Origin of the sequence: Blattabacterium cuenoti (genome assembly GCF_014251695.1) — a bacterium.
Classification (GTDB): domain Bacteria; phylum Bacteroidota; class Bacteroidia; order Flavobacteriales; family Blattabacteriaceae; genus Blattabacterium; species Blattabacterium cuenoti_T.
The window spans coordinates 1-230,686 of record NZ_CP059195.1; the positions used below are offsets into that span (position 1 = coordinate 1).

At 25.2% G+C, this 230,686-nt stretch carries 205 protein-coding genes, 9 tRNA genes, 2 other RNA genes and 1 pseudogene (1 of these 217 cut by a window edge); 122 read left to right on the plus strand and 95 right to left on the minus strand.

Annotated features, from left to right (window positions below; translation table 11 throughout):
* The 3 genes from nusA to aspS are packed head-to-tail and all read left to right on the plus strand — an operon-like array spanning position 1 to position 5,636.
* Positions 1-1,254, plus strand: a complete 1,254-nt coding sequence (gene nusA, locus H0H62_RS00005; RefSeq protein WP_185860721.1) for a transcription termination factor NusA — start codon at positions 1-3, stop codon at positions 1,252-1,254.
* A gap of 33 nt (positions 1,255-1,287) precedes the next feature.
* Positions 1,288-3,912 carry a translation initiation factor IF-2 gene (gene infB, locus H0H62_RS00010; RefSeq protein WP_185860722.1) on the plus strand — a complete coding sequence of 875 codons (2,625 nt, stop codon included), beginning with the start codon at positions 1,288-1,290 and terminating at the stop codon, positions 3,910-3,912.
* 17 nt (positions 3,913-3,929) lie between these two features.
* Positions 3,930-5,636 carry an aspartate--tRNA ligase gene (aspS, locus tag H0H62_RS00015; RefSeq protein ID WP_185860723.1) on the plus strand — a complete coding sequence of 569 codons (1,707 nt, stop codon included), beginning with the start codon at positions 3,930-3,932 and terminating at the stop codon, positions 5,634-5,636.
* Here aspS and H0H62_RS00020 read toward each other — a convergent pair.
* Both H0H62_RS00020 and H0H62_RS00025 read right to left on the minus strand, forming a co-directional pair.
* Positions 5,628-6,119 carry an inorganic diphosphatase gene (locus H0H62_RS00020; RefSeq protein WP_185860724.1) on the minus strand — a complete coding sequence of 164 codons (492 nt, stop codon included), beginning with the start codon at positions 6,117-6,119 and terminating at the stop codon, positions 5,628-5,630. The genes aspS and H0H62_RS00020 overlap by 9 nt on opposite strands.
* A 10-nt stretch (positions 6,120-6,129) precedes the next feature.
* The gene (locus H0H62_RS00025) at positions 6,130-7,323 is read right to left on the minus strand and encodes a dihydrolipoamide acetyltransferase family protein (RefSeq protein WP_185860725.1); all 1,194 of its coding nucleotides are present in this window, start codon (positions 7,321-7,323) and stop codon (positions 6,130-6,132) included.
* A 101-nt stretch (positions 7,324-7,424) separates the two neighbouring features.
* Here H0H62_RS00025 and H0H62_RS00030 point away from each other — a divergent pair, with 101 nt between their 5' ends.
* Positions 7,425-8,954, plus strand: a complete 1,530-nt coding sequence (locus tag H0H62_RS00030) for an NAD(P)H-hydrate dehydratase (RefSeq protein ID WP_185860726.1) — start codon at positions 7,425-7,427, stop codon at positions 8,952-8,954.
* A 6-nt stretch (positions 8,955-8,960) separates the two neighbouring features.
* Here the strand turns inward: H0H62_RS00030 and lnt are convergent, their stop codons facing one another.
* The 7 genes from lnt to H0H62_RS00065 all read right to left on the minus strand — a co-directional run bounded on the left by lnt (position 8,961) and on the right by H0H62_RS00065 (position 16,637).
* Positions 8,961-10,565 (minus strand): apolipoprotein N-acyltransferase, encoded by a 1,605-nt coding sequence (gene lnt, locus H0H62_RS00035; protein ID WP_238784128.1) that lies wholly within the window; start codon positions 10,563-10,565, stop codon positions 8,961-8,963.
* An 83-nt stretch (positions 10,566-10,648) separates the two neighbouring features.
* Positions 10,649-11,058, minus strand: a transfer-messenger RNA (tmRNA) gene (gene ssrA / locus H0H62_RS00040).
* 45 nt (positions 11,059-11,103) lie between these two features.
* Positions 11,104-12,345: a rod shape-determining protein RodA gene (gene rodA, locus H0H62_RS00045; protein ID WP_185860727.1), complete on the minus strand. Its 1,242-nt coding sequence runs from the start codon at positions 12,343-12,345 to the stop codon at positions 11,104-11,106.
* The gene (gene mrdA / locus H0H62_RS00050; protein ID WP_185860728.1) at positions 12,329-14,233 is read right to left on the minus strand and encodes a penicillin-binding protein 2; all 1,905 of its coding nucleotides are present in this window, start codon (positions 14,231-14,233) and stop codon (positions 12,329-12,331) included. The genes rodA and mrdA overlap by 17 nt, the downstream gene beginning before the upstream one ends.
* Positions 14,230-14,538: a hypothetical protein gene (locus tag H0H62_RS03070; RefSeq protein WP_238784130.1), complete on the minus strand. Its 309-nt coding sequence runs from the start codon at positions 14,536-14,538 to the stop codon at positions 14,230-14,232. The genes mrdA and H0H62_RS03070 overlap by 4 nt, the downstream gene beginning before the upstream one ends.
* Positions 14,539-14,744: 206 nt before the next feature.
* A complete protein-coding gene (gene mreC / locus H0H62_RS00060) occupies positions 14,745-15,578 on the minus strand; it encodes a rod shape-determining protein MreC (protein ID WP_185860730.1) in 834 nt (277 codons plus the stop codon).
* Between the two features lie 18 nt (positions 15,579-15,596).
* Positions 15,597-16,637, minus strand: a complete 1,041-nt coding sequence (locus H0H62_RS00065; protein WP_185860731.1) for a rod shape-determining protein — start codon at positions 16,635-16,637, stop codon at positions 15,597-15,599.
* Between the two features lie 93 nt (positions 16,638-16,730).
* Between H0H62_RS00065 and folK the strand changes: the two genes are divergently transcribed.
* The 7 genes from folK (at position 16,731) to H0H62_RS00100 (ending at position 25,260) form a co-directional block, all read left to right on the plus strand.
* A complete protein-coding gene (gene folK / locus H0H62_RS00070; RefSeq protein WP_185860732.1) occupies positions 16,731-17,228 on the plus strand; it encodes a 2-amino-4-hydroxy-6-hydroxymethyldihydropteridine diphosphokinase in 498 nt (165 codons plus the stop codon).
* A gap of 144 nt (positions 17,229-17,372) precedes the next feature.
* Positions 17,373-19,466, plus strand: a complete 2,094-nt coding sequence (locus H0H62_RS00075; RefSeq protein WP_238784131.1) for a putative LPS assembly protein LptD — start codon at positions 17,373-17,375, stop codon at positions 19,464-19,466.
* Between the two features lie 6 nt (positions 19,467-19,472).
* Positions 19,473-19,856, plus strand: a complete 384-nt coding sequence (locus tag H0H62_RS00080) for a RidA family protein (RefSeq protein ID WP_185860733.1) — start codon at positions 19,473-19,475, stop codon at positions 19,854-19,856.
* Between the two features lie 19 nt (positions 19,857-19,875).
* The gene (locus H0H62_RS00085; protein ID WP_238784132.1) at positions 19,876-21,555 is read left to right on the plus strand and encodes an OstA-like protein; all 1,680 of its coding nucleotides are present in this window, start codon (positions 19,876-19,878) and stop codon (positions 21,553-21,555) included.
* 12 nt (positions 21,556-21,567) lie between these two features.
* Complete coding sequence (locus H0H62_RS00090) at positions 21,568-22,761, plus strand: aspartate aminotransferase family protein (protein ID WP_185860734.1); 1,194 nt, start codon at positions 21,568-21,570, stop codon at positions 22,759-22,761.
* A gap of 5 nt (positions 22,762-22,766) precedes the next feature.
* Entirely contained in the window at positions 22,767-23,528 is a 762-nt protein-coding gene (gene truA / locus H0H62_RS00095) for a tRNA pseudouridine(38-40) synthase TruA (protein ID WP_185860735.1), read from the plus strand.
* On the plus strand, positions 23,509-25,260 hold the full coding sequence (locus H0H62_RS00100) for an ABC transporter ATP-binding protein (RefSeq protein WP_185860736.1): 1,752 nt from the start codon (positions 23,509-23,511) through the stop codon (positions 25,258-25,260). The genes truA and H0H62_RS00100 overlap by 20 nt, the downstream gene beginning before the upstream one ends.
* Here H0H62_RS00100 and H0H62_RS00105 read toward each other — a convergent pair.
* Positions 25,257-26,522 (minus strand): peptidylprolyl isomerase, encoded by a 1,266-nt coding sequence (locus tag H0H62_RS00105; RefSeq protein WP_185860737.1) that lies wholly within the window; start codon positions 26,520-26,522, stop codon positions 25,257-25,259. The genes H0H62_RS00100 and H0H62_RS00105 overlap by 4 nt on opposite strands.
* A 66-nt stretch (positions 26,523-26,588) precedes the next feature.
* Here H0H62_RS00105 and lptB point away from each other — a divergent pair, with 66 nt between their 5' ends.
* Positions 26,589-27,335 carry an LPS export ABC transporter ATP-binding protein gene (lptB, locus tag H0H62_RS00110; protein WP_185860738.1) on the plus strand — a complete coding sequence of 249 codons (747 nt, stop codon included), beginning with the start codon at positions 26,589-26,591 and terminating at the stop codon, positions 27,333-27,335.
* Entirely contained in the window at positions 27,319-27,948 is a 630-nt protein-coding gene (locus tag H0H62_RS00115) for a thiamine diphosphokinase (protein ID WP_185860739.1), read from the plus strand. Before lptB ends, H0H62_RS00115 begins: the two co-directional genes overlap by 17 nt.
* Positions 27,949-27,986: 38 nt before the next feature.
* On the opposite strand, the gene mdh is transcribed toward H0H62_RS00115, so the two are convergent.
* Positions 27,987-28,898 carry a malate dehydrogenase gene (gene mdh, locus H0H62_RS00120; protein WP_185860740.1) on the minus strand — a complete coding sequence of 304 codons (912 nt, stop codon included), beginning with the start codon at positions 28,896-28,898 and terminating at the stop codon, positions 27,987-27,989.
* 97 nt (positions 28,899-28,995) lie between these two features.
* Between mdh and gcvP the strand changes: the two genes are divergently transcribed.
* Complete coding sequence (gene gcvP, locus H0H62_RS00125; protein ID WP_185860741.1) at positions 28,996-31,884, plus strand: aminomethyl-transferring glycine dehydrogenase; 2,889 nt, start codon at positions 28,996-28,998, stop codon at positions 31,882-31,884.
* A gap of 41 nt (positions 31,885-31,925) precedes the next feature.
* Here gcvP and tsaD read toward each other — a convergent pair whose 3' ends face one another.
* On the minus strand, positions 31,926-32,957 hold the full coding sequence (gene tsaD / locus H0H62_RS00130; protein WP_185860742.1) for a tRNA (adenosine(37)-N6)-threonylcarbamoyltransferase complex transferase subunit TsaD: 1,032 nt from the start codon (positions 32,955-32,957) through the stop codon (positions 31,926-31,928).
* 26 nt (positions 32,958-32,983) lie between these two features.
* On the opposite strand from tsaD, the gene H0H62_RS00135 reads away from it, so the two are divergent.
* The 6 genes from H0H62_RS00135 (at position 32,984) to H0H62_RS00160 (ending at position 40,119) form a co-directional block, all read left to right on the plus strand.
* Positions 32,984-36,760, plus strand: a complete 3,777-nt coding sequence (locus H0H62_RS00135) for a translocation/assembly module TamB domain-containing protein (protein ID WP_185860743.1) — start codon at positions 32,984-32,986, stop codon at positions 36,758-36,760.
* Between the two features lie 368 nt (positions 36,761-37,128).
* Complete coding sequence (locus tag H0H62_RS00140; protein ID WP_185860744.1) at positions 37,129-37,653, plus strand: Lrp/AsnC family transcriptional regulator; 525 nt, start codon at positions 37,129-37,131, stop codon at positions 37,651-37,653.
* 125 nt (positions 37,654-37,778) lie between these two features.
* Positions 37,779-39,806: an HD family phosphohydrolase gene (locus H0H62_RS00145; RefSeq protein ID WP_185860745.1), complete on the plus strand. Its 2,028-nt coding sequence runs from the start codon at positions 37,779-37,781 to the stop codon at positions 39,804-39,806.
* Between the two features lie 57 nt (positions 39,807-39,863).
* Positions 39,864-39,948: transfer RNA gene (locus tag H0H62_RS00150), tRNA-Ser, on the plus strand.
* Between the two features lie 10 nt (positions 39,949-39,958).
* Positions 39,959-40,033, plus strand: a tRNA-Pro gene (locus tag H0H62_RS00155).
* 12 nt (positions 40,034-40,045) lie between these two features.
* Positions 40,046-40,119: transfer RNA gene (locus H0H62_RS00160), tRNA-Arg, on the plus strand.
* Here H0H62_RS00160 and clpP read toward each other — a convergent pair.
* Positions 40,117-40,788 (minus strand): ATP-dependent Clp endopeptidase proteolytic subunit ClpP, encoded by a 672-nt coding sequence (gene clpP / locus H0H62_RS00165; RefSeq protein WP_185860985.1) that lies wholly within the window; start codon positions 40,786-40,788, stop codon positions 40,117-40,119. The two genes, H0H62_RS00160 and clpP, sit on opposite strands and share 3 nt — an antisense overlap.
* Positions 40,789-40,910: 122 nt before the next feature.
* Between clpP and H0H62_RS00170 the strand changes: the two genes are divergently transcribed.
* The 12 genes from H0H62_RS00170 (at position 40,911) to odhB (ending at position 57,738) form a co-directional block, all read left to right on the plus strand.
* Positions 40,911-42,365 (plus strand): lipopolysaccharide biosynthesis protein, encoded by a 1,455-nt coding sequence (locus tag H0H62_RS00170; protein ID WP_238784133.1) that lies wholly within the window; start codon positions 40,911-40,913, stop codon positions 42,363-42,365.
* A 9-nt stretch (positions 42,366-42,374) separates the two neighbouring features.
* Positions 42,375-42,755 (plus strand): dUTP diphosphatase, encoded by a 381-nt coding sequence (locus H0H62_RS00175; RefSeq protein WP_185860747.1) that lies wholly within the window; start codon positions 42,375-42,377, stop codon positions 42,753-42,755.
* A gap of 12 nt (positions 42,756-42,767) precedes the next feature.
* Entirely contained in the window at positions 42,768-43,790 is a 1,023-nt protein-coding gene (locus tag H0H62_RS00180; RefSeq protein WP_185860748.1) for a sugar phosphate nucleotidyltransferase, read from the plus strand.
* Positions 43,791-43,832: 42 nt separating this feature from the next.
* Positions 43,833-44,048, plus strand: coding sequence for a Sec-independent protein translocase subunit TatA/TatB (locus H0H62_RS00185; protein WP_394366700.1), 216 nt, complete (start codon positions 43,833-43,835; stop codon positions 44,046-44,048).
* 64 nt (positions 44,049-44,112) lie between these two features.
* Positions 44,113-45,201: a lytic transglycosylase domain-containing protein gene (locus tag H0H62_RS00190; RefSeq protein WP_185860750.1), complete on the plus strand. Its 1,089-nt coding sequence runs from the start codon at positions 44,113-44,115 to the stop codon at positions 45,199-45,201.
* Between the two features lie 103 nt (positions 45,202-45,304).
* Complete coding sequence (gene recA, locus H0H62_RS00195) at positions 45,305-46,291, plus strand: recombinase RecA (RefSeq protein WP_185860751.1); 987 nt, start codon at positions 45,305-45,307, stop codon at positions 46,289-46,291.
* The gene (locus tag H0H62_RS00200) at positions 46,288-47,058 is read left to right on the plus strand and encodes an MBL fold metallo-hydrolase (protein WP_185860752.1); all 771 of its coding nucleotides are present in this window, start codon (positions 46,288-46,290) and stop codon (positions 47,056-47,058) included. Before recA ends, H0H62_RS00200 begins: the two co-directional genes overlap by 4 nt.
* 38 nt (positions 47,059-47,096) lie before the next feature.
* Positions 47,097-50,246, plus strand: coding sequence for a cytochrome c biogenesis protein (gene ccsA, locus H0H62_RS00205; protein ID WP_185860753.1), 3,150 nt, complete (start codon positions 47,097-47,099; stop codon positions 50,244-50,246).
* Between the two features lie 9 nt (positions 50,247-50,255).
* Entirely contained in the window at positions 50,256-51,053 is a 798-nt protein-coding gene (locus H0H62_RS00210) for a lysophospholipid acyltransferase family protein (protein ID WP_185860754.1), read from the plus strand.
* A 13-nt stretch (positions 51,054-51,066) separates the two neighbouring features.
* On the plus strand, positions 51,067-53,736 hold the full coding sequence (gene alaS / locus H0H62_RS00215; RefSeq protein ID WP_185860755.1) for an alanine--tRNA ligase: 2,670 nt from the start codon (positions 51,067-51,069) through the stop codon (positions 53,734-53,736).
* A 41-nt stretch (positions 53,737-53,777) separates the two neighbouring features.
* Positions 53,778-56,504, plus strand: a complete 2,727-nt coding sequence (locus H0H62_RS00220; RefSeq protein ID WP_185860756.1) for a 2-oxoglutarate dehydrogenase E1 component — start codon at positions 53,778-53,780, stop codon at positions 56,502-56,504.
* A 10-nt stretch (positions 56,505-56,514) separates the two neighbouring features.
* The gene (odhB, locus tag H0H62_RS00225; protein WP_185860757.1) at positions 56,515-57,738 is read left to right on the plus strand and encodes a 2-oxoglutarate dehydrogenase complex dihydrolipoyllysine-residue succinyltransferase; all 1,224 of its coding nucleotides are present in this window, start codon (positions 56,515-56,517) and stop codon (positions 57,736-57,738) included.
* A 73-nt stretch (positions 57,739-57,811) separates the two neighbouring features.
* Here the strand turns inward: odhB and H0H62_RS00230 are convergent, their stop codons facing one another.
* Genes H0H62_RS00230 through H0H62_RS00240 form a run of 3 tightly spaced genes read right to left on the minus strand, consistent with a single transcriptional unit; the run spans position 57,812 to position 59,738 of the window.
* Positions 57,812-58,372: a hypothetical protein gene (locus H0H62_RS00230; RefSeq protein WP_185860758.1), complete on the minus strand. Its 561-nt coding sequence runs from the start codon at positions 58,370-58,372 to the stop codon at positions 57,812-57,814.
* Entirely contained in the window at positions 58,365-59,051 is a 687-nt protein-coding gene (locus tag H0H62_RS00235) for an alpha/beta hydrolase (RefSeq protein ID WP_185860759.1), read from the minus strand. Before H0H62_RS00235 ends, H0H62_RS00230 begins: the two co-directional genes overlap by 8 nt.
* Before the next feature lie 9 nt (positions 59,052-59,060).
* Positions 59,061-59,738 (minus strand): ABC transporter ATP-binding protein, encoded by a 678-nt coding sequence (locus H0H62_RS00240; RefSeq protein ID WP_185860760.1) that lies wholly within the window; start codon positions 59,736-59,738, stop codon positions 59,061-59,063.
* 106 nt (positions 59,739-59,844) lie between these two features.
* On the opposite strand from H0H62_RS00240, the gene sucC reads away from it, so the two are divergent.
* The 4 genes from sucC (at position 59,845) to H0H62_RS00260 (ending at position 65,317) form a co-directional block, all read left to right on the plus strand.
* Positions 59,845-61,047 (plus strand): ADP-forming succinate--CoA ligase subunit beta, encoded by a 1,203-nt coding sequence (gene sucC / locus H0H62_RS00245; protein WP_185860761.1) that lies wholly within the window; start codon positions 59,845-59,847, stop codon positions 61,045-61,047.
* A gap of 12 nt (positions 61,048-61,059) precedes the next feature.
* Entirely contained in the window at positions 61,060-62,541 is a 1,482-nt protein-coding gene (locus tag H0H62_RS00250) for an AAA family ATPase (RefSeq protein ID WP_185860762.1), read from the plus strand.
* An 80-nt stretch (positions 62,542-62,621) separates the two neighbouring features.
* On the plus strand, positions 62,622-64,733 hold the full coding sequence (locus H0H62_RS00255) for an ATP-dependent Clp protease ATP-binding subunit (RefSeq protein WP_185860763.1): 2,112 nt from the start codon (positions 62,622-62,624) through the stop codon (positions 64,731-64,733).
* Entirely contained in the window at positions 64,730-65,317 is a 588-nt protein-coding gene (locus H0H62_RS00260; protein WP_238784134.1) for an endonuclease III domain-containing protein, read from the plus strand. The genes H0H62_RS00255 and H0H62_RS00260 overlap by 4 nt, the downstream gene beginning before the upstream one ends.
* A 68-nt stretch (positions 65,318-65,385) precedes the next feature.
* On the opposite strand, the gene H0H62_RS00265 is transcribed toward H0H62_RS00260, so the two are convergent.
* The 5 genes from H0H62_RS00265 to H0H62_RS00285 are packed head-to-tail and all read right to left on the minus strand — an operon-like array spanning position 65,386 to position 69,766.
* On the minus strand, positions 65,386-65,742 hold the full coding sequence (locus H0H62_RS00265) for a DUF3127 domain-containing protein (RefSeq protein WP_185860764.1): 357 nt from the start codon (positions 65,740-65,742) through the stop codon (positions 65,386-65,388).
* Between the two features lie 12 nt (positions 65,743-65,754).
* Positions 65,755-66,690 carry an SPFH domain-containing protein gene (locus tag H0H62_RS00270; RefSeq protein WP_185860765.1) on the minus strand — a complete coding sequence of 312 codons (936 nt, stop codon included), beginning with the start codon at positions 66,688-66,690 and terminating at the stop codon, positions 65,755-65,757.
* A gap of 11 nt (positions 66,691-66,701) precedes the next feature.
* Positions 66,702-67,019 (minus strand): iron-sulfur cluster assembly protein, encoded by a 318-nt coding sequence (locus tag H0H62_RS00275; protein WP_185860766.1) that lies wholly within the window; start codon positions 67,017-67,019, stop codon positions 66,702-66,704.
* Positions 67,012-68,394, minus strand: a complete 1,383-nt coding sequence (locus H0H62_RS00280; RefSeq protein WP_394366697.1) for a M16 family metallopeptidase — start codon at positions 68,392-68,394, stop codon at positions 67,012-67,014. The genes H0H62_RS00275 and H0H62_RS00280 overlap by 8 nt, the downstream gene beginning before the upstream one ends.
* 52 nt (positions 68,395-68,446) lie before the next feature.
* The gene (locus H0H62_RS00285; RefSeq protein ID WP_394366701.1) at positions 68,447-69,766 is read right to left on the minus strand and encodes a M16 family metallopeptidase; all 1,320 of its coding nucleotides are present in this window, start codon (positions 69,764-69,766) and stop codon (positions 68,447-68,449) included.
* A gap of 169 nt (positions 69,767-69,935) precedes the next feature.
* Between H0H62_RS00285 and H0H62_RS00290 the strand changes: the two genes are divergently transcribed.
* Genes H0H62_RS00290 through H0H62_RS00315 form a run of 6 tightly spaced genes read left to right on the plus strand, consistent with a single transcriptional unit; the run spans position 69,936 to position 78,058 of the window.
* The gene (locus H0H62_RS00290) at positions 69,936-71,261 is read left to right on the plus strand and encodes a c-type cytochrome (protein WP_185860986.1); all 1,326 of its coding nucleotides are present in this window, start codon (positions 69,936-69,938) and stop codon (positions 71,259-71,261) included.
* Between the two features lie 24 nt (positions 71,262-71,285).
* Positions 71,286-74,258: a 4Fe-4S dicluster domain-containing protein gene (locus H0H62_RS00295; RefSeq protein WP_185860769.1), complete on the plus strand. Its 2,973-nt coding sequence runs from the start codon at positions 71,286-71,288 to the stop codon at positions 74,256-74,258.
* A gap of 15 nt (positions 74,259-74,273) precedes the next feature.
* Positions 74,274-75,659, plus strand: coding sequence for an NrfD/PsrC family molybdoenzyme membrane anchor subunit (gene nrfD, locus H0H62_RS00300; RefSeq protein WP_185860770.1), 1,386 nt, complete (start codon positions 74,274-74,276; stop codon positions 75,657-75,659).
* A complete protein-coding gene (locus H0H62_RS00305; RefSeq protein WP_185860771.1) occupies positions 75,656-76,174 on the plus strand; it encodes a DUF3341 domain-containing protein in 519 nt (172 codons plus the stop codon). The genes nrfD and H0H62_RS00305 overlap by 4 nt, the downstream gene beginning before the upstream one ends.
* A gap of 31 nt (positions 76,175-76,205) precedes the next feature.
* Complete coding sequence (locus H0H62_RS00310; RefSeq protein ID WP_185860772.1) at positions 76,206-76,829, plus strand: c-type cytochrome; 624 nt, start codon at positions 76,206-76,208, stop codon at positions 76,827-76,829.
* A 59-nt stretch (positions 76,830-76,888) separates the two neighbouring features.
* A complete protein-coding gene (locus H0H62_RS00315) occupies positions 76,889-78,058 on the plus strand; it encodes a hypothetical protein (protein ID WP_317168396.1) in 1,170 nt (389 codons plus the stop codon).
* A gap of 72 nt (positions 78,059-78,130) precedes the next feature.
* Here H0H62_RS00315 and H0H62_RS00320 read toward each other — a convergent pair whose 3' ends face one another.
* From H0H62_RS00320 to tsaB, 3 genes are all read right to left on the minus strand, one after another.
* Positions 78,131-78,829: a potassium channel family protein gene (locus H0H62_RS00320; protein ID WP_185860774.1), complete on the minus strand. Its 699-nt coding sequence runs from the start codon at positions 78,827-78,829 to the stop codon at positions 78,131-78,133.
* A gap of 25 nt (positions 78,830-78,854) precedes the next feature.
* Positions 78,855-80,603, minus strand: coding sequence for a TrkH family potassium uptake protein (locus H0H62_RS00325; protein ID WP_185860775.1), 1,749 nt, complete (start codon positions 80,601-80,603; stop codon positions 78,855-78,857).
* Positions 80,604-81,006: 403 nt separating this feature from the next.
* Positions 81,007-81,672, minus strand: coding sequence for a tRNA (adenosine(37)-N6)-threonylcarbamoyltransferase complex dimerization subunit type 1 TsaB (gene tsaB / locus H0H62_RS00330; protein WP_185860776.1), 666 nt, complete (start codon positions 81,670-81,672; stop codon positions 81,007-81,009).
* A 33-nt stretch (positions 81,673-81,705) separates the two neighbouring features.
* Between tsaB and nadE the strand changes: the two are divergent.
* The 3 genes and pseudogenes from nadE (at position 81,706) to cysS (ending at position 84,745) form a co-directional block, all read left to right on the plus strand.
* A pseudogene (gene nadE, locus H0H62_RS00335) lies at positions 81,706-82,490 on the plus strand (NAD(+) synthase).
* Between the two features lie 62 nt (positions 82,491-82,552).
* Complete coding sequence (gene folE / locus H0H62_RS00340) at positions 82,553-83,245, plus strand: GTP cyclohydrolase I FolE (RefSeq protein WP_185860777.1); 693 nt, start codon at positions 82,553-82,555, stop codon at positions 83,243-83,245.
* Between the two features lie 9 nt (positions 83,246-83,254).
* Entirely contained in the window at positions 83,255-84,745 is a 1,491-nt protein-coding gene (gene cysS, locus H0H62_RS00345; protein WP_394366702.1) for a cysteine--tRNA ligase, read from the plus strand.
* Here cysS and H0H62_RS00350 read toward each other — a convergent pair.
* Positions 84,737-85,891: a trans-sulfuration enzyme family protein gene (locus H0H62_RS00350; protein WP_185860779.1), complete on the minus strand. Its 1,155-nt coding sequence runs from the start codon at positions 85,889-85,891 to the stop codon at positions 84,737-84,739. The genes cysS and H0H62_RS00350 overlap by 9 nt on opposite strands.
* A gap of 128 nt (positions 85,892-86,019) precedes the next feature.
* On the opposite strand from H0H62_RS00350, the gene atpB reads away from it, so the two are divergent.
* The 15 genes from atpB (at position 86,020) to ilvA (ending at position 101,414) form a co-directional block, all read left to right on the plus strand.
* On the plus strand, positions 86,020-87,090 hold the full coding sequence (gene atpB, locus H0H62_RS00355) for a F0F1 ATP synthase subunit A (protein ID WP_238784136.1): 1,071 nt from the start codon (positions 86,020-86,022) through the stop codon (positions 87,088-87,090).
* A gap of 14 nt (positions 87,091-87,104) precedes the next feature.
* Positions 87,105-87,332 (plus strand): ATP synthase F0 subunit C, encoded by a 228-nt coding sequence (gene atpE / locus H0H62_RS00360; protein ID WP_185860780.1) that lies wholly within the window; start codon positions 87,105-87,107, stop codon positions 87,330-87,332.
* Between the two features lie 5 nt (positions 87,333-87,337).
* Entirely contained in the window at positions 87,338-87,826 is a 489-nt protein-coding gene (gene atpF / locus H0H62_RS00365) for a F0F1 ATP synthase subunit B (protein WP_185860781.1), read from the plus strand.
* 11 nt (positions 87,827-87,837) lie between these two features.
* Positions 87,838-88,386, plus strand: coding sequence for an ATP synthase F1 subunit delta (gene atpH / locus H0H62_RS00370; RefSeq protein ID WP_185860782.1), 549 nt, complete (start codon positions 87,838-87,840; stop codon positions 88,384-88,386).
* A 24-nt stretch (positions 88,387-88,410) separates the two neighbouring features.
* Positions 88,411-89,991, plus strand: coding sequence for a F0F1 ATP synthase subunit alpha (gene atpA / locus H0H62_RS00375; protein WP_185860783.1), 1,581 nt, complete (start codon positions 88,411-88,413; stop codon positions 89,989-89,991).
* Between the two features lie 8 nt (positions 89,992-89,999).
* On the plus strand, positions 90,000-90,884 hold the full coding sequence (atpG, locus tag H0H62_RS00380; protein WP_185860784.1) for an ATP synthase F1 subunit gamma: 885 nt from the start codon (positions 90,000-90,002) through the stop codon (positions 90,882-90,884).
* A 64-nt stretch (positions 90,885-90,948) separates the two neighbouring features.
* On the plus strand, positions 90,949-91,935 hold the full coding sequence (gene trpS / locus H0H62_RS00385; RefSeq protein WP_185860785.1) for a tryptophan--tRNA ligase: 987 nt from the start codon (positions 90,949-90,951) through the stop codon (positions 91,933-91,935).
* Between the two features lie 90 nt (positions 91,936-92,025).
* Positions 92,026-92,580, plus strand: a complete 555-nt coding sequence (locus tag H0H62_RS00390) for a nucleotide exchange factor GrpE (RefSeq protein WP_185860786.1) — start codon at positions 92,026-92,028, stop codon at positions 92,578-92,580.
* 18 nt (positions 92,581-92,598) lie between these two features.
* Positions 92,599-93,717 (plus strand): molecular chaperone DnaJ, encoded by a 1,119-nt coding sequence (dnaJ, locus tag H0H62_RS00395; RefSeq protein ID WP_185860787.1) that lies wholly within the window; start codon positions 92,599-92,601, stop codon positions 93,715-93,717.
* Between the two features lie 131 nt (positions 93,718-93,848).
* Complete coding sequence (mnmA, locus tag H0H62_RS00400) at positions 93,849-95,063, plus strand: tRNA 2-thiouridine(34) synthase MnmA (protein ID WP_185860788.1); 1,215 nt, start codon at positions 93,849-93,851, stop codon at positions 95,061-95,063.
* A gap of 277 nt (positions 95,064-95,340) precedes the next feature.
* Positions 95,341-97,026: a dihydroxy-acid dehydratase gene (gene ilvD / locus H0H62_RS00405; protein ID WP_185860789.1), complete on the plus strand. Its 1,686-nt coding sequence runs from the start codon at positions 95,341-95,343 to the stop codon at positions 97,024-97,026.
* 6 nt (positions 97,027-97,032) lie between these two features.
* Entirely contained in the window at positions 97,033-98,727 is a 1,695-nt protein-coding gene (ilvB, locus tag H0H62_RS00410) for a biosynthetic-type acetolactate synthase large subunit (RefSeq protein ID WP_185860790.1), read from the plus strand.
* 19 nt (positions 98,728-98,746) lie between these two features.
* A complete protein-coding gene (locus H0H62_RS00415; protein ID WP_185860791.1) occupies positions 98,747-99,046 on the plus strand; it encodes an acetolactate synthase in 300 nt (99 codons plus the stop codon).
* 25 nt (positions 99,047-99,071) lie between these two features.
* Positions 99,072-100,121, plus strand: a complete 1,050-nt coding sequence (ilvC, locus tag H0H62_RS00420) for a ketol-acid reductoisomerase (RefSeq protein ID WP_185860792.1) — start codon at positions 99,072-99,074, stop codon at positions 100,119-100,121.
* Positions 100,122-100,148: 27 nt separating this feature from the next.
* Positions 100,149-101,414 carry a threonine ammonia-lyase gene (gene ilvA, locus H0H62_RS00425; RefSeq protein WP_185860793.1) on the plus strand — a complete coding sequence of 422 codons (1,266 nt, stop codon included), beginning with the start codon at positions 100,149-100,151 and terminating at the stop codon, positions 101,412-101,414.
* 5 nt (positions 101,415-101,419) lie between these two features.
* Here ilvA and H0H62_RS00430 read toward each other — a convergent pair.
* Positions 101,420-101,504: transfer RNA gene (locus H0H62_RS00430), tRNA-Leu, on the minus strand.
* A 150-nt stretch (positions 101,505-101,654) separates the two neighbouring features.
* Here H0H62_RS00430 and dapB point away from each other — a divergent pair.
* Positions 101,655-102,368 carry a 4-hydroxy-tetrahydrodipicolinate reductase gene (gene dapB / locus H0H62_RS00435; protein WP_185860794.1) on the plus strand — a complete coding sequence of 238 codons (714 nt, stop codon included), beginning with the start codon at positions 101,655-101,657 and terminating at the stop codon, positions 102,366-102,368.
* Positions 102,369-102,379: 11 nt separating this feature from the next.
* Positions 102,380-103,840 carry a signal peptidase I gene (gene lepB, locus H0H62_RS00440; RefSeq protein WP_185860795.1) on the plus strand — a complete coding sequence of 487 codons (1,461 nt, stop codon included), beginning with the start codon at positions 102,380-102,382 and terminating at the stop codon, positions 103,838-103,840.
* 24 nt (positions 103,841-103,864) lie between these two features.
* On the opposite strand, the gene H0H62_RS00445 is transcribed toward lepB, so the two are convergent.
* The 6 genes from H0H62_RS00445 to H0H62_RS00470 all read right to left on the minus strand — a co-directional run bounded on the left by H0H62_RS00445 (position 103,865) and on the right by H0H62_RS00470 (position 109,951).
* Positions 103,865-104,554, minus strand: a complete 690-nt coding sequence (locus tag H0H62_RS00445) for a rhomboid family intramembrane serine protease (protein WP_185860796.1) — start codon at positions 104,552-104,554, stop codon at positions 103,865-103,867.
* 3 nt (positions 104,555-104,557) lie between these two features.
* Positions 104,558-106,291: a DNA mismatch repair endonuclease MutL gene (gene mutL / locus H0H62_RS00450; protein WP_185860797.1), complete on the minus strand. Its 1,734-nt coding sequence runs from the start codon at positions 106,289-106,291 to the stop codon at positions 104,558-104,560.
* Positions 106,288-106,770, minus strand: coding sequence for a 6,7-dimethyl-8-ribityllumazine synthase (ribH, locus tag H0H62_RS00455; RefSeq protein WP_185860798.1), 483 nt, complete (start codon positions 106,768-106,770; stop codon positions 106,288-106,290). The genes mutL and ribH overlap by 4 nt, the downstream gene beginning before the upstream one ends.
* 9 nt (positions 106,771-106,779) lie before the next feature.
* A complete protein-coding gene (locus H0H62_RS00460; RefSeq protein ID WP_185860799.1) occupies positions 106,780-107,397 on the minus strand; it encodes a tetratricopeptide repeat protein in 618 nt (205 codons plus the stop codon).
* Between the two features lie 81 nt (positions 107,398-107,478).
* Positions 107,479-108,816, minus strand: coding sequence for a gliding motility-associated protein GldE (gene gldE, locus H0H62_RS00465; RefSeq protein ID WP_185860800.1), 1,338 nt, complete (start codon positions 108,814-108,816; stop codon positions 107,479-107,481).
* A gap of 76 nt (positions 108,817-108,892) precedes the next feature.
* Complete coding sequence (locus H0H62_RS00470; RefSeq protein ID WP_185860801.1) at positions 108,893-109,951, minus strand: A/G-specific adenine glycosylase; 1,059 nt, start codon at positions 109,949-109,951, stop codon at positions 108,893-108,895.
* Positions 109,952-110,033: 82 nt separating this feature from the next.
* On the opposite strand from H0H62_RS00470, the gene H0H62_RS00475 reads away from it, so the two are divergent.
* The 3 genes from H0H62_RS00475 (at position 110,034) to H0H62_RS00485 (ending at position 112,179) form a co-directional block, all read left to right on the plus strand.
* Positions 110,034-110,327, plus strand: a complete 294-nt coding sequence (locus H0H62_RS00475; RefSeq protein WP_185860802.1) for an HU family DNA-binding protein — start codon at positions 110,034-110,036, stop codon at positions 110,325-110,327.
* A 193-nt stretch (positions 110,328-110,520) separates the two neighbouring features.
* Positions 110,521-112,071, plus strand: coding sequence for an Rne/Rng family ribonuclease (locus H0H62_RS00480; protein WP_185860803.1), 1,551 nt, complete (start codon positions 110,521-110,523; stop codon positions 112,069-112,071).
* 25 nt (positions 112,072-112,096) lie between these two features.
* A tRNA-Leu gene (locus H0H62_RS00485) sits at positions 112,097-112,179 on the plus strand.
* Here the strand turns inward: H0H62_RS00485 and H0H62_RS00490 are convergent.
* The 3 genes from H0H62_RS00490 to fabD are packed head-to-tail and all read right to left on the minus strand — an operon-like array spanning position 112,180 to position 115,288.
* The gene (locus H0H62_RS00490) at positions 112,180-113,433 is read right to left on the minus strand and encodes a citrate synthase (RefSeq protein WP_185860804.1); all 1,254 of its coding nucleotides are present in this window, start codon (positions 113,431-113,433) and stop codon (positions 112,180-112,182) included.
* 48 nt (positions 113,434-113,481) lie between these two features.
* Positions 113,482-114,411, minus strand: a complete 930-nt coding sequence (locus H0H62_RS00495) for a GYDIA family GHMP kinase (protein WP_185860805.1) — start codon at positions 114,409-114,411, stop codon at positions 113,482-113,484.
* 16 nt (positions 114,412-114,427) lie between these two features.
* Positions 114,428-115,288: an ACP S-malonyltransferase gene (gene fabD, locus H0H62_RS00500; protein WP_185860806.1), complete on the minus strand. Its 861-nt coding sequence runs from the start codon at positions 115,286-115,288 to the stop codon at positions 114,428-114,430.
* Positions 115,289-115,326: 38 nt separating this feature from the next.
* On the opposite strand from fabD, the gene H0H62_RS00505 reads away from it, so the two are divergent.
* Entirely contained in the window at positions 115,327-116,103 is a 777-nt protein-coding gene (locus tag H0H62_RS00505) for a TatD family hydrolase (RefSeq protein WP_185860807.1), read from the plus strand.
* 1 nt (position 116,104) lies between these two features.
* Here H0H62_RS00505 and fumC read toward each other — a convergent pair whose 3' ends face one another.
* Positions 116,105-117,490, minus strand: coding sequence for a class II fumarate hydratase (gene fumC / locus H0H62_RS00510; RefSeq protein WP_185860808.1), 1,386 nt, complete (start codon positions 117,488-117,490; stop codon positions 116,105-116,107).
* Positions 117,491-117,673: 183 nt separating this feature from the next.
* On the opposite strand from fumC, the gene H0H62_RS00515 reads away from it, so the two are divergent.
* Entirely contained in the window at positions 117,674-118,003 is a 330-nt protein-coding gene (locus H0H62_RS00515; RefSeq protein WP_185860809.1) for an FtsB family cell division protein, read from the plus strand.
* Here the strand turns inward: H0H62_RS00515 and mnmG are convergent.
* Together mnmG and ybeY are read right to left on the minus strand one after the other, a co-directional pair.
* Positions 117,980-119,854: a tRNA uridine-5-carboxymethylaminomethyl(34) synthesis enzyme MnmG gene (mnmG, locus tag H0H62_RS00520; protein ID WP_185860810.1), complete on the minus strand. Its 1,875-nt coding sequence runs from the start codon at positions 119,852-119,854 to the stop codon at positions 117,980-117,982. The two genes, H0H62_RS00515 and mnmG, sit on opposite strands and share 24 nt — an antisense overlap.
* 5 nt (positions 119,855-119,859) lie before the next feature.
* Positions 119,860-120,276: an rRNA maturation RNase YbeY gene (gene ybeY, locus H0H62_RS00525; RefSeq protein WP_185860811.1), complete on the minus strand. Its 417-nt coding sequence runs from the start codon at positions 120,274-120,276 to the stop codon at positions 119,860-119,862.
* A 49-nt stretch (positions 120,277-120,325) separates the two neighbouring features.
* On the opposite strand from ybeY, the gene H0H62_RS00530 reads away from it, so the two are divergent.
* Positions 120,326-121,024, plus strand: a complete 699-nt coding sequence (locus H0H62_RS00530; protein ID WP_238784137.1) for a CDP-alcohol phosphatidyltransferase family protein — start codon at positions 120,326-120,328, stop codon at positions 121,022-121,024.
* Between the two features lie 8 nt (positions 121,025-121,032).
* On the plus strand, positions 121,033-121,800 hold the full coding sequence (locus tag H0H62_RS00535) for a 3'-5' exonuclease (RefSeq protein ID WP_185860812.1): 768 nt from the start codon (positions 121,033-121,035) through the stop codon (positions 121,798-121,800).
* A gap of 12 nt (positions 121,801-121,812) precedes the next feature.
* Here H0H62_RS00535 and htpG read toward each other — a convergent pair whose 3' ends face one another.
* From htpG to rpmB, 5 genes are all read right to left on the minus strand, one after another.
* Positions 121,813-123,663: a molecular chaperone HtpG gene (htpG, locus tag H0H62_RS00540; RefSeq protein ID WP_185860813.1), complete on the minus strand. Its 1,851-nt coding sequence runs from the start codon at positions 123,661-123,663 to the stop codon at positions 121,813-121,815.
* Positions 123,664-123,744: 81 nt separating this feature from the next.
* Entirely contained in the window at positions 123,745-124,680 is a 936-nt protein-coding gene (gene ftsY / locus H0H62_RS00545; protein ID WP_185860814.1) for a signal recognition particle-docking protein FtsY, read from the minus strand.
* 9 nt (positions 124,681-124,689) lie between these two features.
* Entirely contained in the window at positions 124,690-124,848 is a 159-nt protein-coding gene (locus H0H62_RS00550; RefSeq protein WP_185860815.1) for a DUF4295 family protein, read from the minus strand.
* Positions 124,849-124,851: 3 nt separating this feature from the next.
* Entirely contained in the window at positions 124,852-125,034 is a 183-nt protein-coding gene (gene rpmG, locus H0H62_RS00555) for a 50S ribosomal protein L33 (RefSeq protein ID WP_185860816.1), read from the minus strand.
* A 9-nt stretch (positions 125,035-125,043) separates the two neighbouring features.
* Positions 125,044-125,274: a 50S ribosomal protein L28 gene (rpmB, locus tag H0H62_RS00560; protein WP_185860817.1), complete on the minus strand. Its 231-nt coding sequence runs from the start codon at positions 125,272-125,274 to the stop codon at positions 125,044-125,046.
* 65 nt (positions 125,275-125,339) lie between these two features.
* On the opposite strand from rpmB, the gene H0H62_RS00565 reads away from it, so the two are divergent.
* From H0H62_RS00565 to H0H62_RS00575, 3 genes are all read left to right on the plus strand, one after another.
* Positions 125,340-126,056: a YebC/PmpR family DNA-binding transcriptional regulator gene (locus H0H62_RS00565; RefSeq protein WP_185860818.1), complete on the plus strand. Its 717-nt coding sequence runs from the start codon at positions 125,340-125,342 to the stop codon at positions 126,054-126,056.
* Positions 126,050-126,366, plus strand: an RNA gene (gene rnpB, locus H0H62_RS00570) — RNase P RNA component class A. Before H0H62_RS00565 ends, rnpB begins: the two co-directional genes overlap by 7 nt.
* Positions 126,366-126,450 (plus strand) — tRNA-Ser (locus tag H0H62_RS00575). Before rnpB ends, H0H62_RS00575 begins: the two co-directional genes overlap by 1 nt.
* A gap of 7 nt (positions 126,451-126,457) precedes the next feature.
* Here H0H62_RS00575 and H0H62_RS00580 read toward each other — a convergent pair.
* The 3 genes from H0H62_RS00580 to rho form a co-directional block, all read right to left on the minus strand.
* Positions 126,458-127,555, minus strand: coding sequence for a DNA recombination protein RmuC (locus H0H62_RS00580; RefSeq protein ID WP_238784138.1), 1,098 nt, complete (start codon positions 127,553-127,555; stop codon positions 126,458-126,460).
* 86 nt (positions 127,556-127,641) lie between these two features.
* Positions 127,642-127,714: transfer RNA gene (locus tag H0H62_RS00585), tRNA-Met, on the minus strand.
* A 57-nt stretch (positions 127,715-127,771) separates the two neighbouring features.
* Positions 127,772-129,346, minus strand: a complete 1,575-nt coding sequence (rho, locus tag H0H62_RS00590; protein ID WP_185860820.1) for a transcription termination factor Rho — start codon at positions 129,344-129,346, stop codon at positions 127,772-127,774.
* A 160-nt stretch (positions 129,347-129,506) separates the two neighbouring features.
* Between rho and H0H62_RS00595 the strand changes: the two genes are divergently transcribed.
* Both H0H62_RS00595 and prfA read left to right on the plus strand, forming a co-directional pair.
* Positions 129,507-129,908 carry a DUF4293 family protein gene (locus tag H0H62_RS00595; RefSeq protein ID WP_185860821.1) on the plus strand — a complete coding sequence of 134 codons (402 nt, stop codon included), beginning with the start codon at positions 129,507-129,509 and terminating at the stop codon, positions 129,906-129,908.
* A 36-nt stretch (positions 129,909-129,944) separates the two neighbouring features.
* The gene (prfA, locus tag H0H62_RS00600; RefSeq protein ID WP_185860822.1) at positions 129,945-131,030 is read left to right on the plus strand and encodes a peptide chain release factor 1; all 1,086 of its coding nucleotides are present in this window, start codon (positions 129,945-129,947) and stop codon (positions 131,028-131,030) included.
* A gap of 20 nt (positions 131,031-131,050) precedes the next feature.
* Here the strand turns inward: prfA and accC are convergent, their stop codons facing one another.
* The 3 genes from accC to rpmF are packed head-to-tail and all read right to left on the minus strand — an operon-like array spanning position 131,051 to position 133,098.
* Positions 131,051-132,412, minus strand: coding sequence for an acetyl-CoA carboxylase biotin carboxylase subunit (gene accC, locus H0H62_RS00605; protein WP_185860823.1), 1,362 nt, complete (start codon positions 132,410-132,412; stop codon positions 131,051-131,053).
* Between the two features lie 6 nt (positions 132,413-132,418).
* Complete coding sequence (accB, locus tag H0H62_RS00610; RefSeq protein ID WP_185860824.1) at positions 132,419-132,889, minus strand: acetyl-CoA carboxylase biotin carboxyl carrier protein; 471 nt, start codon at positions 132,887-132,889, stop codon at positions 132,419-132,421.
* An 11-nt stretch (positions 132,890-132,900) separates the two neighbouring features.
* Entirely contained in the window at positions 132,901-133,098 is a 198-nt protein-coding gene (rpmF, locus tag H0H62_RS00615; protein ID WP_185860989.1) for a 50S ribosomal protein L32, read from the minus strand.
* Between the two features lie 109 nt (positions 133,099-133,207).
* On the opposite strand from rpmF, the gene proS reads away from it, so the two are divergent.
* Entirely contained in the window at positions 133,208-134,677 is a 1,470-nt protein-coding gene (gene proS, locus H0H62_RS00620) for a proline--tRNA ligase (RefSeq protein ID WP_185860825.1), read from the plus strand.
* Here proS and H0H62_RS00625 read toward each other — a convergent pair.
* Complete coding sequence (locus H0H62_RS00625) at positions 134,674-135,618, minus strand: dihydroorotate oxidase (protein WP_185860826.1); 945 nt, start codon at positions 135,616-135,618, stop codon at positions 134,674-134,676. The two genes, proS and H0H62_RS00625, sit on opposite strands and share 4 nt — an antisense overlap.
* Before the next feature lie 62 nt (positions 135,619-135,680).
* Between H0H62_RS00625 and pyrF the strand changes: the two genes are divergently transcribed.
* Both pyrF and H0H62_RS00635 read left to right on the plus strand, forming a co-directional pair.
* On the plus strand, positions 135,681-137,045 hold the full coding sequence (gene pyrF / locus H0H62_RS00630; RefSeq protein WP_185860827.1) for an orotidine-5'-phosphate decarboxylase: 1,365 nt from the start codon (positions 135,681-135,683) through the stop codon (positions 137,043-137,045).
* 134 nt (positions 137,046-137,179) lie between these two features.
* The gene (locus H0H62_RS00635) at positions 137,180-137,755 is read left to right on the plus strand and encodes a MarC family protein (RefSeq protein ID WP_185860828.1); all 576 of its coding nucleotides are present in this window, start codon (positions 137,180-137,182) and stop codon (positions 137,753-137,755) included.
* Here H0H62_RS00635 and H0H62_RS03095 read toward each other — a convergent pair.
* Both H0H62_RS03095 and fbp read right to left on the minus strand, forming a co-directional pair.
* On the minus strand, positions 137,733-137,909 hold the full coding sequence (locus H0H62_RS03095) for a hypothetical protein (RefSeq protein ID WP_394366698.1): 177 nt from the start codon (positions 137,907-137,909) through the stop codon (positions 137,733-137,735). The two genes, H0H62_RS00635 and H0H62_RS03095, sit on opposite strands and share 23 nt — an antisense overlap.
* 221 nt (positions 137,910-138,130) lie before the next feature.
* Entirely contained in the window at positions 138,131-139,132 is a 1,002-nt protein-coding gene (fbp, locus tag H0H62_RS00645) for a class 1 fructose-bisphosphatase (protein ID WP_185860829.1), read from the minus strand.
* A 163-nt stretch (positions 139,133-139,295) separates the two neighbouring features.
* Here fbp and H0H62_RS00650 point away from each other — a divergent pair, with 163 nt between their 5' ends.
* Positions 139,296-140,048, plus strand: a complete 753-nt coding sequence (locus H0H62_RS00650) for a lysophospholipid acyltransferase family protein (protein WP_185860830.1) — start codon at positions 139,296-139,298, stop codon at positions 140,046-140,048.
* Between the two features lie 24 nt (positions 140,049-140,072).
* Positions 140,073-140,546 carry a ribonuclease HI gene (locus H0H62_RS00655; RefSeq protein ID WP_185860831.1) on the plus strand — a complete coding sequence of 158 codons (474 nt, stop codon included), beginning with the start codon at positions 140,073-140,075 and terminating at the stop codon, positions 140,544-140,546.
* Here H0H62_RS00655 and H0H62_RS00660 read toward each other — a convergent pair.
* Entirely contained in the window at positions 140,511-141,350 is an 840-nt protein-coding gene (locus H0H62_RS00660; RefSeq protein ID WP_185860832.1) for an RNA methyltransferase, read from the minus strand. The genes H0H62_RS00655 and H0H62_RS00660 overlap by 36 nt on opposite strands.
* Before the next feature lie 13 nt (positions 141,351-141,363).
* Here H0H62_RS00660 and H0H62_RS00665 point away from each other — a divergent pair, with 13 nt between their 5' ends.
* Positions 141,364-141,774, plus strand: coding sequence for a deoxycytidylate deaminase (locus H0H62_RS00665; protein WP_185860833.1), 411 nt, complete (start codon positions 141,364-141,366; stop codon positions 141,772-141,774).
* Positions 141,775-141,808: 34 nt separating this feature from the next.
* Positions 141,809-141,891 (plus strand) — tRNA-Leu (locus H0H62_RS00670).
* A gap of 11 nt (positions 141,892-141,902) precedes the next feature.
* Here the strand turns inward: H0H62_RS00670 and ureC are convergent.
* Both ureC and H0H62_RS00680 read right to left on the minus strand, forming a co-directional pair.
* The gene (gene ureC / locus H0H62_RS00675) at positions 141,903-143,609 is read right to left on the minus strand and encodes an urease subunit alpha (RefSeq protein ID WP_185860834.1); all 1,707 of its coding nucleotides are present in this window, start codon (positions 143,607-143,609) and stop codon (positions 141,903-141,905) included.
* 3 nt (positions 143,610-143,612) lie between these two features.
* Positions 143,613-144,242, minus strand: a complete 630-nt coding sequence (locus tag H0H62_RS00680; RefSeq protein WP_185860835.1) for an urease subunit gamma — start codon at positions 144,240-144,242, stop codon at positions 143,613-143,615.
* A 278-nt stretch (positions 144,243-144,520) separates the two neighbouring features.
* Between H0H62_RS00680 and thrA the strand changes: the two genes are divergently transcribed.
* From thrA to thrC, 3 genes are read left to right on the plus strand one after another with little or no spacing between them, the layout of a single operon-like run.
* Complete coding sequence (gene thrA, locus H0H62_RS00685; RefSeq protein WP_185860836.1) at positions 144,521-146,968, plus strand: bifunctional aspartate kinase/homoserine dehydrogenase I; 2,448 nt, start codon at positions 144,521-144,523, stop codon at positions 146,966-146,968.
* Positions 146,969-146,973: 5 nt separating this feature from the next.
* Complete coding sequence (locus tag H0H62_RS00690; RefSeq protein WP_185860837.1) at positions 146,974-147,927, plus strand: homoserine kinase; 954 nt, start codon at positions 146,974-146,976, stop codon at positions 147,925-147,927.
* Between the two features lie 30 nt (positions 147,928-147,957).
* Complete coding sequence (gene thrC, locus H0H62_RS00695; protein ID WP_185860838.1) at positions 147,958-149,274, plus strand: threonine synthase; 1,317 nt, start codon at positions 147,958-147,960, stop codon at positions 149,272-149,274.
* An 8-nt stretch (positions 149,275-149,282) separates the two neighbouring features.
* On the opposite strand, the gene H0H62_RS00700 is transcribed toward thrC, so the two are convergent.
* The gene (locus tag H0H62_RS00700; protein WP_185860839.1) at positions 149,283-150,077 is read right to left on the minus strand and encodes a thymidylate synthase; all 795 of its coding nucleotides are present in this window, start codon (positions 150,075-150,077) and stop codon (positions 149,283-149,285) included.
* A 60-nt stretch (positions 150,078-150,137) separates the two neighbouring features.
* On the opposite strand from H0H62_RS00700, the gene H0H62_RS00705 reads away from it, so the two are divergent.
* Genes H0H62_RS00705 through H0H62_RS00715 form a run of 3 tightly spaced genes read left to right on the plus strand, consistent with a single transcriptional unit; the run spans position 150,138 to position 152,151 of the window.
* Positions 150,138-151,076 carry a ribose-phosphate diphosphokinase gene (locus H0H62_RS00705; protein ID WP_185860840.1) on the plus strand — a complete coding sequence of 313 codons (939 nt, stop codon included), beginning with the start codon at positions 150,138-150,140 and terminating at the stop codon, positions 151,074-151,076.
* Positions 151,073-151,693: a 50S ribosomal protein L25 gene (locus H0H62_RS00710; protein WP_185860841.1), complete on the plus strand. Its 621-nt coding sequence runs from the start codon at positions 151,073-151,075 to the stop codon at positions 151,691-151,693. The genes H0H62_RS00705 and H0H62_RS00710 overlap by 4 nt, the downstream gene beginning before the upstream one ends.
* Entirely contained in the window at positions 151,693-152,151 is a 459-nt protein-coding gene (locus H0H62_RS00715) for a nucleoside deaminase (RefSeq protein ID WP_185860842.1), read from the plus strand. Before H0H62_RS00710 ends, H0H62_RS00715 begins: the two co-directional genes overlap by 1 nt.
* On the opposite strand, the gene H0H62_RS00720 is transcribed toward H0H62_RS00715, so the two are convergent.
* Entirely contained in the window at positions 152,144-152,797 is a 654-nt protein-coding gene (locus tag H0H62_RS00720) for a DedA family protein (protein ID WP_185860843.1), read from the minus strand. The genes H0H62_RS00715 and H0H62_RS00720 overlap by 8 nt on opposite strands.
* A gap of 271 nt (positions 152,798-153,068) precedes the next feature.
* Here H0H62_RS00720 and aroB point away from each other — a divergent pair, with 271 nt between their 5' ends.
* On the plus strand, positions 153,069-154,136 hold the full coding sequence (aroB, locus tag H0H62_RS00725) for a 3-dehydroquinate synthase (RefSeq protein WP_185860844.1): 1,068 nt from the start codon (positions 153,069-153,071) through the stop codon (positions 154,134-154,136).
* A 36-nt stretch (positions 154,137-154,172) separates the two neighbouring features.
* Positions 154,173-156,644, plus strand: a complete 2,472-nt coding sequence (gene gyrA, locus H0H62_RS00730; protein ID WP_185860845.1) for a DNA gyrase subunit A — start codon at positions 154,173-154,175, stop codon at positions 156,642-156,644.
* Here the strand turns inward: gyrA and H0H62_RS00735 are convergent.
* Positions 156,628-158,745, minus strand: a complete 2,118-nt coding sequence (locus H0H62_RS00735) for a carboxy terminal-processing peptidase (RefSeq protein WP_185860846.1) — start codon at positions 158,743-158,745, stop codon at positions 156,628-156,630. The two genes, gyrA and H0H62_RS00735, sit on opposite strands and share 17 nt — an antisense overlap.
* A 65-nt stretch (positions 158,746-158,810) precedes the next feature.
* On the opposite strand from H0H62_RS00735, the gene surE reads away from it, so the two are divergent.
* The 13 genes from surE to guaA all read left to right on the plus strand — a co-directional run bounded on the left by surE (position 158,811) and on the right by guaA (position 175,823).
* On the plus strand, positions 158,811-159,638 hold the full coding sequence (surE, locus tag H0H62_RS00740) for a 5'/3'-nucleotidase SurE (RefSeq protein WP_185860847.1): 828 nt from the start codon (positions 158,811-158,813) through the stop codon (positions 159,636-159,638).
* Positions 159,639-159,651: 13 nt separating this feature from the next.
* The gene (gene ruvB / locus H0H62_RS00745; RefSeq protein ID WP_185860848.1) at positions 159,652-160,620 is read left to right on the plus strand and encodes a Holliday junction branch migration DNA helicase RuvB; all 969 of its coding nucleotides are present in this window, start codon (positions 159,652-159,654) and stop codon (positions 160,618-160,620) included.
* A gap of 67 nt (positions 160,621-160,687) precedes the next feature.
* A complete protein-coding gene (locus H0H62_RS00750; protein WP_185860849.1) occupies positions 160,688-161,983 on the plus strand; it encodes an adenylosuccinate synthase in 1,296 nt (431 codons plus the stop codon).
* 14 nt (positions 161,984-161,997) lie between these two features.
* Positions 161,998-163,434, plus strand: a complete 1,437-nt coding sequence (gene purB / locus H0H62_RS00755) for an adenylosuccinate lyase (protein WP_185860850.1) — start codon at positions 161,998-162,000, stop codon at positions 163,432-163,434.
* 14 nt (positions 163,435-163,448) lie between these two features.
* Complete coding sequence (locus tag H0H62_RS00760; protein ID WP_185860851.1) at positions 163,449-167,129, plus strand: phosphoribosylformylglycinamidine synthase; 3,681 nt, start codon at positions 163,449-163,451, stop codon at positions 167,127-167,129.
* Between the two features lie 25 nt (positions 167,130-167,154).
* Entirely contained in the window at positions 167,155-167,649 is a 495-nt protein-coding gene (purE, locus tag H0H62_RS00765; protein WP_185860852.1) for a 5-(carboxyamino)imidazole ribonucleotide mutase, read from the plus strand.
* Complete coding sequence (gene purC / locus H0H62_RS00770; RefSeq protein ID WP_185860853.1) at positions 167,646-168,368, plus strand: phosphoribosylaminoimidazolesuccinocarboxamide synthase; 723 nt, start codon at positions 167,646-167,648, stop codon at positions 168,366-168,368. Before purE ends, purC begins: the two co-directional genes overlap by 4 nt.
* Positions 168,369-168,409: 41 nt before the next feature.
* Entirely contained in the window at positions 168,410-169,843 is a 1,434-nt protein-coding gene (gene purF, locus H0H62_RS00775) for an amidophosphoribosyltransferase (RefSeq protein ID WP_185860991.1), read from the plus strand.
* A gap of 15 nt (positions 169,844-169,858) precedes the next feature.
* Positions 169,859-170,848: a phosphoribosylformylglycinamidine cyclo-ligase gene (gene purM, locus H0H62_RS00780; protein ID WP_238784139.1), complete on the plus strand. Its 990-nt coding sequence runs from the start codon at positions 169,859-169,861 to the stop codon at positions 170,846-170,848.
* 10 nt (positions 170,849-170,858) lie between these two features.
* Positions 170,859-171,446, plus strand: a complete 588-nt coding sequence (locus tag H0H62_RS00785; RefSeq protein WP_185860854.1) for a formyltransferase family protein — start codon at positions 170,859-170,861, stop codon at positions 171,444-171,446.
* 29 nt (positions 171,447-171,475) lie between these two features.
* A complete protein-coding gene (gene purH, locus H0H62_RS00790) occupies positions 171,476-173,002 on the plus strand; it encodes a bifunctional phosphoribosylaminoimidazolecarboxamide formyltransferase/IMP cyclohydrolase (protein WP_185860855.1) in 1,527 nt (508 codons plus the stop codon).
* A gap of 14 nt (positions 173,003-173,016) precedes the next feature.
* The gene (purD, locus tag H0H62_RS00795) at positions 173,017-174,252 is read left to right on the plus strand and encodes a phosphoribosylamine--glycine ligase (RefSeq protein WP_185860856.1); all 1,236 of its coding nucleotides are present in this window, start codon (positions 173,017-173,019) and stop codon (positions 174,250-174,252) included.
* A gap of 17 nt (positions 174,253-174,269) precedes the next feature.
* Positions 174,270-175,823 (plus strand): glutamine-hydrolyzing GMP synthase, encoded by a 1,554-nt coding sequence (gene guaA / locus H0H62_RS00800; RefSeq protein ID WP_185860857.1) that lies wholly within the window; start codon positions 174,270-174,272, stop codon positions 175,821-175,823.
* A gap of 3 nt (positions 175,824-175,826) precedes the next feature.
* Here the strand turns inward: guaA and accD are convergent, their stop codons facing one another.
* Together accD and fbaA are read right to left on the minus strand one after the other, a co-directional pair.
* Positions 175,827-176,666: an acetyl-CoA carboxylase, carboxyltransferase subunit beta gene (gene accD / locus H0H62_RS00805; RefSeq protein WP_185860858.1), complete on the minus strand. Its 840-nt coding sequence runs from the start codon at positions 176,664-176,666 to the stop codon at positions 175,827-175,829.
* A 7-nt stretch (positions 176,667-176,673) separates the two neighbouring features.
* A complete protein-coding gene (fbaA, locus tag H0H62_RS00810) occupies positions 176,674-177,741 on the minus strand; it encodes a class II fructose-bisphosphate aldolase (protein ID WP_185860859.1) in 1,068 nt (355 codons plus the stop codon).
* An 87-nt stretch (positions 177,742-177,828) separates the two neighbouring features.
* On the opposite strand from fbaA, the gene H0H62_RS00815 reads away from it, so the two are divergent.
* Positions 177,829-180,414, plus strand: coding sequence for a UvrD-helicase domain-containing protein (locus tag H0H62_RS00815; RefSeq protein ID WP_185860860.1), 2,586 nt, complete (start codon positions 177,829-177,831; stop codon positions 180,412-180,414).
* A 1-nt stretch (position 180,415) separates the two neighbouring features.
* Here the strand turns inward: H0H62_RS00815 and lipA are convergent, their stop codons facing one another.
* On the minus strand, positions 180,416-181,270 hold the full coding sequence (lipA, locus tag H0H62_RS00820) for a lipoyl synthase (protein ID WP_185860861.1): 855 nt from the start codon (positions 181,268-181,270) through the stop codon (positions 180,416-180,418).
* Between the two features lie 97 nt (positions 181,271-181,367).
* Between lipA and H0H62_RS00825 the strand changes: the two genes are divergently transcribed.
* From H0H62_RS00825 to H0H62_RS00835, 3 genes are read left to right on the plus strand one after another with little or no spacing between them, the layout of a single operon-like run.
* Positions 181,368-182,471: a Nif3-like dinuclear metal center hexameric protein gene (locus H0H62_RS00825; protein ID WP_185860862.1), complete on the plus strand. Its 1,104-nt coding sequence runs from the start codon at positions 181,368-181,370 to the stop codon at positions 182,469-182,471.
* A gap of 2 nt (positions 182,472-182,473) precedes the next feature.
* Positions 182,474-183,265 (plus strand): zinc ribbon domain-containing protein, encoded by a 792-nt coding sequence (locus H0H62_RS00830; RefSeq protein WP_185860863.1) that lies wholly within the window; start codon positions 182,474-182,476, stop codon positions 183,263-183,265.
* A 3-nt stretch (positions 183,266-183,268) separates the two neighbouring features.
* Complete coding sequence (locus tag H0H62_RS00835; protein ID WP_185860864.1) at positions 183,269-183,823, plus strand: thioredoxin family protein; 555 nt, start codon at positions 183,269-183,271, stop codon at positions 183,821-183,823.
* Here the strand turns inward: H0H62_RS00835 and H0H62_RS00840 are convergent.
* The 4 genes from H0H62_RS00840 to H0H62_RS00855 are packed head-to-tail and all read right to left on the minus strand — an operon-like array spanning position 183,807 to position 187,648.
* A complete protein-coding gene (locus H0H62_RS00840) occupies positions 183,807-184,814 on the minus strand; it encodes a DHH family phosphoesterase (protein WP_185860865.1) in 1,008 nt (335 codons plus the stop codon). The two genes, H0H62_RS00835 and H0H62_RS00840, sit on opposite strands and share 17 nt — an antisense overlap.
* Positions 184,815-184,819: 5 nt before the next feature.
* Positions 184,820-186,238 carry a CCA tRNA nucleotidyltransferase gene (locus H0H62_RS00845; RefSeq protein WP_185860866.1) on the minus strand — a complete coding sequence of 473 codons (1,419 nt, stop codon included), beginning with the start codon at positions 186,236-186,238 and terminating at the stop codon, positions 184,820-184,822.
* A 6-nt stretch (positions 186,239-186,244) separates the two neighbouring features.
* Positions 186,245-186,823, minus strand: a complete 579-nt coding sequence (locus H0H62_RS00850; RefSeq protein ID WP_185860867.1) for an L-threonylcarbamoyladenylate synthase — start codon at positions 186,821-186,823, stop codon at positions 186,245-186,247.
* Positions 186,824-186,829: 6 nt separating this feature from the next.
* Positions 186,830-187,648 (minus strand): 2,3,4,5-tetrahydropyridine-2,6-dicarboxylate N-succinyltransferase, encoded by an 819-nt coding sequence (locus tag H0H62_RS00855; RefSeq protein ID WP_185860993.1) that lies wholly within the window; start codon positions 187,646-187,648, stop codon positions 186,830-186,832.
* A gap of 67 nt (positions 187,649-187,715) precedes the next feature.
* Between H0H62_RS00855 and ruvX the strand changes: the two genes are divergently transcribed.
* The gene (gene ruvX, locus H0H62_RS00860; RefSeq protein ID WP_185860868.1) at positions 187,716-188,141 is read left to right on the plus strand and encodes a Holliday junction resolvase RuvX; all 426 of its coding nucleotides are present in this window, start codon (positions 187,716-187,718) and stop codon (positions 188,139-188,141) included.
* Positions 188,142-188,144: 3 nt separating this feature from the next.
* Positions 188,145-188,681 carry a peptide deformylase gene (gene def / locus H0H62_RS00865; RefSeq protein ID WP_185860869.1) on the plus strand — a complete coding sequence of 179 codons (537 nt, stop codon included), beginning with the start codon at positions 188,145-188,147 and terminating at the stop codon, positions 188,679-188,681.
* Here the strand turns inward: def and rplT are convergent.
* The 11 genes from rplT to H0H62_RS00920 form a co-directional block, all read right to left on the minus strand.
* Complete coding sequence (gene rplT / locus H0H62_RS00870) at positions 188,673-189,023, minus strand: 50S ribosomal protein L20 (protein WP_185860870.1); 351 nt, start codon at positions 189,021-189,023, stop codon at positions 188,673-188,675. The genes def and rplT overlap by 9 nt on opposite strands.
* A 6-nt stretch (positions 189,024-189,029) precedes the next feature.
* Positions 189,030-189,218: a 50S ribosomal protein L35 gene (rpmI, locus tag H0H62_RS00875; protein ID WP_185860871.1), complete on the minus strand. Its 189-nt coding sequence runs from the start codon at positions 189,216-189,218 to the stop codon at positions 189,030-189,032.
* A 13-nt stretch (positions 189,219-189,231) separates the two neighbouring features.
* Positions 189,232-189,768 (minus strand): translation initiation factor IF-3, encoded by a 537-nt coding sequence (gene infC / locus H0H62_RS00880; protein ID WP_185860872.1) that lies wholly within the window; start codon positions 189,766-189,768, stop codon positions 189,232-189,234.
* Between the two features lie 35 nt (positions 189,769-189,803).
* Positions 189,804-191,063, minus strand: coding sequence for a threonine--tRNA ligase (gene thrS, locus H0H62_RS00885; protein WP_185860873.1), 1,260 nt, complete (start codon positions 191,061-191,063; stop codon positions 189,804-189,806).
* A gap of 24 nt (positions 191,064-191,087) precedes the next feature.
* Positions 191,088-191,846, minus strand: a complete 759-nt coding sequence (locus H0H62_RS00890) for an MIP/aquaporin family protein (protein WP_185860874.1) — start codon at positions 191,844-191,846, stop codon at positions 191,088-191,090.
* A gap of 10 nt (positions 191,847-191,856) precedes the next feature.
* Positions 191,857-193,359: a glycerol kinase GlpK gene (gene glpK / locus H0H62_RS00895; RefSeq protein ID WP_185860875.1), complete on the minus strand. Its 1,503-nt coding sequence runs from the start codon at positions 193,357-193,359 to the stop codon at positions 191,857-191,859.
* An 18-nt stretch (positions 193,360-193,377) separates the two neighbouring features.
* Positions 193,378-194,979: a glycerol-3-phosphate dehydrogenase/oxidase gene (locus tag H0H62_RS00900; protein WP_185860876.1), complete on the minus strand. Its 1,602-nt coding sequence runs from the start codon at positions 194,977-194,979 to the stop codon at positions 193,378-193,380.
* A 105-nt stretch (positions 194,980-195,084) separates the two neighbouring features.
* Positions 195,085-196,434, minus strand: a complete 1,350-nt coding sequence (gene ffh / locus H0H62_RS00905) for a signal recognition particle protein (protein WP_185860877.1) — start codon at positions 196,432-196,434, stop codon at positions 195,085-195,087.
* A 15-nt stretch (positions 196,435-196,449) separates the two neighbouring features.
* Complete coding sequence (gene argS, locus H0H62_RS00910) at positions 196,450-198,207, minus strand: arginine--tRNA ligase (protein WP_185860994.1); 1,758 nt, start codon at positions 198,205-198,207, stop codon at positions 196,450-196,452.
* Positions 198,208-198,227: 20 nt separating this feature from the next.
* Complete coding sequence (locus H0H62_RS00915) at positions 198,228-199,289, minus strand: branched-chain amino acid aminotransferase (protein WP_185860878.1); 1,062 nt, start codon at positions 199,287-199,289, stop codon at positions 198,228-198,230.
* Positions 199,290-199,325: 36 nt separating this feature from the next.
* A complete protein-coding gene (locus tag H0H62_RS00920) occupies positions 199,326-201,797 on the minus strand; it encodes an alpha-ketoacid dehydrogenase subunit alpha/beta (protein WP_185860879.1) in 2,472 nt (823 codons plus the stop codon).
* A gap of 89 nt (positions 201,798-201,886) precedes the next feature.
* Between H0H62_RS00920 and ndk the strand changes: the two genes are divergently transcribed.
* The 3 genes from ndk to H0H62_RS00935 all read left to right on the plus strand — a co-directional run bounded on the left by ndk (position 201,887) and on the right by H0H62_RS00935 (position 203,758).
* On the plus strand, positions 201,887-202,318 hold the full coding sequence (gene ndk, locus H0H62_RS00925) for a nucleoside-diphosphate kinase (protein WP_185860880.1): 432 nt from the start codon (positions 201,887-201,889) through the stop codon (positions 202,316-202,318).
* A gap of 31 nt (positions 202,319-202,349) precedes the next feature.
* Positions 202,350-202,952 (plus strand): LemA family protein, encoded by a 603-nt coding sequence (locus H0H62_RS00930; protein WP_185860881.1) that lies wholly within the window; start codon positions 202,350-202,352, stop codon positions 202,950-202,952.
* A 68-nt stretch (positions 202,953-203,020) separates the two neighbouring features.
* The gene (locus H0H62_RS00935) at positions 203,021-203,758 is read left to right on the plus strand and encodes a TPM domain-containing protein (RefSeq protein WP_185860882.1); all 738 of its coding nucleotides are present in this window, start codon (positions 203,021-203,023) and stop codon (positions 203,756-203,758) included.
* 5 nt (positions 203,759-203,763) lie between these two features.
* On the opposite strand, the gene H0H62_RS00940 is transcribed toward H0H62_RS00935, so the two are convergent.
* Complete coding sequence (locus H0H62_RS00940; RefSeq protein WP_185860883.1) at positions 203,764-206,421, minus strand: valine--tRNA ligase; 2,658 nt, start codon at positions 206,419-206,421, stop codon at positions 203,764-203,766.
* Between the two features lie 33 nt (positions 206,422-206,454).
* Between H0H62_RS00940 and H0H62_RS00945 the strand changes: the two genes are divergently transcribed.
* Positions 206,455-206,937: a dihydrofolate reductase gene (locus tag H0H62_RS00945; protein ID WP_185860884.1), complete on the plus strand. Its 483-nt coding sequence runs from the start codon at positions 206,455-206,457 to the stop codon at positions 206,935-206,937.
* 1 nt (position 206,938) lies between these two features.
* Here the strand turns inward: H0H62_RS00945 and H0H62_RS00950 are convergent, their stop codons facing one another.
* Positions 206,939-207,583 (minus strand): bifunctional nuclease family protein, encoded by a 645-nt coding sequence (locus tag H0H62_RS00950; protein ID WP_185860885.1) that lies wholly within the window; start codon positions 207,581-207,583, stop codon positions 206,939-206,941.
* Positions 207,584-207,753: 170 nt separating this feature from the next.
* Here H0H62_RS00950 and H0H62_RS00955 point away from each other — a divergent pair, with 170 nt between their 5' ends.
* Both H0H62_RS00955 and H0H62_RS00960 read left to right on the plus strand, forming a co-directional pair.
* Positions 207,754-208,401 carry a hypothetical protein gene (locus H0H62_RS00955; protein WP_185860886.1) on the plus strand — a complete coding sequence of 216 codons (648 nt, stop codon included), beginning with the start codon at positions 207,754-207,756 and terminating at the stop codon, positions 208,399-208,401.
* Positions 208,402-208,504: 103 nt separating this feature from the next.
* Positions 208,505-209,488 (plus strand): pyruvate dehydrogenase complex E1 component subunit beta, encoded by a 984-nt coding sequence (locus tag H0H62_RS00960; protein ID WP_185860887.1) that lies wholly within the window; start codon positions 208,505-208,507, stop codon positions 209,486-209,488.
* 14 nt (positions 209,489-209,502) lie between these two features.
* On the opposite strand, the gene metF is transcribed toward H0H62_RS00960, so the two are convergent.
* Complete coding sequence (gene metF, locus H0H62_RS00965; RefSeq protein ID WP_185860888.1) at positions 209,503-210,465, minus strand: methylenetetrahydrofolate reductase [NAD(P)H]; 963 nt, start codon at positions 210,463-210,465, stop codon at positions 209,503-209,505.
* A 13-nt stretch (positions 210,466-210,478) separates the two neighbouring features.
* Positions 210,479-211,747 (minus strand): serine--tRNA ligase, encoded by a 1,269-nt coding sequence (gene serS, locus H0H62_RS00970; protein ID WP_185860889.1) that lies wholly within the window; start codon positions 211,745-211,747, stop codon positions 210,479-210,481.
* Between the two features lie 67 nt (positions 211,748-211,814).
* Between serS and rsmA the strand changes: the two genes are divergently transcribed.
* From rsmA to H0H62_RS00985, 3 genes are read left to right on the plus strand one after another with little or no spacing between them, the layout of a single operon-like run.
* A complete protein-coding gene (gene rsmA, locus H0H62_RS00975; protein ID WP_394366703.1) occupies positions 211,815-212,594 on the plus strand; it encodes a 16S rRNA (adenine(1518)-N(6)/adenine(1519)-N(6))-dimethyltransferase RsmA in 780 nt (259 codons plus the stop codon).
* Positions 212,594-213,454 (plus strand): bifunctional 5,10-methylenetetrahydrofolate dehydrogenase/5,10-methenyltetrahydrofolate cyclohydrolase, encoded by an 861-nt coding sequence (locus H0H62_RS00980; protein WP_185860996.1) that lies wholly within the window; start codon positions 212,594-212,596, stop codon positions 213,452-213,454. Before rsmA ends, H0H62_RS00980 begins: the two co-directional genes overlap by 1 nt.
* 4 nt (positions 213,455-213,458) lie before the next feature.
* Entirely contained in the window at positions 213,459-214,070 is a 612-nt protein-coding gene (locus H0H62_RS00985) for a 7-carboxy-7-deazaguanine synthase QueE (RefSeq protein ID WP_185860890.1), read from the plus strand.
* A 6-nt stretch (positions 214,071-214,076) separates the two neighbouring features.
* Here H0H62_RS00985 and hisIE read toward each other — a convergent pair whose 3' ends face one another.
* The 8 genes from hisIE to hisG are packed head-to-tail and all read right to left on the minus strand — an operon-like array spanning position 214,077 to position 221,240.
* Positions 214,077-214,661 carry a bifunctional phosphoribosyl-AMP cyclohydrolase/phosphoribosyl-ATP diphosphatase HisIE gene (gene hisIE / locus H0H62_RS00990; protein ID WP_185860891.1) on the minus strand — a complete coding sequence of 195 codons (585 nt, stop codon included), beginning with the start codon at positions 214,659-214,661 and terminating at the stop codon, positions 214,077-214,079.
* A 31-nt stretch (positions 214,662-214,692) separates the two neighbouring features.
* Positions 214,693-215,445, minus strand: a complete 753-nt coding sequence (gene hisF / locus H0H62_RS00995; RefSeq protein ID WP_185860892.1) for an imidazole glycerol phosphate synthase subunit HisF — start codon at positions 215,443-215,445, stop codon at positions 214,693-214,695.
* Positions 215,446-215,457: 12 nt separating this feature from the next.
* The gene (gene hisA / locus H0H62_RS01000; RefSeq protein ID WP_185860997.1) at positions 215,458-216,192 is read right to left on the minus strand and encodes a 1-(5-phosphoribosyl)-5-[(5-phosphoribosylamino)methylideneamino]imidazole-4-carboxamide isomerase; all 735 of its coding nucleotides are present in this window, start codon (positions 216,190-216,192) and stop codon (positions 215,458-215,460) included.
* Between the two features lie 10 nt (positions 216,193-216,202).
* Entirely contained in the window at positions 216,203-216,793 is a 591-nt protein-coding gene (gene hisH, locus H0H62_RS01005) for an imidazole glycerol phosphate synthase subunit HisH (RefSeq protein ID WP_185860893.1), read from the minus strand.
* Between the two features lie 15 nt (positions 216,794-216,808).
* A complete protein-coding gene (gene hisB / locus H0H62_RS01010) occupies positions 216,809-217,975 on the minus strand; it encodes a bifunctional histidinol-phosphatase/imidazoleglycerol-phosphate dehydratase HisB (RefSeq protein ID WP_185860998.1) in 1,167 nt (388 codons plus the stop codon).
* On the minus strand, positions 217,975-219,060 hold the full coding sequence (hisC, locus tag H0H62_RS01015; RefSeq protein ID WP_185860894.1) for a histidinol-phosphate transaminase: 1,086 nt from the start codon (positions 219,058-219,060) through the stop codon (positions 217,975-217,977). Before hisC ends, hisB begins: the two co-directional genes overlap by 1 nt.
* A gap of 11 nt (positions 219,061-219,071) precedes the next feature.
* Positions 219,072-220,367 (minus strand): histidinol dehydrogenase, encoded by a 1,296-nt coding sequence (gene hisD / locus H0H62_RS01020; protein ID WP_394366699.1) that lies wholly within the window; start codon positions 220,365-220,367, stop codon positions 219,072-219,074.
* A gap of 15 nt (positions 220,368-220,382) precedes the next feature.
* A complete protein-coding gene (hisG, locus tag H0H62_RS01025) occupies positions 220,383-221,240 on the minus strand; it encodes an ATP phosphoribosyltransferase (RefSeq protein WP_185860896.1) in 858 nt (285 codons plus the stop codon).
* Positions 221,241-221,416: 176 nt separating this feature from the next.
* On the opposite strand from hisG, the gene H0H62_RS01030 reads away from it, so the two are divergent.
* The gene (locus H0H62_RS01030; protein ID WP_185860897.1) at positions 221,417-222,178 is read left to right on the plus strand and encodes an exodeoxyribonuclease III; all 762 of its coding nucleotides are present in this window, start codon (positions 221,417-221,419) and stop codon (positions 222,176-222,178) included.
* A gap of 13 nt (positions 222,179-222,191) precedes the next feature.
* Here H0H62_RS01030 and H0H62_RS01035 read toward each other — a convergent pair.
* Positions 222,192-222,264 (minus strand) — tRNA-Lys (locus H0H62_RS01035).
* Between the two features lie 52 nt (positions 222,265-222,316).
* Here H0H62_RS01035 and H0H62_RS01040 point away from each other — a divergent pair.
* The 4 genes from H0H62_RS01040 (at position 222,317) to H0H62_RS01055 (ending at position 225,992) form a co-directional block, all read left to right on the plus strand.
* Complete coding sequence (locus H0H62_RS01040) at positions 222,317-222,829, plus strand: shikimate kinase (protein WP_185860898.1); 513 nt, start codon at positions 222,317-222,319, stop codon at positions 222,827-222,829.
* 7 nt (positions 222,830-222,836) lie between these two features.
* A complete protein-coding gene (gene tilS / locus H0H62_RS01045) occupies positions 222,837-224,189 on the plus strand; it encodes a tRNA lysidine(34) synthetase TilS (protein WP_185860899.1) in 1,353 nt (450 codons plus the stop codon).
* A gap of 76 nt (positions 224,190-224,265) precedes the next feature.
* Positions 224,266-225,330, plus strand: a complete 1,065-nt coding sequence (gene serC, locus H0H62_RS01050) for a 3-phosphoserine/phosphohydroxythreonine transaminase (RefSeq protein ID WP_185860900.1) — start codon at positions 224,266-224,268, stop codon at positions 225,328-225,330.
* On the plus strand, positions 225,330-225,992 hold the full coding sequence (locus H0H62_RS01055; RefSeq protein ID WP_185860901.1) for a YggS family pyridoxal phosphate-dependent enzyme: 663 nt from the start codon (positions 225,330-225,332) through the stop codon (positions 225,990-225,992). Before serC ends, H0H62_RS01055 begins: the two co-directional genes overlap by 1 nt.
* Here H0H62_RS01055 and trpA read toward each other — a convergent pair.
* The 6 genes in view from trpA to H0H62_RS01085 are tightly spaced (at most 2 nt apart) and all read right to left on the minus strand, a layout consistent with a single transcriptional unit that may run on beyond the window.
* On the minus strand, positions 225,985-226,752 hold the full coding sequence (gene trpA, locus H0H62_RS01060; RefSeq protein ID WP_185860902.1) for a tryptophan synthase subunit alpha: 768 nt from the start codon (positions 226,750-226,752) through the stop codon (positions 225,985-225,987). The two genes, H0H62_RS01055 and trpA, sit on opposite strands and share 8 nt — an antisense overlap.
* A complete protein-coding gene (gene trpB / locus H0H62_RS01065) occupies positions 226,745-227,938 on the minus strand; it encodes a tryptophan synthase subunit beta (protein WP_185860903.1) in 1,194 nt (397 codons plus the stop codon). Before trpB ends, trpA begins: the two co-directional genes overlap by 8 nt.
* Positions 227,935-228,561 carry a phosphoribosylanthranilate isomerase gene (gene trpF / locus H0H62_RS01070; RefSeq protein WP_185860904.1) on the minus strand — a complete coding sequence of 209 codons (627 nt, stop codon included), beginning with the start codon at positions 228,559-228,561 and terminating at the stop codon, positions 227,935-227,937. The genes trpB and trpF overlap by 4 nt, the downstream gene beginning before the upstream one ends.
* Before the next feature lies 1 nt (position 228,562).
* A complete protein-coding gene (gene trpC / locus H0H62_RS01075) occupies positions 228,563-229,366 on the minus strand; it encodes an indole-3-glycerol phosphate synthase TrpC (protein ID WP_185860905.1) in 804 nt (267 codons plus the stop codon).
* Positions 229,363-230,361, minus strand: coding sequence for an anthranilate phosphoribosyltransferase (trpD, locus tag H0H62_RS01080; protein WP_185860906.1), 999 nt, complete (start codon positions 230,359-230,361; stop codon positions 229,363-229,365). The genes trpC and trpD overlap by 4 nt, the downstream gene beginning before the upstream one ends.
* A gap of 2 nt (positions 230,362-230,363) precedes the next feature.
* Positions 230,364-230,686: the 3' portion of an anthranilate synthase component II gene (locus H0H62_RS01085; RefSeq protein WP_185860907.1), read on the minus strand. 256 nt of this gene lie beyond the right edge of the window; 323 of the gene's 579 nt are visible here — the last part of the coding sequence; its start codon lies beyond the right edge, outside the window; the stop codon is at positions 230,364-230,366.

Genomic DNA, 230,686 nt, shown 5'->3' on the forward strand with positions numbered 1-230,686 from the left:
ATGGATAATGAAGCTTTAATAGGTTCTTTTTCAGATTTTAAATATGAAAAAAATATAGATAGAGTGAGTTTAATGGCTATTTTAGAAGAATCTATACGGTGTGTTTTAAGAAAAAAATATGAATCATCAAAAAATTACGATATTATTGTTAATCCAGATCAAGGTGATTTAGAAATATGGAGAAATCGTATAGTAGTACAAAATGGGGAAGTTAAAAATATAAATATGGAAATAGAACTATCTATAGCTAGAAAAATAGAACCCGATTTTGAAATAGGAGAAGAGGTTACAGAAAAAGTGGAATTACAATCTTTAGGACGAAGAGCTATTTTATCTCTTAGACAAAATTTACTATCTAAAATAAACGAATATGATAATACAAATACTTATAAAAAATTCAAAAATAAAATAGGAGAAATTATTAATGTAGAAGTATATCATATTTTGCCAAAACAGGTAATAATGCGAGATGATGAACAAAATGAGATGGTTTTACCGAAACAAGAGCAAATTCCAAGTGATTTTTTTAGAAAAGGAGATCCAGTTAGAGCTTTAGTTAAACGGGTAGATTGGAAAGACAACAAACCTTTTGCTATTCTTAGTAGAAAAGACGAATCTTTTTTAGAAGAACTTTTTAAATCTGAAATACCAGAGGTTTCGGATGGGTTAATTATAGTAAAAAAAGTAGTACGTATTCCAGGAGAAAAAGCTAAAGTAGCTGTAGAATCTTATGATGATCGTATAGATCCAGTTGGAGCCTGTGTGGGAATGAAAGGTTCTAGAATTCATCCTATTGTTAGAGAATTAAAGAATGAAAATATAGATGTCATTAATTATACTTCGAACACACAATTATATATAACACGATCTTTAAGTCCTGCTAAAATTTCCATGATGGAAGTTAATGAAGAGCATAAATATGTAAATGTATATGTTAAAGTTGAAGAAATATCGAAAGCAATTGGAAAAGGAGGACAAAATATAAAATTAGCTAGTCAATTAACAGGATACAAAATCCATATTTTCAGAGATTTTCCTTATGAAGATGATGTAGAATTAACAGAATTTTCTGATGAAATAGAATCAGAAGTTTTGGAAAAACTTCATAAAATGGGTTTAAATACTGCAAAATCCGTTTTAAATTATAGAAAAAATGATTTAATAAGACGCACTAATCTTGAAGAAGAAACTATAAATAAAGTATTCACTATATTGAGAAAAGAATTTGAAGAAGAATTAAATATAAATACATAATATTTTTATTCTTAATACATTTTATATTTTTATATGACTGATAAAATCAGATTAAAAACAGTATTAACAAAATTTAATATTTCCTTACAGAGAGTAATTAATTTTTTACAAAAAAAAGGAATTGAAATAGAAAATAATCCTAATGCAAAAATAGAAGAACAAGTATATAAATTTCTTGTTCAAGAATTTCAAACTTATAAGGAAATACGAGATGCATCTGAAAAAGTTTTTTTGCAAAAAAAAATGGAAAAAGAAAAGATAAAAAAAGAATTATTAAAATCAAAATATATTCACAATTATCAAGTTATACGTGCTAAATCAGAAAAATTAATTGAATTTAAGAAAATAGGGGCAATAGATATTGATACATTAGATAAAAAATATGGTACTAAAGAAGAAAAAAAAAATAATTTACATCAACATAAAGATAGAAAAATAGTTATTAAAACTAATAATAAACCTGAACATATTGATACTATTTATCAAAAATTAGATGGAGTTATGTTAACAGGAGATAGAATAGATTTATCTCAATTTGAAAAAAAAAGAACGAAATCAGAAATTAAAAAAAAACGAAAAAGAATTAAAAAAGAAATTTTCATTGAAGAAATGAAAAATGTTCCTAATGTTCCTACAGTAAAAAAACAAAATAAAGAAAGAAAATCAGCCTTTAACTTTAATAAACATTCTCATTATAATGAGAAAAAAATAGATAAGTTCAAAAGTAAAAAAAATGTCACAAAAACAGTAATTACTGATGAACAAATAAAAAAACAAATTAAAGAAACTTTGGAAAAATTATCTTCCAAAGGAATAAAGTCAAAAGCCTCAAGAATTAGAAAAGAAAAACGTCAATCCAAAAAAGAAAAAAAATTTTTGCAAAATGAAATTGAAAATAAAAAAGAAGAAAAAATTCTTAAACTAGCTGAATTTACTACAGTAAATGAATTAGCATCTATGATGAAAGTAAATGCTACTGATGTGATTGTATCTTGCATGTCTTTAGGAATTATGGTTACGATGAATCAAAGATTAGATGCAGAAATATTAACTTTAGTTTCAGATGAATTTGGATTTAATGTAAAATTTGTTGGATTAGACTTAGAAGAGGCTATTCAAGATAATAAAGATTTAGAGGAAGATTTAAAACCTAGACCTCCTATTATTACTGTTATGGGACATGTAGATCATGGAAAAACATCTTTATTGGATCATATTAGAAATACAAATGTTATTGCAGGTGAAGCTGGTGGAATCACACAACATATAGCAGCTTATAGTGTGGAATGTTCCAATAATCAAAGTATTACTTTTTTAGATACTCCAGGTCATGAAGCTTTCACTGCGATGCGTGCTAGAGGAGCACAAATAACAGATATAGCAATCATAGTTATAGCTGCTGATGATCAGGTAATGCCACAAACTAAAGAAGCAATTAGTCATGCTCAAGCGGCTGGTGTTCCTATTCTTTTTGTTTTCAATAAAATGGATAAATCTAATGCGAATTCAGATAAAATTAGGGAACAATTAGGAAATTTAAATTTTTTGGTGAAAGAATGGGGTGGAAAATATCCTACTCAAGAAATATCAGCAAAATTAGGGACTGGAATAGATAAACTATTAGAAAAAGTTCTTTTAGTCGCTCAATCATTAAATTTAAAAGCGAACCCAAATAAACCTGCTATAGGAACAGTTATAGAAGCTTCTTTAGATAAAGGAAGAGGATACATTACTACCTTGCTCCTACAAGGAGGAACATTAAAAGTTGGAGATTATGTTTTGGCAGGAAGTCATCATGGAAAAGTAAAAAGTATTTTAGATGAAAGAGGAAAATCTGTTTTATCATCAGGTCCATCTAAACCTATTACTATATTAGGATTGAATGGAGCTCCTACTGCGGGAGATAAATTTAAGGTTTTTCAGGATGATAAAGAAGCTAAACTACTTGCTTCTAGAAGAGAACAATTACAAAGAGAACAAAATATACGAGCTCAAAAACATCTAACATTGGATGAAATAGGTAGACGTATAGCATTAGGTGATTTTAAAGAATTAAAAATTATTATTAAAGGAGATGTAGATGGATCAGTAGAAGCTATTGCTGATGCTCTTCAAAAATTATCTACGAATACTATTATGGTCAATATTGTTTATAAAGGAGTTGGTCAAATTACAGAATCTGATGTTTTATTAGCAAGTGCTTCCGATGCTGTTATTATAGGATTTAATGTTCGTCCTAACATTGGATCTAAAAATATAGCAAAAAAAGAAAATATAGAAATACGAACTTATTCGATTATATACGATGTGACCAATGATATTCAAGAAGCAATGGATGGTATGTTATCTCCCGATATTAGAGAAAAAATATTAGGAAATGCTGAAATTAGAGAAATATTTAAAATCCCAAAAATAGGAACTATAGCTGGATGCATGGTAATAGAAGGAAAATTATTACGTCAAGCAAAAGTAAGATTGATAAGAGAAGGAATTGTTATTCATAACGGAGAATTTACTTCTATTAAACGTTTTAAAGAAGATGTTAAAGAAGTTTCAAAAGGATATGAATGTGGATTAGGAATCAAAAATTATCATAATCTAAGAGCTGGAGATCTTATAGAAGTTTATGAAGAACAATCTGAATACAAAAAAAATTAATAAAATAATGTATGTACATGTACAGAACACATAATTGTGGAGAATTGAGGAAAAAAGATGTGGAAAAAAAGGTAGTACTATCTGGATGGGTTAAAAAAATAAGAAATTTAGGATCTTTATTTTTCATAGATATTAGAGATTATTTCGGAATTACGCAACTCATTCTTTCTAAAGAATTAGTCACAAAAAATTTTTTTTTAGGTAAAGAATTTATAATTAGAGTAAAAGGGAAGGTAGTAGAAAGATTGTCTAAAAACAACAATATTCCTACAGGTGAAATCGAAATTTTAGTATCTCATATAGACTTATTAAATTCATCTCTATCTCCTCCTTTTACTATAGAAAATGAAACAGATGGAAATGAAGAAATTAGAATGATTTATCGATATCTTGATATTAGAAGAGATTTTATTAAAAATAATTTAATAACTCGTCATAATTTAGTTTTAGAAATACGTAATTTTCTTTCTGAAAATGGATTTTTGGAAATTGAAACTCCTATTTTAATAAATTACACCCCAGAAGGTGCTAGAAGTTTTGTTGTTCCTTCTAGAATACACACTGATAAATTCTATGCATTAGCTCAATCTCCACAATTATTCAAACAATTGTTGATGATAGGAGGAATAGATAAATATTTTCAAATTGTAAAATGTTTTAGAGATGAAGACTCTCGTTCTGATAGACAAATAGAATTCACACAAATAGATTGTGAAATGTCTTTTGTGAAAGAACATGATATATTAGCATTTTTTGAACATTTTATAAAACATATATTCATAAAAATGAAAAATGTTCAATTAGATTCTTTTCCTTGTATTTCTTATTCTAATGCTGTAAAAATGTATGGGACGGATTCTCCTGATATTCGTTTTGATATGTCTTTTGTTGAATTGAATGATTTAGTAAAAAATAAAAATATTAATTTTTTAAAAACACAAGAATTAGTAATAGGAATTAAAATTATAAAATATCATAATTATCATGATAAAATGAATTGTTTTTTGAAAAAAATAGAAAATGGAAATTTTTTTTGGATAAAATATTTATATGATCGAACTTTACTTTCTTCCAATCAAAATTTTTTAAACGAAAAAATTATAAATATTTTTGTAAAATATTTTGAGGCTTTACCTGGGGATCTATTATTTTTTTCTTATGGAAAAAAAATAAAAACTAGAGAAGAACTTGGAAAAATACGATTAAAAATAGCAGACTTTCTTAAATTAAAAAATTCTAAAATTTTTAAACCTTTGTGGATTAAAGATTTACCTCTTTTAGAATGGGAAGAAGAATCTAAAAGATATAAAGCAGTGCATCATCCATTTACTAGTCCAAAAGAAGAAGATGTTCATTTATTGGAAAGATATCCAAAAAAAATTCGTTCTAAATCTTATGATTTAATTATAAATGGAATAGAAATTGGGAGTGGATCTATACGGATTCACAATAAAAATATACAAAATATAATTTTTAGACATTTAGGATTTTCTAGAAAGGAAATAGAATCTAGATTCGGTTTTTTTATCAAAGCTTTTGAATATGGGGTTCCACCTCATGGAGGAATAGCTTTTGGATTAGATAGATTAGTGAATCTTTTAGAAGGAAACAAAAATATAAAAAATTTCATTGCTTTTCCAAAAAATAATTACGGAAAAGATATAATGATAAATGCTCCATCTATTTTAGAAAAAGAAAAATTGAAAGAATTACATTTACGTTAAATAATTTTTATATCGTAAACAAGATTGTTTATATACAGATATAGCTTCTTTTCGATCCTTCCAATTTCCTATTTTTACTTTTTTATTTTCTAAATCTTTATATACCAAAAAAAAATGTTCTATCTCTTTTTTTGTATGTAAAGCTATCTCGTCAATACTATTTATAATATTATAATTAGGATCCGCAATAGGAACACAAATAATTTTTTCATCTTCTCCTTTTTCATCAATCATGAAAAATATTCCTATAGGTTTTACTTTTATTAAACAACCAGGGATTGTGGGTTCTGTTAAAAAAACTAACACATCTAATGGGTCCCCATCCATAGAAAGAGTCTTTGGAATAAAACCATAATCTGTTGGATAACTCATAGGAGAATATAATACTCGATCTAATCGAATTAGATTCTTTTTTTTATCAAATTCATATTTATTTCTGCTTCCTTTAGGAATTTCAATGAGTGCATCAAAACTGATTTTCATAATTTTTATATTATATTTTTGTACAACAATTAAATTTTTCTAAATATAAAGCTACTTTTTTAGCAAAACATCCACCTAAAATCCCATCTATTACACGGTGATCATAAGAATGAGATAAATAAATTTTATGTCTTATTCCTATTAAATCTCCTTTTGGTGTTTCTATTATAGACAATTTTTTTTGAATTAAACCTATCGCCATAATAGCTACTTGCGGTTGATGTATAATTGGTGTTCCAAACAGATTTCCAAAACTACCAATATTACTAATTGTATAAGTTCCTCCTTTAATTTCTTCAGGTTTTAATTGATTAGATTTAGCTCTTTTTATTAAATCATTAATAATTTTTATTAATCCTACTAAATTATAAGAATCTGCATTCTTAATCACAGGAACAATTAAATTACCATTTGGTAAAGCTGTAGCTAGTCCTATATGGATATTTCTTTTTTTTATTATGTTTGTTCCATTTACAGAAATATTTATCATAGGAAGATCTTTTATAGCTTTTACCACACATTCCACAAAAACGGACATTAAGGTTAATTTTTCTCCTGTCTTTTTTTGAAAAGAATCTTTCATTTTTTTTCTCCATTTCACTATATTAGTCACATCTGCTTCAACAAAAGAAGTAACATGTACGGAAATATTTTTGCTATTCACCATATGTTCTGCTGTAATCTTACGCATTCTATCCATCTCAATTATTTCTTCATTTTTACTATTAATATTTATATTTTTAATCTTAACACTATTGTCTTTAGGAATACAAATTGTATTATTTTTAATATGGATATATTTCAATATATCTTTTTTAGTAACACGTCCTTTTTCTCCAGTTCCTTCTATTGTCTCTAATTCATAAAAATTGATCCCTTCTTTTTGAGCAATAGTACGTACAAGAGGAGAATAAAAACGTTTTTTACTTCTTTCTATTGGAATATCCTCTAAAGAAAATTTTTCTTCTATTTCTAAAATAGCAATAAAACTTCCTACTTGAGCAACTTCATTAGGAGCGAATAGTTTCTTTTTTAATATACCATTTACAGGGGAAGAAATTTCAGAATCTACTTTATCTGTAGCTATCTCTACCAAAAGATCTTCTTTTTTTACAGACTCTCCCTCTTCTTTTAACCAACGAATGATAGTAGCCTCAGCTATACTTTCACCCATGGATGGAAGGGGTAAATTATATTCGGCCATCTAGATGAATCGTTTTATATTTGCAGATACCAATCAGATTTCACAATATGATCAAAATTGGAAAATTTATAAAATCAAAAATAATAAATTCATTTTAAAAAATGAAAATTCTTTCTTTAAATCAAATCAGAAATGCAGATCAATATTGTATTGATTCCGAATCAATTTCTTCCATCCAATTAATGGAAAGAGCGGCTAAAGGTTGTTTTAATTGGATTATTCATAATAAATATTTCCAAATAAAAAAAATTCCATTTATAGTATTAGTAGGAAGTGGAAATAATGGAGGAGATGGACTCTCTTTATCTTATATGTTACATTTATATGGAGCTACAGTTTCTGTATATGGAATCAATATTTCTAGTCATTGTTCAAATGAATTTTTAACTAACAAAAATAAAATATTAAATCATAAAATAAATTTTAAAACAATTGATGAAGGAGAAGAATTTCCTTTTTTTAATCAGGAAAGTTATCTTATTGATGCTATTTTCGGAATAGGATTCAATCGTACAATTAATCTATATTGGAAATCTTTTTTTCACTATATAAACGAAAAAAAATTTAAAGAAGTTATATCCATAGATATTCCATCCGGCCTTTTTATAGAAAAAAAACATGAAAATTTTGAAGGAATAATCAAAGCTACTTATACTTTAACTTTTCAAGTTCCAAAATTATCTTTTTTATTACCAAATTACGCAGATTATGTTGGGAAGTGGTATTTGATAAACATTGGGTGGAAAAATGATTTTCTTCGTAAAATACAAACTAAAAATTTTTATATAGATCATGTATCTATTCATACTATATATAAAAAAAAAATAAGAAAAAAATTTTCACATAAAGGAAATTATGGCCATGGTATAATTATAGGGGGGAGTTTTGGTATGATCGGATCTATTGTACTTTCCGCAATTGCTAGTTTTCGTGCGGGAATAGGAAAATTAAGTGTATATGTTCCTTATTGTGGATATAAAATTATCCAAAATCTTATTCCAGAAGCTATTGTAAATACAGACATTAAAAAATACTGGATCAGTAATATTGTCATTTCCAATGAAAATATAAATGCAATAGGAATAGGAATGGGAATGGGAACTCATCCTAAAACTGTGTATGCCCTAGAATCTTTTTTATTAAAAAATAAAAAAATACCGATGGTAATTGATGCAGACGCTATCAACATATTATCAGATAAATTACAATTATTGGATCTTCTTCCGGAAAACACCATTATCACTCCACATCCAAAAGAATTTAAAAGATTATGTCAATCATGGAAAAACGATTATGAAAAATTACATATTTTGAAAAAAATGTCTACAAAATATAAAATTTTTATTGTATTAAAAGGAGCACATTCTATTATTTCTACCCCTAGTGGAAATCTATATTTTAATAGTACAGGAAATACAGGGATGGCAACAGCTGGAAGTGGAGATATACTTACTGGAATGATCATGAGTTTTTTATCTCAAGGATATTCTCCAAAAGAAGCATGTGTTATAGGGGTTTATTTACACGGATTAGCAGGAGATATAGCTTCAAAAAAATTTAGCGAAGAAGCTGTGATTGCTAATGACATTATTAATCATATAGGGGAAGCTTATCTACAAATAAAAATTTGAGTTTATTCATTTAAATTTGTTATTATGATAATAATTAATAATATGACATGTTATGGCATATAATAAAATTATAACTGTTGTTAATAAACAAATTTTAGAAATAAAATCTCCATATTTAATATAAAAAGTTTTCTTTTTATTGAGATATATTTTACCAGATAAAACACCTTCTTTTCCATAAGGAATAGATGAAATGATTTCTCCTTTTTCATCAATAAAACAAGAAATTCCTGTATTTGCAGATCTAGCAACATATCTCCGATTTTCAATCGCTCTAATACGAGCATAATACATATGTTGTTTATGCCCTTGTGATAAACCCCACCATCCATCGTTAGTAATAATAACCATTAATTCCACATTATTTTTTCTAAAAAAATTAGAAACATATTCTCCAAAAACAGATTCATAACAAATAATAGGGGCTATTTTTATTCCTAAATAAGGATGTTTAAAAATAGAAGGGGAATTTTCCTTTCCAAGTTCCATTACAGTCCCTCCAAAATTAAGTAATATATTTCCTAATATAGGTAAAAAAATTTTTCTATAAGGAAAAGTCTCTACTGCTGGGACTAATTTAGATTTATGATGAAATTCAATATTTTCACTAGTCCCTATTTGAATTACTGAATTAAAAATATCTATCCATTGCATATTTTTCGTTTTTTTTGAAAAAATAGGAACGGAAGTTTTACTTTTATTTTTATGATATAAAGTGAGTAATTCTACTCCTGTTATAAATACTGTGTTCGGAGATTTTTTTTTCAAGTAATCTTTGAATGCAAAGATAATTTTATTTTTATTTATATTTTTTATTTGTATTTTTCCTGGAAACATAGTTTCAGGGGCTATGATAATCATGGATTCTTTATAAGATATTTTTTGATCTATTAATCTTTTTAATTTTGAAACTAATTCATTTTTTGAAATAGAATATTTCTGATTATATGGATCTATGTTAGGTTGCAAAATTAACACATTTACAGTACGGCCATATTGATTTCCTTTACATCTTATATATATAAGAAATGAAATCAAAATCATGAAAAAAATTATTCCTATATTTATAAATACTCTTTTATATAAGAATAAGATATTTTTATCATTTTTATACTGAATAATGGATTCTGTTAATCCAATATTAACTATCCATATCCATATAGATCCTCCTAAAATTCCCGTATATTCATACCATTGAATCCATTCCGTACGATTAGCAAACCCATTTCCTAAATTTAGCCATGGCCAAGATAATTCCCATTCTAAATGCATTTTTTCAAATGAAATCCACAAACAAACAAGAAATACATATCCTATTCTTTTATTTTTAACATGTTTCTTAATCCATGAAGAAAAAGAAAAAACAATTGACATAAAAATAGCATTAAATAATACAGGGAATAAATAAGCTTCTACAGCAAAAGTTCCATTAGTTCTTTTTGCATAAGATAACCACCATGTAGAAATAGCATTCCATGTTAAAAAAGTAATAAAAGAAAATAATAAAATATAAAATAAAGAATGATTCAAATAGTTCTCTATATATAACAAAGGAACAAAAGCGATAAATAAATATATTGGAGATCCATCAGTAGGCCATCCTAATCCCAAAAAAAGACCAGATAATACACTGAATATAAAAAATTGAATTTTTTTTATTTTGTGTAAAATTTTAACTAACTAAACTATAAAATAAGTGGAGCTGGCGGGATTCGAACCCGCGTCCAAACAAGTAGCATAAAAGATTTCTACATATTTATCCAAAAAAATTTTTTACATTTTTATCCAAGTTTTGGATCTCAAATAAAAACTTAAGATTCAAAATATAATTTTCAGAAAATTTAAGAATCATCTATTTTCTTATCCTTAATCCTTTTTAGTATCTCTATATCAGAAATTATAAGGAGGAATTTCCGAGAGATATTTTGCTACTGCATTTTTTGCAGACTAAGACTATAATGTGTTGTTGAACATTAAGCAGCAAAAGCGTATTCTTTTTCGCCATTTATACATTTTGTAACGCTTGATTCTCGTGTAATACCTTACGTGACACGATATGCTTTCTATTATTACTTATCTTGCTGTCAAATCCTAAATCAGCCCCTTATCTAAATAAATTTTTCCAATTATTTGTATACAACATTCTATTTTAAATTAAACTAATTTGATCTGATACATCTATTCTTATAAAGATAAATAATAAAACAGTAAAAGACCAAAGAGATGATCCTCCATAACTAAAAAAAGGTAAAACAATTCCTATAGTTGGAAAAAGGCCCATAACCATTCCTAAATTAATAATAATATGAATAAAAAAAATATTTCCAACTGAATATCCAAAAATTCTACCAAAAATATCCTTTTGTCTTTCAGATAAAAAATAAATACGACTAATAAATAATAAATAAAATATAATTAGAATTACACTTCCTATAAAACCCCATTCTTCTCCTACTGTACAAAAAATATAATCAGTATGTTGTTCAGGAACAAATTTTCCTTTTGTAATAGTTCCTTTTTTATATCCTTTTCCAAAAAATTTTCCAGAACCAATAGCTGTTTTAGAATATAATAAATTATATCCTACATTATCTCTATATTTTCTATCAAATTCATTTTGAAATAAAATATTGATTCTATCTTTATGATGTTGTTTAAAGAATTTTTGAAAAAAAAATGGAGAAAAAATAGAAAAAACTGAAAAACTAATAAATAAAAATATATAAAAAAATAAATCTATAAGTGATATGTTTCTTTTCAAAAAAAATAAAAAAATAAAACTAAAAAATAAAAATAAAACTATAATCCAAGGAGATAAACTTAACGAAAGTACAAACAAAAAAATGTAAAATAAAAAATAAAGTATAAAAGAAATAGATAATCCTTCTCTATATAAAGTCAGAAGAAAAGAAGAAAAAATTATAGATGAGCCAGGATCAGGTTGTAAAAATATTAGAAAAGTAGGGAGTACTAATATAATAAATATATATAATAATGTTTTATTATTTTTTTCGATATCCTCTTGACTCATAATATGAGCTATCATCAAAGATGTTGATATTTTAGACAACTCAGATGGTTGAAAACTAATAGGACCAAAAACATACCAAGATTTTGCTCCATTTATATTTTTTCCAAAAAAGAATACTCCAATTAAAAGAAATAACGTTAACAAAAAGAAAAATAGGGTTATATGTTTATAATGAATAGGTTTAAATAGAAAAATAATAAATATGAAAGTAAAACTTAATAATATCCATATTAATTGTTTTTCCGCTTTTTCGGGGGAAACAGAATATAAATTCATATATCCAAAAAAAATCATAATAATATAAATGATAACTACCCACCAATCTATGTTTCTAAACAATATTTTATTTCTTTTTATCAATAGAATGATTTGTGTAAGAATTATTTAACTTTTTCATTTTTGCTATTGAATGATATACTTGTTTCAATCCTGAAGTCATTATTTTTTTTTCAAGATTTTTTCTATTCACATTATTTTTAATATATTTTTCTGCAATAAGACTAGCAATAGGACCCGCCCAATGAGATCCAAACCCTCCATTTTCTATTACAACAGAAATAGCAATTTTAGGATCCTCTACTGGAGCAAATAATATAAAAATAGAATGATCAGGTAAAGAAACTATTTTATGATTCACTTTTATAAAATTCTGAGCAGTTCCTGTTTTTCCAGCCATTCTAATGTCAGGGGACTTAAAACTCTTTCCAGTTCCAATAATGAAAACCTTTTCCATTCCATTAATAATGAAATTAAAATATTTACTTTTAACTTTAGTATATTTAGCTACAGTATAATTAGAATTGGATATAGGTTTATGATTAATTTTTTTCACTATATGCGGAGTATAAAAAAAACCTCTATTTGCTATAGCACAAACCATGTTCGCTAATTGTATAGGAGTAACATTGATTTCCCCTTGACCAATACTATTAGAAATAATCGTAATAGCATTCCATTTAGTTATTCCATATTTTTTATTATAATAATCTCCAGTAGGAATGATACCTTTTTCTCCAGTAGCTAAATCGTTATATAAGTAATTCCCAAAACCAAAACTTTTGATAATGTCACACCATTCATTTACTCCTTTTGTCAAATTTTTAGGGTATTTTTCTATCACACGTTTATAAACTTGTGCAAAATAATTATTACAAGAAACAGCAACAGCTGTTTCTATCCCTATAGGAAATCCATGAATTCCAGAATGACAATGAATCCTTTTTCTTCCATATTTAAATCCTTTATAACATATAAAAGTAGTATTAGTATCTACTACTCCCATTTGTAGACCCGCTAACTCAGTTAGTAATTTAAATGGAGAAGCTGGAGGATAACGAGCTTGTGTTGTTCTATCAAACAAAGGATTATCTATTGTATCTTTTATTAATTTTTTAAATTCTTTAGTACGATTGATGCCTACAAATAAATTAGGATTATTTATAGGACTAGATACTAAGGATAAAATCTCTCCATTTTTAGGATTTATAGCCACTATTCCTCCTTTTTTTTGAAACATAAGTTGTTCTACATAATTTTGTAAATTCCAATCTATAGTTAAAGAAATATCATTTCCACTTACTGCTTTAGTATTGTTTTTTCTATTATTATAACTTCCTATAATACATCCTTTTCTATCTCTTAACCAATATTTTATTCCTTTTTTTCCTCTCAAAATTTTTTCATAAGATTTTTCCACCCCAGCCCAACCAATAAAATCTCCTATTTGATAATAATTAGACTCTTTTTTAAGATCCTTTTGATTCACTTCTCCTAGATATCCTAAAACATTAGCTGAACTCTCTACTTTATAATCTCTAAGAGAACGCTTTGTCCAATCAAATCCTTTATATTTATAAAGTTTTTCTTGTATAGCCGCAAATTTTTCCTTTGAAATAAAAGGTAAAAAAACAGACGGTAAATATTTAGAATAAGCTTTTGCTTTTTCTAAATTTTTATAAAAAGTATTTTTTTCAATACCTACAAGATTACAAAATTCTATAATATTAAAATGTTCATCTATAAGAATAGGAATAACTATTAATTCGTAAATAGATTTGTTAAAAACTAATAAATTATCATTTCTATCAAAAATTGATCCTCTTTCAGGAATGATAATTTCTTGTTTTATAGAAGTATTAAATGCATTTAGAATATACTTTTCCGTATATATTTGTATATAAAACAGCCGAATTATCAAAATTATACCTACAAAACTCAATAACATGTAAAATTTATATAGTTTTTTCAATGTTTAATTTTTCTGAAAAAAAAATATATAATACATAAAATAGTTGTAAAAATACTGCTAAATATTGTTCTAAATAAAACAATTTTGTTTAAAATAATCCCCTTTAACACTTCTAATATTAACAAAGAAAAATGATGGATAACAACCAAAGAAAATATGTATAACATTTTTCTAATAAAAGATAATTCATAAATAGAAAAATCATTTCTATTTATAAAATTTTTTCCATCAAAAAACTGTAAAAATTTCAATCTTAAAAAAGCAGATAAAGTAGAAGAAAAGGCATGAATTCCTCCAGAATTCATGCAATGATCAATAATCCACCCTATTAAAAATGATAAAAATAAAAATATGAATTTATTTTCATTGTATGGATATATTAATATAAAAAGAATATATATATAAGAATTACATGCTAAGAATAAAAATAAAGGATTGAATATTGATATTTGAATTAAACAAAGAAAAAAAATATAAAATACAGAAAAAATCAAATTTTTGATAACATTCATTATTTTTTTTCAACTTTATAAAGTTGAACATCATTCCATTCTTTTTTAAATAAATTTTTTACAACATAAGCATTTTCTATAGTCGAAAAATTAGCCATGAGTTTCACTTTTATAATATAATTAGCATGTTCTTCATCAAATTTATAAGAATGGACCCTCCCAATGAAAATACCTTCAGGAAAAGTTGCAGATTTTCCATCTGTTTCTACAATATCTCCTTTATGTATAGTGGAATGTCTGGGTATATCATATAAAACTACATATTCATGATCCGATCCATCCCAACTAAGAGTTCCAAAATATTTATTTTTTTTTAATCTGGCATTCACTTTAATTTTTTGGTTTAAAAGAGAAATTGCTATACTAAAATGTGGAGAAGTTTTTATAATAATCCCTGCAATTCCATTAGATAATATAATTCCCATATCTGGTTTTATCCCATCTATATTTCCTTTGTTAATAGTTATATAATTTTCCTGTTCATGAATACTGTTATTTATAATTTGCACTGGAGTAAAAATATATTGTTGTAGATAATTAATATCTTCTTTTTTAAGATCTTTAGATATTTTTCTTATTTTAGAATATATTTGAGCATTATGTAATTTTTTATTTTCATTTAAAAGTTTTTGATTTTCAATTTCTAATAAAAAATAATTACGTAATTTATAGATGGTTTCATAAATTTTTCCAATTATAAAATTAGAAGAACCAGCGTAAATATTTTGATGAAATTTTGAATTTGAAAAAGAAAGAAAAATAGCCGAAAATTCTAATAAAAAAAAGAAGATAAAAAAACGCCATTTCAAAAAAAAGTTAAAAAATTCACGCATAAAATTAATCTATAAACCCTATTTCATTAAAAATGTAAATTTATCAATATTTTTTAAAGCAACTCCTGTCCCTTTTACTACAGCTCTCAAAGGATCTTCCACTAAAGAAACAGAAAGCCCCGTTTTATTAGATATTCTTTGATCTAATCCTCTTAAAAGAGAACCCCCCCCCGCCATATATATTCCTGTTTTATAAATGTCTGCCGCTAGTTCTGGAGGAGTTCTAGAAAGGGTTTCCATAACGGCATCCTCAATTCGTAAAATTGATTTATCTAAAGCAGGAATTGTTTCTTTGTAAGAAAGATTCATTTCTTTAGGTTTTCCTGTAGGGAGGTCTCTTCCTTGTATATGAATATCTTCTGGAGGAGTTTCTATGGATTCCATAGCTGCCCCTATATCTATTTTTATTTTTTCTGCAGTTCTTTCTCCAATATACAAATTATATTTAGTACGAAGAAAGTAAGCTATATCATTAGTAAAAACATCTCCAGCTATTTTTATAGATTTTTGACATACTATTCCGCCTAAAGCTATCACTCCGCATTCTGTAGTTCCACCTCCTATATCAATAATCATATTTCCTTCTGCTTTTGTAACAGAAATACCTGAACCAATAGCAGCGGCCATAGGTTCCTCAATCAAATAAACTTCTTTAGCGTTAAGATGTTGAGCAGAATCCTTAACAGCTCTTTTTTCTACTTCCGTTATTCCGGATGGAATGCAAATAACCATTGTTAATGATGGAGTAAAAAATTTATTATTCACACCTGGAACTTTTTTAAGAAATTCTTTTATCATAAGTTCGGCTACCTGATAATCTGCAATTACTCCATCTTTCAATGGTTTATATATTTTAATATTTTCATGCGTTTTTCCTTGCATTTGTTTTGCATCTTCACCTACAGCTAATACTTTTTTTGTTCTTATATCTATGGCTATGATTGAAGGTAAATCAACTATGACTTTATTATTATGCATAATAAGTGTATTTGCTGTTCCTAAATCTATAGCTATTTCTTGAGTGAAAAGATTCTTCATAAAATCTATGACTAATCCCATTAATAGTTTTTTTATGAAAATATCTACCTAATTTAAATAAAAATAAATACAGTTTTTAAGTATATTGAATATATTAATAATTTCTATTTTGATTTGAAAGAACATAATGTATTCTTATTGCAAGGAAGTAACAAAGAAGATAAAAAAGAATATTTAGATAAATCTTTAATTTTAATATCTAAAAAAATAGGTAGAATTATTAAAATTTCATCATATTTTGAAAGCGAAGCATGGAATATGAAAAATTCTTCTACTTTTTATAATAGAGTTTTATATATAAAAACGAATGATTCTCCTATTGATCTTTTAAAAAAAATATTGAATATAGAATCCATCATAGGAAGAAGAAAAGACTCTTGTAAAGAGGAGTATAAGGACCGAGAAATAGATATAGATATTTTGTTTTATGATCATATCATTATATATAGTTTTATTTTGACAATTCCACATCCATTATTACATTTACGAAGATTTGTTTTAGAACCTATGTGTGAAATAGAACCAAATAAAAATCATCCAATATTTGATTTAACTATATTGGAAATATTAGGATTATGTATGGATAAATTACATGTTAAAAAAATTTTTTAATGAATTTTAAAATTTTCCTTAATAATAAAATTTCAGAAAATTAAACTTTCTGTTTATATCATATTATTCATTTTTTCCGTATCTATTTTTTACGGAAAGGATAAAAAAGAAAATGATGATGTTACATCAAATAATCATCATAAAATGGAAAATGACTTTTCTTTTTTGAAAAATATTTTAAAATATAAATCCAATACACAAGAACATGATATAAAAGAAGGAAAATCCTATTTAAAAGGACAAGCTACTATAGAATATGATAATACAAAAATTGAGGCAGATTACATAGAATTGGATTGGAAAACTGGAGATTTATATGCTCAGTCAAAAAAAAAAGATAAATCTATTTTTTTACAAAGGGGAAATCATCAATTTTTTTTCAGTAAAATTCACTTGAATTTAAATAATCAAATAGGAAAAGCAAAAAACTTTTCTATACAAGAAGAAAACCATATTCTAATAGCCAATGATATTGTTAAAAAAAAAGATAATATTGTAATGAAAAAAATTACATATATATCAGATCCTTTTTTTTTAAAAAATAAAGATAAATTTCCTGATTTTTATCTCAAAACAGATTATTTAAAATATTCTTTTTCAAAAAAATACATTTTTTCGGGTCCAATTTTTTTTTATTGGTATAGAGTTCCAATGCCTATTTTTTTACCTTTTTTTTACATTCCTATCAAATGGAACCAAGCATCTTATGGGTTAAGATATCCAAAATTTGGAATTAAAAACAAAAAAATATATATGGAAGATATAGGATTCTTTTTCCCTATTTCTGATTTATTAAATTTTAAAATCAATACTTCCATATATAATACTGAAAAATGGAAAATTCAAACAAAAATAGAATATAAATTAAAATATACTTATCATGGATTTATAAATTTTGATTATCAAAAAATATCAAATAAACAAAAAAATTATCTATTTCAATGGAAACATAATTCAGATATAAAATCAAATTCTGAAATCAATTTCAATGCAAATATTAATTATGATAATGTTTTACGGAATCATAAAAATTTTTCTTATATCAATATAAGAAAAGAATTTTCTAATTATTTATGGCTTATGGATATCTGTATGATTCAAAATAAAAATCAAATTAAGTTAACAATTCCAGAATTAATTTTACACACAAAAAATATACTATTTAATGATAAGAAAAAATTTTATTTAAATCAGGTAAATATTGAAAATAGATTACATTTTAAAAATTCTATAAATTTTGATAAAATAACGTATTTCCATTCTGGATTTAATCACAGTATGAGCATGACTGCTTATTTTTCTTTTTTTTATCCTTATTTAAGAGTTTCATCTAACATTTTGTATAAGGATTTTTATACATGGAATTTTCCTTATTTTTATACTTCCAATTTTCAAAAAATGGATATTTCAACAAATATAATATCTATTCCATTTTATAAAATTTGGAATTTTAAAAATACTGTTCTATTAAAACATAAAGTTAAACCAATTATATCTTTTCATATGATATATTTTCCTCCTACTTTTTATAAAGTAAAAAATAATTTTGAAAAAAGAATAAATTTTATTTTAAATAATGATTGGATAATAAAAAATACATGGAATAAAATTAATATCTATAAAAGAATAGAATTTCTAAAAGAAATAAACACCTCATTCATTATTGATCGTAATTTTATAAAATGGGAAAATTTTCATATTATGGGGAAAATTGGTTTAATAAAAAATTTTGAAGCAAAATATGAAGCAGGAATAGACTTTGAAAAAAAAGAAAAGAAAAATAAAAAAATGTATTTTGATTTTTCTTTTTCTTCTAATTATGATACTAATTTTTTTCCTATAAATGGAAAAAATAAATTTATAAAAAAAGGAAAAAATCGTTACGATTATTTTTTTTTCGATCAAAATAATTATGCAAAATATTCAATTCCGTTTAATTTAAAAATGGATTTTCATTCCAATTATGAAAATTTTTTTAATAAAAAAAAATTATTGAATACTTTATTAAGTTTTCATGGATCTATAAATATCACAAAATATTGGAAAATTAATTTTCATACAGATTATGATCTGTTAAAAAATAAAATAATATTTGCTAATATCATTTTTTATAGAGATTTAAGAAGTTTTGAAATGACTTTTAATTGGACTCTCGTCAAAAATTCTTCCTGGTCTTTTTTTATAGGATTAAAAGATCCTAATTTTAGGAATATCATACAGTATAATGAAAAAAACTAATTAATCATGATCCCAAAAAAAATTTCAATAGAAAAAATCCCATCTTATGGTCCATATAATACATGCGTTCTTGTTGGAGATTTTTTATTTATTTCTGGACAAATAGCTGGATATAAAAATCCAGAAAAATTTATTTCATATAATATAGAAATGGAAACAAAAAAAGTGATGGATAATATCAAAATTATTCTTTCTGAAAATGGAATGGGATTTCAAAATGTTATAAAGACTTCTATTTTTGTAACAGATATGAGTTTTTTTACCAAAATAAATAATGTATATTCTGAGTATTTTCATGATAGAAGTTATCCAGCTAGAGAAACTATACAAGTTTCTGCCCTACCTAATAATGCCAATATTGAAATATCTTCAATAGCATATAAAAATTAATTATTTTTTATTATTAATTGTGAAATATGAATTTTTCATTTTTATTGTTTTTTTTTTATTATCATTAAATAAAATATTTCCTAATGAAATCAAAAAAACTATACAAATAATTCATACAGATCTAATACAAAATGATGATTATAATCAAGCTGTTATTTTAACAGGGAACGTTCATTTAAAATACAGTAAGTATCATCTTTATTGTGATAAGATCATATATAACAAAAAAAATAATAAATTTCATGGTAATGGAAATATAAGATTAGAGTCAGAAAAAAATAAAATAATATCTCAAAATATAGTAGGAAATTTTTATAATTTTCAATTGTCAGGAAAAGTAGTTCTATATCAAGATAAAATAAAATTAACAGCGAATATCATTAATTTTAATTTTAAAACAACATTACTTCAAGCAATCAACAATGTTATTCTATTTTTTGATAAAATAAAATTAACGAGTGATATATTAGAATATAATTTTATACTAAAAAAAATTTTTTATAAAAAAAACAGCATTATTAATTATGGAAATTATACCATATGTAGTAAAGAAGGTATTTTTTATATCAATAGAAAAAAGATAGAATTAAAAGATGAAATAAAATTGATTAGTAAAGATTATACCGTATATACTAATTCTTTAGAATATATGCTTGAACAAGATCAAGTCAACTTTCATAGTCCTACTATTATAATACAAAATACAAATTTTAACAATTTTATTTATACTAAAAAAGCACTGTTTTTATTTAGAAAAAAAATATTTTTATTTAAAAACTATGTAAGTATTCATTATAATGGTATAATTATAAGGGGAGAATATTTATTTTTTGATCAAAAAAAGAAATGTGGGTTTATAAAAAATATTTTATTAGAGGATACAAAAAAAAAATGTTTTATAATAAGCGGATATGGGAATTTTGACTTTCATTCTGAGTTTTTAATTTTAAAAAAAAATCCAAAAATTATCAAAATATCAAAAAATAATTCAGTTCTTATTTCTTCTAACATTTTAAAAATAAGCATAAAAAAAAATAAGACATATTCAATCCAAGCTTTTTCTGTTAAATGTTTTTTTTTGAATGACCTCATTCAAGTAGAAGGAGAGTGTAATTTTTTTAATTATGAATCTTCAAATAATTATATGCAATTTGATGGAAGTCCTATATTTTGGTTCTACAAGCAACAAATCACTGGAAAAATCATATATATTCATTTTCAAAATGAAGAAAATGATTCTTTAAAATATATAAAAATTGTAAAAAATGTTTTTTATACAGAAATGATAAACTTTTCTGAGTTTAATCAAATAGAAGGAGATATTATGATAGGCTTTTTTCATAAAGAAAATTATTTAAAAGAAATGATGATGAAAGGAAATGTTAATAGCATCGTTTTTTTTTATTCTAATAAAGAAAAAAAAATAATGAATAGATTATCTTGTGAAATTCTATCAATTTATTTCGATAAATCAAAAAAAATAAAACGAATTTCTTGTTCAAAAAAAGCACATTCAGAATTAATTCCAATAGATAAAAATACTCCTAAAAAATTTTTTTATCTTTCTAGATTTTCTTGGAAAGAAAAAAACAAACCGGAAAAAAATAAAAAAATTTTTATACATAAAGAAATAGATAGGTACAAAAAAGAGAGCTTATTAGAAAAAGAAGAAATTAAAATTATGTTAAAAAATAAATAGAATAAAATTCTTATGAAAGAATTAGAAAAATATTTTTTTCAATATCAAACTCAAATAAATCCGTATCCTATAAATATTATAGTAAATCATGCTGACGGAAGTTATATTTATGGAACAAATGGAAAAAAATATCTAGATTTTATAGCAGGTATTTCTGTTAATGTATTAGGCCATGGAAATAAAGCAATAAAAGAAGCTATAAAAAAACAAGTAGATAAATACTTGCATACTATGGTATATGGAGAATTCATACAAAGCCCTTGCGTTAATCTTTGTAAAAAAATATCAGAATATGTTCCAAATCCACTAACCTCTACTTATTTAGTTAATTCTGGAACAGAAGCAGTAGAAGGAGCTTTGAAATTAGCTAAGTGTTATACAGGAAGAGAAGAAATTCTATCTTGTAAATGGTCTTATCATGGAAGTACACTTGGATCTATGAGTGTTATGGGATATGAAGATTATAAAAGACATTTTAGACCTTTATTACCTTTAGTTAAGTTTATTACATTTAATAACACAAAAGAATTAATCAATTCTATTACAGAAAAAACGGCTTGTGTAATTTTAGAAACTATTCAATGTTCTTCTGGAATTATATTACCTGATCATTCTTTTTTAAAAGAAATAAGAAAACAATGTCATAAAAAAAAAGCTTTAATGATTCTTGATGAAATACAAACTGGATTTGGAAGAACAGGAAAGCTTTTTGCATTTCAACATTATGAAATTGTTCCTGATATTTTAATAATGGGAAAAGGAATGGGAGGGGGAATGCCTATCAGTGCTTTTATATCATCTAAAAAAATTATGAAAGCTTTTATAGACATTGCTCCTTTCGGACATTTAACTACTTTTGGAGGAAATCCTGTTTCTGCTTCTGCTTCTTTAGCTACTTTAAATCAACTTATAAATTCCAATATAATGGAAGAAATTTCAATGAAAGAAAAATGGATAAGGGAATATTTAATACATGATGAAATAAAGAACATTTATGGAAAAGGTCTTCTTTTATCTTTTGAATTAAAAAATAAAGATCTAGTGAAAAAGGTTTTAAAAAATTGTATAGAAAAAGGATTAATATTATTTAGTTTTTTATTTCATAGCAGTTTTATACGTATATCTCCTCCATTAACTATCACAAAAAAGGAAATTCAAAAAGGATGTTCTATTATTATTGAAAGTTTAAATCAACTTAAAAAATAATGTAATTGAGATTTTTTATTGAATTATCTTATAATGGTAAACATTTTTTTGGATGGCAAATTCAAAAAAAAGTAAATACAGTAGAAGAGAGATTAGAGTATTGTTTATCAAAATTATTAAAAACCTCTATAAATGTAGTGGGAGCTGGTAGAACAGATAAAGGAGTTCATGCTAAACAAATGTTTGCTCATTTTGATTATAAAAAAGAAATCGGAAATAATTTTATAGATAGATTGAATGTTTTTTTACCTAAAAATATTAAAGTTCTAAATATTTTTCCAGTAAAAAAAAATATTCATGCAAGATTTTATGCTATAAAAAGAACATATAAATATTACTTAACACGCGAAAAAAATCCATTTAATCAAGATTTTTCTTGGTATTGTTTTTATCCATTAAATATTCAAAAAATGAATATAGCTTCAAAAAAGCTTATGGAATATAAGGATTTTAGTTCATTTTGTAAAAAAAAAAGAACAAATAAAAAAGAAAATAATATATGTCAAATTTATCACGCTTATTGGTCGGAACATAACAATATTTTATGTTTTACTATTGAAGGAAATCGATTTTTAAGATCTATGGTTAGAGCCATTATAGGTACACTTATTGATGTGGGTAGAAATAAAATTAGTATCAATGAATTTGTAAAAATTATAGAGTTAAAAAATACTAATTTCTGCAGATTAATAGTTCCTGCATGTGGTTTATTTCTAACTAAAATACTCTATCCAGAAGATATTTTTTATGAAAAAAAATTTGAATAAACAAAAATCCTCTTTAATACAACTGATTATAATTAGTTTTAATTATAAACTTATATTAACATCAATAATTATTATTTCTATATTTATTTCCTTCATTTCTGCTTATCGCCCTAAATTAATACAAAAAGCTATAGATATTCATATCCTTTATAAAGATTTTTTTGGATTAAAAAATATATTGATGTTAATAATTATTCTTCTTTTCTTAGAAAGTATATTTCATTTTATTTTATTATATCTATCTAATGTATTAGCACAAAATGTGATTAAAAAAATAAGATTTATTTTATTTGAAAAATTATTGCATTTTAAAAATTCTTTTTTTAATAAAACTCCAATAGGAAGATTGGTCTCTTATTCTATATCAGATATGGAAACTATAACTGTAATATTTAATGATGGAATTTTGCTTGTTTCTGGAGATATTTTAAGGATTATTATGATTATTATTATGATGTATACTGTACATAAACAATTATCTTTTATAGTTTTATTAACTATTCCTTTTATGTATATCATTACTCGTTTTTTTCAAAAAACATTAAAAAAAACATTTCATGAAGAACGGATTCAAACTTCACGTCTGAATAGTTTTTTACAAGAAAGTATTATAGGAATGTCTATTATTCAACTTTTTCATAAAGAAAAAGAGGAATATTTAAAATTTAAATCTATTAATCGTAAATTAATGAATGCTCATTTTAAAACTATTTTTTATTTTTCTATTTTTTTCCCCATAGTGGAAATAATTTCTGCAATCACAATAAGTATTATTATATTTTATGGAGGATTGCATGCGATTGAAATAGGAAATGTTAAACCAGGACAAATTATTGCTTTTATTTTTTTTATCTATCTTCTTTTTCGTCCTATGCGACAAATAGCTGATAGATTCAATATTATACAAAGAGGAATAGCTGGAATAGAACGTATATTTTCTATATTAAATTCTAAAGAAATTATTGTAAATAGAGGAAGTTTACGTTTTGAAAAATTAAAAGGCCATATTGAATTTAATGACGTTCATTTTTCTTATATAGATGATGAAATGGTGTTAAATGGAGTAACTTTTGAAATTAAACCAGGAGAAAAAGTTGCGATAATAGGATCTACAGGCTCTGGAAAATCTACGATTACTTATTTAATTTCTAGATTATATGAAATAAAAAAAGGAAATATTTGGATTGATGGACATTCTATTCAAGATATAGAGCTTAAAAATTTAAGATCTCATATAAGAGTGGTAACACAAGATCCTTTTTTATTTAATGATTCAATTATTAATAATGTGACTTTAGGTGATCCGTCTATTAATATTGATAAAATAGAAAATATGGCTAAAAAAATAGGAATACATAATTTTATTACATCTTTACCTAACGGGTATAAATTCATAGTAAAAGAGAGAGGCAGTGTACTGTCTATTGGGGAAAAACAATTGATTTCTTTTTTAAGAGTTCAAATGCATCCTTATTCTGTACTAATATTAGATGAAGCTACTGCATCATTAAATAAAGAATTAGAAAAAATGATTTATCATGCTACAGATTTTTTAACTAAACACAAAACTTCTATTATCATTACTCACCGTCTTTCTACATTAGAAGATGCTGATAAAATATTAGCCCTTGATCAGGGTTATATTGTAGAAAAAGGAACTCATAAAGAATTAATTCAATTGAATGGATATTATTCTGGATTATATAAAGAATCTTTTGACAAAAAAAATTAACATTTTATCTTTACGAAATAGGTTTTTTTTAATATTTCCTTTGTCCAATTTTTTATTTTTTCTTTTTTTTTGATATTTTTTACAAAGTTTTTTAATACCGTGTAATCTTTTTCAAAAGAAAGAGGTTTAGATGGAATTTCATCTAATAACTGAATCAGAATAAATGCTTCTTTTCCATTTATAATTTCTTTATGGGGGTTAGTAATTTTTCCTTTTTTTAAGAATAAAAATACTTTTTTCATATTCTCTGATAGTTTATTTTCCTCTATCCAAATTCTATTCTGTATCATTATATCAACTATTTGATTTTGATTTAATGAATCTGATATTTTGTCTAAGTTTATTTTACGATTCATGATACGTTTTCTAAAGAATTCTGCAAATGATTTTGTTTTAGATAATTCATATTTTGAGTATTTAGGTTTAATTAAAATATGTCTAAAATCAATTTCATCTTTTCTTTTTTCTTCCAATTTTATAAGATGAAATCCTAAATCAGTTTCAAACGGTTTAGATATTTCCCCTTTTTTTAAAGAGAGAGCTAAATGTACAAATTTTCGAGATAAATTGTTAATTTTCATTCCCTTTACGACTCCTCCCTTTAATGCTGAAGAATCATCTTCAGAAAATAAAATAGCTTTGGATGAAAAGTCCGTATCAGAATGTATTTCGTTCTTTATTTTATTTAAAAAATTAATTATTTTATTTTTATTAATCTGACTTAATTTAGGATAAAAGGCTACATAAGAAATACATATTTTTTTAGGAAAAAAAGGAATTTTATTGGGATTATTAGTTAAAAAATGTTTTACATCTTCCGGGGAAACTTCCACATCATCCGTTATTTTTTCATAAAATTTTTCTATATATTGTTGATTTTTAATTTGTTCATATACTTCTTTTAACAAAAACTTGTTTTCATCCTTTATTAAAAATTCTTCTTGATTTATATATTTTTTTTTCATTTCTGATAAAACAACTTGAGTCTTTAATTCTAATTCTTGATCAAGAATTTGTATGCTTTTATCTTTTTTTGCATAATAAAGCATTAATTTTTTAGTAATCAAATCATTTAGAATATGAGTATCACAAAACGATTTTTTATCATTTTTTATTTCAGAATCTAAAATAATATCATCTCCTATGATTACAGAAATTCCACTCATCTTCATCTTTTTTAAATCATAAGAATATAAGAAAGTACTATATAATAAAAATATAATGAAAAAATATTTTTTAAAAATTTGAATAAAATTTATCATCGTATACAAATATTCATATTTTTTTTATTTAAAAACAAAAAAAATTTTAAAAAATTTATTAATGTTATGGCTTTGAAAGTTAAGAATATATATAAAAAATATAAAAATAAATATGTAGTAAAAAATTTTTCAATTCAATTAAATAAAGGGGAAATAGTAGGATTAATAGGTCCTAATGGAGCTGGAAAAACTACTTCTTTTTATATGATTGTAGGTTTAATTAAACCAGATGAAGGAGAAATACTCCTTTGTAATCAAAATATTACATCAAATCCAATGTATCAACGATCTAAAAAAGGAATTGGATATTTAGCTCAAGAACCATCTATTTTTAGAAAATTATCTGTAGAAGATAATATATTATGCATATTAGAAATGCAAAAAATATCAAATCAAGAAAGAAAAAAAATAACAGAAAAACTTATTGAAGAATTAGGATTACAAAAAATACGTAAAAATAGAGGAGATCTTCTATCTGGAGGAGAACGAAGGCGTACAGAAATTGCTAGATGTTTAGCAACAAATCCTAAATTTATTTTTTTAGATGAACCTTTTTCTGGAATTGATCCAATTGCTATAGAAGAATTACAAAAAATAATTCTTTCTCTCAAAAAAAAAAATATAGGTATATTAATTACAGATCATAATATACAAGAAATTTTTACAATAACAGATCGTATTTATTTAATGTTTAATGGAAAAATCATAAAATACGGATCCACTGCAGAAATTATGCAAGATTCTGTCGTGAGAAAAATTTATTTAGGAAATAGAATCATAAATTTTAAAAAAAAGAATGAATCATCGATTTGACAGTCCGGAAGTAGGATTATTTCTGAATGGAGAAATTCCTCCTTTTTTAGAAAAAAAATTTTCTTTTTATGAAAAAATATTTGCAGTAGATGGAGCTTTTTATTATTTAAATACATTTGGAATTTCAGTAGATTATATTATTGGAGACTTTGATTCTATTTCAAAAAAAGACATACCTTTAGAAACTTATGTATTTAAAACAGATGATCAAAGATATACTGATTTTGAGAAAGCTTTAAATATTATTTATAATCAAGGATTTCTCAATATAAATGTTTGGGGGGGAAGTGGAATGGAACAAGATCACTTTTTGGGAAATTTATCTACAGCTTTAAAATATAAAAATATATTATCTATTATATTTCATGATAAGTGTCATTCTTATTTTTTTTCTGATAAAAAAACTTTTTTTTATCAAAAAAAAAATAAAAAAGTTTCTTTGTTTCCATTTCCTAAAGTAGAAGGATTATATACTTATGGACTAAAATATTCCATAAAAAAAGGTTCATTACAAATAGGAAAAAATATAGGCATAAGAAATGAAGCTTATAATAATAAAAGAATAGAAATAAATTACAAAAAAGGAGAATTGTTAATATTTATAGAAAAATGAAATATTATAAAAAAAACTATATTATAATACGTATAAACTTAATTTTTAAGTTTACTAATCATACTTTTCACATGATGGGCCGATTTATTTAAAAGATTGTTCTCTTTTTGATTCAATTTCAATTCTATAATTTTTTCTATTCCCGATTTTCCTACAATTACTGGAACTCCCAAATATATATCTCTTAATCCATATTCTCCTCTCAAAAAAGCGGAACATGGAAAAATTCGTTTAGAATCTTTTAAAATAGCTTCCACAATTTTTATTACAGATACACTAGGAGCCATCCAAGCAGATGTTCCTAATAAATTAACTATTTCTTCTCCTCCTTTTTTTGTTTTTTCAATAATCACATTATTTTCTTCTTCTGATAAAAATTCTTTAATAGGAATTCCTGATACAGATGTATATCTATATAAAGGGACCATTGTATCTCCATGTCCACCTAATAATAAAGATTGTATATCAATAGGTGAAATATTTAGTTTTTTTGATAAAAAAAAACGATATCTGGTAGAATCTAAAATTCCCGCCATACCAATAACACGAGAAGAATCTATATTTGCCGTCATATAACTAACATACGCCATAACATCCAATGGATTAGATACTATGATAAATTTAGCTTCTGGAGAGAAAGAAATAGATTTTTTAGTTACAACACGAATAATTTCTGCATTAGTAGAAACTAGATCATCTCTATTCATTCCAGGTTTTCTAGTAATTCCACAAGTAATAATGATGATTTCCGAATTTTTGGATTGGGAATAATCATTAGTTATACCAATAACTTTAGTATTTGTTAGCATTTGAGATATATCTAAACTTTTTCCTTCTGAAAGTTTTTTTCTAATGTCTAACAAAATAATTTTTCGTACTATATTTTTTTGAGCTAATAAGCTAGCACAAGAAGCTCCTACATTTCCCGCTCCAATAATAGTTACTTTCATTTTATTTTTTTTTGTCTTTTTATTTTATTTAACACAAATGATAATCTTATTTATATAAATTTGTAATCTTTTAAAGATAAACACAATTTCCATTTCTATGAAAGAGGATTACGTTAGAAAAAAAAAATTCTATTTTAGACATATAGGTCCGTCTTGTGATGAAATTAATAATATGTTGAAAGAATTACAATGTTCTTCTATTAAGGATTTTATTAATAAAACTATTCCCAAAGAAATACGTTTAAAAAGGAAATTAAATCTTCCCAACTCTATTTCTGAATATCAATATTTAAATCATATTTATAGAACAAGTAAAAAAAATAAAATTTATCGTTCTTATATAGGATTAGGATATAAAAATACTATAACTCCAAGTGTTATTCAAAGGAATATTTTGGAAAATCCTAGTTGGTATACTCCCTATACTCCTTATCAATCAGAAATATCTCAAGGACGTTTAGAAGCTTTGATTAATTTTCAAACTATGATTTCAGATTTAACCGGAATGAAAATTAGTAATGCTTCTATGTTAGATGAATCAACGGCGGCAGCTGATGCTATGTTCATGATTTTTCAAGAAAAAATAAAAAAAAAACAAATAGATAATAACTATTATTTTTTTATTTCTGATGAAATACTTCCACAGACTTTTTCTGTTTTAAAAACAAGATGTTTTGGATTAGGTATACATATCATAAATGACTCTCACAAAAATTTAATAAAAAAATATAATAATAAAAAAATATTCGGATTAATAATATCTTATCCTTCTAGTTTAGGTGAAATATATGATTATAGAGAAACTGTTGAATATGCTAAGCTACATAATATATCAGTAATCGTTTCTACAGACCTTTTATCTTTATCTTTATTAAAACCTCCTGGAGAATGGGGAGCGGATGTAGTTATAGGATCCAGTCAATCTTTCGGAGTCCCTATGGGATATGGGGGGCCTCATGCTGCTTTTTTTTCTACTAATGAACAATATAAACGTTTTCTTCCTGGAAGAATTATTGGAATATCTGTAGACAAAAAAAATAAAAAAGCATATCGTATGGCTTTACAAACAAGAGAACAACATATAAAAAGAGAAAAAGCAACTTCTAACATTTGTACATCACAAGTACTTCCTGCCATAATGGCTTCTATGTATGCTTTATATCATGGAAAAAAAGGATTAATAGAAATAGCAAAGTATATCCATAAATACGCAAAAAAATTAGAATTTTTATTGGTGAATAACATAGATCATCTTTTACAAGTCAATACTTTTTATTTTGACACTATTAGAATTAAAACAGATTGCGTAAATAAAATAAAAAAAATAGCAGAACGTAAAAAAACTAATTTTAGATATATTGATAAAAATTATTTAACTATTACTTTAGATGAAACATCTTGTCAAAAAGATATAAACCATATTCTATCAATTTTTTATGAAGCATATAATCAAGATAAAAAAATAAAATATCATACGAGTATTCAAAAAAAACATAAAATTCCTAGTTCTTTAATAAGAACTAGTAATTTTTTGGAACATAAAATTTTTCATAAATTTTATTCAGAAAATGAACTTATTCGTTATATTAAAAGGTTAGAAAGAAAAGATATTTCTTTAATTCATTCCATGATCCCACTTGGATCATGTACCATGAAATTGAATGCTTCTGCGGAATTATTTTCTTTAAGTCAACATGAATGGAAAAATCTGCATCCTTTTGTTCCGGAAAAACAAGCAAGGGGATATCATTTTATTATTCACAATTTAAAAAAATATTTGAAAGAAATTACTGGATTTTCTGGAATTTCTTTACAACCAAATTCAGGAGCACAAGGAGAATATGCTGGGCTCATGGTTATAAAACATTATCATCATTCATTACAAGAAGATCAAAGAAATCTTGCATTAATCCCTTCTTCTTCTCATGGAACGAATCCTGCTTCAGCAAATATGGCAGGAATGAAAGTTATGTTAGTAGAGACAACAAGTGATGGATCTATTCATAAAAATGATTTATTAAAGAAAGTAAAAGAAAATAAAGATGTATTATCTGTATTAATGATTACTTATCCTTCCACTTATGGTATATATGAGAAAAATATTAAGGAAATTATAGATATCATTCATGAAAATGGAGGACAAGTTTATATGGATGGAGCAAATATGAACGCTCAAGTAGGATTAATAAAACCTGCATATCTAGGTGTAGATGTTTGTCATCTTAATCTTCATAAAACTTTTGCTATTCCTCATGGAGGAGGAGGACCTGGAATGGGCCCTATTTGTGTTGCTCCACATTTAAAACCTTTTTTACCTACCCATCCCTTTCCCTTTCAAAAACAAGAAAATAACAAAAAAAATGAAACAATATTTACGATTTCTTCTTCTCCATATGGTTCTTCTTTAATTTTAACAATTTCTTATGCTTACATTCGTTTATTGGGACCGGATGGCCTTAAAAAATGCACCGAAATATCTGTATTAAATGCAAATTATATAAAAGAAAAATTGAAAAAATTTTACAACATATTATATGTAGGAAAAAATAATTCTGTAGCACATGAATTAATTATAGATTGTAGAATTTTTAAATCTATGAATGTAGAAGTGATAGATATAGCAAAAAGAATGATGGATTATGGATATCATGCTCCCACTGTCTCCTTTCCTGTAGAAGGATGTATGATGATAGAACCAACGGAAAGTGAATCTAAAGAAGAATTGGATCGTTTTATTGAAACTCTTATCAGTATTAGACAAGAAATTAAAGAAATTGAGAATGGAAAATTTTCCCAAAAAAATAATGTATTAAAAAATGCTCCACATAGCATAGATACATTAACACAAAATGAATGGATTTATCCTTATAGTAGAGAAAAAGCTGGTTATCCCTTATATTGGATTAAAGATAGAAAATTTTGGCCATCTGTCAATCGTGTTGATGATGGATATGGAGATAGAAACTTAATATGTACATGTACATAGTTATATGTAATTATTATATTCATATATAAATAAGTTTACTGTCAAAATATTTTGAACTTAGAATATGGAGTGACATGAATAGAATCATGTAAATTTCTTTCATATTTCAATAGTCCTGTAATAGCTATCATAGCACCATTATCAGTTGTGTATTTTTTTTTTAGAATAAAAATTTCACACCTTTTATTTTCTTTTGCAAAAGACATAAACATTCTTCTAATTTCATGATTAGAAGAGACCCCCCCTGCTAAAACTATTCTTGAAATCCCAGTTTTTAAAATAGCTTTTTGTATTTTTTCTAAAAGTATTTCTGCTATAATTTTTTGTATAGAAGCACAAATATCAGGTATATTTTGTTTTACAAACAATGCATTTATTTTTAATTGTTTTTTTATGAATTGTGAGACATCGCTTTTAAATCCACTAAAACTAAAATCTAACCCTCTCACCATGGGTTTTGAAAAAATAAATTTTTTGTCATTTCCATTTTTAGAAAAAAATTCTATTATAGGACCCCCAGGGTAAGAAAATCCTAACATTATAGCTATTTTATCTAAAGCTTCTCCTACAGAGTCATCTAAAGTAGATCCTAATATTTCCATTTTAAAAAAATCATTTACTTTTATAATTTGAGTATGACCTCCACTTATAACTAAACCTAAAAATGGAAATTTTGGATAAGAATTATTAATATTAGCATTTTGTATAAAATGAGAAAGTATGTGAGCTTGTATATGATTTACAGTTAGTAAAGGGATCCCTAATCCCATGGAAAATGATTTTGCAAAAGCAGCTCCTACTAATAAAGACCCAATTAATCCAGGACCTAAAGTAAAAGAGATAGCATCAATTTGATCTAGATTTATTTTTGATAAAAAAATAGCTTTTTGTACTGCCTTTATGATGTTTTGATCATGTAATCTTGAAGCTATTTCAGGAACAACTCCTCCATATTTTTTATGAATTTTTTGATGAATAATAATATTAGACAATACACTTCTATTTTTAATGATAGAGACCCCAGTATCATCACATGATGACTCTATCCCAATAATTATAGGTTTTTTTTTCATAAAAAAAAATAACAATATCTTTGAAAATGAATAATGTTTTTTTCCATAAATTTCAAAAAACCAAAATCCTTATTTTATTTTTTTTATTAGGATTATTTTTTTTTGCTATTTATCATAAACAAGAGATAAAAGAAAAAGTTTCCACATTTATTTTAAATATTTTTATTAAAAAAATAAAAAATCATTTTGATAAAAAAATTACCATAAAACATGCCTCTATTAATTTCTTAAAAAAAGAACTTATTTTTTATGATGTCCATATTTTAGATCATCATCATTTTTCTTTTATTCATTTATCTAAATGTAAAATATCCATTAATAATTTACTTTATTTTATTTTTATAAATTCAGAACATTTAAAAATAAAAAATTTTTTTATTCAAAATTCTTCTTTTTTTATAAAAAAATATTTTCTAGAAAAAGAAAATAATATTATTATTTTTATAAGATTTATAAGAAATATTTTAAAAAGAAAAAAATTAAATAAACTTAATATTATAACCTGTTCAAAATTAACAATTAATAAATCTTTTTTTACATATCAAAATACAAATTCTAATAAAAAATTTCAACATTTTTTTTCTAGTTGTATAGTTAATTTTAGAATGGATAATAAAAAAATAAAAGCTTCTATTTTGTCTTTTCAATCTAAAGAATTAATAAAACAAAATAAATTTCCTGTAATAGAAAATTTATTTTTTAATTTAACATATTATTATTATTCAAAACTTAAGGTTGATAATTTTTTAATAAAAACACCTATTAGTTATCTGAAAGGAAATTTTATCTTATTTCAAGATAAAGGGAGTACAATTTTTTTTCCAAAAAAAAACATACAATGTAAAATTTTTAAAGGATCAAAATTAGGTCCAGATTTAGGAATTTTTTTTTATAAAAAATGGAATTTACACTATAAAGTATTTATTAGAGCTTGTCTTCATGGAAAATTTAATCTTAAAGAAAAAACATTTTTTATTTACCATATTTCTATAAAAGATTCACAAAAAAACAAATTTTTTGCAAATCAAATTCATATTTTTTATGCAAAAAAAGAATGGAAAGAAATCAAATTTTTTAAAGCTTTTATACAATTTAATCCTTATTACATAAAAAAAATAATTCCATATAATTTTGATTCAAAATTACAATTTTCAAGACTTATTTTAAATCAATCTATTTTTTATAAAGGAGATATTACCTTATCCTTTGGTGTAAATAAAAGGAGTTTTCTTAAAATAAAAGGGATTGTTCAGAATTGTTTTTTTTCAGCTAAAATATATACTAACGTTGATTTTTTTAATAATAAATATTCAGGAAGAATTATCATAGACAAAAAATATATTTTGATCAATCTTATCAAAAAAAAGAATAATATTTTTTATTTACCAACAAAAGTTCCCCTATTTATAGATAACACGTTATCAAATTTATGTGTTATGAATTTTAAAGGAAATATTTATAAATTTTTTATAACTCTATTGTTTTCTCATTCAAAACATAAAATCCATTTTATAGGCAAAATATTTCCACATTTTCAAAAAATATATATTGACATATACAATAAAAATAAAATCAAAAAAAATATAAAAATAATATTTATAAATAATAAGAATCAATCTTTTCAAAAGATTAAGATAAATATACATGATATGATTATTGGTCATATTGATGTATGTATAAAATGGAAAAATTTGTTCAACATTTCTTATAAAAAGGAATATGTGAATTTTAATTTTTTAATAAAAAAATCTTTTTTTGATTTTATTAAACCAATAAAAAATAAAAATATATTTTCTGATATTCAAATTTCAGGAGAAAAAAAAGATAATGCGTTTAAAATAATTTGTTATACAAAATCTATACAATTAAATGATATTGTTATTGAAAAATTATTTGTTATAGTAGATTATTCTTTTATAAAAAAAATACAGATTTATGCAGAAAAAATTTTTTACAAAAACTTGTTTTTTAAACAGATAAATATATCTGTTTTAAATCAAAATAATTTTTGGAAAATAAATTCTAAGTTATTTTTCAAATTTAAAAAACAAGAATACAACGAACAGAGATTAAATTTAATTTGCAAGAAAAAAGAAAATTTTTTAATATTTTATCCTTTTTTTTCTAAATTAAATATAAATGGATATAATTGGTTTATTGATTATTATGATCATAATTCGGGAGCTATTAAAATTGATTTAACCAATAAAAAATATATTATTGATAATATTATTCTTTCTTATGAAAAAGAAAAAATTATTATTAATGCAAATGGTATTAAAAATAAACAAAAAATATTTCAATTTTACCTAAAAAACGTACAATTAAAAAAAATCATTTTTAATAAAAATATAGATGGAATAATAAACGGGACTTTTTTGTGTAAAAATGTTTATAATCAAATTGAACCTAATATTCATGTAATAATTCAAAATTTTTCAATTGGAAAAACAGTTTTAGGAAATTGTTACATTTATTCTTTTCATAAAAATAAAAAAAATTATGAAATTCATGGAATTATTAGAAAAAATTCTTATGATATTTTAAAAGTTTTTGGAAATATTAAAAATGAATTAAAAATTCCATCTAAACTGAATTTAAATATAATAATTCAAAATTTTAAAATAGATAGTTTTTCTTTTTTTTGGAAAAAAATGAATAGTGAAGTAAGAGGAACTATGACAGGAAAAATACAAGTTTTTGGTTTTTTAAATGATCTTCATTATTTTGGAAAATTAAATATTCAAAAATTCGGAATCAAAATACATTCTACTAATACAAATTATGAAATTCAAAGTCAAGCTTATATTAATATTATTTCTGAATCTTGTAGATTATCCAATTCTTATTTTGTAGAAACAAAATCTAATACAAAAGGATACATTAATGGTTTTTTTTCACATAAAAACCTTATTCAATGGAATTTAATAAAATTATCTATTAATACAAAAAATTTGCTTGTTTTAGATTCGGATGGAAAAAAAAATAATTTTTTATTTGGAAAAATATTTACTCATGGAGAAATTAAAATAACAAAAAAAGAAAATAAAATTCGTATTTCTATGAACAATGGAAAAATTTTAAATTCTTCTCATTTATACATTAATCCTAAAATATTAGAACATAAAAAACAAAATGCATATGAAAAAAAAGAAAAAGATAATTATTTATTAATAGATGTAAATACTATTATAAATAAAAATACAAAAATATCAATATTTTTAAATAAAAATCACTTTATTGAATTGATAGGAGAAGGTTTCCTTTTTTTTCAAAAAATATATAACCAAAATATACAAACAAGTGGTAGTTTTTTTGTAAAAAATGGATTATATCATTTTTATAAAAATGCAAGAATTCCAATAAAATTAGAAAAGAAATTTTTAATAAAACCAGGAGGATCTATTACTTGGAAAAATGATTTTTATCAATCAAATATTGATCTAATTGCTTACGAAACTAAATACGTATACAATGTTATTAAATATATAAATTTTATAAAAAAAAATACACCATATCATAAAAATATGATATTTACAGAATTAAGAATTCATATTTTGGGGAAAATAGAAAAACCTAATATTAATATAGATATTTTATTTCCTGAAAGTAATGAAAATATCCAAAAAATATTATCAGAACAATTAAATTCTTTTGAGGAAAAAACAATACAATTTGTATCTATCCTAATGTTAGGAAAATTTTTTATAAAAAATGATATTATAAAAAATTTTTTATATTTTTCTATATATAGAATTGTTTTGAACAAATTAAAAAATATACTATTATATAGTAATCAATAATAAATTAAATCAATTTGTAAATCATTATTATATTTTTTCAATGCTAAAAATCATTATTTCTATTATAATAGTTTTTTTCAATAAAAAAATAATACGGATACATTAACTAATAACATTTAAAAAATAATTTTATAATTATAAATAAAATATTGATATTAAAAATCAATAAACATGAAATCCATTTATATTTAATATTACATTAAAAATTATAATTGACTGAAAATATAATTTATAAATTTTTTCTATCTATACTATAATTAAAATTGTAAAAAATATGTTGAAAAACAATAATCTATTTCTTAAAAAGAAAGTTTTGTATCTTGGTATTTTTAATACCTTTATTTAAAAAAAAACAAAAATATAAAACAATGATTCTAAGATATAATACAGACGAAATTGACAACACTATTGTTAGAAAACTAAATATTAACGCTAGAACTCCCTATACTGAAATTAGTAAACAAATTAGTAAAGAAATTAAACCATTATCTGTTGGAACAGTTCATGTGAGAGTAAAAAAATTAGAAGATGCAGGAATTATAAAGGGGAGTACTTTAATTATAGGATATGAATCATTAGGGTTTCATTTAATAGCTTTTGTAGGTATTTTATCAGATTCTCACGAATCTAAATTTGTTAAAGAAGAATTAAAAAAAATACCGAATATCGTCCAACTATATATCACTTCAGGAAAATATAATCTGTTTTGTAGAATTATTGCTAGAGATCCTTTAGATGCAAGAGATGTTATTTCTAAAATAGGAGAAATAAAAGGAGTACTTAGAACAGAATCTACTATTTGTTTAGAAGAAAGCATAAATGATGAAAATAGATTGTTATCCAACATACTACAAAGACATAAAACATATTATAAAAAAAAAACATCATTATAATGATATAATAATTACTAATTATTATAATTTTTCTATCATTTCAATATCAAGCTTCTTTTTTTTCTTTAAAAAAGAAAAAAATTTATCCTTCCGAAAAAATTTCATAAGCTTCAATTTTTTAGGTAATGGATAATTTATTCAAGTTTTATAATAAAAATATTGCATATAAAATTTTAGTTTTAATTATTGCAATCTTATTATTGACATTTTTTTTCCCAAAAAAAGATATTTTAAAATATGAATTTTCAGAAGGAAAAACTTGGTCTTACGGAGATTTATTTTCGCCATTTAATTTTTTAATTCTAAAAGATAATCAAGATATTGATTTAGAAATAAAAAATTTAAAAGAAAGGCAAGAAATATTCTGTATTCAGAATGAAAAAATAGTAAAAAGCATAAAAAAAAAGCTAAAAAAATTTTTTTTTATCAAAAAAAATAAAAATTACTATAAAACTATTCATAGAATAATCAACACAATATACAAATATGGATATATAGAAGGAGATAATAATCTTATAAAAGAGAATAAAACTCACACAATTTTTTTCAAAAATGAGGAAAAATGGATTCCAATTTTATATGAAAAAATTTTTACTCATAACAAAGTAAATAATATTCTCGAAAAAAATTTTAGAAAAAAAAGTAATAATGTAAAAAGCTTAAAAAAATTTTTGGAAAAAATTATCGTTCCTAATTTATTTTATAGTCAATATCATACCGATTTTTTTTTGAATAAAAAAATACAATCTATTAAAAAAATAAAATATTCCTTTAGAAAAGGAGACAATATTATTAATAATCATGATACTATAAATAAAAATAAATTTAAAATTTTATTCCACTTCAAAAAAGAATATGAAAGTAAAGTATGGAATAAAAAAAAATATTATTGTCTTGTTGTAGGACATTTTTTAATAATAAGTCTAATATTTACTTTATTTATATTATATATTTTTTACTTTGAAAATAAAATATTTAATAATAATAGAGAAGTGAATTTTTTTATTATAAATATATTATTAATATCATTAATTACTATTACTATTTTAAAATATAATTCTAAAATATTATATATAATTCCCTTTTGTATACTTCCCATAAGTATACGTGCCTTTTTCAATTTAAACTTGAGTATTTTCATTCATTTAATAACCATTTTATTATTATCCTTAATTATACCAAATAATTTTGAATTTATTTTTATTCAAATCACTGCAGGTTTTTTAGTTATGTTGACAAAAAAAAATATTTATAGAATGAAAAATCTATTTATTGCTGCAGTAAAAATAACTATTACTTATATTATTACTTTTAGTTTGCTTACTTTAATCCGTGAAGGATCTTTAGAAAAAATTTCCTTATATACTTTTTATTTATTTTTTTTTAGTGGAATCTTAACTTTATTTGTTCATCCACTAATATTTATTTTTGAAAAATTACTGAATTTAACTTCAGATATTTCATTATTAGAACTATCAGATACCAATACCCCCATATTAAGATTATTGTCTCAAAAAGCCCCAGGAACTCTACAGCATGTTCTAACAGTAGCAAATATTGCAGAAGAAGCTGCTGTCGCAATTGGAGCTAATTCTCTATTAGTAAGAATAGGTGCAATTTATCATGATATAGGAAAAATTAAAAATTCTGTATTTTTTACAGAAAATCAACATAATATAATTGATCCTCATGAAGAATTAACTCCAGAAGAAAGTGCTAAAATTATTTTAGAACATGTATCAATAGGAGTAGAACTTGCAAAAAAATATCATTTGCCTGATCCTGTAACTAATTTTATACGCACTCATCATGGAAAGAGTCTTGTTTATTATTTTTATGAAAAACAAAAAAAAAAATATCCAAATATGGAAATAGATAAAAAACAATTTCAATATTCTGGTCCTAAACCATTTTCCAAAGAAACTGCCATTGTCATGATAGCTGATTCTGTAGAAGCGGCTTCAAAAAGTATAAAAAATCCATCTACTAAAGATTTAGAAAATTTGGTAGAAAATATAATAAAAAAACAAAAAATAGAAAATCAATTTTCTAATGCAGATATTACTTTAAGAGAAATAGAAAAAGTTAAACAAGTTATGAAAAAAAAATTAAGGAATATTTATCACACTAGAATAGAATATCCTAATCCTTAATTCTATATATAAATTATTTGGTTATTTAATAGATCTACTTTAGATTTGTATTTTTTTGGAGAGTTGCCGGAGTGGTTAACGGAGCAGTTTGCTAAACTGTCAATATGTAAATATTGCGTGGGTTCGAATCCCACATTCTCCGCAAAAAAAAACGGGGTATAGCGTAGTTTGGTTATCGCGCCTGGTTTGGGACCAGGAGATCGTAGGTTCAAATCCTGCTACCCCGATATTTATTTTGAGATCACGTAGCTCAAACGGATAGAGCAACTGCCTTCTAAGCAGTAGGTTACAGGTTCGAATCCTGTCGTGATCATTTTTTTGCTTCTAAAACTTCATCTATCATTCCGTATTCTTTGGCTTCTAAAGAGGTCATCCAGTAATCTCTATCTGAATCTTTTTCTATTTTTTCAATAGATAATCCTGAATGTTTTGATATAATCTCATAAAGTTCTTTTTTTAATTTTAAAATTTCACGAACTGTTATTTCAATATCTGAAGCTTGTCCTTCTGCCCCTCCTATAGGTTGATGAATCATGATTCTAGAATGTTTTAATGCTGATCTTTTTTTTTTTACTCCTGCACAAAGCAATACAGCGGCCATTGACGCGGCCATTCCAGTGCAAATAGTTGCTACATCTGGTTCTACAATTTGCATTGTATCATATATTCCTAATCCAGCATAAACATCTCCTCCTGGAGAATTTATATATATTTGTATATCCTTCACAGGATCTACGGATTGTAAAAATAATAATTGAGCTTGCACTATATTTGCTACTTGATCTTCTATTGGAGTTCCTAAAAAAATTACTCTATCCATCATTAAACGAGAAAAAACATCCATTTGAGCTACATTTAATTTTCTTTCTTCAACAATATAAGGAGTCATGAACTTAATATATTCACTTATTGTTAAGCTGCTAATTTTCTTATGTTTTATGGCATACAACATAAACTCTTTTGATTTTTTATGATAATCCATTTTTTTTATATTGAAAATTTTATCAAAGTTACTTTCTTCTACATAAAATTTTGAAAAAAAAGTTGATACATGCATAAAAAAAATGTAGAAATTAGAAACTTTTAATCTGAAAAGTATTGATTTTGTACAAAAAATTAGCAATACAAACAATTATATATTCTATAGGATTTATTTTTCCTAGAATTATTAATTATGCTTTTTTAAAATTTTTCACTGCTTTTTTTAAAAGAGAAGAATTTTCTCTTTATACAGATATGTACGCATTATCTTTTATGGTTATAGGATTTCTTTCTTTCGGATTAGAAAATACTTACTTTAGATTTTTATACAAAAAAAATTCGAATCAAGAAATTGTTTTTTCAACTGGAGTTATAATACAGCTATTAATAAGTTCTTTTTTTTTAATAATATTCATAAATTTAACAAGATACTTGTCTTCTATTGCTGGATATCATAATCATCCAGAATATTTTATTATGTTTTTTTTAATTATATTTTTTGATACAATTTGTGTTCTGCCTATGGCATGGCTTCGTGCAAATGATAAACCTTTCCAATATTCTATAATAAGTATTGTAAATATATTAATACAATCATTTCTAATTATATATTTATTTATTAATTCTAATAATACCCATGGGCAAAAAACTTGCTTATTTTTTATTTTTAAATGGGTAAGTTCTTTTACCGATAAAATCGGTTATATATTTTTTGCAAATATGATTTCTTCTTTAGGAAATTTATTTTTAATACTTCCTATTCTTTTAAAAAAAGTAACTATCAGAAAATTTGACAAAATTCTTGCTATAAATATGTTAAATTATGGAATTCCTATTATGATCGGAACTATTGCTTTTTCCATTAATGAAAATTTGGATAAAATTTTGATTAAAAGATGGGTTTCAGATGAAATTAATGGATCCTATTCTGCTTGCTATAAAATAGCTACTTTTATGAGTCTGTATATTAGAATATTTAGATTAGGAATTGAACCTTTTTTTTTTAAAAAATCTAAAGATGCCGATGCAATATATTATTATGAAGAAATCACTTATATGTTTATTCTATTTGGACTCATTTTTTATGTGTTAGTATGTGGAAATATTAACATTTTTATGAAATTTTTAATTGATGAAAAATATCATATAGCTAATCCTATCATTCCTATAATAATGATGGGAAATCTTTTTTTGGGAGTTTACACTAATTTATCCATTTTCTATAAAATTATAGATAAACCGATTATTGGATCTTATATATCTTTAATCGGTGTATTAATCACTTTTTTATTTAATTCTATTTTTATTTTCATTTCTGATAATAGTTTTATGATCCCTGCTTGGGGAACTTTAACATCTTATGGATCTATGTTAATAGTTTTATACATTTGGGGGAAAAAACAATTTTTTAAATTTTGTAATAAAAAAATAAGAAATATTATAATGCATTTTTTATTTGCAATTTTTATCGTTTTTATGATAAAAAAAAAACTGGAATTTAGTTTATTATTACAATTATTGTATTTAATAATTGTTTCTTTTTTAGAAAAAAAAAGATTTATGAATCTAATTAAATAAGAGTAAGTTTTGCATAAAAAAATATATCAATCCACTTTAATCGCTAACATAAAAAAATCTATTTTCATTAGTTTTTTAGGAAGAAAGTTGATTTCAACTGGTGTTTTAATTAAAAAATCGAAAGATACTAGATGTTCTTTTTTTTTGAGAAAAAAATTTATAGAGTCTATTTGTGTCATTCATCTAACAAAAAATAAAAAACATACATCATATGAAGAAATTAAAATAATTATAATAAATATTTTGTATAAAAATATAATGATTGTCCCCGGTGAAAAATTAGTGATATTAAATATATTTAAAAATATTAGAAAAATAAAATGGAAAAAATGTTCTGACTTAAGTTTAAGTGTAAGAGGAAGTAATAGTTTTGGAAGTACTGGAATATAAAAAATAAATGATATGAAAATTATAATACCTATGGCTGGAAAAGGATCACGTCTTCTTCCACATACTTTAAATACTCCTAAGCCACTGATATCTATTGCAGGAAAAACAATCTTGAGAAGACTGTTGGAAAGTTTATCCAAACTTATTCAAGTTTTTTCTATACAAGAAATTGTTTTTATTATAGGAAATTTTGGAAATAAAATCGAAAAACAATTAATCAGACTATCTCATGATATGAGTGTTCATCCTGTTATATATTATCAAATCATTCCACTTGGAACTGCAGATGCATTATTACAAGCTAAAAATTCTTTAACAGGAGAACCAATTATTGTCGCCTTTTCTGATTCTTTATTCTATCATAATTCTTTTGATAAAGAAATTTCTCATAAAATAGACAACATAATATGGACAAAAAAAGTTCAAAACCCTCATTTATTTGGCATTGTTAAATGTGATTCTTCAGGAATTATTACTCATTTTATAGAAAAACCAAATCATTATGTATCAAATCTTGCTATTGTAGGTATTTATTATTTTAAAAATAGTTTTCTTTTAAAAAAAGAATTACAATCTATATTAGATCATAATATTGAAAATAAACAAGAATATCAATTGACATCTGCTTTAGAAAATATGAGAAGAAAAGGAGAAAAATTCACAAGCAAACAAGTAAAGGAATGGATGGATTTTGGAAATCAAAAAAGAACTATTTATTCAAATTCAAAAATATTATCCATTGAATCCAAAAATTCAGAATTAATTCATAAAAAAGTTATCATAAAAAATAGTTTGATTATAAATCCTTGTTCAATAGAAGAAAATACTACTATTGAAAATAGTATTATAGGTCCTTATGTATCAATAGGAAAACATACAAAAGTAAAAAACAGTAATATAAAAAAATCTTTAATTCAAAATTATACAATAATTAAACATGCTAATTTAAATTGTTCAATAATAGGAAATCACTCCATTTATATAGGAGAAAAAGCGAAAAAAGTAAGTTTGAGTGATTATTCTGTGTTCAGATAAACCAAAAATTCATAATTTTTTTTATATTTGATAAAAAATTCCATGTATATGGATTTTATTTCTATTTTTTCTATATTGCTTGGTACTTTTGGGACCACAGAAATCGTGGTTATTGTCATTCTTGCACTTTTACTGTTTGGAGGTAAAAAAATTCCAGAATTGATGAAGGGTTTGGGGACTGGATTGAAAGAATTCAAAAAAGCTTCTGAATCAGAATCAGAAGAAGAAGAAAAAGATTCAGAATCGAAAAAAGAATAAAAATTTTTCTTTCACTTTATGTTTGTTTATTCGTCCTTTTTTTCTAAAATTTTAGAAACTAATAATGGGAACGACAACGGTAAGAAATTTTATGTTTTTTGTATTCATATTAAAAAGTTTGGTAATTCAATCTATATCAAAATCATTATTAGAACAAAAAAATGTAATCAATTTTCATAAAAATATTTATCATCCAAAATTGGATTTAAATAACATATATATAGAAAGGTTATGGAAAAAAATGTTAGTAGGGAAGAAAAAATTCTTATCTGCAAAAAAGATATCTCATAATCATAAAAAAAATATTGTTATTATCAATATCAATGCTGAAGAACTAAGACTAAGATTAAATTTTCTAAATAAAAAATCTCAAATTAAAATCCTAAAATATAATAATGTTGTACATATTTCTGTAGAAAGTTATCTTCGTATGAGTAAATATATAGGAAAAATCATTTCATTATCAGACTTTTATTTTCCTATGTTTGAAGAAAAACTAGAACATTACCGTCTTCCAAAAGAATTAAAATATTTAGCTATTATAGAGTCGAATTTAAATCCGGTTGTGACTTCTAAAGCAGGAGCACAAGGTCTTTGGCAATTTATGCCAAAAACTGGAAAAATATATAATCTCGATAGTAATAATACTTATGATGAAAGAAATGATCCAGTTAAATCCACAGAAGCAGCATGTCGATATTTAAAATTTTTATATAAAAAAATAGGAAATTGGGAGTTGGTTTTAGCCGCTTATAATGCAGGACCCGGAACAGTAGATAAAATATTAGAACGTCATAAAAATAAAAAAAATTTTTGGGAATTATGGGAATTTTTTCCAAAAGAAACTCAAAATTATATTCCAAAATTTATTGCCATAAATTATGTAATGAATTATTATAAGGACCATAATATTTCTGCATATTATTCTTCTTATCCTTACAGATATAAAGAAACTGTACTTATTCCTATAAAAGAAAAAATTTCGTTAAAATTTTTTTCTTATCATTTAAATATTTCCTATCAAGATTTAATTTTTCTAAATCCACAATATTTTGTAGATATTATCCCTTCTGGTCATAAATTGAGATTGCCTAAAAATAAAATTTTACTTTTTAGAAGTAAAGAAAGATTTCTTTTCAAAAAAAAGCCATAAAAATTAAATTGTTTTATAAACAATACAGATTATGGAAACATATTATGTATTATGAATTAAAGTAATTTCTTTAATTCTTTTAAAAAAATTTATTTTCAAAATTATGAACGAAAAAATTGAACAAAAAAGAAAATCCTTACAACTTATTTTGGAAAAAATGGATAAAATATATGGAAAGGGAACTGTGATGCAAATGGGAGATTCTCATATAGAAAATTTAGAAATTATTTCTTCTGGATCTTTAAGTTTAGATATTGCTTTAGGTATAAAAGGGTTTCCAAAAGGTCGTATTATTGAAATATTTGGACCAGAATCTTCCGGAAAAACAACTCTTGCTTTACATGCTATAACTCAATCTCAAGAATTAGGAGGATTTGCTAGTTTTATCGACGCAGAACATGCTTTTGATCGTGTTTATGCTAGAAAAATAGGAGTTAATATAAAAGAATTAATAATATCTCAACCAGATAATGGAGAACAAGCACTCGAAATCGTGGATAATTTAATTAGATCTGGTGTGATTGATATAATAGTAGTTGATTCAGTTGCTGCTTTAACACCTAAAAGTGAAATAGAAGGAGAAATGGGAGAGTCTAAAATTGGATTACAAGCAAGATTAATGTCTCAAGCTTTGAGGAAGCTCACTTCAAGTATAGGAAAATCTAAAAGCATACTTATATTTATTAATCAACTAAGAGAAAAGATAGGAGGATATGGAAATCCAGAAGTAACAACAGGAGGAAATGCTTTAAAATTTTATTCCTCAATACGATTAGATATACGAAAAGGAAATCAAATAAAAAACGGAGAAAAAATATTAGGGAATAGAACAAAAGTCAAAGTAGTAAAAAATAAATTATCTCCTCCTTTTAGAATTGCTGAATTTGACATTATGTACGGAGAAGGAATTTCAAAAATTGGAGAAATTTTGGATCTAGGAGTAGATTTAGGGATTATTCAAAAAAATGCATCTTGGTTTCATTATGGAGATATAAAATTAGGTCAAGGAAGAGATTCTGTAAAAGAATTCTTAAAAAAGAAAAAAAATATTATAAATGAAATACAAAAAAATATATATAAAAATATATGAAAATTACTTTTTTGGGGACTGGAACTTCTCAGGGAATTCCTGTCATTGGATCTAAACATCCAGTCTGTTTATCTAAAAATTCAAAAGATAAAAGACTTAGAAGCTCTATTTTAATTGAAAAGGATAAAAAAAATTTTTTGATAGATTGTGGGCCAGATTTTCGTTACCAAATGATAAGAAGTAATTATGAAACATTGAATGCTATTTTTATGACACATGAACATCAAGATCATATAGGGGGATTAGACGACATAAGACCAATTAATTTTAACATGAATAAACCTATTCCCATTTATGGGTTACGTAGAGTTATCGAAAATTTAAAGAAAAGATTTTCCTATATTTTTTCAGAAAATAAAAAATCAAATCTTTCAAATATTTCTGTACATGAATTAGATAATTATAAAAAATTTTTTTTCGTAGAAAATTCTAAAATTTTTCCTTTATCTATATGGCATGGAGATCTCCCAATTTTAGGATTTCGTATAGAAAATTTTGCGTATATAACGGATGCCAGCAGTATTCCTATTCAAACAATACAAGGATTAAAAGGAGTAAATATTTTGGTTTTAAATATACTAAGAAAAGTAACAAAAAATCCTTTTTCTTTCATGCTTTCTGATACTTTAAATGTTATTCATAAAATTCGTCCTAAAAAGACTTATCTTACACATATTAGTCATACATTTGGATTTCACGAAGAAATTGAAACACAATTACCTAAAAATGTCTATATAGCTTATGATAGATTAATTATATATGAATAAATAAAGAATTTTATGTAATCATAAATACAAATAAGTAAATGCAAAAAAAATTAAAAAAAATTCTTTTTTCTACAAAAATTACTTCTTTTTTATTCTTATTATTAGCTTTATCTATGTCTATTGCTACTTTTTTAGAAAAAAAATATTCTACAGATATAGCCAAAATATTTATTTATGAATCTACATGGTTTGAAATTGTCATGTTGTTTATTGTAATAAATCTAATAGGAAATATATGGAAATATAAGTTATGGAATTATAATAAGTTTCCTTTGTTTATTTTTCATTTTTCATTCATATTAATTTTTATTGGAGGAATTTGTTCTAGATATTTCAGTTTTGAAGGAACAATGTCTATAAGAGAAGGAGAAACCAATGGAAAAATTCTTTCTAGAAAAAATTACATAAAATTAAAAATAAGTAGAGGGTCTTATACTAGATTTTATCATGATCCTTATATTTTTTCTTCTTTTCATAATGGATATCAAGGAAAATTTGTTTTTCAAAAAAATCCTTTAAAAGTTAAAATTATAGATTATATACCATGTGCAAAAATTCTTTTCTCAAAAGAGAACCCTAAAGAAAAAATCATAAAAATAGTTTCAATAAATCAAAAAAAAAGAACCGAATTTTTTGTTAAAAATGGAGATATGACAAATATAAATGGAATTATATTTTCTTTTAATAAAAAAATTCCTATTGGTGTTATAATTTTTGAAAAAAAAAATAAACTTTATATAAAATCCTCTTTTTCAGGTGAAAATATAAACATGATAAATAGAAAAATTAGTTTTTTCTCAAAAGAAAAATATAATATATTAAAAATAAAATGTTTATATAAAATTAAGATAGATAAAGATCATGAAATAGTACAATGGGTCATTCCTGAAGGAGTAGTAAAAGGAAAATTAAAATATGTAAAATCATGTAATCATGAGGAAGATGATAAATTAAGTGCTATTACGGCAAAAATATTTTTTAAAAAAAAATCCAAATTAGTAACCTTTTTAGGAGGAAAAAATACAAAAAATATGAGTTCTCCTTTATTTTTTGAGGATTATAAAATTTTCATTGGATATGGATCTATTTTTTTAAATTTACCTTTTTTTATAAAATTGAAAAAATTCAAAGTTGAAAATTATCCAGGTTCTGAATTTCCCTCCACTTTTATGAGTCATGTAACATTAATAGATAAAAATGATAGAAAAAACTATTTAATTTATATGAATAATGTTTTAAATTATAAAGGATTTAGATTTTTTCAATCCGGATATGATCCAGATGGAAAAGGAACTCATTTATCTGTTAATAATGATTATTTAGGTACGTATTTTTCTTATATAGGTTATATTTTTATGACTATCGGGATGTTTCTTTCTTTATTCTGGAAAGGAACTAGATTTAGTTATCTTAAAAAAAAATTGAAATATATATCTTATAAGAATTATTCCATATTATTTATTGTATTTTTATTGTTAGGGCTACATAATCCTATTTTTTCTCAAACACACAAATTAAAAAAAGTTCCTTTAGAAAATATATTAGATGCTGTTCATATTCCTAAAAAACATAGTGAAAATTTTGGACGTTTATTAGTCCAAGATCATAAAGGAAGAATTAAACCTATTAATACAATCGCCATTGAATTACTTAGAAAAATATATAAAAAAGATTATATAGAAAACTTAGATGCTAATCAATGGTTTATATCTATACATCAAGATAACATTTTATGGACTAAAATTCCTTTTATTAAAATTGATAAGAAAGGGGGACATAAATTTTTAAATAAAGTAAAAGCAAATCGACAATATTATGTTTCTCTTATGGATTTATATTTTATAGATTCAAAATCTTCAAAACTGAAATTTATTTTACAAGAAGATTATAAACAAGCTTTTTATAAAAATCCTATTCACAGAAATGAATACGATAAAGCTGTCATAAATCTTAGTGAACGTGTAGGAATAATGCATGAAATTTTTCAAGGAAGATATATCCGTATTTTTCCTATTCCTCATGATATAAATCATACTTGGTCTAGTTGGATTTCAGATTCAAATAAATTGAACCTTTTAGGTTTCTCTATGTTTAACAATTATCTTAAATCTTTATTATTTTCTCAAAATGAAAAAAATTGGAGTATTGCGGATAATGAAATTCAAAAAATACGATTATATCAACTTAAGTATGCAAAATCTATTTTACCTTCTGAAAATAAAATATCTATAGAAATTCTTTATAATAAATTAAATATATTTTATATTTTATCTTTTTTGTATATTTTTTTTGGAATCATAATTATTATTAATTCTTTTTTAACAATTTTTTTCAAAAAAACATACATGTTTTTTTTTTCTAAAATATTTATTAACATTTTATTTTTTCTATTTATTTTAAATTTATTGGGTTTAATTTCTAGATGGTATATTTCTGGACATGCCCCATGGACTAATGGATATGAATCCGCTATTTTCATTAGTTGGGTATTAATAGGGATAGGTTTTTTATTTTATAAAAATCAATTTGTTTCAGGAATTACAGCTTTAGTTTCGTCTATTTTACTAATGATTGCACATGGAAATGCTATGGATCCAGAAATAACTAATTTAGTTCCCGTTTTAAAATCTCATTGGTTGATTATTCATGTTGCAACAATAACATCTAGTTATGGTTTTTTTTTCACAGGAGCATTTTTGGGTTTTTTAGTATTACTTTTTTTTATATTAAAGGTATGTTTTCAGAATCATAGTGGGATCATTCATCGTCATATTGAAAAATTGACCATTATTAATGAGATATGTTTGACTATAGGCCTTTTTTTATTAACTATCGGAACTTTTTTAGGTTCTGTTTGGGCTAATAATAGTTGGGGGCGTTATTGGAGTTGGGATCCTAAGGAAACTTGGGCTTTGATTAGCATAATGATTTATGCTTTTGTATTACATATTCGTTTAATTCCATATTTTAGAAGCATATTTATTTTTAACTTTTCCAGTATATTATCAATTAGTTCTATTTTAATGACTTATTTTGGAGTAAATTATTATTTGTCAGGATTGCATTCTTATGCAAAAGGGGATCCTATTTCTGTTCCTTATTGGATATATTATAGTTTATTAATTTTGTTAATTGTATCTATTTTATCTTATTATTCATTCAAATTTTATAAAATAAAAAATACATAAATATAACCAGTGAATTTTTATTCGTATTTTTTTAAAAAATATTTAAAAAAAAAACAAAGTACTTTGTTTAGAGATGCATTTGGAAATTTGCATTTTATAAAACGTTTTTTAATTTTTACTTTTGGTTGTATCTCTTATAATCGTTATAATGGATTCAATAAACTACATTTAGAAGGGACTGAATATATAAAAGATTTACCTGATAAAAAAGTTCTTTTTGTATCGAATCATCAAACTTATTTTGCAGATGTTTTTGCTATGTTTCATGTATTTTATAGCGTTAAAAATGGTTTCGTAAATAGTATTAAAAATCCTATTTATCTTTTAAATCCTAAAGTTAATTTATATTATGTAGCAGCCAAAGAAACTATGAATCAAGGGTTTTTAACAAAGCTATTTACTTATTCAGGAGGGATTACTGTAAAAAGAACTTGGAGAGAAAAAAAAAAACGAATTAATCATTCTGTCGATATCATATCTGATATGACTCGTATGGGAATTGCACTTAATGATGGTTGGTTAATTACTTTTCCACAAGGAACAACTCAAGCATTTGCTCCTGGACGAAGAGGAATAGTTCACGTAATAAGAAAATACTGTCCTATTGTTGTTCCCATTGTGATTGATGGATTTCAAAAGGCATATGATAAAAAAGGAATTCGGATCAGAAACAAAGGAGTTTTACAAAAAATGAAATTTAAAAAACCTATTCAATTAGATTTTAAAAAAGAGACAACAGATTCTATTATGGAAAAAATAATGGATTCCATAGAACAATCTCAAAAATATAAAAAGGAAAATTTATAAATGTTAAAGAATAATGAAATATAAATTGATAAAAGACACTTTTCTCAGTTTTTTTAAAAAAAAGAAACATAAAATTATTCCTTCTTACCCTATTTATTTAAGGAATGATCCCTCTCTTTTTTTTGTTAATGCCGGTATGAATCCTTTTAAAGACTATTTTTTAGGACATGTAAAACCTAAATATACGAGAGTTGCGAATATTCAAAAATGTCTTAGAATTACTGGAAAACATAATGATTTAGAAAATGTAGGACATGACAATTATCATCACACTATGTTCGAGATGTTAGGAAATTGGTCTTTTGGAGATTATTCAAGAAAAGAAACTATAGAATGGGCTTGGGAATTATTAATTAAAGTATATAATATTCCTAATCAAAATATTTATGTATCTATTTTTATTGGAGATAAAAAAGATAAATTATATATGGATAAAGAATCTTTTAAATATTGGAAAACTTTAATTAATGAAAATCATATTCTTTTTTTTGGTAAAAAAGAAAATTTCTGGGAAATGGGATTAACAGGGCCTTGTGGTCCTTGTTCTGAGATTCATATAGATTTACGAAATGAAAAAGAAAAAAAAATATTGCCTGGAAGATGTCTTATTAATAAAAAACACCCTCAAGTAATAGAGATTTGGAATCTTGTATTTATAGAATTTACACGTAAATCAGATGGAACATTGGAAAAACTTTCCACAAAACATGTAGATACAGGAATGGGTTTGGAAAGATTATGTATGGTTCTACAAGGAAAAATTTCTAGTTATGAAACTGATATTTTTTATCCCATCATTAAAGATATAAAAGATTATTTAGGAAAAATTTATAATAAAGGAGACATATATCAAAATATGTCCATACAGATTATAGCAGATCATTTAAGAGCTATTGTTTTTTCTATTTCAGATGGGAAATTACCATCTAATAATGGAGCTGGTTATGTGATTAGAAAGATACTCCGAAGAGCCGTAATTTATAGTACCCGTTTTTTAAAAGAACCTTTTATTTACAAATTTGTAGATTCTTTAGTTAGAGAAATGAAAAGTTTTTTTCCAGAATTGGATAAGAAAAAAAGATACATACAAGATATTATTCAAGAAGAAGAATTATCTTTTTTTAATGTTATTGAAAAAGGAAGTAAAAAGATTCAACATATAATTACCAATTATAAAGAAAAAAATGATAAAATTATTGATGGAAAAAAAATTTTTAAACTATACGATACTTATGGATTTCCTATGAAATTGTCTAAAATGTTAGTAGAAAAAAATAATTTATTCATTGATGAAAAATCATTTCAAAAAAAATTGTTAGAACAACAAGAAAGATCCAAAAAAGAAAATAATTCAATTATAAAAAAAGATTGGATAAAAGCACATAATAATTTTCATGATAATCAAAATTTCGAAAATTTTGTAGGATATGATTTTACAGAGTGTAATGTTTTTATATTAAAATACAGAGAAGTAGAAAATTTATTTAAAAAAATACATTATTATGAATTAGTTTTTTCTAAAACACCTTTTTATCCTGAAGGTGGGGGACAATTAGGAGATACGGGGATTATAAAAAATAAAATTGAAATAATTGACGTATTTGATACTAAAATAGAAAATTTTATTATTATACATTGTGTAAAAAAATTACCTTTAGATGTTTTTTCTTCTTTTAAGGCTATAGTAAATCAAAATAGAAGAAAAAAAATAGAGAAAAATCATACTTCTACCCATTTATTACATTTTGCTTTGAAACAAATACTAGGAAATCATGTTCAACAAAAAGGATCTTATGTAGGAGACGATTATCTAAGATTTGATTATTCTCATTATAAAAAAATAACTATTCATGAATTGAATCAAATAGAAAATTTAGTTCAAAAATTAATTTTTGATGATCTCTTATTAGAAGTAAAAATATTTAATTCTTTGCAAGAAATTGAAAAAAATTTTTCTTTTAATGAAATACTTGAAGATAAATATAAACAAAATGTTCGAGTTGTTACCTTTGGAGAATCTTCAGAATTATGTATTGGAACACATGTTAAACATACTGGATTAATTCAAGTTTTTGATATATTATCAGAATCTTCTATATCACATGGAATACGTAGAATTAAGGCTATAACTTCAGAAACAGCAATTCAACATTTGAAATCTATTCGTGATCAATATCAATCTATAAAAAAGATGATGAAATATCCAGAATCTCCTATAAAAAGTTTTTCCATTTTGAAAAATTCGAATGAAAAATTAAAACAAAAAATATCAAAAATTCATTTACAAAAAATAAAAATATTAAAAAAAGAATTTTCTTTAAAAGCTATAGATATAGATAGCATAAAATACATATGTGAAATTGATCCTTGTCAAGAACAAAAAATAAATATTATGAAAAAAATAGTCTTAGATTTAAGACATGAAATTTCTAATTTATTTATGATTGTAGGATTTGTGGAAAATGAAAAAGTAATTATTTTTATATCTATTTCTGATTATGTCATTAAAAATAAAAATGTTCATGCTTATAAAATAATATGTGAAATGGCTTCTCATATAAACGGAAAATGTTGGGGAAATTCTTATTTTTCTACTGCTATGGGAACTAAAAAAAATGGACTTAATTCTGTTTTAAAAGATGCACTAGGATATCAAAATCATTTACGTAAAAATAAACTTTGATAGATATTTAAAATGTTTAAATTTAAAATAAAAAATAGTGTATGAATGATAGATATTCATTTCTAAATGCCATTCATTTTAAAGATATAGAATTTCTATATAATAAGTATAAAGAAAACCCTAATTTGATAGAATCAACTTGGAGTGCTTTTTTTCATGGATTTGATTTCGAAAAAGAAAACTATAAAAACGTTGTTTTACAATTAGAAAAGAACATTATACGAAAAGAATTTTTCGTATATAACATGATTCATGCTTATAGAAAAAGAGGTCATTTTTTCACAAATACAAATCCTATACGAAAAAGAAGAAAGCATTTTCCTTCTTTAGACTTAAAAAATTTTGGATTATCTGAAAAAGATCTTGATACAAATTTTGAAGTTGGGAACTTAATAGGATTAGGTAAAATTTCATTAAGAAGTATAATTCATTATCTAAAAAAGATCTATTGTGGATCTATAGGAATAGAATACATGCATATTTCTAATCCTGAAAAGATTCAGTGGATTGAAAAATGGTTTCAAAAAGAAAAATTAAAATTCTCTCCAGAAAAGAAAAAATTTTTTTTAAAAAAATTAAATGAAGCAGTTTCATTTGAAAATTTTATTCATACAAAATTTGTAGGTCAAAAAAGATTTTCTATAGAAGGAAATGAATCCACGTTGCCTGCTTTGGAAGAAATGATAGAATATACATCCGATAGATATCTTACTGAAGATTTTACAATTGGAATGTCACATAGAGGTCGTTTAAATATACTCTCTAATTTTTTTCAAAAAAATTATTCTCAGGTATTTAGCGAATTTCAAGGAAAAGAATATAAAGAAAAAACTTTTTCTGGGGATGTTAAATATCATTTAGGTTTTTCAAAAATAAGAAAAACTCGAAAAGGAAGATTTATTAAAATAACTTTAGTTCCTAATCCATCTCATTTAGAATCTGTAGATGCTATTGTAGAAGGAATTACTCGTGCTAAAATAGATATTATTTATAATCAAAATAGCAATTCAAAAAAAATTCTTCCTATTTTAATTCATGGAGATGCGGCTATATCCTGTCAAGGAATTGTATATGAAGTTCTTCAATTATCTAAATTAAAAGGATATACAACTGGAGGAACTATTCATATAGTAATTAATAATCAAATAGGATTTACCACAAACTATACGGAAGGCCGTTCTAGTATATATTGTACGGATGTATCCAAAACACTGATGACTCCAGTATTACATATTAACGCGGATGATGTAGAATCTATTATTCGAGCTATTTATTTTTCTGTAGATTTTAGAATGCGTTATCATGAAGATATTTTTATAGATTTATTGGGGTATAGAAAATATGGACACAATGAAGGAGATGAACCTAGATTTACTCAACCTTCTTTATATAAAGCGATTTCAAATCATCCTAATTCCTATAATTTATATAGGGAAAAATTGGAAAAAGAAAAAATTATTAATAATAATGATGTAAAAAATATGGAAAAAGAATATGAAAATGTTCTTAATGTAAAATATAATGAGGCAAGTAATATTAAATGGAACGTATTGAATTCTTTTTTGGAAGAAGAATGGAAAGATTTTCCTATAGTATCTAATAATAAAGAAATTTTTAAAAAAGTAGATACACGATTTTCCATAGAGAAGATCATAAAAATATCCAATCAAATTTTTTCTCTTCCAAAAAATAAAAAATTCTTCAAAAAAACGGAGTTCATTTTCCGAAAAAGGTTAGAAATGATTCGAAAAAAATTACTAGATTGGAGTATGGCTGAATTATTAGCTTATGGAACACTTTTATGTGAAGGATATCATATTCGTTTATCAGGGGAGGATGTAGCTAGAGGGACCTTTTCTCAACGTCATGCTATTATTAAAACAGAAGAAGAAGAAGAAATTATTCTTCTTAATAAAATTTGTGCAGAACAAGGAAAAATACAAATTTTTAATTCTCCTCTTTCAGAATATGGAGTTTTGGGTTTTGATTATGGATACGCCATGTATTCTCCTAATGTTTTAACTTTATGGGAGGCTCAATTTGGAGACTTTGTTAATGGAGGACAAATTATAATAGATCAATATATATCTTCTGCAGAAGATAAATGGAAAATTAGAAATGGAATTGTATTATTATTACCTCATGGATATGAAGGCCAAGGTCCAGAACATTCTTCTGCCCGTATTGAACGTTATTTACAACTTTGTGCGAATAATAATTTATTCGTAGTTAATTGTACAACTCCAGTAAATTTTTATCATCTTATAAGGAGACAAATGAAATTAAAATATAGAAAACCTCTTATAGTCTTTACTCCTAAAAGTTTACTTCGAAATACAAAATGTTTATCTACAATAAAAGATTTTACTACAGATATATTTCATGAGATATTAGATGATCCTTATGTAAAGGATATAAATAAAATAACAAAATTAATTTTTTGTTCTGGTAAGATATATTATGATTTACTAAATAGAAAAGAATTCATTCAAGATGAGAAAACTGCATTAATTCGTATTGAACAAATTTATCCACTAAAAATAGAAAAAGTAAAAGAACTTCTAGATAAATATAGAAATAAAAAGGAAATTTTTTGGGTACAAGAAGAACCAGAAAACATGGGGGCATGGAGTTTTATTTTAAGAAAATTAGGAAATGTTATTTCATTCAATTTAATAGCTCCATGTGAAAGTTCTAGTCCATCTACAGGATCTTATTCTGATTTTTTGAGAATTCAAAATACAATATTAAAAAAAGCTTTTCTTTGAAATTTAAATTATGATAATACAGATAAAAGTCCCTTCTCCAGGAGAATCAATTACAGAAGTAGAAGTTAGCTCATGGCTTGTAAAGAATGGAGATTATGTTCATAAAGGTCAGATAATAGCAGAAATAGATTCAGATAAAGCTACTTTAGAAATTTTTGCAGAAGAAAATGGAAGTATCACTTTAATGGTGAAAAAAGGAGAAAGAGTACGAGTTGGAGATGTTTTATGTATTATTGATTCTGATAAATATGATAAAAAATATACAAAAGAATCCCAAAAAGAAATCCTTCATATTCACGAAAAAGATAATCTTGAAAAAGAATATCCTATTAATTTTAAAATTCCTTCTCCAGCTTCAAAAAAAATTTTAAAGGAAAAAAATATTTCTATAAAATCTGTTCAAGGAACTGGAAAACATGGGAGAATAACAAAAACAGATTGTATTTTTTATTTAGAAAAAAATAAAAGACCTTCTAGTATGGATACATCTGTAACAATGCATAGATCAAAAAAAATTACTCCTCTTTCTTCTCTAAGAAGAAAACTTTCCGAAAGATTAGTTTATGCAAAAAATAAAACGGCTTCTCTCACAACGTTTAATGAAGTAAATATGCTAGAAATTTTTTCTATTAGAAAAAAATATAAAGATCTTTTTAATAAAAAACATGGAGTTAATTTGGGTTTTATGTCTTTTTTTACTATGGCTTGTGTTAGGGCTTTACAATTTTATCCAGATGTAAATGCTATGATTAATGGAGAAGACAAAATTAATTTTGAATATTATGATATTAGTATCGCTATATCTGGTCCTAAAGGATTAATGGTCCCAGTAATAAGAAATGCTGAACATTTATCATTTCGTAAAATAGAACAAGAAATATACAAATTATCAACACGGGTTCATAATGGAACAATATCTATAGATGAAATGACAGGAGGCACTTTTACCATTACTAATGGAGGTATTTTTGGGTCTATGTTATCTACTCCGATTATAAATCCACCACAAAGTGCTATATTAGGAATGCATAAAATTATGGAAAGACCTGTAGTGGTTAATGGATCTATTGAAATACGTCCTATGATGTATTTAGCTTTATCTTATGATCATAGAATTATTGATGGAAGAGAATCTGTAGGATTTTTAGTATCTATAAAGGAATCTATAGAAAATCCCATAAAATTTTTTATGGGAGGAAATAAAGAAAATATTTCTAAAACATTGGAATTATAAAAATATTTTCTCATTAAAGGAGGGATAAGAATAAGAGTTTTTTTCAAAAATAATAATAGATTATTCGTTTTTACTAAAATTTTTTTCTAACATGAGGATTAGGTCTATTCACATTTCCTATATTTATTTTTTTGATTTGTATTTTTATGATTTTAATTTGATCATATAATAGACCAGAAATATCCATTTTTTTTGCTTCTAATAGTAAAAATTCAGCTCTTTTTTTATTCCCTTTTGATAAGGATGCTATTGCCAAATTTAGTTTTGCAATAGCAATATTTTGTTTTAATTTGAGTCCTAAATCTAAAGCTTTCTGCATATAATTTTCTGATTTAAAAATATTATTTTCTGAATACAAAATTCCATTTAAAAAATAATAATAAGATATTTGATTTTTAGTCAGTTGTAATTTAGGATTTTTAACATATCCTAAATATTTTTTTAATCCAATCATATCTTTTCTCCGTATTTTGAAAAAGGCTAATAATAAAAATTCATTCCTAAAAATAAAAAAAATAGGAATTAAGCTTAAAAAAAATAGAATATATCCATATAAATAATTTTTGAAAAAAAAGAAAAAAATAGATCCCAAAAAAATAAATAGAAATAATCCAATTTTTGAATATTTACTCATGATTCAAATTTTTATTATTAGAATAAATATGTTTTTTTTTAATCCAATTGATAAGATCTTGATAATTGATATTATTTAAAACATGCCCCGATTCATATTCTTTATAAAATAAAGAAAGTATTTTTTTTTGTTTTAAAAGTTTCAATCCTTTTTTTGCCCAATTTATAGGGATTATGTTATCATATTTACCATGAGATATAAAAAATTCTAAATCGTTATAATAATTTATTTTTTTTGGTAAAATACTATTTTCTATATATCCACTTAAAGCGATTACTTTTTTAATTTGATCAGAATTTTTAAATGCTATAGCATAGCTTAAAATAGCACCTTGGCTAAAACCACATATCCAAGCTTGATTTTTTTTCAATTGATATTCTTTTATAGCTTCATGTATAAAAGATGATATTCTTTTAATAGTTTTTTGAGCTTGTATTATATTAATAAATTTTTTTTTATTGTCAAAATCTATATCATACCAAGAATATTTTTCTATTCCAAGAGAGTAGAAACCTTGAATGCTTATTATAAAAAAATTTTTTGGAAGATCTTTTTTTAAAAAAAAAAGATCTTTTTCATTACTTCCATATCCGTGAATCATTAAAAAAAGAGTGTTTTCAGTTCCGTTTAAGGTTTTTTTTATAATATGTTTAATAGAAAGTTGATTTTTTAAAAGCATAAAATATTTTTATTTATCAATTTTGTATACTATTCCATTTTCTATTTTTAATTTTTCATCAGCCATATCTGCTAATTGTAAATTATGAGTGACAATTAAAAAAGTTTGTCTGAATTTATGATTAAGAAAAGAAAAAAAATTGTGTAATTTTTCTGCATTTTTTGCATCTAGATTACCAGAAGGTTCATCCGCAAAAATAATTTTTGGATCATTAATCAAAGCTCTGGCAACAGAGACCCTCTGTTTTTCCCCTCCAGATAATTCTTCTATTTTTGAATTTTCATATTTATATAGGTTCAATTTTTTTAATAAATTTATAGCTTTTTTTTTCACATGTTTTATATTTTTTTTTTTTATAAAACCTGGTAAACAAATATTTTCTAAAACGGTAAATTCAGGAAGAAGTTGAGGGGTTTGAAAAATAAAACCTATATTTTTATTTCTTAACTTGGAAAGTTCTTTATCAGTAAGAGATAATATTTCTTTTTTATTAATTTTTAGAATTGTTTTTATTTTTTTATTTATAGTCGGTTTTTCTAAAGTCCCTAATATATGTAGTAAAGTACTTTTTCCTGCTCCAGATTCCCCTAATATACACACCAGGCTTCCTTCTTTCACCATGATATTTATTCCTTTTAAAATTTCATCTTTTCCAAAAGATTTATAAATATTTTTAGCCTGAATCATTTTTTCGTAAATTTAAAATTCTTCTTTTGAATAAACTAAATTAGAAAACTAAAAAAAATATTTTAAAAATAAATGAATTTTAATTAACTTTTAAAAATTATTTTCAATGAATTTACATGAATATCAAGGTAGGGAAATATTGAATTCATTTTCCATTCAAGTTCCTGATGGAATACTAGCTTCTACTCCTGAAGAAGCTATAGAAGCGGCTAAAATTATTTTAAAAAAAACTAAAAAAAATTCTTTAGTTATAAAAGCTCAAATCCATGCTGGAGGACGAGGAAAAGCTGGTGGTATTCAAATAGCAAAAAATTTAGATGAAGTTTACGAAAAATCAAAAAATATTTTAGGTAAATTTTTAATTACCCCCCAAACTTCTAAAAAAGGAAAATTAGTTCGAAAAATTTTGATATCTGAAGATGTTTATTTTTCTGAATTTAGTCCTCCAGTAGAGTATTATTTATCCATATTATTAAATCGTGATATAGAAAAAAATATAATTCTATATTCTAAAGAAGGAGGAATAAACATAGAAGATCTATCAAAAAAAAATCCAAATAAAATATATACAGAAGTAATAGATCCTATATTGGGACTTCAATTATTTCAAACAAGAAAAATTGGGTTTAATTTAGGAATACATAATAATGAATTTTTTAAAAATTTTAGTATTTTTTTATTTTCCCTTTATAAAGCTTATATTACTTACGATGCCTTATTATTAGAGATTAATCCTTTGATCAGAACATTTGATAAAAAATTTATACCAGTTGATATAAAAATTATTTTAGATAATAATGCTTTATTTCGTCATAAAAAATACAATATGATATGTGATAAAGATGATGTTGATATAATTGAAAGTGAAGCTATTGAAGCTAAATTAAATTTTTTAAAATTGGAAGGAAATGTAGGATGTATGGTAAATGGAGCTGGATTAGCAATGGCTACTATGGATATGATTAAATTTTGTGGAGGTGTACCTGCTAATTTTCTAGATATAGGAGGGTCTGCTGATCAAAAACGTGTAGAAAAAGCTTTTTGTCTTATTTTAAAGGATAAATCTGTAAAAACAATATTAATCAATATATTTGGAGGAATTGTACGTTGTGATACAGTTGCAGAAGGGATTATCAATTCTTATTTTAAAATTCGTAAAAAAATTAATATTCCTGTAGTTGTTCGTTTACAAGGAACAAATGAAAAAATAGCAAAAAAATTGATTAAAAAAAGTTCGTTACCTATTTATTATACTGATTCTTTAAAAGAATCGGCTGATAAAATTCAAAAAATTTTGCATGATAGATAAGATTTATTTATTATGAATTCTGTACTATCTGAAAAATATAAACCATCCAAATGGAATGAAGTAATAGGACAAAAAGATATAATTATCATTTTAAAAAAAACAATACAAGAAAATCGTTTATCTAAAATTTTATTTTTTTTTGGACCAGAAGGAATAGGAAAAAATACATGTGCACGTATTTTATCAAACGAATTGAATTCTTTTTCAGAATCAGAATATTTTTCATGGAATAGAATTGAGATTAATGGACTTATGAATGATTCATTAGAACATTTTTATAAAATCATTAATCAGTCTCGTTTTATTCCTAAAACAGGAAAATATAATATATTTATTATTAATAACGTACATATGTTTTCTCAATATTTTTTATATCTTTTTATAAAATTTATAGAAGAGAAACATCCGCATATATTATTTATTTTTTGTGGGGAAGAAGAAAAAAAAATTCCGCGATTAATTCTATCACGATGTCAAGTTTATGAGTTCCAAAGTATTTCTACAAAAGAAATTTTTTTACATTTAAAAATGATCGCTGAAAAAGAAAATATAGAAGTAGAAAATGAAACATTATTGATTTTATCAAAACATGTAAAAGGATCTATTAGTAAAGCTATTTGTTTATTTGATAAATTGATTTTATATAGTGGAAAAAAAATATCAAAAGAATTTTTAATTCAAAAATTAGGAATCATTGATATTAAGTATTTTTTTAAAATAGTAGATTATCTTTTAGATAAAAAAATACATAAAACATTCATTTTATTAGATAAAATTTTACAAAAAAAAATTGATTCTTATGATTTAATTATAGGTTTAACCAAACATTTCAGAAATCTTTTGTTATCTAAAAATTATGAAACAATTTCTATTTTAAAATTTAAAAAAGAAATAATATTTTCTTACATTACACAATCAAAAAAAATGTCTTATTTATTTTTAACAAACGCTTTGAACATTTGTCTTAGATTGAAAAGAGAATATGAAAAATTAAATCAAAATCATAGATTAATAATTGAAATTTATCTAATACAGTTGGCATATTTATTTTATTCTCATAAAAATTATTCATTAATAAAAAATGAAAAAAAAAATGAAAAATTTTCTGATTATAAGGATCATGAAAAAATTCAATTTTTACAAAAAAATTGGGTAAAATTTATACAGAAATTTTCTGGTAAAATAAATCCTATTTATTTATTTTTTTTAAAAAATGAAATACAATTTCAAATAGAAAAAAATAAAATATTTTTTATGATTCCATCTAAATTAGGAAATCATAGTTTTTTGTTAATTCAAACTCATTTTTTAAAATATTTTAAAGAAAAATTCAATAATCCACATTTAGAATTTGAAATAGTGAGAAAAAATTCAAGTACAATAGAACAATATAATCTTTTATATCAGAAAAATAAATTAATAGAAACATTAATAGAACGATTGAATTTAAAAATCACTTCTTCCAAAATACAAAAAAAGGAAAAATTTTTATAAACAATTATTTATTACATAATATTTTTATTTTTAAGAGATATATTTTATATTTTTTATTATATTATTAATGATTTTAATTTATGATTCATCATTATTTATCAAACAAGAGAATAAAAATTATTTTCTCTTCTTCTTATTCCGATGAAGATATTGAAAATGATAGCTCTTCCTCTTCTTATGGATCTGGAGGGAGAGGAACTGGTTATTATGGAGGATCTTCAATAAGAAGTAAAACTCCTGTTTTAGATAATTTTGGAAGAGATTTGAATTCCATAGCTATGGAAGGAAAATTAGACCCAGTAGTAGGTAGAGATAAAGAAGTGGAACGCGTCTCTCAAATATTGAGTAGGAGAAAAAAAAATAATCCTCTTCTTATAGGAGAACCTGGAGTAGGAAAATCTGCTATTGCTGAAGGATTAGCATTACGTATTGTACAAAAAAAAGTATCAAGAGTCTTGTATAATAAAAGAGTAGTAGTCCTAGATTTAGCAAGTTTAGTTGCTGGAACTAAATATAGAGGACAATTTGAAGAAAGAATGAAAGCCATTATCAACGAATCAGAAAAAAATACAGGGCTCATTCTATTTATAGACGAGATACATACTATGATTGGAGCGGGAGGAACAACAGGGTCATTAGATGCCTCTAATATTTTTAAACCAGCTTTAGCAAGAGGAGATATTCAATGTATTGGCGCAACCACACTAAATGAATATAGACAATATATAGAAAAAGATGGAGCATTAGAAAGAAGATTTCAAAAAATTATTGTTCAACCTTCTTCTGAAGAAGAAACTATAGAAATTTTAAAAAAAATAAAAGGAAAATATGAAAGTCATCATAATGTTATTTATACGGAAGAAGCTATAAAAGCTTGTGTACATCTCACTGTTCGGTATATTGTAGATCGCTTTTTACCGGATAAAGCAATTGATGCCTTAGACGAATCAGGATCTCGTGTTCACATGAAAAATATAAAAGTTCCTAAAGAAATAGTTCTGTTAGAAAAAGAATTAGAAAAAATTCGAAAAGAAAAATCTAAAGTTGTTAAAAGTCAAAAATACGAAGAAGCGGCACGTTTACGTGATACGGAGAAAGGTATAGAAAAACAATTAATAAAAGCTCAAAAAGAATGGGAAGAATCTTCTAAGAAGAATAAAGAAATTGTATCGGAAGAAAATGTTGAAGAAGTGGTATCTATGATGAGTGGAGTTCCAGTAAATAAGATAGCTCAAGCTGAAATGAAAAAATTGAGTAAAATGATAGATATCCTAAAAGAAAAAATAGTAGGACAAAATGAAGCTGTAGAAAAAATAGTTAGAGCAGTTCAAAGAAATAGAACTGGATTAAAAGATCCTAATTCTCCTATAGGATCCTTCATTTTTTTAGGACAAACAGGAGTTGGAAAAACTTATTTAGCAAAAATTTTTGCTAAAGAATTATTCGATTCGGAAGAATCATTAATTCGTATAGATATGAGTGAATATATGGAAAAATTTTCTGTATCTAGATTAATAGGTGCTCCTCCAGGTTATGTCGGTTATGAAGAAGGAGGACAATTAACAGAAATTATACGTCGTAGACCTTATTCTGTAATATTATTAGATGAGATAGAAAAAGCACATCATGAAGTCTTTAATGTTTTGTTACAAATGTTAGATTATGGATGTGTTACAGATAGTATTGGAAGAAAAATAAATTTTAAAAACACCGTAATTATTTTTACTTCAAATACGGGAACACAACAATTAAAAGAATTTGGTCAGGGAATTGGTTTTCATACTCAAGCAAGAAAATTTAATAATTACATTAAAAATGTACTGGAACAAGCTTTAAAACGAACTTTTTCTCCTGAATTTTTAAATAGAATAGATGATATTATTTTTTTTAATTCTTTAACTAAAGAAAATATATCGAAAATAACTTGTATTGAATTAAAAAAAATAATTATTCATGTATCCGATTTAGGATATAAATTAATATTACTTCCTGAAATAATAGATTTTATTCAAAAAAAAGGATTTGATCAAGAATATGGAGCACGTCCTTTAAAAAGAATAATAGAAAAATTTATTAAAAATCCTATATCTGAATATATAATTACTGAAAAATTAAAAAAAGGAGATCAAATTTCACTAAAAATGAATGAAAATAATGATAATGTAGAAGTTTTTATTCATAAAAAAACATGAATTTTATTTCAAGGAAAATAAAAATTATTGAAAATATATTAGATTTTTTATATCCCAACCCAACCAGTACTTTATATTATATCAACGAGTATACTTTGCTTATATCCATTTTATTAACTGCTAGAAGTAAAGAAGAAAAAGTCAATAAAATAACAAAATTTCTATTTAAAATAATAAAAACGCCAAAGGATACAATTTGTACTTCTATAGAGGATATAAAAAATATTATAAAAAATATTGGACTTCATAATATTAAATCTAAGAATATTCATGATTTATCTCTTATATTAATAAATAAATATAATGGAATTATTCCTAAAAATATTTCAAAATTGAAATCATTACCTGGAGTAGGACATAAAACCGCTTCTGTTTTTTTATCTCATGTATCCGATGAATCTGTATTTCCTGTGGATACTCATATTCATAGAATGATGTTTCGTTGGAAATTGAGTAATGGAAAAAATGTTAAAGAAACAGAAAAAAAAGCAAAACATGTTTTTAAAAAAAAAATTGGAAAAAATTACATTTTCAAATTATTTCTTATGCTAAAGAATATTCTCCATCCCGAAGATGGGATTTAAAAATAGATCTTATATACCAAGAATTATTGAATCATAATTTACTATAATTCAATTTTTTTTTATTAAAATTAAAAAGGTAAATCATCAAAATCATCAGAGGATAAAGAAGAAGACGCCGTAGATGATATTTTATTTGAAGTCCCTGTAGAACGAGAATAATGTTCTATTTTCCATCCTTGAATAGAATTAAAATATCTAACAATTCCTTCAGGATTTGTCCATTCTCTTCCCCTAAGATTAATAAAAATTTTTATTTTATCTTTTAATTTTACATTTTCTAACAAATCTACTTTATCTTGAATAAATTCAATTAATATATTTTGGGGATAGGGCTCTTCAGTAGTAAGAACTATTTCTCTTTTTTGAAATCCACTATCAAATTTTTGAATATCAAATAATTTTTTGACTATTCCTATGATTTCCATTAAACTTAAAATTTATTTTTTTTTACTATTGTTCTTTTTTTTAAGAGATTCTCCAATTTGGTTAGAAATATTAAATGAAGTGATCATATTGTTTAACATTTCATTAGCTGATCCTGGGGAATTAGGTAATAAAATTAAATTAGTATTTCCAGCTTCTCCCATAGATTGAAGAGTATCATAGTGTTGTGTGACAACGATTAAAGCAGAAGCTTCTTGTGAATTAATTCCTACATTATTTAATACTTCTACTGATTCTAAAATTCCTCTAGCTATCTCTCTACGTTGATCTGCTGTTCCTTTTCCCTGTAATTTTTTGCTTTCCGCTTCTGCTTTTGCTTTAGCAACAATTTTAATTCTCTCAGCTTCTGCTTGATATTCAGCCGCTACTTTTTCTCTTTCAGCTGTGTTAATACGATTCATAGCCTGTTTTACTTGTTCATCTGGATCAAGATCAGTGACTAATGCTTTAATTATAGAATATCCATAATCTAACATAGAACCTTCTAATTCTCCTTTAACTGCAAGAGCTATATGATCTTTACGCTCAAAAACATCATCTAAACGCATTTTTGGAACTTCTGCTCTAACGACATCAAATATATAAGAAGTGATTTGAGCATGGGAATTATCCAATTTATAAAAAGCTTCATATACTTTATCTTTAATAACCTTGAACTGAACTGATACTTTTACTTTAACAAAAACATTATCTTTTGTCTTTGTATCTACTAATACATCTAATTGTTGAATTTTTAATGTAAGTTTCCCTACTATATTATCTATAATAGGAATCTTAAAATTTAATCCAGCATAACGAATACTATGAAATTTTCCCGTTCTCTCAAGAATAGCTGCTGTCTCTTGATTCACTATAAAAACAAAACTAGAAAAAAAAGATAAAATTAAAAGGACTAATATTCCATAAAATAATAAACTGAAAATACTCATATTAAAAAAATTTATAACAATCCCAGTTCTAAACGAGCTTCCTCGCTCATAAATTCCCTACTCCAAGGCGGATCAAATGTTAAAACCACATCTGTTTCTTTTATTTCTTGTATAGACTGAACTTTTTCTTTCACTTCTAAAGGTAAACTTTCTGCTACTGGACAATTAGGTGTAGTTAAAGTCATTACTATTTTTACTTTCCCTTTTCCGTCAACTTGAACATCGTAAATAAGACCCAATTCATAAATATCTACTGAAATTTCTGGATCATATATACTTTTTAATACAGAAATAATCCTATCTTCTAAAAGACAATTTTTTTTATTCATTTTTATTCTTTATTAAAGATCCAAATTGATCAAAATAATGAATAGGATAACCTAATTTTTTTATATTAGGAAATATATCACTAGCTTTTCCAATAATTATAATTCTTCCATATTTTGTAAAGAAAAACTTTCTAGATGATTGATAGATATCATCAATCGTAACTGATTCGATTTTATTTAAATAATTTTTATAAAATCCACTTGGAAGATTATTTTTTAATTCACATATAAAAAGATCACTAATTCTATTAGGATCTTCAAAATCAAGAACAAATTGACCTATTATTTCCTTTTTTTTGATATTTAATTCTTCCAAAGAAATTTTTTTTTCCGTCATTTCTACAGTTTCTTTTATGATATCCTCTATCGCTTTTTCTGTAACTTCATTTCTAACTTGAGTATAAACTGAAAAATAACCAATATTTCTATCAGATTTCAAAATAGAATAAGCCCCATATGTATAAGCTTTTTTTTCTCTAAGATTTAAAAATAAACGACTTTGAGGCCCTCCTCCTAAAATTCCATTTGCTAATATAGAAGAAAAATACTCAGGATTATTTTTTTTCAAACAAACCGGTCCACCAAAACAAATAGTAGATTGAGTTAAAGAAGGAACATCCACTATGTCTATTTCTATTTTTGATGGGATCATATATTCCTTTATAACAGGATCAGCCACATATAATTTTTTTTTCCATTTAGAAAAATAAATAGAACACAATTTCTCTGCCTCTTTTTTAGATATATCTCCTATGAAAGAAAGATAAGATATGTTTGGAATATAATATTTTTCGTACAATTTTTTCAAATCATGAAGAGTAATATTTTTAATTGTATCATGAGTTTCGTATTCTCCATAAGGATGATTATTTCCAAAATATAAAATATTTTTAACTCTTTGTAAAATAGCATTTGGATCCTTTTCTAAAAGGCTAAGATCTGTAATTCTTTGTTTTATTATTCTGTTTAATTCTTTGGAATTATCAAATTTACTATTCATTAAAATATCGCTCATTATAGATACGGATTTATCCAAATATTTTTTCATAGTAAAAATAGATATCTCAGAAAATGAAGTATATAAACTACATCCCATATAATCAATAATATCATCTAATTTCTCTTTCGTATAATTTTCTGTTCCAGAACGCAGCATATGACCGAATACTTTTTTTATTCCAGCTTTATCTTTCTCTAAAAAAGGTTTAGAATCCAATTCTAACCCAATCCTAACTAAAGGAAGTTTATGATTTTCTACGATTAGAACTTTCAACCCATTTTCCATCTGAAAAAATTTAGGTTTTTCAACATTTATAGTAATCTTTTTTTTTAGAGGTTGAGGTGGAATATTTCTATTAAATGTGTGGGCAAACATAATTATTGTATGAAAAAAAATTATTATAAAAAAGAGAATCTTTACAAAAAATTTATTTATTTGTATTATCTGGAACATTATATAAACGAACTCTATTGTTTTTATTTAAATATTTATTAGCAACTCTTTTTATATCTTCTATTGTTATTTTTTTATATTTTTCTATATCTGTATTAATTAAATCAGCATTATTATAATACAAATAATAATGAGATAAATTTGCAGTTATTCCACTCATAGAATAATTATCAGCAATAAATTTTTTTTCAAAATAGTTTATTTGTTTTTCCAATTCATATTGTGTTATTCCTTTTTCTTTTAAAAGATCTATTTCCTCATCTATTATTTTTGTTAACTGATCTAATTTAATTTCAGGATTAATTAATCCATATATAATAAAAATACTATAATCTTCCATTGTATCTAAAAAAGAACCAGCATAAGAAGCTACTTGCTTTGTGTTTACAATATTTTTAATTATACGCGAACTTTCTCCAGAAGATAATATATGATCAATAATCTTTAACACATAAGAATCTTTATTTGTTAATTTAGGAACTCGATATGATAAAAAAACTCCAGGGACTTTAGTATTTTTATCTACGTAAGTATAAAATATTTCTTTTTTTATCGTCTCTTCTTCTATTTTTTTCATTCTAAAATTCATTTTTCCTTTAGGGATAGATGCAAAATATTTTTTGATCAATATTCTAGTTTCATTTATATTAAAATCACCTGATACAACTAAAACTGCATTATTTGGAACATAGTAAGTTTTATAAAATTCTTTATAATCTTTTTCTGTAGCTGCATCTAAATCTTGATCAAATCCAATAATTGGATATTTATATGGATGCTTTTTGAATAATAAAGAAGGAATAATCTCTGAAATTGCTTTAACATATGGTTGATTTTCTATACGCATTTTTTTTTCTTCTTTTACCACTTCTCTTTGTATATTAATGCTTTCCTCATCAATTTTAGCATGAAGCATTCTTTCCGACTCTAACCACAAAGCTAATGGAAGACGATCAGATGGCAATATTTCATAATAACAAGTTTCATCATAATTTGTATAGGCATTATTTTTTCCTCCATTATAGGCAATATATTTAAAATATTCTCCTTTTTTAACATTTTTGGATCCTTCAAACATAAGATGTTCAAAAAAATGAGCAAAACCAGATCTCCCAGGAATTTCGTTTTTACTACCTACATGATACAAAACGGAAATGGAAACTAAAGGATTCGTTTTATCTTGATGTAAGATAACATGCAATCCATTTGATAGTTTTTCTTCGAAAAATATAATTTTATATGGATCTCTAGAAGAATTAAAATCTTTGGAAATCAAATTATTATTATTAAGCATCGTGCTTGCTAACATAAAGAAAAAAAAATAATTCCTATTCATGAAAAACAAAGTTAAAGATTCAAGAAAGAAATTTACGAATTTTTTTTTCCAAAAAATGGGATTTTTTTCTTTTATTCTATTTTTGTTATATAAAAAAATTATGAATTCATTGTATTGTATGAGTGGTATGAGAAAAATTTTATTTTTTATTTTCATTTTTTATTTAGGAGTTGGAATAGAAAAACTAAAATCAAATACTGATAATATCAACATAATAAAAGGAGACATTGAAAATGGAATTGAACTTTTTAAAAAAAATTGTACGGCATGTCACTCTATAGAGTTAGAAAAAAAAATGATAGGACCGGCTTTATATGGTGTGACTGAAAAAAGAAGCCGTAAATGGTTACATCAATGGATTAAAAATAATAAATCTTTGAGAGAAAGTGGAGATAAGGAAGCTCTAGCGATTTATAAAGAATATGGAAATGTAGAAATGAATTCATTTCCTCAATTTTCTGAAAAACAAATAGATGATATTTTATTTTTTATAAAAAATCCAAATTTAGAAAAAAAAAAAGAAACCTATAAAAATGAAATTCATGAAAATGAAGAAGAAAAAGAAAAAAATCAATTTTTAATAAAATTCATTGTTTTTTGTTTTGGAATTTTCTCTTTAATTCTGCTTTGGATTTTATATAAAATACAAATTCTAATTAGATTAATTAATAAAGGAAAAACAGAAGTTTCTATTTTTAATAAAAAAAATTTTATAATAAATATTTTATACAAAAAAATTTTAGGAAAGGATAAAAATAAATGGTATTTATTTTCTGGTTTTATAGGATTTTTTTTGTTATTTGGAATATATGAAACTTGGAATTTTTTAATGAAAATAGATGTTAATAAAGGATATAAACCTGAGCAACCTATTTATTTTTCTCATAAAATTCATTCCGAGATTAATAAAATTGACTGTCAATATTGTCATTCTTCTGCAAAGTATGGGAAAGTATCTGGAATTCCTTCAGTAAATGTTTGCATGAATTGTCATATCACTATTCATGAATATAATGGAGATTATTTGGAAAAAGGAAAAAGTAGAGATGAATATAATAAAGAAATACAAAAAATATATCATACTATAGGATGGGATCAAAAAACAAGAAAATATTCTAAAAAAACTCATCCTATTCAATGGATACGTATTCATAATATGCCAGATTTTGTCTATTTTGATCATTCTCAACATATCATAACAGGAGAAAAAACAATTAAAAAATTAAAAAAAGTTAATTTAGTTTGTAATGCTTGTCATGGTGAAGTCCAAAAAATGGATACGGTAGAGATGTCTAATGATTTTACTATGGAATGGTGTATATCTTGTCATAAAAACGTAGAAATAGATACAAATAATCGGTATTATAAAAAATATTTTCCAAAAAAAAATAATATAAATAAAATAACTGTTGATATGATTGGAGGAACAGAATGTGCTAAATGTCATTACTGAAATGGATTAATAAAATTATTAATTATGAAATCAAATAAAGAGGAAAAAATATTTGAACATTACAATTCTATTAAAGATATATTTAAAGGGAAAACATCCAGACGAGATTTTCTTAAGTGGTTAGGTTTTAGTACAGCTTCAGTAACTTTAGCTGCTTGCAAAGGTCCAGTAATAAAATCTATTCCTTATGTAGTAAAACCTGATAATATAACTCCAGGTATTCCTAATTATTATGCATCAACTATGATTGATTCTTTTGATATAGGAAGTGTTTTAGTTAAAACGAGAGAAGGTCGTCCTATTAAAATAGAACCTAATTCTTCTTCTGACTATTTTAACACTACTTCGGCAAGAATACAATCCTCTTTATTATCTCTTTATGATGAGGAAAGATTAAAAAATCCTTTTTTAAAAGGAAAAAAAAGTTCTTGGAAAGAAATCGATAATTATATTATTCAACATTTAAAATATTTGTCTAAAACAAAAAAAGATATAGTTTTTCTTTCTTATTCTTTTCCAAGTTTTTCTACAAAAAAATTAATTCAAGATTTTAAAAAAAAATATCCTAATACAAAATGGATTACTTATGATCCTATTTCATATTCCAAAGCTTTAGATGCTTCAAAAGAAATATTTGGAGTTCGTTCCTTCCCTATTTTTGATTTAAAAAAATCAGAATTAATAGTTTCATTTGATGCTGATTTTTTGGGAGACTGGAGTCCAGAAAATATGGCTAAGTCTTATGTTTTAAAAAGAACTCCTAAAAAAAACATGATGCAACATATTCAAATAGAAAGTAATATGACAATAACTGGAGCAAATGCAGATATTCGTTTATCAAAAAAACCTTCTAAAATAAAAAAAATATTGTTTGAAATTTTTCAAAAAATATTTTTAGGAAAAAAACCTGAGGATAAAAATGCAGAAAAAATAGCTTTATTAATAAATAAAATGGGATCTAAAAGCGTTATTATTGCAGATGGAGATCAAGAATCCTATGAATTATCTTTTTTAATTAATAAAAAAATTAATAGTAATGCATTACAAAAGGATAAATATATTTTATCAAAAGAAAGTAATGACAATAAATTCTATAAATTCTTGAAAAATTTGGAAAAAAAAAATATTGGAGGTTTATTTATTAACAATGTTAATCCTATTTATAGTCTTCCATATTCTATTTCTGGAAAAATTAAAAAATTTATAAAACAAATACCTTTAACAGTTTCGTTTTCTATGAAAAAAGATGAAACTAATGAAATGATGGATGTATTAGCTCCTATCCCTCATTGGTTAGAAAGCTGGGGAGATACTTATCCTGTTACTGGTGTTTATACATTAATTCAGCCTACTATTCAATGTATTTTTAATACAAGACAATTTCAGGATTCTTTAATTATTTGGAGTGGAATGAAAGAAAAGAATTATTATGAATATTTGAAAAAAACTTGGGAAAAAAATATTATTCCAAAATCCAATGTATTTTCTTTCAATGAAGCTTTATTTCATGGAGTAGTAAAAATTACAAATAAAAAATACATTTCCAATATTATTCCAATAAATAATAATAAAAAAATACAGAAATATGAGAAAAAAATAATTGAAAAAGAAATAGAAAAAAATCTTGAACTACGATTGTATACTAAAATTAGTATGGGAGATGGACATCAACATAATAACCCTTGGTTACAAGAGCTTCCAGATCCCATTACGCGTACTACGTGGGAAAATTATTTAACTGTATCCTATTTTGATGCTAATAAAATGGGATTAAAAAATTGGAATTCAGGAGATGGATCTTTAAATGGGAATTGTGTAGACATCATTAAAAATAATGAAATAATAATTCAAAATATTCCTATTTTAATTCAACCTGGACAAGCCATAGGATCTGTGGGACTATCTTTTGGTTATGGACAAAAAAAAGGAAAATTATCTCAGATAGTTAATGGAAAAAACGCTTACAGAAGCTATGACAATTTTCTTATAATACAAAAAAATATACAATTAAAAAAAATAGATAAAATATATAAATTTGCTTGTGTGCAATTGCAGAACACAACGGTAGGAAGGAATTTAATAAAAGAAACAGATTTAGATATTTTTTTACATAACTCAAAAGAAATTTGGAATGAAGAAGAAAAAATTTTCACTTATAAAGGAATGCTTTCTCCAGAAAAAATTTCTATTTGGAATCAAAATAATAAAAATAAAGAAAAAAAGAAAGGACATCATTTTAATTTATCCATAGATTTAAATGCTTGTATTGGATGTGGAGCTTGTATCATTGCATGTCATTCTGAAAATAATGTCCCTGTTGTTGGAAAAAAGGAAATAGAAAAATCCAGAGATATGCATTGGTTACGTATAGATCGATATTATTTAGAAAATAATGAATATAATAAAGAAAAAAATTTTTATAAAAATCCAAAAGTAGCTTTTCAACCAATTATGTGTCAACATTGCGATCATGCTCCTTGTGAAACAGTGTGTCCAGTTGGAGCAACTTCTCATGGAAACCAAGGACAAAATATGATGGCTTATAATCGTTGTGTGGGAACTCGTTATTGTGCAAATAATTGTCCTTATAAAGTACGACGATTTAATTGGTTTAATTATGCTAATAATCAAAAATTTGATTTTAATATGAATAATACTTTAGGAAAAATGGTATTAAATCCAGATGTAGTTGTCAGAAGTAGAGGAGTTATGGAAAAATGTTCTTTATGCATTCAAAGAACACAATATATTATAGGAATTGCAAAAAAAGAAAATAGAACAATTAAAGATGGAGAATTTGAAACGGCTTGCAGTATTTCTTGCCCTACCAAAGCTATTACTTTTGGAGATGTTAACGATCCTAATAGTAGGATTTCTCATAAAATAAAAAATCCTAGATCTTATAAACTTTTAGATTTTATAGGAATAAGACCTAATGTATCTTATCAATTAAAAATTAGAAATAAAAAGAAAAATGAAATCGAAAAAATGAAATAGAAAAAATTATGTTATATGTTAAATGATTATGAATCTCCTATAAGGAAACCCCTAATTTTAGGAAAAAAAACATATCAAAATATTACCGATGATATATTATCTCCTATAAAACAGAAAGCCGGAAATTTATGGTGGATCTCTTTATGTATTTCTATTTTAGCTTTTTTATGGGGATTAGGATGTATTATTTATACAATTGGAACAGGGATAGGTGTATGGGGATTAAATAGAACAATAAATTGGGCTTGGGATATCACAAATTTCGTTTGGTGGGTTGGAATTGGCCATGCTGGAACTTTGATTTCAGCTGTTTTATTGTTATTTCGACAAAAATGGCGTTTATCTATTAATCGTTCAGCAGAAGCAATGACAATTTTTGCAGTAATCCAAGCTGGATTATTTCCCATTATTCATATGGGGAGACCATGGAATGCTCATTGGGTATTGCCTATCCCCAATCAATTTGGAACTTTATGGCCAAATTTTAATTCTCCTTTATTGTGGGATGTTTTTGCTATTAGTACTTATTTTTCTGTTTCTACGGTTTTTTGGTTTATGGGATTAATTCCAGATTTTGCAATGATACGAGATCGTATTTCAGATCCTTTTCAAAAAAAAATATATAGTATCCTTAGTTTTGGATGGGGAGGGACATCAAAAGATTGGCAAAGGTTTGAAGAAGTCACCTTAATTTTAGCAGGTTTATGCACCCCATTGGTCTTCTCTGTTCATACCATAGTTTCTTTTGATTTTTCTACTTCTGTCATTAAAGGTTGGCATAGCACTATATTTCCTCCTTATTTTGTAGCAGGAGCTATATTTTCTGGTTTTGCTATGGTACAAACTTTATTAGGTGTAGCAAGAAAAGTTCTTTCTCTAGAAGATTATATTACCAGAAATCATATTGAATATATGAATATGGTCATTTTATTAACAGGAGGAATTGTTTTATTAGCTTACATTTCAGAATTTTTCCTTGCTTGGTATTCAGGAAATTTATTTGAAAAATTCATTTATTTTTCTGTAGAAGCATCTAAAGGTCCATTTTGGTGGGCTTTTTGGGCTTTAATTATTTGTAATATCATGATTCCTCAATTTTTATGGATTAAATCTGTACGAAGAAGTTTTTTTTGGTCTTATATTATAGCAATTATCATAAATATTGGAATGTGGTTTGAAAGATTTGATATTATTGTTTTAAATCTAAGTCATGATTATCTTCCTTCTTCTTGGACTGGTTTTATCCCTTCATTTGTAGATGTTGGAATCTTTATAGGAACTATTGGCCTATTTTTAATCCTTTATTTATTATACATACGTGTTTTCCCTGTTATTTCACAATCAGAATTAAAAACAATCTTAAAACCTGATCATAATAAAAAAAATAATGAAGTGAAATGAAGATATATATACATGCATTATATAACAATGATAAGGCACTTATAAATAGTATAAAAATTATACAAGACCATAATTATAATATTCATGAAGTTTATTCTCCTTTTCCTATTCATAATTTAACTGAAGTATTAAAATTAAAAAAAACGAATTTATCTTTTTTATCTTTTATATATGGATTATTGGGTCTTTGTATTTCTTGTGTATTAACTTGGTATACTATGATTTGGGTTTGGCCTCAAAATATTGGAGGAAAACCCTCTTTTTCTTGGGTTAAAAACCTTCCTTCTTTCATTCCAGTTATATTTGAATTGTTAATTTTTTTTTCTGCACATTTTATGTGTATTACTTATCTCATTCAATGTAAATTATTTCCAGGACGTATCCAAAAAAATCCGGATCCAAGAACTACTGACAATATGTTTTTATTGGAAATTTATACTGAAACAAATACTAAAAAATTAGTGAATTTATTAAAAAAAAATGGAGCAATAGAGATTATGATAAAAACATGGTAAATAAAATTTACATATAATTATAAATTATAATATGACGAATAAATATTTTTACGAAAAAATTATTCTTTTCAATATAATTTTATTAGTATTTTTAGAATCTTGCTGGTTTGATAAAAGTAAACCTAATGTAGTATATATGCCTGATATGTATTATTCAGAAGCATATGAACCTTATTCAGATCCTTATTTTAATTACAATGATAAAAAAATTAAGAAAATTAAAATTCCTTTCTTTTTAAAAGAAAAAACTTCTTCCCTATCTCCAGTAAAAGGAACTATTTCTAAAAATGATTCATTTTACAATTTTATAGATATTCAAAATAAAGGATTTAATTTAGCAAAAAAAATAATTAAAAATCCACTATATAGCAATAATCATTATGAAAAAAATGAAATTACAATAAAAAAAGGAGAAAAACTATATAAAATAAATTGTTCTATATGTCACGGTAAAAATGGAGATGGACAAGGAGAGTTGGTAAAAAATGAAAAAATTTTGGGAATTCCTAATTACAAAGATAGAAATCTTACTATTGGAAGTATTTATTACGTCATTACATATGGAAAAAATAATATGAATTCTTATGCTTCTCAATTAAATGAAATAGATAGATGGAGAGTATCAGAATATGTTATGTTTTTAAAAAATAAATAAACATGTATAAGTTTTATAAAACAAAAATTATCATTTGTATTATAATAATCGTAGGTTTTATGTTTATTTTTTTAGATAAAATATTTTTCGATCAGGAACAAAATTTCACAGTTTTAACAAAAATAAAAGATCACCAACCTTGGACCGTGTTATATATTTCTATTTTTTATTTCACCTCTATATCTATAGGAGCGTTATTTTTTTTGGGAATACAAAATGTTTCAAAATCAGGTTGGTCTGTAATTATTCATCCTATTATGGAAGAAATTTCTTCCTTTATACCATATGGTGGGGGCATGATTCTTATTATTTTGTTATTAAATACAATGGATATTGTACATATATTTCATTGGATGGATGCCGATTTATATAATCCTATTTCTTTAAAATATGATGAAATTATTGCAAATAAAAGAATTTTTTTAAATATTCCATTTTTCTTAATAAGAAGTATTATTTATGTATTAGGATGTAGTTTTTTTTATTTAAATATTAAAAATATATCTTGTTCGTTATATATATCACATTCTTTAAATGATTATAAAAAATTATATTTTAGATCTATTATTTTTGTTATATTTTTCTCTATTATTTCTATATTTATGACATGGGACTGGATTATGTCTTTAAATCCACATTGGTTCAGTACTTTATTTAGTTGGTATGTTTTGAGTAGTTTTATTATAACAGGGATAAGTACAATCACAATAGTTTCTATTTATCTTCACAAAAATGGATACTTTCCTTTATTTAGTGAAAGTCATTTACATGATTTAAGTAAATATTTATTTTCTGGTAGTTTATTATGGACTTATCTTTGGTTCTCACAATTTTTACTTTATTGGTATGGAAATATTCCAGAAGAAATTACGTATTTTATAAAAAGAGAAGAAATCTATAATTCCATTCATTTTTGGATGCTTATTCCTAATTTTTTAATTCCTTTTTTTGGATTAATTAGTAGTAAAAGTAAATCAAATTATAAAATAGTATTTTCACTATCGTTAATATTACTTATTGGCCATTACATAGATATATACAATTTAATTGCTCCAGATATTCATGAGGGAATCAAATTTTGTGTATTCGAAATCATAGGTTCTTTATTAATAATAGGAGGGTTTTTTATTTATATTTTATTTTCCAACTTTAATAAAAGAAAATTAAATTCCTCTGAAGGAAATCCTTTTTTTCAGGAAAGTAAAAATTATAAGTATCCTCATATATAAATATTTCAATCAAAAAAATTTTTTATATAAGGAATAAAAAATGCTTAATTATTTTTTTTTGTGATAAAAATATCAATCATAATTACTATTTTTATCTTTTAAAAAATTCATGATAGATTTATTAGAGCCAAAAAGAGTTAATATATCTCCTTTTTTTAAAATAGTATCTCCTGTAACTAATCCTATTACTTTTCTTGTATAAGTCCCTTTGGAAGATATAGGGTTAATTATGTCTCGTATTATGGTAATTAAAGAAACAGAATATTTCTGTGTTAATTTTAAACTTTTAACAGATTTTCCATTAAAAGAGGATGGCGAAAAAACTTCTGCTATAGAATGCTTATTATCTACTCTAAAATAATCTAAAGCATAATTAAAAGATATTTGCTTAGTTAATCGAAATGCTGCATCTTGTTCTGGATGAATAATATCATTGATCCCCATAGCTTCTAATATTGTATCATGAATTTTGGATAAAGATCTACTTACAATTCTCAAATTTTTATATTTTTTTAGTATGGCTGTTGTTACTATTGATGCTCCTTCATTTTCTCCAATAGCTACAATTCCTAAATTTGCTTGTTGAATAGGCAGTACTTTATAAGCTGCTTCATTATTCGCATCCATGCATACTACATTTGCTATATGATCTTTTAATAAATCTACTTTTTCCATTTTATGATCTATACCAAATACTTCATGTCCATTATCTGTTAAATTGAGAGCTAAAGATCTTCCAAAATTTCCTAATCCAATAATTATAATTTTCATATTTTATATTTACTTATTAATTCATTTAATTAATAAGAATATTTTCTTTAGGAAATCTGTAATAATGATGAGAACCAATTTTATTTTTTCTTAATAAACCAATCATCACATTAAAAACTCCTATTCTTCCTAATAACATTAAAAATATTAAAACCAATTTACTTCCATTTGATAAATTAGAAGTAATACCTAAAGATAATCCTGCTGTAGAAAAAGCAGAAACAACTTCAAAGGAAATAGATAAAATATTTTCTCTTGGATCCAGAAAAATAATGATTAAAATACTTATATATATTACTATTATAGATAACATGATAATTGAAAAAGATAATCGAACAGATTCTGTAGATATCTCTCTTCTTTGTATTTCTAATCTATTTTTTCCTCTTGACAAAGAAAGAATATTCATTAACGCTAATGCGAAAGTACTTGTTTTTATCCCTCCACCAGTAGAAGCTGGAGAAGCCCCTATCCACATTAAAAAAATAGTTACTAAAATAGTAACTGGGGTAAAAGTATCCATATTTAATACATGAAATCCTGCTGTTCTAGATGTAGCTGAAGAAAAAAATGAGGCAATACATTTCCCATGAAAAGAAGTATGTTCGGAAAGAGAAAAATAATATTCACTGATATAATAAAAAATAGTTCCAAAAAAAAGTAAAATCGAAGTTGTCAGTATAACAATTTTTGTATTTAAAGTTACTACATGCGCAGGACGTCTAAAATCTTCATCTTTAAAAATTTTTAAAAAATATTTTTTTATAGTTATCCATATATATGTAAAAAAATTAAATAAAATGTTAAATCCTATTCCTCCTAATATTAATAAAAAAGCAATAATTAATTGAAATAGATAATTAAATCTTACAGATTGTGAATATAATCCTTGACTCAAAGTAGAAAAACCACTATTACAAAAAGCGGATATAGAATGAAAAATAGAAAAAAATAAAATATTATCAGATTCTATTGTATTTTTTTCTTTTATAGAAAAATAAATTAATAAAGATCCTATAAATTCTACTGTTAAAGTAAACATGACTACTTTCACAGCTAAAGTCAAAACATTACTTGTTGTTTTTGTATTTAAAAAATTACTGACAAAAATAGCTTCCTTAAAAGAAAATCCATCTCTAAAAAAGTAACTAAAAAAAGAAGTGATAGTTAAAATACCTAACCCCCCCAATTCTATTAATATAAGTATGAAAATTTTACCCAAATATGTAAAATCTTTAGCAGTGTCTAATACTACTAATCCTGTTACACATACAGCACTAGTAGAAGTAAATAAAGCATCTATAAATGATATTTTTTTTATTGTAGATGCAGGGAGCATTAATAAAATAGATCCTAAAAAGGATAAAAAAACAAAACTTGTAATGAAGATGAAAGCAGGATTATGAATTTTAACGTAAACTAATCGCATGAAATAAGTCACACGAATTAGAACATGCAAAATTAAACTAATCAGTGTAGATATTTTTATATCTGCTGTCATGTTTTCATTATAATAAAATAAGATTTTAACAAAAGAAAAAATAAGAGAAAGTACTAATATTGAAAAGGATAAAACAATCATAGATCTATAACCTTTTTTAAGGTTTTTATCAAAAAGAATCAAAAAGTGGAATATACTTATCATTAACACAATTCCTAAAAGGATTTCGATATTAAAAAATCGAAAAGGAGTCCATCCTAAAGAGAGAATTATATAAATAAATATAATTGGAGTGAATATATCCAAAAAATTTTTTAATTTAATTTGGATCATAATTTTAGATAAAAATTTTTTTTATATTTTTTGATCCCTTTTTTTTTCAGAATATTGAAATCCAATTTTGTCATAATTAGTTCCAATTTTTATTTTTTTTATTTTGTTCATTCCATATAAACTCAACAATTTTCCAGTAAAATAAACAATTTTATTTTGAATCGTAGAAATAATAATAAATCCTTTTTTTTATGAAATTATACAGTCTATAATTTTATTATTTCAATTAATTAATAATCTTAAACGTTATAATCCAACTTTATAAAAAATATAACTTTTACAAAAACTATGATATTTTTTAATAAATAGGTACATAGTAAATCTACTTAAAATTTATTTTTTTAAAAAAATAGATAGATAGAATACTAGTTTTAGTATAAAAAAAATACTAATCATTGAAAGTTTATATATTTGTTGTGCATTTTAAGTAAAAAGGAACAAATTTTTCGACATCATTAAATTTTTTTTCACAAAATTTTTTATAAGATATGAAAGACATATCCATTGCAGATGGCTTTTTGTATATAAATTCATTATTTTCAGAAAAAATCAATTTATGATTGATTATAGAAGGAATATTTCCTATAAAATATACTTTTTTATTTTTTGATTTTAAGAAAGATTTTAAAAAATTATCATCTAATTTTTTTATTATAATAGGATTCAGTCTTTCTTTTGATTCATTAAATAATGAAGTATAGAAAAAATTAGATTTAACATGTATCATAGGAATCAAAAATCCTTTTTTTATATTTATTTTATAACTCATTACAGTCAATGTATCCACAGACAATAAAGGAATCTTTAAAGTATAGCATAATCCTCTAGCAGTAGATGCTCCAATTCTTAAAGAAGTATAGGATCCTGGGCCTTTGTTAACACAAATAGAATTTAAATCATTGATATGAATTCCGGAAATACTGATAGCATATTGTATGAATGCATGTAATTTTTCAGAATGAGAATATATTTCGGAATATTCTTCTACGGATGTTATACATCTTCCATTATTAGCGATACTGACTGAACAATTTTTAGTAGAAGTTTCTAAATTTAAAATTAAAGACATAATTATATTTTTTAAATTAATACATTAATTAAAATGATAAAAATAGAAGAAGTAATTGAATATATTGTATCCTGGTTAAAGGAATATATTCAAAAATCAAAATCTAATGGCTTTATTATTGGAATATCTGGAGGAATAGATTCTTCAGTTACATCTTGTTTAGTAGCTATGACAAAGGTTCCAACTGTTATATTAGAAATGCCTATTCTGGAAAAAAAAAAAATTTACTTTCTATAAAACATGCAAAATTTTTGACAGAAAAATTTTCAAATGTTCATTATCTTAAGAAAGATTTATCTACTTTATTCACTGCTTTTTGTTATATAACTAATGATAACATTGAAAAATCTAAATTTTCTTTAGCATTAGCTAATGTTAAATCTCGTATTCGTATGTTAACTTTATATTATTATGCTAATGCCAAAAATTATCTTGTTGTTGGAACTGGAAATAAAGTGGAAGATTTTGGAGTAGGTTTTTTTACAAAATATGGAGATGGAGGGGTCGATTTACATCCTATAGCTGATTTGACTAAAAGTGAAGTACGTTTTTTGGCTAAAAAATTGAATATTATTAAAGAAATACAAAAAGCAAAACCTACAGATGGACTTTGGGAAGATCAACGATCAGATGAAGATCAATTAGGAGCTACTTATGAAGAATTAGAATGGGCCATGAAAATTATGAAACATAAAAATTATACTTTTTCTGAAATAGAAAATAAAATTTTTAAAAAATATCAAATTTTGCATGAAAAAAATATACATAAGATGATTTCTATTCCCATATGTAAAATACCTGATAATATAAAAAAATAAAATTTTTGTTATTATTATAAAATAAATCATACAGAATCGTTTTCGTAACTTTGTTTATCATTATGATGGAAGGAAAATATAAAAAAAATTTAAAAAAAGAAACAGTGACTCAAAAGTCTAATTCTATTTTAAATCACTTAATCAATACAGGTTATACTTTACCAAATAATGTTAATTTTATGAGTGATGAAGATAAAATTGAAAAAATAAAACAACATTTTTTTCAGATTATGAAAATTTTAGGTTTAGATATGAATGATGATAGTTTACGTAAAACACCTAAACGGGTGGCAAAAATGTTTATACAAGAAATATTTAGTGGACTAAACCTTAAAAATAAACCCAACTTTTCTATTTTTGAAAATAAATATAAATATAACCAAATGTTAATAGAAAAAAATATAACAGTTTATTCTACTTGTGAACATCATTTTCTTCCTATTGTAGGAAAAGCTCATGTAGGTTATATTTCTAATGGAAAAGTTGTAGGTCTTTCTAAAATTAATAGAATTGTTAATTTTTATGCAAAAAGACCACAAGTTCAAGAACGTTTAACAATACAAATTGTTCAATCTTTACAAAAAATGTTAGAAACACAAGATGTCGCTTGTATTATAGAAGCAAAACATTTATGCGTAAATTCTCGTGGAATTAGAGATATAGAGAGCAGTACAGTCACTACTGAATTTACAGGATCATTTAAAAATAATTCGGAAATTCGAAAAGAATTTTTGCATCATGTTGGAATTTCTTAAATGAAAAAAATGGAGGAAAAAAATTATAAACAAAAAAACCTAAATTATCTAAAAATATATAATTCTTTAACAGGAAAAAAAGAATTTTTTAAGCCAATTCATAAGGAATATGTTGGGATTTATGTATGTGGCCCTACAGTTTATAGTCACTTACATTTTGGTAATTGTAGAACTTTTATATCATTTGATATTGTTTTTCGTTATTTAAAACATTTGGGATATAAAGTACGCTATGTTAGAAATATCACTGATGTTGGACATTTAGAAAATGAGGATTCTGATGCAGAAGATAAAATTTATAAAAAATCTCGTATAGAAGGACTTGAGCCTATGGAAATAGTTCAAAAATACACTCTGTCTTTTCACAATTTATTAAATGTTTTAAATGTATTACCTCCAAGTATAGAACCAACAGCTACAGGTCATATTATAGAACAAATAGATATGATTCAAAAATTAATTCAAAAGAAATTAGCATACGAAATCAATGGATCTGTATATTTTGATTTGAAAAAATATAGAAAATTACATCCTTATGGTGTGATTAGCAAAAATAAAGTTGATGAACTGTTTCATAAAAAATTAAAATTTTCAAATGAAAAACGTGAATTACAGGATTTTTCCCTTTGGAAAAAAGCTTATTCCAATCATATTATGAATTGGAGTTCTCCATGGGGAAAAGGATTTCCTGGTTGGCATATAGAATGTACTACTATGAGTACAAAATACTTAGGAGAAACTTTTGATATACATGGGGGAGGCATGGATCTAAAATTTCCTCATCATGAATGTGAATTAGCACAAGCTATAGGTGTTTATAACAAAAGTTATTTGGCACATTATTGGATGCATACTAATATGATGACTTTAAATGGAAAGAAAATGAGCAAATCTACAGGGAACTTTTTGGGATTAAAAGACATTATTCATGATAAAATTTATAAAAAAACTTTTTTTTATAGTATTTTTAGATTTTATATTCTACAATCTCATTATAGAAATATTATGGATTTTTCCAATAAGGGTTTGACAGATGCTGAAAAAGGATATCATAAAATCATGAGAGCTATAAAAATATTAAGAAATTTTGATCCTAAAACATCATCCAAAAATATATCAAAAAATTACAATATTTTTAATGTTGATCATTGGATAAATATTTGTTATCAAGCTATTAATGATGATTTTAATATTCCTTTATTAATTGTTTACTTATTTCAAGCTTCGATTCACATTATTAATAATTCCCTTCATAATATAGATATATTTCATATTAATTTATTAAAAAAATATATGATTTATTTTGTATTTGATATTTTAGGGATTCAAGAAATAAATCATCATGAAGAAAACTCTACAAAGTTAAAAATACTTATTGAAAAATTAGTCAAATTTCGTTTAGAGGTAAGAGCACAAAAGAATTGGATCATTTCAGATAAAATTCGTCAAGAATTGTATAACATAGGAGTTTTATTACATGATAAAAAATTATTACAGTGATTTTAAAGCCTGATTAATATCTTCTAAGAGATCATATCCATTTTCTATTCCTAGAGATAAACGAATAAGAGAATCTTGTATACCTGCATTCATTCTAATGTTTAAAGGAGTCGATTTGTGAGTCATAGTTGCCGGATGACAAATTAAACTTTTTGTTCCCCCTAAACTTTCTGCCAACTTAAATAACTTCGTAGAAGTTACAACTTTTTTCGCTGATTCTATTGTATTTTTTTTAAGACTAAAAGAAACAATTCCTCCAAAATATCGTTGTTGTTTTACTGCAATAGAATGATTTTTATGATGAGATAACCCCGGATAATAAATTTTATCTAGTTCATAATTTTTTTTATTTTTCAATAAAAAAGAAGCGATTTGAAATGCATTTTTAGATTGTTGTTTCATACGTAAATATAACGTTTGGCTTCCTCTTATAGTTAACCAACAATCAATAGGAGATAAAACCCCTCCAGTTGCATTTTGAATATACTTCAATTTTTCATACAAATCTATATTTTTTATAGTAATTAATCCAGCTAATACATCTGAATGTCCTGCTAAATATTTTGTAGCGCTATGAACTACTATATCGGATCCTAATTTTAAAGGATTTTGAATTGCTGGAGAAGCAAAAGTATTATCTACAACAACTAATATTGTTGGATTTTTCTTTTTAGATTTTTTACTAATATATTCTATATCAGATATTTTTAAGGTAGGATTTGTAGGTGATTCTAACCAGACTAATTTTGTATTATTAGAAATAGAAGAAATCGTTTTTTCTGCATCTGTTGTATCTACAAATTTAGTATGAATACCAAATTTTTTATATAAATTTAGTAAACGAAATGTCCCTCCATAAATATCGTCTACAGCTACTATTTCATCTCCATATTTTAGTAATTTTAGTATAGCATCTATAGATGCTAATCCAGAAGAAAAAGCTAAACTAGCATTACCGTATTCTAAATCGGTTATTAGATCTTCCAGTATTTTTCTCGTAGGATTATTGGTTCTTGTATAATCAAATCCTTTATGAACACCAGGAGCTTCCTGTACATAAGTTGAAGTTTGATATATTGGTGTAGAAATTGCGCCCGTAAGAGGATCAGATAAAATGTTTTGAATAAGCTTTGTTTCTTCCTTCATTGTTATTTAAATATAAATACAAATGTACTAAAAATGAAAATACGATTTTTGTAAAATTTTTTTTCTAAAAAAAACATTTTCTTTAGAAAAAAATATAAATTTGTTTCTTATTTTTTGATTTTTTTCAAGTGATTTTAAAAAAAATAATATATCCATTATTCTTTTTATTATTTTTTTTCGTCGAATCTTCTGATGGAAATCAAAATATAAAAATGAAAAATGGGGATAAAGAAAAAATGGATATCTCTGATACTATTTTTAATCATGTAAGTGATTCTCATGAATGGCACATTGCAGGGACTCATAATCATGGAATTATTTTTTCTTTACCAGTTATTTTATGGAATAATGGATTAGAAATTTTTTCTTCCTCAAAATTTTCATATAAAAATGTAGTAAAAGGAAAATATGGGTATTATAAAATGTTTAAAGAAAAAATATATAATACTAATTATCTTGGATTATTATATTTAGATTCTAAAGGAATCCCAAAAAATAATAAACCTTTAGATTTGTCTATTACAAAAAATGTGGTATCTATTTTTCTATCTTCTTTTTTGTTGTCTTATCTTTTTGTACGAATGAAACGTAATTATCGAAATCATCAAGTAAAATGGAGTTTAGGAATTTTTTTAGAATTTTTAATTTTATTTATACGGGATGAAATTGCAATTCCTAATCTTGGGAAAAAAAAATATAAAACTTTTTTTCCTTTTTTGTTAACATCCTTTTTTTTTATATTAATTAATAATTTGATAGGTCTTATTCCAGGATTTCCCAATGTTACAGGAAACATAAATATTACATTAGTATTAGCTTCTATGACTTTTATTATTAGCAATATAAATGCAAATATGAGTTATTGGAAACATATTTTTTGTACGCCAGGAGTTCCAATAGGAATTAGATTCCTATTAGTTCCTATCGAATTTATTGGAATTTTTATTCGTCCATTAACTTTATGTATTAGATTATTTGCTAATATTACTGCTGGACACATAATTATTTTAAGTTTTATTTGTCTCATTTTTATTTTTAAAAGTTTTTTTATTGCCGGTTTTTCCGTAATTTTTGGTTTTTTTATTTCTATGTTAGAAATTATGGTTGCCTTCTTACAAGCTTTTATTTTTACAACTTTGTCTGCCTTATTTATAGGAATGTCTGTTAGAAATTATGATTATGATAATGAAACGCATTAAAAAATATTAATTATATGAATATAGATTTAACTTACTCAGGTTTAGCTGCTTTAGGTTCTGGCCTAGCAGTAATAGGGACTGGATTGGGTATTGGTAAAATCGGAAGTTCTGCAATGGATGCTATTGCTAGACAACCTGAAGCTTCAAATAAAATACAAAATACCATGATTATAGCATCTGCACTAATTGAAGGAGCAGCATTATTTGGAATAGTCACTACATTATTAGCTGTATTTAAATAAATAAAATGGATTTAGTAACTCCTTCCATTGGATTAATTGTTTGGCAAACAATAATATTTATAATACTTATGCTTTTTCTTTCAAAATTTGCTTGGAAGCCAATAATAAATTTTATTGATAAAAGAGAGGAAAAAATTAAGATATCTATTGAGAAAGCTAATCAAGTTAAAAAAGAATTGAAACATGTAGAAGATCAAAAAAATAAAATTTTAAAAGAAACTCGTGTGAAGAGAGACATGATTTTGAAAGAAGCTATTCAAATCAGAGAAAAAATAACATTAAAAGCTAAAGAGGAAGGAATGAAAGAAAAAATAAAAATTATAGAAGAAACAAAGAAAAATATTCAAATAGAAAAAAAAGCTACAATTCATAAATTGAAAAATCAAATAGGATACATTTCTATTAAAATAGCTGAAAAAATATTAAAAAAAGAATTAGATCAAACTGATAAACAAGATCAATTTGTAAAAGAATTAGTAGATAAATTGTACTAATTTTAGTAAAAATGTTTTCAAATTCAAATAAAAAAATTATTCAACATTATGCTAGAGTTTTTTTTGAGTATTCTGTTATGAATAAAAGTAATATAGATATTTTTTATCATAAACTTAAGGAAATATCATTTATTTTAAATAAAAATGTATATATATCTAAAATTATTAATACTTATTTATTAAATAAAGAAAAAAAAATAAAAATATTTAAGATAATATTTTATAATTTTGATATTTTACTTTTTCAATTTGTTAAATTATTAATTCTTAAAAAAAGAGAATATCTTTTAAAAGAAATTTTTTTAGAATACCAAAACATATACGAAAAAGATAAAAAAGGATTTATAAAATCTATTATTATTTCTGCATGTCCTTTGAAGAAGGATCTACAAGAAATAATAGCACGTAAAATAATATATAATAAAAAAAAATTTCATATTATTAATAAAATTGATAAATCTATTATTGGAGGTTTTATATTTCGTGTAGGATATAAAGAATGGAATTTTAGCATTCAGGAACAATTATTTTGTATGAAAAAAATATTTAAAAATTATTAAAAAAATAAAAGTTTTTATTTTCATATGTCAGATTTAAAATATTCTGAAATATCATCAATTCTTAAGGAAGAATTGTCAAATTTTCAATTTGAATCAAAATTATCCGAATCTGGTATCATTGTTCAAATAGGAGATGGTGTCGTTAGATCTTTTGGATTAAATTCCGCTTTTTATGGAGAATTAGTAGAATTTCATAACGGAATCAAAGGTATGGTTTTGAATCTAGAAGAAGATCATGTAAGTATTGTCTTGCTTGGTCCATCCAAAAATTTGAAAGAAGGAGATATAGTAAAAAGAACGGGGAAAATTTTTTCTATCAAAGTAGGGGAAAATATGTTAGGTCGTGTTGTAGATATATTAGGAAATCCTATAGATGGAAAAGGACCTATAGAAGGAAAATTATTTGAAATGCCATTGGAAAGAAAAGCCCCCGGTGTTATTTATAGAGAACCTGTTAAAGAACCTCTTCAAACTGGTATAAAATTTATAGATTCTATGATTCCAATAGGAAGAGGACAAAGAGAATTAATTATAGGCGATAGGCAAACTGGAAAAACTACTCTAGCTATAGATACGATTATAAATCAGAAAAGATTTTTTGAAAAAAATCAACCTGTTTATTGTATTTATGTAGCTATTAGTCAAAAAGGTTCTACCGTAGCGAAAATTTTAAAAATTTTAGAAGAAAAAGAAGCAATGTCTTATACAATAATAGTTTCTGCTACTTCTTCTGACCCAACTTCTATGCAAGTTTTTGCCCCCTTTTCCGGAACTGCTATAGGAGAATATTTTCGAGATACAGGTCGTTCTTCCTTAGTTGTATATGATGATCTTTCTAAACAGGCAGTCTCTTATAGGGAAATATCCTTATTATTACGACGTCCACCTGGTAGAGAAGCTTATCCAGGAGATGTTTTTTATTTACATTCTCGTCTTTTAGAACGATCCGCTAAAATTATAAAAGATCAAAAAATGGCGGAAAATATGAATGATATTCCATCTTCTATTAGAAAACAAATAAAAGGAGGGGGTTCTTTAACTGCATTACCGATTATTGAAACTCAATCTGGAGATATATCTTCTTATATTCCTACTAATGTTATTTCTATTACAGATGGACAAATTTTTTTAGAAAAAGATTTATTTCATTCTGGAGTTCGTCCTGCAATTAATGAAAGTATATCTGTTTCTCGTGTAGGAGGATCTGCACAAATTCAATCTATGAGAAAAATATCTGGGACTCTAAAATTAGATCAAGCTCAATTCAGAGAATTAGAATCTTTTTCAAAATTTGGTTCTGAATTAGATTCATCTACTATGAATATTCTACAAAAAGGTAGAATCAATATAGAAATTTTAAAACAAACCCCTCATACTCCCTATGATATAGCAGATCAAATAGCTATTATTTATGTTGGAACTAAAAATTTACTCAAAAAAATCCCTATTGATAAAATTTCAGATTTTGAAAAAAAATATCTTTTTTATTTAAAAGAAAAACATGAAAATATTTTAAATTCTTTAAGAAATGGAATTTTTAACGAAAAAATATCTAATGTTTTAGAAACAGTAGCTTTAGAATTAAGTGATAAATACGTTTCTTAAATTTTATTATGTCTAATCCAAAAGAAATTAAAAAAAGAATATTATCTATAGAATCAGTTATTAAAACAACAGAAGCGATGAAAATGATTTCTATAGTAAAATTACGAAAAACAAAAGATCTACTTACGAAAAGTAGAATTTACTTAGATCATATAGAGGTTATTCTTTTAGATCTATTGTTCACAGTACACAAAAAAGATTTAGAAAAAAATCAATTCTTTTCAAGAAAAAAGGGAAAAAAATTATTTATTGTATTTACTTCTGATCGTGGGTTATGTGGCTCTTTTAATTCTTTAATTTTTGAAAAAATTAATTTTTTTTTTCAAAAAGAAGAAGCCTTACATAAAGAATGTCTTTTTTTATCTATTGGAAAAAAAGGATTTGATTTTTTATGTAAAAATAAAAAATATAATATATATAAAAATTGGATCGGAAATGATTTCTCAAATCGAGAAATACAATTTTTAGTATCGGAATTAATTTTAGATTTTTTTAAAAAAAATTTTTCCGAAATTTATTTAATATACAATTGTTTAAAACAATCTTTATTTCAAGAAATAGTTGTAGATAAATTTCTTCCAATTCCTATTACTTATGCTGTAAATTTTAAAAAAAATATGTCAGAAATTTCCTACATTTTAGAACCCACTAAAAAAAAGATATTAAATTTCCTGATTCCAAAATTTTTAAATTCAAAATTATTAAAAATTTTGTTAGAATCAACCATAGCAGAACATACAGCTCGTATGATCTCTATGCATAAAGCTACAGAAAATGCATCTGATATTAAACATGATTTAATATTAAATTATAATAAAGAAAGACAAACTACAATTACTAAAGAAATACTTGAAATTATCAGTGGATTAGAATCTTTAAATAAAAAAAAATAATAAAAATTCCAATAATTTATTTCAAATTATACATTTTTTTACAAAAAACAAAAAAAACATAATTATGGAAAAAATATTAACGGGAATTAGAAGTACAGGAACCCCTCATTTAGGGAATATTTTAAGTGTTATCATTCCATCTGTATCCATGGCTAATAAAAATATAAAGCATTCTTCATTTATATTTATAGCGGATTTACATTCTATGGTCCAAATAGAAAATATGAAAATAATAAAAAATAATACTTATAAAATTGCAGCTGCATGGTTATCTTTTGGATTAAATATAGATAATTGTTTGTTTTATAGACAATCAGATGTCTCATTAGTTACTGAATTAGCTTGGTATTTTAATTGTTTTTATCCGTATAAAAGACTTGCATTAGCTCATTCTTTTAAAAAAGAGATGAAAAAAAAAGAAAAAATAAATGTAGGTTTATTTACTTATCCTATTTTAATGGCTGCTGATATTTTACTTTATAATGCCAAAATTATTCCAGTCGGGAAAGATCAGTTACAACATATAGAAATAGCTCGCCGTATAGGTAATTATTTTAATAAAAAAATAGGAAAAAAATTATTTGTATTACCTAATGCTTTTTTACAAAAAAAAAATATGTTTGTGTTAGGGACAGATGGAAAAAAAATGAGTAAGTCTAAAAAAAATTGCATTAATATTTTTTCTTCAGATGAAGTTTTGAAAAAACAAATTATGAGTATTCGTACAGATAGTAAATCTGTAAAAGAAAAAAAAAATCCTGAAACTGATTATATCATGTCTTTATATAGTTTAATAGCTCCTGTGGATCAAATAGAGATTATGAAAAAAAAATATATCAGAGGAGGATATGGGTATTCTGAGGCAAAAATTGCATTATATGAGCATATTATTCATAAATTTTCATCGGAAAGAGAAAAATTTTTTTCTTTTATGAAAAAAAAATCTTTATTAGATCATATTTTAGCCTTAGGCGCTAAAAAAGCAAAAAGTATAGCCCGGAAAAGATTAAATTGTATTAGAAAACATTTAAAATTCAATCCTATAATTTGATTAATCAAATGTCATTATGACATAATTATAATTTTTGGCAAATCTTTTGCTCTCAGTCCATAGAATTATATTGAAAATATTTTTTATATTATGGATATCAATAAAAAAAAAACTGATAAACGGTCAAAATCAAATAATAACATATCTGAGGAAATATCTTCCTCTTGTAAAGGAGAAATACATGATTCTTTAAAAAAAGAGATTAAGTTTCTTAAAAAAGAATTAGAAAAAGAAAAAGATAAATTTTTACGTCTTTTTGCTGAATTTGAAAATTATAAGAAACGGATTCAAAAAGAAAGATTTGATATTTTTAGAAATGTTCATGAACAAATTCTTATAGATTTGATTCCAATTTTAGATGATTTTGAAAGAGGAATTAAAGAATTAAAAAAATCCAAAGATGAATATCTTATAAAAGGAGTTTTTTTAATACAAGAAAAACTTATTCAAATTTTAACAGAAAAAGGATTAAATAAAATAAAAATAAAAAAAGGAGATGATTTTAACACAGATTTTCATGAGGCAATAACACAAATTCCAGCTATTACAGAAAATTTAAAAGGAAAAATTATAGAAATTATAGAAGCTGGATATCTTTTAAAAGAAAAAGTTATACGACATGCTAAAGTCATTACCGGAAAATAATTCATAATTTTTATCTTCATGATGAAAAAAGATTATTACGAAGTATTAGGAGTTTCTAGAAACGCTTCTCCAGAAGAAATTAAAAAAGCTTATCGAAAACTAGCAATAAAATATCATCCAGATAAGAATTTAGATAATAAAAAGAAAGCAGAAGAAAAATTTAAAGAAGCAGCTGAAGCTTATGAAGTTTTAAGCAATCCAGAAAAAAAACAACGTTATGATAAATTTGGACATTCTGGAATAAAAGGAACTAGTTCAGGGACAGGAATGAATATGGAGGATATTTTTACAAATTTTGGAGATATTTTTGCAGATGCATTTGGAGAAGGTTTTTCTAGTTTTGGATTTGGAAGATCAACCAGACATAAAACCATTAAAGGAAGTGATTTAAGAATTAGAGTAAAACTTTCATTAGAAGAAATAGCTAATGGAGTAGAAAAAAAAGTTAAAGTTAAAAGACTTAAAGTTGCTAAAGGAATAAAATTTAAAAATTGCATGTCTTGTAATGGAACAGGTCAAATTATACGAATAACCAATACAATTTTAGGAAGAATGCAAACCTCATCTCAATGTGGAAGATGTTCTGGAACCGGTAAAATAGTTGAAAATATTCCATATGGAGCTAATAGACATGGATTAATTAAAGAAGAAGAATTGGTGAATATTAAAATTCCTGCAGGTCTTACAGAAGGGATTCAATTAAAAGTTTCTGAAAAAGGGAACGAAGCTCCATTTGGTGGAATTCATGGTGATTTGATTGTGTTAATTGAGGAAATTCCTCATACTAAATTAAAAAGAGAAGGAAATAATCTTCATTATGATTTGTATATATCATTTTCAGATGCAATATTGGGGGCTTTAAAAGAAGTTCCTACCATTAATGGAAAAGCAAGAATAAAAATAGATCCAGGAACACAATCAGGAAAAACTCTTAGATTAAAGAATAAAGGATTACCTAATCTGGAAGGATATGGATATGGAAGTCTTTTAATTCATGTTAATGTTTGGACTCCCAAAAAAATTAATGAAGAACAAAGAAAATTTTTTGAAAAAATGAGAAAAAATGAAAATTTTCTTCCTCATCCCGGAAATTTAGAAAAATCATTTTTTGATCGTGTTAGAGAAATGTTTTCTTAAAAAAAAATTAAATGATTTGTTTTTAAATATTTTATTCCATATATACTTCCTTTTCTTTCTATTTTTATTGATTTTAATAAAATTATAATTTTATATAACATCTATATATAAAATTGATAAATTTTATCATTATGCAAAAAGTAGTAGTTGGACTTTCAGGGGGAGTAGATTCAAGTGTTGCTGCATTCATTCTTCAAAAAAAGGGATATGAAGTTATTGGATTATTTATGCATAATTGGGAAGAGGATGATACTAATAATAATAAATGTACTTGGAAGGAAGATAGTATTGATGCTATGTTAGTGTCCAAACAATTAAATATTCCTTTCCAAGTAGTAGAAATGAAAAATGAATACAAAAAACATGTTATAAACTATATGTTTCATGAATATAAATCAGGGAAAACCCCTAATCCAGATATTTTGTGTAATAAAGAAATCAAATTTAATATTTTTTTGAAAATAGCTCTTGATTTAGGAGCAGATTTTATAGCGACTGGGCATTATGTAAATAAAGAAAAAATTATAAAAAATAGAAAAACAATTTATCGTCTTTTGATTGGAAAAGACCTTAATAAAGATCAATCATATTTTTTATGTCAATTAACGCAATATCAATTGAAAAAATCTTTATTTCCATTAGGATTATTAACTAAAAATCAAGTAAGAAAAATAGCTAAAATCCATAAATTATGGAATGCTCATAAAAAAGAATCTCAAGGTTTATGTTTTGTAGGTAAAATTCATTTACCTAGTTTTCTTGAAAAAAAAATCCCTCCAAAAAAAGGAGAAATAGTCTGCATTAATTCTAATGCATCAGTATATAAAGAAAAAAAAATTTTTTTTTCTAAAGAAGAAGAATTATTCTTTTTATCTAAAAAAAAAAAATATAAAAAATCAGATGGAAAAATAATTGGATATCATCAAGGAGCATTTTATTTTACTAAAGGACAACGGAAGGGGATAGCGTTAGGAGGTTATAAGGACGCTCTTTTTGTTATAGATACTGATATAAAAAAAAATATTGTTTATACAGGGATGGGGAAAGAACATCCAGGATTATACAGAAAATCTTTGTTCATTCAAGAACCAAATATACATTGGATCCGTAAGGATCTTGCTCTTTTTGAAGGAGATAAAATGGATGTATTATGTAGAATCCGTTATAGACAACCGTTACAAAAATCAAAATTATATAAAATAAAAAAAGGAATGTTCATAGAATTTGAATACATGCAATGCGCTATTACGGAAGGACAATTCGCTGTTTGGTATCTTGGAAAAGAATTAATAGGATCGGGAATTATTTCTATTATTTTACATTTTATATTATTTCAAAAAATTTAATATATTTTATATTTATTTATTAACATAAATACATTTTTCAAGTAATTTATTATTATAAAAACTTTACAATATATTCATTAATAAATCAAAAAATAATAATATTTTAAAAATAAATACATAAAAATCGATTTTGTATAATCTATTTTTTTTATATTTTTGCATATTATATAATTTAAAATTTGTATAGTTGATTAGTGTAAAACTATTCAAGTTTGGTATTATTTTTTTATCCCTACTTGATAGATCAGTAGGGCTTTTTTATTTATTAAAATATTTCATGAAAAAAAAAATTAACGATTTTAGCAAAAAAATCACAAAAGAAGCTAATTTACCAGCCGCACATGCTATGTTGTATGCTACAGGAATGAAAGAATCAGATTTTGATAAAGCTCAAATAGGAATAGTGAGTAATTGGTACGAAGGGAATCCTTGCAATATGCATTTAAATGAATTGGCTAAAAAAATAAAATCATCGGTCATAACTGAAAATTTAGTAGGGTTTCAATTTACCACTATTGGAGTAAGTGATGGAATTACTATGGGAACATTAGGAATGAGATATTCACTTCCTTCCAGAGAATTAATAGCAGATAGTATAGAAACTGTAGTTGATTCTCATCATTATGATGGAGTGATAGCTATACCTGGATGTGATAAAAATATACCAGGAGTAATGATAGCTTTACTAAGATTAAATAGACCATCTATAATTGTATATGGAGGAAGTATTTCTTCAGGTTATTACAATGGAAAAAAATTAGATATTATTTCTTCTTTTGAAGCTTTAGGAAAAAAAAATACTAATCAAATTACTGAAGAAGAATACAAAAATACCGTAAAAAATTCTTGTCCAGGACCAGGTGCTTGTGGAGGTATGTATACTGCAAATACTATGGCTTCTGCTTTAGAAACTATGGGGATGATGCTCCCTTATTCTTCTTCTTCTCCTTCAATCAGTGAAAATAAAAAAATAGAATGTAAAACAGTTTCTACATATATTAAAAACCTATTAAAAATAGGGATTAAACCAAAAGACATAGTGACAAAAACTTCTATAGAAAATGGAGTAAAATTATCTATGTGTTTAGGAGGCTCTACTAATTTAGTTTTACATTTTTTAGCTATTGCTAAATCAGCGAATATTGATTTTTCTTTAAAAAATTTTCAAAAAATTAGCAATCAAGTTCCTCTTATTGGAAATCTTAAACCTAGTGGGATTTTTTTAATGGAAGATATTCATACGAAGATAGGAGGAATGCCTGTTATTATAAAATATTTATTAAATGAAAGAATATTATCAGGAGATTGTTTAACCGTTACTGGAAAAACATTATCTGAAAATATGAAAAATATCCCCAATATAACTTTTAATCAAAAAATTATTCATTCTTTAGATAATCCCATAAAAAAAAACGGACATATCAGGATACTCTATGGAAATTTATCCCCCGAAGGATCAATAGCTAAAATTACTGGAAAAGAAGGAACAATTTTTAGAGGGATGGCTAATGTTTTTAATTCGGAAGAAGAAGCTAATCAAGCTATTTTGAATAATAAAATTTTACCTGGATCTGTAATTGTCATTCGATATGTAGGTCCAATGGGAGGGCCAGGAATGCCAGAAATGTTAAAACCGACATCTTATATCATGGGGGCCGGATTAGGAAAAAAAGTAGCTCTTATTACAGATGGAAGATTTTCAGGAGGATCACATGGGTTCGTTGTTGGACATATCACTCCAGAAGCACAATCTGGAGGATTAATTGCTTTAGTAAAAAATAAAGATTTTATTAAAATAGACGCGGAAAATAACACGATTACTCTTGAAGTGGAAAATGAAGAAATACAAAAAAGGAAAAAATCATGGATTCCTCCTCTATTAAAAATTAAAAAAGGATATCTATACAAATATATAAAAATGGTATCTCCAGCATCTGAAGGGTGTATTACAGATCAATTTTAGTTATGTATGGAAAGAAAATTATTCTATGGTTCAGAAATAGTAATAAAAACACTCTTATATGAAGAGGTAGAATACATATTTGGATACCCAGGTGGTGCTATCATGCCAATATATGATTCTTTACACGATTATTTAAATTCCATTTCGCACATTCTCATGCGTCACGAACAAGGATCTATTCATGCAGCACAAGGATACGCTAGAGCTACTGGAAAAATTGGTGTATGTTTTACAACTTCAGGGCCAGGAGCTACTAATTTAATTACCGGATTAGCAGATGCTTTAACAGATAGTACTCCTCTTGTTTGTATTACTGGACAAGTATCTTCTCATTTATTAGGAACTGATGCTTTTCAAGAAACAAATATCATAGATATTTCTATTCCTGTAACAAAATGGAATATTCAAGTTTTAAAAGCTAAAGATATTTGTGAATCCATTCAAAAAGGTTTTTTCATAGCTAAAAAAGGAAGACCAGGACCTGTATTGATAGATATTACTAAAGATGCCCAGTTTGAAAAAACTGTATTTCACTATACACATCGTAAATATATAAAAAATTTTCATCCATATCCTTGTATAGAAAACAAGAGAATAATAGAAGCGGCAAATCTAATTAATTTATCTGAAAAACCTTTGATTCTTGTAGGTCAAGGAGTAATTTTATCCGAAGCAGAAAAAGAATTTAAAGAATTTGTTGAAAAAACTGGAATTCCAGTAGCTAGTACTCTATTAGGATTAGGAGCATTGAATAGTAATCATCATTTATATGTAGGAATGTTAGGAATGCATGGGAACTATGCTCCCAATATTTTAACTAATCAATGTGATATTCTTATTGCGATAGGAATGAGATTTGATGATCGTGTAACTGGAGATATAAATAAATATGCTAAACAAGCTAAAATCATTCATTTAGAGATAGACTATTCCGAGATTAATAAAAATATATTATGTCATATCCCAATTTTGGGAGATTGTAAAATATCTTTAAAAAAATTAATTTTTTATGTAAACAAATCTATCCATAAAAAATGGATAAAACAATTTATCCATCTTAAAGAAAAAGAAAAAACTATAGTTATACAAAGAGATTTAAATCCAAAAAAAGAAGGAATGACCATGGGGGAAGTTATCAAATGGATAAATAAATATAAACAAAAAAATGCAATCCTTGTAACTGACGTAGGGCAACATCAAATGATAGCTTCTAGATATTTCAATTTTACTTTCAAAAAAAGTCAAATAACTTCTGGAGGGTTGGGAACTATGGGGTTTGCTTTACCAGCTTCTATAGGAGCTAAATTAGGAGCGAAAAATAGACAAGTTCTTTGTATAGTAGGAGATGGAGGAATTCAAATGACAATACAAGAAATGGGAACTATATTAGAAAATAATATTCCTGTTAAAATTATATTGTTAAATAATAATTTTTTGGGAATGGTACGTCAATGGCAACAACTTTTTTTTGATAAACGTTATTCATGCACAAAATTAGTTAATCCAGATTTTATAAAATTAGCTAATGCTTATAACATAAAAGCAAAAAAAGTGAGTAAAAGAAAAGAATTAGAAGAATCAGTCAAAAAAGCATTAAATCATGAAAAAGCTTTTTTATTAGAAGTAATAATAGAAAAAGAAGATAATGTTTTTCCTATGATTCCTGCAGGAGCAGCTGTAGATGAAATTCGTTTAACATAAATTATAAATATATAACTCTATGAAGCATCAATTCAGAATAATAATTTTAGGAGAAAAAGAAACAAGATTATTAAGTAGAATTCTTATTTTATTCAATCGAAGGAATATGAAACCCAATCATATTAATGTATCTAGTAATAATAAAAATGAAACAATCAATCATGTTCAATCTGTTATAGACTTAGAATGTAAAGAAGAACAATTATTTAAAATAAAAAAATTAATTGAAAAATTAATTGGAATTATTCATGTTTACTATTATAAATTAGAAGAAAAAAAATCATGGAAAAAAATGGAGATACCACTCGCTACATATTAATTGACTTAAATTAAAAATAAAACTTATGAAAATTAAATTTGGATCTATAGAAGAAACTATCATTACAAGAGATGAATTCCCTATATCTAAAGCTAGAGAAATTTTGAAAAAAGAAACTATTTCTATCTTAGGTTATGGAGTACAAGGGCCTGGACAATCTTTGAATTTACGCGATAATGAATTTAAAGTGATAGTAGGACAAAGAAAACATTCTTTTTCTTGGGATAAAGCCTTAGAAGATGGATGGATAGAAGGAAAAAATCTTTTTTCTTTAGAAGAAGCTTCTGAAAGAGGAACTATACTCATGTATTTATTATCAGATGCAGGTCAAATCTCTTTTTGGCCTACTCTTAGTAAATATTTAACTGAAGGAAAATCTTTATATTTTTCACATGGATTTGGATTGACTTTTCGTAGTCAAACAAAAATATCTCCCTCTAAAAATATAGATATTTTTTTAGTTGCCCCCAAAGGTTCGGGGACTAGTTTAAGAAGACATTTTAAACAAGGAAAAGGAATTAATTCTAGTTATGCTATTTATCAGGATTATAGTGGAAATAGTTTAGACAAAACTCTGTCCATTGGAATCGGAATAGGATCTGGATATTTATTTAAAACAAATTTTAAAAATGAAGTCTATTCTGATTTAGTAGGAGAAAGAGGAACTTTGATGGGAGCTATACAAGGAATTTTTGCGGCACAATATCAAATATTAAGAGAAAAAGGGCATTCTCCTTCAGAATCTTTTAACGAAACGGTAGAAGAATTAACTCAAAGTTTGATGCCACTAATATCTGAAAAAGGAATGGATTGGATGTATTCTAATTGTTCTACTACTGCACAAAGAGGGGCTTTAGATTGGTGGGAAAAATTTAGAGATGCTACTATTCCAATCTTTCAAGAATTATATCATGAAGTATTTTCTGGTAACGAAGCCAAAAGAATTATTAAAGCTAATAGTGATATAAATTATAGAGAAAAATTACAAAAAGAATTGAAAAATATAAAAAAAAGTGAATTATGGAAAGTAGGCTCTATCATTCGTAATCTTAGGCCGGAAAAAAAAGATTCATAACATTTTCTCATTTTTATTTTTAAAGTATTGAAAAATAAATTTAAAGGATATTTTCCTTCTTACAAAGAAATAATTCAAGCTAATAATATTTTAAAAGATATTATTTATGAAACTCCATTACAAAAAAATTTTTTTTTATCAGAAAAATATAAAGCTAATGTTTTTCTTAAAAGAGAAGACTTACAAATTGTACGATCATACAAAATTAGAGGAGCTTACAATAAAATTAAAAGTTTATCTCATACAGAATTGAAAAAAGGAATTGTTTGTGCAAGTGCAGGAAATCATGCGCAAGGGGTTGCTTATTCTTGTAGTACATTAAAAATTCCAGGAAAAATATATATGCCGAGTACGACTCCTAAACAAAAGGTAGAAAGAGTTAAAATGTTTGGAAAAGAGTATGTTGAAATTATTCTGAACGGAGATACCTTTGATGCAGTTAGTTGTGAAGCAATAAAAGATTGTAAAAAAAATAAAAAAATTTTTATTCACCCTTTTGATGATATTAAAATTATTGAAGGACAAGCTACTGTTGGGTTAGAAATTTTACAGCAATCTATTTCAGATATTGATTATATTTTTATTCCTATTGGTGGAGGAGGATTAGCTTCTGGTGTAGCAAGTTATTTTCAAGAATTTAGTCCTAAAACTAAAATTATAGGAGTAGAACCTAAAGGAGCTCCATCTATGAGTTTTTCTTTAAAAAAAGGAGAAATTGTTGAATTAAAAAGAATTGACAGATTCATTGATGGAGCTTCAGTAAAAAAAGTAGGAGAATTAAATTTTAATATATGTAATCAAACATTATTTGATATTAGAACTGTTCCTGAGGGTAAAGTTTGTACAACGATTTTGGATTTATATAATTTAGAAGCTATTATTGCAGAACCTGCTGGAGCTCTTTCAATAGCCGCTTTAGATTTTTATTCTGATGAAATAAAAGGAAAGACTATTGTCTGTATTTTAAGTGGAGGAAATAATGATATTACTAGAACGGAAGAAATAAGAGAGAAATCTCTATTATATGAAGGGAAAAAACATTATTTTATTGTAAAATTTCCTCAAAGAGCTGGTGCTTTAAAAGAATTTGTTAACAATATTTTGGGTCCAAAAGATGATATCGCCTATTTTGAATATTCTAAAAAAACTTCTAAAGAAGAAGGCCCAGCAGTAATAGGAATAGAATTAGCAGATAAAAATGAATTTTCTGTTTTATTAAAAAGAATGAAAAAATATAAGGTTCATTTTCAATATTTAAATAAAAATCCAGATTTATTTCGTATTCTGATATAATTTTGTACCCACGACTGGATTTGAACCAGCACATCCTAATCGGATACCACCCCCTCAAAGTGGCGTGTCTACCATTTTCACCACGTGGGCATTACATCTATATCATATAATAAATAATAAACAAAAAAATTTATTTAGGATAATTTCATATCTATTTTAAAATATAGAATTTCTTTATATTTCACAAAAAAAAATATAATTTATCTTTGAATGAATTCTATTCAAATTAAATAAAATAATATGAATATAGCAATAATAGGATATGGAAAAATGGGGAAAACTATAGAAAAAATGGCTAAAATTAGAAATCATAATATTTCATTATGTTATGATGGGACCCCTTCTTTCCATTTATTGAATAATTCAAATTCAGATGTAGCAATAGAATTTAGTACCCCTCATTCTGCATTCAACAATGTGAAAATTTGTATAGAAAATAACATTCCTGTAGTGTGTGGGACCACAGGATGGATAGAAAAATTTGAAATTATTAAAAAAATATGTCAAGAAAAAAATGGATCATTTTTATATTCTTCCAATTTTAGTATTGGAATGAATATTTTTTTCGATATTAATCAAAAATTGTCCAAATTTTTACATTCATATTCTAAAGATTATGAAATAACAATAGAGGAAATTCATCATAAAGAAAAAATAGATAAACCAAGTGGGACCGCTCTTTCTTTAGCAAAAGATATAATAAACAATAAAATGAAAAAAACATGGGTTTTGGATGAAAAAAAAACAAAAAATCAGATTTTGATTTTATCAAAAAGGTTAAATAATATTCCAGGAACCCATGTCGTAAAATACGAATCTAAAATAGAAAATATAAAAATTCAACATAAAGCCCATAGTAGAGAAGGATTTGCTTTAGGTGCTGTAATTGCATCAGAATGGATACAGGGAAAAAAAGGTATTTTTTCTATGAAAGAGGTTTTAGGAATAAAATAAAATATTTTTTTATGCAACAATATTTTATTTTTAGTGGTCTTTTTTTATTTTTTGAACATATTATTCATATTTCAGGAACATGGAAGTTTTATAAAAAATTGGGTGTAAAGTCTTGGAAAATTTTTATCCCCGTATATAATATTTTCATTCTTTTGAAAATATACAAAAGATCTATATGGTGGATTTTTCTGTTATTTATTCCATTATCTAGCATTATGTTAATTTTCATTTTGTGGATGGATTTGATTTATACTTTTTTAAAAAAAACGAAAAAAAATGTTTTTTTATTTTTTTTATCTGCAGGTTTATATATTTATTATGTCAATTTTTTTAAAAAAATTCAATTATTAAACATTGAACATATTAAAAAAAAAGAAGATAATATAGGAATTTTATTAGCTGTTATTTTTTCTTTTATAACTCATACTTATATAGTTCAACCTTTTGTTATCCCTACTTCTTCTATGGAAAAAACTTTATTGGTAGGAGATTTTATATTAGTCAGTAAAATTCATTATGGATTACGAATGCCTATGTCACCTCTCTCTATACCTTTTACACATAATAAAATTATGGGGGACGTAAAATCTTATATCTCTATTTTTCAATGGCCTTATTTTCGTTTTCCTTCCATACAACCTGTGAAAAGAAATGATATAGTTGTTTTTAATTTTCCTAAAGATTATAATCATAAAATAATAGATCGAAAAGATCATTATATTAAACGTTGTGTAGGATTACCGGGAGATTTAATTTTTATTAAAAAAGGAATTTTATTTGTTAATAATAAAAAAGAAAGATCTTTTTTTGGAAAACAACAAGCTTATTTTGTTAAAACGGGGAATTATCCTTTAAATATAGAATATCTTAAAAATAAAATGGATATTGAAGATATAGAATATATTGGAGAAAGAAATGATGAATATTTCTATCAAATTATGCTAAACGAAAAAAGTGCCGTCCAGATAAAAAATATATTCAAAAACATAGTTTTTATAAAAAAATATATTCTTCCTATTTATTTTAAGGAACGTTATATATATAACTCTAATTGGAATAGAGATTTTTTTGGTCCATTACACATTCCTAAAAAAGGAGAATTCATTAAATTAAATTCAAAAAATATTCATATTTATCATGAAATTTTTGCTTATGAAAAAGTTAAAAATTTAGTTTCTAAAAAATATTATAAAATTAAAAATGATTATTATTTTATGATGGGGGATAATAGACATAATTCATCTGATTCTCGTTATTGGGGTTTTGTTCCAGAAAATCATATAGTAGGGAAACCTATATTTATATGGATGAGTATTGATTGGGATAGAGATAGACCTTTAAATATGTTCAATTGGAAATTTCGTTGGAATCGTATTATGAGAACAATAGATGGGGAACATTCTTATTTATCTTTATTTTTTTTATTTTCATTTTCATATTTAATTTATTTTTTATTTAAAAGTGAAAAATAATAAACTCAATTTTAATTTATTTTTTCATATTTTTTTGATAAAAAAACTTCCTATAAAATAACCAGATAAAATACCACCAATATGAGCAAAATGAGCGACTCCAGGTGCCAAATTCAAAATAGAAGAAACAAAACTTCCAAAAATAAAAATAATCAGAGCTTTTCTAACAGCTATTGGAAAAGGAAAAGGTAAAATGAAAATTTTATGTTCTGGAAAAAATTTAGCGAAGGCTCCTACTATTCCACTTATAGCTCCAGAGGCCCCCATCATAGGAGAATAGATAGAACTATAAAGATTTATTTTTTCTTCTTCATTTAAATAATTTAACATTTTATGAGCTTGTGAAAAATCTAAAGTTTGAACAAAATAATATAAAATACCAGTATTAAAAATGATTTGAAATAATGCGGCTAAAATTCCTGATGAAAAATATAAAATTATAAATTTTTTTACTCCTAATAAAGTTTCTATTTGTCCTCCAAACATAAATAAAGCCAACATATTGAAAATTATATGCAAAAAAAGTCGTTTGGAATGTACAAACATATGAGTCAGAATCTGATATAATTCAAATCGTTCATCTAAAGGATGATATAAAGAAAGAATGTTCTCTATTTTATATTGTGAAAAAACAAAAGCAGCTGTATACACAAGTATATTAATACTGATTAAATGTTTGACAGCATCTGAATTGAAGTTTGTATAAAAATTCACTTTTTAAAAAATATTTTTTTTTAAAACAAAAAAGATGGGATCACCTGAATACGTATAATTTGGATTATGACAAGAAAATAAATCTTTAATTATACATTCCATTTTCTCAGGATATAACTTTGTTCCGTACTTTATAGATGCCGATTTGGATATAATTTGAATAAGTTTTTTTTTATTATTTTTTTCTCCTTTAATAAAATTATATGTTATAATATTTTGAATGACTTCAACCAACATATTTTGATGTATATTTTCAGGAACAGAATATAAATTAACAGACTCTTTGCAAATATATAAATGAAATCCAAAATGGATCAAATCATTTTTTATATTATTTAGAGAAATGGATTCTGTTTCCAACAGCTTTACTTTTATAGGAAAAATAAATTGTTGACTTATCAAGTTTTTTTTTCTTAAAAAGTATTCAAATAATATCTTTTGATGTGCTCTATGTTGATCAACCAGTATTATATGCTCATTGTTCAATACAAAAATTATGTATTTTTTATTGATTTGAAAAGTCTTTATATCTGTTTTATGATAAACATAATGAGATAAATCATTTGTTAATTTAAAATTGTTATTGAATGGATCAGAATCAGATTCATTAATTTTATGAAATAAATTTTCCAATTTAATGACTTTTTCTTTATCAGAAAGTTTATCATAAAAATTATTTAATAAATGATCATTTTCAAATGATTTACAAGATAAAAAAATATCACAATTTTTTAACTCTTTGTTTTTTACTTTATATTGATGAAATAGAATATTTTTAATTTCTTGTTGAATTATTATACCAATAGTTTCTTCTTCTTCTAATTTTACTTCTTTTTTTGTTGGGTGTATATTCCAATTTACTAAATGAGTATCTATAAAAATAAAAATAAAATAAGAAGCAGTTTTGAAATCTTTTAAAAAACCTTTATAAGAATGAATAATTTTTTTATGTAAAAGTAAATGTGTAACACAACGTTGATTGATTAATAAAAATTGATCTCCTTTTTTTACTGAAAAATCTGGAATACTAACAAATCCTTTTATAATAATTTTATTTTTTTTTATAAAAATGGGGACTAAACTTTTTCTTTTATTTTTAAAAATTTCTTGAATTCTTTCTATTAAAGAAGCTTTTTTAAAATAAAAGAAAATTTTATCGTTATGATAAAAACGATATGTTATATCTCTATGCGCTAAAACAATTTTATAAAATTCATAAATAATATGTTGAAATTCTATCCTAGAAGATTTTAAGAATTGTCTTCTAACAGGAAGTTTATAAAAAATATTTTTTACAGAAATTCTTGTTCCTTTAAGCATATTTAAAGGAATTTGTTTTTTTATTTTTCCTTCTTCTACAAAAAGGTGGATTCCTGTTCCATTTTCTTTATTTTTAGTTTGTATTTCTAATTGAGAAATAAGTGCTATAGACGCTAAAGCTTCTCCTCTAAATCCTTTTGTTTTAATTCTGAAAATATCATCAGTTTTTTTAATTTTAGAAGTTGCATGTCTTTGAATACTCATTTTAGCATCATCAATACTCATTCCTATTCCGTCATCTATTAATTGAATCAATGTTTTTCCTGAATCTTTTATAAAAATATCAATCATTTTTGCCTTAGCATCTATTGCATTTTCTAAGAGTTCTCTTAAAATAGAAGAAGGACGTTGTATAATCTCTCCTGCTGCTATTTGCTGAATCACTTTTTCAGGCAAAAATTGAATAATATTTTTCATTTTATAGATTTTCTAAATAAAGACATATATATGGCTGTTTTAGCAGATTCTATCCCTTTATTTCCATTTTTTCCTCCTGATCGATCAAAAGATTGTTGTTGATTTCTATCAGAAAGAATACAAAATATAACAGGAACATCATATATAATGTTAATATCTTTAATTCCATGCGAAATAGCTTGACATAAATATTTAAAATGAAGAGTTTCTCCTTGGATTAAAGACCCTATTACAATGATGGAATCAAAATTATAACAATGAGCTATTTTTTTAGAAGAATAAATTAATTCAAAACTTCCAGGGACTTCCCAAGTCTTAATTTTTTCTTTTAATATTCCTGATTGAATTAAAGTTTCATAAGCTCCTTTATATAACCTACTTGTAATATCTCTGTTCCATAAAGAAACAATAATAGCCAATTTTAAATTGGCATTTTTTATTTTTTTTTCATCTAATGAATAAGTAGGTTCTGTTTTCATAAACATAATTTATAACTTATTTTCAATAAACATAAGATATTTTTCTACGTTTTTTTTATACAAAAAAAAAGGATATTTATTTTCTATTTTTTTTAGAAAATATTTAGAATCTTCATAGTTTTTCATAGAAAAATTTAATAAAGCTGCTTTGTAATAATAAAGAGGAGTTGTGATTTCATTTTCTCTCATATTTGCAGCTATAACGTAATTTTTTAATGCTTCTTTTTTATTTTTCATTTGAGTAAAAGCATCACCTATAATTCCATATTTTATAGAAGATAAAATCTCATCTTTTGCAGAAAAACTTTTCATCATTTTTATAGATTCTTTGTAATCTCCCAATTTATAATAACAAATTCCTGCATAAAATTTAGATATATTTCCCGCTTTAGTGAAATAAAATGGAAATTTAGAAGCTATTCCTGAAAATCCTAAATAATTTATTTTAATATTTTTTTTATTTAAAGCTTTATCTATATCTCCTTGATAAAGAAATTGTTGAGCATAATTCAATTCTTTTATCGCTTTTTCTTCTAATGGATATAAAAAAAATTTTTTTAAAAAAATAAATGTACTAACTATTATGATTATAAATATGATAGAAAAAAAAATATGATTTCTTTTCATGTCATGATATTTTTTATAAAAAAAAATAAAGGGACTATAATATTACATAAATATAATTTTTTTCATTTTAATATATATTTATTATTTAATACATTTTTTTCTTATCACTTCTATAGTTTTTATCCTTTTATGATCAATACTTTTTATAAAAAAAGAATAGTTTAAAAAATTTATTTTCTGTTTTTTTTTTGGAAATTCTTTATTTATTTCCATAATAAATCCTCCTAAAGTATCTGCGTCGCCTTTTTTATTCTCAAAAAAAACTTCTTCTTGTTCTTGAATATCCATAATACGATAGAAATTAATTAAGGAAGTTTTTCCATCAAATAAATAATTGTTTTGGTTTAATTTAGAATAGGACATGTCTTCTTCATCAAATTCATCAATAATATCCCCCACTATTTCCTCAATCACATCTTCAAGAGTAACTAATCCACATGTTCCTCCATATTCATCTACCACAATAGCTAAATGTATTTTTCTTTTTTTAAAATCGCTTAAAAGATCATCTATCTTTTTTTTTTCTGGAACAAAAAAAGGAGGATGAATAAGTCTATTCCATTTAAAATTTGTATTATAAATAAATGGAAGGAGATCTTTAGAAAAAAGAACTCCTTCTATGTCATCAATCCCATTATTATAAACAGGAACACGAGAGTATCCTTGCCTACGAACTAATTCTAAAACATCAGAAAAATTTTTATTACTATTTAAAGCAAACATATCTATTCTTGGGGTCATAATTTGATGTGTTTCTGTATTTCCAAAATCAACAATTCTTTGTAAGAATTGACGTTCTTTAACATTTTTTTGATTTGGAGACGTTATTTTCAAAGCCTTTGAAAGTTGATCTACAGAAATTAGATTCTTTTTTTTTATTACTTTTTTTTCTATAGATCTTGAAATAAAAATTATGATCTTACTGATTGGATCTAATATTTTGCTAAGAAATATTAATGGCTTTGCCATAAAAATAGCAAAACGAAAATTATTTTTACTAGCATATATTTTAGGTATTATTTCTCCAAATAAAAGTAAAATAAAAGTAAGAACTACTACCTCTAAAATAAAATGAATAGGAATATGAAATTGGTTGTAAATAACCAGATTATTTTTTTGTAAAAATTCTGTTATTAAATAAGAACTTAATATAACAATTCCAATATTAGAAAAATTATTAGATATTAATATTGTTGCTAAGAGTTTTTTTTTCTTTCTAAGAATTTGAAAAATAATATTTCCTTTAGAAAAGTTTTTTTTTCTCTCTCTGTCAAGAGTTTTTTTTTCAATACAAAAAAAAGCAGTTTCTGATCCAGATATAAGTGCAGAAAATAATAATAGTATTATTATTAATGCAAAATAAAAAACTAAATATAAAGTTTTTTCTAAAAAAACATTTGTATAAAATTCTTTTTCCAATAGATTAAATTTTGATAATAATTTTTATAAATAATGGATCTTAAATTCACGCTAGGGTTTTTATCGAAAATAAAAACTAAATCATTTTTTTATATTTTAAAAATAAAATAATAGGACGAGGAAAAGGAAATTCTTTTATTTTATTATGTGGGATAAAAAAAAAATTATAAAAAAATATATTTTTCTTTAAATCTTGCAAAATTTTACAATAAAAAAATCTAATTGATAAAATTTGATGACTCAGTTTATGTATGATTTTATATTTAAAACTCAAATAGTTTGAAGTTTCTATTCTGAATTTTTTCCAAATTTTATCTTTTATTTCATGAATTGAAAGATTTTTTTTCGATTCTATTAAAGGAAAATCATAAAGGCCTTTCCATATATCTTTAGTTGATCTTTTATTTAAACAAATATTCTTATCACGATCAGATATGAAAATATAATAAAAAAATCTATTTTTTATCAATTTTTTTATTTTTTTTATAGGTAATTTATGTACAATTCCATTTTTAATAGAAAAACAAGAATCTTTAACTGGACATAAAAAACATTTAGGAATTTTTGGAGTACATAAAAGAGAACCTAAATCCATAATTGCTTGATTAAAAATTCCTGGCTGTTCAAAATCCATTATTTTTGAAACAGTATCTCGAAACATATTTTTCGTAGCAGTGGATGTGATATCATTGTATATTCCTAAATATCTAGAAAAAACTCTACAAGCATTTCCATCAATAGCAGGTATGACTTCATGAAAACATATAGATGCTATAGCCGCTCCAGTATATGGACCGATTCCTTTATATTTTATTAATTCCTGATATGTTTTGGGAAAAAAATTTTTATTATTTTTTAATTTTTTAGCAAAAGAATGTAAATATTTCGCTCTAGAATAATATCCTAATCCCTCCCATTTTTTTAATACATCTTTTTCTTCTGCTTGAGCTAGTTTTTCTAAACTTGGAAAGTTTTTTATAAAGTTTAAATAATACTTTATTATGTTTTTTGAAACTCTTGTTTGTTGCAACATAAACTCTGAAACCAATATATAATATTTATTTTTAGTTTCTCTCCAAGGAAGTTTTCGATGATTTTTTTTGTACCAATTTATTATTTTTATAGAAAAATCCATATATCTTTAATTTTAGAGCAATTTTATAAAAAATTGGTATATTTAAGAAACCGAATTTTGTTATTCGATATAATGATTTAACATGACAAAAGCAGATATAATAACAGAAATCATATCAGAAACTGGATCTGAAAGAATTGATACGCAAAAGGTGATAGAAACATTTATGAAAAAAATAAAACAAAGTTTAACATCGGGAGAAAATGTTTATTTAAGAGGATTCGGATCATTTATTATTAAATATAGAGCAAAAAAACTTGGACGCCATATATCCAAAGATATGTCTATTATAATTCCTGCGCATAATATCCCAGCATTTAAACCCGCAAAATCTTTTACAGAATTAGTTAAAAAAAATGTACCTATAAAGAAATAAATGAGAATAGGAGGACGATGAATCAATAATTAAATAAAAATTATGCCAAACGGAAAAAAAAGAAAAAGACGTAAGATAGCTACCCATAAAAGAAAAAAAAGAAATAGAAAAAATAGACATAAAAAGAAATAATAATTTTTATAAAAAAATTAATCTATTGTAATTTATAAAATTTTTTTCCTTGTTTTTGTGTATGAATAAAGAGTTAATTATAAATGCAATAAATGCAAAAGAACAAGAAGTTAAAATAGCTCTTTTAGAAGAAGGAAAGTTACTTGAGCTTCATAGAGATATTTTTAATAAAAAATTCTCTGTAGGAGATATTTACTTGGGAATAGTTAAAAAAATTTTATATGGATTAAATGCTGCTATCATAGATATAGGACATTCAAAAGGATCTTTTTTGCATTATGACGATCTTGGATTTCAAATAGATCAAATGTTGGATTTAACATCCAAAAATAACATAAAAAAAGAATTTAATAATTACGAAAATAAAGAGAAAGAAAATTCTATAGATCATATATTGCATATTGGACAAAAAATATTGGTTCAAATTTCAAAAGAGCCTATTTCCAATAAAGGATTAAAACTAACTACAAAAATTTGTATTCCAGGCAGGAATTTAATACTTATCCCTTTTTCGGAAAAAATTTCTATTTCTAAAAAAATAAAAGATATAAAAGAAAGAAAAAGATTAATTTCTTATATAAAGAAAATAATACCTAATAAATTTGGAATTATTATTCGTACAGTTGCTGATAATGAAATGGAAAAAGTTTTGAATGATGAATTAATTTTTTTAATAAAAAAATGGAAAAAAATATTAAATAAGTTAATGAACCTTTTGCCTCCAGTTTGTGTATTGAGTGAAAATAATAAAACTTATTGTTTATTAAGAGATATATTCAATGATGATTTTAAATCTATTTATTGTAATAACGATTTTCTTTGTCAAGAAATTCAGTCATATTTATCTTTAATTGCACCCAAAAAAGCCAGTATAATTAAATATTATAAAGGAAATATTCCCATATTTCAAAAATATGGAATAGAAAAACAAATACAAATTTTTTTAGGAAAAAATGTTCCTCTTGAAAATGGAGCTTATCTTATTATAGAACATACTGAAGCTTTACATGTTATAGATGTTAATAGTGGAATAAATAATCATATGATGAAAAATTGTACAGAATCAGATAGAATTAATAACATATTGAAAATAAATTTATTAGCGGCAACTGAAATAGCAAGACAATTAAGATTAAGAGACATGGGAGGTATAATTATAGTAGATTTTATAGATATGTTTCATTCCATTCAAAAAAAACAATTATATGAACATTTAAAGAAAAAAATGAAAAATGATAGAGCCAAACATAAAATTTTACCTCCAAATAAATTTGGTTTAGTTCAATTTACTCGTCATAGAGTAAGACCTGAATTAAACAAAATGAATATAAATAATAAACAACCTAAAAATTATCCCAATAATTATATTTATCATTTAGAATTTGTTATAGAAACTATTATAAAAAATAAAAATCATAAAGGAATACAATTACACATCCATTCTTTTGTTTCAGCTTATTTAAAAAAAGGATTTCCTTCTATTCAACAAAAATGGTTATTAAAATATAAAAAATGGATTAAAATAATCCCAAAAGATTCATTTAAATACACAGAATATAAAATTCTAAATAAAAATAACGAAATCGTATCATCTTCTTTTTATGTTCATTAAAATTTATTATAACTTTCTAAGTATAGTGGGTGTGGTGGAACCGGTATACACATCAGAATTAGGATCTGATGCCTATTAGGCATAAGGGTTCGAATCCCTTCGCCCGCACTAATTATTTTTTATATTTCTCTTTTTATATCCTATATAAATTTGTCTAGGTCTTATTATGGGATCTCTATTTAATTTCATTTCTTTCCAATGAGCCATCCATCCTGGTAACCTCCCTAAAGCAAACATTACAGTAAACATATCTTTTGGAAGACCTATAGCTTGATAAATAATTCCGGAATAGAAATCAATATTAGGATAAAGTTTTTTTTCTACAAAATAAGAATCCTGAAGAGCATTTTCTTCAAGATTTTTGGCTAATTCCAATATTGGATCAGAAATACCTAATTTTTGAATCACATTTTCAGCTACTTTTTTAGCTATTTTCGCTCTAGGATCAAAATTTTTATAAATTCTATGTCCAAATCCCATGAGTCGAAATGGATCTTTCTTATTTTTAGCTTTTTCTATCCACTTCTTTATATTTCCCCCACTTTGTAAAATAGCTTCTAACATTTCAATGACAGCTTGATTAGCCCCCCCATGTAATCTACCCCAAAGAGCACTCATCCCAGCAGATATAGATGAAAATAATCCAGCATGAGCAGAACCTAATAAACGAACGGTTGTTGTAGAACAATTTTGCTCATGATCAGCGTGTAATATTAAAATTTTATTCAAAGCATCCGTAATAATTGGATTTTGTTTATAAGATTTATTAGGAATAGAAAAAAACATTTTTAATAAATTAGATGTATAATCAAGACGAGGATCTGCATGAGGAGGAGGTAACCCTACCTTTTTTCTGTAAGTTAATGCAGCCAATATAGGTAATTTAGCTAACAAATGTAGATACATTTCTTCTTCCTGTAAACAATTTATAAATGCATCTAAAATATAAATCAAAGAAGATAAAATCCCCATTGGATGATAAAAATTAGGAATTTTATCAAGTATTTGGTTTATTTTTCGATGAATATGATTAAATTTTTTGATTTTTTCAGAAAAATACTTTAATTGTGCAGTATTAGGAAGTTCTCCATTTAAAATCAGATAACTTGTTTCTATAAACGAACATTTGTTAATAATTTCTTCAATGGGATATCCTCTATACAAAAGTTCTCCTTTCTCTCCATCTATAAAACTAATGGAACTTTTAGTAATTCCTGTATTTTTAAATCCTGGATCAAATGTGATAAAACCTGTATTTTCTCTTAATTTAGAAATATTAATAGCTTTTTCATAAAAAGTTCCATAAATTACAGGAAGTTTATAATGATATCCATTGATATTAAAATTTACGATACTGCACATAATAACATATTTTTTAAATATATATATAATATAAATAAAATGTAACTTTTATATTTTAAAAATCATTTCATCAAATGAAATAAGAGTATCAAAACCCCTATTAGAAAAATAATTTTTCATTCCTTTTCTAGAACTTATTAAAACAAAATCCCCTCCCCAAGCTCCAAGACTTTTTACGACTCCTAAATAGTCTGGAAAATAAATTTCTTTAATAGTAGGAATGTTTAATATTTTGGAGATGATATTTTCATGTTTAAACAATAATTCTTCAAATTCTTTTAATGTTTGACAAAAAGGAATTCTTTGAGTGATAAAAGATATGGCCTCAATATTTTCATTAGAAATATTAGATATATTAGAACGAAAAGATTGTATTTCATTACAAGTATTTTGTTTTTTATTTAGATGCAGAAAAAAAAGTTTATCTTTAAATGGTGGATTAAATTCTATGGGAACAATATGAGGTTTTTGATTCATAAGTTTATAAATTATGGGTTTTGAAGTAGAAACACAAGCTATGTCATATCCACTACCTGTAAAGGGATAACCTAATAACATGTAAGGATCTATTTTAGCCCATTTAGCTATGTTATTAATTAAAGTTGAGCTACTACCTAACCCCCAATTTCTGGGAAATTCTAATTGTGTTTTTACATATATTCCTAATTCATTAGGAAGAAAATTATTTTGAATTTTTTTAGATCTTAACAATAAATCTCTTAGTTTAAGAGCCGTATTTTTTTCTGTTTCGTAACAAATATCTAAAGAAGGAAGGTGAAAGACCCCTTCAAACCATGGTTTATTGATTTCATTATAACTTTTCCAATGTAAAACAGAAGATAAATTGTGTTGAAATATAGTTAATGATTGTCCTTTAATTGTAGGGAGAGCTAATCCAGAAGCTCCATATAAAATAAAATATTCTCCTGTTAACAATAGTTTTCCATGACTATAAAAAAAACGTCTACGTAGATGCATTATGGATTTATATTTTTTAAACAGAATTTTTTGATATTTTTTTAATTAAACCTTGTAAAATATTTCCTGGCCCTATTTCTGTAAATGAAATATCTCTATGATTCATCATATTTTTTATAGATTGTTTCCATTTCACTGGATAAGTCAATTGTTTTACAATATTTTTTTTTATATCATCTGATTTTATGATAGGTAAAGCGGTAACATTTTGATAAATTGGACATTTAGGATTTTTAAAAAAAATTTTATTTACAATTTTTTTAAATTCTTTTTGGGCTGGAGCCATAATTGGAGAATGAAAAGCTCCCTGAACAGGAATAAAAAATATTTTTTTAGCTCCTATTTTTTGTAAAAGAAAACAAACTCTTCTCAAAGCTTGAATTTCTCCAGAAATGACTAACTGTTCGTCACTATTATAATTAGATGGAACTATAATCCCATGATCTTTTTTACAGACCTCTTCTATAATAGAGTCTTCTAATCCGAATATAACAGCCATCCCTCCATAGGTTGATTCACAAATTTTCTGCATAATTGTAGCTCTTTGATTCACTAATCTTAATCCATCTTCAAAAGAAAATACTTTAATTGCAGCTAAAGCAGATAATTCTCCAAGAGAATGTCCAGCTACCATATCAGGTTCAAAATTATTTGATATTTTTGCTTTTATAACTGAATATATATAAATTGATAATTGTGTATATTTTGTATTTTTTAAAATATCCATAGATCCTTCAAACATTACAGATGTAATTCGAAAATCTAAAATTTCATCAGATAATTGAAATAATTTTTTTGCTAAATGAGAATTTTTATATAAATCTTTTCCCATTCCTACAAATTGAGATCCTTGACCAGGAAATAGATAAGCTTTCATAAAATATTTTTATTTAAAAATTAAAAATTCATTTTTATATGAAAATTACTGATACCCATACACATTTATACATGAAAGAATTTGATCAAGATATTAATTTTGTAATAAAAAAAGCCTTTCATAAAGGAATTAATAGATTTTTCCTTCCTTCTATAGATAGTTCTACTATCCCTAATATATTAAAATTAGAAAAAAAATATCCTAATATATGTTTTCCCATGATAGGATTACATCCTAATAAAGTGGATCCATCTAGTTTAGAAAAAGAATTACAAAATATTAAAACATGGTTATATAAACATTCCTTTATTTCTATAGGAGAAATTGGAATGGATTTATATTTAGAAAATAAATTTGTTTCTGAACAGAAATACGCTTTTCAAACTCAAATACAATGGGCTAAACAAAAAAAACTACCCATAATTATACACTGTAGAAAAGCATTTGATCAAGTTTTTCATATTTTATCAGAAGAAAATAATTCTTCTCTGAAAGGAATTTTTCATTGCTTTTCCGGAACTTTGGAACAAGCTAAAAAAATTATAGACTTTGGAATAAAACTAGGTATTGGAGGAATTATCACTTTTAAAAATAATCATGTCGATCAATTCTTACATAAAATATGTTTGAATCATATAGTATTAGAAACTGATTCTCCTTATCTTTCTCCACATCCATTTAGAGGAAAAAGAAATGAACCAAAAAATTTAAGAATAATTTTAAAAAAATTATCACATATTTATTCTACATCAGAAGAAGAAATATCCGATATCATTCATATGAATGTAGAAGAATTGTTTTTTAAAAAACAATAATTTATACCATTTTTGATGGATCAACGAATTTTTTAAATTCGTCAACGGTTAAATATCCTAATCGAATCGCTTCTTCTTTTAATGTACTATTATTTTCATAAGCGTATTTTGCAATTTTTGCTGATTTTTCATATCCAATATGAGGATTAAGTGCTGTAACTAACATTAAAGATTTATCTAGAAATTCTTTAATTCTTTGATGATTTGGTTTGATTCCTTTTACACAAAAAGAAGAAAAAGAAAGACAAGCATCTGCAAGTAGTTGAGAGGATTGAAGAAAATTGTATGCTATTAATGGTTTAGCTACATTTAATTCATAATTTCCTGAAGATCCCGCTATGGAAATAGCCATGTCATTTCCTATAACTTGAGTGCAAACCATAATAATAGCCTCGCATTGAGTAGGATTCACTTTTCCTGGCATTATAGAAGATCCAGGTTCATTCTCAGGAATATGAATCTCTCCAATTCCTGAACGTGGACCAGAAGCTAAAAAACGAATATCATTTGATATTTTAATTAAAGAAACAGCTATTTGTTTAAGAGCATTATGAGATTCCACTATTGCATCATGAGATGATATCGCTTCAAATTTATTTTTTGCTACTTTAAAAGGAAAACCAGTATACTTACATATATATTCGGTAATTTTTATATCATATCCTTTAGGAGCGTTCAATCCTGTTCCTACAGCAGTCCCTCCTATAGCCAACTCAGAAAGATGATCTAAAGTTTTTTTTATAGCATTTAATCCATGATCTATTTGAGAAACATATCCGGAAAATTCTTGTCCTAAAGTAATAGGAATTGCATCCATAAGATGGGTTCTTCCTATTTTAATAACATTATGAAATAATTTGGATTTTTCTTTCAAAGTTTTTTTTAATTTTTGAATAGAAGGAATAGTTTTTTTTACTAATTTTTGATAAGAAGCTATATGCATTGCCGTCGGAAAGGTATCATTAGATGATTGAGACATATTTACATCATCATTGGGATGAATAAAAGTTTGGGAGGTTCCTAGTTTTCCTCCCATTAAAACATGTACTCTATTAGAAATAACTTCATTTATATTCATATTTGTATGAGTGCCTGAACCTGTTTGCCATATCACTAAAGGAAATTGATCATTCAATTTTTCCTCTATAATTTCGTCACAAACTAGGGATATCATTTCTTTCTTTTTTTTAGATAAAAGACCTAAATTAAAGTTAACATGAGCGGCCGCTTTTTTTAACAAACCAAATGCATGAATTATTTCTATAGGCATAGAAGCTATCGGTCCAATTCTAAAGTGTTTTCTAGATCTTTCTGTTTGTGCCCCCCAATATTTATTGACAGGGACTTTAATAAGTCCTAAAGTATCTTTTTCTAATCTATATGTCATTTTCCTATTTTTTTACGAAATTATATAATAATTACAACTTATCTATGATTATTAAATTTATAGGATTTTTGTTTTTTTTACTTATAACTATATCTGGTTTTTGGTGTATATTTTTTTTATATTTTTTTAGCATTTACTGGATTATAAGTATATTAATTTACCGATTCAAAATATATTTTAAATATGATAAAAGAAAAAAAATATAGAATACTTAAAAATAAATATTTTTGGATTAGTGTTTCTTTTTTTATATGGATGTCTTTTTTTGATTCGAATTCTTTAATGTTACACTATAAATTAAAAAAAAATATTCAGGCAATGACATTTAATAGAGATTTTTTGAAAAAAAAAATTTTATTAGAAGAAACTAAATTAAAAAAATTAACTACAGATTCTAAGTATCTTGAAAAATTAGCAAGAGAAAAATTTTACATGAAAAAAGAAGATGAAGACTTATTCATTATATCCAGAAATGATAACAATAAAAATTTAACGCCCCATATAAATGAGTAGAATACTTAAATCTGAAGGAGATATCCCACTAATTCTTGAAGCTTGAGCTAATGATATTGGACGATAATAATCTAATTTTTCTCTTCCTTCAGAAGAAAGAGATTTAATTGATTTATAATCAAAATTATTTGGAATTTTAAGATTTTCTAATTTCAATAATTTTTTTGCGTTTTCTTTTTCTCTATCTATGTACCCTTTGTATTTTATCCTAATAGAAACTTGTTCCAATATTTCCTGTGAAAAATCATTTTTGTTAATTTCTTCCATCAAAAACGGAATGGACACAATGTCTTTAATATCAATTTCAGAACGAGATAAAATAGTTTCTATTTTTTTATCATGATGTATTTTAGGAGATTTTTTAGAATATAATACAGGATTTATAGTCTTTGGACTAAAATTTTTATTTTGAAAAAAATACATACATTTTTCTATTTTAGATCTTTTTTTATCTAGTAACATCATTTGTTTCGATGAAATTAAACCGATATCGTATCCTATAGGAGTTAATCTTTCATCCGCATTATCTTGTCGTAATAACATTCTATATTCAGCTCTTGAAGTGAACATTCTATAAGGTTCTTCTGTCCCTTTTGTAATTAAATCATCTATTAAAACTCCAATATAAGCTTGATTTCTTTTCAGAATAAATGGTTCTTTTTCACGAATTTTTAAATGAACATTAATTCCTGCCATTAATCCTTGTGCTGCAGCTTCTTCATATCCAGTTGTTCCATTAATTTGTCCAGCAAAAAAAAGGTTTTCTATAATTTTGCTTTCTAAAGTTGCCTTTAATTGTTCTGGGGGAAAATAATCGTATTCAATAGCATATCCAGGTTTTAATATCTTTACTTTTTCAAATCCTGAAATTTTTGTCAAAGATTGATATTGTATTTCTTCTGGAAAAGAAGTTGAGAACCCATTAACATATACTTCTACAGTATTCCATCCTTCTGGCTCAACAAAAACCGTATGTTCTTTTTTATCAGAAAATCGGAAAACTTTTTCTTCTATAGAAGGACAGTATCTAGGACTAACCCCTTTAATATCTCCTGCATAAATTGGAGAATAACTGAAATTATTACGTATAAAATCATGGACTTTTTGATTGGTATAAGTAATATAACATTTTCTTTGTTTTTTAAGTTTTTTGGTATTATAAAAAAAAGAAAATTTTTTTGGATCTATATCTCCATTTTGAGATTTCATTTTATCATAATTTAAAGAACGTCCATCTACCCTTGGCGACGTCCCTGTTTTCATTCTTCCAAATCTAAATCCAAAATTCTGAGTTAATTGTTCCGTGATCCCTCTTACTTCTTGTTCTGCCATTCTTCCTCCATTAATTTGTTTTTCTCCAATATGGATTTTTCCATTTAAAAAAGTCCCATTAGTAAGTATTACTGATTTTCCTTTTATTTTTAATCCAAAATAAGTTTTGACTCCAATAACTTGATATTGTTTTATTATTAAAGATGTTACTGTATCTTGGTATATATCTAATTGAGTGTTTTTTTCTATAAAAAGCCTCCAATTATAAGAAAATAATTTTCTATCACATTGAGCTCTTGGACTCCACATAGCAGGCCCTTTAGATTTATTGAGCATTCTAAATTGAATAGTACTATAATCTGCAATGATTCCAGAATAACCACCTAAAGCATCTATTTCTCTAATAATCTGCCCTTTAGCAATACCTCCTATAGCTGGATTACATGACATTTGACCTATAGTTTGAAAATTTGTAGTAATAAGTAAAGTTTTAGATCCCATATTTGAAGACGCAGAAGCGGCTTCAATACCTGCATGTCCCCCACCCACCACAATAACATCATACATATCTAGAAACATATTTTTTAATATTGAAATAAATTTAAATAAAACTCTTCTTTTTGTTTCATAATTTTCTTATCTATATCATTATGATCATTATATCCTAAAAAATGTAACAGAGCATGTATCATAACACGTTTCAATTCATACATAAAAAATTGATTCCATTGTTTAGCATTATCATAAACACGATCTACACTAATAAATATATCTCCAGATATATATTTACTGATAGAATAATTAAATGCAAGTACATCTGTATAAAAATTTTTTTTCAAATATTTTTTATTCATATCTAAAACAAAATTATCATGACAAAAAATATAATTAATATTTCCAACATACATCCCTTCATTATTTAATAAAATACAAATTTCTTTAATAAAAAAAGATTTTTTTTTAATCTGAAAATCAGAAATTTTATAAAAAAATTTAATCATTATAAAATAATATTTATTATTTTAAAAAAGTTTATTATTTAATAAAATTTTGATAAAACAAAAAATAATTCCTAATATATTCACTTTATTAAATTTATTTTGTGGATGTACATCTATAATATTTTTACAATCTAAAAATTTTAACTTTTCTGCTATTGCTACTTTATTTTCAATAATTTTTGATTTTTTGGATGGATTCTTTTCTAGATTGATCAAAAATGAAAATTTATTTGGAAAAGAATTAGATTCTTTATCAGATATGGTTTCTTTTGGAGTAGTTCCATCTGTAATAGTTTTTCTTTTATTGAAAGAAAATAGTTTAATTCCATTTATTGAATATTTGGCTTTTTTTATCGCCATTGTTTCTGCATGTCGTTTAGCTAAATTCAATATTAGTCCTAATTATATTGTAGGATTAACAACAACCGTGAATACTATGTTTTTTTCTTCTTTATCTATAATAATTAAAAACTATACTATCCCTTTTTTTATTAATCAAAAAATCATATATCTCATTATAATGCTTTTTATTATATTTTTGTCCTGTTATTTTTTAGTATCTCAAATCACAATGTTTTCTTTTAATTTTAAAGATTTTTCTTGGAAAAAAAATAAAATGCGCTATATTTTTTTATTGATTAGTATATTTCTTTTATTAACTTTACATATGATAGCTTTTCCGTGCATTATTATTTTTTATATAATCATCTCAGTCTATTTTCATAGATTAAAACAAAAAAATTTATAATTAAAAATATGAAATTAAAACTTCATCGTCCTATTTGTTTTTTTGATATAGAAGCAACAGGAATCAATATAGGAAAAGACAGAATTATAGAAATATCTATATTAAAAATATTTCCTAATGGAAATCAAGAAGATAAAACTTGGTTAATTTGTCCTATAATTCCTATTCCTCCACAATCAACAGCTATTCATGGTATTAAAGATGAAGATGTAGCAGGAAAACCAAAATTTAAAGATGTTGCTTCTTACATTTTGAAAATGATTGAAAATACAGATTTAGCAGGATATAATTCTAATAGATTTGATATTCCAATTTTAGTAGAGGAAATGCTTCGTGCAGGAATATCCTTTGATATTAAAAAATACAAAACTATAGATGTTCAAGTTATTTTTCATAAAATGGAGCCTAGAACCCTTTCTGCTGCTTATAAATATTATTGTAATAAAAATCTCATGAAAGCTCATAGTTCTAAAGCTGATACACTTGCTACGTACGAAATATTATTAGCGCAATTAGAAAAATATGAAAATTTAAAAAAAGATGTAAAAAATCTAAATCAGTTTTCTCATCAAAAAAATACGGCAGATCTTGCTGGATTCGTTAAAATAGATGAGAAAGGAAATGAAATATTCAATTTTGGAAAATATAAAGGAGAAAAAGTTTTTGAAATTTTTGAAAAAGATCCTAATTATTATGGATGGATACAAAATTCAGATTTTCCATTATATACAAAAAAAATATTAACAGGAATTAAATTAAAAAAATTTAATAAATAAAGACCTATTATCTTATTGAATAAGATCTTTGAATTTTTTTGATATAAAATTCGTAAGATTTTTTCCATGTAGCAAATTTTTAGACAAAAGTATTAAATTTAAAGCCTCTTTTATAATTTTTTTTCTTTTTTCTTCTGATGTTTCTTTTAATATTTTTTTCATTAAAATATGATTTGTATTGACTATCAATTGATAATATTTTTCTTTATCTTTTATGTCTTTTCCTATAGTAGAATTTATTTCTTTTATTCTCCTTAAAAATTCTGGAATGATAATTAAAAAAGGATAATCTTGTCTGGATAGATCTTCTAATTGTACGGAAAATTTGCAATCATCTATTATATTATGTTCTACAATATTTTTTAAATCTTGTTTTTCTTTTTCAGAAAGTTCTGAATTAGGAGCATCTTTTTTATCACAACTAATTAATTTATCAATATGATCTGAGTCAACTCGAACAAAAGAAATTTCTTGATAAGAAAATTCTAATTTCTGTATTAAATGAACTGTAAGTGGACTATCCAAAATTAAAACTTCATAGCATCTATCTTTAGCATCTTTAATAGAGCTATACTGTTCTTCTTGATCTGAAGAATAAAGAAAAACAATTTTTCCTTCTTTATTTTTTTGAGTTTTTTTTATTTTTTCCCTAAATTCTTCCAGTGTAAAATAATTCTTATCTATAGTATAAAACATAAAAAATTTGATCGCTTTATCAAAAAAATTTTGCGTACTAATCATTCCATATTCTACTATTATTTTGATATTTTTCCATTTTTTTTGAAAATCCTCTCTATTTGTTCTAAACATAGTATCTAGCTTATCAGCTACTTTTCTTGTGATATATTTAGATATATTTTTAACAGATGCATCAAATTGTAAATAAGAACGTGATACGTTAAGAGGAATATCTGGAGAATCTATTACTCCTCTTAAAAAACTAAGAAAATCTGGAACAATTCCTTCCAAATTATCCGTAATATAAACCTGATTTTGATATAAATGAATTTTTTCTTTTTGAATATCTATTCTTTGTCCTATTTTAGGAAAATATAAAATTCCTGTTAAATGAAAAGGATGATCTATATTTAAATGAACCCAAAATAAAGGATTTTCTAATTGATTTGGATATAATTCATGATAAAAATCTAAATAATTTTTATCATTCAATTGAAGTGGATTCTTTTTCCAAGAAGGGTGAATATTATTAATCACAATTTCTTTATCCTCTTTTGATTTTGAGGATAAAGAGATTGTGATAGGCATAAATTTGCAGTATTTTTGTAATAATTTTAAAATACGATCATATTCTAAAAATTCCTTGCTCTCTTCATTAAGAGATAAAACAATTTCTGTCCCTCTATCTCTTTTTTCAATTTCTTTCATGATAAAATTTGGATCCCCTTCGCAAGACCAAAATATAGATGAGGCATTTTTTTTATAAGATTGAGTTAATATTATAACTTTATTTGCCACCATAAAAGAAGAATAAAAACCTAACCCAAAATGTCCAATAATATTAGTAGTATCCGTTATAGATATATTTTTATATTTTTTAACAAATTCTTCAGCTCCAGAAAAAGCAATTTGATTAATATATTTCTCCACTTCTTCTTTAGTCATCCCTATTCCATTATCTAGAATATGAAGTGTATTATTTATTTTATTTATGATAATTTTAACTTTAAAATCATCAACAATATCATATATATTTTTTAATTTAATTAGAGTTTTTAATTTTACTACGGCATCTATAGCATTAGAAACCAGTTCACGTAAAAAAATTTCTTGATCCGAATAAAGAAATTTTTTAATAATAGGAAAAATATTATCTGAAGTAACACTAATTTTATTATTTTTCATAGAATACTGAATTATAAAAAATGGGCTCAAGAATTATACCATTATTTATATAATAGACACTATGTCAGTATAAATTGAAAATCAAAAAAAAGAATCAATAAACTTTTTCCCATCAAACACTTTTAAATCTTCTATTTTTTCTCCTATCCCTAAATATTGTATAGGAATTTTAAATTGATTCATGATTCCTATTCCGACTCCTCCTTTGGCAGTCCCTTCCATTTTTGTTAAAATAATAGAAGAAACTTTAACAAAAGAAGAGAATTGCCTCACCTGTTCAAATGCATTTTGACCAGTTGTTGCATCTAAAATAAGCATTATTTCATGAGGGGATTCAGGTATTATTTTTTTCATGACTCTACTTATTTTAGAAAGCTCTTCCATAAGACTGATTCTATTTTGTAATCGCCCAGCAGTATCAATTAATACAACATCTTTTTTTTTTGATTTAGCAGATTGTAAAGTATCATATGCTACAGATGCTGGATCCGCATCCATATGTTGTTTTATTAAAGGAACTCCAACTTTATTTGACCATATTTCAAGTTGATCAATAGCTGCAGCTCTAAATGTATCTGCAGCTCCTATGAGGAGATGAAACCCTTTTTTTTTTAGAAAATAAGCTAATTTTCCAATGGAAGTCGTTTTTCCTACTCCATTGACTCCTACTATCAGGATAACATATGGTTTTTTATTATTTTTTATTATTTTTTTTTCTAAACAAACATTTTCAATATCTATAAAAAGGTTTTCAATTTCTTTTTTAAGAAAAGTATAAATTTCTTGCGAATGATTATATTTTTCTTTTTGAATTCTTTTTTCTAAGTTATTAATAATTTTAATCGTAGTTTTTGTTCCAATATCTGAAGATAATAATATCTCTTCTATATTATCAATAACATTAATATCTATTTTTGATTTTTTAAGAAAAATATTTTTTATTTTAGAAAAAAAGGATTCTGTAGTTTTTTTTAATTCATGATTGAATGTTTTATTTTTTCCTTTTTTTAAAAACATTATAATTCATTACTTTTTTGTAAAAAAATTTTTAATTTTTTCATTAGAAATCATTTTATTTTCAAAGGTATAAAAACCTGATTTTTTGGATTTCACTATTCTTATGGCCAAAGTCATTTTTTTTAAAATCTTTTTTTTTTGGTTATGATCGACTCCTTTTTTAGACATTTTTTATTTAATTTCTTTATGAATTGTATATTTTCTTAATATTGGATTATATTTTTTTAATTCAATTCTGTTTGGTGTATTTTTTTTATTTTTTGTTGTGACATATCTAGAACAACCAGAAATTCCAATTTTTCTTTGTTCAATACATTCTAATATAACTTGTATTCTACTTCCTTTTTTTCCCATTATTTTTTATTAATTAATTTTGTATTTAAAACGTTTCAAAACTTTTTCTATCCCTATTTTATTGATAAGTTTAACGGTAGAAGTGCAAATTTTTAAAGTAATCCACTTTTTTTCTTTTGTTAAAAAAAAACGTTTTTTACATAAATTAATATTGAAACGACGTTTTTTTTTATTATTAGCATGAGATACTCTATTTCCTATCATTGCTTTTTTCCCTGTCAATTCACAAATTTTTGACATAATAATTTTTTTTTACTAACTTGCCGAAATGACTAATTTAAACAAAATATATATAAATATATTTCATGTCAGGACATAGCAAATGGTCAAATATACAACATAGAAAATCGAATCAAGATTTCAAAAAATCTAAAAAATTTTCTAAAATTATTAAAGAAATATCTATAGCCGTAAAAGAATCAGGAATTAACAACTCTCGTTTCAAAAACGCAATTTTAAATGCTAAATCCGTCAATATTCCTAAAAATACTGTAGAAAAAGCTATAAAAAAAGCTTTACAAATTAAAAAAGATGATTATAAAAATTTAAATTTAGAAGGATTAATTTACGGAATTAGTCTAATCATAGAATGTATGACGAACAACAGTATTCGAACTACTTCCAATATTAGAACACTTCTGAATAAAAATGGAGGAAGATTATGTCATAATGGGGAATTAACTCATTTTTTTAACAGAATGGGAATTTTTTGTATAAAAAAAAAAGATATTCATTATTCGATAGAAGATTTTGAACTTATGACAATAGATTTTGGGGCTCAAAATTTGACAAAAAAAAATGAAATGATCTATTTATATACTAATTTTGAATATTTCGGATCTATGAGAAATAATTTAGATAAATTAAAAATACTTCATGAATATAAAGTAGAACGTGTTCCCAAACAAATTAAATATCTTTCCGAAGAAAAAAATAATAAAGTTTTGAACTTAATTGAAAAACTTCATATGAATGAAGATGTTGAAAATATTTACTCCAATCTAAATAAAAATAAAAAGTAAAATGTCCTATCGCATTTTTTTCACAAAAAAATGAGGAAAGTCCGGACACCGTAGAGCAACACAATGGATAATCCCCATCCACCGCGAGGTGAGGAATAGTGCAACAGAAAGAATGTACAGATTAATTATTTATTATATGATGAATTGCTGTAGTGAAATCATGTAAACTCTGTGTGGTGAAATGCCATGTATACCGGAAAACTAGCTCGGTTGAAACCGGGGGGTTGGCAGATTGAGATCATGGGTAACCTGAATCCTAGATAAATGATAGGTATAAAAACAGAATCCGGCTTATAATTTTACTTTTTTGGAGAGATGGCCGAGAGGATTAAGGCGCACGTCTGGAAAGCGTGTTCACAAAAAAGTGTCAAGGGTTCGAATCCCTTTCTCTCCGCTCTGACTTATAAATTTTCTATATTTTTTAATTTTTTTTCTATCAAATTAGTCCTAACTCCTAACAATCGATCTATATCCTTGGAGGCTCCTTGTAATTTATCTTGAGCTTGATGAAGTAATAATCCAAATTTTGTAAATTCTTGTTTTACAGTTTCTAAAATTTTCCACACTTCAGAACTTCTTTTTTGTATCGCTAAAGTTCTAAATCCAATTTGCAAACTATTTAATATAGCGGCCAGTGTAGATGGTCCCGCTATTACTATTTTATATTTCCTTAACAATTCTTCTAATAAACTAGAATTTTTTACAATTTCAGCATATATTCCTTCAAAAGGTAAGAAAAGAATAGCAAAATCAGTAGTATTCGGGGGATCTATATATTTTTCTTGAATATCTTTAGCCATTTTTTTAAGTACAGATTCCATATTTTTTATAGCTATTTCCATATTTTTTTTTTCTCCATTACGATAAGCTTTTTGCACTTTTTCATAAGTTTCTTTGGGAAATTTAACATCAATAGGTAACCATATAATATTCCCATCTTCAAGTCCTGGAAGTTTAATTGCAAATTCTACGACAAAATTTGTACTAGATTTGGTTACAACATTAGAAGCGTATTGTTCTGGAGATAAAATTTGTTGTAAAAGCATAGAAAGCTGCATTTCGCTAAAACTTCCACATATTTTAACATGATTTAAAGTTCTTTTTAAAGAACTGACATCTTTTGTTAAAATTTTCATTTCTCCTAAACCTTCTTGTAAAAATAATAATTGATTTCCAATTATTTTAAATGATTTTTCCAAATGTACATTTAAAGAAGTTTGAAGCTTATCATTAACATTTTCTCTTATCTTTTCAAGATTATTTTCAATAATTTTTAGTGATTTTTCCTGTAATGTATAAACAGAATCTAATTTTTTATTTTGATTTTCAAGATAAAATTGAATTTTTTTATCCATAACATCTTGAAATATCTTTACAGTTTGTATCAAACTGTTTTTCATTTCAATTAAAGAATCACTAGTTTCTATTTTATTATATTTATATAATTTTTGAATTTCATTTTGTTGATCTTTAAATTCCTTTCTAAAAAAGGATTCCAATTTTATAAAAAAATATATGCATATAAAAAAAATAAAAAAACTAAAAAGTATAAACGAATAATACATTCAAATTATGAGGAAAAAAATAGCGGGAATAGGACTCGAACCTATGACCTTCGGGTTATGAGCCCGACGAGCTACCAACTGCTCCATCCCGCGAATAATTATATGTGAATATAATATTTTTCATCTAAAAAATCAAATATAAAAATATTTTCATCCATTCATAGATATTAAAAATTCTTCATTATTTTGAGTTCTAGACATTCTAGATCTTAAAAATTCCATAGCTTCTACTGGATTCATATCTGAAAGATGTTTCCGCAAAATCCACATTCTTTGTAATGTATTTGTATTAAGTAAAAGATCATCTTTTCTAGTACTAGAAGAAACAAGATCAATAGCTGGATAAATCCGTTTATTAGCTATCTTTCTATCTAATTGAAGTTCTTTATTCCCTGTTCCTTTAAACTCTTCGAAAATAACTTCATCCATTTTAGATCCAGTATCTATCATAGCTGTGGCAATTATAGATAAAGATCCCCCATTTTCTATATTTCTGGCAGCTCCAAAAAATCTTTTGGGTCGGTGTAATGCGTTTGCATCTACTCCTCCTGATAATACTTTCCCAGATGCAGGAGATACAGTATTGTAAGCACGTGCTAAACGTGTAATAGAATCTAACAATATGACTACGTCATGTGAACATTCTACCATTCTTTTAGCTTTTTGCAAAACAATATTAGCAACTTTAACATGTCTATCTGCTGGTTCATCAAAAGTGGAAGCAATGACTTCTCCTTTTACGTTTCTCTGCATATCTGTCACTTCTTCTGGCCGTTCATCAATTAATAATATAATTAAATAGACTTCAGGATGATTAGCAGCAATAGCATTAGCTATTTCTTTTAACAAAGTAGTTTTTCCTGTCTTAGGAGGAGCGACTATCATTCCTCTTTGTCCTTTTCCTATAGGCGTAAAAAGATCTACAATTCTTGTAGAAAGAGTTGCATTTTTTTCAGCTAATTTGAATTTTTCATTTGGAAATAATGGGGTCAAATGCTCAAAAGAATCTCTATTTCTAACAAAAGAAGGAGATCGTCCATTAATTTCCAGAATTTTAATTAATGGAAAATATTTTTCCCCATCTTTAGGTGGACGAACTTCTCCTCTTATTGTATCTCCTGTTTTCATTCCAAAAAGTCTTATTTGAGACTGTGAAACATAAATATCATCAGGAGATGATAAATAATTAAAATCAGAAGATCTTAAAAATCCGTAATTTTCTGGCATAATTTCTAATACTCCTTCACTAATTATTATTCCTTCAAACTCATATTCAGGAGTACGGTATTTATTAGAAGATATTTTATGTGATCCTCCTTCTATTCCGTGAGATGATGATGTATTTTGAGCTTCAAATCTATTATTTTTTCTCCAATTAGAAAAATTTTGATGTTTTTTTTGAAATTTTGTAGACTCTTCTGGAAGTTTAGAATTAGAAATTTTTAAATATTCTTTAGAAATTAATTTTTTTTTACCATTTACGCTTTTTTTTTCTGAAAATGAATTTTTAGATTCAATATTTTTTCGCATATTAAATCCTTTTTTTAAAGGGTTTTCTCTTTTTGAAGGAAGAGAAATATTTTTCTTCTCATTGTTTAAAATGGAAATAATTTTTTCTAGGAGTTCGTTTTTTCGTAATTGTGTACATTTTTTTAATCCCGATGAACGAGCAATCTCCTGTAATTCAAAAAGTTTCTTACTTTTTAATTCAGTAATATCAAACATAAAGTAATTAGGTTTTTTTATATATGTATATGATTGGCAAGTAATATACTTTTTAGTATAATAACTTGTAAAAAATAACTTTGAAATGATAAATACAATTATACAACAAATTAATTTGAACTTATAATAAAAATTATAAAAATAATTTAATCTTTATATTATGTTATATAGAATCCAAACATTATACTTACTTACTTACATTTTTATTTATTCCGTTTTTATATATTTTTTATGTTGTTTTCACAAAAATATAACTGATTTTTTTTATTTTAATTTATATTTTAAAAAAATAATTATAATTTTTGTAATTATATGTTTATTTTTATCTATTTTAAGCTTTTTTATTTTCAAAAAAAAAAAGTGGAAAATATTTTTGAATAAAATCAATATATTAGCTAATGCTATTTATTCGTTAATCCTTTTTTTTTCATGTTCTAAATTTAATAAATACACGTTCATTATTTTCCTTTTTTTTATATTGTGTATATGCATTTTATATATGACAAATAGAGCTATAAAAAAAGATATAGAATTAATCGATTCTATAAATCGAATCCGATGAATGAATATTTTTGATTTTAATAATTTTTAAACAAAAATGAAAAAAACTTCATTAATTCAAAAATTAGAAATTTCCAAAAAGGAATTTTTGGAAATTTCAAAATCAATTATACAACCTAGTATTATATCTGACCAAAAAAAATACAAAACATTATTAAAAAAATATATAAAATTAGAAAAAATAGTCTCTCTTTATGAAGAGTATAACAATAAATTGGCTTATCTTAAAGAAATAAATATCATTTTAGAAAATGATTCAGATATAGAAATGAAGGAATTAGCTACAACAGAAAAATATAAAATTTTAGAAAATTTATCTTATACTGAAAGAGAATTCTCTAATCTTTTATTTTCTTCCAATTCAAAAGAACAGTATACAACAGAAGATTATAGAAAAGCTGTTATTATAGAACTTCGTTCTGGAACAGGAGGAGATGAAGCATGTTTTTTTGTTGAAGATATATTAAGAATGTATACAATGTATTTCAAAAAATCTGGATGGAAATATAAAATTATACACGCTCAAAAAGGAGGGATAAAAGGATACAAAGAAATTATTTTAGATGTTAATGGAGAAAAAGGAGTTTATGGGAATTTAAAATTTGAATCTGGAGTACATAGAGTCCAAAGGATTCCAAAAACAGAATCTCAAGGTAGAGTACATACATCTGCTATAACCGTTGCCGTACTACCTAAAGTAAAAGATATAGAAGTCAACATTAATTTAAATGATATCAAAAAAGATACTTTTAGATCTAGTGGATCTGGAGGTCAACATGTAAATAAAACAGAATCTGCCGTACGATTAACTCATATTCCAAGTAAAATTACAGTAGAATGTCAAGAAGAACGTTCTCAACATAAAAATTTTGAAAAAGCTATAAGTGTTTTACGATCACGTATTTATCAAAATGAAAAAGAAAAAAGATTAAAAAAAATATCTATAAAAAGAAAATCCTTAGTTTCTACTGGAGATCGTTCCGTAAAAATTCGAACCTATAACTATCCTAGAAATAGAGTTACGGATCATAGAATTCATAAATCTATTTATGATCTGGCAGGATTTATGAATGGAAATATTCAAGAAATGATTAATATATTAAAATTAGCTGAAAAAAAATAATATTTTATCCTATATACATTTTATGTATTTGATAATAAAAAATCTAAGTCTATATTATCTAAAAAATTTGTATGATAATTCCCTTCTATAAAATCATTATTTTGCATAAGTTTTCTGTGAAAAGGAAGTGTTGTATGTATTCCTTCTATCACAAATTCATCTAAAGAACGACGCATTTTTTCTATAGTTTCTTTTCTACTTGTTGCTGTTGTAATAATTTTAGCAATCATAGAGTCATAAAAATGGGAAACAAAATATCCTGCATAAATATGTGTATCAATACGGACACCTTTCCCTCCAGGTAAATGCATTTGAGTAATTTTTCCAGGAACTGGGCGAAAATTTTTATATGGTTCTTCTGCATTAATTCTACATTCTATTGAATACATTTTTGGATAACAATTTTTTTTTCTAGAAAGTTTTTTTCCATAAGCTAAAAATATTTGTTCCTGAATTAAATCTAAACCTGTTATTTCTTCGGTAATAGTATGTTCTACTTGTATTCTTGGATTCATTTCCATAAAATAAAAATTCTTATTTTGATCGACCAAAAACTCTATAGTTCCTACTCCTTCATAATGAAGATATTCACCTGCTTTAACAGCTTTTTCTCCCATTTTTTTTCTAAGAGATGGAGTTAGAAAAGGAGAAGGCGCTTCTTCTACCAATTTTTGATTTCTCCTTTGAATAGAACAATCTCTTTCTGATAAATGACATACTTCTCCATATTTATCTCCTATAATTTGGATTTCTATATGTCTTGGATTCAAGATTAATTTTTCTATATACATATCTTTTTTCCCGAAACAAGCCCAGGCCTCTTTTTTAGCTTCTTCCCAAGAGTTTTTTAAATGATCTTTATCTAAAACAGATCGTATTCCTTTTCCTCCTCCTCCTGAAACAGATTTTATAATAATCGGATATCCTATTTTATCTGCAATACCCTCTATTTCTCTATAAGATGATTCTCCAAAACAATCAGATCCAGGTAAACAAGAAATCCCAATTTTTTTCATAGTTTTCTTAGCTAAAATTTTATTTCCTATTTGAACCATATGATTAGGTTTTGCCCCAATAAACTTGATACCATGTTTCTGGCACATAGAAGAAAAATATGCATTTTCAGATAAAAATCCATATCCAGGATGAATTGCGTCTGCATTTGTTATTTCTGCTGCAGAAATCAAATTTGGAATATTTAAATAAGATTGATATGGAGGAGGTGGACCAATGCATACAGCTTCGTCCGCAAAATAAACATGAAGACTATGTTTATCTTCGGTAGAATAAACAGCTACGGTTTTAATTCCCATTTCTTTAGCTGTTCGTATAATTCGTAAAGCAATTTCTCCACGATTAGCTATTAATATTTTTTTAAACATAAAAATTTAACAATTAGGATCTAATATAAATAAAGGCTGATCATAATCAACTGGAGAACTATCTTCCACTAGTATTTTAATCAGCTTTCCATTTACTTCAGATTCAATATCATTAAATAATTTCATCGCTTCTATAACACAAATTTTTGTTCCTATTCTTATTTCATCTCCTACTTTAACAAAAGGTTCTTTATCTGGATGAGGTTTTCTATAAAATGTTCCTATCATAGGAGATTTTATAGTTAAATATTCATTTTCTTTTTCTACTTTATAAAATCTATCAGAAAAATCAGAAATATAAGAAGATGATGATGAAGATATTTTAGTAGAATTAGCAGGATTCCATGATTTTTTTTCATTTTTCATCAATGCTCTATTCTTCATGTAAATTTCAGTATTTCCTATTTTTATCTTTATTTCATCAATATTAGAATCCGAAATAAACTGAATCAGAGATTTAATTTTTTTTAAATCCATAATTTTAATTTTTATGAGGATTCTTTTTTATTTTTACTATATACAATCTTTCCTCTATAATAGAGTTTGTTATCATGCCAATATGCATGATGGTATAAATGTTTTTTATTTGTTAAAACACATTTTTCTAATAAAGGTTCTTTTATTTTTAAATGACTTCTTCTCTTATCTCTTCTAGATTTAGATTGTCTTCTTTTAGGATGAGCCATAAATAACATATTTAATAAATTGCTAATTTAGAAATAAAATTAGATGTGTTAAATAATTTTTATATCTTCCATATTCATATAAATAGAATTATTTATTATATTTTTTTTTATGAATCAATTAACCAAACGTAATGAAAATTACTCAAAATGGTACAATGAAATAATTGTAAAATCAGAGTTAGCAGAATTTTCCGGAATACGTGGTTTTATGATAATAAAACCATATGGATATTCTTTATGGGATAGGATGAAAAAAATACTAGATAAAATGTTAAAATTAACTGGACATCAAAACATTTATTTTCCTTTGCTTATTCCAAAATCTGCTTTTTCAAAAGAAAAAGAACATACTGAAATTTTTTCTGAAGGATGTGCAATAGTTACACATTCTAGATTAAAAAAAAATAAAGATAAAGAAGAATTAATTGTTGATCCTGAATCTAAATTACAAGAAGAACTAGTAATTAGACCTACCTCAGAAAGTATAATATGGAAAACTTACAAACGTTGGATTCAATCTTATCGAGACTTACCTCTTTTATTAAATCAGTGGGGAAATGCATTAAGATGGGAAATGAGAACTCGCTTTTTTTTAAGAACTACTGAATTTTTATGGCAAGAAGGGCATACTGCGCATTCTACAGAAAAAGAAGCAATAGAAGAAGCTATTAAAATATTAAATATTTATACAGATTTTTCAGAAAAATTTATGGCTATTCCTGTATTACAGGGAATAAAACCATATATGGATAAATTTTCTGGATCAGAAAAAACATATTGTATAGAAGCGCTTATGCAAGATGGAAAAGCTTTGCAAATTGCCACTTCACATTTTTTAGGACAAAATTTTTCAAAAGCTTTTGATGTAAAATTTACTAATTTTAACGGAAAAAAAGAATATGCATGGGGAACTTCTTGGGGGGTATCTACAAGATTAATAGGTGGATTAATCATGTCTCATTCTGATGATAAAGGATTAATTTTACCTCCAAAAATAGCTCCTATACAAATTATTATAATACCTATATATTATGAAAAAAAATATATTATTATTAATAAAATAGCAGAAGATATTTTAAATTCTTTAAAAGAAAAAAAAATAAGAGTAAAATATGATAATAGAGAAATATTTACTCCAGGATGGAAATTTCATGAATATGAAATGAAAGGAATTCCCATACGAATTAGTATAGGAAAAAATGAAATACAAAATGGGGAAGTAGAAATTTTTAGAAGAGATACATATGAAAAAATATATCTACCTTGGATTGATTTAAAAAATTCCATACCAAAATTACTAGATGAAATACAAAAAAATATTTATAAAAAAGCTTTTCATAGAACTCAAAGATTAATCATTAAATCAGATTATTACAATGATTTTAAAAATCAAATAAATCATTCAGGAGGGTTTATTTTTGCTCATTGGGATGGAACAAAAAATACAGGTAAAAAAATACAAAAAGAAACAGAAGCAACTATACGTTGTATTCCTATGTATAATGAAAAGGAAAAAGGAAAATGTATTTTTTCAGGAAAGCCTTCTTTACAAAGGGTCGTTTTTTCTAAATCCTATTAAATATTTTTTAATTTTCCTTTAAAATTATTGATAGATGAATAATTTTTTTTTTCTAAAATAAAAGTCAATTCTTTTTTTAATCTCTCGAATACCATAATTCCCTCTTTCATAAATTGTGTTCCAATTTGAACAGCGCTCGCTCCACATAATATATGTTCAAAAATATCTTTTCCAGAAGAAATTCCTCCACATCCTATTATAGAAATGTCTTTTCTAAGATAAGTATAAAACTTATGAATATTAGCCAAAGCAAATGGCTTTATAATTGATCCACCTATCCCTCCAAATCCTTTTTTTGGTCGTATGACTATTGATTCTTTATTGGCATCAATAAAGAGACCATTAGGTAAACTATTAATACAAGTAACAAAAAAAATAGGAAATTGATTTAAAATCAATGCTATATTTTTAATATGTGCATCTTGAAAATAAGGAGGCAGTTTAATTCCTAAAGGTTTTTTATTAAATTTAAATATATTTTCCATGAAATTTGATATTTTGCAAAAATCATAACCTAATATATTTTCTTTTTCAATAAGATTAGGACAAGACAAATTTAATTCTATAGCAGTTATTTTTGAAGATTGATTTGCTTTTTTAACGAGAAAATAATTTTCTTCTGTAGATAATCCAGATATAGAAAGAAAAATAGGTTTATTTATTTTTTTTCTTTCTAAAAAATTTAGATAAAAATTGATCCCAAGATTAGGCAATCCCATAGAATTTATACTTCCCATATCCCATTCAAAATATCTAGGGGGGACATTTCCTTCTCTTGGTTTGTATGTACAACTTTTTGTAACAACTACACCAGAAAAACTATTTAATAAATTGGATAGTTCTTGATCTGTAGAACAAAGAACTCCTGACGCATTCATAATACATAACGGAAGTTTTATTCCGTTTATATTAGTAGAAATATCTATTTTTTTCATAATCATATTAATTCATTTTAATAATATCCAAGTATAAAATTTTTAACTTTATACAAACAGCTTTTTTTATGGAAGAAAAAGAACAATTTTTTTTAGAAATTTATAATTTAGGAATCATAAAATTTGGAAATTTTACATTAAAAAGTGGGATGAATTCTCCTATATACATAGATTTTCGTCCAATAGCTTCTAGACCAGATTTATTAATAAAATTATCTGATTTACTAATTCATGAAGTTCAATCTTGTAATTTTGAACTAATTTGTGGAGTACCATACGCTGCTTTGCCTATAGCTACTACTTTATCCTTGAGATCAAAAATTCCATTAATTATTAAAAGAAAAGAAAATAAAGGATATGGAACAGAACGAATGATTGAAGGAATATATAAAACAGGACAAAACTGTCTGATTATAGAAGATGTTATCACAAGTGGAGATAGTTTATTAAAAACTTTAATAGATCTTGAAAAAGAAGGTTTAATAATTAAAAATATTATGTCTATTCTTGATAGAGAACAAGGAGGAATAGAAAATATAAAAAAAAGAGGATATAACATACGAACTTTATTTAGAATAGGAGAAGTTTTCAAAATTTTAGAAAAAAAACATTTCTTAAAGGAGAAAGAAATACATATGATTCAATTTTTTTTTCAAAAAAAAAATATCAAAAATATTCAAAATAAGCGAATCTCTTATGAAGAAAAAAAAGAAATAATTTCTCATCCTATAGGAAAAAAACTTATAGACATTACCTTGAAAAAAAAAACAAACTTAATAGTTTCTGCTGATCTAATACATTCTAAAAATATTTTAAAATTAGTCAATTTAATTGGCGATAGAATTTGTGGATTAAAACTTCATGTAGATATTATAAATGATTTTTCGTTTTCATTTATAAATTATCTTAAAAAAATTTCTATAGAAAAAAAATTTTTATTATTAGAAGATAGAAAATTATGTGATGTTGGTTCAACTAATTATCTTCAATTGCATTATGGAATCCATAAAATTTCTTCTTGGGCAGATATCATTACGATCCACGTCCTTTCTGGTAGTATGAGTTTACAAAACTTGAATATTCCTTCTAATATGGGATTGATTACAATATCTGAGATGTCTTCTTGTGGAAGATTATCCGATGATAATTATATAAGAAAAGCACTAAAGATTTCTTTAAAAAATTCAAAAGTTATTGGGACTGTAGCACAAAGAAAAGTAGATGATAGATTGTTACTATTTACTCCTGGTATTCATTTTTCTAAACAAAAAAATAACGTAGGAAATAATTATATTCATCCTGTTCAAGCTTTTGAAAAAAATGGAAGTGATTTTATTATTGTGGGAAAAGGGATTTATCAATCTGGTAATCCAAAAATAGCAGCAGAAAAATATAGAAACGCAGGATGGAAAGCTTATATAAATGGACTATGAATAATCATATTCTATTGACAGAATAGAAGTTTCTAAAAAAAAAATTAATGATACTGATTATATTTTTATTTAATTTGTATATATAGTCATATTTTATATATATAATAAAAAATTCTTTTTAAGAAATTTTGAGTATGAAATGGATAAATTCATTAATTAGTTGTTTTATGATACTTTTTAGCATTATAGACATATTAGGGAATGCTCCCATAATTATGGGATTTAAATCAAAGGGGAATATTATAGAGACTAAAAAAGTTATAATTACTTCTCTTATAATATTTTTATCATTCCTTTTTTTAGGACAACCTATGTTAAAACTCATTGGAGTTGATGTCCATTCATTTTCTGTTGCTGGATCCATAGTATTATTTTTCATTGGTTTAGAAATGATATTAGGGAGAGATCTTCATAAGGTCACAAAAAATGCTCAAACTTCTATTGTACCAATAGCTTTTCCACTTATAGCTGGGCCTGGATCTTTAACCACTTTGATTTCATTAAGAGCAACTTATGATGTTAATATCATTCTTTTATCTCTTATTTTGAATATGATCGTCGTTTATTTTGTAATAGATAGATGTGATTTTATAGCAGAAAAAATTGGTAATAACGGATTAGATATTTTAAAGAAAATATTTGGAATTGTTTTATTAGCTTTTGCAGTAAAAATTTTTGGTGCTAATGCTAGTCAATTGTTTCAACAATAATTTTTTTTATTTTATTGAAAATTTTTATAATAGATTCATTAACATTTTTAAATTCAGGTAAATCAAAAGCTTTATAAATAAAAATTATATAATAATTTTTATTTATAATCTCTTTTTCTAAAATTGATTTATTTAAAAAAAAAGAAGCTTTCAATAAACGCTTTATTCTATTTCTATGAACTGATTTTTTAAAATTTTTTTTTTACTAAAGTTCCAACGAGGTTTATTGACAAATTTTTTTTAAAATTTGTTTTTTTTGATAAAAAAACAGATAAAATAGGATATATAAACAAATATTTTCCATTTTTTATTACTTTCTCAAAAATTTTTTTTTCTTGAAATTGCATTTTTAATATGTTAATAAATAATTAAAATTTATTCATAATTTATCATAAACTCTTCTAATTTAGTAACCATTCCTATAGGACCGCAAAAAAATGGAGTTCTTTGATGTAATTTAGTAGGTTTTATGTCTAAAATACGTTTTTTTCCATTGGAAGCTTTCCCTCCAGCTTCTTCTGCTAAAAAAGCCATAGGATTACATTCATAAAGCAATCTTAATTTTCCTTCTGGAGAAGAAGCTGTTTTAGGATAAATATATATTCCTCCTTGTATTAGATTTCTATGAAAATCCCCCACTAAAGATCCAATATATCTTGCTGTATAGGGTCTATTATCTTTTTGTTCTTGACAATATCTAATAAATCTCCTAATTCCATTCGAAAATTTTGCATAATTTCCTTCATTAATAGAATAAATTCTTTCCGCATTAGGAAAACGAAGATTCGAATGAGATAAGTAAAATGTTCCAACTGAAGGATCTAAAGTAAATCCATGTACTCCATTTCCAATACTATATACCAATATAGTAGAGGATCCATAAATAATATATCCTGCAAGAATTTGTTTATTTCCTTTTTGCAAAAAATCTTCTATTGTTAAATTCATTTGAATAGAAGATTTTCTCATATATACAGAAAATATAGTTCCAATAGATACGTTTACATCTATATTAGAAGAACCATCAAGTGGATCTATTAAAACAATACATTGATTTTTGAAAAAATTTTCTTGTTCCCCTTTGATTACTATAAAATCTTTACTTTCTTCAGAAGCTATTCCGCATACAACATTTCTACTTTTAAAAGATTCTATGAAAGCTCGATGAGCAAAATCATCTAATTTTTGTTGATTTTCTCCTTGAATATTAGTAAAGCCAGAACTTCCTATAAGTTCTTCTGTTAATCCTGCTTTATTGACTTCTTTATGAATTGCTTTAGAAGCTAATTTTATAGAACTAAATAATCGTAATAATGCTTCAGTTGAATATGAAAAACGATCTCTATTTTCTATAATAAATTCTCCTAATGTATACATGCATTTATCAGGAAATACTTTTTTTATAATATAAAGATCAGATTTTTTTTTAAAAAAACTTTATATCATATTTTAATTTATATACAAATTTTTGTTTAAATATGATAAATTAACTTTTTAGGTTATTATGAATTTTATATATTTCTATTAATTTTATCTTTTAATGAAAATTATACAAATATCATTCATATTATTATGGCGTACATGGTTTTTTATAATAAATATATTTCTGATACCTTTATGGGCCGGAGCATCTATCCCTTTTCTTTTTAAAGAGAAACATTACACCATCGCATATTGGTTTCATCAAATGTGGGCTAGAAGTAATCTTTTCCTCATGGGTTTTTGGTATGTATTAGAAAAAGATAAAGAAATATTAGATAAAAATAAACAATATGTAATTATCAGTAATCATAGTTCTATAATGGATATTATGTTAATTTACTCTTTGATGAGAGATCATCCTTTGGTTTTTGTGGGTAAGGCAGAATTAGCTAAGCTCCCTTTTTTTGGATTTGTTTATAAAAAAAGTAATATTCTTATTGACAGGAATAATTTATCTAGTTGTATAAAAGTATTTAAAAAAATAGAAGATAAAGTCGTCTCTGGAAAAAGTGTTTGTATCTTTCCAGAAGGAGGTGTTCCTAAACCTTATATTTTTTTGGACCATTTTAAGAGTGGAGCTTTTTTTATCGCTATTATTAAAAAAATCCCTATTATTCCTTTTACGATAGCTGATATAAAAACAAAATTTCCTAGTTTTTCTATCATAAAAGGAAGACCAGGAAAAATTAGGATTAAACAACATCATTCCATATCAACAAAAAATTTATCCTTAAAAGATAAGGATAATTTAAAAGAAAAATGTTTTAATTTAATTAAATATCAATTAGAAAAATTTGAACGTGAAAAATAAAATAATTAATTTCATGAATTATTCGTGAACAAAAAAATTCATATTTATACTGACGGTTCTTCAAAAGGTAATCCTGGCCCAGGAGGGTATGGAATTTTTATAGAAATATTTTTTGGTTATTATTATAATAGAAAAATAATTTCAGAAGGATTTCGTTATACAACTAATAATAGAATGGAATTATTATCAGTAATAGTGGGATTAGAAAAAATCAAAAACAAAAAACAAAATATTGTTATTTTTACTGATTCTAAATATATAGTGAATACTGTCCAAAATAAATGGATTTATAAATGGAAAAAAAATAATTTTCACAATAAAAAAAATGTAGATTTGTGGAAAAGATTTTTAGATTTATTTTATAACCATTCTATTATATTTCATTGGATAAAAAGTCACAATTATCATTATATCAATGATTTTTGCGACCGATTATCTGTAGGGGCTTCTAAAAAAAAAAGTCTAAAAATAGATTACGTATATGAAAAACAGACATAAACTAGCATAATTTTTTTGTCTAATAATTTCATATATAATTATAGACATTGCATTACTGACATTTAATGAGTCTATATATCCAAACATAGGAATAGTTATAATTTTATTAGATTTTTTTAACCAAATATTTGATACTCCCTTATTTTCAGAACCAAAAACAATAGCTATATTATTACAATGAGAAAATTTAGTCTGATATAGATTCATTACTTTTTTGTGTTTATAAAATCCTGTTGTTACAATTTTTATTTTATTTTTTTGTAACCAATACATGATTGATTCTATTTTTTCAATAAAAATATTTCTTGTAAAAATACTTCCTAAACTACATCTGATAATATTAGAATTATATACATAAGTTTTCATGTTACATAGTATAATAATATTAATATTTACAGCATCAGCTATTCTTAACATAGATCCTATATTTCCCGGTTTTTCTATCCCATCTAGGATAAGTATTAAAGAAGAATTTTGATTAGAAATTTTTATATTTTTCAATTGATTCATATATTTTTTTTCTTTAAATAAAGCAATAATTCCACTAGAATTATCTCTATACGCTAATTTTTTAAAAATTTTTATACTAATCAAAAAAGTTATAGAATGAAATGACTGAATCATTTCATATTTATGAAATATTTTTTCACATATAAATATTTTTGTTGGAGTAAAATTTCCTTTTATAGCCATTTCAAATTCTTTTATTCCTTCAACAAAAAAAATATTCATATTATTTTTTTTGTTAAAAATTTTTATCAAATATTTAATTTTTGTATTTTGAATACTGAATATTTTTTTCATATTTGTTTATATAATGATTTATAATAAATCCGATGATTTGGTTTATATGAATATGGCAGTGGAACATTCAAAATTATCTTTTTGTAAAAAAAAAAAAGTAGGGGCTGTCATAGTTAAAAATAAAAAAATTATATCCAATGGATATAATCGTACTCCACACGGATTGAATCATATATGTGAAGATCATAACGGAGATACAAAATGGTATGTTATACATGCAGAAGCAAATGCTATATTAAAAATATCTTCTTCTTTTTTATCCTGTAAAGGAGCTTCTATATATATTACTCATTTTCCATGTAAAGAATGTTGTAAACTCATTTATTTATCTAATATAAAAAGAGTTATTTATTTATATGAAAAAAATGATGAAGGATTTATTTTTTTAAGTAAATTTAAAATAAAAATAGAAAAACTAAATTAAATATATATTTTTTTTACAAATTGTTATTAAAAAAACCCAGGTGGCGAAATTGGTAGACGCGTTGGACTCAAAATCCAATGATTTAATATCATGCGGGTTCGAATCCCGCTCTGGGTATGTTCTTATTTTTAGAATAAAAAATATCTTTGAGAAAGAGGTAAAACATCAGAAGGATGAGATATTATTTTTTCTCCGTTTATGTAAACATTATAAGTTTTGGGATCTACTTCCAAATTAGGGATTTCTCCATTTAATATCATGTTTTCTTTAGATAAAGAACGACATCCTCTCACTATTTTTATTTGTTTTTTGATTTTATTGTTTTCAACAAAACCATTATTGATTGCATTTATTGATACAAAAATACTGCTAAGTTTGGGTTCAAAATATCCAAACATTTTTCGATACATAAACGGTTGAGGTGTAGGGATAGTAGCATTAGGATCTCCCATTCCAGCATAGACAATCATCCCACTTTTTATAACTAACTCAGGTTTGACTCCAAAAAAAGAAGGTTTCCATAATACTAAATCTGCCATTTTTCCGATATGAATAGATCCTACATATTCAGAAATTCCATGAGTTATAGAAGGATTTATAGTATATTTTGAAATGTATCTTTTAACTCTAAAATTATCATTTTTTGAATGATCTTCATTAAGATATCCTCTTTGTTTTTTCATTTTATCAGCTGTTTGCCATGTTCGTTTCACTATCTCACCTATTCGACCCATAGCTTGAGAATCTGAACTAGTCATACTAATGGCTCCTATATCATGCAAAACTCCTTCTGCACTAATAGTTTCAGATCTTATACGGGATTTCGCAAAAGCAATATCTTCTGGTAAATTAGAATCTAAATGATGACAAATCATTAACATATCTAAATGTTCATCTATAGTATTACAAGTATAAGGCATAGTAGGACTTGTTGATGAAGGTAAAATATTAGAAAATGATATAACTTTCAATAAATCAGGAGCATGTCCCCCTCCAGCTCCTTCTGTATGATAAGTGTGAATTGTTCTATTTTTGAATATTTTTAAAGTATCTTCTACATAACCTGATTCATTTAGAGAATCTGTATGTATGTTAACTTGTACATCCAATTTCTCTGCTACATTTAAGCATTGATCTATAACATGGAAAGTGCTCCCCCAATCTTCATGTATTTTTAATCCACCTGCTCCAGCCTTAATTTGTTCAATCAAAGCTTCGGGACGAGAACTATTTCCACTTGCAAGAAAAATGAAATTAATAGGAATATGATCTGTGCTTTTTAACATTCTTTGAATGTTCCATACCCCTGAAGTACAATTTGTAGCTATAGTTCCGGTGGCTGGGCCTGAACCCCCTCCAATAATAGTAGTTGTTCCACTTTCTAATGCTACTTCAAATAATTGTGGACATATATAATGAACATGACTATCTACACTTCCAGCTGTTACTATAATATTTTCTGAAGATATGACTTCTGTTCCTACTCCAATATACATATTAGACGTAACTCCGTCCATAAAATATGGATTTCCTGCTTTCCCTATGCCTACAATGATTCCATTTTTAATTCCTATATCTGCTTTTACGATTCCCCAATAATCTACAATAATAGCATTGGTTAATACTAAATCTAAAACTCCTTCATCTTTTGTAGCAAATGGATGTTGTCCCATTCCATCTCTAATAACTTTTCCTCCTCCGAAAACACATTCATCGCCATAAATAGTATAGTCTTTTTCTATTTCAATCCATAAAGAGGTATCCCCTAAACGGATTTTATCTCCTTTAGTGGGACCATACATACTTGCATAAGATTTTCTATCTATTTTTTTCATATATCATATAGTTGTATTTTCTTTTCCTGAAAAGCCATAAATTTTTTTACTTCCTCCAATTTCTACTAACATAACTTCTTTTGTTTCTCCTGGTTCAAAACGAACAGATCTCCCAGAAGGGATATCCAGTCTATATCCTTTCGTTCCTTCTCTATCAAAAAGAAGAGCAGAATTTGTTTCAAAAAAATGAAAATGAGATCCTATTTGAATAGGACGAGTTCCTGTATTGGATACTATTCTTACTATACGAGATCTTCCAGGTAATAACACAATATCTTCATTTAGAAGATCATATTGTCCTGGAATGAGATTAGAATTTGTTTTTCTATTTTTTTTGATAGGATGGTGTATGGTAACTAGTTTTGTTCCATCAGGAAAAGTTGCTTCTACTTGAACATTGTGAAGTAATTCATACACTCCATCCATAACTTGTTCATCGTTCAGAATATTTCCTGCTTCATACATGAGATCTTTTACTGTTTTTCCATCACGAGCTCCTTCCATCACATAATGAGTGATTAAAGCTAAAGATTCTGGATAATTTAATTTTAATCCTCTTTTTAAACGTTTTTTTGCCAATTCTCCAGCCATGTGAAGAAGAATTTTTTCCTTTTCATAAGAAGTTAAATGCATATGCTTTCTTTAATTTAATTCATTAACATAATACAAACAAACAACAGTTATAATATAATTAAATTATATGGGTTTAAAGTTATGAAATATTATAATAATGAAAGAGAATAGAATTGTTTTTCATCCTTATTGTAGACCCAAAATCTTTCTCTATACAATGAAAAAACATTTAATATAAATCAAAAATAAAAAAAAAGAACCCCTCCCCATAAATTATCATTATTTTTGTTCCCATCTTTAATAAGAATGGGAAAATTGTTTTAAAAAATAATTAAAAAATGCAAGTTTTAAAATTTGGAGGTAGTTCCGTAGCTCATTCTGATGCTATAAAACGTATTTGTACTTTATTAGAAAAAAAATCAAAAGGAAGATATGCTATTGTTGTATCTGCATTAGGAAATATTACGGATCAGTTAATACAATGTGGTAAATTAGCTTCTGAAAGAAAAAATATTTATAAAAATATATTAGAAAAAATAGAGATTCGACATCTTAATATTATAAGAGAATTGTTTCCTATAACCTATCAAAGTCATTTAATTAGCTGGATTAAAAAAAATATAAATGATTTAGAAAGTTTATGTGATGGAATTTTTCAAGTAGAAGAACTTTCGAAACGTTCTTTAGATAAAATTATGAGTTTTGGAGAATTGAGCTCTTCTTTTCTAATTGCAGAAAAATTGAAACAATCCGGTTTAGATGCAATTTGTAAAGATAGTAGAGATTTAATTATTACAGATTCTCAATTTGGATGTGCACAAGTAGATTTTATAACAAGTAATCATCATATTATTCAGTTTTTTCGTGAAAAAACATCAGAATATATCATTTTACCAGGATTTATAGGTTCTACATTAGAAAGCGAAACCACTACTCTTGGAAGAGGAGGATCTGATTATACTGCGGCTATCTTAGCCGCAGCTATATCTGCTAGTTTACTTGAAATATGGACGGATGTAAGTGGAATGATGACAGCAAACCCAAAAATTGTAAATCAAGCTTTTCCTATCAAAGAAATTTCTTATGAGGAGGCTATGGAATTATCACATTTTGGAGCAAAAGTCATTTATCCTCCTACGATTCAACCTGCTATGAAAAAACATATTCCGATACAAATAAAAAACACTTTCTCTCCTTTAGATCCGGGAACTTTAATTTATATTAATAAAAATACAAATATTAGTCAACCTGTTACCGGAATATCTGGAATTCAAAATATGGCATTGCTCACCTTAGAAGGAAGTGGTATGGTAGGAATCCCAGGATATTCCAAACGTTTATTCGAAGCGTTATCACGTGAAAAAATAAATGTTATATTTATAACTCAAAGTTCTTCAGAACATTCAATTACTACAGGAATTCATGAAACGGATGTTATAAAAGCAAAAACTGGAATAGACAGCGAATTTTCTCAGGAAATTCATCAAAAACGTATTGATCCATTAAGAATAGAAAATGATCTTTGCATCATCGCTGTGGTAGGAGATAATATGAAAAATCTTCATGGAACCAGTGGAAAAATGTTTTCTGCTTTAGGAAGAAACAGTATTAATGTTAGAGCTATAGCACAAGGATCTACTGAGAAAAATATATCAGCTGTTATTAAAAAAATAGATTTTAAAAAGGCATTAAATACTTTACATGAAGCTTTTTTTGAAAGACCACCAAAACAAATTAATCTTTTCATTTGTGGAGTGGGAAAAGTAGGAAGTAAATTATTGGAACAGATAGATCAACAACAAAATTACTTATTAAAAGAATTAAAACTTCAAGTTAGAGTCATTGGATTAGCTAACAGCAAGAAAATGTATTTTAATGATAATGGAATTAGTTTAAATAATTGGGAAAAATATTTGAATCAAAAAGGTATGAATATGAATATATATTCTTTTATGGAGGAAGTATGGAAATTTAATCTTAGAAATAGTTTATTTGTTGATAATACAGCTAGTGAAGAAATGGCAATGACCTATGATAAATTTTTAAAAAATGGAATAGGAGTTATTACTTGTAATAAGATAGCTTGTTCTTCAGATTATGATCATTATAAAAAATTAAAAACACTTTCTAGACATTTCAAAGCTCCATTTTTATTCGAAACGAATGTTGGAGCTAGTCTTCCCGTTATTAGTACACTTAACGATTTAATTAATAGTGGAGATAAAATAAATAAGATTGAAGCTGTATTATCAGGAAGTTTAAATTTTATATTCAATCATTTTGTAGGAGACAAATCTTTTTTAGAAGTAGTAAAAGAAGCTCAATTGAAAGGATATACGGAACCTGATCCTAGAATTGATTTAAGTGGATTAGATGTTATGCGAAAAATACTAATTTTAGCAAGAGAATGTGGTTCTCCATTAGAACTTAGTGATATTCATAAGAAATCTTTTCTTCCAAAAACTTGTTCAAATTCGACTTCTATAGATAATTTTTATCAAGAATTATATAGATATAGAGATTACTTTTTTAAAATCAGAAGTGAAGCGGAAAAACATAAAAAACGTTTACGTTTTATTGCACGTTATGAAAATGGGGGGGCTTTTGTTGGATTAGAATCTATTTCACAAATTCATCCATTTTTTCAATTAGAAGGAAAAGATAATATGGTTTTATATAATACATATCGTTATGCTGAACAGCCTTTGATTATAAAAGGAGCAGGTGCTGGAGCAGAAGTGACTGCATCTGGAATTTTTTCAGATATTATTAAAGCTACTAAATAAAAATCATGAAGGGAATTAAAATATTTTCACCAGCTACTGTAGCTAATTTAGCTTGTGGATTTGATATAATTGGATTAGCTTTGGATTTTCCTAAAGATGAAATCTTTTTATATAAATCTAATAATCCAGGAATACGTATAAATCGAATATATGGATCATCGTTACCTAATGATCAAAGAAAAAATGTGGCATTTGTAGCTTTACAATTTTTATTAAAAAAATATCAACAAAAACAAAAATTTGATAAAGATAAAAAAATAGGATTTGAAATTGAATTAATTAAAAATATTCATCCTGGAAGCGGTATAGGTTCTAGTGCAGCTAGTGCAGCAGGTGTTGTTTTTGGAGCTAATATTCTATTAGGAAACCCTTTTAGCACTATACAATTAATACGTTTTGCAATGGAAGGGGAACGTATTGCAAGTGGAACGGCTCATGCTGATAACGTTGCTCCTGCTATTATGGGAGGGGTAACATTAGTAAGAAGTTATCAACCATTGGATATTACGAAATTACATGTTCCTAATGAATTATGGATCAGCGTTATACACCCACAAATTGAAGTTAAAACGTCAGATGCTAGAGTAATTTTAAAACAAAAAATATTGATGACAGATGCTATTAGACAGTGGGGAAATGTAGGGGCATTAGTAGCAGGTTTATATCGAGAAGATTATGGTTTAATAAGTAGATCATTGGAAGATGTAATTGTCGAACCTATACGAGCCATGCTCATTCCAGCCTTTTATGAATTAAAAATAAAATGTAAGGAAATAGGAGCTTTGGGGGGAGGAATTTCAGGGTCAGGCCCATCTGTTTTTATGCTTAGTAAAGGAAATTATACGGCAAAAAAAGTTACGGAAGTAATGAATCAAGTGTATTATCCATTAAAAGTTGATTATAAAACTTATACTTCTCCTATTAATCAACAAGGAGTTAAGTGGAATAAAATATTATAAAATTATAAATAATTATTATTCGTATATGTTATGTTATATTACAGTTTAAAAAACTATCAAAATTTAGTTTCTTTTGAAGATGCCGTTTTAACAGGTTTATCGCCTGATGGTGGATTATATATGCCTAAATATATTCCTAAATTAGAACCTCAGTTTTTTCATAAACTCCCCTTTTTTGATATGTATGCGATTGCCATGTTTATTATAAAACCTTATATAGGAAAATATATACCAGAAAAATTTCTTGATCAAATTATTCATGATACTTTAAATTTTTCTTTTCCATTAAAAAAAATACATGATAATATTCACGTATTAGAACTTTTTCATGGCCCCACTTTAGCTTTTAAAGATGTAGGAGCTCAGTTTATAGCAGGATGCTTAAGTTTTTTTTCTAAAAAATTAGAAAAAAATGTAACGGTTTTAGTGGCAACTTCAGGAGATACCGGAGGTGCTGTCGCTAAAGGATTCCATAAAAAACAAGGAATAGAAGTCGTTATTTTGTATCCATATAATGGGATTAGTTCTTTACAAAAAAAACAAATCACAACATTGGGAGAGAATATTCTAGCTGTAGAAATACATGGGAGTTTCGATGATTGTCAGAATTTGGTAAAAAAAGCCTTTTTAGATAAGGAAATAAACAAAAAATATATATTAACTTCAGCTAATTCTATTAATGTAGGGAGATGGCTCCCTCAAATGTTTTATTATTTTTTAGCTTACAGACAGATAATTGTGAAAAATCTTATAGAAATAATTTTTTCAGTTCCTAGTGGAAATTTTGGAAATCTTTTCGCAGGAATGATTGCTGAAAAAATGGGATTACCTATAAAATTTTTTATTGCATCTACAAATGTTAATGATACTGTTCCTAGATTTTTAAAATCTGAAAAATATCATCCTCTTCCGGTAAAAAAAACTATATCAAATGCTATGGATATATCTAATCCAAGTAATTTTTCTAGAATATGGCATTTATATAAAAAAAATATATTTCAATTAAGAAAAAAATTATCTTCCTATAAATTCACGGATGAAGAAACTTTGAAAAGTATAGAATTTATATGGAAAAAATATAAATACATGTTAGATCCACATGGGGCTATTGGTTATTTAGGACTTAAACAATATTTACAAGAAATTAATAATACTTCAGATCCAGCTATTTTTTTAGAAACAGCTCATCCTATTAAATTTTTAGATCATATGCCATCTTTTTTACAAAAAAAAATAGTCATTGATCAGGAACTAGAAGTATTTTTAAAAATGAAAAACATAACTAAAAAAATATCATTATCCAATGATTTTAATATTTTCAAAAGTTGGTTTTTAGAAAAAAAATAAAATAATTTTTAAATGGCTACATCTCCCTTAATATGAGGAAAAGGATTATAATTTTTTAACTCAAAGTCTTCAAAACGAAATTGAAAAATATTTTTTACAGAAGAATTAAGAACCATTTTAGGAAGTTTCCTTGGAGTTCTTTTCATTTGTAATTGAATTTGTTTAATATGATGATTATAGATATGAGCATCTCCTATAGTATGAATAAATTCTTTTTCTTTTAGATGCAAAATTTTAGCCAACATACTTAGTAATAAAGCATAAGAGGCTATATTAAATGGTAAACCAATAAAAATATCTGCACTTCTTTGATATAAAAGTAACGATAATTTTTTTTCATATACATAAAATTGAAATAATAAATGACAAGGAGGTAATGTCATATTTTGAATCATTCCTACATTCCAAGAAGAAACAATTAAACGTCTAGAATTAGGATTTAACTTGATTTCTTTGATAAGATTCCCAATTTGATCAATAAAACGACCATCGTAAGTTGGCCATTTTCTCCATTGAAATCCATATATTGGACCTAACTCTCCATTCCCATCCGCCCATGGATTCCAAATATTAACTTTATTTTTATTCAAAAATTTAATATTTGTATCTCCTTTTAAAAACCATAATAGTTCATAAATAATAGATCGTATGTTTAATTTTTTAGTTGTTAAAAGAGGAAACCCTTTTTCTAAATTAAATCTCATTTGATATCCAAATATGCTAATTGTTCCTACACCAGTACGATCTTTTTTTTTTATCCCCTTTTTTAATACGTTTTTTAATAAATTTAAATATTGTTTCATGATTACAATATGAATTTATTTTTTAATTTAAAGAGTATTTTTGCATAAAAAAATATAACTATGAATCAAAAGGTTCTCTTCTTTTCTACAAGGAGCGGGTTAAAATTATCAGAAAATATAGCTTATTATTATGGGGGCTTTCTTGGAAAGATACGATTTTTAGAATTTAGTGATGGAGAATATACTCCTTGTTTTGAACAATCTGTTCGTGGATCTCAAGTATTTTTGATTGGATCAACTTTTCCTCCAGTAGATAATTTATTGGAATTATTGTTAATGTGCGACGCTGCTCATAGAGCTTCAGCTTGTAATATTACACTTGTGATTCCGTATTTTGGATGGGCTAGACAAGATCATAAAGATAAACCTAGAACTCCTATTGCAGCAAAACTCATAGCAAATTTAATAGTAGCTTCAGGAGCTACTAGAGTTATGACCATGGATTTACATGCAGATCAAATTCAAGGATTTTTTGATATACCTGTAGATCATTTATATGCATCTAGAATATTTATTGATTATATTAAAAAGTTAAATATAGATCAATTGACCATAGCTTCTCCAGATATGGGAGGAGCAAAAAGAGCTAGAAGTTATGCAGGTTATTTAGATACAGATGTAGTTATCTGTTATAAAGAAAGAAAAAAAGCAAATGAAATAGAATTTATGAATCTTATAGGAAATGTAAAAGAAAAGAATATTATACTTATAGATGATATGGTAGACACGGCTGGAACTTTAACAAAAGCAGCTAATTTAATAAAAAAACAAGGAGCTAAAAGTGTACGTGCAATAGCTACTCATCCTGTTTTATCAGGGAATTCATATGAAAAAATACATCAATCAGAGATTGAAGAATTGGTAGTGACAGATACAATTCCTATAAATAAAATGAAGCGAAATAATAAGATTAAAGTTTTATCTTGTGCACCACTTTTTGCGGAAGTGATGCTATCAATACATAAAGACGAGTCCATTAGTAATAAATTTATAATATGAAATATGTTAATATATACGGTCATAAAAGAGATATTGGAAGAAAAGCAATTCATTCCATTCGACTTTCTGGAAAAATTCCATGCATTTTGTATGGAAAAAATATAAATATTCCGTTTTCTACTTCATTAGAAAGTTTAAAAAAAATAGTATATACTACAGAAGTATATGGTATTTTTCTTAAAATAGAAGGAAATGATCAAAGTATAAACGCTATTCGAAAGGAAATACAATTTGATCCTGTTAATGATAAAATATTACATGTAGATTTTTTAAAAATTGATAATTTTAAACCTATTATATTAGAAATTCCTGTCAAATCTTTTGGTAGATCTATTGGAGTTTCAAAAGGAGGAGAATATTATTCTTCTATTAGAAAATTAAAAGTGAAAGCCACTCCAGATAATATGCCAGAATACATTGAATTGAATATTAATTCTTTAGATATAGGAGATAGAATAACAGTTGAAGATTTATATAATGATCAATATACTATATTACATCCTTCTGATACACTAATAGCAAGTGTAAAAAATTCCAGAACAATTATTAAAGGGGGTAAAGAAAAAGAAAATCAAGAAGGGGAAGAAAAAGAATATAAAAAAGAAAAAAATAAATAATGTCTTTAGATTTTTATTTTATGAAAATTGCTCTAAAAGAGGCTATTATTGCTTTTCATAAAAATGAAATCCCTATAGGCGCTGCTATTACATATCAAAATATAGTGATAGCAAAAGCTCATAATTTAACTGAAACTTTATGTAAAGTGACTGCACATGCAGAGATGTTAGTGATCAATTTAGCATCTAATTATTTAAATAATAAATATATAAAAAAATGTACTTTATATGTTACCTTAGAACCATGTATTATGTGTGCTGGAGCTCTTTTTTGGTCTCAAATAGGAAGAGTTGTTTGTGGAGCTTCTAATTCTTCAAAAAGAGGATTTGTATATTCTGGTATTAAATTACATCCCAAAACAGAATTTGTATCTGGAATTATGAAAAATCAATGTAAAGCTCTTATACAAGAATTCTTTTTTTATAAAAGAAATCATAAACTTCAAAAATCTATATAAATATTTTTTTTTTTTTATTTATGATCATTTTTAAAAATATAGGCAAAGTTGTAATTAATATAATCAATAAAATAATCCATTCAAGATGATTTTTTAATTCCGGAAAATTTTTATCTAAATAATGTCCAGATAACATGATAGAAAAAGTCCAAGCAAGTGCTCCAATAATATTATATATCATAAATTTTTTGAAATCTATACGAATAGCTCCTGCTACAATAGGAGCAAAAGAACGAAACATAGGTAGAAAACGACTCATAATCAGGGCCGTCGTTTTGTATTTATTATAAAATAATTGAGCTAAAATTAAATGTTTTTTCTTAAAAAAAAAGGAATCCTTTTTTTTATATAACAGTTTTCCAGATTTATATCCTAACCAGTATCCTTGCATATTCCCAAGAATAGCTACACCTGCTACGATTAAAATGATCACAAAAAAAGGGACATTATAAAAATTTTTGCATAAATCTTCCCCAAAAATTCCAGCAGTAAATAATAAAGAATCTCCAGGTAAGAAAAAACCTATAAAAAGTCCTGTTTCAGCAAAAACAATAGCTAAAATAATAAATAAAGCTGTGTTTCCGAAATATAAAAATATCCATCTAGGATTAAATAAATGTTGAAAAAAATCCCAAATATCTGACATTTTACAAATATGATAATGAAAATCAAAGTTAAATATTTCCATTTTTTAGTTTTTATAAAAAATAAAAATATTTATTTTCATACTTTTATATTCAAAAAAACTAATATATTCTTTATTTATGGAGTATTTATTTAAATTTATTAATATTTTAGGATGGGTTCCTAATATATTATTTTTCATAATAGGTTTTACTTTTATCATTTTTTGGTTATGCAAAATATTTTATTTTATTGATTAATTGGTTAATTTTGTTAAACGAAGCTAAATTCAAATGAAAAAAAGGGAAGAATTCATATATTTTAATGATGTAGCTTATAACATGCTTAAAAATTATTTATTACATAAAGTAGATTCCATAAAAAATATATTCATTCTAGTAGATGATATCACCTTCACACATTGCCTCCCCATTCTTTTTCATCATATAAATTTTTTAAAAAAATCTAATCTTATTAAAATAAAATCAGGAGAAAAAGAAAAAAATATTTATACGTGTGTTAAAATATGTAAAAATCTAGAAAAATTTAAAGCCAATAGAAAAAGTTTAATTTTAAATTTAGGAGGAGGAGTTATAACAGATATTGGAGGATTTGTTGCCTCCATATTCAAACGAGGTATTCGTTTTATTAATATTCCTACAACTTTATTAGGGATGGTTGATGCCGCTATAGGATATAAAACTGGGGTCAATTTAGATTCTATAAAAAATGAAATAGGCACTTTTTATGTTCCAGAATTTTTAATCATAGATCCTATCTTTCTAAAAACACTTCCGAAGAAAGAAATTTTTTCTGGAATGGCAGAAATGTTCAAACATGGGTTAATAGCCGATAAAAATTTTTGGAAAAAAATGAATCAAATACAAATAGATATCATTAAAAATGAAAATGAATGGAGTCAATTAATTCATAAATCTATATTAATTAAACAAAAAATTGTAGATAAAGATCCTAAAGAAAAAGGATTAAGAAAAATTCTTAATTTTGGACATACTATAGGACATGCTTTAGAAAGTTATTTTATGGATATAAACAAAATGATACATGGGATTGCTGTTATTATGGGAATGATATATGAATCATGGATTTCCTACAAAATTAATGGTTTATCTATATCGGATTATAAAGAAATCCGATCTACACTTTATAAATTATATACAATAGAGAATCATAAAAATCATATTTCTAATTTAGAAATTAACAAATTATTGTTGATTATGGAACATGATAAAAAAAATGAAAAAAATAAAATTCAATTTTCTTTATTAAAAGAAATAGGAAAATGTTCATATAATTGTCAGGTTTCGTCTTCCTTGATTAAGGAAAGTTTTTTAACCTAAATGTTTTAATTCATTAATTAATATTTTTCAAAAAAAATGAGTGAAAGTGAAGGAGAAAAAGAAAAATTGATTTCAATTAATATTGAAGATGAAATGAAATCATCTTACATAGATTATTCTATGTCTGTTATTGTATCTAGAGCTCTTCCTGATGTTAGAGATGGATTAAAACCTGTACACAGAAGAGTACTTTATGGAATGTATCAATTAGGAATTCTTTCTAACAGTTCTTATAAAAAATCGGCTCGTATTGTTGGAGAAGTATTGGGGAAATATCATCCACATGGAGATGTTTCTGTTTATGATACGATGGTTCGTATGACTCAAAAATGGACATTACGTTATCCATTAATAGATGGACAAGGAAATTTTGGATCACTGGATGCCGATCCTCCGGCAGCTATGCGTTATACAGAAGTTAAAATGAAAAAAATATCTGAAGAGATGTTGTTGGATATTAAAAAAGAAACAGTGATTATGCAATTAAACTTTGATGATTCTTTAGAAGAACCAACCGTTTTACCTACACGAATTCCCAATCTTTTAATTAATGGATCTTCTGGTATTGCAGTAGGAATGGCTACTAATATCCCTCCTCATAATTTAAAAGAAACGATAAATGCTATTTGTGCTTATATAGATAATAATAATCTATCTATAGAACAGATTATGAAACATATCAAAGCTCCTGATTTTCCTACAGGAGGGATCATTTATGGATATGATGGAGTTAAAAACGCTTTTTATACCGGTAAAGGACGTATTATTTTACGTGCGAAAGTCCATTTTGAAGAAATTCATGATAGACAATGTATTATTGTAGATGAAATTCCTTACCAAGTCAATAAAGCTGATATGATTGCTCGTACTGTGGAATTGATGAAAGTAGGAAAGATGGAAGGTCTTTATCAAATTCGAGACGAATCTGATAGAAATGGATTACGTATTGTCTACATTTTGAAACAAAATACAAACCCTAATATCCTATTGAATAAATTATTTCAATACACTTCTTTACAAACTTATTTTAATGTCAATAATATAGCTCTAGTTAACGGGAAACCTATTCAATTAAATATAAAAAGTATTATTCAACACTTTGTCGATCACAGACATAATGTTATTATTTCCCGTACTCAATACGAACTAAAAAAGTGTCAAAATCGTGTTCATATTTTGTTAGGTTTTTTGAAAATCATAGATCATTTAGATATCATGATTCAATTAATTAAAAGGGCCCAAAATCATTATGATGCTTGTGATAAATTGATTAAAAAATTTAAAATATCACAAAATCAATCTAAATCTATTTTAGAAATGAAATTACAAGGCCTAACATCTTTAGAAATAAAAAAACTTAAAAAAGAATATGACGAACTTATTAAAAAAATAGAGTTTTTTAAAAATGTTTTGAACGAACATTACACAAGAACTAAAATTATTAAAGAAGAACTTTTAGATATAAGAAAAAAGTACCAAGATAAACGTCGTACACAAATTGATTATTCAGGAGATAAGGTTAATATAGAAGATCTAATTGAAAATGAACAGGTAGTTCTTACAATTTCCCATGCAGGTTATATTAAGAGAACGTCCTTATCAGAATACAAACGTCAAGGAAGAGGAGGAGTGGGAAATAGAGGGGCTACTGCTAGAGAATCAGATTTTTTCAAACATTTGCTTATAGCAACCAATCATCAGTATTTACTTTTTTTTACAGAAAAAGGAAAATGTTTTTGGCTAAGAGTATATGAAATTCCAGAAGGATCCAAAATTTCTAAGGGTAGAGCAATACAAAATATTATTCATCTTCAACAAGATGATAAAGTTAATACTTATATATTAACAGGAGATCTCACTAATAAAAAGTATGTAAAAGATTATTATGTGATGATGATTACGCAAAAAGGTATTATTAAAAAAACATCTTTAGAGAATTATTCTCGTCCTAGAAAAGATGGGATAAATGCTATTGTGATTCGGAAAGGAGATTCCTTGCTGAAAGCAATTCTAACTAAGGGAGATAGCCATGTCTTTATTGCTATTAAAAGTGGAAGAATAATTCGTTTTTTAGAAAATCAAGTTCGTTCAACTGGAAGAACTTCTTCTGGTGTTATAGGAATTCATACAAATAATAAAGATTTGGTTATTGGAATGATATGTGTAGATGTAGAAGGAAAAGAAAAAGGACATTTGTTAGTAGTTTCTGAAAAAGGATTTGGAAAAAGATCCCATATAAAAGATTATCGTATAACCAATCGTGGGGGAAAAGGAATTAAAACAATAAATATAACTCAAAAAACAGGGAATTTAATTTCCATTAAATATGTTACGGATCAAGATGATTTGATGATTATTAAAAAATCAGGAATTATTATACGTATTCCTATATCAGATATAAGAGTTATGGGAAGAACTACTCAAGGAGTGAGATTAATTAATCTTAAAAAAAACGATGCTATAGCTGATGTAGCGAAAGTTTATAAACCTATTATGAAATTTCATTAAAATCTCGTAATATATTGATACATTCTGCTATATAAAAATCTTTTGTAATATTTTTTTTCCATTCTTTTTGTTCTTCTGATTCTTTTGTATTGAAAATTATTTTGTAATAGGGGGGAAAGGATTGTAATCCATATATATTCATATAGTTTTTTAATTTTTTTAAATTTTCATTTCTTTTTTTTATTTTTAAATTTTCATAATAAAATTCTTCCCAATTTAAAGACAATTGTTTTTCATTTGAAAATTTTTTTTCTAATGATTGTATGATTTTATAAATAGTCATAAAATCTTTACTTTTTTTCAAACGTTTTATGCTTTTATGTTTAATCTTTTCTAAAAAAAAATTATTATAATAAGAATAAAGGGAAGGAACAGGATCCGTGCAATCCCATTTCATGGGGTTCCTTTTATTTTTTTCCATATATTTTAAAAAAATATTTGTCATATTACTTGGAATGACTATATCGGAATTTACTCCCTTTAATTGAGTAGAACTACCATTTACACGATAAAATTTATTGATAGTAAATTTTAATGTTCCTAATTTTTCTTTATGAAATGAAAATCGATTTAATGGATAAAGTGTTTGTACAGTTCCCTTTCCATATGTCTGAGTACTCCCAACAATAATTCCTCTTTTATAATCTGCTATAGCAGAAGCTAGAATTTCAGAAGCAGAAGCAGATAATTCGTTCACAAGAATAACTAGGGGCCCTGTCCATAGAATTTTATTTTCGTTACTTTTGAGTATCTTTTTTTTTCTGTTAGGTTTTCCTATTTGTACGATAGGAACTTTTCCTAAAAAAAAACCAGCAATTTTGATTACAGTATCTAAAGATCCTCCTCCATTATTTCTAATATCTATCAGGATTCCTTTTATATTTTCTTTTTTTAGTTCTTGAATAATTTTTTTTATATCTTTAGCTGCATTTCTTCCATTTTTATTTTCAGGATTAAAATAAAATTCTGGTAAACAGATTAATCCATATTTATCTTGATCTTTATCCAATATTATAACACTTTTTGCAAAAATTTCTTTTTTTTCAATTATCTCTCTAATGAGAATCACTTCTTCTATAGATCCATTTTTTTTTTGAATAATTAATTTTACTTTAGTGCCTTTTTCCCCTCTTATTAAACGAATCGAATTTTCTAATAACATTCCTACAATATTTTTCGATTCTGAGTTTAGGTTTTTGGCTACTCGTATGATTTTATCTCCTATTTCTATTTTTTTGCTTTTCCACGCAGGGCCACCAACAATGAGTTTCACAATAGTGGGAAATCCTTTATCATCTTGTAATTCAACACCAATTCCTTCTGTTTGTCCAGATATGTTAAAATCAAAAATTTCTTTTTCCTTAGGAGAAAAATAATTAGTATGAGGATCATATTGAGAAGTTATAGTATTAACATATATAGAAAACCATTCAGATTCTTTTTTTATTTTTAATATTCTGAAATATTCCTGAATATATTTTTCTACTTTTTTCCTTGATTTTTTTTCGTTTTTAAAAAATGTATTTTTCCAATTCTTTTTTTGGGGAATCCAGTTTTTTTTTTGATTTTTTAAAGTTATTATTTCTAATAAAGTCAAATATTTTAAATGTTTTCTCCATTTTTCAATCCATTTTTTTTTATTTTTTGGATAAAAAAATTTTTGTTTTCCAAGTATGTATATTTCTTTTTTATTAAAATCAAAAGATGTTTTTAATATTTTAAAACATATAGATTCTGCTTCTTCTACTCTTTGAAAAAAACGTTTCATAACAATATTAAAAAAAGTAGGATCTCCATGAACCCAAAAATCGTCTATTTTTTCTCGATATAAAGAAAGATCTTCTACATCTTTTTGTATAAAAAAACGTTTTTGATTGTCTAATTTTTCAAAATATTTATTATATACTTTTTGTGAAAAATCATTATCTGTAGGAATCGGATTTGGATGTAAAAAGGAAAGTGTTTTATATATTGTTTTGAGTACTATACGATACTTTTCCTGTTCTTCTACTAATGGAGAACAGAAACTTAATGAAGAAATCAGAAATAAACCAATTATTATATATCTAATATTATTTAATTTTTTTATTTTAATATTCACAATTATGTTTTGATTGAAAAATATCAGCAAAATTATATATAAATAGCTTTTTTATGTAATGAAAAATGAATAATAAACCAATTATTTTAGTAACAAATGATGATGGAATTATAGCTCCAGGAATTAGAGCCCTTGTTCATTCTATGAACCTTTTGGGAGATGTATATGTAGTTGCTCCAAATAAACCTAAATCTGGAATAGGACATGCAATAACAATGAATACAATATTATATTGTGATTCTGTAAATATAGATAATGGAAATCAAAAAGAATGGGAATGTTCTGGAACTCCAGTAGATTGTGTGAAATTAGCAATTAGCGAGATTCTTCCAAGAAAACCTGATATTTGTGTATCAGGAATTAATCATGGTTCAAATTCTTCTATAAATATTATGTATTCTGGAACGGTTTCTGCTGTTATTGAAGCAAGCATAGAGGGAATTCCATCTGTTGGATTTTCTCTTATGGATTTTGATTGGAATGCGGATTTTGAACCATCCAAAAAATATGTATATCAGATTGTAAAAAAAATTCTTTATAATCCTATCCCTGAAAAAATAATCACTTTAAATGTTAATATTCCTAAATTAAAAAAAGAACAAATCAAAGGAATTAAAATATGTCGACAAGCAGAGTCTAAATGGATAGAAAGTTTCGATAAACGTTATAATCCTAAAGGAAGAACTTATTATTGGTTAGTAGGAGATTTTATGAATTTAGATGACAAGGTGGATACAGATGAATGGGCATTAAAAAATGGATATGTATCCATAGTTCCTATTCAATTTGATTTAACAAATTATGGTATATTAAATCTTTTAAAATCTTGGAATTTTATTTTATTATTTTTTTTTTTTTATAGATATATAGTTTATTCTGAATTTGAATATTAAAACGTATAATATAGTGTCATATTTTTTAGAAGGATCTTTAAATCCCCAAACAATCCAAGATTTTATTGGACAATATGAGATATTGGATAATCTGAAAATTTTTATTCAGGCTGCTAAAAAAAGAAAAGAAGCTTTAGATCATATTTTATTTCATGGGCCTCCAGGATTGGGAAAAACAACACTTGCTCATATTGTGGCTAACGAATTATGTGTTAATATCACTGTAACTTCAGGATCTGTTTTAGATAAACCTGGAGATTTAGCTGGGTTATTGATTCATTTAAAAATAAACGATGTAATTTTTATTGATGAAATTCATCGTCTTTCTCCAATAGTTGAGGAATATTTGTATTCAGCTATGGAAAATTATAAAATAGATATTATCATAGATTCTGGATCTAATGCTAAATCAGTACAAATAGATTTATCTCCTTTTACTTTAGTTGGAGCAACTACAAGATCTGGTTTACTCACTGCTCCTATGCGTTCTAGATTCGGGATCAATTTTCGTCTTAATTATTATGAAAAAAAATTATTAAATCATATTGTAAATCGTAGTGCAAAATTCCTAAATATTCCAATTACGGAAGAAGCATCTTATGAGATTGCTAGCAGAAGTCGTGGAACTCCACGTATCGCCAATGCTTTATTACGTAGAATCCGTGATTTTGCTCAAATTAAAGGGAATGGGACTATTGATATTAACATATGCAATTTGGGATTACAAGCTCTCAATGTTGATAAACATGGATTAGATGAAATGGATAATAGGATTCTTTCATATATCATAGATCATTTTAAAGGAGGACCAGTGGGAATCAATACTATAGCGACGGCTGTTAGCGAAAATTCGGATACTATAGAAGAAGTTTATGAACCTTTTCTAATTCAGGAAGGATATTTAATTAGAACACCTAGAGGGAGAAAAACTACGAAATTAGCTTATAAACATATAAAACAAAATTTAAAAAAAATAGACTAAAATATTTTTTATTATATGTTCATAAGAATTAACTTTGTTAAAAGAATCAACATCAAAATGCATAATCATGCCTTCAAATGTTATTGTTGGCCTCCAATGGGGTGACGAGGGAAAAGGAAAAATAACAGACTTACTTGCTAAAAATTCGGATTATGTAATCCGTTATCAAGGAGGAAATAATTCAGGTCATTCTATTCATATTAGAAATCGTTATTTTGTTCTTCATTTAGTTCCTTCTGGAGTGATTTATTCTGGGGTAAAATGTATTATTGGTCCTGGAGTCGTAATTGATCCTAAATCTTTGATACAAGAAATACAAAATTTAGAATCAATAGGGATTAATACATCTAAAGTATTTATAGCAAAAAGAGCACATATTACCATGCCTTATCATCGTTTATTAGATAAATATCAAGAAGAAGCTTTAGGAGATAAATCAATTGGAACTACACAGAAAGGAATAGGTCCTACTTATGAAGATAAAATTGCACGTATAGGAATTCGTGTTTTGGATTTATTAAATTTAGAAACTTTTTATAAAAAATTAAAATATAATATTGATCTTAAAAACAAACTTTTTATCAAAATTTTTAAAAAAAAACCTCTTATTTTCCAGTCTATTTATGAAGAATACATAGAATATGCAAAAATTCTTTCTGATCGAATTGTTGACGCAGTTTATGAAATTCATAATGCTTTTCATAATAAAAAAAAGATTCTGTTTGAAGGGGCTCAAGCTATGTTATTGGATATAAACTATGGAACATATCCATATGTCACCACTTCTTCCACTTCTACAGGAGGTGTATGTACAGGGGCCGGAGTGCCTCCTCATTTTTTAAAAAATTTTATAGGAATAACAAAAGCATATTGTACTCGTGTAGGATTTGGCCCTTTTCCTACAGAAATAAAAAGTGAAATTTGTGATGGAATACGTAAAAAAGGAAATGAATATGGAGCTACTACAAAACGACCAAGACGATGTGGATGGTTGGATTTGATAGCTCTTAAATATTCTTGTATGATAAATGGGGTAAATTGTTTAGTTATTACTAAATTAGATGTTTTAAGTGAATTAGATATTATTAAAATATGTGTAAAATACAAATATGAGAACAAAATTATTAAATATTTTCCATCTAATATGAAACAAGACGTAAAAGGAATTTATATAGATCATCCTGGATGGAAACAAGATATATCTCATATTCATGAATACGAAGATTTACCAAACAATTGTAAAAAATATATTAAATTTATTGAAGATTATTTAAAATTAGAAGTATTATTAATTTCTGTAGGGTCTGAAAGAAATCAGAATATTATTAAAAATAAGTCTATATTTTTTAGAATTTTTACTTAGAAAATATTTTTTGTGTGGAAAAATATAAAAACCCTTTAGTTGAACGATATAGTAGCAAAGAAATGTTATATAATTTTTCTCCAAAAAAAAAGTTTCTTACTTGGAGAAAATTATGGTTATATTTAGCAGAAATTCAAAAAGAACTAGGATTAAATATTAGCAATGAACAAATATTTGATTTAAAAAATAATTTACATAATATTGATTGGGATAGAGTTTTTTTTTATGAAAAAAAATTTAGACATGATGTCATGGCTCATTTATATGCTTTTGGAGAAAAAGCGACTGTAGCTAGACCTATTATTCATTTAGGTGCTACAAGTGCGTTTTTAGGGGATAATACGGATATTATTTTAATCCGTGATGGATTGGAAATTTTATTAAAAAAATTGATTAATGTAATTTTTCGTCTTAGAAATTTATCTTTAGAATATCATAATATTCCTACTTTAGCTTTTACTCATTATCAACCAGCTCAATTAATTACTGTAGGAAAACGTTTTGCTTTATGGTTACAAAGTCTACTTCTAGATTTAGACGAATTAGAATTTCGATTAAAAAATATTCATTTTAGAGGAGTTAAGGGAACTGTAGGGTCAGCAGATAGTTTTAAAGAATTATTTGATGGTGATTTACAAAAAGTAAAAGATTTGGAAAAAAAATTATCTAATAAATTTAGATTTAAAAATGTTTTTTCTATAACAGGACAAACTTACGATAGAAAAGTCGATGCTCAAATATTAAATTTGTTATCTAATATATCTCAATCTTCTCATAAATTTAGTAACGATTTACGTTTATTACAAAATTTAAAAGAATTGGAAGAGCCTTTTGAAAAAGAACAAATTGGATCTAGTGCGATGGCTTATAAACGGAATCCAATACGTAGTGAACGTATGGCCTCTTTAGCTAAATATGTTATTTCTTTATCGAATAGTTCAGCCTTAGTTGCAGCTACTCAATGGTTAGAACGGACTTTAGACGATTCTGCAAATAGAAGATTAGTTATAGGCCAATCATTTTTAGCTGTAGATTCTATTTTAATGATTTGGAATAATATATTAGAAAATATTGTTGTATATCCTAATATTATTGATAAACATATAAAAGAAGAGCTTCCTTTTTTAATTACTGAATCTATTATTATAGAATGTGTAAAAAAAGGAGCAGATAGACAGGATATTCATGAAAGAATCCGAATTCATTCTATGGCAACAAATGATAAAATGAAATTGGAAGGAATGGAAAATGATTTTATTAAACGTATTTTACATGATAAAAAAATACCCATATGTGAAAAAAAAATAAATCAAATTCTGAATCCTAAAAATTTTACAGGATTTTCTTCAGATCAAACTTTAGAATTTCTTGATACAATAGTTAATCCCATATTAAATCGTTTTCATCATATCATTGATTTCGATATATCTAATATGGATAGAAAAATTTAATACATCGATAAATAATGAATTTCAGAATTTATATACAAAAAAAAAGGCCTTTTGATATTTATTCTAGAAAATTGTACAATGAATTCAAAAATATGAATATTTCATTGTCTGATATAATTATTTATTACATATATGATATATATAACATCAATGAAAAACTTTTTTTAGAAAGTTTATCAAAAGTTTTTGTGGATCCTGTTACAGATATTTTGCATAGAAAAATACATTTGAATACTTTATATATAGAATATTTTCCAGAAGAATATGATGATCGAGCTTATGCAGCTATGCAATGTATAAAAGTTATAGATCCAAAATCGACTAGAGTTACCATAAAAGCAGGCCAATTAATTAAATTAATTGGCCTAAAAAAGAAACAGGATTTTTATAGAATTAAAAAGTATTACATTAAATCATGCTCAAATACACGAAATAAAAAGAATGAGACTAAAATTATAGATAATTTTATTAATTTTTCGGTTGAAAAAATCACAAAAATCCATAATAAATGTAATTTTTCTATGGAAATTAATGATTTACTATTTATACAGAAATATTTCTATCAAGAAAAACGAAATCCAACAGAATCAGAATTACGTATATTTGATGTTTATTGGTCTGACCATTGTCGTCATACTACATTTTTTACAACATTAATAGATATATCTTTTTATGGTTCATTAAAAAAAACATATCAAAGTATTTTTAATAAATATTTAAAGGATAGAGATTCAATAGGAAGATCAAAATATCCTATAAATTTTATGGATTTATCTAGTCTTCCTGCTATAATTCTTGATAAAAAGGGAAAATTAATGAATTATATTTCATCAGACGAACATAATGCGTGTATTATGATGATAAATGTAGATTTCATAGAAAATAAAAAAAATGAAAAGTGGTATTTATTATTTAAAAATGAAACTCATAACCATCCTACTGAAATAGACCCTTTTGGAGGGGCCTATACTTGTGTAGGAGGAGCGATTCGTGATCCTTTATCGGGTCGAGCTTTTGTTTATCAAGGAATTAGATTGAGTGGAGCTGCTGATCCTCTCAATTTAAAAACTATGAATGGAAAATTACCACAACATAAAATTTGTTTTGAATCCGCTTGTGGTTATAGTTCTTATGGAAATCAAATAGGATTAGCAACAACTCATGTACATGAAATATATCATAATGGATATAGAGCGAAACGAATGGAAATTGGAATGGTTGTTGGGGCCGTTCCTGCTGATTTTGTAAAACAGGACAAACCAAGAAAAGGGGATATCATTTTGATAATTGGTGGATTGACGGGAAAAGAAGGAATTGGAGGAGCTACAGATTCTTCTAAAGAACATAATTCTGATTTAAAAAATCATGTTAAACAAAAAGGGGATCCAATAATAGAAAGAAAAATTCAAAGATTTTTTAGAAAAAAAAAAGTTATTTCTTTGATAAAAAAATGCAATGATTTTGGAGCTGGAGGAGCAGCTGTAGCTGTAGGTGAATTAAGCGATAGTTTAGTCCTTTATTTAGATAAAATACCAGTCAAGGATTCAAAAAGTAGTATGGAGGCTATAGAAATTGCCCTTTCTGAATCTCAAGAACGTATGGCAGTAATATTAGATCCCAAAGATGTGAATAAATTTATTCATTTTTCTCATGAAGAAAATATCATGGTTGTACCTATCGGTGAAATAACTGATAATAAACGTATCATTTTTTATTATGGAACAAAAGAAATTTTTAATGTAAAAAGTTCTTTTTTGAATACAAAAGGTTCTTATAAAGAACAAGCTGTTCGTGTGAATTCTCCTATTTCAGTTTCCCCTTTTAATAAATCAAAAGAAATTTCTTTTAGTAAAAAAACATTTTTAAACACTCTTTCTGAATTAAATATAGCTTCTCAAAAAAGTTTAGTAGAAATGTTTGATAGTACTGTAGGTTCTACTACAGTTTTAATGCCTTTTGGAGGAAAATATCAAATGACTCCATCTGAAGGAAGTGTACAAAAAATTCCTGTTTTTAAAGGAAATACAAATACAGTTAGTTTAGTTTCTTGGGGATTTCATCCTGAAGTTTCTAGTTGGAGTCCTTTTCATGGAGGGGCTTATGCTATTGTGGAGTGTATTTCTAAAATTGTTTCTATGGGAGGTGATTACAGAAATACTTATTTTAGTTTTCAAGAATATTATCAAAAATTGGGGAAAAATCCAGAAAATTGGGGGAAACCTTTTTCTGCTTTATTAGGAGCGTATAATGCTCAAATGTCATTAGAATTAGCTTCGATAGGGGGAAAAGATTCTATGTCTGGAACATATAAGAATTTTCATGTTCCGCCAACATTTATTGCTTTTGGTGTATCTATAGGTTTATGTATCAATATTATATCTCCTGAATTTAAAAAAGTAGGAAATAAAATTTATTTGTATTATCACAATTCATTAGAAAATGAAATGCCAGATTATGATTCTATAAAAAGTGCCTATGATCAGGTTTATAAAGGGATTTGTTCTGGAAAAATTGTTTCTGTAAAAACAATTAAAGATGGAGGGATATCCGTTGCTATTGCCAAAATGTCTTTTGGAAATCGTTTAGGAGCAGTCATTGACTATAAAGATAATTTATTTGAAATGAATATAGGATCCTTAATTATAGAATCTTCTTCTTCCATTTCAGACAATAATTTTATTCCAATAGGAGAAATCATTTCTCATGAATATTTAAACTTTAATGGAGTATCTGTTGGTATAGATGAATGTATAAAAAATTGGGAAAAAACTTTTTCTTCCATTTTTTCTTTTTACGATGAAAAAAAAGAAGAAAATAATATTCAAAATATAAAACGAGAAAAAATTAAACAAAAAGAAAAATATAATTCTTTCATATGGAAATGTAAATTTAAAAAAAAAGGGAAACCTAGGGTATTTATTCCTATATTTCCTGGAACAAATGGAGAATTTGAATCGATTCGTGCATTTGAAAAAGAGGGATCTATCGTAAATACTTTAATATTTAAAAATCTAAATAATAAAGATATTCTGGAATCCATATTTTATTTTAAAAAGCATATAGAATCTGTACAAATATTGATGTTTTGTGGAGGTTTTAGTGCTGGAGATGAACCAGATGGGGCTGCTAAATTTATTGTATCTATCTTACATAATCCACATATTCAAGATGCTATTAAATATTTTCTTGATCACGATGGGTTAATTTTAGGAATTTGTAATGGATTTCAAGGATTGATAAAATCCGGATTATTACCTTATGGTAAAATTTGTTTTAGAAATCATAATTCTCCTACATTGACCTATAATAAAATAGAAAAACATATATCCCAGTGTGTTCATATTAAAGTGATTTCTGATCACTCTCCATGGTTAAATGGAATGAAAAATAAAATATATACTCTTCCCATATCTCACAGTGAAGGAAGATTTTATGCAAGAAAAGAAACAATAAATATTTTATTGAATAGAAACCAAATAGCCACACAATATGTAGATTTAGAAGGAATCCCTAGTTCAGATAGGGTATATAACCCAAATGGATCTATTGGAGCCATTGAAGGATTATTAAGTGAAGATGGTAAAATTTATGGTAGAATGACTCATCCAGAACGTTATGATCATGGATTATTAAAAAATATTCCTAATATTCATCAGCATTCAATTTTCAAAAATGCAGTACAATATTTTTTATAATAAAAATTCAAATAACTTATAATTTATGAAAGTGGCTATATTTTTTGGAAGTATTTCTGACAAATCAATTATGAAAATAATAGCGGAAATATTCAAACAATTTAACATAAGTTATAAATCTTATGTAATTTCCGCACACAGATTACCAGATATTTTATCAAATACTATAAAAAAAATAGAATCTGAAGGAACAGATGTTATTATTGCAGGAGCTGGATTATCCGCTCATTTACCTGGATTTATTTCTTCTAAAACAATACTGCCTGTCATAGGAATCCCAATTCATTGCAATAATAATTATGGAACTTTAGGAGGAATAGATGCTCTTTTATCTATGGTACAAATGCCGAAAGATGTTCCCGTTGCTACAGTAGGAATAAATAATTCCTATAATGCAGCTTTATTTGCTATTCATATTTTATCTATAAAATATCAAGATATAAGAAAATTATTGCTAAAATTCAGAATAAAAAAAAAGGAGAAATTGATAACTGAAATCAAGCAAAACTTATTACCATGAATTGCATAATTAAAAAAAATATTTTATCAGAAGGAAAAACAAAAAAAATATATACTACTAATAACTCACTTGAAGTATTAATTCATCATAAAGATTGTATAACCGCTTTGAATGGATTGAAAAAAAATTTTTTACAAGACAAAGGAGTTTTAAATAATGAAATTACTACATTAATTTTTAATTTTTTAAATTCTTGTGGAATTAAAACTCATTTTATACGAAAAATAAACAACAGAGAGCAATTATGTCATAAAGTAGATATGATCCCTTTAGAATTTGTAATTCGTAATATTGTTGCGGGAAGTATGTCTAAACGTTTAGGAATTAAAGAAGGAATTAATCTGTATAATCCTATTTTTGAAATTTTTTATAAAAATGATAAATTAAAAGACCCCTTAATTAATGATCATCATGCTGTGTTCTTAAAAATTCTTTCTTATGAAGAATTAAATACTATTTATGGCATAACATTGAAAATAAACCATATTATAAAAAAATATTTTTCAGATAAAAATATTATATTGGTAGATTTTAAAATAGAATTTGGAAAAAATCATAAAAATGAAATTCTACTTTCAGATGAAATCAGTCCAGATACTTGTCGTTTTTGGGATAAAAAAACAATGAAAAAATTGGATAAAGATTCATTTAGAATGGGATTGAAAGAAGAAGTATTTGACATTTACATGGAAATATTAAAAAGGTTAAATGTAAGTTAATCCATTAAATAATGGAACAAAGATATTCTTTTTCCAAAAATATGATATCTCAATTAATCCCTTATATTCTGAAAAATAATTATTTTGATAAATTTCATGATGAATGTGGTGTTTTTGGGATTTATTCTCCTTATAAGGTAGATACCTTTTCTTTAATTCAATTTGGATTATTCGCATTACAGCATAGAGGACAAGAAGCTTGTGGATTTTCTGTTTTACGAGATGGGTTTATTATATCACATAAGAGCGAAGGACTTGTTTTAGATTTTTTTAGAAAAATTTCTAATTCTGAATGTTACCATGGGAATGCTGTAATTGGACATACTCGTTATTCTACAGAAGGAGGACAAAGTCAAAAAAATATTCAACCTTTTTTTGGAGAAAATTCCTATGGAAAGAGTACTATATCTATAGTACATAATGGAAATTTAATCAATGCGAAACCCATTCGTAAAGAATTGGAATCCAAAGGAATAAATTTTATATCTGAATACTCAGATTCCGAAGTTATTTTACGTTTAATACAAAAATATTTACCAGAATCTGATAATAGTTTAGAAAAAGCTATTCAAAAAACAACTATTGATATTAAAGGAGCTTATTCTGTGATTGTTCTTATGGATAATAAGATGGCTGCATTTAGAGATCCAAACGGAATACGTCCTTTATGTTATGGAATGTTGAATGAAGAAACTTATATATTTAGTTCTGAAACTTGTGGAATTGATTCTGTTGGTGGGTTTTACGTTAGAGATTTATTTCCAGGAGAAATTATAATTGTCGATAAAAAATCAATTCAATTTTCTCTCCTTACAGAAAAAAAAAATACAAAAAAAAGAATATGTTCTTTTGAATATATTTATTTTTCTCGTCCTGATTCTTTAATTGAAAATGTCAATGTTTATAAAATTCGTGAAAAAAGTGGAGAAAAACTTTATGAACAACATCCTATAGAAGCCGATGTAGTTATTGGAGTTCCAGATTCTGGAGTTCCAGCTTCTATTGGATATTCTAAAGCTTCTGGTATACCTTTTAAGCCAATTTTAGTTAAAAATAAATATATTGGGAGATCTTTTATTCTACCCCAACAGGATATGCGTGAGAAAATGGTAAACTTAAAATTAAATCCTATATTAGATGAAATAAAAGGAAAACGGATTGTTATTATTGATGATTCTATAGTTCGTGGAACTACCAGTCGTAGATTAGTTTATATTTTAAGAAAAGCAGGAGCTAAAGAAATTCATTTTAGAAGTGCTTCTCCTCCTATTATAGGCCCATGTTATTTAGGAGTAGATACTCCAAGTAAAAAAGATCTTATATCATACAATCATTTTGATAAAAAAAGTATAGAAAAAATTCTAAATGTAGATAGTTTAGAATTTTTAAGTATGGATAATTTTATAGATATTCTTGGAAGTATTCATTATTGTTTTGGTTGTTTTACCGGAAATTATCCAGTTAAAAAAAACTGATTAAAATAAATAAATATGAAAGTGAAAAAAAGTAACATGATTATATGCAAAATTAGTAATATTTTAGAAAAAACTTATAATAACAAGGTAATGAGTACGTTAGATCATTTTGCTTCTTTTTATAGAATATATGAATGTGGATATAAGGAGCCTATTTTGGTATCTGGAGTAGATGGAGTTGGAACAAAGTTACGTTTGGCTATCGCCTTCAAAAAATATGGTGTAATTGGAGAAGATTGTTTTGCCATGTGTGCAAATGATGTTTTATGTCATGGAGCTCTTCCTTTATTTTTTTTAGATTATTTAGCTTGTGGTAAACTAGATTCTAGTATTGTAGAAAAAATTGTACAAGGAATAGCTATTTCTTGCAAAAAAACAAACACCTGTCTGATTGGAGGGGAAACATCGGAAATGCCTGGAATTTACAAAAAAAATGATTATGATATAGCCGGATTTTGTGTAGGTATTGTAGAAAAAAATAATCTTGTAGATGGAAAAAAATTAATTAAAAATGGAGATATTTTAATAGGACTTCCTTCATCAGGTATACATAGTAATGGTTTTTCTGTAATTAGAAATATTTTTTCTGCAGAAGATTTTATGAAATCTTTTCAAGAAAAACCGTTTTATGAAACGCTTTTAATTCCAACTAAAATTTATCATTATCCCATTCATGCTTTATTAAAAGAGTTTATAATCCACGGATTAGCTCATATTACTGGAGGAGGAATATCAGAGAATTTATATCGAATTATTCCAGAAAATTTATCAGCTGTAGTGGAAAAAAAAAAAATTCCTATTCAACCTGTTTTCAATTATATTAAAAAAAGAGGAAATCTATCAGAATATAAAATGTGGAATACTTTTAATATGGGAGTAGGAATGATTATAGTAGTATCTTTTCAAGATAAATATTCTATTTTGGATAAACTTCATTTTTTAGGAGAAAAACCTTTTATTTTTGGAACTATTGTGAAAGGAAATAAAAAAGTATTTTTAAAATAAAAATATTTCCATGAAAAAAATAGCTATTTTAGTTTCTGGAAAGGGGACCAATATGAAGCATATTTTACATGCAATTCAAAATAAGATTATTTATAATTCAATGGTTAATTTAGTAATTTCTGATAGATGGTGTAGTGCAATTCAATATGCATTGAAAGTAAATATAACAGTATTTTCTTTCATAAGAACTAATAAAAAATTTCTTTTTAGAGAAATAGACAATATACTTGTAAGATACATTCCAGATATTATAGTTCTTTCAGGGTTTCTTTCTATACTTGATGCAGAATTTTGTGAAAAATGGTTTAATAAAGTTATAAATATTCATCCTTCCCTATTACCTAAATATGGTGGAAAAGGAATGTATGGGATAAAAGTCCATAAAAAAGTTATAAAAAATAAGGAAAAAATATCAGGAGCTACAGTTCACTATGTTACAAAAAACGTGGATTTAGGAGATGTTATTTTAAAAAAAAAATGTAAAATTGATCCAGAGGAGACTCCAATCTCTTTATCTAAAAAAATATCTATGATAGAAAAAGAAATATTAATTCAATCTATTAACAAACTTTTATATAATATAAAAGATATAAAATAATAATTAATTTAATTAGTCTAGTATGTCTTATGAAAAGAGCTTTGATTAGTGTTTATGATAAAAATGAAAAATTATTTAATTTTGTTAGTTTCTTATATAAAAAAGGATATCAAATAGTTTCTACTGGAGGGACTTACCAATATTTTCTTAAAAAAGGATTATCAAATATAATAGAGGTTTCTGATTTAACTTCTTTTCCTGAAATTTTAGATGGAAGAGTAAAAACCATTCATTCTAATATATATGTAGGTATTTTGGCTAATCGTTCCGTTGAAAAACATATGAAATCTGTTCATTCTCATAATATTCATCTTATTGATATTGTGTTGGTCAATTTTTATCCATTTTTTGAAAAAATACATCAAAAATCTATCAATACTAATTCATTAATAGAATTTATTGATATTGGTGGACCATCCATGCTGCGAGCAGCTGCTAAAAATTTTTTATATGTAACCGCTATTACAGATAATAATGATTATGAACTAGTTCAATATGAAATTGAACATTATGGATTCCCTTCATTAAAATTAAGAAAAAGATTAGCAGGAAAAGCGTTTAATTTTACTTCGGCTTACGATTCTGCTATTTCACAATCTCTTTTAGATGATAAATTTCCTATTTATTTACACTCTTCTTATGAAAAAAAAATGAATCTACGATATGGGGAAAATCCTCATCAAAAAGCAGCTTATTATGTTAATACAATTCATAAAGGATCAATGCAAAATCTTTATCAATTACATGGTAAAAAGCTATCATTTAACAATTTAAGAGATATGGATATAGCGTGGAAAATTGTTACTCAATTTTCTGAACCTGCTTGTTGTACGGTTAAACATTCCTCCCCTTGTGGAGTGGCGTTAGGAAAAAATATTATTGAGGCATTTCAAAAAACTTATTACGCTGACAGTATTTCATCTTTTGGAGGAATAATGGCTGTTAATGTCCCAATTACAAAAGAATTAGCAAAAGAGATTAATCAAATTTTTTTAGAAGTAGTGATTTCTCCTAGTTACGAAACAGATGTGTTGAATATTTTAAAAACAAAAAAAAATCTTAGAATTATTAAAATTAGTTCCCCCATTTCAGATAAATTAGAATATGTGCAAATAGACGGAGGAATTTTAGTACAAGAATCAGATTATTTTTCCCCTTATGATAGTAATTACAAAATAATGACTAAAAAAGAATTTAGTAATCAAGAATTAAAATCTTTATTTTTCGCTCAAAAAGTGGTAAAATATGTTAAATCTAATGCTATTGTTGTGGCTAAAGGGACGCAAACTTTAGGTATTTCTGGAGGTCAAACTAATAGAATTTGGGCCGCTCGTCAAGCTATAGAAAGAGCTTTAGAAAAAAGTAAAGAAGGATTAGTTCTTGTATCTGATGCTTTTTTTCCTTTTCGAGATGTTGTAGATGAAGCAGCTCGTTATGGTGGAATACGTGCTATTCTTCAACCAGGTGGATCTATCCGTGATGAAGAATCTGTTAAAGCTTGTGATGATCATGGGATAGCAATGGCTTTTACTGGAAAAAGACATTTTAAACATTAACAAAATAAAGAATAATGAAAATTTTAATTCTTGGAGGAGGAGGACGTGAACATGCTATAGGTAAAAAATTATTGGAAGATTATCATTCCATTTATCTTTATTTTTATCCTGGAAATGGAGGGACAAGTATAATAGGAAAAAATATTGAAAATTATCATACTGCATTAGATTTAGGTTTGTTTTCAAAAAAAAATTCGATAGATATAACTATTGTAGGATCCGAAATTTTTTTATTAGAAGGAGTTGTAGACATTTTTCAAAATTTGGGATTAAAAATAGTTGGACCACATTATTTAGCTGCTAAACTTGAAGGAAATAGAATTTTTTCTAAAACATTTATGAATAAATATGGAATTCGTACTCCTAAGTATGACATTTTTTATTGCTATGAAAAGGCTATTAATTTTTTGAAAAAAAAAACGAATTCTGTAGCTATTAAAACTAATGGAATCGCTTCAGGAAAAGGAGTTATTTTAGCTCATAATCCAAATGACGCTAAAAAAGCTTTAAAAAATATTATGATAAAAAAAAAGTTTGGAGAATCTGGAAATCAAATTGTCATAGAAGAATTTTTACAAGGAAAAGAAGCTTCTATTATAGCTCTTTTCAATGGGAAAGATATTATTCCTTTCTTATCGGCTAAAGATTATAAAAAAATTGGAGAAAATGAAAAAGGGATGAATACAGGAGGAATGGGAGCGATTGTTCCCAATCCACATATGACAAATTCTATTTGGATAGATTTTAAAAAAAACATTTTAGAACCTACTTTAGAAGGATTAATTATGGAAAAATTAACTTTTTTTGGATTTTTATATTTTGGATTAATGATAACTTACAATAAAGTTTACTTATTAGAATACAATACTCGTATCGGAGATCCTGAAGCTCAAACTTTATTCCCATTAATGAAAAGTAATTTTTTAAATATCATTCAATCTTCCTTTCAACATAAATCAATATCTATTGATTGGAAAAAATTATGTTCTTGTTGTGTCGTTTTATCATCTAGAGGATATCCTGAAAAATATGAAAGTGGAAAAATTATAACAGGGGTAAATTCTTTAAAAGAACCTTTTTATATTGCTGGAGCAAAAAAAAAACAAGAAAAATGGATTACATCAAGTGGACGAGTTCTCAATATAGTAGGAATAGGAAAAACGATTCAAGAAGCCAGAATAAAAGCTTATGACCAGGTTCAAAAAATTCAGTTTGACAATTTGTATTTTAGAAAAGATATTGGTTTATAATATAAATTATACAAAAAATGGAAAGAGATTTTATCCTAATATTAGATTTTGGATCTCAATATAGTCATATGATTGCTAGAAGAATTCGAGATATAGGAGTATATACTTTATTATATCATTATAATGAAATTTCTATATCTCATATAATTTCAAAAAAAAAACCTAAAGGATTGATTCTATCAGGAAGTCATTTTTCTGTTTATGAAAAAGGTTCTCCATTAATAGAGAAAAAATTTTTTAAACTCAATATTCCCATACTCGGAATTTGTTATGGAATGCAACTTATTTCTTTTCTTTTTGGAGGAGAAATAAAAAAATCCAAATACAAAGAATATGGAAAATCCTGCTTGATCATAGATCATCCTAAGAACAATCTATTTTATGGGATTCCCGATAAATCTATAGTTTGGATGAGTCATTTTGATGAAGTTAAAAATGTTCCAAAAGAATTTAAAGTCATTGGACATACATCATCTTGTGATATTGCAGCTTTGAGTCATTTCAATAAAGAGATTTATGCAGTTCAATTTCATCCAGAAGTAAAAAATACAGAATATGGAATATCTATGTTAAAAAATTTTGTTTTTCACATTTGCAAATGTAGTCCAAATTGGGAATTAAATAATTTTTTGCAAAATACGATAGATGATATTAAAAAACGTGTAGATAAAAAAAAAGTTTTGCTAGGTTTTTCTGGAGGAGTAGATTCTTTTGTTTCGGCTTATATCATTCGGAAAGCTATTGGGAACTCTTTAAATTGTATTTTCGTGGATACAGGATTATTATTGAAAGACGAAAAAAAAAGAATATCTTCTTTATGTAAAAAGATGCATTTTCCTATAAAAATTATAAATGCTAAAAATCATTTTTTATCTAAGCTTACTGGCATTGTTGATCCTGAGATAAAGAGAAAAGTTATAGGAAAAGAATTTATCTATATCTTTCAAAAGGAATCAGAAAAAATTAAAAATGTTGAATTTTTAGCACAAGGGACCATTTATTCAGATATTATAGAATCTTCTGTTCTTTCAAAAAATTTGATAAGTAATTCTATAAAATCTCATCATAATGTAGGAGGGCTCCCTACAACATTAATGAAATTAAAACTCATTGAACCATTAAAAAAATTATTTAAAGATGAAGTTAGAAAAATAGGAGAAAAATTAGGGGTTCCAAAAGAAATTTTATATCGTCATCCATTTCCCGGCCCTGGTTTTGGTATTCGTATTATTGGAGAAATAAATGAACACAAAATTTCTATTCTAAAAGAAGCAGAGAATATTCTATTGCAAGAATTAAAAAATTATGATATTTACAATTCTGTTAGTCAGGCTTTTATTATTTTATTACCCGTAAAATCTGTAGGAATCAAAGGGGATAAACGAACTTATGAATATGCAGCTATATTACGTGTAATAAATACTGAAGATTTTATGACTAGTACTTTTACACATTTATCTTACGATTTTTTAGAAAAAGTTTCAAATAGAATCACTAATGAAATTGATGGAATTAATAGAATAGCATATGACATCACCTCTAAACCTCCATCTACTATTGAATGGGAATAATTTTTATATCATCATAGAAACCAAATTATATATATTTTTTTTTAATTCGGTTCTAGGAGAAATTAAATCTATAAATCCATGATCCATTAAAAATTCTGCAGTTTGAAATCCTTTTGGTAGATCTTTTCCTATAATTTCCCTAATCACCCTAGGACCAGCAAATCCAATAAGAGCACCTGGCTCAGCTATATTAACATCTCCAAGTAAAGAGTATGATGCCGTTACTCCTCCCGTAGTTGGATCAGTTAAAACAGAGATATAAGGAATTTTAGCATCACGTAATTGGGTTAATCTAGCTATAGTTTTAGCCATTTGCATTAATGAAAAAGAGGATTCCATTATTCTTGCCCCTCCCGATTTAGAAATTAATATATATGGATATTTTTTATCAATACAATATTTTATAGCTCTAGAGATTTTTTCTCCTACTACAGACCCCATAGAACCTCCTATAAATGAAAAATCCATACAAGATATCACAACATTTATGGTTTTAATTTTTCCAACTCCTGTTCTAATCGCATCATATAAATTTGTTTTTTTTCTGGCTTCTTTAATTCTATCTGTATATTTTTTATAATCTTCCCATTTTATCGGATCTTTGCTAACCATTTTGATATTCATTTCTAAAAATTCACCGTGATCAAAAAGAATTTCAAAATATTCTTTACTATGAATTCTTACATGATATCCATCTTCTGGACTAACATAAGCGTTTTTTTTTAATTCTTCCGTATCTATAATTTTTCCGTTGGGAGTTCTGTACCAAATCCCTTTTGGTAAATCCTTCCTTTCGTCTATAGATGTTAATATATTCTTTTTTTTTCTTAAAAACCAAGCCATGGTTATTTTATAAAGTATTAATATTATTCATGAATTCAAAATATTTTTTTAAAATTTTTTTAAAAGATTTTTCTCCTTCTCTTAACCATATTCTAGGATCATAATATTTTTTATTAGGAATATGTTTCCCTTTTGGATTTCCTATTTGTTTTTTTAAATATTCCTTATTTATATTCATATAATCCCGAATTCCACAAGTAAAAGCATATTGTAAATCAGTGTCAACGTTCATTTTAACAACTCCAAAACTAATAGCTTTTTGTATTTCCTTTTCTGTAGATCCTGACCCACCATGAAAAACTAAAGAAATTGGTTTTTCATTAGTATGAAATTTCTTTTGTATATATTTTTGTGTATTTTTCAAAATTTCAGGACGTAGTATCACATTTCCAGGTTTATAAACTCCATGTACGTTTCCAAAAGAAGCTGCTATAATAAAATTATCACTGATTTTGATTAATCTTTCATAAGCATAAGCAACCTCTTCTGGTTGAGTATAAAGTTTATTGTTTTCTATGTTAGAATTATCTATTCCATCCTCTTCTCCACCCGTTACACCGAGTTCTATTTCAAGGGTGATTTTACTTTTATTCATTCTATAAAAATATTGCTCACAAATATTAATGTTCTCTTTTAAAGATTCCTGAGAAAGGTCTAACATATGTGAACTAAACAACGTTTTTCCAAAACGTTTATAATATTTTTCATTAGCTTCTATCAATCCATCTATCCATGGAAGAAAAGGTTTAGAACAATGGTCTGTATGAAGAATTACCGTTGTTTTATAATATGAGGCCAACTCATGAATATGCATAGCACAAGCTATAGAACCTTGAATTGCTGCTTTTTGTTTCTCATTACTTAATCCTTTTCCAGCATTAAAAATAGCCCCACCATTAGATAATTGAATTATAACAGGAGAATTTACTTCTGCAGCAGTCTCCATAACAGTATTCATAGTATTAGATCCAATAACGTTCACAGCAGGTATGGAAAAAACGTTTTCCTTAGCGTATTCGAATATCTCTTTCACTAGGTTCCCTGTAGCTACCCCAAAAGGAAATTTTTTAGACATGTGTTTAATATTTATTAAAAAAGTATTTTCTATATTTGATTCATTTAATTTAAAAAGATATGAAAAAATTTTTTAATTAAATTCAACATGCTAGTTCTCCCATCTACATTAAAAATATACAACGCTTCAGCAGGATCGGGAAAAACGACTTTTTTAGTCATCAATTATCTTTATGTTTTATTAAAAAGTCCTTATCCTGACGAATTTAAAAGAGTTTTAGCTTTAACTTTTACTAAAAAAGCTTCTGAAGAAATGAAAAATCGCATTTTACAGTGCATAAAAGAATTTTCAAATAAAAAAATTAAAAAAGAATATCATTTTTTATTTGATCATATAACAAAAAATTTAAATTTAACGAAACATCAATTGTATCAACGTTCTAAACAAATATTATTTTCCATATTGTCCGATTTCTATTCTTTTTCTAGAAATATAAGTACGATAGATAAGTTTACTTATAATATTATAAGATCTTTTTTTTCAGAAAAAGAAGCCCATTTAGAAATGGATACAGAGAGATTTTTATTAAAAATTGTAGAAAATATATTATCTAGATTAAAAAATTCTGAAAAATGGTCAAAGATTTTGATTCAATCTTCTTTAGAAAAACTTAAAAAAGGAAATAATTGGGATTTAGGAAAGGAATTATTCAAAATGGCTCATATGATGGTGAAAGAAAATAATTTTTTTTATGTAAAAAAAATTACAAATTATTCTTTTGAAGATTTCATGCAGTTAAAAAATATTCTAATCAAAAGAACTAAAATTTTTGAAAAAAAATGTAAAGAGAAAGGAGAAAAATTTTTTAAACTTTTAAAAAAAACTTCTATTCAAAAAGATTCATTCATTCATTTAGATTTACCTAGATTTTTTAAAAAATTTCAAAATGAAAATATATTTTTTAATCCTTTTAATAAACGTATTGAAAAATATATTCAAAAAGAAATATTATACTCTAAATTTTTTGATGATAAACATCAAAAAATACTAATAGAAAAAAATAAAAAAAAAATACTTCTTTTATATGAAGAAACAAAATTGATATATAAAAAAAATATATCAAATTATCTTTTGGATAAACTTTTTTTAAAAAAAATAAGCATTTTATCAGTAATACATGAAATTTACAAAGAATTTCATTATGTAAAAAATAACAAAAAAATTATTTTAAATGCAGAATTAAATAAAATGCTTTATGAAAGAATTGTTGAAGGAACATTTCCAAAAATATATGAAAAAATAGGGACGCAATATAAATATTATTTCATAGATGAATTTCAAGATATTTCACTTTTACAATGGCAAAATATTAGAATTTTAGTTGAGAATGCATTATCAGAAAATGGATCTGCTATGATAGTGGGAGACCCTAAACAGTCTATATATAGATGGAGAGGCGGTGATGCGAAACAATTTATAAATTTAATTTATTCCAAATCAAATTTTTATAAAAAAAAAATAAAAACTATAGAAAAAAATTTTCGCAGTTATAAAGAAATTGTAAAATTTAATAATTTACTTTATCCGTCTATATCTAAAATATTCAATTCTACTATTTATCAAGATATATACAAAAATTATAAACAAAAAATAGATAAAAAATCTGGTGGATATGTAGAAATAAATTTTATTCATGATTCTAATAAAAATTATAAAGAACATATTTATTCAAAAATAAAAAATAAAATAGAAAAATTATTGAAAAAAAAATATGCATTATCAGATATTGCTATTTTAGTAAGAAACAATGAAGAAGGTCATTTTTTATCTGAAAAACTAGTAAAAGATGGTATTATTGTAAATACTTCGGTTTCTTTATTAATAAAAAATCATTTTGAAATACAAATCATCATAAATTTTTTTTACATTATTGCTTATCCTCATTATTATAAAAAAAGAGTTCTTTTAATTTTATCATTATTAAAAATTAAATTTCTTCGTACTAAAAGAAATCATCATGATTTCATTATGAAAATCCTTTTTTTACCTTTAGATTTATTCTTAAAAAAAATTTTGTTTAAAAATTCATTAACATTAAACAAATTATATAATCAATCTATATACAACATATCAGAAAAAATTATTGAAGCTTTTGGATTATTAAATAAACAAAATTCTACATATATTTATTCTTTTTTGGATTTTGTTTATAGATCTATGAAAAAGGTAGAAAATTCTATTATAGATTTTTTAGATTATTGGGAATTAAAAAAAAAAAAAGAAAGTATCGTAATTTCTGATCACATCAATGCTATTCGTCTTATGACCATTCATAAATCTAAAGGGTTACAATTTCCTGTAGTTCTTATTCCTTTCACAGATTGGAATATTTTTTCTAGAGAAAATAAAGAAGAAGTTTGGATCGATGTAAATTCTCATTTATATAATGGATTCAATACAATTTATTTAGAAATGGAACCCTATTTCAAACATATAAAACATGATAATAACATCCGTAATTTTTATGAGTATTATTTATCAAATATTAAATTTGATAACATTAATTTGTTATATGTAGCGACTACCCGTTCTATTGAACAACTTATTTTATTTTCCAAACTTGGAAATAATAAATCTGTATCATTTTATATTAAAAATTTTCTATGCGAAAAAAAAATATGGAATGAAAATAAATTTCAGTATATCTTCGGAAAAGATGAAAAAAGCTCTTAACTTATTTCACATGTTTTTCCGCATGATAAGAAGATCTCACTAATGGGCCACTTTCTACATATTTAAATCCCATTTCTAATCCAATTTTTTTAAATTCTTTGAATTGTTCTGGAAAAATAAAAAAACGAACAGGATAATGCTTTAAGGAAGGTTGTAAATATTGTCCCATTGTAAGAATATCTACTTTAGATTTTTTTATATCTTTCATTGTCTCTATTATTTCTTCTTTTGTTTCTCCTAGTCCTAACATGATTCCTGTTTTTGTTCGTATATTTTGATTCTTTTTTTTTATATATTGTAAAATTTCAAGACTACGACCATATTTAGCTTGAACACGAACCTCCTTTGTTAATCTAGAAACTGTTTCCACATTATGAGAAATAACTTCTGGCTTTATATTAATTATTTTATTTATTATGTGTTTTTCTCCTTTAAAATCGGGAATTAAAGCTTCTATTGTAATATTGGGATTTAAATGGCGTATTTTTTGTATGGTTTGAATCCATATATCAGAACCCATATCCTGTAAATCATCTCGATTAACAGAAGTTAATACAGCATGTTTTATTTTTAATATTTTTATAGATTTTGCTACCTTTTTTGGTTCATCCCAATCTATTTTATCAGGACGTCCCGTTTTTACTCCACAAAATCTACAAGACCTTGTACAAATATTTCCCAATATCATGAAAGTAGCCACTCCTTTATCCCAACATTCTCCTATATTGGGACAACTTCCACTCTGACAAATTGTATTCAATTTATGCAAAGAAACTAATTTTTGTAATTCATAATAATTTTTACTCATTGGTAATTTTACTTTTATCCACTTTGGTTTTTTTTTAATAACGTTCATATCTTATTTTTAAATTTTTATTATTATACTACAAAAAATATAAAAATCAATTTTTTTTGATAACTTTGTAAAGTAAAGATGGCTATTTTTTATTTATATGGAAGTGTTTGTTAGAGATATAGCTAATATATTAGAAAATATAGCACCTCTAGAATATGCGGATTCTTATGATAACGTAGGATTAATAGTAGGATCATTTCATAAAAAAGTAAAAAATGTACTGATTACTTTAGATCTAACTGAAGAAGTCTTTTATGAATCTATCAACAAAAAATGTGATTTGATAATTTCTTTTCATCCTATCATTTTTAAATCTATTAAAAATATAACTGGTAAAACATTTTCAGAAAGAGTCATAATTCATGCGTTAAAAAACGATATATCTATTTATGTAATTCACACGAATTTAGATGTCATGTGGGAAGGTCCTTCTTCTTATATTTCCAAATTATTACAAATAAATAGAGAAAAAGTTCTTTTTCCAAAAAAAGAAACCATAAAAAAATTAGTTACTTATGTTCCCGTTTTTTATGCTGAAAAAGTTAGAAATGCTTTATTTGAAGCAGGAGCTGGTAATATTTCTAATTATAGTCATTGTAGTTATAATTTCGAAGGGTATGGAAGTTATATGGGAAATAAAAAAACTAAACCTTTTTTTGGTAAAAAAGAAATTTTTCATATGGAAAAAGAAACTTGTATTAGCGTACTTTTTCCTGATTATAAACTGAATATAATAAAAAATGCACTATTTCAAAATCATCCTTATGAAGAAGTAGCTTACGAAATTTATAATATTGAAAATATCAATCCTTATATAGGAATAGGTTTTATAGGAAATTTAATAGAAAAAATGAATGAATATGATTTTCTTCTTTTTATAAAAAAAAAAATGAATATTCCTTGTCTTAGACATTCTAATTTTATAGAAAAGAAAATTCAAAAAATAGCTATGATTACAGGGTCAGGACGTTTTGGAATAGAATCTGCTATCAAAGAAAAAGCTGATGTTTTTATCTCCTCAGATTTAAAATATCATGATTTTTTTAAATATGAAAAAAAAATATTAATTGTAGATGTAGGACATTATGAATCTGAAAAGTTTACTAAAAATTTACTGAAATCTTTTTTAGATAAAAATTTTACTTCTATTTCTATTTATGAATCGGAAGTTCATACTAATCCAGTTAAATATTTTTATTAATTATGGGCCATAAAATACAAGAAGTAGTCACTGTAGTAGATAAATTGAGAGCATTATACAATCTTCAATTAATAGATTCTCGTATAGATGAAATACGAAAATTCCGAGATAATATTCCTATGGAAATAAAAAGTCTAGAAGAAGAACTAGACCAAATCAAAAAAAACTTAGAAAATATTCATGAAAATATTCTTTCTATAAAAGAAAATATAAATAAGAAAAAAAAAAATATAAAATCTTCAGATATATTGATCAATAAATATGAAAAACAAAAAGATCATATCAAAAATCATAAAGAATTATATTCTTTAGATAAAGAAATTGATTATCAAAAATTAGAAATTCAATTATATAAAAAAAGAATTAAGGAATTAAATCTTCAAATTTATAAAATGGAAGAAATCCTAAAACAAAAAGAAGATTTATTAAAAAATAAAGAGGAACATCTTTTTCATAAGAAAAAAGAATTAAATAATATTCTTTTAAAAAATGATAAAGAAGAACAAATTTTATTAGATAAATCTTTATTTTTTTACAAAAAGGTAGATAATGGTTTATTGAAGACTTATCAAAGAATCAGAAATGGAGTTAAAAACGGTGTAGCTATTGCTCCAGTTCTAAGAGGAGCTCCATTGGGTTCTTATCTAGCAATCACTCCTCAAAAATATTCTGAACTCATGCAACGTAATAAACTTTTAATAGATGAACATAGTGGAAGAATATTAATAGACGCGGAATTAGCTGAGGAAGAAAAGAAAAAATTTTTTATTTTTTGTTCTAAAAAAAAATTATAGATCATGGTACGAACTTATTCTTCTAATGAAATTAAAATTAAAATTAAAGATTTTGAATTATTAGAAGTTTCTTCAGGAAAGAAGAAATTTTTAAAAAGTTATTTTTTAAATAAAGCAACTGTAATAATGTTTATTTGTAATCATTGTCCGTATGTTAAACATATTAATACAGAATTAATTCGTTTAGCTAATGATTACATATCAAAAAATATTTCATTTTTAGCCATAAATTCTAATGACGTTAAAAAGTATCCGGAAGACTCTCCAGAAAATATGAAAAAAGTATATCATAAATTAGGTTATACTTTTCCTTATTTTTTTGATGAAACACAGGAGGTGGCTAAATATTATTGTGCAAAATGTACTCCTGAATTTTTTATATTTTCCGGAAAGGGAAATTTATGTTATCATGGACAATTAGATGATTCTAGACCCGGAAATAACATACCTGTAACAGGTTTTGATGTAAGAAATACATTGCAAAACATTTTAAATGGAAAAAAAATATATCCAATAGTTAAATTAAGTTACGGGTGTAATATCAAATGGAAAACATAAAATTTTTATAATAATTTGGAATAATATTTAAAAAATATTCTATAGTTTCAGACAAACTTTTTTCTGATATACCTCCTGCTGCATTTTTATGTCCTCCCCCTCCAAAATACTTTCTAGAAAATATGTTTACATCAAAATTTCCTATCGAACGAAAGGATATTTTAATGGGAGATTTTTCTTTTTCTTCAAAAAAGAAAACGGAAAAAATAATATTTTTAATGCCTAATCCATAAGTAATAATTCCATCTGTATCTCCTTGTTTATATGAATAAAAATTTAAATCCGAAGCTTTAATGCTCGTATAAGCCGTCCTACATTTTTTAATGATTATTAATTTTTTCAAGGCTTTAGATAATAATTTTAATCTGTTTTCATTATATTTTTCTCGTAAATGATCATAAATATAATTTAGATCAATTCCTTTCTCTATTAATCTTCCGGCAATAAAATGAGTTTCTGAGGTCATAGAAGGAAAACGAAAAAATCCAGTATCAGTCATTAATCCTACATATAAACACGTAGCTATTTTTTTATCTATTTTATCTAAATTATTCATATCTGATATGAATCGAAAGACTAAAATACTGGTAGCTGCTACTGTAGAATCGGAAAACATAAAATCAAAACAAAATGGAAAAGGATGATGATCAATTAATATTTTTTTTGCTTTTGAGCATGAAAAAAAATATTTTATATTATTTATTCTTGACAGATTATTAAAATCTATCAAAAAGATATAATCAGAATTTACAATTTTTTTTTCAACTAAAGATTGTGTTTTTTTGGAAAAGACAAGAATATCCTCAGTTCCAGGGATCCATTGAAAAGACTCAGAATATTCTGTTGGAGATATTAAATCCACATCATGTTTTAATTTTCTAAAATAAAATAAAAGAGCTAAAGAAGATCCTAAAGCATCTCCATCTGGATTATTATGAGGCAATAGTACAATTTTTTTTTTATTTATTCCATTTATATTAGAAAATAACATATATGTCATTTTTTTTTAAATCCCAATTCTTCTCCTTTTTTTAACATAATAAAATAAGCAGAATGAAAATTATTTGATATTTTTCCTTCTAAAATAGAATCTTTAACAAAATTTTTTATAATTCCTATTTCTTTACATGGATCAATATGAAAGGCCTTCATTATATCATTTCCAGATATAGGGGATTTCCAGTTTTGAATCCTATCTTTTTCTTCTAATTTTCTAATTCTTTCCATAAGAAGATAAATATTTTTTTTATATTGATTTTTCTTCTCTACATTATTAGTAGTAATATCAGCGATACATAATTTCATGAGATCTTCTAAATCGTTTCCTATATCAAATAATAATCTACGTATAGCAGAATCACTAGTATTAGTTCCTATTAATGCAATAGGTCTATAACTATACTGAATCATTTTTTTCACATATTTCATAGAAGAACCTTTTGGCAGCTTTAAACGTTTGAATATATTTGTAATCATTTTAGATCCTACAAATTCATGAGCATGAAAAGACCATCCTATTTTTGGAACAAATTTTTTTGTATAAGTTTTTCCTATATCATGAAGTAATGCTACCCATCTTAACAAAAGAGAATTGTTTTTTGTCTGACTAATATTATCTACTACTTGCAAAGTATGATAAAAATTATCTTTGTGTTTATATCCATTCTTTTCTTCTATTCCTTTTAACGAAACTAATTCCGGTAATATGATTGATAATAATCCAGATTGATATAATAAAAATAAACCCATAGAAGGTTTTTTAGATAGTAAAATTTTGTTAAATTCTTCTACAATTCTTTCTGTAGAAACGATATTTATTCTATCCTTATTCTTTTGAATTGATTGAAAGGAAGATTTTTCAATCTCAAACTGTAATTGAGTAGAAAATCGTATAGCTCTCATCATTCTTAGTGGATCATCAGAATAAGTAATATTTGCATCTAATGGAGTTCTTAATATTTTTTTTTTTAAATCTGAAAATCCTCCAAATGGATCGATCAATTCTCCATAATTATCACGGTTTAAACTAATAGCTAAAGCATTGATTGTAAAATCTCTTCTATTTTGATCATCTTGTAATGATCCCAACTCTATAACAGGTTTTCTACTAAAAAAATGGTAAGATTCTTTTCTTGATCCGACAAATTCTATTTTTTGATTATTATATTCTAACATAGCTGTTCCAAAACGTTTAAATATTCTTATTTTAGGAGAAGGGATAATATTTTTAGAAACCTCTTTTGCTAATTTTATTCCTTCTCCTATAGTTAAAATGTCTAAATCTTTCGATTCCATTTTTCCAAGTAAAAAATCTCTAACATAACCTCCTATTACATAACTTCTTTGTTTTATTTTTTTAGCAGAAATACTTACAATACGAAATATTTTTTTATGAACAGCAGATGATAAATTCATATCCGTCTACATACGTAATATTTTGACCTGATTGGAGACTATTTTTATAATAGAAGAACTACTATACTTAGCTTTTTCTTTTCTACGAAAATTAACAACATAATCAGTTTTATTTAAAATAGAAGGACTAATTTCAGAAAAAGATTTAGGAGTTACTAATCCTGATAAATTAGCAGAAGTAGAAATAATGGGTCTATCCAAATTTTTTATCAAGCAAATACAAAAAGGATCATGTGTTAAACGAATAGCTAAAGTATTATCTTGTATAAAAAAATTGGATGCTATTTTTTTAGTATTTTCGTATACTATAGTAATAGGTTTATCTTTTTTTATAATATTTTCTACAATAATTCTTTTAGTCAAAAAAGAAATTTTTCCTACCAATTGAGACAAACGATCTAGACTTTCTACCAAAAGAATCATAGATTTATAAATATTTCTATTCTTGATTTCATATATTTTTTTTATGGCTTGTATATTAAATGCATCACATCCCAATCCCCATACAGTATCTGTAGGATACAATAAACTTTTTCCTTTTTTTAATATATCTACACTTTTTTCTATTTCTACGTTAAAAGACATTTTAATTTATAAATTATGGGTTCTTAATGCTTCATTTAAAGATATTTTTTTATTTGTACTTTCTTTCCTTTTTCCTATGATCATTGAACATGGGACATTATATATCCCTGAAGTAAATTTTTTTGGATAAGATCCAGGAATGACTACAGAATATTTTGGAATTATACCCTTTATTTCAATAGGTTTTTCATGAGTGACATCAAAAATTTTAGTAGAGGCTGTGAGTACAACATTTGCTCCTAGAACAGCACCTTTTTTTATCAAAACTCCTTCTACTAAAATACATCTAGATCCAATAAAAACATCATCTTCAATAATAACTGGATTCCCTTGTAAAGGTTCTAAAACCCCTCCTATTCCTACCCCTCCACTTACATGAACGCCACTTCCAATCTGAGCGCAACTACCCACTGTAGCCCATGTATCTATCATAGTATTTTTTCCTATATATGCGCCTATATTGACATAAGATGGCATAAGGATTACTCCAGGTGATATATACGAACCATAACGTGCTATAGCATGAGGAACTACACGAATTCCTTTTTCCTTAAATTTATTTTTTATAGGAATTTTATCATAAAATTCTAATGGACCTAATTCTATTGTGTTCATATTTTGAACATAAAAATACATAATAATAGCTTTTTTAACCCATTCATTTACTATCCATTTTCCATTTAAATAATTAGAGACTCTAACTGCCCCAGTTTCTAAATGGGCAAGAACCTGAAGAACTACATTTTTTATATTTTCATCAGTGGGCCATATATTTTTTTTATTCCAAGCTTTATCTATTTCTAATTTTAGCTTATTCACTTTTATATTTATTAGTTTACAAGAAACGAAACAAAAGTAGCAAAAATAAAACAAGATAACAAGTATATATACAATGGGAAAAATATTAGGAATAGATTATGGAAAAATTATCACGGGTTTATCTATCACAGACGACCAAAAAATATTTGCATTTGGACTCAATGCTGTTCCAACTAAAAATTTAATGAATTTTTTAAAATATTTTTTAGTTGATGAGAAAATAGAAAAAATCGTTATAGGATTGCCAAAAAAATTGAATAATAAAAAAGAAGTTTTAATAGAAACAGAAATTCAGAAGTTTATGAATAAATTTCATATAAGATATCCTCACATCATGATTGAAAGATTAGATGAACGTTTTACATCTAAAATGGCTTTTTATACTATGATAAAATTGGGTTTGAAAAGAAAAAAAAGAAGAAAAAAAGTAATTTTAAATCAAATTAGTGCCACTATAATTTTGCAATCTTATCTTACTAAAAAAGAAAAAAAAAATTAATTCATGGTATTACCTATAGTTATTTATGGAAATTCTATTTTGAGAAAAAAATGTTGGGATATAGATTTTTCTTTTTTTGAAAAAAAAAAGGAAATTCATCAATTAATTAAAGATATGTTTGAAACTATACATAAAGAAAAAGGGGTAGGATTGGCAGCTCCACAAATTGGAAAAAATATTCGGCTTTTTATAGTAGAAACTCCTTATTTAAATGGAGAAAATATTATAAACAATTATAAGGAAGTTTTTATTAATCCTAAAATATTAAAAATTTATGGTAAAGAGTGTAAATTTAATGAAGGGTGTCTTAGTATACCTGGAATTATGGGATCTATAAAAAGAAAATCTCATGTTAGAATTGAATATTATGATAAAAATTGGAACAAAAAAAAAAGAACCTTAACAGGCATATGTGCAAGAGTTATTTTACATGAATATGATCATATTGAAGGGAAACTTTTCATAGATTATTTTTCTTACAATAAAAAAAAAATAATAGAAAAAAAATTGATGAATTTATCAGAAAAAAATTCATTGTGAATAAACGTCGTCTATCATTTTTTTGAAAATATTAGGATCATTTATGGATATATATGAAAGAATTTTTCTATTTATTTTAATTTTTTTTTGGGATAGTTTACTCATAAATTCAGAATAGGATTTTCCATACTGGCGTACCCCTGCATTGATACGTTGAATCCAAAGAGATCTGAAATTTCTTTTCTTTTTTTTTCTTCCTGAAAAAGCATAAATAAAAGATTTTTCTACAGCATTTTTAGCAACTGTATAAACTTTACTTCTGGAACCATAAAAACCTTTGGCTAATTTCAGTATTTTTTTACGTTTTCGTCTAGAGGAAACTGCATTTGTAGATCTAGGCATAATTTTTTAAATTTGGATTTTTATATTTTTTTGATCTGATTTTTTCAATAAAGTAAATACAGAAAGTTTCCGTTTTCTTTTTTTAGATTTTTTAGTTAATAGATGATTTTTGAATGCATGTTTTCTTTTTATATATCCATTCGCTGTTTTTTTAAATCTTTTTTTTGATCCTGATTTTGTTTTTAATTTTGGCATAAATAATCTGACGTTAAAATTTTTTGGGAGCTAATATCATATACATTCTCTTTCCTTCCATTACCGGCATTTGCTCAACTTTTCCATATTCCTCAATATCTTCTGCAAATTTTAATAATTTAATTTTACCTTGATCTTTGTATACTATAGAACGTCCTTTAAAAAAAACAAATACTTTTACTTTATCTCCGCGCATTAAAAATTTTTCTGCACTTTTAATCTTAACTTTTCCATCATGATCTCCAATTTGTGGACCAAATCTAATTTCTTTAGTATTTACTTTGATTTGTTTTGCTTTAAATTGTTTTTTTCTTTTTTTTTGTTCATATAGAAACTTTTTGTAGTCTAAAACTTTACACACCGGAGGATTTAATTTAGGATTAATTTCAACTAAATCTAATTCTCTTTCTCTAGAAAATTGAATAGCTTCTTGTATAGAGTAAATCCTATTTTCTATGGAAGAATTTCCGACTAAACGTACTTTTGGGGTATTAATAATACTTTCATTGATCCGATGTTTTTCTTTTTTTTGCGGTAATGGTCGGAACATTCTATTTTTTTTATTACCTCTTGAAAATTTTTTTTTTATAATAGTTTTATATTTTTAGTTTTTAAATTTATTTCATTCAAAATAGATTCTATCCCATTGGAAATAGAAAATATTCCTATATTCCCTAATCCATGACGTCGTAATGACATCATTTCGTTTTTTTCCTCTTTATTTCCCAAAATGATCATATAAGGAATCTTATTTTCTTCAGAATCCCTAATTTTTTTATTAATTTTCTCGTTTCTATTATCAATAAATACACGAATATTATAACCTAACATTAAATTTAAAATTTTTTTGGCATAAACTATATATTTTTCACTTATAGGAAGTATAACGGCTTGATTAGGAACCACCCACAATGGAAGATTTCCTTTAGTATGTTCTATCATAATGGCGATAATACGTTCTAATGAACCAAAAGGAGCTCTATGTATCATTACTGGACGATACTTCTCGTTATTTTTTCCTTTATAATATAAATCAAATCTTTCAGGTAAATTATAATCGACTTGAATCGTCCCGAGTTGCCAACTTCTTCCTAAAGAATCTTTAATGAGAAAATCTAATTTTGGTCCATAAAAAGCAGCATCCCCATAATTAATCTCTGCTTCTATATTTTCTTCTTTTACTACCTGTAATATAGCTTTTTCTGCTTTTTCCCAATTTTTTTCTGATCCTATATAATCATTTATTTTTTTAGGATCTCTAAGAGAGATCCTAACTGTATATGTAAAAAAACCTAAAGTACGAAAAACATAAAAAACTAAATTAATTACTTTCTTAAATTCTTCTAACAATTGATCATAAGTACAAAAAATATGTGCATCATCTTGAGTGAAACATCTAACTCTAGTTAAACCATGAAGTTCTCCACTTTGTTCATAACGATATACTGTTCCAAACTCTGCAAAACGTTTAGGAAGATCACGATAGGACCATTCTTGAGAACGATAAATTTCACAATGATGAGGACAATTCATAGGTTTTAAAAGAAACTCCTCCTCTTTATGAGGAGTGTGAATGGGGTAAAAATGATCCTTACCATATTTACTCCAATGACCACTTCTAACATACAATTTTTTATGACCAATATGAGGAGTTACAACCATTTCGTATCCTGACTTTTTTTGAACGTCAGTTAAAAATTCTTCTAAATTTTTTCTAAAAATTGTTCCTCTAGGTAACCATAAAGGCAATCCAATTCCCACTCTATCAGAAAAAACAAAGAATTTTAATTTTTTTCCTATCTTTCTATGATCTTCTAAAATAGGGACTGACTTATCTTTATCCATAAAAAAAAGTTACAAGTTTTTTTTTTATGATAAAGATGACAAAAATAAATATAATGTTGCCGCTCCTACACATCCTACTATAGGCCCAAGTATTGGAATCAAAGCATAATCCCAATTACTTTTTCCTTTTCCTGGAATAGGAATGATAGAATATATAATTCTTGGACCTAGATCACGAGTAGGATTTATAGCCGCCCCTGTGGCACCTCCTAAGGATAAAACAATTCCTAATACCACTAAAGCGGAAGGAAGTGCGCCTAAAGACCCCAACCCTATAGGATACTTTTCTTCTTTTAAAAAAAGAGTTCCTTCTATGGAAAGATATAAAGAAATAAATATAAAAATAAAAGTGGCTAATACTTCACTCAAAAAATTAGAAAAGAAATTTTTTATAGAAGGAATAGTCACAAAAACAGATAATTTGTCTTTTTCTTCTTGAGTTTCAAGAAAATGATCTTTGTATAAAAACCATACGAATAATGATCCTAACATAGCTCCAATGAATTGAGAAAAAATATAAAGGGGAACCATACCCCAACTAAATTTTCCAATGATGGCAAAACTTATTGTAACACATGGATTTAAATGAGCACCACTATAAGGAGCTGAAACTGTTATTCCCATAAAAACAGCTAATGCCCATCCTATAGTAATAGTTAGCCATTCTCCATTACTATTTTTACTATGACCTTTAGTTTTTGATAAAATAACATTTGCTACTACACCATTTCCTAAAAATACTAAAATCATTGTTCCTATGATTTCTGCGCATATTTTTGTCATTTTATTTTATTTATTTTATTTGACTGGACCAAGAACGAGTTGTTTTTATCGCTCTTTTCCAGCCTTGAATTCTTTCTAATCTACTAGACATTCCTTTTGGTTCAAAAATTTGTTCTAATTGCCATTTATCTTGAATATCTTCAAGACTACTCCAATAATTTACAGCTAATCCAGCTAAATAAGCAGCTCCAGCTGCTGTAAGCTCAGAAATTTTAGATTTAACAACTTTCACATTTAAAATATCAGATTGAAATTGCATTAATAATTTATTTACCGTTGCTCCACCATCTACACGAAGTTCTTTGATAGAAATACCGGAATCCGCTTCCATAGCTTTCAAAACGTCCATATTTTGAAAAGCAATACTCTCCAATGCCGCTCTAACAAGATGAGCGGAAGAAGTTCCTCTTGTTATGCCGACAATGGTCCCTCTCGCTTTTTGATCCCAATAAGGAGCGCCTAAACCTGAAAATGCTGGGACCATATATAAACCTTCCGTATTATCTACGGAAGAAGCTAATGTTTCTGCTTCATCGGAAGATAAGAGGAGTCCAAGTCCATCTCTGAGCCATTGAACAACAGCTCCTGCAATAAAAACACTTCCTTCCAATGCATATTGGACCTTATTTTTTATTTTCCAAGCTACAGTAGTAATTAAATTATTTTTAGAAAAAACAGGATAATTCCCTACATTCATTAACATAAAACATCCCGTCCCATAAGTATTTTTTACCATCCCAATTTTAGTACACATTTGACCAAAAAGAGCGGCTTGTTGATCCCCAGCAATTCCAGATATAGGAATTTTCTGTGATAGAATATGTCCTGTTGTATAACCAAAAATATCACTAGATGATTTGACTTCTGGTAGCATAGTGACTGGAATATTAAATAAATCTATTAACTCTTGATCCCAACTCAGGGTATGAATATTAAATAACATAGTACGAGAAGCATTAGTAACATCTGTGACATGAATTTCTTTCCCTGTTAAATTCCATATTAACCATGAATCTATAGTTCCAAATGCTAAAGATCCAGAATGAGCTTTTTTTTTAGCTCCTGGAATATTCTCTAATATCCATTTAATTTTTGTTGCAGAAAAATAAGGATCTATAATTAAACCTGTTTTTTTTCGAATCATTTCGGTTAATCCTTCTTTTTTAAGATGATCACAATATTTGAATGTACGTCTATCTTGCCATACTATAGCATTAAAAATAGGTTCTCCCGTTTTTTTATCCCATACAACAGTGGTTTCTCTTTGATTGGTTATTCCTATTGATACAATATTCTCGCCTTCTAAATTAGCCTTTAAAATAGCTTCTAAAGCTACTGAAGCTTGCGTAGACCATATTTCCTCTGCATTGTGTTCTACCCATCCAGGATGAGGATAAATTTGCGTAAATTCTCTTTGAGCTACAGAAATAATATTTCCAATTTTATCAAAAATAATAGCTCTAGAACTGGTAGTTCCCTGATCTAATGATAGCACATATTTTTTCATAAACATATAATAATTTTTCTATTATCAAACTGCTGGATAATAGTATCGCATAGCTAGCTTTTTAAAATCAGATACTTGTGATTTTTCCCATTTCTTATCTTTAGAAAGTTCTTTAGCCATTAATGCAGCTACTCTAGGTGCTATATCTATAGCTTTTTTAGCATTTAAAAATAATAACCGGAACCTTCGAGCCAAAACATCTTCAATTGTTCTCGCCATTTCATAACGAACCATCCAAATTACTTCTGCTTCGGTATAATAATAAGAAGAAGAATCTTTTGAAATTAAGGGAATTCCCAATAATGGATTTTTCTCTATTAATTTTTTTATATGATATTCATCTTCTCCATATTTATTCCAATAATGATTTCTACTTCTATATAAAGAACAGGATCCATAAATTTTTAAATTCTTTGTCACAGAAGGTAATTTATTTAAGTTTCCTATTTCTATAGCTTTATTTACAGTGTCTTCCGCCATTTTTCTATATGTAGTCCATTTTCCCCCTATAATGCTAATGAGTCCAGAAGAACTAATCATAAGTTTATGAGATCTAGAAATATCTTTAGTTCTAGTAGAACAAGAATTATTGGGAAAAAAAAGAGGACGTAACCCAGAAAATGCACTTAATATATCACTTTTTTTTGTATGAAGTACAAAATATTTATTAAAAGTTTCTAATATAAAATCGATTTCCTCCTCTAAAGGTTTCGGTTCAATAACACTTTTTTCTAAAAAAGTATCTGTAGTTCCTACTAAAACATGATCGTACCATGGAACACAAAATAAGACTCTTCCATCTGACGTTTTTGGAATAACTATAGCATTTGAACTACTGAAAAAAGATTTATCTAATACAATATGTGTTCCTTGACTAGGCTTTATCAAAATAGGACGCGCAGATTCATCCATTTTTGAAATAGAATCAGAAAAGACTCCAGTAGCGTTGATAACTATTTTGGAATAAATAGAATATTTTTTTTGAGTTTCAAGATCACAGGCCACAACTCCAGAAATTTTATTTCCAACTTTTTTTAGTAAACTTTTAACTTGAAAATAGTTTAATAAAATTCCACCTTTTTTAACACAAGTCTGAGCTAAATTGATAGCTAAACGTGCGTCATCAAACTGTCCATCATAATATAAAATACCTCCTTTTAACTCTTTGCTTTTAATTTCTGGAAAATTTTTAATTATTTCATTTTTAGATAAAAATCTGGATTTTCCAAAACTTAAAGAACCGGATAGCCATTCATACAATTTTAACCCAGTCCAGTACATAATCGCTGTTTTCCAATTAAATACTGGAATAATAAATTTTTGTTTTTTTACTAAATGAGGAGCGTTTTGTAACAAAAAACCTCTTTCTCGTAATGCTTCATAAACTAATTTTATATCTCCTTTAGCTAAATATCGTATTCCTCCATGAACTAGTTTTGTACTACGACTAGAAGTGGCTTTAGAAAAATCAGACTGTTCTAATAGAAGAGTTTTATACCCCCTGGAAGAAGAGTCTAAAGCTATACCTAATCCTGTAGCTCCTCCTCCAATAATAATAACATCCCAAATATTAACATTTTTTAAAATGTTTAAAAACCTATCTCTATTTAAAAAACCTTTCATCATTTTTCATATCAAATTCCAAGCGGAATATCCATCCTATTGGGATTTTTAAAATATTAAATGAACAAAATTAAAAATATTTTTAATAAAAGAAAATTTTAATTAAAATTAAACATTTTTTTCTTTGTTAATCATTTGATATATAAAATCTTTTACAATTTTTTTTCCTGAATGAGCATGAATTTTTTTCATCATTTTATTCATATCATGAAATTGTTTCAAAAAAAGATCTATATGACTCAACGTAATCCCAGATCCTTTAGATATTCTTTTTTTTCTTTTTATATCAGTGAGAATTTTGGGATTATTTCTTTCGTAAGGGGTCATAGAATGAATAATCGCTTCTATTTTTTTGAAAGAATCTTTTTGGTTACCATAAAAAGAAAAATATCTATCGATTCCAGGAATCATTGAAATAATATTTTTTATATTTCCTATTTTTTTAATTTTTTGAATTTGTTCTAATAAATCATTAAAATTAAAACGATTTTTTGAAATTTTGTGATAAATTTTTTTAGTTCTTTTTTCATCAAATTGTTCTTGTACTTTTTCTACTAAAGAAACTATATCACCCATCCCTAATATTCTATTAGCTATTCTGTCTGGATGAAAAACTTCCAAATCTTCTATTTTTTCTCCATTACTAATAAATTTTATAGGCCTACTCACTATACTAGATATGGTTATAGCAACACCCCCTCTACTATCTCCATCTAATTTTGTTATTACAATACCATCAAAATTCAATATTTTTGAAAAAGATTGAGCCGTATTTATAGCATCTTGTCCTGTCATAGCATCAACAACAAATAAAACTTCATCTGGTTTAGAATATTGATAAATTTTTTTTATTTCTTCCATCATGATTTCATTTATTGCTAACCTTCCAGCTGTATCAATAATAATTACATTTTTATTATTTTTATAAGCATAAAAAATAGATTTTTCCACTATTTCTATAACATTTTTACTTTCTTTTAAAGAAAAAACAGGAATATTAACTTTTTCCGCAATCAATTCAAGCTGATTAATAGCTGCAGGACGATGAATATCTGCAGCAACTAATAAAGGAAATTTATTTTTTTTTCTTAAAAAAAAAGCAAGTTTAGAGGAAAAAGAAGTTTTTCCACTTCCCTGTAATCCACAAATTAAAACAATAGAAGGACTCTTAGAAAGATTTATTTCTCTATTTTTTTCTCCCATAAGAGAAACTAATTCATCATATACTATTTTTGTAATTAATTGTTTTGGATTTAAAGAATTCAGTACTTTTTTTCCAATAGATTTTTCTTTAACTTTTTGAATAAAATTTTTAACTATTTTATAATTAACATCTGCATCAACAAGTGCCCGTCCAATTTCTTTTAGAGAAGATGCTATATTAGTTTCCGTTATTATATTTTCCCCCTTCAAAATATGAAGAGCTTCAGATAATTTATTTTGTAAATGTTCAAACATAAGTATATATTTTTTTTACATACGATCAAGCATTTTAATTCCTAATAAATTCATTCCAGATTTTAAAACATTTCCTGTTATATGAATAATATTCATGTTCATATTACTATGAATTACGTTTAAAGGATCTATTAATTTTTTATTTTGGTAAAGATGATTAAAAGTTTTAGAAACTTCATAAATATAATTCGCTATTAAAGAAGGATTTAAGTGTATTACTGATTTTTTTAATATTAATGGATATTTTTTAAGAATTTTGATCATATTTTTTTCATGTTCATCAAATTTTATATTTGACCAATAATAATTCATAAATGAACATAATTTGAAAAATTTTTGTTCCAAAGAACGAATTCTCGAATAAGTGTATTGAATATATGTTCCTGTTTTTCCTTTAAAATCTATAGATTTTTTAGGATAAAAAATTATTTTTTTTTTGGGATCTGTTTTAATAAAATAATATTTTAAAGCTCCTAATCCTATGATTTCAGCATATTCTTCTTGTTTTTCTTTTTTTATAAATTTTTTTTCAAAATTTTTTTTTACAATAGAAGACATTTCTAAAATGAGACTATCAGCATCTACAACATTTCCTTCCCTAGATTTCATCCTCCCACTTGGTAAATATACCATTTCATAAGATAAATGAAACAATTTATTTACCCATATATATCCTAAACGTTTTAATACATTAAAAAGAACTTGAAAATGATAATCTTGCTCTTTCCCTACAATGTATATGATTTGGTCTACATTGTATTTTTTAAAACGCTCTACAGCTGTTCCTATATCCTGAGTAATGTATACGGAAGTTTGATCCGATCGTAATAAAAGTTTTTGATTAAAACCTTCCTTCATTAAATCAATCCAAATAGATCCATCTTTTTTTTGAAAAAAAATTCCTTCTTTAAGACCTTTTTTGACAATTTTTTTTCCAATTTCATAAATATCACTTTCATACTCTATTTTATCAAAAGTAATATCCAATTTTTTATAAGTTTCTTCAAAGCCATTATAAACCCATTGATTCATTTTTTTCCAAGTATTTCGAATAACAGGATCTCCAATTTCCCATTTTTTCAATAATTCTCTAGCTTGATTCAATATTGAAGATTCAACATATTTATAATTTTTTTTAGATAATTCTTTAGTTTCTTTATGATAAATACTATCAAATAAACTATAATATTTTCCTACAAAATGATCTCCTTTAATTTTAACACTATCAGGTGTTTTTCCTTTTCCAAACTTGTTCCAAGCTATCATAGATTTACATATATGGATTCCCCTATCATTAATAATTTGAATTTTTATTATTTCATGACCCACCATTTTTAATATATTAGCTATTGATGATCCAATAAGACTATTTCTAATATGGCCTAAATGAAGGGGTTTATTGGTATTGGGAGAAGAATATTCTATCATTATTTTTTTAGAAGGATATTTTAAATTATAAAAATTTGTATTTAACATTTCTTTCAGAAGATAAATATAATAATCATCTTCAAAAATAAAATTTAAAAAACCTTTAATAATAGAAAACTGAATCAGTCCTTTTAATTTATTTTTTACATAATTTCCTATATCTTTTCCTATTTTTTCTGTAGGTTTTTTTAATTTTTTTGATAAAGGAAATAAAATTAAAGTAATATCCCCTGGATATTCTTTTTTAGTATTTTGAAAATCTAATTCAGGATAAGATTCCAGTTTATATAAAAAAAATATGGATTCTATGACTATTTTCTCTATAGATTTAAAATAATCATTCATAGATAATTTAGAATGATTTTTCACAAAAATCTTTTTAATTGTACTCTCCATCCGAAAGGATCTTCTGATAGATTATGTTGTATATCTAATAATCTTTTTTTTAGATAAAAAGATATTCTTTTTTTTTCTTCAATATCAGGCAAATAAAAATCATCTTCTTTATAGCTAATTGTTTTGAAATAATTTATAACAGCTGCAGTTCCACAACCAAAAGCTTCTTTCAATTCACCTGTTTTCAATCCTTTTATAATTTCTGAAACGCTTAAATTTCGTTCTTCGACGAAGATCCCCTCTTTTTTAGCTAAAGAAAGAATACTTTTGCAGGTAATTCCACTTAATATATTATCATTTGCTTTTGGAGTAATAAGTTTATTATTTAAATAAAAAAAAACATTCATAGTGCCAGATTCTTCTATTATTGTGTGAGTAGAAGAATCCGTCCATAATATTTGATCAAAACCTTTTTCGTTAGCTAGTCGAGTAGGATAAAAAGAAGAAGCATAATTACCAGCAGCTTTAGTAAATCCTACTCCTCCTGATGCAGAACGGCTATATTTTTCTTCTATTTTAATTTTTAATGGATTTTTGTAATAGGTATCTGCAGGAGTCGATATAATTATAAACATATAATTTTTAGAAGGTTGAGCTGATAAAACTCCACTGGTAGCAATGATAAAAGGACGAATATATAAAGATTGTCCATAATTTTTTGGGATCCAATTTCTATCTATATCTATTAATTTTTTTAATCCATTCATAAAAATTTTTTCTGGGATAGGCGGTATTTCTAAACGAATAGCAGATCTATTTATTCTTTTAAAATTTTCTTTTGGACGAAATAAAAAAACTTCTTCATTTTTATCTTTGTAAGCTTTCATTCCTTCAAAAACAGCTTGACCATAATGAAAGACAAGAGATACAGGAGATAATATTATATTTCCAAAAGGCTTAATAATAGAATTTTTCCATTCTTCATTTTCGAATTCACAACAAAACATATGGTCAGAATACTGATTACCAAAGATAATATTATTGAAATCCATTTCTACAATCCTAGATTGTATTATTTTTTCTATTTTCATAAATAAAAAAACATTAATAAAAATAAAACAAATATATTATTTAAAATACTTAGTATTCAAACTATCATTCATTATTTTTAATACTTTTTCTACAATATTTTCAACAGAAGGTTTCGAGAAATAATCTCCATCTGATCCATAAGGGGGACGATGTTCTTGAGCTGTCATCGTTACAGGCGGACTATCTAAATAATAGTATCCATTTTGTTCTTCTAATATTTTCTGTAGAATATAAGCTGAAGATCCTCCTGGAACATCTTCATCTATAATCAATAATCTGTTTGTTTTTTGTAAACTTTTAACAATATCTTTTTGTAAATCAAAGGGTAATAAAGATTGAATATCGATTATTTCAGGATCTATATTAAGATTATATAATTCTTCTGCTGCCTCATTGACAATTCTCCATGTAGAACCGTAAGTAACTATAGTAATGTCTTTCCCTATTCTTGTTTTTTCTACTATTCCAATAGGAGTTCTAAATAAACCTAAGTTTTTTGGTAATTTTTCTTTTATTCTGTATCCATTAAGACATTCAATAACTAGAGCAGGATCATCACCAGACAATAAAGTGTTGTAAAAGCCAGCAGCTTTGACCATATTTCTTGGAACGAGTACCAAAATCCCTCTCAAATAATTAATAATTCCACCCATTGGGGAACCAGAATGCCATATTCCTTCCAAACGATGTCCTCTAGTTCTAATAATAACAGGAGCTTTTTGTCCTCCTTTTGTCCTGTATTGTAAACAAGCTAGATCATCACTCATAATTTGTAAAGCATACAAAATATAATCTAAATATTGAATTTCAACTATAGGACGAAGCCCTCGCATCGCAAGACCTATTCCTTGTCCTAGGATAGTAGATTCACGGATTCCTGTATCAAAAATACGAATTTTACCATATTTTTTTTGTAATCCCTCCAATCCTTGATTAACATCCCCCATTTTTCCTACATCCTCTCCAAAAATTAAAAGATCCGGATGTAATTCCAACAATTTATCAAAATTTTCTCTTAATACAATTCTTCCATCTACTTCATAGTTATTATTATATACAGGAAAAATTTCTGTTATTTTTACAGAAGCTTTTTCAGAAATACTATATAAATGAGAAGAATAATTTTTTTGTTCTTCATCATATTTTTTTTTTATCCATTCTATTAGACAATATTTTGTATCAAATTTAATTTCTGATAAAAGATATAATACTTTTCTAGCAATCCGAAATATTGCTTTTTTTGTAGGATAATTTTTAGTTCCATCATGTAATTCTTTTATATATTTTTTAACATATTTATTGATCCATTTATTTTCTGCATAATTATCTTGCATTTTATATAAAAAATTTACAACTTCATTTTTAATTTGATTAATAGGGGTTAAAAATGATTTCCAAGCTTTTTCTTTTTCATTTGTTACATATTCTTTAGCTTCTATATCTATTTTATCTAAAAAATTAACATTGGCTATTTTACGATAATCTTTTTTATTAATTCTAAATTTAAAATTTAGAATCCAATCTCTAAATTTTTTGATACCATCATTATTCATTTCCCATTCTAAACGTGCTTTTGATTTATATCTTTCATGTGAAGAGGAAGTAGAATGGCCTTGGGGTTGTGTTAAATTTGTTACATGTATTATAACGGGAACATGTTCATTCCTAGCTATTTTATCTGCTTTAATATATGTTTTTGTGAGATCTATATAATTAGATCCATTTACTCGAATAATCTCTATTCCTTTTTCTTTTTTATTTCTATGAAAACCAGATAAAATATCGCTAATATTTTGTTTTGAAAATTGATATTTATTCGGAACAGATATTCCATACTCATCATCCCAAATAGAAAGTATAATCGGAATTTGTAGAACTGAAGCAGCATTCAATGTTTCCCAAAATAAACCTTCAGAAATACTAGCATTCCCAATGGTTCCAAATGCTACTTCATTTCCATTATGAGAAAACATTTTATGTGTATTTTTTAAATTTTTTAATTCTTTATAAATTTTAGAAGCCTGAGCTAACCCTAACAATCTAGGCATTTGAGCTGCACTAGAAGAAATATCCGCACTAGAATTTTTTTGTTTTATAAGATTTTTCCAATTTCCATCTTCATTTAAAAAACGTGTTCCAAAATGTGCAGTCATCATTCTTCCCGACGAAACAGGCTCTGCTACTAAATCTGAATGTGCGTATAATTGAGAAAAAAAATTCTTAACAGTTAAAACTCCAATCGCCATCATAAACGTTTGATCCCGATAATATCCAGATCGATAATCTCCATTCTTGAAAACTTTTGCCATAGCTAATTGAGGAATTTCTTTTCCATCTCCAAATATCCCAAATTTCGCTCTTCCATTTAAAACTTCTTTTCGACCTAGAATGCTAGTTTCACGACTAATTCGTGCTAATTTATAATCATTTAAAACCATTTTTTGAAATGAATCAAAATCAAAATAGATTTCTTCATCATCAATATATTGTTGATTGTGAAAATTCATAAATTTTCATTTTTTACATGAAAATACAGGAATTTTCATTTATGAAATTCTTTATTTAATTTTAAATGTTTTTCAAGATAATAAAGACTATGATAGATCATATGTTTGGAAATATTACTCTTTCTATTATAAAGCCAGACGCGGTGAAAAAAGGATATGTAACTCCTATATTATCTAAAATAGTTCATGCAGGATTTCACATTATAGCGCTAAAAATGACAGAACTTTCCCCAAAATTAGCTACAAAATTTTATGCAGAACATAAAAAAAAGTTATTTTTTGAATCGTTAGTAAAATTTATGTCTTCTGGGCCAATTGTATCTGTAATATTAGAAAAAGAAAATGCCGTAAAAGATTTTAGAATATTAATTGGAAATACAAATCCAGTACACGCAAAAAAAGGGACTATACGAAACTTATATGCAACCTCTTTAGAAGAAAACGCTATACATGGATCCGATACTAATAAAAATGCTTTTAAAGAATGTTTGTTTTATTTTTCTAATAGAGAAATTTTTTAAAAAATTTGTAATTAATAAAATTTTTTCTCATATGAAAAAAAATTTTCTGATATCTATTTTTTCCATTTTTATTTTTATATCTGTAACCATGTTATGGATAGCTAATACATACAATAACCTAGTTAAACTTAATGAAAATATTAAAACACAATGGGGACAAGTAGAAAATGTTTATCAACGTAGAGTTGACTTAATTCCAAATTTGGTAAATACAGTAAAAGGATCTGCTAATTTTGAAAAAAATACATTAAGTCAAATAATAGAAGCTAGAGCAAAAGCTACTTCTATTTCTATAAATACAAATGATTTAAATCAAAATCAAATCAATAAATTTCAACAAGTACAAGATCACTTAAATAAGACTGTCAGTAAATTATTATTTATTGTGGAAAATTATCCTAATCTTAGATCAACAAAAAATTTTTATGAATTACAAAATCAATTAGAAGGAACAGAAAATCGTATCAGTGTAGAAAGAAACCGTTTTAATGAAAAAGTAAATAATTTTAATACTTATAGAAACCAATTTCCAAAAATTATAATTGCAAACTTTTTTTATCAATTTAAAGAAAAAGGATATTTCCAATCTCAAATAGGATCAAAAAAACCTCCAATTATAGATTTTTCGAATTAAGTTAATTATATTCTCATTTATATGAAATGGGATAGGATAGAAAAAAAAAGGATCCATTCAAAAAAATTATGAAAAAAATTATTCAATCCATTTTAATTATTTTAATTTATTTTTGTTCAAATTTAATACAAGGACAATTTTATATTCCTATAGCTCCAAAAAAAATATATCCTATACAGGATTATGCAGGAGTTTTATCAAAAATAGAAATAGATAAATTAAATCAAAAACTCATTTCATATTCTAAAATTACATCAACAGAAATTTTGGTTTCCATTATTCAGGATCTTCATGGAGAAGATCCAAATTTATTAGCTTCTCAATGGGGAGAAAAATGGAAAATTGGAAAATTTCACAAAAATAATGGAATAATTATATTATTATCCATTCATGATAGAAAAATATCTATTCAAAATGGGTATGGAATAGAACCTTATATTACCGATTTTTTAACTAAAAAGATTATTAAAAACATAAAACCTATATTAAAAAATAATCTTTATTATCAAGCTATCGATAATGGAACTAAAGAAATTTTTAAAATTTTAAAAAATAAATATAAAAAAAAACAGAATAAAAAAAATATTTTTACATGGAATTTTAACATAAGTATTTTTTTTATCATGTTTTTATTATTTTATTTATTTTTTATCAAAAAAAAAACAAACGTTTCATTATTAAATACATTATTTTTAACAAATTTTTTATTCAGAAATCAAAATTCTTATCATAATCAGGATGAAGATTTTGATAGTTTTGGAGGGGGTGGGAATTTTGGAGGAGGAGGGAGTAGTAGTAGTTGGTGATTTTATTATATTAAATGTTTCTTTAAATATTCTAAATACTCCTTTAGTTTCATTATTTTATTTAATGTATCACTCTCTTTTTTTCTTTCTTTAATAAGTAAATTTTCTGGAACAGAAGCTACGTATTTATCATTATATAAATTTTTTCTAATTATAGATAATAAATTACAAAAATATTGAATTTTATTTTCAATTTTAACAATGTCCATATGATTCATATGGAACTTTTTATCTTTCGAATCTAAAGATAAAAAAAATTGATCTGTATCTAAAAAAAAAGAGAAAAACGGTATATTTTCTGGTTTTTTTGATACAGAAATTATTTTCTCTAAGTTAGCTAACTTTAAGATAATGGAATCATATTCTTTTTCTTTTTTTCTTATAGAAAATAAAACAAGACTTTTTTTATGAGAAATATGATTTTGATTTCTAATATTACGTATTTTAGATATTATTTTGGTCGCTTTTTCAAAAGAAACTAAAATATCATAATCATAATATTTTTTTTCAGGCCAAGAAGAAACAATTAAAGCTTCTTTCGGTTTTCTTTTTTTAATAAGATTCCAAATTTCTTCTGAAATAAATGGCATATATGGATGTAATAATTTCAATATATTTTCAAAAAATTCAACAGCATTTAAATACACCAATTCTGGAATACATTTATTCCCATTAATAGGTTTAATTCCTTCAAGAAAAAAAGAACAAAAATCATACCAAATTAATTTATATAAAATCATTAATGATTCATCTAATTTATATTCTAAAAAATATTTATCAAATATATTCAAAACATAATAAAAACGATTTTTAAACCACTTAATAGCAAATAAAGAAGAATTAGAAATACATTTATTTTTTGTAACTTTCCAACTTTGAATTAAACGAAAAGCGTTCCATATTTTATTAGAAAAATTTCTTCCTTGTAAACATATTTTATCTTCAAAATGAAAATCTTTTCCTACACTATTCTTAAGCATAAGCCCCATACGAACAGCATCGGCCCCATATTTATTAATTAAATCTATAGGATTTGTATAATTATTTAATGATTTTGATATTTTATTATTTTCATAATCTCTAATAATTCCAGTAAAATAAACCCTTTTGAAGGGTTTAGACCCTTTCAATAAAAAACCAGACATAATCATACGTGCAATCCAAAAAAATAATATATCTGAACCTGTCACTATCTCCTCCGTAGGATAATAATAACTAATTTCAGGATTATTAGGATGATGAATTCCATCAAATACAGATAAAGGTAATATCCAAGAAGAAAACCAGGTATCTAAAACATCCGAATCTTGCCATATTTCATTATGAGTTAAATATGGATTTTTACTTTTATATCTTGCTTTTTCTAATGCTTTTTCTAAATTTTCTGCAACTACAAAATTATCAATTTTATTACCATAATAATAAACTGGAATACGATGCCCCCACCATAATTGTCTAGATATATTCCAATCATGAATTTGATTCATCCATTTAAAATAAGTTTTACAAAAGTTATTAGGATAAAATTGAATATCTCCATTTTTTATAGCTTCTATAGCAGGAATAGATATTTTTTTCATTTTTAAAAACCATTGAAGAGATAGTCTTTGTTCAACTACTGATAAAGTTCGTTCCGATAACCCTATTTTATGATTCAGTTTTTCTATATTTTTAATAACTTCTAACTCATTGAGTTCTTCTATGATTTTTTTTCTTACTTTAAAACGATCCATCCCTTTATAATGAAGACCTTTTTCATTTAAAGTCGCATTTTTATTGAAAATGTCAATTATTTCTAATTTATGTTTATCTGCTATATTTTTGTCATGTATATCATGAGCGGGGGTGATCTTTAAACATCCAGTTCCAAAATTTGGATCTACATATGAATCCTGTATAATTGGAATATATCTATTTACTATTGGTATTTTAACATATTTTCCTTTTAAATGATAATAACGTTTATCGTCAGGATGAAAACAAATTGCTGTATCACCAAATATGGTTTCAGGACGGGTTGTAGCTACAGTAACATAGTTTTCTTCTCCTTTTATTTTATATTTTAAATAATAAAGTTTTCCAATATGTTCTTTATAAAGAACTTCTTCATTAGAAAGAGTTGTTTGAGCTTCTGGATCCCAATTGACAACATGGTACCCTCTGTATATATATCCCTGATCATATAAATCAATAAAAACTTTCGTTACAGATTGAGATAATTTTGGACTCATCGTAAATTGAGTACGATTCCAATCACATGAACATCCCAATTTTTTAAGTTGATTAAAAATAATGTTTTTATGTTTTTTAGACCATTTCATCACATAATACAAAAATTTCTCTCTTCCTAAAAAAATCTTAGATAAACCTCTTTTTTTTAACTGATGTACAACTTTAGCCTCTGTAGCAATGGATGCATGATCCGTTCCCGGAATCCAACAAGTATTATATCCTTTCATTCTTGCATATCGAATTAAAACATCCTGTATAGTATTATTTAGCATATGACCTATATGAAGAACTCCAGTTACATTTGGAGGAGGCATTACTATAGCATAAGGAATTCGATCATCTGGATAAGATGAAAAATAATTTTCTTTCATCCAATAATGATATCTTTTTTTTTCTACCGACTTTGGATCGTATTTCATTGAAATATCCATAAATTTAAAATTATAAAAAAAATTGAAATAATCATGAAAATAGTTCTTATTGCTGCTGTTTCAAAAAATGGATTCATAGGGAAAAATAATCAATTAATGTGGCATTTACCTAATGATTTAAAACGTTTTAAAGATTTCACCACTGGTGAAATAATTTTGATGGGAAGAAAAACTTTTGAATCTATTGGAAAAATACTTCCGAAAAGAAAAAATATTATACTCACAAAAAAAAACTTTTTATACTCAAAAAATGTTAGAATTGTTTCTTCTATTAAACAAATAGAAAATTTAACATACAAAAAAATATTTGTTATAGGAGGAGAAAAAACATATTCCTCCATAATTGAAAAAGCAGATATTATAGAACTAACACTAGTTCATAAAAAATTTGATGGAGATGCTAAATTTCCAAAAATAGAGACTAACAAGTGGAATAAAATATATGAATTTTTTTATGAAAAAGATAAAAATCATTTATTTAACTACAGCTTTATTAAATTTGAAAGAAAAAAATAATTTATTCTCTTCTATCCAATTCCTTTTTTATTCGTGCTGCAAGCTCATAACATTCATTGACTACCGCATGATTTAATAAAGCGTTTAAATCTCTTTCTGTCATATTCTCTAAATCTTGTTGACTTTTTTCTTTAAAAAAAAGAAGAGCACTATTTTCCATTTCTGTTTCAGAAGTATCATTTTCTTTTTCTTTAGGAGCCCCATTTTCAAAATATATACCAGCTTTATCAAAAATTTCTCTTGTTGTATAAATAGGAGCTTGAAATCGGACTGCTAAAGCCACAGCATCTGATGTTTTTGAATCTATTTTGTGTTCTTTTTTCTCTATTTTTTTTCCTTCTTTTTCTATGTAATCTCCTTCTAACAAAATATAAGAAAAAAATATTCCATTTACTAGTTTATATATAACTACTGCTTTTAATTTAATATTAAATTCTTTTGCTAAAGAAAGAAATAAATCATGTGTAAAAGATCTATATGGATCTCTTTTTCCTAAAGCAGAAGCAATAGACTGAGCTTGCAGACTTTCTATAATAATCGGAAGTTTTATTTTTCCAGATTCTTCTTCAAGCAATAAAACATATATCCCAGATTGTATTTGACTTAAGGAGATTCCTCGTACAGCTAATCTAATAAATTGATCCATAGGAATATATAATTTATAATAAATCCAACCTCACTATCACATCCAAATATACTAATTTTGGAAATTTATTGAATGAATTGGAGTAACAATAATTAATATAATAAAATTCTTAGTTATATGTAATAATTTTTTTTTATATATTTAATAATAATATTTAAATAACTTTTATTATGAATACTTCGTTTAGATTGTTGATTCCAACAATATTTTTAATGTTAGGATTGATTATTTCCTGTAGTGATGATATAACTTCTGCAGGGGAAGAAGAATCCGGCATAAAGAATAATACCTCTACAACTGGAACAACTTCTTCTGTTCCAAATTCTCCTTCTACTACTGTAGCAACGACAACTCCTGCCCCCTCAGAAACTCCTCCTACAGATTCAACTAAAACAGATACTGATGATGATGAAAATCCTAAGTATTCTTTTAAGATGGAGGATATAGATCCAGAAGATTTATCTAGACAAATAAAAGAAATAAGAGAAAAAATAGAAAAATTAGAACAAGAAAATACAAAAAATTTTGATGAATACGATAAAATGGCAGAAATTCAAAAAGGAATTCTAGAGAAAGTTAGGAAAAAAAAAATGATAATGAGATCTAAACCTGTAGGTTCAGAAGAGCAAGTAAAAGCTCAAAAAGATTTTGAAGATCAAAAGAAATTTGGAAAAGAAAAATTTAAAATACTTAAAGAAAAAAATATCCTTTTAAATAAATTAACAAAAACATTAACAGAAGCTAAAAACGAGGAAATATATTTACAAAAAAAACAAGAATTTTTTTTGAAAAATTCAAAAAAAGAAACTAAAAATTAGATTTATTCATTATTTGTTAAACAACGGAAAAGAAAGGAGAGTCTTTCTTTTCCGTTGTTTTTTTATATTTTTTAATTCAAAATTGATACCTCTTATATAGATTATGAAAACAAAGAGTTTCCGTGAAGTTATAGCAGAAGCTATGAGTGAAGAGATGAGAAGAGATGATCGTGTTTATTTAATGGGCGAAGAAGTGGCTCAATATGACGGAGCTTACAAAGCTTCTAAAGGAATGTTAAAAGAATTTGGTGCACAAAGAGTAATTGATACTCCTATCTCGGAATTAGGATTTTCTGGAATTGGGGTAGGATCTGCTATGAATGGATGTAGACCAATTATTGAGTTCATGACTTTTAACTTTTCTTTAATTGCCATGGATCAAATTATCAATAATGCAGCAAAAATACGTTATATGAGTGGAGGACAATGGAATATTCCCATTGTTTTTAGAGGCCCCACTGGTTCTGCTGGACAATTAGGTGCTACACATTCTCAATCTTTTGAAAGTTGGTATGCGAGTTGTCCTGGATTAAAAGTAGTTATTCCATGCAATCCTTATGATGCAAAAGGTCTTTTAAAATCTTCTATAAGAGATAATAATCCAGTAATTTTTATGGAATCTGAACAAATGTATGGAGATAAAATGATGATTCCAGATGAAGAATATATTATTCCTATAGGGAAAGCAGATGTAAAGAAAGAAGGAACGGACATCAGTTTAGTCTCTTTTGGAAAGATCATGAAAATAGCTTTAAATGTCGCATCTAAATTAGATAAAGAAAATATTAGTGTAGAGGTAATAGATCTCCGTACTATACGTCCATTAGATTATGAATCTATCCTATTTTCTGTAAAAAAAACTAATCGTTTACTAATTTTGGAAGAATCATGGCCTTTTTCATCTATTTCTTCTGAAATTTCATATTTTATACAAAAAAATGCATTTGATTATCTTGATGCTCCTATTAATAGAATATCTTTGTTAGATACTCCTGCTCCTTATGCTTCTAATTTAGTGAAAACTTGGTTTCCTAATGAAGATAAAATAATCAATGCGATAAAAACAACTCTTTATTTAAATGTGTAATTTTTTTAAAAATATCAATAAATAGCTTGAACAATTTTATAAATATTTTCTGGTTTATCCATGGTATAATAATGAATGACTTCTATCCCATAATTTTTTAATTCTTTAGATTGATGAATAGCCCATTCAATTCCAATATGAGATACATTTTTTTTGTTTTTTGCTTTTTCTACTTCTTTGACTAATTCATTAGGAATATTTAAATAAAAACGAGATGGAAGACTATTTAATTGTTTTTTAGAAGAAATAGGTTTAATACCAGGAATAATAGGAACTGAAATACCTTCTGATCTGCATTTCTTTACGAAAGAAAAAAATCTATTATTATCAAAAAACATTTGAGTTACAATATAATCAGCTCCTGCTTCTACTTTTTTTTTCAAAAAAAATAAATCACTTTCTATATTTGGAGCTTCTAAATGCTTTTCAGGATATCCAGCGACTCCAATACAAAAATTAAACGATGTAGATTCTTTTTTCTCAATAAACGTTTTATTATGATATTTTTCTATATTTAAATCTTTAACTTGTTTCACTAGTTCTACTGCATGTTTATGTCCATCTTTTTGAGCAATAAAACTTTTTTCAGATTTTAATGGGTCCCCTCTAAGAACCAAAACGTTGTCTATTCCTAGAAAATTTAGATCTATTAAAGCGTTTTCCGTCATTTGTTTACTGAACCCACCACAAATTAGATGAGGAACGGCATCTACTCCGTATTTATTCATAATAGCTGCACAAATACCTACGGTACCTGGACGTCTTGAAATTTTTTTTCTCTGTAAAAGACCATTATCTTTTTCTACATAAATAAATTCTTCTCTATGATAAGTCACATCAATAAAAGGGGGGTTAAATTCCATTAATGGATCTAAAGTAGAAAATATATCTTTAATATCATGTCCTCTTAAAGGTGGCAATATTTCAAAAGAAAATAAACTTTTCTTTGCTTTATCTATATGCTCAATCACTTTCATAACACAAAAATTTTTACTTAATATGATCAAATTCTGTATAAGGAACCAAAACTTTAGGAATATTAATTCTATTTTCAGTTTGATTATTTTCTAATAAAACAGCTATCACTCGTGGTAAAGCTAAAGCACTCCCATTAAGAGTATGACATAGTTCTATGTTGCCTGTAGGAGTTTTATATTTTAGATGTAATCTATTAGATTGAAAATTCGTACAATTTGATATAGAACTTACTTCTAGCCATTTTTTTTGTGCAATAGAATAAACTTCAAAATCGTAAGTTATAGAAGAAGAAAATCCAAGATCTGGCCCATTTAAACGAATAAGACGAAAGGGAAGATTTAGAGATTTTAAAATATTTTTTACATGTAAAATCATTGTTTCCAGAGAATAAGAAGATAAACTGGGGGTAGTTATCTGAATAATTTCAACTTTTTCAAATTGATGTAATCTATTTAATCCTCTAACTTTTGTTCCATAAGAACCAGCTTCTCTTCTAAAACAAGAAGTATAAGTAGTGGCTTTAATAGGAAGGTCTAAATCTGTTAGGATTCTATCTCTATAACAATTCATAATAGGAATTTCTCCAGTAGGAATTAAATAAAAATTATCTTTTTCTACGAAATACATTTGATTTTCTTTATCCGGAATTTGTCCTGTAGAATATCCAGATTTTTCATTAATAAGATAAGGTAAACTATATTCTGTATAAGAAGCTTGTATGTTTTGATCTAAAAAATATCGAATTAAACTTCTTTGTAATTTTGCACCTTTTCCCATATAAACCGTAAAACCGGAACCGCAGATTTTTGTTCCTAAATTTGAATCGAATAAACGAAATTTTTTAGATAATTCCCAATGTGGTAGAGGATCTTTAATAGAACAATGAATTTTACCTTCTTGAAAAAGAATATTATTTTTTTCAGAATTTTTTTTTACTTTTTCATCAGGAATATTAGGGATTTGATTTAATTTTTTTTCTAAAACTTGGGAAATTTTTTCTAATCGAATATTAATATTTTTTCTTTTTTTTTTTAGAAAAAAAGATTTTTCCTTTAAATATTTTATTTTATAATCATCATAACATAAACTTAAAATGTGACCTACTTTTTTTGATATTAAATTTTCTTTTTCCAATATTTTATTGAGAATGTTTTGAATTATTTTTTTTTTTTCGTCTAAAATTAATATTTCATTTATCAAATGTAATTTTTTGAAATTACGTTTTTCTAATCCCAATAAAACTTTTTCTTTATTTTTTCGTATAAAAGAGGTTTGAAGCATATCATTATGAAAAACTATAATCGTTATTTGTGCACAAGATACAAATAATATTTTCTATATTTGTATGATGCAAATGCATAAACTTTTTTATAAAAAAAAATTTGACCAACACTTTTTAAAAGATCAAAATATAGCAAAAAAAATTGTAAATTATCTTTCTTTTAAAAATTACAACACAGTAGTAGAAGTAGGCCCAGGATTAGGTATCCTAACTCAATATTTATTAGCTAATCCATCCAATCATGTTTTTTTGATAGAAATTGATAAAGAATTGATTTCTTTTTTAAAAAGAAAATTTTTTATTCCTAAAAATCAAATTCTTCATAAAAATTTTTTAAAATGGAATCCTGAAGAAATAAAATTGAAAAATTTTGCAATTATAGGAAATTTTCCTTATAAAATTTCTTCTCAAATATTATTTCATATATTAAAATACTATCAATACATTCCAGAATGCGTTGGTATGTTTCAAAAAGAAGTAGCAAAACGGATCACATCTTATAAAGGGAAAAAAACTTATGGAATTTTATCAGTTTTAGTTCAAACATTTTATGAAGTAAAATATCTTTTCACTGTAACAGAAAAGGTATTTTTTCCTATTCCTAATGTACAATCAGCAGTGATCTCTTTAAAAAGAAAAAATGAAATTATTTATTGCAATCAAAATATGTTATTTCAATGCGTTAAAATTGCTTTTAATCAAAGAAGAAAAAAATTAAAAAATTCTTTAAAATTCTTCAACCATATTCCAAATTTTCACAAAATTCCATTTTTAAATAAAAGAGCAGAAGAATTATCTGTAAAAGAATTTCTTAAATTAACAAAAGAAATAGAAATTAGGAAATGATAACTAAATTATTAGATGGAAATCTGTTAGCTAAAGAAATCAGAAATGAAATATCAAAAATTATAAAAGAAAAAATATTAAACAAAAATAAGCGGATTCCTCATCTTGGAATTATTTTAATAGGAAATAATAGTTCTAGTATTACATATGTTAATAACAAAATTAAAGAGTGCAAAAATATTGGAATCGAATATTCTTTAATACATTTATCTGTAAATACTTTAGAAAAAGAATTATTGAAAGAAATAAAAAAAATGAATCAAAATCCATATGTAGATGGTTTTATTGTGCAATTTCCTCTAGAAAAACACATGAATCATGATAAAATTATTTTATCTATAAATCCTAAAAAAGATGTAGATGGATTTCATCCTGAAAATTTTGGAAAAATGGCTTTGGATATGAAATCTTTTGTTCCCGCTACTGCATTAGGAATATTAACTCTTTTGAAAAAATATAAAATTCAAATATCTGGAAAATATACTGTTATAATTGGGAGGAGTAGAATAGTTGGAAGACCAATTAGCATACTCATGAGTAGAAAAAATGATACTGGAAATAGTACTGTAACACTTACTCATAGTAAAACTATAAACATAGAATATTATACAAAACAAGCAGATATTATTATAGTAGCAGTAGGAATTCCTGGATTTCTTAAAGGAAAAATGATTAAAACAGGAGCCATTGTTATAGATGTAGGAATTCACAAAAATGAAAAAAAAATATTAGGAGATGTTGATTTTTATAGTGTTTATGGAAAGGCATCTTATTTGACTCCTGTTCCAGGAGGAATAGGACCTATGACTCGTGTTATGTTACTTAAAAATACTTTAATGGCAGCATTAAATAATAGATAAGTAAGTGAAAGAGATTAGTTATCCTATACAAGAATCATTTTATTCTATTCAAGGAGAAGGATATTATTATGGAATAGCTGCATACTTTATTCGTTTTGAAGGATGTAATATAAAATGTAATTGGTGCGACACAAAAGAAAGTTGGAATATAAAAAAAAAAGATTTCGTTCCAATTCATAAAATTATTGCTAATGTAAATAATCATCAAGTAAAAACTGTTATTATTACTGGAGGGGAACCTACAATGTGGGATTTATATCCTTTAATTAAAAAACTTAAAAAAAAAGGATATCGTATTCATATTGAAACTTCAGGTTCTTATCCTATAAAAGAAAAATATGTAGATTGGATTACAATTTCTCCTAAAAAAATAAAACTTCCTTTACAAGAAAATTATAAAAAAATTAATGAATTAAAAATTGTTATTTCGGATAAAAATGACTTCTTATTTGCGGAAGAACAAGCTACTTATATAGAAGCTGCTAATTGTTTCTTATTTCTACAACCAGAATGGAATAATATTTTTAGTATTCTTCCAAAAATTATTTCTTACATTAAAAAAAATCCTAAATGGAGAATATCTCTTCAAATTCATAAAATATTAAATCTACCTTAGTAAGTATTAATATTTTGAATGTCTTTTTTCCAAAATATTAATAACATCTTGAATTTTAAATCCCTTTTTTTTCAAAAGAATGAGATAATGAAAAAGTAAATCCGCAGATTCATTTAAAAATAAATTTTTATTATTATCTTTAGATTCAATGATAAGTTCCACTGCTTCTTCTCCTAATTTTTGGGATATTCTATTAATTCCTTTTTTTGATAATTGATATATATAAGAATTGTCTTTTTTTTTTTGAATTCTATCCAATATTATATTTTCTAAATAAAATAGAAAATTCTTTTTATTCATTTCTTTCCAACATGTGTCCGTTCCTTTATGGCAAATAGGACCTGATGGTATTGCTTTTATTAATAATGTATCTTCGTCACAATCTACTAATACATCTTTAATAAAAAGATAATTTTTACTAATCTCTCCTTTAGTCCATAATCTTTTTTTTGATCTGCTATAAAAAGTCACTTTTTTTTCATCCATACTCTTTTTATAAGCTTCTTGATTCATATAACCTAACATTAATACCTTATCTGTTTTTGAATCTTGAACAATTGTGGGAATTAAACCTTTTTTGAAATTTATCATTTTTTTATATATTTTATTTTCTATTTTAATCTTATCTTACAGGTATATGAAGTTGATTTAAATAAAATTTTAATTTTGGAATTTCTATTTCTTTATAATGAAATATACTGGCAGCTAAAGCAGCATCCGCTTTTCCAGTTTTAAATATTTTGTAAAAATCTTCTAATTTTCCAGCTCCACCTGAAGCGATGACCGGTGTATCAATATTTTCTGATATTTTTCTAGTAATATCTAATGCAAATCCATTTTTTGTTCCATCATGATTCATAGATGTTAATAATATCTCTCCCGCACCTCTATTAGTCCCTTCCTTAGCCCAATCTAAAGTTTTGGTATGAGTTGAAATTCTTCCTCCATTTAAATATACCCACCATTCATTTTCTTCATATTTAGTATCAATTGCTAAAACAATGCATTGACTTCCGAATCTTTTAGAAAGACGTTCTAAAATATTTGGATTTTTAAAAGCAGCAGTATTAATCGATATTTTATCTGCTCCCGCATTTAACAAGAGTTCAACATCTTTTTCCTCTCGAATTCCTCCACCAACCGTAAAAGGAATATTAATATGACGAGAAATATCTTTTACTAAGCTAATTAATGTTTTACGTTTTTCATTTGTTGCAGTAATATCCAAGAATATTAATTCATCTGCTCCTTGTTTTGTATACCAACAAACTAATTGTATTGGATCTCCAGCATCTTTTAAATATTTAAAATTTACTCCTTTTACTGTTCTTCCATTTTTTATGTCTAAACAAGGGATAATACGTTTAGCTAACATTTTTAATTATTATTATTTCTTTATTGTTTTTTCAATCCAATCTTGAATATCAAACAATGATATTTTATTTTCATATATAGCTTTTCCAATAATAACTCCACTGCAACCAAAATTAAACAATTTGTTTACATCATCCATATTACTAATTCCTCCACTTGCGATAAAGTCAATATTGGGGAATTTTTCAATAATTTTTTTATACAAAAGAAAAGACGGGCCTGATAGAATTCCGTCTCTAGATATATCTGTACAAAAAATTTTTTTAACTCCATGATTACTTTTTTCTTGTAAAAAATCGAAAAATGGAAAGTCAATAAATTGAGTCCATCCATCAATTGCTATTTTATTGTTTTTAATGTCTACTCCTAATAATATTTTATCTTCTCCATAAGTAGAAATCCATTCTTTTATAAGAAAAGGTTTTTTAACAGCAAGGCTCCCCACAGTTGCCATATGTCCTCCATTTTCAAATACAGTACGAATATCTTTTTCCGAATGAATTCCCCCTCCAAAATCTATAATTAAATGTGTATACTTTGCTATTTTTTCTAAAATTTTCCAATGTATAACTCTTCCTTTTTTTGCTCCATCTAAATCTACTAAATGAAGTCTAGATATTCCATAATTTTCTAATGTAAGAGCGATTTCTAACGGATCTTTATTATAAATTTTTTTTTTTCTGAAATCACCTTGTATTAATCGAACACATTTCCCGTCAATCAAATCTATAGCTACTATAATATCCATTATCATAAATTTATAATTGAATAAAATTTTCTAATATTTTATGTCCTACATAAGAAGATTTTTCTGGATGAAATTGTACAGCATAAAAATTATTTTTTTGTAGTGCAGCACTGTAAGTGATTATATACTCTGTTTTTGCCGTTGTATATTTTCCTAAAGGAACATAATAACTATGAACAAAATATTGATAACTCCCATCTGGAATTTTTTTAAATAAAGATCCTTTTAGTTTGTGAATCGTGTTCCAACCTATTTGAGGAACTTTTTCATTTTTATCATTAGATTGAAATTTTTTTACTAATAAATCAAAAATTCCTATGCATGTAGTATTGCTTTCTTCTGAATACTTACAAAGTAATTGCATCCCCAAACATATTCCCAATACAGGTTGTTTTAATTTTGACAAAAGTAAATCCAATTTTTTTTCTTTTAAATATTTCATAGCATAATTAGCTTCTCCAACTCCAGGCAAAATAATTTTTTCTGCATTTTGAATCAACTCTTTTGAATCTGTTACTGTAGCTTTAACCCCAATTCTTTCTAAAGAAAAAAGAATCGATTGCACATTTCCTGCAGGGTATTTTATGATAATCGTTTTCATAATATTTTAAATTTTTTATAAAATACCTTTAGTACTAGGTATATGAGTAGACGAGTTTTTTTGTATTGCCATTTTCATAGCTCTTCCAAAACATTTAAAAATAGATTCTATTTTGTGATGATCATTTTTTCCTATAGCATGAATATGTAAATTGCATTTGGCAGATACAGAAAAGGATTTAAAAAAGTGAAAAAACATTTCAGTTGAAATTTTACCTATTTTTTCCCTAAAAAATTTTGTTTTCCAAAATAAATGACTTCTTCCTCCAAGATCTAATGCAATTGTAGCTAAACTATCATCCATAGGAAGAGAATAAAACCCATAACGTTCTATTCCTATTTTATTTTCTAAAACTTGATAAAAAATTTCTCCTAGAGTAATACCAACGTCTTCTATAGTATGGTGATCATCTACATAAAGGTCTCCTTTTATTGTTTGAATATTCAAATCTATAGAGCTATGAAATGCAATTTGTTGTAAAAGATGATCAAAAAAACCCAAACCAGTTTTAATATGAGATCTTCCTTTTCCATAAAGAAAAATAGAAATTTTAACATTGGTTTCTAACGTCCTTCGTTGATGAACGGATTTTTTTGTTGGAATGGATAATAAATATTCATAAACTTTTTTCCAAGTGTCAGTTTTTAAAGCAATTATTTTTTTCAGATCTTTTTCATCTATACTAGAATAGTAATTTTTTTCTTCTTTTGTAAAATTTTTATAATGATGATTATTTTTAATCCATATAGATTTACATCCTAAATTTTTAGCCAATAAAACATCTGTTAATCTATCTCCAATTACAAAAGATTTTGAAATATTGTAATAATCCGATTTTAAATAATTTGTTAGCATTCCTATTCCAGGTTTTCTATTCTGTGATTTTTCTTCCGGAAAAGTTTTATCTATATGAACAGAAATAAAATGAATTCCTTCAGTTTTTAAAATATTTAAAATATGATTATGTATAGGCCAAAAAATATTATCAGGAAACTGATCTGTTCCTAACCCATCTTGATTTGATATCATAACTAAATCGTAATCAAATTCTTGTACAATTTTTGAAAGAAAAAATATAACTTTTGGATAAAAATTTATTTTCTCAATAGAATCAATTTGATAAGTAGGAGGGGTTTCTTGTATAATTGTCCCATCCCTATCAATGAATAATATTTTTTTCATCATTTTTTTATTTTTTGAATGGAGTATTTTTGTATTTGATTTATTAAATACTCATTTTCTTCATGAGTTCCTACTGTAATTCTTAAACAGTTATCACATAAAATGATTTTTGAACGATCTCTCACAATAATTTTTTTTGTCATTAGATATTGATAAAGATTTTTTGAAGAAAAATTTATTTTTGCTAATAAAAAATTAGCGGAACTAGGATATACTTTTTGTATTATAGGAATTTTTTTTAAGGATTCTTGCATATACTCTCTTTCTGCAAGAATATTTTTTAAATGAAAAAAAAATAAGTCTCTATTTTCTAAAGCTTTAATAGCTATCTCTTGAGAAAGCATACTGATATTATATGGATGTTTTACTTTATTCATCCATTGTATAATCGCTTCAGAAGCAATGGCTATCCCTATTCTTGCCCCAGCTAAACCCCAAGATTTAGAAAGTGTTTGTAGAATAATTAAGTTTGGATATTTATCAATTTCCATAGATAAAGATTTTTGATTCGAAAAATCTATATATGCTTCATCTAAAACAACAATTCCTGTAAATTTTTTCGTAATCTTCTCTATATCTTCTCTTTTTAGATCATTTCCAGTAGGATTATTGGGAGAACAAATAAAAATGATTTTACTATGAGGATTCATAATTTTTTCTATTTTATCTAAATTTAATTGATAACTTTCCTCTATAAGAAAAATTTTAATTATATCCACTCCATGAATTTTTCCACTAACCTCATACATACCATAAGTAGGAGGAAAAATAATAACATTATCTATTTCTGGACGAGAAAAAATACGGTAGACCAAATCAATAATTTCGTCACTTCCATTTCCCAAAAATATTTTAGATGGAGAAATATTTTTAAAACTTGATATTTTTTTTCTTAATTCTTTTTGCAAAGGATCCGGATATCTATTATAAGAATTTAGAAAAGATAAAGGGGAACCGAAAGAATTTTCATTAGCATCTAAGAAAATTGAATTTTTTTCTTGATGATGTTCTGTTCTAGCAGATATATAAGGATCTAGATTTAAAATATTCTCTCTAATTAGAGAATTTAAATTAAATTTATTCATGCATTTACATTTTAAAACTCATTTTTTAATCGAATATTAATAGATTTTTGATGTGCAAGCAACCCTTCTTCCGAAGATAAAACGTTTACACATTCTGATAAATTTTTCAATCCTTTTTTAGATATTTTTTGAAAAGTTATTTTTTTTACAAAACTATCTATAGATACTCCACTATAAGATTTAGCGTAACCATAGGTCGGAAGTACATGATTCGTCCCAGAAGCATAATCTCCTGCACTGACTGGAGAATAATTTCCTAAAAAAACAGATCCAGCATTAATTACTTTTTCTCCCCAATAAGATGCATTTTTACAATTTATAATAAGATGTTCTGGAGCTACTTGATTTATTAGACTCAAGCATTCATCTAAAGATGTAAGAACAATTATTTTGCTTTTTTTCAAAGATTTTTCAATGATGTCTTGTTTATTAGAAATATCTAAAAATTGTTTTTTTAATTCTTTTTGAATTTCTTTTATCCAAGAAGGATTGTTTATAGTAACTAAAAGAACATAACTTTCTGGATCATGTTCTGATTGAGATAATAAATCAGAAACAACATATTCTGGATTTGCTGTTTCGTCAGCCATAATTGCTACTTCTGAAGGGCCAGCAGGCATATCTATAGATGTTATTCCTTTTTGAGATACAATTTGTTTCGCTATTGTAACATAAGAGTTTCCTGGTCCAAATATTTTATATACAGAAGGAATACTTTCTGTTCCATAAGCCATAGCTGCAATAGCTTGAGCTCCTCCTACTTTATATATACGTGTAATTCCTATATATTTAGCTGTATATAAAATTGACGGATGAATTTCTCCATTTTTATTTGGGGGACTACATAATATAATATTTTTACATCCTGATAATTTTCCAGGAATTCCTAACATTAATACAGTAGATAACAAAGGGGCATATCCTCCAGGGATATAAAAACCAATTTTTTCTATGGGAATAATTTTTCTCCAACAAAAAACTCCTTTTGAAATTTCTATTGGCAACTCCTCATGTATTTGTTTTTTATGAAAACATTTTATATTCTGATATGCAATTTCAATAGATTTTTTTAATCGATTTGAAGTTTGCATATAAGCTTTATCAAAATCTTCTTCTGTTACTTGAATTTGTTTTATATCTACATGATCATATTTTATTGTATAAGTTTTTAAAGCTACATCTCCGTAAATTTTAACATTATTAATAATAGGATCCACTAAGTTTTGTAAATGAGAAATATCTTGTAAAGTTCTATTGGAAATAGATTTCCATGTTTCATATGTAGGATGAATATATACTTGAATCATATCCATATTTATATTTTAAAGTATAATTTTTTCTATAGGAAGTACTAATATATCTTGTGCTCCAAGTGCTTTTAGATTTTCTATTATTCCCCAAAAATCATTTTCATTTACGACAGAATGCACAGAACTACATTCTGAATTTGCTAGAGGTAGAATAACTGGACTTTTAATTCCTGGAAGATAAGATATTATTTTTTCTAATTTTTCATTGGGGACATTTAATAAAATATATTTATTATTTTTAGCTTTTTTTACAGCTCTAATTCTAAATAACAATTTTTCCATTATGATATTTTGTGTAGATCCTAAATGTATATGTGAAGCTAATACAGCTTCAGATTGAAGTACCGTTTCTACTTCTTTTAATCCATTCATAAAAAGAGTGGATCCACTGCTAACTAAATCACATATACAATCGGCTAAACCTATTCCAGGAGCTATTTCTACTGCTCCAGATATTTCGTGAATTTCTGCATTTATATATCTTTTTCCGAAAAACTCTCTTACTAAAAAAGGATAACTTGTAGCAATACGTTTTCCATCCAAATCTTTAATATTATTGTAAGCTAAAGACTTAGGAACAGCTATAGAAAGTCTGCATTTTCCAAAACCTAAAGTTTCTTTAACTTTAATCCTTTTTCTTTTTTCTAAAAGAACATTTTTTCCTACAATTCCTATATCAGCAACACCGTCTTCTAAATATTGAGGGATATCATCGTCTCTAAGAAAAAGTACTTCTAGTGGGAAATTCAGAGCCGTTGTTTTTAACTTATCTATTCCAATATTAACTTCTATACTGCAATCTTTTAGTAATTTTATAGAATCTTCATAAAGACGGCCAGATTTTTGAATTGCTATTTTAAGTTTATTCATAATCCAATACAGAAAAAAAATAATAAAAGCTTACAAGAGTAAGCTTTTATTATAGTTTAAGTAGATCAAATTCATGCATCAAAATGCATTATGGCAAATATAAAAACTATTTTTAATATTTTATAATTCCCCTTTGGAATTACTTAGTCTATTTTTTTTAATAAAAATTTAAAATTATGAAAATTATAAGCTATAATATAAATGGAATTCGATCTGGAATTAATAAAGGATTATATAATTGGATAAAAACAAATAAGCCAGATATTTTATGTTTACAGGAAATCAAAGCCTTTCCAGAACAAATAGATACGAATATTTTTAATAATTTAGGTTATTATCATTATTGGGCCTCTTCAAAAAGAAAAGGATATAGTGGAGTAGCAATTTTATGTAAAAACAAGCCTATTCATGTAGAATACGGAATAGGATTAAATTCTATAGATGAAGAAGGAAGAGTATTACGTATAGACTTGAAAAATATATCAATAATTAGTCTTTATATTCCTTCAGGAAGTAATATGATGAAAAGATTGAATTTTAAATTCTTTTTTATGAAAAATTTTTTCTTACATATAAAAAGAATAAAAAAGAAATTAAATAATCTCATTATTTGTGGAGATTATAATATTTGTCATAAAAAAATAGATATTTATGACCCTATTCGGAATCAAACAATTTCAGGTTTTTTACCGAAAGAAAGAAAGTGGATGACTCATTTTATGAATTTAGGATTTATAGATAGTTTTAGAAATTTTGTTCAAGAAGCCCATCATTATAGTTGGTGGAATTATCGTTATAACGCTAGAAAAAATAATAAAGGATGGAGGATTGATTATGTTCTAGTTAGTGATGTTTTAAAAAATGATATAAAGAATGCCTACCACATACCAGAGGTCTGGTATTCCGATCATTGTCCTGTTGTGTTAGAAATTTTTTAATAATCATATAAAATGACCTGACTGGGATTCGAACCCAGGACCCTTACATTAAAAGTGTAATGCTCTACCAGCTGAGCTATCAGGTCTTTTATATTTTATTACAAATAATTATTAAATATACTATAATTTTATGTTTTTATGAAAATCACTTTAATTGGTTACATGGGAAGTGGAAAAACGACTGTAGGAAAAATTCTATCTAAAAAATTAAATTTAGATTTTTATGATTTAGATGCAATTCTTATTGATAGTAATAATGATTCTATTTGTAATATTTTTAAGAAAAAGGGAGAACTTTTTTTCAGAAAAAAAGAACATTTTGTATTAAAAAAAATTTTGATAAAAAAAAATAAATATGTTTTATCGGTTGGAGGAGGAACTCCTTGTTTTTATAACAATATTTGTTTGTTAAACAAATATTCAAATACATTTTATTTGAAAATGGATAGTTTTGCTTTATTTAAAAGATTATTTTTAGAAAAAAAAACTAGACCTCTAATTTCTCATTTATCTAAAAATGAATTGTTTTTATTTATTATAAAACATTTATCTACAAGAGCATATTTTTATGAAAAATCTTTAGAAAAGATAAATGTATGTGGAAAAACAAAAGATGATATAGTTCAAGAAATTGTTAAATATTTTAGTTAAAATCATCATGAAAAAAATATCATATAATCATTTTTATTTGGATAAAATTAAAAAATGTTTTTCATTTAATCCGTTACAAAAAAAAAAAATTAAAATATGTGTAGCTGTTAGCGGAGGATTAGACAGTATGGTTCTTCTCAATTTATTACTGGATATTCCAGAAATAGAATCAGAAGTAGCTCATTGTAATTTTTCTTTAAGAGACAAAGAGTCTAATGAAGATGAAATTTTTATAAATAATTTTTGTGATAAAAAAAATGTAATATGTCATATAAAAAAATTTGATACTTTAGGTTTTTCTAAAAAACATAAATTATCTATACAAATGTCCGCCAGAAAGCTTAGATATGCTTGGTTTACAGAATTATTAAAAAGGAATTCATATGAATATATGGTATTAGGCCATCATTTTGATGATTCTATAGAGACTTTTTTTATGAACGTTTTTAGGGGGACTGGTATTAAAGGTTTATTAGGGATCCCTAAGAAAAATGAAAAATTTATTCGCCCTCTTTCCGATTTCACTAAAAAAGAAATTTTACATTATGCAAAAATAAAAAATATAAAATGGAGATTGGATCGTAGTAACCAAGAAATTAAATATTTAAGAAATAAAATTCGTTCAGTTTTATCTACATTTTATTCTTTTTCGTTTTCTTTTCACAATGGATTAAAAAAAACCATAAATCATCTTTATGATGAAAGTGTTTTAATAGAAAAGAAAATAGAAGAGGTTCGTCAAGAAATAACAATAGAGAAAAAAGATTATCCATTTTTTTGGAAAATAGAATGTAAAAAGATAAAAAAATTACAACCTTTATCTTTTTATTTGTTTAAATTATTTTCTCCATATGGATTTAATGACATTAACAGTATGAAACATCTTATTGATGCACAATCGGGAAAGCAACTCATATCTAAAATATATCGTATTATTAAAAGTAGAAATGTTTGGATTTTAATTTCTCATCAACTTTTATCAGAAAATAAAAATAATACTTATATAATCCCGAATCTAAAAATTGTTAAAAAAATGTTTTTACCTGTTAATATAAAATTTTTTCTTAATGCAGAAAAAGAAAATAAAAAAAATATGTTCCTCATGGATTTTGATAAAATCCAATTTCCATTATTATTAAGAACATGGAGAAGAGGAGATTTTTTTTATCCTTTTAAAATGAAAGGAAAGAAAAAATTAAGCAAATATTATAAAGAAAAAAAATTTTCTCTTTTAGAAAAAGAACATACATGGTTATTAATTAATAAAAATGGATATATTGTTTTAATTATAGGAAATCGTTTAGATGATAGATTCAAGGTAACAAAAAATACAAAAAAAATATTAGGTATAAAAATATAATTGGATTATTATCTGTTTGTTTGATAATTTCAATTAGTATTTATTTTAATTTTGAAAAGAATTAGTTGTTCTATTTATGAAAGTACACAATTTCAATGCAGGACCTTCTGTACTTCCGAAAGAAGTTATTGAAAAATCAGCTCAATCTGTAATGAATTTTAATGGGACGGGATTATCTTTACTTGAGATTTCTCATAGAAGTATAGATTTTTTAGAAATTATAGAAAAAGCTACTCTTTTAGTAAAACGTATTATGAATTTAAATAATGATTATGCTATTTTATTTATTCAAGGAGGAGCTACATTACAATTTTCAATGGTTCCATACAATTTAATGAATCAAAAAGCAGCTTATTTAGATACAGGATTTTGGGCCTATAACGCTATTAAGGAAGCTAAAAAATTTGGAAAAGTAAAAGTTTTATTTTCCGGTAAAAATAAAAATTATACATATATATCAAAAAATTATCATATTCCATGCGATATGGATTATTTTCATTGTACATCTAATAATACAATAGTTGGAACACAAATGAAAATATTTCCTAAAACATCTATTCCAATAGTCTGTGATATGTCTTCTGATATTTTTAGCAGAGAATTAAATTTTTGTCAATTTAGTTTAATTTATGCTTCGGCGCAAAAAAATGTAAGTTCTGCAGGAATGACTATAGTGATTGTGAAAAAGGATATTTTAGGAAAATTTAGAAAAAATATTCCTTCTTATATAGATTATCGAATTCATATACAAAATGATAGCATTTTAAATACTCCAAATGTTTTTTCTATTTACACTTCTATGTTGACTTTGGAATGGATAAAAAATCAAGGTGGTCTTTCTACTTTAGAAAAAAAAAACCAGTATAAAGCTAAATTATTATATGATGAAATAGATCAAAATAATTTGTTTGAAAATAAAATACATAAAGAAAATCGTTCTAATATGAATGTTACCTTTTTTTTAAAAAATAAAAATCTAGAAAAAGAATTCAATAAAATGTGGAAAAAAGAAAATATTGTGGGATTAGATGGTCATAGATATTTAGGTGGATATCGTGCCAGTATATATAATGCACTTCCATTAAAAAGTATTCAATTCCTCATTGAAATCATGAAAGAATTCGAAAGAAAATTTTCATAATGAAATACGTAATAGAAAATCGATTTTTGAGAATAAAAAAACTGATTCCAAAAAATGTAAAAATTTTAGCAGTTTCTAAAAATCAAGATTTGTCTTCTATAGAAAAATTATACCGAGTAGGACATAGAGATTTTGGGGAAAATTATATTAAAGAAATGGTGGAAAAATATAAAAAATTACCTAAAGACATTCGATGGCATATGATTGGGAGAATTCAAAGTAATAAATTAAAATATATAATACCTTTTATTCATTTAATTCATAGCGTTCAAAGTACAAAACAAATAAATATAATAAATAGAATAGCATTTAAATATAATAAAATTATAAACTGTCTTTTACAAATAAAAATTTGTAATGAGAAAAATAAATCAGGAATAACTTTTCAAGAAGCTTCCAAAATATTGGAAAATAAAACTTCAAAACATATGAAAAATGTTAAAATAATAGGGATTATGGGGATCGCTTCTTTTCAAGAATTAACAAAAGTAGATGATGAATTTTTATATTTACATAAATTGTATAATGAATATAAAAATAAATACGGACATTACATCCTTTCTATGGGAATGAGTAGAGATTATGATTTAGCTATAAAATATGGAACTACAATTGTTAGATTAGGTACTTTAATTTTTGGAGATAGAACAAAAACTATCTGATAGATTTTATATATTTTTTTATACTTTCTTCCAGTTTATCATTATCTAATGATTGTATAAAAGAACTTCCAATAATCCCTCCATTAGCATATTGACATGATAAATCAAAAGTTTTTTTATCGTTGATCCCAAACCCAATCAATTTTGGAATATTGATTGACAATTTTTTTATACGTTCAAAAAAAGATATTTGTTGTTTTCCAAAAATAGTATGACTACCTGTAGTAGAATTAGAAGAAACTATATATAAAAATCCATCACTTATTTTACTTAACATAGATATTCTGGATGAATTAGTTTTTGGAGTAATTAAAAATATCATAGATAATAAATATTTTTTAAAAATATTTTGATATTTATGCAAAAAAATATCAACCGGGAGATCCGGTAAAATTAATCCAGAAACACCTGATTTTTTGCAGTTTTTTAAAAATTTAATTTTTCCAAATTTATAAAATTGATTGTAATATCCCATAAGAACAATGGGAGTTTTTATTTCTCCTTTTAATTTCTCTATTTGATCAAATAATAAAGAGATGTTCATTCCATTGTTTAACGAAATTTGATTACTTTTTTGTATAATCATTCCATCTGCTAAAGGATCAGAATAAGGGATCCCTATTTCAATTAAATCTACAGAAAGATTTTGCAAAATTTTTATTATTTTTCCTGTACTATTTAAATAAGGAAATCCTGCTGTAAAATAAATGCATAATATGTTTTTATTTTTATTTATAAATAAATTATGAATTTTATTCATTATTTGATAATTTAACAAAAAATTTGTCATAAATATTAATATCTTTATCTCCTCTTCCAGACAAAGTAACGATTACTATATCCTCCTGTTGTAGAGGTATTTTTTTTAATGCAGCTAATGCATGTGCACTTTCTAAAGCAGGAATAATTCCTTCTAATCTGGTTAATTCATATCCAGCTTGTATAGCTTCTTTATCTGTAGAATGTAAAAAATTTACACGTTTTTGAACAAAAAGATTAGCAAACATAGGTCCAATTCCTGGATAGTCTAATCCAGGAGAAACAGAATAAGCGGGAATAATTTGACCGTCTTCGTTCTGTAAAATAAATGTCATGCTTCCATGTAATATCCCTTTAGATCCGCAGTGAATAGCCGCAGCTGTTTTTTTAGTTTTAATACCTAAACCAGAAGCTTCTACGGCTATAAGATGAACAGAATCATTCTCTAAGAAATGATAAAAAGATCCCGCTGCATTACTACCTCCTCCTATACAAGCCACTACATAATTAGGGAATGAACATCCTTCTACTTCTTTTAATTGTACTTTAATTTCTTCACTTATAATAGACTGAATATCTGCTACCATTTGAGGATAAGGATGAGGCCCTACTGTGGACCCTATTAAATAATAACTATGAGGATGATTAATCCAATAACGAATAGCTGCATTTACTGCATCTTTTAGCGTTTTATTTCCGCTAAAAACTGGAATCACTTCAGCACCGAGAGATTTCATTCTTATTACATTACTATACTGACGTTTTATATCTATTTCTCCCATAAAAATTATGCATTCTAAATGCATTAATGCACAAATAGTAGCTGTTGCAACCCCATGTTGTCCAGCTCCTGTTTCTGCAACAATTTTTTTTTTCCCTAATTTTTTTGCTAATAAAGCTTGACCTATAGCGTTATTGATTTTATGCGATCCTGTATAATTTAGATCTTCTCTTTTAAGATAAATTTTAGCATTATATTGATTGGAATATTTTTGGCAAAAAAATAAAGGGGTAGGTCTACCTACATAATTTTTTAGCAATTTTTTATATAGTTTTTGATATTCACTACTTGTAATAAATTTTTTATATTTGTATTGTAATTCTATTATATTAGAATGTAACATTTCAGGAATAAAAGCGCCTCCAAATTCCCCATAAAATCCGTTTTTATCAACAAAATAATTCATAATTCTCTTATTTTTTTTATAAAGGCATTTAATTTTAAATAATCTTTTTTTCCTGGAAAAATTTCAAATTTGCTATTAATATCGATTCCAAACATTTTTGAATGCGAAAAATTTTTTATTTTATCCAAATCTTGTATTCCAATTCCTCCACTTAAGAAAAATGGGACTTTAAAAGTGTATTCATGAAGTTTTTCCCAACAAAATTTTTTACCACTCCCTCCATAATAAATAGTATTACTATCAAATAAAAAATAAGTACAAAAAGGAATGTAATTTTTAATTTTATTTAAATGAAAAAAATTATCTATTCTAAAACCTTTAATTAATTTTAATCCTTTTTTGAATAATTTTTCACAATAAAAAGGACTCTCTGTTCCATGTAATTGAATAAAATCTAGTTTATTTTTTTGTTTAATTTTCAATACATTTTCTTCTGATTCATTAACAAAAACTCCTGTTTTTGATATTTTTTTTTTAAGTTGGGGAATAATAAAATCAAAGCCTACAAATCTAGGCGAATTAGGATAAAATATAAAACCAATAAAATCAGGAAATAAATCAGAAATTTCTTGTATATTAAATTTTATTCCGCATATTTTAACTTTCAATAACGGGGATTTCATATCATCTATTCATTAGTATTTTTTTTGATAAAGACTCAAGAAAAAATTGACAAATTTTTCCAGGATCTTTTTCTTTCATAAAATATTCTCCAATTAAAAAACCTTTAAATCCTTGTTTTCTTAATTTTAATATGTGATTAACATCATCAATGCCACTTTCTGCAATTTTTATATAATTATTAGGAATTTTTGAAGACAATCTAAAACAATTATCATAATCTACAGTAAAAGTTTGTAAACTTCGATTATTAATTCCTACAATATCCAAATTATCTGTAATCTTATCTACTTCAAATTCATTATGAATTTCAATAATTACTTCTAAATCCAAAGTTTTTGCAAGTTTAGAAAAACTATTTATCTGATTTTTAGAAAGAATTCCGGCAATTAATAAAATTACATCAGCTCCTATAGATTTAGACTCTATAATTTGATATTCATCAATAATAAAATCTTTTCTTAATATAGGAATAGAAACTATAGAACGTGATTTTTTTAAATTTTCATTTTCACCAGAAAAAAAATGTTGGTCTGTAAGAATAGATATACCACTAACTCCTGCCGATTCATAATCGTGAACTATTTTTTCTACTGATGTCGTATTATTATTAATAATTCCTTTAGATGGAGACTTACACTTAAATTCTGCAATAATACCAGTATGGCTTATTCTTATATTTTTTACGAGAGATAAAGTTTTTCTTTCAAAGAAAGAACTATTTTCCAATTTTTTTATAGGATGTAGAATTTTGTTTTTGGATACCTCTTTTTGTTTGATAAAAATAATTTTTTCAAGAATATTCATAAACTTAATAATTTTTTTAGAATATTCTTTGCTTTTCCACTTTTTAATGAACGGTTTGCTTTATCATAATTATTTTCAAGACTATCTTTATTTAATAAACTTAATGCAAATGTGGCATTTGTTAAAACTACTTTATTTTGAGCTAAAGTTCCTTCTCCAGATAAAACACTAGTAAATATACGTATATTTTCTTCTGTATTTTTTCCTCCTATCAATTCATGAGGATTTATTTTCATCTTTTTATTTCCTATTTCTAATTCTTCTATAGAATAAAATCGTTCTCCTTTCGGACTATAACATTTGACATCACTGGTAAGTGTTATTTCATCATACCCATCTAAACTATGAATGATTGCGTAATTATTTCTCGTGTTTTGATACATATAATAATATATTCTTGCTAATTCTAAATTATTGACTCCTAACAATTGATTTTTTGGGTTTCCTGGATTTAATAATGGACCAAGTGTATTAAAAATAGTTTTCATTCCTAGTTCTTTTCTAATTTCAGATACAGTGCTCAATACAGGATGAAATATAGGTGCATGTAAATAACAAAAACCTATTTTATCCAATTGATTTTTCAAATTCTCTTCTTTATTAGTAAAATGATATCCTAATCCTTTTAATATATTTGAAGATCCAGTGATAGAGGAAGAATTAAAACTTCCATGTTTTATAACTTTTTCTCCTGTCCCTGCTACTATAAAACACGCTAAAGTAGAAATATTAAAAGTATTTTTTCCATCTCCACCTGTTCCTACAATATCTAGTGCATTAAATTCTTCAAGATTAATTCTTATAGAGACTTCCATTATAGCTTGTCTAAACCCTACTATTTCTTCTAAAGTTGGGTTTCTCATATTATATATAGTAGTTATAGCTACGATTTGTGTTTTATTAATTTTTCCTTTTGATAATTCTATAAAAAGATTTTTAGCTTCCTGTTTTGTCAATGTTTTTTCTAAAAAAAGATTTTCTAATATTTTATTCATAATTAATTTAAATTCAACCAATTACCTATTATTTTTTCTCCATATGGAGTTAAAATAGATTCTGGATGAAATTGGACTCCACGTACATCATAAAATTTATGACGTAAAGCCATAATTTCTCCTTTCTTTCCAATAGCTGTAATCTGAAGATCTTCAGGAAAATTATGTGGAGAAATAATCCAAGAGTGATAACGTCCAACTGTAATTTCTATAGGTAATTTTTTAAATAAAATTTCTTGTGAATCTACAATTTTGATTAAACTAGATATTCCGTGATATACCTCTTTGGTGTTTAGAAGAGTTGCTCCAAATACTTCTCCTATTG

Bases quoted from the DNA above. Each gene is read 5' to 3' on its own strand.
- tsaB (WP_185860776.1), bottom strand. From the start codon at position 81,672: ATGTCTTTAATTTTAAATTTAGAAACTTCTACTAAAAATTGTTCAGTC.
- H0H62_RS00940 (WP_185860883.1), bottom strand. From the start codon at position 206,421: ATGGATATTTCAATGAAATACGATCCAAAGTCGGTAGAAAAAAAAAGA.
- tilS (WP_185860899.1), top strand. From the start codon at position 222,837: ATGAAAAAAATATCATATAATCATTTTTATTTGGATAAAATTAAAAAA.
- H0H62_RS00840 (WP_185860865.1), bottom strand. From the start codon at position 184,814: ATGTTATTTTCTAATATAAATGGAATAAATAAAAAAAAAATTGTACTA.
- rho (WP_185860820.1), bottom strand. From the start codon at position 129,346: ATGTTTGATATTACTGAATTAAAAAGTAAGAAACTTTTTGAATTACAG.
- atpF (WP_185860781.1), top strand. From the start codon at position 87,338: ATGGATTTAGTAACTCCTTCCATTGGATTAATTGTTTGGCAAACAATA.
- hisH (WP_185860893.1), bottom strand. From the start codon at position 216,793: ATGAAAACGATTATCATAAAATACCCTGCAGGAAATGTGCAATCGATT.
- purD (WP_185860856.1), top strand. From the start codon at position 173,017: ATGAAAATTTTAATTCTTGGAGGAGGAGGACGTGAACATGCTATAGGT.
- hisIE (WP_185860891.1), bottom strand. From the start codon at position 214,661: ATGATAAATTTCAAAAAAGGTTTAATTCCCACAATTGTTCAAGATTCA.
- H0H62_RS00390 (WP_185860786.1), top strand. From the start codon at position 92,026: ATGGATATCAATAAAAAAAAAACTGATAAACGGTCAAAATCAAATAAT.
- H0H62_RS00845 (WP_185860866.1), bottom strand. From the start codon at position 186,238: ATGAATTTATCATCTGCTGTTCATAAAAAAATATTTCGTATTGTAAGT.
- infB (WP_185860722.1), top strand. From the start codon at position 1,288: ATGACTGATAAAATCAGATTAAAAACAGTATTAACAAAATTTAATATT.
- ccsA (WP_185860753.1), top strand. From the start codon at position 47,097: ATGCAAAAAAAATTAAAAAAAATTCTTTTTTCTACAAAAATTACTTCT.
- H0H62_RS00550 (WP_185860815.1), bottom strand. From the start codon at position 124,848: ATGTCTAAAAAAGGAGTCGATCATAACCAAAAAAAAAAGATTTTAAAA.
- proS (WP_185860825.1), top strand. From the start codon at position 133,208: ATGAATCAATTAACCAAACGTAATGAAAATTACTCAAAATGGTACAAT.
- H0H62_RS00680 (WP_185860835.1), bottom strand. From the start codon at position 144,242: ATGCATTTAACTTCTTATGAAAAGGAAAAAATTCTTCTTCACATGGCT.
- fbp (WP_185860829.1), bottom strand. From the start codon at position 139,132: ATGTATACATTAGGAGAATTTATTATAGAAAATAGAGATCGTTTTTCA.
- H0H62_RS00650 (WP_185860830.1), top strand. From the start codon at position 139,296: ATGAAAATTATACAAATATCATTCATATTATTATGGCGTACATGGTTT.
- H0H62_RS00505 (WP_185860807.1), top strand. From the start codon at position 115,327: ATGAAAATTACTGATACCCATACACATTTATACATGAAAGAATTTGAT.
- H0H62_RS00295 (WP_185860769.1), top strand. From the start codon at position 71,286: ATGAAATCAAATAAAGAGGAAAAAATATTTGAACATTACAATTCTATT.
- H0H62_RS00305 (WP_185860771.1), top strand. From the start codon at position 75,656: ATGAAGATATATATACATGCATTATATAACAATGATAAGGCACTTATA.
- H0H62_RS00535 (WP_185860812.1), top strand. From the start codon at position 121,033: ATGAAATTAAAACTTCATCGTCCTATTTGTTTTTTTGATATAGAAGCA.
- H0H62_RS00105 (WP_185860737.1), bottom strand. From the start codon at position 26,522: ATGATAAATTTTATTCAAATTTTTAAAAAATATTTTTTCATTATATTT.
- clpP (WP_185860985.1), bottom strand. From the start codon at position 40,788: ATGGATTATCATAAAAAATCAAAAGAGTTTATGTTGTATGCCATAAAA.
- thrA (WP_185860836.1), top strand. From the start codon at position 144,521: ATGCAAGTTTTAAAATTTGGAGGTAGTTCCGTAGCTCATTCTGATGCT.
- cysS (WP_394366702.1), top strand. From the start codon at position 83,255: ATGGAGGAAAAAAATTATAAACAAAAAAACCTAAATTATCTAAAAATA.
- infC (WP_185860872.1), bottom strand. From the start codon at position 189,768: ATGTTCCGACCATTACCGCAAAAAAAAGAAAAACATCGGATCAATGAA.
- H0H62_RS00290 (WP_185860986.1), top strand. From the start codon at position 69,936: ATGAGAAAAATTTTATTTTTTATTTTCATTTTTTATTTAGGAGTTGGA.
- serS (WP_185860889.1), bottom strand. From the start codon at position 211,747: ATGCTTCAAACCTCTTTTATACGAAAAAATAAAGAAAAAGTTTTATTG.
- H0H62_RS00460 (WP_185860799.1), bottom strand. From the start codon at position 107,397: ATGAAAAGAAATCATATTTTTTTTTCTATCATATTTATAATCATAATA.
- tsaD (WP_185860742.1), bottom strand. From the start codon at position 32,957: ATGAAAAAAAAACCTATAATTATTGGGATAGAGTCATCATGTGATGAT.
- metF (WP_185860888.1), bottom strand. From the start codon at position 210,465: ATGAAAGTGATTGAGCATATAGATAAAGCAAAGAAAAGTTTATTTTCT.
- atpH (WP_185860782.1), top strand. From the start codon at position 87,838: ATGTTTTCAAATTCAAATAAAAAAATTATTCAACATTATGCTAGAGTT.
- gyrA (WP_185860845.1), top strand. From the start codon at position 154,173: ATGAGTGAAAGTGAAGGAGAAAAAGAAAAATTGATTTCAATTAATATT.
- alaS (WP_185860755.1), top strand. From the start codon at position 51,067: ATGAAATATAAATTGATAAAAGACACTTTTCTCAGTTTTTTTAAAAAA.
- recA (WP_185860751.1), top strand. From the start codon at position 45,305: ATGAACGAAAAAATTGAACAAAAAAGAAAATCCTTACAACTTATTTTG.
- ilvC (WP_185860792.1), top strand. From the start codon at position 99,072: ATGAAAATTAAATTTGGATCTATAGAAGAAACTATCATTACAAGAGAT.
- H0H62_RS00890 (WP_185860874.1), bottom strand. From the start codon at position 191,846: ATGACAAAAATATGCGCAGAAATCATAGGAACAATGATTTTAGTATTT.
- H0H62_RS00025 (WP_185860725.1), bottom strand. From the start codon at position 7,323: ATGGCCGAATATAATTTACCCCTTCCATCCATGGGTGAAAGTATAGCT.
- H0H62_RS00920 (WP_185860879.1), bottom strand. From the start codon at position 201,797: ATGAATTTTCACAATCAACAATATATTGATGATGAAGAAATCTATTTT.
- atpE (WP_185860780.1), top strand. From the start codon at position 87,105: ATGAATATAGATTTAACTTACTCAGGTTTAGCTGCTTTAGGTTCTGGC.
- lptB (WP_185860738.1), top strand. From the start codon at position 26,589: ATGGCTTTGAAAGTTAAGAATATATATAAAAAATATAAAAATAAATAT.
- H0H62_RS00710 (WP_185860841.1), top strand. From the start codon at position 151,073: ATGAAATATGTTAATATATACGGTCATAAAAGAGATATTGGAAGAAAA.
- prfA (WP_185860822.1), top strand. From the start codon at position 129,945: ATGAAAAAAACTTCATTAATTCAAAAATTAGAAATTTCCAAAAAGGAA.
- H0H62_RS00700 (WP_185860839.1), bottom strand. From the start codon at position 150,077: ATGAAACAATATTTAAATTTATTAAAAAACGTATTAAAAAAGGGGATA.
- rpmF (WP_185860989.1), bottom strand. From the start codon at position 133,098: ATGGCTCATCCTAAAAGAAGACAATCTAAATCTAGAAGAGATAAGAGA.
- H0H62_RS00815 (WP_185860860.1), top strand. From the start codon at position 177,829: ATGCTAGTTCTCCCATCTACATTAAAAATATACAACGCTTCAGCAGGA.
- folE (WP_185860777.1), top strand. From the start codon at position 82,553: ATGATGGAAGGAAAATATAAAAAAAATTTAAAAAAAGAAACAGTGACT.
- H0H62_RS00595 (WP_185860821.1), top strand. From the start codon at position 129,507: ATGTTATATAGAATCCAAACATTATACTTACTTACTTACATTTTTATT.
- lepB (WP_185860795.1), top strand. From the start codon at position 102,380: ATGCAACAATATTTTATTTTTAGTGGTCTTTTTTTATTTTTTGAACAT.
- H0H62_RS00635 (WP_185860828.1), top strand. From the start codon at position 137,180: ATGAAATGGATAAATTCATTAATTAGTTGTTTTATGATACTTTTTAGC.
- trpS (WP_185860785.1), top strand. From the start codon at position 90,949: ATGGAAAAAATATTAACGGGAATTAGAAGTACAGGAACCCCTCATTTA.
- H0H62_RS00660 (WP_185860832.1), bottom strand. From the start codon at position 141,350: ATGAAAAAAATATTCAGTATTCAAAATACAAAAATTAAATATTTGATA.
- H0H62_RS00320 (WP_185860774.1), bottom strand. From the start codon at position 78,829: ATGAAAATTATAATTATTGGATTAGGAAATTTTGGAAGATCTTTAGCT.
- H0H62_RS00260 (WP_238784134.1), top strand. From the start codon at position 64,730: ATGAATTTTATTTCAAGGAAAATAAAAATTATTGAAAATATATTAGAT.
- H0H62_RS00720 (WP_185860843.1), bottom strand. From the start codon at position 152,797: ATGTCAGATATTTGGGATTTTTTTCAACATTTATTTAATCCTAGATGG.
- H0H62_RS00715 (WP_185860842.1), top strand. From the start codon at position 151,693: ATGTCTTTAGATTTTTATTTTATGAAAATTGCTCTAAAAGAGGCTATT.
- fbaA (WP_185860859.1), bottom strand. From the start codon at position 177,741: ATGTCTAAAAAATTTCCTTTTGGGGTAGCTACAGGGAACCTAGTGAAA.
- hisG (WP_185860896.1), bottom strand. From the start codon at position 221,240: ATGAATAAACTTAAAATAGCAATTCAAAAATCTGGCCGTCTTTATGAA.
- mnmA (WP_185860788.1), top strand. From the start codon at position 93,849: ATGCAAAAAGTAGTAGTTGGACTTTCAGGGGGAGTAGATTCAAGTGTT.
- H0H62_RS00145 (WP_185860745.1), top strand. From the start codon at position 37,779: ATGGATAATTTATTCAAGTTTTATAATAAAAATATTGCATATAAAATT.
- H0H62_RS00310 (WP_185860772.1), top strand. From the start codon at position 76,206: ATGACGAATAAATATTTTTACGAAAAAATTATTCTTTTCAATATAATT.
- H0H62_RS00275 (WP_185860766.1), bottom strand. From the start codon at position 67,019: ATGAATAAAAAAAATTGTCTTTTAGAAGATAGGATTATTTCTGTATTA.
- H0H62_RS00835 (WP_185860864.1), top strand. From the start codon at position 183,269: ATGGTACGAACTTATTCTTCTAATGAAATTAAAATTAAAATTAAAGAT.
- H0H62_RS00950 (WP_185860885.1), bottom strand. From the start codon at position 207,583: ATGGATCAATTTATTAGATTAGCTGTACGAGGAATCTCCTTAAGTCAA.
- purH (WP_185860855.1), top strand. From the start codon at position 171,476: ATGAAAAGAGCTTTGATTAGTGTTTATGATAAAAATGAAAAATTATTT.
- H0H62_RS00250 (WP_185860762.1), top strand. From the start codon at position 61,060: ATGAATTCTGTACTATCTGAAAAATATAAACCATCCAAATGGAATGAA.
- sucC (WP_185860761.1), top strand. From the start codon at position 59,845: ATGAATTTACATGAATATCAAGGTAGGGAAATATTGAATTCATTTTCC.
- odhB (WP_185860757.1), top strand. From the start codon at position 56,515: ATGATAATACAGATAAAAGTCCCTTCTCCAGGAGAATCAATTACAGAA.
- H0H62_RS00705 (WP_185860840.1), top strand. From the start codon at position 150,138: ATGAATCAAAAGGTTCTCTTCTTTTCTACAAGGAGCGGGTTAAAATTA.
- H0H62_RS00280 (WP_394366697.1), bottom strand. From the start codon at position 68,394: ATGTTTGCCCACACATTTAATAGAAATATTCCACCTCAACCTCTAAAA.
- rplT (WP_185860870.1), bottom strand. From the start codon at position 189,023: ATGCCTAGATCTACAAATGCAGTTTCCTCTAGACGAAAACGTAAAAAA.
- H0H62_RS00080 (WP_185860733.1), top strand. From the start codon at position 19,473: ATGATCCCAAAAAAAATTTCAATAGAAAAAATCCCATCTTATGGTCCA.
- H0H62_RS00255 (WP_185860763.1), top strand. From the start codon at position 62,622: ATGATTCATCATTATTTATCAAACAAGAGAATAAAAATTATTTTCTCT.
- H0H62_RS00955 (WP_185860886.1), top strand. From the start codon at position 207,754: ATGAATACTTCGTTTAGATTGTTGATTCCAACAATATTTTTAATGTTA.
- hisF (WP_185860892.1), bottom strand. From the start codon at position 215,445: ATGTTAGCTAAACGTATTATCCCTTGTTTAGACATAAAAAATGGAAGA.
- H0H62_RS00100 (WP_185860736.1), top strand. From the start codon at position 23,509: ATGAAAAAAAATTTGAATAAACAAAAATCCTCTTTAATACAACTGATT.
- H0H62_RS00480 (WP_185860803.1), top strand. From the start codon at position 110,521: ATGAATAAAGAGTTAATTATAAATGCAATAAATGCAAAAGAACAAGAA.
- mdh (WP_185860740.1), bottom strand. From the start codon at position 28,898: ATGAAAGTAACTATTATTGGAGCGGGAAATGTAGGAGCTTCTTGTGCT.
- dapB (WP_185860794.1), top strand. From the start codon at position 101,655: ATGAATATAGCAATAATAGGATATGGAAAAATGGGGAAAACTATAGAA.
- H0H62_RS00315 (WP_317168396.1), top strand. From the start codon at position 76,889: ATGTTTATTTTTTTAGATAAAATATTTTTCGATCAGGAACAAAATTTC.
- H0H62_RS00945 (WP_185860884.1), top strand. From the start codon at position 206,455: ATGAAAATAGTTCTTATTGCTGCTGTTTCAAAAAATGGATTCATAGGG.
- def (WP_185860869.1), top strand. From the start codon at position 188,145: ATGGTATTACCTATAGTTATTTATGGAAATTCTATTTTGAGAAAAAAA.
- H0H62_RS00140 (WP_185860744.1), top strand. From the start codon at position 37,129: ATGATTCTAAGATATAATACAGACGAAATTGACAACACTATTGTTAGA.
- serC (WP_185860900.1), top strand. From the start codon at position 224,266: ATGAAAGTACACAATTTCAATGCAGGACCTTCTGTACTTCCGAAAGAA.
- H0H62_RS00760 (WP_185860851.1), top strand. From the start codon at position 163,449: ATGAATTTCAGAATTTATATACAAAAAAAAAGGCCTTTTGATATTTAT.
- purC (WP_185860853.1), top strand. From the start codon at position 167,646: ATGAATTGCATAATTAAAAAAAATATTTTATCAGAAGGAAAAACAAAA.
- thrS (WP_185860873.1), bottom strand. From the start codon at position 191,063: ATGGATAAAGATAAGTCAGTCCCTATTTTAGAAGATCATAGAAAGATA.
- H0H62_RS00270 (WP_185860765.1), bottom strand. From the start codon at position 66,690: ATGAGTATTTTCAGTTTATTATTTTATGGAATATTAGTCCTTTTAATT.
- H0H62_RS00785 (WP_185860854.1), top strand. From the start codon at position 170,859: ATGAAAAAAATAGCTATTTTAGTTTCTGGAAAGGGGACCAATATGAAG.
- H0H62_RS00190 (WP_185860750.1), top strand. From the start codon at position 44,113: ATGGGAACGACAACGGTAAGAAATTTTATGTTTTTTGTATTCATATTA.
- H0H62_RS00960 (WP_185860887.1), top strand. From the start codon at position 208,505: ATGAAAACAAAGAGTTTCCGTGAAGTTATAGCAGAAGCTATGAGTGAA.
- nusA (WP_185860721.1), top strand. From the start codon at position 1: ATGGATAATGAAGCTTTAATAGGTTCTTTTTCAGATTTTAAATATGAA.
- H0H62_RS00565 (WP_185860818.1), top strand. From the start codon at position 125,340: ATGTCAGGACATAGCAAATGGTCAAATATACAACATAGAAAATCGAAT.
- H0H62_RS00240 (WP_185860760.1), bottom strand. From the start codon at position 59,738: ATGATTCAGGCTAAAAATATTTATAAATCTTTTGGAAAAGATGAAATT.
- H0H62_RS00515 (WP_185860809.1), top strand. From the start codon at position 117,674: ATGATAAAAGAAAAAAAATATAGAATACTTAAAAATAAATATTTTTGG.
- dnaJ (WP_185860787.1), top strand. From the start codon at position 92,599: ATGATGAAAAAAGATTATTACGAAGTATTAGGAGTTTCTAGAAACGCT.
- H0H62_RS01030 (WP_185860897.1), top strand. From the start codon at position 221,417: ATGAAAATTATAAGCTATAATATAAATGGAATTCGATCTGGAATTAAT.
- fumC (WP_185860808.1), bottom strand. From the start codon at position 117,490: ATGACATATAGATTAGAAAAAGATACTTTAGGACTTATTAAAGTCCCT.
- glpK (WP_185860875.1), bottom strand. From the start codon at position 193,359: ATGTTTATGAAAAAATATGTGCTATCATTAGATCAGGGAACTACCAGT.
- H0H62_RS00625 (WP_185860826.1), bottom strand. From the start codon at position 135,618: ATGATTATGAAAAAAATAGATATTTCTACTAATATAAACGGAATAAAA.
- H0H62_RS00490 (WP_185860804.1), bottom strand. From the start codon at position 113,433: ATGTGCAGTATCGTAAATTTTAATATCAATGGATATCATTATAAACTT.
- H0H62_RS00090 (WP_185860734.1), top strand. From the start codon at position 21,568: ATGAAAGAATTAGAAAAATATTTTTTTCAATATCAAACTCAAATAAAT.
- H0H62_RS00495 (WP_185860805.1), bottom strand. From the start codon at position 114,411: ATGCATCTACGTAGACGTTTTTTTTATAGTCATGGAAAACTATTGTTA.
- accB (WP_185860824.1), bottom strand. From the start codon at position 132,889: ATGGATTTAAAAAAAATTAAATCTCTGATTCAGTTTATTTCGGATTCT.
- H0H62_RS01040 (WP_185860898.1), top strand. From the start codon at position 222,317: ATGAAAATCACTTTAATTGGTTACATGGGAAGTGGAAAAACGACTGTA.
- mreC (WP_185860730.1), bottom strand. From the start codon at position 15,578: ATGCGTGAATTTTTTAACTTTTTTTTGAAATGGCGTTTTTTTATCTTC.
- gcvP (WP_185860741.1), top strand. From the start codon at position 28,996: ATGAAAGAGGATTACGTTAGAAAAAAAAAATTCTATTTTAGACATATA.
- ybeY (WP_185860811.1), bottom strand. From the start codon at position 120,276: ATGATTAAATTTTTTTATAAAATTTCTGATTTTCAGATTAAAAAAAAA.
- rpmG (WP_185860816.1), bottom strand. From the start codon at position 125,034: ATGGGAAAAAAAGGAAGTAGAATACAAGTTATATTAGAATGTATTGAA.
- guaA (WP_185860857.1), top strand. From the start codon at position 174,270: ATGGAAAGAGATTTTATCCTAATATTAGATTTTGGATCTCAATATAGT.
- H0H62_RS00180 (WP_185860748.1), top strand. From the start codon at position 42,768: ATGAAAATTATAATACCTATGGCTGGAAAAGGATCACGTCTTCTTCCA.
- hisB (WP_185860998.1), bottom strand. From the start codon at position 217,975: ATGAAAAAAATATTATTCATTGATAGGGATGGGACAATTATACAAGAA.
- purE (WP_185860852.1), top strand. From the start codon at position 167,155: ATGAAAGTGGCTATATTTTTTGGAAGTATTTCTGACAAATCAATTATG.
- H0H62_RS00900 (WP_185860876.1), bottom strand. From the start codon at position 194,979: ATGATGAAAGGTTTTTTAAATAGAGATAGGTTTTTAAACATTTTAAAA.
- H0H62_RS01055 (WP_185860901.1), top strand. From the start codon at position 225,330: ATGAAATACGTAATAGAAAATCGATTTTTGAGAATAAAAAAACTGATT.
- rpmI (WP_185860871.1), bottom strand. From the start codon at position 189,218: ATGCCAAAATTAAAAACAAAATCAGGATCAAAAAAAAGATTTAAAAAA.
- H0H62_RS00690 (WP_185860837.1), top strand. From the start codon at position 146,974: ATGAAGGGAATTAAAATATTTTCACCAGCTACTGTAGCTAATTTAGCT.
- H0H62_RS00415 (WP_185860791.1), top strand. From the start codon at position 98,747: ATGAAGCATCAATTCAGAATAATAATTTTAGGAGAAAAAGAAACAAGA.
- H0H62_RS00200 (WP_185860752.1), top strand. From the start codon at position 46,288: ATGAAAATTACTTTTTTGGGGACTGGAACTTCTCAGGGAATTCCTGTC.
- aroB (WP_185860844.1), top strand. From the start codon at position 153,069: ATGAAAAAAAGGGAAGAATTCATATATTTTAATGATGTAGCTTATAAC.
- H0H62_RS00350 (WP_185860779.1), bottom strand. From the start codon at position 85,891: ATGAAGGAAGAAACAAAGCTTATTCAAAACATTTTATCTGATCCTCTT.
- ilvB (WP_185860790.1), top strand. From the start codon at position 97,033: ATGGAAAGAAAATTATTCTATGGTTCAGAAATAGTAATAAAAACACTC.
- trpF (WP_185860904.1), bottom strand. From the start codon at position 228,561: ATGAAATCCCCGTTATTGAAAGTTAAAATATGCGGAATAAAATTTAAT.
- rpmB (WP_185860817.1), bottom strand. From the start codon at position 125,274: ATGTCAAAAATTTGTGAATTGACAGGGAAAAAAGCAATGATAGGAAAT.
- H0H62_RS00235 (WP_185860759.1), bottom strand. From the start codon at position 59,051: ATGCTTTTAAAAAATCAACTTTCTATTAAACATATTATAAAAAAAACC.
- mnmG (WP_185860810.1), bottom strand. From the start codon at position 119,854: ATGTTTCTAGATATGTATGATGTTATTGTGGTGGGTGGGGGACATGCA.
- H0H62_RS00665 (WP_185860833.1), top strand. From the start codon at position 141,364: ATGATTTATAATAAATCCGATGATTTGGTTTATATGAATATGGCAGTG.
- ndk (WP_185860880.1), top strand. From the start codon at position 201,887: ATGATAGATCATATGTTTGGAAATATTACTCTTTCTATTATAAAGCCA.
- purF (WP_185860991.1), top strand. From the start codon at position 168,410: ATGATATCTCAATTAATCCCTTATATTCTGAAAAATAATTATTTTGAT.
- pyrF (WP_185860827.1), top strand. From the start codon at position 135,681: ATGGAAGAAAAAGAACAATTTTTTTTAGAAATTTATAATTTAGGAATC.
- H0H62_RS00230 (WP_185860758.1), bottom strand. From the start codon at position 58,372: ATGAGTAAATATTCAAAAATTGGATTATTTCTATTTATTTTTTTGGGA.
- thrC (WP_185860838.1), top strand. From the start codon at position 147,958: ATGTTATATTACAGTTTAAAAAACTATCAAAATTTAGTTTCTTTTGAA.
- hisC (WP_185860894.1), bottom strand. From the start codon at position 219,060: ATGAATAAATTTAATTTAAATTCTCTAATTAGAGAGAATATTTTAAAT.
- purM (WP_238784139.1), top strand. From the start codon at position 169,859: ATGAAAGTGAAAAAAAGTAACATGATTATATGCAAAATTAGTAATATT.
- mutL (WP_185860797.1), bottom strand. From the start codon at position 106,291: ATGAAAAATATTATTCAATTTTTGCCTGAAAAAGTGATTCAGCAAATA.
- H0H62_RS00475 (WP_185860802.1), top strand. From the start codon at position 110,034: ATGACAAAAGCAGATATAATAACAGAAATCATATCAGAAACTGGATCT.
- H0H62_RS00065 (WP_185860731.1), bottom strand. From the start codon at position 16,637: ATGGGATTAGTCATAGATTTTATGAAGAATCTTTTCACTCAAGAAATA.
- H0H62_RS00830 (WP_185860863.1), top strand. From the start codon at position 182,474: ATGGGCCATAAAATACAAGAAGTAGTCACTGTAGTAGATAAATTGAGA.
- H0H62_RS00285 (WP_394366701.1), bottom strand. From the start codon at position 69,766: ATGCTTAATAATAATAATTTGATTTCCAAAGATTTTAATTCTTCTAGA.
- ureC (WP_185860834.1), bottom strand. From the start codon at position 143,609: ATGAAAAAAATAGATAGAAAATCTTATGCAAGTATGTATGGTCCCACT.
- H0H62_RS00915 (WP_185860878.1), bottom strand. From the start codon at position 199,289: ATGAAAATAGAAAAAATAATACAATCTAGGATTGTAGAAATGGATTTC.
- lipA (WP_185860861.1), bottom strand. From the start codon at position 181,270: ATGAACGTTATTAAAAAAAAACCAAAGTGGATAAAAGTAAAATTACCA.
- hisA (WP_185860997.1), bottom strand. From the start codon at position 216,192: ATGGATATTATAGTAGCTATAGATTTGATTGACGGGAAATGTGTTCGA.
- H0H62_RS00935 (WP_185860882.1), top strand. From the start codon at position 203,021: ATGAAAAAAATTATTCAATCCATTTTAATTATTTTAATTTATTTTTGT.
- aspS (WP_185860723.1), top strand. From the start codon at position 3,930: ATGTACAGAACACATAATTGTGGAGAATTGAGGAAAAAAGATGTGGAA.
- ftsY (WP_185860814.1), bottom strand. From the start codon at position 124,680: ATGTTTTTAAAAAAAGGAAAAAATAAAACATTCAATCATGAATTAAAA.
- H0H62_RS00135 (WP_185860743.1), top strand. From the start codon at position 32,984: ATGAATAATGTTTTTTTCCATAAATTTCAAAAAACCAAAATCCTTATT.
- surE (WP_185860847.1), top strand. From the start codon at position 158,811: ATGAATAATAAACCAATTATTTTAGTAACAAATGATGATGGAATTATA.
- fabD (WP_185860806.1), bottom strand. From the start codon at position 115,288: ATGAAAGCTTATCTATTTCCTGGTCAAGGATCTCAATTTGTAGGAATG.
- nrfD (WP_185860770.1), top strand. From the start codon at position 74,274: ATGTTAAATGATTATGAATCTCCTATAAGGAAACCCCTAATTTTAGGA.
- trpA (WP_185860902.1), bottom strand. From the start codon at position 226,752: ATGAATAAAATTCATAATTTATTTATAAATAAAAATAAAAACATATTA.
- ffh (WP_185860877.1), bottom strand. From the start codon at position 196,434: ATGTTTGAACATTTACAAAATAAATTATCTGAAGCTCTTCATATTTTG.
- argS (WP_185860994.1), bottom strand. From the start codon at position 198,207: ATGAATGATTATTTTAAATCTATAGAGAAAATAGTCATAGAATCCATA.
- H0H62_RS00020 (WP_185860724.1), bottom strand. From the start codon at position 6,119: ATGAAAATCAGTTTTGATGCACTCATTGAAATTCCTAAAGGAAGCAGA.
- H0H62_RS00220 (WP_185860756.1), top strand. From the start codon at position 53,778: ATGAATGATAGATATTCATTTCTAAATGCCATTCATTTTAAAGATATA.
- H0H62_RS00825 (WP_185860862.1), top strand. From the start codon at position 181,368: ATGGAAGTGTTTGTTAGAGATATAGCTAATATATTAGAAAATATAGCA.
- H0H62_RS00030 (WP_185860726.1), top strand. From the start codon at position 7,425: ATGAAAATTCTTTCTTTAAATCAAATCAGAAATGCAGATCAATATTGT.
- trpC (WP_185860905.1), bottom strand. From the start codon at position 229,366: ATGAATATTCTTGAAAAAATTATTTTTATCAAACAAAAAGAGGTATCC.
- ribH (WP_185860798.1), bottom strand. From the start codon at position 106,770: ATGAAAACAGAACCTACTTATTCATTAGATGAAAAAAAAATAAAAAAT.
- accD (WP_185860858.1), bottom strand. From the start codon at position 176,666: ATGGCTTGGTTTTTAAGAAAAAAAAAGAATATATTAACATCTATAGAC.
- H0H62_RS00115 (WP_185860739.1), top strand. From the start codon at position 27,319: ATGAATCATCGATTTGACAGTCCGGAAGTAGGATTATTTCTGAATGGA.
- trpB (WP_185860903.1), bottom strand. From the start codon at position 227,938: ATGAATTATTTTGTTGATAAAAACGGATTTTATGGGGAATTTGGAGGC.
- H0H62_RS00750 (WP_185860849.1), top strand. From the start codon at position 160,688: ATGCCTTCAAATGTTATTGTTGGCCTCCAATGGGGTGACGAGGGAAAA.
- H0H62_RS00075 (WP_238784131.1), top strand. From the start codon at position 17,373: ATGGAAAATGACTTTTCTTTTTTGAAAAATATTTTAAAATATAAATCC.
- H0H62_RS00265 (WP_185860764.1), bottom strand. From the start codon at position 65,742: ATGGAAATCATAGGAATAGTCAAAAAATTATTTGATATTCAAAAATTT.
- ilvD (WP_185860789.1), top strand. From the start codon at position 95,341: ATGAAAAAAAAAATTAACGATTTTAGCAAAAAAATCACAAAAGAAGCT.
- atpA (WP_185860783.1), top strand. From the start codon at position 88,411: ATGTCAGATTTAAAATATTCTGAAATATCATCAATTCTTAAGGAAGAA.
- htpG (WP_185860813.1), bottom strand. From the start codon at position 123,663: ATGAAAAATAATAAAATTAGTGTTACTTCAGATAATATTTTTCCTATT.
- hisD (WP_394366699.1), bottom strand. From the start codon at position 220,367: ATGATTCAAGTATATATTCATCCTACATATGAAACATGGAAATCTATT.
- H0H62_RS00185 (WP_394366700.1), top strand. From the start codon at position 43,833: ATGTATATGGATTTTATTTCTATTTTTTCTATATTGCTTGGTACTTTT.
- H0H62_RS00930 (WP_185860881.1), top strand. From the start codon at position 202,350: ATGAAAAAAAATTTTCTGATATCTATTTTTTCCATTTTTATTTTTATA.
- atpG (WP_185860784.1), top strand. From the start codon at position 90,000: ATGTCTAATCCAAAAGAAATTAAAAAAAGAATATTATCTATAGAATCA.
- H0H62_RS00325 (WP_185860775.1), bottom strand. From the start codon at position 80,603: ATGATCCAAATTAAATTAAAAAATTTTTTGGATATATTCACTCCAATT.
- ruvX (WP_185860868.1), top strand. From the start codon at position 187,716: ATGGGAAAAATATTAGGAATAGATTATGGAAAAATTATCACGGGTTTA.
- rsmA (WP_394366703.1), top strand. From the start codon at position 211,815: ATGCAAATGCATAAACTTTTTTATAAAAAAAAATTTGACCAACACTTT.
- H0H62_RS03070 (WP_238784130.1), bottom strand. From the start codon at position 14,538: ATGAATTCTGGAGGAATTCATGCCTTTTCTTCTACTTTATCTGCTTTT.
- trpD (WP_185860906.1), bottom strand. From the start codon at position 230,361: ATGAATAAAATATTAGAAAATCTTTTTTTAGAAAAAACATTGACAAAA.
- H0H62_RS00470 (WP_185860801.1), bottom strand. From the start codon at position 109,951: ATGGATTTTTCTATAAAAATAATAAATTGGTACAAAAAAAATCATCGA.
- H0H62_RS00850 (WP_185860867.1), bottom strand. From the start codon at position 186,823: ATGTCTTTTAACGTAGAAATAGAAAAAAGTGTAGATATATTAAAAAAA.
- accC (WP_185860823.1), bottom strand. From the start codon at position 132,412: ATGTTTAAAAAAATATTAATAGCTAATCGTGGAGAAATTGCTTTACGA.